This window comes from Aquimarina sp. AWH4_224, assembly GCF_056160245.1.
This window is the reverse complement of record NZ_JBSWWU010000002.1, coordinates 346030-576715: the sequence shown is the minus strand read 5'-3', so window position 1 is coordinate 576715 and position 230686 is coordinate 346030. Positions and strand designations below refer to the sequence as shown.

At 36.6% G+C, this 230686-nt stretch carries 202 protein-coding genes; 68 read left to right on the top strand and 134 right to left on the bottom strand.

Annotated elements, in window-relative coordinates; genetic code table 11:
- Window positions 1-365: 365 nt before the first annotated feature.
- The 12 genes from ACXAGJ_RS05885 to ACXAGJ_RS05830 form a co-directional block, all read right to left on the bottom strand.
- Window positions 366-935, bottom strand: coding sequence for an RNA polymerase sigma factor (locus ACXAGJ_RS05885; RefSeq protein WP_474837993.1), 570 nt, complete (start codon window positions 933-935; stop codon window positions 366-368).
- A 472-nt stretch (window positions 936-1407) separates the two neighbouring features.
- A complete protein-coding gene (locus ACXAGJ_RS05880; RefSeq protein ID WP_474837991.1) occupies window positions 1408-2076 on the bottom strand; it encodes a DNA-binding response regulator in 669 nt (222 codons plus the stop codon).
- Window positions 2077-2088: 12 nt separating this feature from the next.
- A complete protein-coding gene (locus ACXAGJ_RS05875) occupies window positions 2089-4068 on the bottom strand; it encodes a tetratricopeptide repeat-containing sensor histidine kinase (RefSeq protein WP_474837989.1) in 1980 nt (659 codons plus the stop codon).
- Window positions 4069-4143: 75 nt separating this feature from the next.
- Complete coding sequence (locus ACXAGJ_RS05870; protein WP_474837987.1) at window positions 4144-4305, bottom strand: hypothetical protein; 162 nt, start codon at window positions 4303-4305, stop codon at window positions 4144-4146.
- 413 nt (window positions 4306-4718) lie between these two features.
- Complete coding sequence (locus ACXAGJ_RS05865; RefSeq protein ID WP_474837985.1) at window positions 4719-4958, bottom strand: hypothetical protein; 240 nt, start codon at window positions 4956-4958, stop codon at window positions 4719-4721.
- A gap of 718 nt (window positions 4959-5676) precedes the next feature.
- Complete coding sequence (locus ACXAGJ_RS05860; RefSeq protein ID WP_474837983.1) at window positions 5677-6204, bottom strand: hypothetical protein; 528 nt, start codon at window positions 6202-6204, stop codon at window positions 5677-5679.
- Between the two features lie 4 nt (window positions 6205-6208).
- Window positions 6209-6904, bottom strand: coding sequence for a peptide chain release factor H (gene prfH / locus ACXAGJ_RS05855; protein ID WP_474837981.1), 696 nt, complete (start codon window positions 6902-6904; stop codon window positions 6209-6211).
- A 147-nt stretch (window positions 6905-7051) separates the two neighbouring features.
- Window positions 7052-8443 (bottom strand): RtcB family protein, encoded by a 1392-nt coding sequence (locus ACXAGJ_RS05850; RefSeq protein ID WP_474837979.1) that lies wholly within the window; start codon window positions 8441-8443, stop codon window positions 7052-7054.
- Between the two features lie 957 nt (window positions 8444-9400).
- The gene (locus ACXAGJ_RS05845) at window positions 9401-10270 is read right to left on the bottom strand and encodes an aldose 1-epimerase family protein (protein WP_474837977.1); all 870 of its coding nucleotides are present in this window, start codon (window positions 10268-10270) and stop codon (window positions 9401-9403) included.
- A gap of 42 nt (window positions 10271-10312) precedes the next feature.
- Complete coding sequence (locus ACXAGJ_RS05840) at window positions 10313-11203, bottom strand: hypothetical protein (RefSeq protein WP_474837975.1); 891 nt, start codon at window positions 11201-11203, stop codon at window positions 10313-10315.
- On the bottom strand, window positions 11176-12564 hold the full coding sequence (locus tag ACXAGJ_RS05835) for an RtcB family protein (RefSeq protein ID WP_474837973.1): 1389 nt from the start codon (window positions 12562-12564) through the stop codon (window positions 11176-11178). The genes ACXAGJ_RS05840 and ACXAGJ_RS05835 overlap by 28 nt, the downstream gene beginning before the upstream one ends.
- A gap of 62 nt (window positions 12565-12626) precedes the next feature.
- Window positions 12627-13241 carry an RNA polymerase sigma factor gene (locus tag ACXAGJ_RS05830; RefSeq protein ID WP_474837971.1) on the bottom strand — a complete coding sequence of 205 codons (615 nt, stop codon included), beginning with the start codon at window positions 13239-13241 and terminating at the stop codon, window positions 12627-12629.
- Between the two features lie 114 nt (window positions 13242-13355).
- Between ACXAGJ_RS05830 and ACXAGJ_RS05825 the strand changes: the two genes are divergently transcribed.
- Complete coding sequence (locus ACXAGJ_RS05825; RefSeq protein WP_474837969.1) at window positions 13356-14366, top strand: helix-turn-helix transcriptional regulator; 1011 nt, start codon at window positions 13356-13358, stop codon at window positions 14364-14366.
- Window positions 14367-14427: 61 nt separating this feature from the next.
- Here ACXAGJ_RS05825 and ACXAGJ_RS05820 read toward each other — a convergent pair whose 3' ends face one another.
- The 5 genes from ACXAGJ_RS05820 to ACXAGJ_RS05800 form a co-directional block, all read right to left on the bottom strand.
- On the bottom strand, window positions 14428-14733 hold the full coding sequence (locus tag ACXAGJ_RS05820; RefSeq protein WP_474837967.1) for a hypothetical protein: 306 nt from the start codon (window positions 14731-14733) through the stop codon (window positions 14428-14430).
- A gap of 236 nt (window positions 14734-14969) precedes the next feature.
- Window positions 14970-15512 carry an RNA 2'-phosphotransferase gene (locus ACXAGJ_RS05815; RefSeq protein ID WP_474837965.1) on the bottom strand — a complete coding sequence of 181 codons (543 nt, stop codon included), beginning with the start codon at window positions 15510-15512 and terminating at the stop codon, window positions 14970-14972.
- Window positions 15513-15620: 108 nt separating this feature from the next.
- Window positions 15621-15893 carry a hypothetical protein gene (locus ACXAGJ_RS05810; protein WP_474837963.1) on the bottom strand — a complete coding sequence of 91 codons (273 nt, stop codon included), beginning with the start codon at window positions 15891-15893 and terminating at the stop codon, window positions 15621-15623.
- Between the two features lie 193 nt (window positions 15894-16086).
- The gene (locus ACXAGJ_RS05805; RefSeq protein WP_474837961.1) at window positions 16087-16848 is read right to left on the bottom strand and encodes a hypothetical protein; all 762 of its coding nucleotides are present in this window, start codon (window positions 16846-16848) and stop codon (window positions 16087-16089) included.
- 4 nt (window positions 16849-16852) lie between these two features.
- On the bottom strand, window positions 16853-17434 hold the full coding sequence (locus ACXAGJ_RS05800) for an RNA polymerase sigma factor (RefSeq protein WP_474837959.1): 582 nt from the start codon (window positions 17432-17434) through the stop codon (window positions 16853-16855).
- 233 nt (window positions 17435-17667) lie between these two features.
- On the opposite strand from ACXAGJ_RS05800, the gene ACXAGJ_RS05795 reads away from it, so the two are divergent.
- Window positions 17668-21126 (top strand): CHAT domain-containing protein, encoded by a 3459-nt coding sequence (locus ACXAGJ_RS05795; RefSeq protein ID WP_474837957.1) that lies wholly within the window; start codon window positions 17668-17670, stop codon window positions 21124-21126.
- Here ACXAGJ_RS05795 and ACXAGJ_RS05790 read toward each other — a convergent pair.
- The 5 genes from ACXAGJ_RS05790 to ACXAGJ_RS05770 form a co-directional block, all read right to left on the bottom strand.
- Window positions 21121-22014: a thiopeptide-type bacteriocin biosynthesis protein gene (locus tag ACXAGJ_RS05790; protein ID WP_474837955.1), complete on the bottom strand. Its 894-nt coding sequence runs from the start codon at window positions 22012-22014 to the stop codon at window positions 21121-21123. The two genes, ACXAGJ_RS05795 and ACXAGJ_RS05790, sit on opposite strands and share 6 nt — an antisense overlap.
- A complete protein-coding gene (locus ACXAGJ_RS05785) occupies window positions 22007-24250 on the bottom strand; it encodes a lantibiotic dehydratase family protein (RefSeq protein ID WP_474837953.1) in 2244 nt (747 codons plus the stop codon). The genes ACXAGJ_RS05790 and ACXAGJ_RS05785 overlap by 8 nt, the downstream gene beginning before the upstream one ends.
- 21 nt (window positions 24251-24271) lie before the next feature.
- Window positions 24272-25489 carry a lanthionine synthetase C family protein gene (locus ACXAGJ_RS05780; RefSeq protein WP_474837951.1) on the bottom strand — a complete coding sequence of 406 codons (1218 nt, stop codon included), beginning with the start codon at window positions 25487-25489 and terminating at the stop codon, window positions 24272-24274.
- A gap of 202 nt (window positions 25490-25691) precedes the next feature.
- Window positions 25692-25889, bottom strand: a complete 198-nt coding sequence (locus tag ACXAGJ_RS05775) for a hypothetical protein (RefSeq protein WP_474837949.1) — start codon at window positions 25887-25889, stop codon at window positions 25692-25694.
- Between the two features lie 176 nt (window positions 25890-26065).
- On the bottom strand, window positions 26066-27667 hold the full coding sequence (locus tag ACXAGJ_RS05770; protein ID WP_474837947.1) for a tetratricopeptide repeat protein: 1602 nt from the start codon (window positions 27665-27667) through the stop codon (window positions 26066-26068).
- Window positions 27668-28197: 530 nt separating this feature from the next.
- On the opposite strand from ACXAGJ_RS05770, the gene ACXAGJ_RS05765 reads away from it, so the two are divergent.
- The 7 genes from ACXAGJ_RS05765 to ACXAGJ_RS05735 all read left to right on the top strand — a co-directional run bounded on the left by ACXAGJ_RS05765 (window position 28198) and on the right by ACXAGJ_RS05735 (window position 32956).
- Entirely contained in the window at window positions 28198-28737 is a 540-nt protein-coding gene (locus ACXAGJ_RS05765; protein ID WP_474837945.1) for a hypothetical protein, read from the top strand.
- A complete protein-coding gene (locus tag ACXAGJ_RS05760; protein WP_474837943.1) occupies window positions 28721-28987 on the top strand; it encodes a hypothetical protein in 267 nt (88 codons plus the stop codon). The genes ACXAGJ_RS05765 and ACXAGJ_RS05760 overlap by 17 nt, the downstream gene beginning before the upstream one ends.
- A 250-nt stretch (window positions 28988-29237) precedes the next feature.
- Window positions 29238-30836, top strand: coding sequence for a vitamin K epoxide reductase family protein (locus tag ACXAGJ_RS05755; RefSeq protein ID WP_474837941.1), 1599 nt, complete (start codon window positions 29238-29240; stop codon window positions 30834-30836).
- 35 nt (window positions 30837-30871) lie between these two features.
- The gene (locus ACXAGJ_RS05750; protein WP_473284636.1) at window positions 30872-31114 is read left to right on the top strand and encodes a hypothetical protein; all 243 of its coding nucleotides are present in this window, start codon (window positions 30872-30874) and stop codon (window positions 31112-31114) included.
- A gap of 15 nt (window positions 31115-31129) precedes the next feature.
- Window positions 31130-31348: a hypothetical protein gene (locus tag ACXAGJ_RS05745; protein ID WP_474837939.1), complete on the top strand. Its 219-nt coding sequence runs from the start codon at window positions 31130-31132 to the stop codon at window positions 31346-31348.
- 27 nt (window positions 31349-31375) lie between these two features.
- On the top strand, window positions 31376-31600 hold the full coding sequence (locus tag ACXAGJ_RS05740; protein ID WP_474837937.1) for a hypothetical protein: 225 nt from the start codon (window positions 31376-31378) through the stop codon (window positions 31598-31600).
- Between the two features lie 48 nt (window positions 31601-31648).
- Complete coding sequence (locus ACXAGJ_RS05735; protein WP_474837935.1) at window positions 31649-32956, top strand: TlpA family protein disulfide reductase; 1308 nt, start codon at window positions 31649-31651, stop codon at window positions 32954-32956.
- A 107-nt stretch (window positions 32957-33063) separates the two neighbouring features.
- Here ACXAGJ_RS05735 and ACXAGJ_RS05730 read toward each other — a convergent pair whose 3' ends face one another.
- The 5 genes from ACXAGJ_RS05730 to ACXAGJ_RS05710 all read right to left on the bottom strand — a co-directional run bounded on the left by ACXAGJ_RS05730 (window position 33064) and on the right by ACXAGJ_RS05710 (window position 37433).
- On the bottom strand, window positions 33064-33222 hold the full coding sequence (locus ACXAGJ_RS05730; RefSeq protein ID WP_474837933.1) for a hypothetical protein: 159 nt from the start codon (window positions 33220-33222) through the stop codon (window positions 33064-33066).
- Between the two features lie 200 nt (window positions 33223-33422).
- Window positions 33423-35042 carry a helix-turn-helix domain-containing protein gene (locus ACXAGJ_RS05725; RefSeq protein ID WP_474837931.1) on the bottom strand — a complete coding sequence of 540 codons (1620 nt, stop codon included), beginning with the start codon at window positions 35040-35042 and terminating at the stop codon, window positions 33423-33425.
- Between the two features lie 94 nt (window positions 35043-35136).
- Complete coding sequence (locus ACXAGJ_RS05720) at window positions 35137-35523, bottom strand: thiol-disulfide oxidoreductase DCC family protein (protein WP_073319891.1); 387 nt, start codon at window positions 35521-35523, stop codon at window positions 35137-35139.
- 27 nt (window positions 35524-35550) lie between these two features.
- Window positions 35551-36219, bottom strand: coding sequence for an ABC transporter ATP-binding protein (locus ACXAGJ_RS05715; RefSeq protein WP_474837928.1), 669 nt, complete (start codon window positions 36217-36219; stop codon window positions 35551-35553).
- Window positions 36216-37433: an ABC transporter permease gene (locus ACXAGJ_RS05710; RefSeq protein ID WP_474837926.1), complete on the bottom strand. Its 1218-nt coding sequence runs from the start codon at window positions 37431-37433 to the stop codon at window positions 36216-36218. The genes ACXAGJ_RS05715 and ACXAGJ_RS05710 overlap by 4 nt, the downstream gene beginning before the upstream one ends.
- A 227-nt stretch (window positions 37434-37660) precedes the next feature.
- Between ACXAGJ_RS05710 and ACXAGJ_RS05705 the strand changes: the two genes are divergently transcribed.
- Window positions 37661-40597: a T9SS type A sorting domain-containing protein gene (locus ACXAGJ_RS05705; protein ID WP_474837924.1), complete on the top strand. Its 2937-nt coding sequence runs from the start codon at window positions 37661-37663 to the stop codon at window positions 40595-40597.
- A gap of 5 nt (window positions 40598-40602) precedes the next feature.
- Here the strand turns inward: ACXAGJ_RS05705 and ACXAGJ_RS05700 are convergent, their stop codons facing one another.
- The 3 genes from ACXAGJ_RS05700 to ACXAGJ_RS05690 all read right to left on the bottom strand — a co-directional run bounded on the left by ACXAGJ_RS05700 (window position 40603) and on the right by ACXAGJ_RS05690 (window position 42071).
- Window positions 40603-40971 carry a TfoX/Sxy family protein gene (locus tag ACXAGJ_RS05700; RefSeq protein WP_474837922.1) on the bottom strand — a complete coding sequence of 123 codons (369 nt, stop codon included), beginning with the start codon at window positions 40969-40971 and terminating at the stop codon, window positions 40603-40605.
- Between the two features lie 2 nt (window positions 40972-40973).
- Window positions 40974-41639, bottom strand: coding sequence for a DUF2461 domain-containing protein (locus ACXAGJ_RS05695; RefSeq protein WP_474837920.1), 666 nt, complete (start codon window positions 41637-41639; stop codon window positions 40974-40976).
- Between the two features lie 69 nt (window positions 41640-41708).
- The gene (locus ACXAGJ_RS05690) at window positions 41709-42071 is read right to left on the bottom strand and encodes a VOC family protein (protein WP_474837918.1); all 363 of its coding nucleotides are present in this window, start codon (window positions 42069-42071) and stop codon (window positions 41709-41711) included.
- A 92-nt stretch (window positions 42072-42163) separates the two neighbouring features.
- Between ACXAGJ_RS05690 and ACXAGJ_RS05685 the strand changes: the two genes are divergently transcribed.
- Entirely contained in the window at window positions 42164-43558 is a 1395-nt protein-coding gene (locus ACXAGJ_RS05685) for a hypothetical protein (protein ID WP_474837916.1), read from the top strand.
- Between the two features lie 3 nt (window positions 43559-43561).
- Here the strand turns inward: ACXAGJ_RS05685 and ACXAGJ_RS05680 are convergent, their stop codons facing one another.
- Both ACXAGJ_RS05680 and ACXAGJ_RS05675 read right to left on the bottom strand, forming a co-directional pair.
- Window positions 43562-44266, bottom strand: a complete 705-nt coding sequence (locus ACXAGJ_RS05680; RefSeq protein ID WP_474837914.1) for a LytR/AlgR family response regulator transcription factor — start codon at window positions 44264-44266, stop codon at window positions 43562-43564.
- Window positions 44256-45302, bottom strand: a complete 1047-nt coding sequence (locus ACXAGJ_RS05675) for a sensor histidine kinase (protein ID WP_474837912.1) — start codon at window positions 45300-45302, stop codon at window positions 44256-44258. The genes ACXAGJ_RS05680 and ACXAGJ_RS05675 overlap by 11 nt, the downstream gene beginning before the upstream one ends.
- Before the next feature lie 231 nt (window positions 45303-45533).
- Between ACXAGJ_RS05675 and ACXAGJ_RS05670 the strand changes: the two genes are divergently transcribed.
- Both ACXAGJ_RS05670 and ACXAGJ_RS05665 read left to right on the top strand, forming a co-directional pair.
- Complete coding sequence (locus tag ACXAGJ_RS05670) at window positions 45534-46040, top strand: ankyrin repeat domain-containing protein (RefSeq protein ID WP_211483328.1); 507 nt, start codon at window positions 45534-45536, stop codon at window positions 46038-46040.
- 1 nt (window position 46041) lies between these two features.
- On the top strand, window positions 46042-46458 hold the full coding sequence (locus ACXAGJ_RS05665; RefSeq protein ID WP_474837910.1) for a hypothetical protein: 417 nt from the start codon (window positions 46042-46044) through the stop codon (window positions 46456-46458).
- A gap of 38 nt (window positions 46459-46496) precedes the next feature.
- Here the strand turns inward: ACXAGJ_RS05665 and ACXAGJ_RS05660 are convergent, their stop codons facing one another.
- From ACXAGJ_RS05660 to ACXAGJ_RS05650, 3 genes are all read right to left on the bottom strand, one after another.
- A complete protein-coding gene (locus ACXAGJ_RS05660) occupies window positions 46497-47093 on the bottom strand; it encodes a YceI family protein (protein ID WP_474837908.1) in 597 nt (198 codons plus the stop codon).
- A gap of 78 nt (window positions 47094-47171) precedes the next feature.
- Window positions 47172-48317, bottom strand: coding sequence for an AraC family transcriptional regulator (locus tag ACXAGJ_RS05655; protein WP_474837906.1), 1146 nt, complete (start codon window positions 48315-48317; stop codon window positions 47172-47174).
- A gap of 16 nt (window positions 48318-48333) precedes the next feature.
- Window positions 48334-49911, bottom strand: coding sequence for a solute:sodium symporter family transporter (locus ACXAGJ_RS05650; RefSeq protein WP_474837904.1), 1578 nt, complete (start codon window positions 49909-49911; stop codon window positions 48334-48336).
- Between the two features lie 490 nt (window positions 49912-50401).
- On the opposite strand from ACXAGJ_RS05650, the gene ACXAGJ_RS05645 reads away from it, so the two are divergent.
- Window positions 50402-50941: a hypothetical protein gene (locus ACXAGJ_RS05645; protein WP_474837902.1), complete on the top strand. Its 540-nt coding sequence runs from the start codon at window positions 50402-50404 to the stop codon at window positions 50939-50941.
- Window positions 50942-50946: 5 nt separating this feature from the next.
- Window positions 50947-51441 (top strand): nuclear transport factor 2 family protein, encoded by a 495-nt coding sequence (locus ACXAGJ_RS05640; protein WP_474837900.1) that lies wholly within the window; start codon window positions 50947-50949, stop codon window positions 51439-51441.
- Here the strand turns inward: ACXAGJ_RS05640 and ACXAGJ_RS05635 are convergent.
- The 8 genes from ACXAGJ_RS05635 to ACXAGJ_RS05600 form a co-directional block, all read right to left on the bottom strand.
- A complete protein-coding gene (locus ACXAGJ_RS05635; protein WP_474838055.1) occupies window positions 51438-52073 on the bottom strand; it encodes an HAD family hydrolase in 636 nt (211 codons plus the stop codon). The two genes, ACXAGJ_RS05640 and ACXAGJ_RS05635, sit on opposite strands and share 4 nt — an antisense overlap.
- A 31-nt stretch (window positions 52074-52104) precedes the next feature.
- Window positions 52105-54513 carry a TonB-dependent receptor plug domain-containing protein gene (locus ACXAGJ_RS05630; protein ID WP_474837898.1) on the bottom strand — a complete coding sequence of 803 codons (2409 nt, stop codon included), beginning with the start codon at window positions 54511-54513 and terminating at the stop codon, window positions 52105-52107.
- A 3-nt stretch (window positions 54514-54516) separates the two neighbouring features.
- A complete protein-coding gene (recO, locus tag ACXAGJ_RS05625; protein ID WP_474837896.1) occupies window positions 54517-55236 on the bottom strand; it encodes a DNA repair protein RecO in 720 nt (239 codons plus the stop codon).
- A 24-nt stretch (window positions 55237-55260) separates the two neighbouring features.
- Complete coding sequence (locus tag ACXAGJ_RS05620; protein WP_073319838.1) at window positions 55261-55755, bottom strand: tetratricopeptide repeat protein; 495 nt, start codon at window positions 55753-55755, stop codon at window positions 55261-55263.
- 100 nt (window positions 55756-55855) lie between these two features.
- Window positions 55856-56380, bottom strand: a complete 525-nt coding sequence (locus ACXAGJ_RS05615; RefSeq protein WP_474837894.1) for a DUF4136 domain-containing protein — start codon at window positions 56378-56380, stop codon at window positions 55856-55858.
- Between the two features lie 121 nt (window positions 56381-56501).
- On the bottom strand, window positions 56502-58220 hold the full coding sequence (locus ACXAGJ_RS05610) for a DUF5018 domain-containing protein (RefSeq protein WP_474837892.1): 1719 nt from the start codon (window positions 58218-58220) through the stop codon (window positions 56502-56504).
- Window positions 58221-58412: 192 nt separating this feature from the next.
- Complete coding sequence (gdhA, locus tag ACXAGJ_RS05605) at window positions 58413-59756, bottom strand: NADP-specific glutamate dehydrogenase (protein ID WP_474837890.1); 1344 nt, start codon at window positions 59754-59756, stop codon at window positions 58413-58415.
- 99 nt (window positions 59757-59855) lie between these two features.
- Complete coding sequence (locus ACXAGJ_RS05600) at window positions 59856-60995, bottom strand: cystathionine gamma-synthase (RefSeq protein WP_474837888.1); 1140 nt, start codon at window positions 60993-60995, stop codon at window positions 59856-59858.
- A gap of 198 nt (window positions 60996-61193) precedes the next feature.
- On the opposite strand from ACXAGJ_RS05600, the gene ACXAGJ_RS05595 reads away from it, so the two are divergent.
- Entirely contained in the window at window positions 61194-61973 is a 780-nt protein-coding gene (locus tag ACXAGJ_RS05595) for a DUF3298 and DUF4163 domain-containing protein (protein WP_474837886.1), read from the top strand.
- Here ACXAGJ_RS05595 and ACXAGJ_RS05590 read toward each other — a convergent pair.
- On the bottom strand, window positions 61949-63466 hold the full coding sequence (locus ACXAGJ_RS05590) for a serine hydrolase domain-containing protein (protein ID WP_474837884.1): 1518 nt from the start codon (window positions 63464-63466) through the stop codon (window positions 61949-61951). The two genes, ACXAGJ_RS05595 and ACXAGJ_RS05590, sit on opposite strands and share 25 nt — an antisense overlap.
- A gap of 43 nt (window positions 63467-63509) precedes the next feature.
- The gene (locus ACXAGJ_RS05585) at window positions 63510-63965 is read right to left on the bottom strand and encodes a DinB family protein (protein WP_474837882.1); all 456 of its coding nucleotides are present in this window, start codon (window positions 63963-63965) and stop codon (window positions 63510-63512) included.
- Window positions 63966-64053: 88 nt separating this feature from the next.
- On the opposite strand from ACXAGJ_RS05585, the gene ACXAGJ_RS05580 reads away from it, so the two are divergent.
- Together ACXAGJ_RS05580 and ACXAGJ_RS05575 are read left to right on the top strand one after the other, a co-directional pair.
- On the top strand, window positions 64054-64407 hold the full coding sequence (locus ACXAGJ_RS05580) for an arsenate reductase family protein (protein WP_474837880.1): 354 nt from the start codon (window positions 64054-64056) through the stop codon (window positions 64405-64407).
- The gene (locus tag ACXAGJ_RS05575; RefSeq protein WP_474837878.1) at window positions 64400-65293 is read left to right on the top strand and encodes a DMT family transporter; all 894 of its coding nucleotides are present in this window, start codon (window positions 64400-64402) and stop codon (window positions 65291-65293) included. Before ACXAGJ_RS05580 ends, ACXAGJ_RS05575 begins: the two co-directional genes overlap by 8 nt.
- Here ACXAGJ_RS05575 and ACXAGJ_RS05570 read toward each other — a convergent pair.
- Entirely contained in the window at window positions 65285-65761 is a 477-nt protein-coding gene (locus ACXAGJ_RS05570) for an acyl-CoA thioesterase (RefSeq protein ID WP_474837876.1), read from the bottom strand. The genes ACXAGJ_RS05575 and ACXAGJ_RS05570 overlap by 9 nt on opposite strands.
- A 136-nt stretch (window positions 65762-65897) precedes the next feature.
- On the opposite strand from ACXAGJ_RS05570, the gene ACXAGJ_RS05565 reads away from it, so the two are divergent.
- The 7 genes from ACXAGJ_RS05565 (at window position 65898) to ACXAGJ_RS05535 (ending at window position 75112) form a co-directional block, all read left to right on the top strand.
- Entirely contained in the window at window positions 65898-66899 is a 1002-nt protein-coding gene (locus ACXAGJ_RS05565; RefSeq protein ID WP_474837874.1) for a bestrophin family protein, read from the top strand.
- On the top strand, window positions 66899-67867 hold the full coding sequence (locus ACXAGJ_RS05560; protein ID WP_474837872.1) for a YheT family hydrolase: 969 nt from the start codon (window positions 66899-66901) through the stop codon (window positions 67865-67867). Before ACXAGJ_RS05565 ends, ACXAGJ_RS05560 begins: the two co-directional genes overlap by 1 nt.
- A 194-nt stretch (window positions 67868-68061) precedes the next feature.
- A complete protein-coding gene (locus tag ACXAGJ_RS05555; protein WP_474837870.1) occupies window positions 68062-71715 on the top strand; it encodes a S8 family serine peptidase in 3654 nt (1217 codons plus the stop codon).
- Between the two features lie 137 nt (window positions 71716-71852).
- Complete coding sequence (locus ACXAGJ_RS05550; protein WP_474837868.1) at window positions 71853-72683, top strand: DUF6597 domain-containing transcriptional factor; 831 nt, start codon at window positions 71853-71855, stop codon at window positions 72681-72683.
- A gap of 65 nt (window positions 72684-72748) precedes the next feature.
- The gene (locus tag ACXAGJ_RS05545) at window positions 72749-73291 is read left to right on the top strand and encodes a DUF5655 domain-containing protein (protein ID WP_474837866.1); all 543 of its coding nucleotides are present in this window, start codon (window positions 72749-72751) and stop codon (window positions 73289-73291) included.
- Between the two features lie 451 nt (window positions 73292-73742).
- Window positions 73743-74693 carry a hypothetical protein gene (locus ACXAGJ_RS05540; RefSeq protein ID WP_474837864.1) on the top strand — a complete coding sequence of 317 codons (951 nt, stop codon included), beginning with the start codon at window positions 73743-73745 and terminating at the stop codon, window positions 74691-74693.
- Between the two features lie 8 nt (window positions 74694-74701).
- The gene (locus tag ACXAGJ_RS05535) at window positions 74702-75112 is read left to right on the top strand and encodes a hypothetical protein (protein WP_473284553.1); all 411 of its coding nucleotides are present in this window, start codon (window positions 74702-74704) and stop codon (window positions 75110-75112) included.
- Window positions 75113-75126: 14 nt separating this feature from the next.
- Here the strand turns inward: ACXAGJ_RS05535 and ACXAGJ_RS05530 are convergent, their stop codons facing one another.
- From ACXAGJ_RS05530 to hemB, 10 genes are all read right to left on the bottom strand, one after another.
- Window positions 75127-75840 carry a 3'-5' exonuclease gene (locus ACXAGJ_RS05530; RefSeq protein WP_474837862.1) on the bottom strand — a complete coding sequence of 238 codons (714 nt, stop codon included), beginning with the start codon at window positions 75838-75840 and terminating at the stop codon, window positions 75127-75129.
- Window positions 75830-76990 carry a serine hydrolase domain-containing protein gene (locus ACXAGJ_RS05525; protein WP_073319782.1) on the bottom strand — a complete coding sequence of 387 codons (1161 nt, stop codon included), beginning with the start codon at window positions 76988-76990 and terminating at the stop codon, window positions 75830-75832. The genes ACXAGJ_RS05530 and ACXAGJ_RS05525 overlap by 11 nt, the downstream gene beginning before the upstream one ends.
- A gap of 512 nt (window positions 76991-77502) precedes the next feature.
- The gene (locus ACXAGJ_RS05520; protein ID WP_474837859.1) at window positions 77503-78261 is read right to left on the bottom strand and encodes a LytR/AlgR family response regulator transcription factor; all 759 of its coding nucleotides are present in this window, start codon (window positions 78259-78261) and stop codon (window positions 77503-77505) included.
- A complete protein-coding gene (locus tag ACXAGJ_RS05515) occupies window positions 78258-80255 on the bottom strand; it encodes a tetratricopeptide repeat protein (protein ID WP_474837857.1) in 1998 nt (665 codons plus the stop codon). The genes ACXAGJ_RS05520 and ACXAGJ_RS05515 overlap by 4 nt, the downstream gene beginning before the upstream one ends.
- A gap of 396 nt (window positions 80256-80651) precedes the next feature.
- Window positions 80652-81128 carry a methylated-DNA--[protein]-cysteine S-methyltransferase gene (locus ACXAGJ_RS05510; RefSeq protein WP_474837855.1) on the bottom strand — a complete coding sequence of 159 codons (477 nt, stop codon included), beginning with the start codon at window positions 81126-81128 and terminating at the stop codon, window positions 80652-80654.
- On the bottom strand, window positions 81128-82216 hold the full coding sequence (locus ACXAGJ_RS05505) for a CNNM domain-containing protein (protein ID WP_073319766.1): 1089 nt from the start codon (window positions 82214-82216) through the stop codon (window positions 81128-81130). The genes ACXAGJ_RS05510 and ACXAGJ_RS05505 overlap by 1 nt, the downstream gene beginning before the upstream one ends.
- Window positions 82217-82277: 61 nt before the next feature.
- Window positions 82278-82748, bottom strand: coding sequence for a DinB family protein (locus ACXAGJ_RS05500; protein WP_474837853.1), 471 nt, complete (start codon window positions 82746-82748; stop codon window positions 82278-82280).
- 53 nt (window positions 82749-82801) lie between these two features.
- On the bottom strand, window positions 82802-83194 hold the full coding sequence (locus ACXAGJ_RS05495) for a c-type cytochrome (RefSeq protein WP_474837851.1): 393 nt from the start codon (window positions 83192-83194) through the stop codon (window positions 82802-82804).
- 14 nt (window positions 83195-83208) lie between these two features.
- Window positions 83209-83595: a tellurite resistance TerB family protein gene (locus ACXAGJ_RS05490; RefSeq protein ID WP_073319757.1), complete on the bottom strand. Its 387-nt coding sequence runs from the start codon at window positions 83593-83595 to the stop codon at window positions 83209-83211.
- A 21-nt stretch (window positions 83596-83616) separates the two neighbouring features.
- Window positions 83617-84591: a porphobilinogen synthase gene (gene hemB / locus ACXAGJ_RS05485; protein WP_474837848.1), complete on the bottom strand. Its 975-nt coding sequence runs from the start codon at window positions 84589-84591 to the stop codon at window positions 83617-83619.
- A 204-nt stretch (window positions 84592-84795) separates the two neighbouring features.
- Here hemB and ACXAGJ_RS05480 point away from each other — a divergent pair, with 204 nt between their 5' ends.
- The 4 genes from ACXAGJ_RS05480 (at window position 84796) to ACXAGJ_RS05465 (ending at window position 90569) form a co-directional block, all read left to right on the top strand.
- Window positions 84796-85161, top strand: a complete 366-nt coding sequence (locus ACXAGJ_RS05480) for an endonuclease domain-containing protein (RefSeq protein WP_474837846.1) — start codon at window positions 84796-84798, stop codon at window positions 85159-85161.
- A 149-nt stretch (window positions 85162-85310) separates the two neighbouring features.
- Entirely contained in the window at window positions 85311-86198 is an 888-nt protein-coding gene (locus ACXAGJ_RS05475; protein WP_474837844.1) for an ABC transporter ATP-binding protein, read from the top strand.
- Window positions 86195-89794 carry an ABC transporter permease/M1 family aminopeptidase gene (locus tag ACXAGJ_RS05470; protein WP_474837842.1) on the top strand — a complete coding sequence of 1200 codons (3600 nt, stop codon included), beginning with the start codon at window positions 86195-86197 and terminating at the stop codon, window positions 89792-89794. Before ACXAGJ_RS05475 ends, ACXAGJ_RS05470 begins: the two co-directional genes overlap by 4 nt.
- 118 nt (window positions 89795-89912) lie before the next feature.
- Window positions 89913-90569, top strand: a complete 657-nt coding sequence (locus ACXAGJ_RS05465) for a DUF6090 family protein (protein ID WP_474837840.1) — start codon at window positions 89913-89915, stop codon at window positions 90567-90569.
- Here ACXAGJ_RS05465 and ACXAGJ_RS05460 read toward each other — a convergent pair.
- The 4 genes from ACXAGJ_RS05460 to ACXAGJ_RS05445 all read right to left on the bottom strand — a co-directional run bounded on the left by ACXAGJ_RS05460 (window position 90544) and on the right by ACXAGJ_RS05445 (window position 98380).
- Window positions 90544-91041, bottom strand: a complete 498-nt coding sequence (locus ACXAGJ_RS05460; protein ID WP_474837838.1) for a hypothetical protein — start codon at window positions 91039-91041, stop codon at window positions 90544-90546. The two genes, ACXAGJ_RS05465 and ACXAGJ_RS05460, sit on opposite strands and share 26 nt — an antisense overlap.
- 65 nt (window positions 91042-91106) lie before the next feature.
- The gene (locus ACXAGJ_RS05455) at window positions 91107-91391 is read right to left on the bottom strand and encodes a hypothetical protein (protein ID WP_474837836.1); all 285 of its coding nucleotides are present in this window, start codon (window positions 91389-91391) and stop codon (window positions 91107-91109) included.
- Between the two features lie 1111 nt (window positions 91392-92502).
- Entirely contained in the window at window positions 92503-92928 is a 426-nt protein-coding gene (locus ACXAGJ_RS05450) for a hypothetical protein (protein WP_474837834.1), read from the bottom strand.
- Window positions 92929-93487: 559 nt separating this feature from the next.
- Window positions 93488-98380, bottom strand: a complete 4893-nt coding sequence (locus ACXAGJ_RS05445) for a DUF6443 domain-containing protein (RefSeq protein ID WP_474837832.1) — start codon at window positions 98378-98380, stop codon at window positions 93488-93490.
- A gap of 720 nt (window positions 98381-99100) precedes the next feature.
- Here ACXAGJ_RS05445 and ACXAGJ_RS05440 point away from each other — a divergent pair.
- Window positions 99101-100612 carry a carboxypeptidase-like regulatory domain-containing protein gene (locus ACXAGJ_RS05440; protein WP_474837830.1) on the top strand — a complete coding sequence of 504 codons (1512 nt, stop codon included), beginning with the start codon at window positions 99101-99103 and terminating at the stop codon, window positions 100610-100612.
- A gap of 51 nt (window positions 100613-100663) precedes the next feature.
- Here the strand turns inward: ACXAGJ_RS05440 and ACXAGJ_RS05435 are convergent, their stop codons facing one another.
- Genes ACXAGJ_RS05435 through ACXAGJ_RS05380 form a run of 12 tightly spaced genes read right to left on the bottom strand, consistent with a single transcriptional unit; the run spans window position 100664 to window position 122610 of the window.
- Window positions 100664-101326 (bottom strand): ABC transporter ATP-binding protein, encoded by a 663-nt coding sequence (locus ACXAGJ_RS05435; RefSeq protein WP_073315840.1) that lies wholly within the window; start codon window positions 101324-101326, stop codon window positions 100664-100666.
- 23 nt (window positions 101327-101349) lie between these two features.
- A complete protein-coding gene (locus ACXAGJ_RS05430; RefSeq protein WP_474837828.1) occupies window positions 101350-103764 on the bottom strand; it encodes an ABC transporter permease in 2415 nt (804 codons plus the stop codon).
- A gap of 21 nt (window positions 103765-103785) precedes the next feature.
- Window positions 103786-106296, bottom strand: a complete 2511-nt coding sequence (locus ACXAGJ_RS05425; RefSeq protein ID WP_474837826.1) for an ABC transporter permease — start codon at window positions 106294-106296, stop codon at window positions 103786-103788.
- A 26-nt stretch (window positions 106297-106322) separates the two neighbouring features.
- The gene (locus tag ACXAGJ_RS05420) at window positions 106323-108743 is read right to left on the bottom strand and encodes an ABC transporter permease (RefSeq protein WP_474837824.1); all 2421 of its coding nucleotides are present in this window, start codon (window positions 108741-108743) and stop codon (window positions 106323-106325) included.
- Window positions 108744-108767: 24 nt separating this feature from the next.
- Window positions 108768-111185 carry an ABC transporter permease gene (locus ACXAGJ_RS05415; RefSeq protein ID WP_474837822.1) on the bottom strand — a complete coding sequence of 806 codons (2418 nt, stop codon included), beginning with the start codon at window positions 111183-111185 and terminating at the stop codon, window positions 108768-108770.
- An 18-nt stretch (window positions 111186-111203) separates the two neighbouring features.
- Window positions 111204-113588 (bottom strand): ABC transporter permease, encoded by a 2385-nt coding sequence (locus ACXAGJ_RS05410; RefSeq protein ID WP_474837820.1) that lies wholly within the window; start codon window positions 113586-113588, stop codon window positions 111204-111206.
- 21 nt (window positions 113589-113609) lie between these two features.
- Window positions 113610-116042, bottom strand: coding sequence for an ABC transporter permease (locus tag ACXAGJ_RS05405; RefSeq protein ID WP_474837817.1), 2433 nt, complete (start codon window positions 116040-116042; stop codon window positions 113610-113612).
- Between the two features lie 22 nt (window positions 116043-116064).
- On the bottom strand, window positions 116065-118458 hold the full coding sequence (locus ACXAGJ_RS05400) for an ABC transporter permease (protein ID WP_474837815.1): 2394 nt from the start codon (window positions 118456-118458) through the stop codon (window positions 116065-116067).
- Between the two features lie 45 nt (window positions 118459-118503).
- Window positions 118504-119256, bottom strand: coding sequence for a head GIN domain-containing protein (locus ACXAGJ_RS05395; RefSeq protein ID WP_474837813.1), 753 nt, complete (start codon window positions 119254-119256; stop codon window positions 118504-118506).
- Window positions 119257-119281: 25 nt separating this feature from the next.
- Window positions 119282-119977: an ABC transporter ATP-binding protein gene (locus ACXAGJ_RS05390; RefSeq protein WP_073316194.1), complete on the bottom strand. Its 696-nt coding sequence runs from the start codon at window positions 119975-119977 to the stop codon at window positions 119282-119284.
- Window positions 119978-119999: 22 nt separating this feature from the next.
- On the bottom strand, window positions 120000-121250 hold the full coding sequence (locus ACXAGJ_RS05385) for an efflux RND transporter periplasmic adaptor subunit (RefSeq protein ID WP_474837811.1): 1251 nt from the start codon (window positions 121248-121250) through the stop codon (window positions 120000-120002).
- Window position 121251: 1 nt separating this feature from the next.
- On the bottom strand, window positions 121252-122610 hold the full coding sequence (locus ACXAGJ_RS05380; RefSeq protein WP_474837809.1) for a TolC family protein: 1359 nt from the start codon (window positions 122608-122610) through the stop codon (window positions 121252-121254).
- Between the two features lie 210 nt (window positions 122611-122820).
- Here ACXAGJ_RS05380 and ACXAGJ_RS05375 point away from each other — a divergent pair, with 210 nt between their 5' ends.
- The gene (locus ACXAGJ_RS05375) at window positions 122821-124185 is read left to right on the top strand and encodes a sigma-54-dependent transcriptional regulator (RefSeq protein ID WP_474837807.1); all 1365 of its coding nucleotides are present in this window, start codon (window positions 122821-122823) and stop codon (window positions 124183-124185) included.
- Complete coding sequence (locus ACXAGJ_RS05370) at window positions 124185-125537, top strand: sensor histidine kinase (protein ID WP_474837805.1); 1353 nt, start codon at window positions 124185-124187, stop codon at window positions 125535-125537. Before ACXAGJ_RS05375 ends, ACXAGJ_RS05370 begins: the two co-directional genes overlap by 1 nt.
- 15 nt (window positions 125538-125552) lie before the next feature.
- Here the strand turns inward: ACXAGJ_RS05370 and ACXAGJ_RS05365 are convergent, their stop codons facing one another.
- The 9 genes from ACXAGJ_RS05365 to hemA all read right to left on the bottom strand — a co-directional run bounded on the left by ACXAGJ_RS05365 (window position 125553) and on the right by hemA (window position 132937).
- The gene (locus ACXAGJ_RS05365) at window positions 125553-125966 is read right to left on the bottom strand and encodes a hypothetical protein (protein WP_474837803.1); all 414 of its coding nucleotides are present in this window, start codon (window positions 125964-125966) and stop codon (window positions 125553-125555) included.
- A gap of 114 nt (window positions 125967-126080) precedes the next feature.
- Window positions 126081-126686: a hypothetical protein gene (locus ACXAGJ_RS05360; protein ID WP_473284404.1), complete on the bottom strand. Its 606-nt coding sequence runs from the start codon at window positions 126684-126686 to the stop codon at window positions 126081-126083.
- 81 nt (window positions 126687-126767) lie between these two features.
- A complete protein-coding gene (gene hemF / locus ACXAGJ_RS05355) occupies window positions 126768-127670 on the bottom strand; it encodes an oxygen-dependent coproporphyrinogen oxidase (protein ID WP_474837800.1) in 903 nt (300 codons plus the stop codon).
- 29 nt (window positions 127671-127699) lie between these two features.
- Window positions 127700-128488 (bottom strand): EI24 domain-containing protein, encoded by a 789-nt coding sequence (locus ACXAGJ_RS05350; RefSeq protein ID WP_474837798.1) that lies wholly within the window; start codon window positions 128486-128488, stop codon window positions 127700-127702.
- A 67-nt stretch (window positions 128489-128555) separates the two neighbouring features.
- Window positions 128556-129050, bottom strand: a complete 495-nt coding sequence (locus ACXAGJ_RS05345) for a DUF6973 domain-containing protein (protein WP_474837796.1) — start codon at window positions 129048-129050, stop codon at window positions 128556-128558.
- A complete protein-coding gene (gene hemE / locus ACXAGJ_RS05340; RefSeq protein ID WP_474837794.1) occupies window positions 129050-130081 on the bottom strand; it encodes a uroporphyrinogen decarboxylase in 1032 nt (343 codons plus the stop codon). Before hemE ends, ACXAGJ_RS05345 begins: the two co-directional genes overlap by 1 nt.
- A gap of 32 nt (window positions 130082-130113) precedes the next feature.
- Window positions 130114-130770 (bottom strand): uroporphyrinogen-III synthase, encoded by a 657-nt coding sequence (locus tag ACXAGJ_RS05335; protein WP_474837793.1) that lies wholly within the window; start codon window positions 130768-130770, stop codon window positions 130114-130116.
- Entirely contained in the window at window positions 130770-131684 is a 915-nt protein-coding gene (gene hemC, locus ACXAGJ_RS05330) for a hydroxymethylbilane synthase (RefSeq protein ID WP_474837791.1), read from the bottom strand. Before hemC ends, ACXAGJ_RS05335 begins: the two co-directional genes overlap by 1 nt.
- 2 nt (window positions 131685-131686) lie before the next feature.
- Window positions 131687-132937, bottom strand: coding sequence for a glutamyl-tRNA reductase (gene hemA, locus ACXAGJ_RS05325; RefSeq protein ID WP_073315861.1), 1251 nt, complete (start codon window positions 132935-132937; stop codon window positions 131687-131689).
- Window positions 132938-133138: 201 nt separating this feature from the next.
- On the opposite strand from hemA, the gene ACXAGJ_RS05320 reads away from it, so the two are divergent.
- Entirely contained in the window at window positions 133139-134029 is an 891-nt protein-coding gene (locus tag ACXAGJ_RS05320; RefSeq protein ID WP_073315862.1) for an AraC family transcriptional regulator, read from the top strand.
- A gap of 11 nt (window positions 134030-134040) precedes the next feature.
- On the opposite strand, the gene ACXAGJ_RS05315 is transcribed toward ACXAGJ_RS05320, so the two are convergent.
- Window positions 134041-135363: a DUF2314 domain-containing protein gene (locus ACXAGJ_RS05315; protein WP_474837788.1), complete on the bottom strand. Its 1323-nt coding sequence runs from the start codon at window positions 135361-135363 to the stop codon at window positions 134041-134043.
- A gap of 296 nt (window positions 135364-135659) precedes the next feature.
- On the opposite strand from ACXAGJ_RS05315, the gene ACXAGJ_RS05310 reads away from it, so the two are divergent.
- The 4 genes from ACXAGJ_RS05310 to ACXAGJ_RS05295 all read left to right on the top strand — a co-directional run bounded on the left by ACXAGJ_RS05310 (window position 135660) and on the right by ACXAGJ_RS05295 (window position 145418).
- Window positions 135660-139652 (top strand): di-heme oxidoredictase family protein, encoded by a 3993-nt coding sequence (locus ACXAGJ_RS05310; RefSeq protein ID WP_474837786.1) that lies wholly within the window; start codon window positions 135660-135662, stop codon window positions 139650-139652.
- A 69-nt stretch (window positions 139653-139721) separates the two neighbouring features.
- The gene (locus tag ACXAGJ_RS05305) at window positions 139722-140165 is read left to right on the top strand and encodes a T9SS type A sorting domain-containing protein (RefSeq protein ID WP_474837784.1); all 444 of its coding nucleotides are present in this window, start codon (window positions 139722-139724) and stop codon (window positions 140163-140165) included.
- Between the two features lie 120 nt (window positions 140166-140285).
- Window positions 140286-144416, top strand: coding sequence for a di-heme oxidoredictase family protein (locus ACXAGJ_RS05300; RefSeq protein ID WP_474837782.1), 4131 nt, complete (start codon window positions 140286-140288; stop codon window positions 144414-144416).
- Window positions 144417-144533: 117 nt separating this feature from the next.
- A complete protein-coding gene (locus ACXAGJ_RS05295; RefSeq protein ID WP_474837780.1) occupies window positions 144534-145418 on the top strand; it encodes a helix-turn-helix domain-containing protein in 885 nt (294 codons plus the stop codon).
- A gap of 7 nt (window positions 145419-145425) precedes the next feature.
- On the opposite strand, the gene ACXAGJ_RS05290 is transcribed toward ACXAGJ_RS05295, so the two are convergent.
- Window positions 145426-145605: a hypothetical protein gene (locus ACXAGJ_RS05290; protein WP_073315868.1), complete on the bottom strand. Its 180-nt coding sequence runs from the start codon at window positions 145603-145605 to the stop codon at window positions 145426-145428.
- Between the two features lie 292 nt (window positions 145606-145897).
- On the opposite strand from ACXAGJ_RS05290, the gene hemH reads away from it, so the two are divergent.
- Together hemH and ACXAGJ_RS05280 are read left to right on the top strand one after the other, a co-directional pair.
- Complete coding sequence (hemH, locus tag ACXAGJ_RS05285) at window positions 145898-146935, top strand: ferrochelatase (RefSeq protein ID WP_474837778.1); 1038 nt, start codon at window positions 145898-145900, stop codon at window positions 146933-146935.
- Entirely contained in the window at window positions 146935-148326 is a 1392-nt protein-coding gene (locus ACXAGJ_RS05280) for an MATE family efflux transporter (RefSeq protein WP_474837776.1), read from the top strand. Before hemH ends, ACXAGJ_RS05280 begins: the two co-directional genes overlap by 1 nt.
- Here ACXAGJ_RS05280 and ACXAGJ_RS05275 read toward each other — a convergent pair.
- From ACXAGJ_RS05275 to ACXAGJ_RS05260, 4 genes are all read right to left on the bottom strand, one after another.
- Window positions 148319-148741 carry a nuclear transport factor 2 family protein gene (locus ACXAGJ_RS05275; protein WP_474837774.1) on the bottom strand — a complete coding sequence of 141 codons (423 nt, stop codon included), beginning with the start codon at window positions 148739-148741 and terminating at the stop codon, window positions 148319-148321. The genes ACXAGJ_RS05280 and ACXAGJ_RS05275 overlap by 8 nt on opposite strands.
- Window positions 148742-148747: 6 nt before the next feature.
- Window positions 148748-149908, bottom strand: coding sequence for a PQQ-dependent sugar dehydrogenase (locus ACXAGJ_RS05270; protein ID WP_474837772.1), 1161 nt, complete (start codon window positions 149906-149908; stop codon window positions 148748-148750).
- Between the two features lie 104 nt (window positions 149909-150012).
- Window positions 150013-150798: a hypothetical protein gene (locus ACXAGJ_RS05265; RefSeq protein ID WP_474837770.1), complete on the bottom strand. Its 786-nt coding sequence runs from the start codon at window positions 150796-150798 to the stop codon at window positions 150013-150015.
- A 66-nt stretch (window positions 150799-150864) separates the two neighbouring features.
- Window positions 150865-151875: a helix-turn-helix domain-containing protein gene (locus ACXAGJ_RS05260; RefSeq protein WP_073315873.1), complete on the bottom strand. Its 1011-nt coding sequence runs from the start codon at window positions 151873-151875 to the stop codon at window positions 150865-150867.
- Window positions 151876-152033: 158 nt separating this feature from the next.
- Between ACXAGJ_RS05260 and ACXAGJ_RS05255 the strand changes: the two genes are divergently transcribed.
- From ACXAGJ_RS05255 to nadD, 6 genes are all read left to right on the top strand, one after another.
- Window positions 152034-155144 (top strand): VPS10 domain-containing protein, encoded by a 3111-nt coding sequence (locus ACXAGJ_RS05255; RefSeq protein WP_474837768.1) that lies wholly within the window; start codon window positions 152034-152036, stop codon window positions 155142-155144.
- 4 nt (window positions 155145-155148) lie between these two features.
- The gene (locus tag ACXAGJ_RS05250; RefSeq protein WP_474837766.1) at window positions 155149-155700 is read left to right on the top strand and encodes a CopD family protein; all 552 of its coding nucleotides are present in this window, start codon (window positions 155149-155151) and stop codon (window positions 155698-155700) included.
- A 5-nt stretch (window positions 155701-155705) separates the two neighbouring features.
- The gene (locus tag ACXAGJ_RS05245; protein WP_474837764.1) at window positions 155706-156254 is read left to right on the top strand and encodes an N-acetyltransferase family protein; all 549 of its coding nucleotides are present in this window, start codon (window positions 155706-155708) and stop codon (window positions 156252-156254) included.
- Window positions 156255-156315: 61 nt separating this feature from the next.
- The gene (locus tag ACXAGJ_RS05240; RefSeq protein WP_474837762.1) at window positions 156316-157176 is read left to right on the top strand and encodes a YicC/YloC family endoribonuclease; all 861 of its coding nucleotides are present in this window, start codon (window positions 156316-156318) and stop codon (window positions 157174-157176) included.
- Window positions 157177-157749: a guanylate kinase gene (gene gmk / locus ACXAGJ_RS05235; RefSeq protein ID WP_073315878.1), complete on the top strand. Its 573-nt coding sequence runs from the start codon at window positions 157177-157179 to the stop codon at window positions 157747-157749.
- Between the two features lie 4 nt (window positions 157750-157753).
- Window positions 157754-158335, top strand: a complete 582-nt coding sequence (gene nadD, locus ACXAGJ_RS05230) for a nicotinate (nicotinamide) nucleotide adenylyltransferase (RefSeq protein WP_474837759.1) — start codon at window positions 157754-157756, stop codon at window positions 158333-158335.
- Window positions 158336-158341: 6 nt separating this feature from the next.
- On the opposite strand, the gene ACXAGJ_RS05225 is transcribed toward nadD, so the two are convergent.
- The 4 genes from ACXAGJ_RS05225 to ACXAGJ_RS05210 form a co-directional block, all read right to left on the bottom strand.
- A complete protein-coding gene (locus ACXAGJ_RS05225) occupies window positions 158342-158980 on the bottom strand; it encodes a hypothetical protein (protein ID WP_474837757.1) in 639 nt (212 codons plus the stop codon).
- A gap of 130 nt (window positions 158981-159110) precedes the next feature.
- Window positions 159111-159893 (bottom strand): enoyl-CoA hydratase/isomerase family protein, encoded by a 783-nt coding sequence (locus tag ACXAGJ_RS05220; RefSeq protein WP_474838053.1) that lies wholly within the window; start codon window positions 159891-159893, stop codon window positions 159111-159113.
- Between the two features lie 24 nt (window positions 159894-159917).
- Window positions 159918-160121: a DUF4177 domain-containing protein gene (locus ACXAGJ_RS05215; protein ID WP_073315882.1), complete on the bottom strand. Its 204-nt coding sequence runs from the start codon at window positions 160119-160121 to the stop codon at window positions 159918-159920.
- A gap of 62 nt (window positions 160122-160183) precedes the next feature.
- On the bottom strand, window positions 160184-161662 hold the full coding sequence (locus ACXAGJ_RS05210) for a sensor histidine kinase (protein WP_474837755.1): 1479 nt from the start codon (window positions 161660-161662) through the stop codon (window positions 160184-160186).
- 104 nt (window positions 161663-161766) lie between these two features.
- Between ACXAGJ_RS05210 and ACXAGJ_RS05205 the strand changes: the two genes are divergently transcribed.
- Window positions 161767-163458: an ABC transporter ATP-binding protein gene (locus ACXAGJ_RS05205; RefSeq protein ID WP_474837753.1), complete on the top strand. Its 1692-nt coding sequence runs from the start codon at window positions 161767-161769 to the stop codon at window positions 163456-163458.
- 585 nt (window positions 163459-164043) lie between these two features.
- Here ACXAGJ_RS05205 and ACXAGJ_RS05200 read toward each other — a convergent pair.
- The 8 genes from ACXAGJ_RS05200 to trhO form a co-directional block, all read right to left on the bottom strand.
- Complete coding sequence (locus ACXAGJ_RS05200) at window positions 164044-164700, bottom strand: CoA transferase subunit B (protein ID WP_474837751.1); 657 nt, start codon at window positions 164698-164700, stop codon at window positions 164044-164046.
- Window positions 164701-164702: 2 nt separating this feature from the next.
- Window positions 164703-165041, bottom strand: coding sequence for a hypothetical protein (locus ACXAGJ_RS05195; protein ID WP_474837749.1), 339 nt, complete (start codon window positions 165039-165041; stop codon window positions 164703-164705).
- A gap of 11 nt (window positions 165042-165052) precedes the next feature.
- A complete protein-coding gene (locus ACXAGJ_RS05190; protein WP_474837747.1) occupies window positions 165053-165694 on the bottom strand; it encodes a peroxiredoxin in 642 nt (213 codons plus the stop codon).
- 35 nt (window positions 165695-165729) lie between these two features.
- Window positions 165730-166431, bottom strand: a complete 702-nt coding sequence (locus ACXAGJ_RS05185) for a CoA transferase subunit A (protein ID WP_073315888.1) — start codon at window positions 166429-166431, stop codon at window positions 165730-165732.
- A 100-nt stretch (window positions 166432-166531) separates the two neighbouring features.
- A complete protein-coding gene (locus ACXAGJ_RS05180) occupies window positions 166532-168874 on the bottom strand; it encodes a penicillin-binding protein 1A (RefSeq protein ID WP_474837744.1) in 2343 nt (780 codons plus the stop codon).
- Window positions 168875-169369 (bottom strand): gliding motility lipoprotein GldH, encoded by a 495-nt coding sequence (locus ACXAGJ_RS05175; RefSeq protein ID WP_474837742.1) that lies wholly within the window; start codon window positions 169367-169369, stop codon window positions 168875-168877. It abuts the gene before it with no gap.
- Window positions 169356-170636 (bottom strand): PSP1 domain-containing protein, encoded by a 1281-nt coding sequence (locus tag ACXAGJ_RS05170; RefSeq protein ID WP_474837740.1) that lies wholly within the window; start codon window positions 170634-170636, stop codon window positions 169356-169358. Before ACXAGJ_RS05170 ends, ACXAGJ_RS05175 begins: the two co-directional genes overlap by 14 nt.
- 153 nt (window positions 170637-170789) lie before the next feature.
- Complete coding sequence (trhO, locus tag ACXAGJ_RS05165) at window positions 170790-171821, bottom strand: oxygen-dependent tRNA uridine(34) hydroxylase TrhO (protein WP_474837738.1); 1032 nt, start codon at window positions 171819-171821, stop codon at window positions 170790-170792.
- Between the two features lie 193 nt (window positions 171822-172014).
- Here trhO and ACXAGJ_RS05160 point away from each other — a divergent pair, with 193 nt between their 5' ends.
- Window positions 172015-172251, top strand: a complete 237-nt coding sequence (locus tag ACXAGJ_RS05160; protein WP_474837736.1) for a hypothetical protein — start codon at window positions 172015-172017, stop codon at window positions 172249-172251.
- Between the two features lie 147 nt (window positions 172252-172398).
- Here the strand turns inward: ACXAGJ_RS05160 and ACXAGJ_RS05155 are convergent, their stop codons facing one another.
- The gene (locus ACXAGJ_RS05155) at window positions 172399-173016 is read right to left on the bottom strand and encodes a DUF3103 family protein (RefSeq protein ID WP_474837734.1); all 618 of its coding nucleotides are present in this window, start codon (window positions 173014-173016) and stop codon (window positions 172399-172401) included.
- Window positions 173017-173596: 580 nt separating this feature from the next.
- On the opposite strand from ACXAGJ_RS05155, the gene recA reads away from it, so the two are divergent.
- From recA to ACXAGJ_RS05135, 4 genes are all read left to right on the top strand, one after another.
- Window positions 173597-174607, top strand: coding sequence for a recombinase RecA (recA, locus tag ACXAGJ_RS05150; protein WP_474838051.1), 1011 nt, complete (start codon window positions 173597-173599; stop codon window positions 174605-174607).
- A 140-nt stretch (window positions 174608-174747) separates the two neighbouring features.
- The gene (locus ACXAGJ_RS05145; RefSeq protein WP_073315894.1) at window positions 174748-175164 is read left to right on the top strand and encodes a hypothetical protein; all 417 of its coding nucleotides are present in this window, start codon (window positions 174748-174750) and stop codon (window positions 175162-175164) included.
- 22 nt (window positions 175165-175186) lie between these two features.
- Window positions 175187-175735 carry an RNA polymerase sigma factor gene (locus ACXAGJ_RS05140; RefSeq protein ID WP_073315895.1) on the top strand — a complete coding sequence of 183 codons (549 nt, stop codon included), beginning with the start codon at window positions 175187-175189 and terminating at the stop codon, window positions 175733-175735.
- Window positions 175735-177309: an outer membrane beta-barrel protein gene (locus tag ACXAGJ_RS05135; protein ID WP_474837732.1), complete on the top strand. Its 1575-nt coding sequence runs from the start codon at window positions 175735-175737 to the stop codon at window positions 177307-177309. The genes ACXAGJ_RS05140 and ACXAGJ_RS05135 overlap by 1 nt, the downstream gene beginning before the upstream one ends.
- A 92-nt stretch (window positions 177310-177401) precedes the next feature.
- Here ACXAGJ_RS05135 and ACXAGJ_RS05130 read toward each other — a convergent pair whose 3' ends face one another.
- Window positions 177402-178145 (bottom strand): lysophospholipid acyltransferase family protein, encoded by a 744-nt coding sequence (locus ACXAGJ_RS05130; protein ID WP_474837730.1) that lies wholly within the window; start codon window positions 178143-178145, stop codon window positions 177402-177404.
- Between the two features lie 146 nt (window positions 178146-178291).
- Between ACXAGJ_RS05130 and trpS the strand changes: the two genes are divergently transcribed.
- Both trpS and ACXAGJ_RS05120 read left to right on the top strand, forming a co-directional pair.
- Complete coding sequence (gene trpS, locus ACXAGJ_RS05125; protein WP_474837728.1) at window positions 178292-179260, top strand: tryptophan--tRNA ligase; 969 nt, start codon at window positions 178292-178294, stop codon at window positions 179258-179260.
- A gap of 29 nt (window positions 179261-179289) precedes the next feature.
- The gene (locus ACXAGJ_RS05120) at window positions 179290-179661 is read left to right on the top strand and encodes a hypothetical protein (RefSeq protein WP_474837726.1); all 372 of its coding nucleotides are present in this window, start codon (window positions 179290-179292) and stop codon (window positions 179659-179661) included.
- A 92-nt stretch (window positions 179662-179753) separates the two neighbouring features.
- On the opposite strand, the gene ACXAGJ_RS05115 is transcribed toward ACXAGJ_RS05120, so the two are convergent.
- A complete protein-coding gene (locus tag ACXAGJ_RS05115; protein ID WP_474837724.1) occupies window positions 179754-180440 on the bottom strand; it encodes a hypothetical protein in 687 nt (228 codons plus the stop codon).
- A gap of 297 nt (window positions 180441-180737) precedes the next feature.
- Between ACXAGJ_RS05115 and ACXAGJ_RS05110 the strand changes: the two genes are divergently transcribed.
- A complete protein-coding gene (locus ACXAGJ_RS05110; RefSeq protein ID WP_474837722.1) occupies window positions 180738-181484 on the top strand; it encodes a DUF6261 family protein in 747 nt (248 codons plus the stop codon).
- Between the two features lie 161 nt (window positions 181485-181645).
- On the opposite strand, the gene ACXAGJ_RS05105 is transcribed toward ACXAGJ_RS05110, so the two are convergent.
- Entirely contained in the window at window positions 181646-182119 is a 474-nt protein-coding gene (locus tag ACXAGJ_RS05105) for a hypothetical protein (protein ID WP_474837720.1), read from the bottom strand.
- A gap of 346 nt (window positions 182120-182465) precedes the next feature.
- Between ACXAGJ_RS05105 and ACXAGJ_RS05100 the strand changes: the two genes are divergently transcribed.
- Window positions 182466-182765: a hypothetical protein gene (locus tag ACXAGJ_RS05100; protein ID WP_474837718.1), complete on the top strand. Its 300-nt coding sequence runs from the start codon at window positions 182466-182468 to the stop codon at window positions 182763-182765.
- A 2-nt stretch (window positions 182766-182767) separates the two neighbouring features.
- Window positions 182768-183538 carry a hypothetical protein gene (locus ACXAGJ_RS05095; protein ID WP_474837716.1) on the top strand — a complete coding sequence of 257 codons (771 nt, stop codon included), beginning with the start codon at window positions 182768-182770 and terminating at the stop codon, window positions 183536-183538.
- Window positions 183539-183542: 4 nt separating this feature from the next.
- Here the strand turns inward: ACXAGJ_RS05095 and ACXAGJ_RS05090 are convergent, their stop codons facing one another.
- Together ACXAGJ_RS05090 and pheS are read right to left on the bottom strand one after the other, a co-directional pair.
- Window positions 183543-183938: a hypothetical protein gene (locus ACXAGJ_RS05090; protein WP_073315905.1), complete on the bottom strand. Its 396-nt coding sequence runs from the start codon at window positions 183936-183938 to the stop codon at window positions 183543-183545.
- Window positions 183939-183965: 27 nt separating this feature from the next.
- A complete protein-coding gene (gene pheS, locus ACXAGJ_RS05085; protein ID WP_474837713.1) occupies window positions 183966-184985 on the bottom strand; it encodes a phenylalanine--tRNA ligase subunit alpha in 1020 nt (339 codons plus the stop codon).
- Between the two features lie 208 nt (window positions 184986-185193).
- Between pheS and ACXAGJ_RS05080 the strand changes: the two genes are divergently transcribed.
- On the top strand, window positions 185194-185523 hold the full coding sequence (locus ACXAGJ_RS05080) for a winged helix-turn-helix transcriptional regulator (RefSeq protein ID WP_474837711.1): 330 nt from the start codon (window positions 185194-185196) through the stop codon (window positions 185521-185523).
- A 10-nt stretch (window positions 185524-185533) separates the two neighbouring features.
- Window positions 185534-185824 carry a DUF1330 domain-containing protein gene (locus tag ACXAGJ_RS05075; RefSeq protein ID WP_073315908.1) on the top strand — a complete coding sequence of 97 codons (291 nt, stop codon included), beginning with the start codon at window positions 185534-185536 and terminating at the stop codon, window positions 185822-185824.
- 64 nt (window positions 185825-185888) lie between these two features.
- Here ACXAGJ_RS05075 and ACXAGJ_RS05070 read toward each other — a convergent pair whose 3' ends face one another.
- From ACXAGJ_RS05070 to ACXAGJ_RS05045, 6 genes are all read right to left on the bottom strand, one after another.
- The gene (locus ACXAGJ_RS05070) at window positions 185889-186590 is read right to left on the bottom strand and encodes a ceramidase domain-containing protein (protein WP_474837709.1); all 702 of its coding nucleotides are present in this window, start codon (window positions 186588-186590) and stop codon (window positions 185889-185891) included.
- Window positions 186591-186687: 97 nt separating this feature from the next.
- On the bottom strand, window positions 186688-187107 hold the full coding sequence (locus ACXAGJ_RS05065; protein ID WP_474837707.1) for a lipocalin-like domain-containing protein: 420 nt from the start codon (window positions 187105-187107) through the stop codon (window positions 186688-186690).
- Between the two features lie 142 nt (window positions 187108-187249).
- Window positions 187250-187606, bottom strand: coding sequence for a hypothetical protein (locus tag ACXAGJ_RS05060; protein ID WP_473284322.1), 357 nt, complete (start codon window positions 187604-187606; stop codon window positions 187250-187252).
- A gap of 78 nt (window positions 187607-187684) precedes the next feature.
- Window positions 187685-188818, bottom strand: coding sequence for a hypothetical protein (locus ACXAGJ_RS05055; RefSeq protein ID WP_474837704.1), 1134 nt, complete (start codon window positions 188816-188818; stop codon window positions 187685-187687).
- Between the two features lie 6 nt (window positions 188819-188824).
- Window positions 188825-189700, bottom strand: coding sequence for a sugar-transfer associated ATP-grasp domain-containing protein (locus tag ACXAGJ_RS05050; protein WP_474837702.1), 876 nt, complete (start codon window positions 189698-189700; stop codon window positions 188825-188827).
- Between the two features lie 40 nt (window positions 189701-189740).
- Window positions 189741-191309 (bottom strand): 7TM domain-containing protein, encoded by a 1569-nt coding sequence (locus tag ACXAGJ_RS05045; protein WP_474837700.1) that lies wholly within the window; start codon window positions 191307-191309, stop codon window positions 189741-189743.
- Window positions 191310-191380: 71 nt separating this feature from the next.
- Between ACXAGJ_RS05045 and ACXAGJ_RS05040 the strand changes: the two genes are divergently transcribed.
- Genes ACXAGJ_RS05040 through ACXAGJ_RS05030 form a run of 3 tightly spaced genes read left to right on the top strand, consistent with a single transcriptional unit; the run spans window position 191381 to window position 195462 of the window.
- Window positions 191381-191893: an RNA polymerase sigma factor gene (locus ACXAGJ_RS05040; protein ID WP_073315913.1), complete on the top strand. Its 513-nt coding sequence runs from the start codon at window positions 191381-191383 to the stop codon at window positions 191891-191893.
- A 56-nt stretch (window positions 191894-191949) separates the two neighbouring features.
- Complete coding sequence (locus ACXAGJ_RS05035) at window positions 191950-192855, top strand: FecR family protein (protein WP_474837697.1); 906 nt, start codon at window positions 191950-191952, stop codon at window positions 192853-192855.
- A gap of 54 nt (window positions 192856-192909) precedes the next feature.
- Window positions 192910-195462 carry a TonB-dependent receptor domain-containing protein gene (locus tag ACXAGJ_RS05030; RefSeq protein ID WP_474837696.1) on the top strand — a complete coding sequence of 851 codons (2553 nt, stop codon included), beginning with the start codon at window positions 192910-192912 and terminating at the stop codon, window positions 195460-195462.
- Between the two features lie 5 nt (window positions 195463-195467).
- Here the strand turns inward: ACXAGJ_RS05030 and ACXAGJ_RS05025 are convergent, their stop codons facing one another.
- Together ACXAGJ_RS05025 and ACXAGJ_RS05020 are read right to left on the bottom strand one after the other, a co-directional pair.
- Window positions 195468-195746, bottom strand: coding sequence for a hypothetical protein (locus ACXAGJ_RS05025; RefSeq protein ID WP_474837694.1), 279 nt, complete (start codon window positions 195744-195746; stop codon window positions 195468-195470).
- A 6-nt stretch (window positions 195747-195752) separates the two neighbouring features.
- Window positions 195753-195995 (bottom strand): hypothetical protein, encoded by a 243-nt coding sequence (locus tag ACXAGJ_RS05020; RefSeq protein WP_474837692.1) that lies wholly within the window; start codon window positions 195993-195995, stop codon window positions 195753-195755.
- A gap of 147 nt (window positions 195996-196142) precedes the next feature.
- On the opposite strand from ACXAGJ_RS05020, the gene ACXAGJ_RS05015 reads away from it, so the two are divergent.
- Window positions 196143-196646 (top strand): CvpA family protein, encoded by a 504-nt coding sequence (locus ACXAGJ_RS05015; protein ID WP_474837690.1) that lies wholly within the window; start codon window positions 196143-196145, stop codon window positions 196644-196646.
- 45 nt (window positions 196647-196691) lie between these two features.
- Here ACXAGJ_RS05015 and ACXAGJ_RS05010 read toward each other — a convergent pair whose 3' ends face one another.
- The 13 genes from ACXAGJ_RS05010 to ACXAGJ_RS04950 all read right to left on the bottom strand — a co-directional run bounded on the left by ACXAGJ_RS05010 (window position 196692) and on the right by ACXAGJ_RS04950 (window position 211172).
- Complete coding sequence (locus ACXAGJ_RS05010) at window positions 196692-198557, bottom strand: SulP family inorganic anion transporter (protein WP_474837688.1); 1866 nt, start codon at window positions 198555-198557, stop codon at window positions 196692-196694.
- A gap of 109 nt (window positions 198558-198666) precedes the next feature.
- Entirely contained in the window at window positions 198667-199299 is a 633-nt protein-coding gene (locus ACXAGJ_RS05005; protein ID WP_073315920.1) for a carbonic anhydrase family protein, read from the bottom strand.
- A gap of 24 nt (window positions 199300-199323) precedes the next feature.
- The gene (locus ACXAGJ_RS05000; protein ID WP_474837686.1) at window positions 199324-200922 is read right to left on the bottom strand and encodes a SulP family inorganic anion transporter; all 1599 of its coding nucleotides are present in this window, start codon (window positions 200920-200922) and stop codon (window positions 199324-199326) included.
- A 151-nt stretch (window positions 200923-201073) separates the two neighbouring features.
- Window positions 201074-201394, bottom strand: a complete 321-nt coding sequence (locus tag ACXAGJ_RS04995; RefSeq protein ID WP_073315922.1) for a hypothetical protein — start codon at window positions 201392-201394, stop codon at window positions 201074-201076.
- Window positions 201395-201475: 81 nt separating this feature from the next.
- Window positions 201476-202225 (bottom strand): tetratricopeptide repeat protein, encoded by a 750-nt coding sequence (locus ACXAGJ_RS04990; RefSeq protein WP_474837683.1) that lies wholly within the window; start codon window positions 202223-202225, stop codon window positions 201476-201478.
- 9 nt (window positions 202226-202234) lie between these two features.
- The gene (locus ACXAGJ_RS04985; protein ID WP_474837681.1) at window positions 202235-204001 is read right to left on the bottom strand and encodes a BatD family protein; all 1767 of its coding nucleotides are present in this window, start codon (window positions 203999-204001) and stop codon (window positions 202235-202237) included.
- A 54-nt stretch (window positions 204002-204055) separates the two neighbouring features.
- On the bottom strand, window positions 204056-204955 hold the full coding sequence (locus ACXAGJ_RS04980) for a tetratricopeptide repeat protein (protein ID WP_474837679.1): 900 nt from the start codon (window positions 204953-204955) through the stop codon (window positions 204056-204058).
- Window positions 204945-205979, bottom strand: a complete 1035-nt coding sequence (locus ACXAGJ_RS04975; RefSeq protein WP_474837677.1) for a vWA domain-containing protein — start codon at window positions 205977-205979, stop codon at window positions 204945-204947. The genes ACXAGJ_RS04980 and ACXAGJ_RS04975 overlap by 11 nt, the downstream gene beginning before the upstream one ends.
- A gap of 65 nt (window positions 205980-206044) precedes the next feature.
- On the bottom strand, window positions 206045-206554 hold the full coding sequence (locus ACXAGJ_RS04970) for a flavodoxin family protein (protein WP_474837675.1): 510 nt from the start codon (window positions 206552-206554) through the stop codon (window positions 206045-206047).
- A 6-nt stretch (window positions 206555-206560) separates the two neighbouring features.
- Complete coding sequence (locus tag ACXAGJ_RS04965) at window positions 206561-207565, bottom strand: vWA domain-containing protein (protein WP_474837673.1); 1005 nt, start codon at window positions 207563-207565, stop codon at window positions 206561-206563.
- 2 nt (window positions 207566-207567) lie between these two features.
- Window positions 207568-209211, bottom strand: coding sequence for a DUF4381 domain-containing protein (locus ACXAGJ_RS04960; protein WP_474837671.1), 1644 nt, complete (start codon window positions 209209-209211; stop codon window positions 207568-207570).
- Between the two features lie 11 nt (window positions 209212-209222).
- Window positions 209223-210089 (bottom strand): DUF58 domain-containing protein, encoded by an 867-nt coding sequence (locus ACXAGJ_RS04955; protein WP_073315930.1) that lies wholly within the window; start codon window positions 210087-210089, stop codon window positions 209223-209225.
- An 81-nt stretch (window positions 210090-210170) separates the two neighbouring features.
- Window positions 210171-211172: an AAA family ATPase gene (locus ACXAGJ_RS04950; RefSeq protein WP_073315931.1), complete on the bottom strand. Its 1002-nt coding sequence runs from the start codon at window positions 211170-211172 to the stop codon at window positions 210171-210173.
- A gap of 417 nt (window positions 211173-211589) precedes the next feature.
- Between ACXAGJ_RS04950 and ACXAGJ_RS04945 the strand changes: the two genes are divergently transcribed.
- From ACXAGJ_RS04945 to ACXAGJ_RS04935, 3 genes are all read left to right on the top strand, one after another.
- Entirely contained in the window at window positions 211590-212342 is a 753-nt protein-coding gene (locus ACXAGJ_RS04945; RefSeq protein WP_474837668.1) for an SDR family NAD(P)-dependent oxidoreductase, read from the top strand.
- 85 nt (window positions 212343-212427) lie between these two features.
- Window positions 212428-213564: a DUF5929 domain-containing protein gene (locus tag ACXAGJ_RS04940; RefSeq protein WP_474837666.1), complete on the top strand. Its 1137-nt coding sequence runs from the start codon at window positions 212428-212430 to the stop codon at window positions 213562-213564.
- A gap of 16 nt (window positions 213565-213580) precedes the next feature.
- Window positions 213581-214309, top strand: coding sequence for a metallophosphoesterase family protein (locus ACXAGJ_RS04935; RefSeq protein WP_474837664.1), 729 nt, complete (start codon window positions 213581-213583; stop codon window positions 214307-214309).
- A gap of 45 nt (window positions 214310-214354) precedes the next feature.
- Here ACXAGJ_RS04935 and ACXAGJ_RS04930 read toward each other — a convergent pair whose 3' ends face one another.
- Window positions 214355-214552: a hypothetical protein gene (locus ACXAGJ_RS04930; protein ID WP_474837662.1), complete on the bottom strand. Its 198-nt coding sequence runs from the start codon at window positions 214550-214552 to the stop codon at window positions 214355-214357.
- Window positions 214553-214660: 108 nt separating this feature from the next.
- Window positions 214661-216397 (bottom strand): helix-turn-helix domain-containing protein, encoded by a 1737-nt coding sequence (locus ACXAGJ_RS04925; RefSeq protein ID WP_474837660.1) that lies wholly within the window; start codon window positions 216395-216397, stop codon window positions 214661-214663.
- 258 nt (window positions 216398-216655) lie between these two features.
- On the opposite strand from ACXAGJ_RS04925, the gene ACXAGJ_RS04920 reads away from it, so the two are divergent.
- The 3 genes from ACXAGJ_RS04920 (at window position 216656) to ACXAGJ_RS04910 (ending at window position 219839) form a co-directional block, all read left to right on the top strand.
- Complete coding sequence (locus tag ACXAGJ_RS04920) at window positions 216656-217135, top strand: hypothetical protein (protein ID WP_474837658.1); 480 nt, start codon at window positions 216656-216658, stop codon at window positions 217133-217135.
- 394 nt (window positions 217136-217529) lie between these two features.
- Window positions 217530-218666, top strand: coding sequence for an SPFH domain-containing protein (locus tag ACXAGJ_RS04915; protein ID WP_474837656.1), 1137 nt, complete (start codon window positions 217530-217532; stop codon window positions 218664-218666).
- 69 nt (window positions 218667-218735) lie between these two features.
- Window positions 218736-219839 (top strand): TFIIB-type zinc ribbon-containing protein, encoded by a 1104-nt coding sequence (locus tag ACXAGJ_RS04910; protein WP_474838049.1) that lies wholly within the window; start codon window positions 218736-218738, stop codon window positions 219837-219839.
- Between the two features lie 115 nt (window positions 219840-219954).
- Here ACXAGJ_RS04910 and ACXAGJ_RS04905 read toward each other — a convergent pair whose 3' ends face one another.
- The 6 genes from ACXAGJ_RS04905 to ACXAGJ_RS04880 form a co-directional block, all read right to left on the bottom strand.
- Window positions 219955-223668: a T9SS type A sorting domain-containing protein gene (locus ACXAGJ_RS04905; protein ID WP_474837654.1), complete on the bottom strand. Its 3714-nt coding sequence runs from the start codon at window positions 223666-223668 to the stop codon at window positions 219955-219957.
- 148 nt (window positions 223669-223816) lie between these two features.
- A complete protein-coding gene (locus tag ACXAGJ_RS04900) occupies window positions 223817-224278 on the bottom strand; it encodes a hypothetical protein (RefSeq protein ID WP_474837652.1) in 462 nt (153 codons plus the stop codon).
- 66 nt (window positions 224279-224344) lie between these two features.
- Window positions 224345-228031, bottom strand: coding sequence for a T9SS type A sorting domain-containing protein (locus ACXAGJ_RS04895; RefSeq protein WP_474837650.1), 3687 nt, complete (start codon window positions 228029-228031; stop codon window positions 224345-224347).
- 87 nt (window positions 228032-228118) lie between these two features.
- Window positions 228119-228493 (bottom strand): hypothetical protein, encoded by a 375-nt coding sequence (locus tag ACXAGJ_RS04890; RefSeq protein WP_474837648.1) that lies wholly within the window; start codon window positions 228491-228493, stop codon window positions 228119-228121.
- Between the two features lie 181 nt (window positions 228494-228674).
- A complete protein-coding gene (amaB, locus tag ACXAGJ_RS04885; protein ID WP_474837646.1) occupies window positions 228675-230228 on the bottom strand; it encodes an L-piperidine-6-carboxylate dehydrogenase in 1554 nt (517 codons plus the stop codon).
- Window positions 230229-230470: 242 nt separating this feature from the next.
- Window positions 230471-230683: a hypothetical protein gene (locus ACXAGJ_RS04880; protein WP_474837644.1), complete on the bottom strand. Its 213-nt coding sequence runs from the start codon at window positions 230681-230683 to the stop codon at window positions 230471-230473.
- Window positions 230684-230686: the final 3 nt, after the last annotated feature.

The window sequence follows — 230686 nt, the reverse complement described above, 5'->3', positions numbered from 1 at the left end:
CGCATACTACTGTCTCTCTGATGCTTACCTTCCAAATGTGATTTTTATGTATGTATTAGCGTATGTACATTGGATGAAAAAAATTCATAAAAAAAGCGTCCAATTTGTTGGACGCTTCTGGTTATATCTAGTTTTTGTGTTTATTTTATCTCATAAAACAATCAAAAATAGCTATACAACGCCCAATCCCGTAAAGACCCGTTCTGGATCCAACGGTAATTACACTGCTTATGCAGTGAGATCGTTGTGATATTTTTGATTTTTTGTACCATTCTGTTATACAAATATTTGCGATTTAATCCAGACTTCCAAATTTATTTTTGAAAGCCATCTATCCGATTCACTTTTTTGTTTGCTTATTCTACTTAGCAAACTGCTCTTAGTTCGTTGTACATTGGATCCTCTTCGATCATGCGCAACAACTTCTTTTTGGCCAGGAACTTCTTTTTTCGAGTGTACCCTACCGAATAGCCCTTGATCTGCGAGATCTCTTTCATGGATTTCCCTTCGAACACTAAGCCTAATAATTCCCTGTGATCAGCGCTTAGGTTCTGAAAGTGTTTGCGGTACAACAATTCTCGTTCCTGGTTTTCGATATCCTCGAACCCGATCTCATCTACTTCTTCATCAAAGCGATGATGTGCATGATTGACTACCGATCTCATTTTTTTACGCAAACGGTTACGCCAAAGATTCTTGCAGATGCCATAGAAATACGTGCGTACAGGCACTCTGATCTCTAGCAGACCGGCTTTTAGTTTTTGGTACAACACGACCAACGCATCCTGAAAGATGTCCTCTACATCTTCTGCGTTTCCATAGTTGCGAAGAATATACCCTTGTACGTATCGTATATTCTCTTTGTAAAAACAGTTTAAAATTCTTTCGTCCCCTTGAATGATGCCTGTGATGATGGTTTGGTCTTGATTCATCATTGTGTTAGTTTGTACTGTTTCTAATTATGGATCAGCAATTTACTGCTCCGTATATTCCCCATTGCTAAGTTGATACAAACTTAAATCGACAGCACAACATCTCCTTACAGATTTCTGTAAAACGGGTGATTTTTTTTAGAAAATTTTACGATTTGGTAATATTGGTGGGTTTTTCTTTTCAAAAGAATAATCCTGATAAAGCTCCGAGATTCAGGCGTATAGCGCCGCGGAGTTTTCAGGATGGTTTTTAGCGGGAGCTAAAAAATTCCTATGAAATGAGACATAATAATTAGTTTGATACTCATTTACCTCATAATGGCGAATTCTATCTGACAATTGAAAAACAATAAAAACAAACAGATAAAAAAGTGTACTTTTCTTTGGTTTGTTTCTTATTGTATCCGACGAGCATAGCGAGAGGAATACACCACAAAAGAAATGAACACCAGTATTTCTCAAAAAGATAAAGTTATTATAACAACCCCATATCTTTTACAATCGCAACCAAATGTGTAGTATTTTTGGCCTGAAAATTATCAAAAAGCTTACTTACTCTTTTATCTATAGAGCTTTCGCCATTGGGTGTGATGTTTTCGGCGATCAGTTTGAGTCTTATTTCCTTTTTGGTAAAACCTTTGGCCAGTTCTTCTAGCAAAATCATATCCAGGTCGTCTAATTCTACAAAACCATCGTTATCCGCCATTTCGGTAAGTTCGGGCGGTAACACGGTTTGACCCTCGAACACACCACCAACGCAATGGATCAATTCTTTGATGGCATGTTGTCCCTTACACACATAGCCATTGATTTTGTATTTCTCAAACAACATATTGATCTTGTCTGGGCGATCTTCTTGAGAGTATACAATCACCTTGATATCAGGTTGTATCAATCGTACATCTCTGATCAAATCGATGCCTGAGGTTCTAACTTGTATTTTATGATCTTCCCGAAAAGAAAGATCCGTAATAAGCAACTGAAACGGGGCATCATCCTGAAATGCTTTTCTAAACTTAAGATAAGCATCATCACAATATTTGGCTTCCTCAATTTCGGCAATACCAATATTGTCATTCAGTACTTTTATGATTCCTTGATTGGCAATTTCATAATCTTCTGCCACCAATACTTTCGTAAACATTTTGTAAACGTTTTAATTAGGGATGCTGATGTTAGCTTTAAACCCTTTTTCTTTTTCGGATTCAAAGATAAGGGTTCCATCTATAGCACGAATACGCTTTTCTGTATTGTGTAGTCCATTTTTGGATTGTAGCTGTGTTTTATCGATCCCCACCCCATTGTCGGTATACTTGATGTGTAGTGTATTATTATCCTGGTTAAATACCAAAACCACCATACTGGCCTGACTGTGTTTTTGCATATTGGTCATCAATTCTTGTAGTACCCGATAGACTGTGATTTTTACTGGTGCTTCAAATCCTTGCCAGTTGATTTTGTCTAATCCACGAACCAAGAGTTGTATCCCATTTTTGGTATAGTTTTTTAGCATATCACTTAGTTCTTCAGGGAAGGATTCATCAATATCGAACTCATTGTTTTCTCTGGAAATATCTCGTGCCCTGGCATAGGTAGTATTTAGTTTTTCCAGGATCTGCGAATCATGGGGATCGTTTTGATATTGCAACATCACCTGAAAAATATCATTCCCCAGCTCATCATGCAACCGTTTAGAGATCCGGGTTTCGGTTTCATAGCTGGCTTGAAACTGTACCATCTGGTTTTGTTGCGCCAGGTATTTGGTACGCTGTCTAAAGAAATAGATGGCAAAAGTGATTCCCATGACCAACAATAACATTCCTAAGAGATAAATCGTATTTTGACTTTCTACAGCTGCAATTTGCTGTTCTTTTTCTACAATTTCTTGTTCTTTTTCTTCGGTTTCAAATTGAATACGTGCGATTTTATCTCGAAACTGCCGTTCTTCCCTCACCAAACTGTCATTTAGTTTGATGTAAGCTTTGGAATAAGCTAACCCTTCTTCTCCTCTGCTAACTTCAGACAACATTTGAAACGATTTTAATAGATCATCATGGTGATTTAATTCCTTAGCAATACTTTCTGCTTTAAGAGCATATCTCTTGGAAATACCATGATCACCTATTGATTTAAAGTATTCTGCTAAATGCAAATTACTAGTGGTCAAACCATCCTTATCCCTTATACTATCTCTTATTTTTAAAGCTTCAAAAAAAAGCTCCGGTATATTTTCTAAATCATTAGATAGGAATTTTACATACGCCAAATTATCTATTAATCTAGCATTATTTCGAGGATTATCCTTTAAAAAATCTTTAAAAAGTAAAGCTTCAAGGTATACTTTCTTAGCATCATCATATTTTTTTTGAGACTTATAAGTGGTCCCAATATTATTTAAGGAAATGAGAGTTTGTTTTGTTTCCAGATCCGTTCCTTTTCTAATTTCAATACCTTTTTTATGATAAGCTATTGCGTCATCATACCTTTCTAAATATTTGGCAGTGATACCTAAATTTGTATAGCAAATAGTTATATACTTCTTTTTCCCAACTAAATTGAATAATTCAAGTGCTTTAATTGTCAAAGATTCACTCTCTACATAATCTTTTGATTTTCGCTTAATTTTTGCTAGATCTATTAGAACTTTACCATGGTTATAAGCAAAACTTTTAGGGTCTTTGTTCTTGTCCTTTTCAAAAACTTCGTATATTTTTTTCGCCTCATAAAGCTGTTTATAAGCCATTTCAGGATCATTAAACCTATAAAAAACTCCCAAATTGTAGTAAGATTTTGCAATCCTTGATGAATCACCAATAACTCTAGATAATACTAAGGCCTCTTCATTAAGATTTTTGTAACGCTCAAAATCTTTTAGAACATAATAATCAACAGATAGATCTTGAATTTGTCCTACTTTTGTTAGGTTATCAGGTAATCCACTAATGATACTATCTGCAATTTTTAGATGCGTCTTACGCTCCTTAACAGTTAGGCTTTTATCATTTGCAAGCTTAACTTTTTCCTTAATCAAATTGAATTGGGTGGGTTCGCTAACGATTTCTTGGTCCTTGGTCGAGCAACTAAAGACTAGAAATAAAAATTGTGCATACAGAAAGGATCTATACCAAAATTGCATTAGCAAAATTTTTGCTTAAAATTACGCAAAAATAAATAGAGCCTGATAATATATCAAGCTCTAATAAAATTAAGGTTACCCGTCTTTTTCTGGATCTGCTTCCTCATCCTCATCCTCATTGATAGAAACGGTTTCGATTTGATCGATTCCAACCTCATCCTGGATTGGAGGAGCCTCACAAGAGACTAAGTTGATTCCTAGGAGTATTGCTAATAATATGTATTTCAAAGTTTTCATGTTGTTTGTTGTTTTTTTGTTTTCCGTGTTTGGGATACGCCATAGGTATCTACCCCCAGATTGGCATGTATTGCCTACCTGATACCCATGGGAAATGGTCATTTGGTTTTGGGAAAGAGACATCCTGTACAGTTGCGGCACCCTACTTTCCCCCTTTGGGTAACCGACAACTGCAGTTGGATTATTTATAATGGATCAGCGTATTACCAATTCCTAGTCGATCCTTAGTCCTAAGCACTATCTGTGGCAATCGATGTTTGACTAAGTTCTTTTGCGCGAATCAACACACCAAAGAACACCTATTGCGATACGATACGCTTATCGTCTAGGAAACAAGTAACCGATACTAAGGGCAATCAAACCGGCGGGTTATCAAAACCAGCCTATGTGACTCCTTTTACTAAAAACCAGCTTTATGAAATTAAAGCCTTGCGGGAAGTATAATTATCTCTAATTCCTACCTCGCCAGAGTTTTTACATATAGTTGCAACTACTCTTTTCAGTTTTTTTATGCTTTTTGGTTGGTGCATGTTGGCTGGAAGAGGATCAACAACCGAAGTATCTAATCCTACGCCAAGAATGCCTCCAAAAGTATCGGCCAACAGGAAGGCTATTAGCTCCTGATCCTTGTTATAAAATTTACTATACTTCATTGTTTACATTTTAGTTGTTTTTAAATTATATGTTCTACAAATCTCTGCGAGTACTACGCATTCATTTTGCGTAGTCAATATTACAGATATTATTTATTGTTTTAATGAGTACCAAATATCTAAATATTTTCTTAAATCTACAAATTTTTTAACACTTATTTTATTGATTATCAAATAGTTACAATAAATAAAAGCAAAGATATCCCTATTCGCTATTTAGCGAATTTTTTGGGGTTTAGGCAATCATTTACAGATCAGCGATTTGCTTTTTTACAATCACTTTTAAGGTGTTTTTACTTTGTATTCGTTTTTACAATTAAACTACGTTCAAATCATTCAATAGTTGCAATCCTAAATTGCTGTTTTACTCGATAATCGAGATTTAAATCCTCTGAGGTTTGCGTGGTAATCAAAATTATATTCTGATCACTACTTCATGGGTTTCTCCGAGGTCATTTACTTAGGTGTTTGTTGATTTATGTATTTATCTATTTGTATACCACAAAAAAAGCGCCCAATTTCTTGGACGCTCCTGATATATTGATTTTTCTGGTATTCCTTATGTAAAAGAATCACCATAATCTACATACGTCCCGCCGACGGATTTGATTAAAATCCATCTGCTATCACACTGCCCAAGCAGTACTTGTAATTTTTCGATATGTATATTATGTTGGTTCATTGATAGTATTAATATACGAAATCTTACAAGATTTTCCTAATTGTCCTTTTTCGCTTCTCCAGAGGGCTGATTCTCAGTTTTTTTCCTTGGCATTTTGCCTTTGATTCTGTTCTTCTCCTCTTTCAAATCATGAATAAATTGATTGTTATAGGCATTGGTTTTGGCCAACTTCAAACATTTTAAAGCTTTTTTATACTTTCTTTTATGTTCAAAAAGAATGGCTTTTTTAAGATATAACATCGCTTTATCCGTTCCTTTTACTGTTAGTGCAAAATCAATCAATTTTTCGGCTTCTTTGTAATCTTCATTCCATAGTAATACATTGATGTATTTTGGGTACACCTCCAACGTATACATATCTTCTGCCAAAGCTTGCTGAAAATATTCTTTGGCTACTTCATAATTTTTAAGGCTCTCGGCATGGATCTGCCCCAGTAAGCACAACGCCATCGGATTCTTTTCGTTATACGATAGGGCATAGTTCAAAGACTCCACCACCTCGTCGAGATTGTATGGGTATGCATCCAGCGCCTGAAGCAAGTACTTATCTAATAGGTTATTCATTGTTCTAGTTCTTTAATTCGTTACGCAACTCTTTTTTGAGTTGATTTCTTTTTGTTTTGAAGGTCTTTACCTTCTTCTGTTTTTTGAAATCTGATCCCTTGTACACCCGTATGGGATTTCCCCGTTGTACCGAGAGATGATTTTCCCATTGATCGGTGATCGATTGTTTCAATTGCTCCAAGCCAATCGCAATCAGCTTTTCCTGTAATCTTTGGATCGCTACTTTTTTATTTTGATGTTGCGATCTGCTATCCATCACTACCACACTGGTTTTGGTTGGCAGATGGGTTGCCCGTACTGCCGAGTTTACCTTGTTGACATGTTGCCCACCAGGGCCGGTGCTTCGCATGGTTTCAAAAGTGATATCCTTTTGATGTATGTGTTGATTTGCGATTTGCTCCAATTCATACAATCCGATAAACCAATTTTTCCGTTTATGATGCTTCCTAAACCTCGAGGTACCGATCCATTGTATAGTACCGATCCACGTTTTTACAAAGCTATCCAGCTCTTTACCTTCTAGCTGTACCGTAGCCGATTGTACCGTGCCGTTTTCTACTCCGGCGATTCTTTGAATGACAGTATATTCAAAACCTTGTTGTTGTACCTCTTCCAAAAAATATTTAAGTACCTGGGCCACTACCCAGCAACATTCTGCCGGACCTCTACCCGCAGTTATTTGTATTATCTTTTGATTCATAATTCTTTTTCTTTATTTCCTGTTCATTTTTTCCATTGATGAAAAAACGAACCAAAATTTCCAGAGTTATCCCTATTTCTTCCTAGAGATGGAGCGCTTACCGTACACTGAGCCTGTCGAAGTGAACGGTAATGCTCTTTCCTCCTTCTATGTATCCATTCTTACAATTTTTGGTGTAAATGTCCCCAGCACTTCCACCAGTTCTTGTTGATTGGCCATCACTTTATGGATGTCCTTGTACGCCATGGGTGCTTCGTCTATCCCTCCGCCAATCAAGGTTACCTCGTGCGCTTTTAATTCTTTTTTTACTTCGCTACGCGTTAAGGTTTCCTTACATTTTCGTCTGGATAAGACTCGTCCCGCTCCGTGCGATGCCGATTGCAAACTTGCCTCATTCCCCAGTCCTCTTACAATAAATCCTGGCGCCGTCATCGATCCCGGGATGATTCCCAACTCGCCTTTGGCGGCTGGGGTAGCTCCCTTTCTGTGTACAATACACTCCACACCATTTACCTCTTGTTTCCAGGCAAAATTGTGATGATTTTCAATCTTGGCTACTGGTCTTGATCCCAGTAGTTTTCCAATTCTCTTATGAATATCATCGTGACATGCCTTTGCATAATCTCCTGCCAAGTTCATGGCCAGCCAATATTCCTGCCCATCGTGCGTATTGATATCCAACCAAGCTAGTTGTTGCACATGTTTGGGCAACGGACATTGCTTTGTGGCCAGATAGGTATAATGTTTGGCAATATTGGCCCCCAATCCACGAGATCCACTATGTGATAACAATCCTATATAAGATCCCACCGGCAAATCCCAAGCGTTGTCGACATCGGTAATGGTTACCTCGCCAAATTCTACAAAATGGTTTCCTCCTCCAGAGGTTCCCAATTGTTTATAGGCTTTGTCTTTTAATCGCTTTACAAATGGAATGGTTGTAAACTCATCTCGTTCAAACACCTCATGATCATGTTTGATCTTATGGGTTTCGTACATTCCGAATTTGGTATGCTCTGCCAGTATGTTTTCGAGTTGGTGTTTCTTTCCTTTCAAAAAAGAAACTGGTATCGGATATATCGTTAAACACATTCTACATCCTATATCCACTCCTACTCCATAAGGGATCACAGCGTCTTGGGTGGCCAACACTCCACCAATTGGCAATCCATATCCTGTATGTGCATCGGGCATTAATGCTCCTGCAACGGCTACCGGTAATTTTAATGCATCATACAGTTGGTATTTTGCCTGATCATCGATTTCATTTTCGCCATATATTGCAAAAGGAGATCGTGTCGTTTTCAAAGCGTGTCTTTTTACCTCGACCGGGCTTAGTAAACTTTCGGCTACCTTACCCCAAACTCCATCCCCTTTATAATTTTCGGGATTGAGCAGCACTTTTTTGGCTTCAGTTAATATTTGTTCTTTTTTTATTCGTTTATGATATCTATTGATATGACCCAAAGTCACATTAATGCTATTGTTTTTCGGAAAACCCAGTTTAATCAGGTCTTTTCCGCTTAGTTTCTTTCCCATGATTTCAAAAATTTGGGCGTCCCCCTACTGCACTATCGTGACAGTGGGTCGGGCTTTTGGCTGTATCTTTTATGTAGATCCCTTCGAGAACCTCAGGACTCCACACAAAAGGATGCCGCCGTAATCCCTAACGCTTTACGCATTGTTTTGATAAAATCTCGGATGGTTTTGACACACTCACTTCGACACACTTCGGCAGGCTCAGTGTTCAGCTTCAGTGTTCTACAGAGTTTTGACTCTGGCTGATAGCGTAGCAACAAAAAAATCCGAAACTTTTGGGCTTCGGACTTCTTGTACTATCATATAGCAACTATTGTATAGTGAAGTCCCGAAGCGGTAGCTGAAAAGAACCTGGTTCTCCTGCAGCTAAAGTTTTTGATATTTCAACAATCATTGTACTTCGGTTTTATAGATTATTATTTATTCTCTTGCTTACACTTCGACGAGCTCAATGTCCGTCTCAGTATAATCATGTCATGAACATTAATCGTTTTGACGGTGCAAATATGAAATGAGTTTTTGAATTACGCAAATAAAATTTCAAATTATTTTATTGGCTATCAGATAGTTACACTAAAAATTAGGCAATAGAATTCTTGTCCGTTTTTCAACAGATAGTAATCATACATGCAAGTCTCTGTAGGTCTTAGACTTATCCTTCAAGCGGGTTTATTTTAGATTTACAAAACATCATATCATTTTTTTTACAAAAAAAGCGCCCAATTTCTTGAGCGCTTTCTTTTTTATAGTCGTTTTACAGTTTTATACCTATACCTCAGGTTGCATAAACCGCTTTTTAGCGCTCTTTTTATGTATATAAACTTCAGTCATTCGTTATAAAACGTGTTTTTTTGGTTTTCAAATCTGGTACAAATATGTAATTAATCCTTGATTCTGAAAATAAATTCGATGATTTTTAGCCATAAATCATGGTATTTAGAATCATTTCAAGCAAAATTAAAAGATCGTAATGCTATATGTACTGGTATGCGTCTGCCCTTGATCCAAGGTTTGTATCCCAGCTTTTTCTTCTAATTTTTGAGTGGTATCTACTACATCGGCATGACCTAGCCAGGGCTCGATACATACAAACGGTGCCTTGGGTTTTGCCCAGATCCCCAAATCTGGAAAATCTTCAAAATTCATCTTTAGGATGGCTCCTTTTGTTTGATGATGTAGTGTAGCTTCCTTGGCATGAATTCCTTTAAAGATGAGCGCATCATGATCAAACAAGGTATCTGTCAATTGGATTTTCCCTTCTTCAAAAACGGTAATGGTATCCTGTTGTATCAATCCTTCGTTAGACAATAGGTGACTCTCTTGTTCTTTTCCATCACCTAGCGTAATGTAATACTCCTCATAGCTTTCGTCTTCTTTCAAAGGGCAATTAAATGCCGGATGTCCGCCCGCACTAAAATACAACCGTTGAGTATCCTCGTTTTTTACGACATGAGATACCTGAATCTTGTTTTCGATCAATTCGAAAGCCACTTCAAAATAAAACCGAAAGGGATACATGGTCAATGTCTCGGCATTACTCTCTAGTGAAAAAGATACCTTGGTGGGTGATTGTTGATCTACTTTTAGTCCTTGATTGTATCGAATAAAACCATGTTTGGGCAATTGATAAGTGGTATCGTTAAAAAAATAAGTTCCTTCCTTTAATCCCCCGATGATCGGAAAAAGTACTGGGGCCTGACTGCCCCAGATATTTGGATCTCCTTGCCACATATACTCCTGTTGTGCGCTTTTTTTAAAAACACTAGCCAGTTCGGCTCCTACAGGATCTATTTGTACACGTAGCAAATCGTTTTCTATGGTATGCATGATTAGGTTTTAAGAGTTTCTGTCTATTAAAGTATAATAAAACTATAAATTTCTATTCTTTAGTAAGAATAAAAGGTAGTACAAACCGGTTACAACCATTCCGAAGCCAATAAGCACACTTACATAAACAAATGTGCTATCTTTCTCATTTAAAACCCCAAGTATACCTGCAATAACAAAGGGAAAACCAACTAAAAGATACATTAATGCCAAGGATTTAGCTTTCGATATTGATGAGATTTTTGCCTCCGTATATATATTATCAATTACTTTATCATCATATCCTAAACTACCAATATTCTTGTAAGTTTTGTTTTTAGACTCAATATTCAAAATACGGTTTTCTGAATATTCTACTAGATCTTCATAATCTAAAACATTCTTTTGTTCAACTTCAAATATTCCATCAGAAAGATTCAGTAATTCATCTACACTATTCTTTGATTCAAATGCTTCCAAAAATAATCTTGCATATGATCTTACTTGTTCAATTAACTTTTCAGGAGTAATTAAACCAAAACCTCCCTCTATAGCATAGAATTCACAATCAAAATTATTAAAACTAAGAAGAGTAGTATATTCTTCTCCATAATATGAATCATACAAAGACCCTAAATCACTACACACGTGTTTAATCCTATCATAATCTTTGGTTGCTATTAGATCAATACAGTGTGACTTAATCAAAGAAATTAGAAAATCCTCTTCTGAAAAGTAATCTGAAGTCTTTTTCCTTAATTCATATTTCCAATGCTTATCTCTATAATTTATATTGATTAAATTTTCAATAAACTCATTAGATTCTATTTGTCGAATAACATGGGGTTGATAAAGCATTTTTTCAAACTCTTCTTTTGTAATCTTATTGGTAAGAACTTTAAACACGTTCAATTTCAAATTCTCCATTATCTTCTTCTTTTTTTCCTTCTCCACGGAGCGTTTTTTTGCCAATCACCTGCCATGATACTCCCGTAGGGCATTACCTCATCCTCTACTGTACCCAAGCCAAATTCTTCCATCTGGTTTCTTACCGTTTCGGCATTCTTGTAGGCACTTGGGAGTTCGGTAATATCGATCTCTTTTGAAAAGAAGCGTACATCCAATCCTTGAGTCTCTTCAGCAAAAATGGCGTCAAACGTTTTACCCTCCTTGCTTTTTCTATGCTGGGTTCTACTGGTGTTACGCCCAGCACCATGCGGTGCAAAACCAAGGTTGGTTGCTGTAGTATCTCCGTTTACGATCAATACCGGTTCTGCCATATTCAACGGGATTAATCTTGGTCCGGTGATGTCTGGCATAAACTTAGGGTCTAATGGTGTCGCACCCTTGGCATGATAAAATCGATCCTCATCTTTGAACACAAAATTATGTTCATTCCAGTATCGGTCCCATCCATCTACATGCAAAGCTTGCAAAGTGGCATTATGAATCACTTCATGATTCGTCTTCGTCCATTTTCTGATGATCTGCAAAGCTTCCCAATAGATTTGTCCTTCTTCGGTATCAAAAGGAATCCAGGCATTTTGCTTCAAGGTTTTTGGAGACATTTCTCTTCGATAACGTTCGGCAATTTTCATTCCGGTTTTATACAAGTTGGCTCCAACTCCTCTGGATCCATGGTGCGTGATCATCATGGTATTACCCGTTTTTTTGGAAGTCCCCACGAATAAGAAATGGTTACCATCACCCTGGGTTCCCAAGTGAGTTCTTGCGGCCTGGATCATCTTTTCGTTATTCAGCATAAAGTTACCTTCAAAATCCTTAAGCAAAGCTTCTGGAAATCGATATTGCGTATCTCGATCTCTACCTCCAGGACCAAAATGTGTTTGTTGGTCCGCAGCATCCAATACTTTTTTAGGATCCATTTTACCAAAATCGGTAAGCATCACTGAGCAACAAATATCAGCGCTATGCATCCCTGGATGAATGGCATTTTTGGCCACAGCCACTCCACCCACGGGGATGGTACCTTCTGGTCCCGTAGGACACGCATCAGGCATAATCGCACCATCTACCAGGGTTGGTGTCTTCATCAAGGTTTGCATCGATTTCACAACCGAGTTTACATTACTTTCTTCTAACTCATTTTCGGCTTTGATGTTCACCGAAAACGGAACCGTGTCTGCATGTAAATCCACCAATGGAGGTGATTTGAACTGTTCCAGATAGCCCATCATTTGTTCTCCTTGTAATTGATACGTATTGATATGATCGATGGCCTCAGGAAACCACTTTCCTGATCTGAATCCTAAATCGATTAATGTTTTTCCGGTGATGTTTTTCTTGTTTTCCATCTTATTTCTGTTTGGCAATCTTACATTGCCCGTTATAATGTTACTACAAATGTTTGATATAACTACGCAATTAATTTGCGTAGAGATCTAACTTTTTGAAAATAGCGTTTGGAATCTCGATTAGTTATTTCTCGATACAAAGGGTCTCGCTCTATCATTGCCATAAGTTGTTCTTTGGTTTTGAATTTCTTTTTGCGTGCATAAGCTTCGGTATATCCCATCAGGTTTGCGATTTCTTGCATGGATTTCCCTTCTAAAAAATGATCGAGTACTTTCTTTTGTGAGAGGTTTAATTTCAGAACATACTTTTGATACAAACGCTGTCGCTCTTGTTGTTCGAAAGCTTCCATAATATCAGCAGTATCGGCAAGCTTCCGCTCTAGAGGATATGCTGTTGCAAATCTTCTTTTCTTACGTAGTTGGTTTCTCCACATATTCTTACATACTCCATAAAAGTAAGCGTGTATAGAGCTTTCTAACACAAAATGTTCCTGTTTTAATTTCTGAAATAAAAATACCAGGGCTTCCTGAAAGATATCATCAACATCTTCTTCCCTTCCCGAATGTTGAAGAATCATTTTTCGTACACCTTGATAGTTATGCCGATAAAAAGCCTTAATTGTTTTGGTATCTCCATTTACAATTCCCCTACTAATTTTTTGATTTTGTTTTTCCACTAAGCTGTTTGTTTTAAGAGTTTTTTGATTTTGATACCACAAATCTCGAATTGAGCTACGCAATCTTTTTGCGCAGTAAGAAATATGAGTTAATTTTGTGGAAAACAACAGGCTATGGCGCAAACTAAAAATGCATTAATCCGTTACAAAACCATTGACAAGTGCCTGCAAAACAACAATCGACAATGGACATTAGATCTTTTGATCGAGGCTTGTTCTGATGCCTTATATGAATATGAAGGTAGGGATGTAAATGTGAGTAAACGCACGGTGCAACTCGACATCCAGATGATGCGAAGTGACAAATTGGGGTACAACGCCCCCATCGCCGTATATGATCGAAAATACTATCACTATTCGGATCCGGAGTACTCTATTACCGATATCCCTTTGACCGAAAATGATATGAATGTCTTATCCGAAACCGTAGAAATGCTGAAGCAGTTTAAAGATTTCTCTTTATTCTCTGAACTGGGTGGGATCATTCAACGATTAGAGGACAAAGTATATACCGAAAAGACCCATCAATCCGCAATCATTCATCTGGATAAAAACGAAAATTTAAAAGGGCTGGAGTATTTGGATACGCTATATCAAGCCATCCTTAAAAAAATAGTTTTAAAAATCACTTATCAATCTTTTACCGCGCGACAGGCCAATGAATTTGTATTTTATCCTTTTATTCTGAAAGAGTTTAATAACCGATGGTTTTTGGTAGGTAAAATAACAGCCAACAAACCCATACTTACTTTGGCATTAGATCGTATCATACAAATTGATTATGATACTTCTCTACCCTATCTAAATGAAAGTTTTAATGGAGATTTGTATTTCAAAAACACTATTGGAGTAACCGTGCTTAACGATGAGCAATTACAAGAAGTATTGCTCAAAGTGGATCGTAATAATGCCCCCTATGTGATCACTAAACCTTTTCATCACTCTCAAGAACTTATTGAAAAACATGAAGATGGTAGTGTGACCATTAAACTGTATGTACATCTAAATTTTGAGTTGGACCGTTTGATTCTTGGCTTTGGAGAAAGTATTGAAGTATTGGAACCCAGAACACTACGTAAGAGAATTCGAAAAAAGCTGGAAAAAGCGGCTAACTTATACTTATAATTTTGGTTTCTATTTGAAAAGAAACTAGAGAAGAAAAACCTCTCTAGTTTACCCCCTTACATTATAGGCATCTTGGAGCCAGCTTAGTAGAAGTTCTTACACTTATCGATACTGCCTCGGGATAAAGCCCTCTAGCAATATCAAAGGCACACTGTTTTGCAGCACTATATCCGCAAGCAGTAGAACATGGGCCATCCATAAAAACATTTCCTGGTAACCTTACACTAGTACATACCTTGTACTCTCCATTCGAAATAATTTCATCCTTCTCGACTGGAGAACTAGCTTTTGAAGAAAAACCTGTTCCCATAAAAAACAATATCCCCATACATATCATCAACATTGTAAAAATTTTGCTTTTTTTCATTGTTTAAAATTTTAATTAATTATTGATTTGAATTAAAATGTATTCCTCATATCCAACGTAGTGGTCGTCACCAAACATTGCTGTATCAAACCCTATTAACAATTCGATTACAGCAAATCTGGATGTGAAGAAAAAATGCGTATTCCGGAATATTGCAATGACAAGCTATAGACAATTTTAAATGAAAGCAAACAAAACAAAGTCAATTTTATAAAATTGACCTACTCCTGGGTTTGCTATTCTAGCAAAAGAAAATCAAAAGGAATATCCCTGGTAAGCCATACGTCTTTTTCCGTCTTGTAAAATTTCCAGCCTTTGTCTAGTAGTTGAACCGTATCAATCTTGATGATAACCGGTGTGCCATGTCTGCTACCAACCTCGGTAGCAAGATCTACATCGTCTGTAAGATGTACATACTGCCGCTTCATTGATTTTAAGCCCTCCTTTTTGATACTATCGATATATTGTGCTCCCGTACCATGATATAACGTAGAAGGTACAAAAGTGGCATCTTCATGCAGAATAGCAATCGAATGGCCGTGTGAAGATTTGATGGTATTTTGGGTAAGGTCTATTTTCCATTTTACCGGATCAAAATTGGCATTCATTTCGATCAGATCTTCTTTTTCCAGATGAATATCTCTTTTTGCCAAGGCCGCTAATAAATCCTCAATCTTTACCCAACCATATTCGTCTAAAACAATCCCTCCATCATCGGGATTGTGTCGAAGCCAATAATTGATTAGGTTTTCTATATCTAGTTTTGGAGTATTTGTCATAAGCTGGCCAATTTTTGTGTATTAGGTTTTAAACGTACAAAGTTAAGAGTTGACCAATACAAAAACCAAAGAACAGGATTCACAAAATTGTTTTTTGTCATTCGATCTTCAACTTACGATTGCGTAGGATCGTCCTAAGATTTCTTTCTTCTGGTAAAACCCAAATCTAAACCCCACAGCTTCCGAATACACATAACTTTGTACTACTACATCATACTCTACTGGAGCATTCAAGGACTTCATCGTATTAATTAATCGGTACAATTTGGATTTGGAAATTCCTAATCGATGCGCCAAATCTCCGGGAGTTCCCGTAGCTTGTAAACGGATAAGTTGATCAATTCTTTCAATAAGCTCAATGTGTTCAATAATACCATTCATAATTGCTTCTTTTTTCTGACTTACTTCTTTATCTCATTTTATTATGGGAGGGAATTTTAGATAAGTGTTATGAGATTTGGATTTGTTACCCTATAAAGCGATTTTTTAGGAAAAAGGAAGTGCTGCGTACCTAGATTGGAATCCGTATTTTTAAATGATAAAAGAGAATTAAATATGAAACAGAGACTACAACTTAGGGTAGCTCTTCGAGCAGTTTAACGGATTTGTCTTTATAAACACCATTGTATTGGATCAATCCTTCGAGTAAAGATTTTGTTTTTATAGGTTTTCCTAATTTTAGATAGGTAAGGGCCAAATACCACTGCGCATTTTCGTAGTATTTGCTGCTTTTAGCAATACTTTCAAAGACGGGAATCGCTTTCTTTTCTTGATTGGTATTCATGTAGCTATTCCCAAGATATAAATTAAACTGATTTGTGGATGACCGATTACCCAATGAATCGGTTTGCTTTGCATTTACTATTTCCTCTAGTTTGGGAAGAATTTGTTGATATTCTCCTTTGGAATATTTGTTTAATACATCTACAAAACCCTGAGTATCCTCACCACGTGTGGTATCTTCTACTGGAAAAGGTTCGTAGTAAGTAGCGTATAAGTCTTCATTTTGATTCTTACCAAAACCTGAGAACCACAACAAAGCGCTCACCCCTATAATAACCACTATGGAAGCCGCAATTTTCCAATATTGCCAAAACCCGGATGTAGATTTTTGTTCCTCTTCTTTAATCTCCTGACTAATACGAATCAATTTTTCCCGAAATGCCAGGGTATCCGTATCGCTCAAAGTTTCGTGCAACACCCTATGCTTTTCTACCTCTTCTTGCAAGGCAGTACTCGCCAATAGCTCTTTTTCAAAAGCGGTTTGCTCCTCTGGCGTTAAGGTTTGGTTAAGGTAGCCTTCTATTTTTTCAAACAATTCCTGACTTCTTTCCATTACTTTAGTTTTCAGGTTCGGCTTTTAACTCGTTATACATAGGATCTCTTTCGATCATTTCGATCAACGATTTTTTGCAGTCAAACTTTTTCTTTCGGGTATATCCTTCAGAGTATTCCGTCTCACTCGCTATTTCTTTCATACTTTTCCCTGCAAATACTAAACCTAAAACTTTTTTGCAAGTATCACTTAATTTACTAAAATATTTTCGATATAAGTGTTCCCTTTCTTTTTGTTCGATATCTTTACTAATATCTTCACTTAGTTGGTCTTCGGGATGGTCAAGTACTTCGGCTTTGCGAATCATTTTGCTATTTTTCCGCAATCGATTCCTCCAAATATTTTTACAAACCGCATAAAAATAGGTATGTATCGAAGCAGTGACTACCAGCGAATTTGATTTCAATTTTTGATACAACAGTACCATTGCATCCTGAAATACATCTTCTACATCGGCTTCGTTACCTGAGTTTTGCAAAACATACCTTTTTATATGGCCAATATTTGTTCGATAAAACGTTTTTATCACCGCTTCATCTCCCCTAGAAATACCTTCTAAAATGTTGCGCTCGTCTTGTACGCTCATAGATTTATGTGCTATAGCAGTAAAACGTTACTTTTAGGCTTATCGTGTTCTTAATTCTTCCACGGATCTATCTTACGAGATCCATGCTAAATATTTCAAACTATAAAAGTAACATTTTTACGTTCTTTGCTATTAATAAATGAAGGATAAATACATTTTTTAATCCTCTAATCATTTTTATCGTCAATATCACACCTATGCATCTTAATAAAGTTTTATCGTCACTCTTCTTTATGATATTATTTTTTGCTTTATCATTTCTAAATGCCCAAGTCAAAAATGATACTATTATAGCCTCCACCTTTTTTAAACAAGCCGATTCCTTATTACGGGAGGGACAGTATAAAAATGCTATCCAACTATATCAAAAAGCAATTCCCGAATATCAAAAAGCGAATGTCTGGGAAAAGGCAGCGAGTTGTTACAATAAGATTGCAAATACACAAAAACTGACTTCGGATTTCGAAAGCTCTTTGAAAAATGCCAATAAAGCTTTGGAAATTTCTAATCAACATTTACCAGCCAATAACCGTCAAAAGGCGTACGCTTATGACAACATTGGGCATTATTATGAACAAAGCGTTTCTGATTTTAAAAAAGCAGAGGAGTATTTTAAACAGGCTATAGAAATCCGAAGAAAAATCTATCCCGAAAATCATCCTGACATCGCTTTGTCTTATGATAAATTTGGAGTACTCAATCATCGACAAGGTTATATTGAAAAAGCCTTGGAATATTATCAAAAATCTTTGGTCATACGAATCGAAACCCTAGGAGAAGATCATGTTACTACAGGAAGTTCTTTTGGTCGAATAGCAAAGGTATATAGAAGGCAAGGAAAATATCAGCAAGCTATAGAATACTATCAAAAAGAATTAAAAAATGATGAAAAAGAATACGGCAAAAATCATTTAAGAACGGCCTTTGGACATAATAGTTTAGGGGTTACATATAATTATCTGTCCAACCATGAAAAAGCCGAATTTCACTTAAAAAAGTCATTAGATATAAAACTAAAAAGTGGAACTGAAAATCAAGAAAATATTGCACATTCTCATTACGGATTAGGTAATTTTTACAAGGATATAGGGAAATATAAGTTGGCAGAATATCATTATACTACAGCCTTAAAATGTTATATTAAACTATTTGGAACAAATAGTATTAATGTGGCTAATGGTTATTATGGATTTAATTTGTTATACGGCAATATAGGTTTGTTTGACCTTTCGATAGACTATTTACAAAAAGCATTAGACATTTATCTTTCTAAGGAAGAAAATCACCCCAACATCGCAAAAATCTACAATAGTATTGGCACAAAATATCAGGACATGGGTAATTATGAGCAATCGCTTTTATATTTAAAAAAATCCATGGATTTTTCGTTACGTACCGTTGGTGAAAATCATTATCAAACGGCAACAGCCTATCAAAATATGGCTATTACACATAGGTTTAAAAAAAATTATGAGCAAGCCATTTTCTATAATAAAAAAGCTTCATCGATAATATTAAAATTCTTTGATAAGAATCACCCCAAAGTAGCTAATTCTAATCTTGTATTAGGAGATATTTATTTAGAAATGGGAAAGTATCCTGAAGCACTCCAATGCTATACCAATAATCTAAAGGTCAATCAAAATAATCTTGAAAATGTTCATCCACATATTGCTCTTTCTTATGAAAAAATAGGAAATCTTGAAAAAGAACTTGGCAATTTTGACCAAGCTCTATCTTATTACTTCAAATCCCTTACCATCCATAAAAATATATACAGTAGTGAAGTACCTATTTCCTTTTTCTACAATAAAATTGCAGAGGTTTATTTACAAAAAAAAGATTACCAAAAAGCCCTTAATAATTATAACGAGGCCATTACCACAATTACAAAGGGAAATAGTATTCCGTATTTAAACAAAAATGAAGCCTTAATCTCGTTGGAAGGGAAGGGTAAAACTTTAATCAAACTATATCAAAAAGATAAAAATATAGATCGTCTTAAAAAAGCAATCATTACCTATCAAAAAGCAGATACCTTAATCGGCTCAATTCGACAAACACTAACGAATTATCAAGACAAAGTGACTTTTGCCCAAAATGCTAGAGAAGTTTACAAGGGAGCTATTGAAACTGAATTACTATTACACAAGATAACAAAAGACCCAGAACATATTAGCAAAGCTTTTTATCATATTGAAAAAAGTCGAGCAAATACATTAAAAGAATTGTTGAGAAACGCCAATGCCAAAAGTTTTACGGGATTACCTAGTAATATTCTTGATCTTGAAAAAGAGCTTCGTATCAATCACGCTTTTTATCAATCATCAATTACCAAAGAACAATCCAAAGCTAATGTAGATACGCTAAGACTTCGGGACTATGAAAACCGATTATTTGATATCAATCTAAGGCAAGATTCATTGATTACTTTTTTAGAAAAAGAGTATCCTAAATACTACCAACTCAAACATCAAAAAAGTACAATATCTATAAAAGAAATACAACAACAACTTACAGATCAAGCTAGCTTATTAGAGTTTTTTACTACCAGTAACACCACCTATACTTTTGTGATCTCAAAAAATGATATTGTGGTCAAAACCCTAACCACACCTCATCTTGAACAAAAGATAGAAAGCTTCCGGAACGCCATTATTACCAAAAACACCCAAGAATATAAAACTATTGGTTATGAACTTTACTATCAACTGATATCCCCTGTATCAGATTTATTTAAGGGAGACGAATTGATCATCATTCCCGACGGACCATTATGGCATCTTAATTTTGAGTTATTACTTACTAAAAAGGAAGTCTCAAATAATCCAAAACAATTCTCTTATTTGTTAAAGGATTACGCCATCACTTATGTCAACGCTGCTAATTTGTTGTTTAGCAAGCTTTCTCAAAACGAAACTGCAGCTCCCTTACAAGAATGCCTGGCCTTCTCTTTTTCAGACAGTACACAAACCACTAGTACAAATATAATTAGCCTGGCCACCTTGAGAGGAACAGATGACGATTTACCAGGAACTCGACAAGAAATCAGAGCCATAGCCGATATTATTGAAGGACAGTACTTTTATGGCGCAGAAGCGATTGAAGCAAATTTCAAAAAAAACGCTTCAACCTATAACATCTTACATCTAGCCTTACATGGAGAATTAGATCATGAACGACCAGAAAACTCGAGATTATACTTTACAAAAAGTAAAGATACCATAGAAGATGATTTATTGTATAGCCATGAGTTGTTTGCATTAAATATTCCGGCAGAACTAACCGTATTGAGTGCCTGTAATACTGGATCAGGAAAAATAGCTACAGGAGAAGGTATAATGAGTTTGGGGAGTGCATTTCAATATGCGGGTACCAAGAGTTTGTTATTGAACAGCTGGGATGTTTCTGACCAAACTACTCCAGATTTGATGAAGTATTTCTATACCCACCTAAAAGCAGGAATGAGTAAGGCCAAAGCATTACAACAGGCCAAATTACAATATTTAAACACAGCAAATATTAATCGAACAGATCCATTTTACTGGGGAGCCTTTTATCTAGTTGGCGATAGCACTCCTATGCATTTTTCACAAAACACCATCTGGTACTGGGGATTAGGAATAGGAATATTATTAATCATTTTCTTTGGGCTTTGGCTAAAAAGAAAAAAATCACATCCTGCTTCATGATGTTTTGGCTTTTTGCTTAAACTTTCGGATACCCCAGGCTACTTTGTAGGTTCTAAATAGTAGGTCATAAAGCACCATTTCGTGTAATCGATTTTTGGATCTAAATAAGCGGTTCATCAGCATATGGATATAACTGCTCATCAAATTATCTAATCGATTTTTATCTACCTGTGAAGTAATTTCTGCAATGACAGTTTTATTTTGTTCACTTCTGGTTTCCAACACATCAATAATAGGAGCGTAATCAGGATTATTATCTCTGGTAAACACCATAAACTCCTTTATCTTTTCATGCTCTTCTCTAAATTTTTTATCCATTTGCTTTTTCAGGAACTTATTCATCCCAAACTCCTTCCCAAATCCGATTTTTAGCTGTTCCATCAATGCCAACTTTTGATCTTCGTCATACCCAAAATCATCAAGTAAGGTATCCATTGCCCGAATGCTAAACAACCAGCGTAATTCTTCTCCTTCTTCTTCGTCAATCATATCCAAAAAATCCACCATCATCTTACTGTCATAAAAGAAAAGGCTTTCAGACACTTCCATGGTTTGTTCCCCGTAACGCTCAATCTCTCGCTGGTACGTATCGATTTGTATTTTCCAGATCAAATCCTGCTGGATATAGGTTGCCAAAGACGGTTGCAAGGCATTAATAATTTCTCCTACTTTGTTGATATCTGTATAATGAAATCGAACCCGGATATGGTGTTTGGGATCTGCATAACGAATAAAAAACCACTTATCAATCACACCTCTGGCCAATAAATCATCGGTAACAGGTTTGATGATCTGAGCAAGTACCAAATCTGCCGTTTTGGGTCCTGTATAGAGTTTGTAGTATAACCATTCGTCCCCTATGATAAAAGATCGTTGTGTATTACTCATTTGTAGTTCTTGTATTTTTTAGCTTTTGCTCGTTGTAGAATGAAAGTACTACCTGATTGGTATATGCTTGATCACCTTCATTTACAACTCCATTTTGATCATGTAAAAACTCTTTCAATTTAAATGAAGACCTTTTTTTAACTGTATGCAACAACATAGCAGCAGAGGTTGTATTTTTTGTATTGATCAACAACTCATTGTCGCCATCTGCCAACAATACGTAGTTGGGTAATTTTTGTTGATTGACCCAATCTTCTAAAAGAGCAACAAATTGATCCGAAGTTGGCTGTGCTTCTACCAAAGTCTTTATATCCTTGGTGTGAATGTTCCATACAGCCTCAGATAGAATAACACCATTGTACTCTACTCTTGGTAAAAAATCAGATTCGTCTGCCAAGGGGCCCCAATAAAATCCTAATCCTGATCGCATCCGCTGGGTTTGCATATTTGCCAAAAACTGATAAATAGGTAAAGGATCTGCCGAGTAATTGTGGGCATTGGTAAGGTGAGGTAATACTTCTTTGTTGTGCTTTTTTGATCGCAGCAACACCTTACTATCATGATTGGTTGAAATCATCAAATCATCCAAGGTTAACTGATCTTCAGGAGCGACTATAGATTTTGCTAAATAAGGAATTTCATATTTCCTAAAAGCAGGACGCATTAGGATATTTCCAACACGAGACTCTGGAAGGTGTACAATCTCAGCCAAAATCTGATCTGGGTTTTCCTGAGTTTCGATATCTATGATTTCTTGAGTGTATTGTCGCAGTTCTTCGTCCCCATGACAAAAACGCCCCAGCAGATTAGCTGCGCTGGATCCTCCTACACTCGACATCACTATCTTCTGTTCTCCATCTACGGTAATAATTTCTACCATCGACGACATCGTATCTGGTAAATCATCCCAACGAGCCTCAAATCCTTCAAAATCCTTATCGGTAAGCTGGATGATACGTTCCCCTTTTTGTAAAGCAAGCATCATTTTTTTCTGAAGAATAGCATGCACCGGTGACCACTGAATTTCTTTAGTCTGGACACCACTATTTTGGCCAGGCAATATCAAATCATCTACAATTTTGCTGATATCTCCTGCTCCTTGATTTTGTAAAAACCCAATACCCAATTCTACATCTAATGCTTTAGAAAGGGGGACTTCTCTATTTTCATATCTTTCATAAAATGCCTTTTGAAACCTTGTCATCAACGTTTCTCTTGGCGGAATAGAGATTTTGTTTAGTAACGTAATTGCTTTTCTGACCCGATGCAGTAATTTTTGATCCAAGGTATTTACCTGTGGTGTAATTACCATATCAGTCTGAAACATATATTTGAGTTCAAAACCTACTTCGAGTTCCTTTAAATACTCGCTAAGTTCAATATATTTTTGAGGGTCATTACCTATTTCGCTATCCAATTTTTTTAAGACTCGTTGTGCATTTTCTAGAGTAGTGATCAAATTTTCTGTGCCATCTATCCTTTTTAAAACAGGTAAGATTTGATCTAGAAATTCTGGTCCAGATACCGAAGGTTCGAGTTCGCTAATCAACAATTGACTATTTACCAATTCTCCTATAAAATCTGTTGCATCTTCTATAGTGATCTCATCATCTACCAACAACACCGCCAGATCTTTGAGCAGAGCCCCTTCTTTGGCTTTTTCTAGTACCTTTTGTAAATACTCCGAATGTTCTACCGCTACAATATGATGTATCCTTCTACTATTTACGTAATTGTATTCTACATACCGCAACTGATGTCCCGTTTCATAAATACTGGTATTAGGATAAAACAATAATTGCGATCGAATTTGCTCGTCTTTTACGATATGCTGAGACAAGGCTACCAGATAATTCATATCTAATCGCGTATGTCGTTTGTTTTTGGATTTATGGTGTAGATCCAAGACAGTTGCATCAGAAAAGGTACCAACTGCTGTTCCTGCAAACAAACCAAAAGGTGTGCAACGGGAAGACATACGACTTATGTATTTGAGCACCGAATATTTCATTCGATCTGCTTTATCCGGATCTTTGAGATTACCTTGTAACCATTTTTCGAATTCAGAATAAAGAGAAGGTGAAGCAAGGAAAATAGCTTCTTTTATTATCGGATCTTTACAGATGCTTTGCAAAGTTTCATCAGAAAGTGTTGCATCCTTTGTGACTTCCTGATAAAAAGAAAAAGAAAACAACGGGACCCGTAATACGTACTTAGGGAAATTTTTATAAATCATAATGCTGTTTCGCGATGTGCATTAGCTAATTAGTAAACATTCGTCCCACTTGGTCTCAAAAGTAGCCAAAAAAGAGATGAGGGTAAGGCCAATGCCAGAGATTCCCTCCAAAAGATTTAGTTCATTCATCCATTCTTTCTTATCCCCTCTCCACTGTTTAAATCCAGCGTCTCCATCTTTATGTATTGCCATTTTTAGCAATTCATCTAACCAGAAATCAGCCGCTTCCTGAAATGAGGCTTCCTTTGTCTCTTGGAACATATGATTATAAATATTCGCAACACCGCAAGCACCATGGCAATGCCCAGAATCTAATACTACGGCTTCTTTAAGGTCTCTCCTTTTGGTAGAATTTTTTACCATGGCCAATGCTTCATTCTTATAAGTTTCATTGTTGAGTACAGATCCCGCTCGCCACATCGACAGGCCAATTCCCAAGTCTCCGTAACACCAAGCTAATCGTGAATTACCTTCTTTTGGTACATCTTTATGTACCCAACTAGGATACCAGGACGATTGATTAAGGTCTTCCTTTTTATGGCTTAACATATATTGAAGTGCGCCATCAAGCATCTTACCTGCAGCTTCTTTGAAGTCATCATGGGGATAAGCTCTACTTAAAAAGTTGATGATACTAGACATTCCGTGAGAAAGACTTAGATTTCCTCCTTTGGTACCTTCTTCTACGTTGAGATCAAAAACCCACCATATTCTACCATCTTCTTCCTTTTGTGCAGCCTCCCAAAGAGCTTGAACTAATGTATTTACATTATTTCTGTATCGCTCTTTAAGTTCTGGAGATTGGGTATTTTGATATCGCTTTAAAAAATAGAATCCATATCCTGTAGCTCCATGTAAAAAATCGAAATAATTACGTTCAATATCCCCATTCATAGCTTCTAGCAAAAAAAGATCAAGATCAGCCAACAACTCATCGTTATCTATATCCACAAACTCCTGTTCACTCAAAAAATCCAATACCCAGGCAGCACCAGCTATTCCTGAACAAAAAGTAGGAAATGTATATCCGTTGCTAATCGATTCTACAGCCTGAGAGATAATTTCGGCGCCTTTGTCTGCAGCTTCTTCAGAGTCTTTATATCTGGCATAATAGAACTGAAATAAGGAAACTCCAGATACCCCTGCTAAAACTCCTATATTCTGATTTTCGGTTTGATAATTCTGTAAAGCCCTATAGATTTCGTCAAGCTTTTTTTCTAATTCTTTTTTTGTGCTCATATACTATTATATGTCGTTCATTAAGGATTTGTTACTATGCACAAACCAGATTTGTGTCTATTCGCTTCACAAAGTACTAGACTATCTCGTAAATGAAAAATAAAACCACACGAAATTCATGAAAATTGGGCGATTAATTCTTTTTTAGTTTTGGACCAAAAAAACCTCTGAAAAAATCAGAGGTTTTTATTTTCATCTTAACTTATTTCGCTACGCAGCCTATCCCTCCTTGATGAATAGGCACTGAGTTACCACATATTTGTGTTTGACAACCATTAGAATTGCAATCAAGTGTTAAAGCCCCCGTTCCAGTTAGATTTGAACCTCCTCGAATATGACCACCACTCAAAACACTTATAGTTTCTTTTTTCAGCTTTAAGCTTTTTAATGATTTTTTCATGATATTAATTTTAATTGAATTACCCACTCTGTAAGGTTTTCGATACACACTTGATCTCAAGGTAAACAGTTATGAGATAAATTAAAAAAACAAAAAACCGAATTTTGAATAAAACAGGGAGGTGAAAATGGCTCATAACACCTACGATAATATACATTCAGACTGGGAAGAGATAACTATACTTTTCTTTGGAGTTGTTTAAGAAAATAAGAGGGGTAAAGTCCTGTACGTTTATAAAAAGATTTTGCAAAAGACTCCGCACTTTTAAAACCTACTTCTTGGGCGATGGCTTTTATTTTGTATTTCCTAAATACAGGATCTTGTCTTAATCGATTTACCACAAAGTCAATTCGTAAATCATTGATATAACTACTGAAGTTTTTTTCTTTATGGGTATTAATTATTTTAGACAAATACGTGGCATTGGTTTTTAACTTTTTCGCCATTGTAGTTAAGGTACAGTCTACACGTAAAAAATAGTGCTCTAATTCCAGTTGATCTATTTTTTCTAATATGGAAGTTAATTTTTCATCATCGATAACCACAGCTGCAGCCGATTTACCTTTTACAGATAGTTCTTGTTGTTGATTTTCTAATAAATCAATTTTAGCCATCAAATCATTAAAGATGTACTTATTTGATCGTTGTTTTGTTATGTAGATCAAACTCAACGTCAACAATAATATTGAGACTAACCATAAACCAGTATAAGTGTACTTTTTTATTTTCAGCTCACTCTTACGCTCCATTTTTAAACGCTTTAAGTTCATTTGTAATATCTTAGCATTCTTTTCGTAAATCTTGTTTGCTGTCGCATCTTTTTCCTTTTCATAGGATGCATTTAATCGTATATACTCCTTGTTGTATTTTAATGCTTTTTCAAAATCCTTTTGCTCTCCATAACAATTTGCCAATAACAAATAACACTGAATTACGAACATTTTTTTATGATCTTGTTCATCGGCCAAATCGATGCTTTTAAATAAATACGCAATTGCCTTATCAAAGTTCTCTTGACTATAGTGGCAACTCGCTAAATAATAATTCACTAAAACCGTTGGGAAAAAATCTTGACTAATTTTATATCTATTCAACAGATCTTTCGCTTTCAGCAAATAATTAAAAGACTTGTCTATATCACTTTTATAGTAATATGCCATGCCCTTTTCAATATATAGGTGCACTAAAGTCTGCTTAAAATCTATTTCTTTTGATATTTCAATTCCTTTGTCAGCAAAATATAAAACCGAATCGTATTGTTCTAATGCCATATATATCTCATTTGCGGTAGTTAAAACCCGCGCATGATTGCTTTTGCTAAAAGATGTAGACTTATCAACTAAATTGATCATTTTAGTAGTAAGCTTATGCGCTTCTTCTAATTGCCCCATTCTCTTCAAAGTAGTTACTAAACCAGACAAAAGAATTATTTCCTGTCTTACATCACCAATGTTTTGGACTATATCCAACGATAGATAATATGAGTCTAACGCTTTTTGATATTCTCCATCTAATAAATATGAATGTCCTTTTCTGGTAAGAACTTTACAAATAAGACTATCTTCCTTTAATTCCCTTGCAAGCACCAAAGCCTTATCAAATGATTCAATACTTTTCCTATACTCTTCAACGTAATACAGTTCTCTACCCTCATGGTAATGGGACATAACCTCATCTATCTTGGCTTGTTGACAACACCCTATTTTAAATGTAGATAGACAGATACCGCAACATAAGTACAATTGTAAATCCCATCTTTTTTTGGTACTTAAACCCATCGTTATCACAATATTTTGTTAAAAATAAGAATTCATTTCCATTAAGAAAAAGATTGAACAAAAACAAAACAAACCATTGAAAATCAACTCCTTATTCATTGGTTAAACAAGTCGGATTTTATAAAATCCGACTTGTTTTACTTGTATTCTACCTTTTTCTTGATATACTTTTGATTATAAATAGCATGGCCATGCAATTCATCCTTAATTTTTAAAACAACAAATGTAATGAAGGAAAACAATAGGATTAGTAAAGTACTTACTGAAGAAGAAGTAATGGCTATACAATAAAATATCAGTCAACTAAAAAGCGAATTTGATTTTTACAAAATCTAACTCCTAATGAGCGTAAAAGCTTACCAAAGATCAATAGTGCCAATAAAATTTTTGCTGAAGACAGCATCCATATTCTGGAAGGAAAACCCAAATGGATACCTGAAGCTCTTTATGCTACCGAAGCAAAAAAGGATTTAAAACTCTTTGAACAATTAGATCCAATCATCCTGGAACTAGAAAGCTTGCTTAGCCAAATGAAAGATACCCAAATGATTACAGGTAGCGAGGTATATCGAGTAGCACTATTGATCTATAACTTGGCCGATGCTGCTCGCAAAATGCCAATGGAAGATGCACAAAGTGCTCATGAATTATTAAAAGCACGTTTTACACAAACCACAAATACCCCAAAGCTCACTGAAGAAAAACCATCTACTACCTTAGTATTTCTAGTAGATCGGGTAAAAAGTGAGCGGTATCGATCCAAAAATGAATACGAGCAGTTCCTAAAGGTAGTACTGATTACAATTATTGAGCGATCAGATAGTAATAATGTATATCCACCCCTAATTGTGGTGGGTAAATCTATCGGTATAGAGCATCTTGTGACAAAGTTACTAGGTACTTCTATACATTTAGTACTCTATCTGACAAACTTACGTGAATCTTTAACAATTACAGTACCCCAAATTACATATACAGGTGGGGAGGGGTACTTATCTAGTAAGGTAAACACATCGTCACGTGCGTCAAAAATCAGCAATAAAAAGAAACAAAATGAATTTGATTATTAAACAAGTACAACTTATAACCCGTATCGATCAACTTATACGGTTGGAAGCTACAGGGTGCCCAGAATATTTATCAAAACAACTAGGAATTTCTAAAACCTCTTTGTACCGATTAATCAATACCATGAAAGTTCTAGATGCACCCGTAGAATATGACTATAACAGAGAAAGCTTTATATACAAAGAAAGCGTACATTTTCAGTTTGGATTCTATAACAAAGATCCAAGAAACATAATGTCTTCCAGTACTTAATTAAAATATTTTTTTGAGTTTCAAAAAATGAAACTCTTGTGTTGTAGTATTGTGATACAAAAGTTATCTCTTCACAACGTATTGGAAGAGCAAAATTCATAAGATGTTGTAATAAGATGACTAAAGAACACTATTCTAACTTTATGTAAGCCGTATCAATGGGTTCTTATCCTACCTAAACCCATTTGCTTTTAAATGTGATTCTAAATGGATTACAATCGTATGTCTAATAATAACAAATGAAAATATTATGAGTTTTTCTTTCTCATCTTACTCTTATGATAATTGTGTTTTGGTTACTTCGAAACTTACTCGATTACTACAGGTTAAAGTTTCTTTAAAAACTATAAAAGACAAAATTTTAGAGCATCCTAATCACCCATCTCTGTTATCGATTTCGGATGCTTTAGAAAGCTGGAATATTCAAGTCATTCCTGCAAAAATTAACTTCGATCAAATAAGTACGGCAGAAGATCCTTTTTTAGCCCAAATACATAAAAATGGTCAAGACTATTTTATCGTCATTAATAAAATAAATAATGAAGAGATAAAATTTTATGATCAACAAAACAAATACACTTCATTGTCCACAAATCAATTTATAGAGATTTGGACCGGTGTAGTACTATTTGCAAATGTTAATGAAAAATCGGGTGAAGAAAAATATAGAGAAAATGTAGTTCTGAAAAGGTTGAACATTGCGTTAGCATCTTTTATTAGTGTTGCTGTTATTTTTTGGATTGTAACATCATCTTTTAAAATAGACACTACCAATCATCTTATTATCTATCTATCATTTACTGCTCTTAAAATTATTGGAATACTCATAAGTCTTGTTTTACTTTGGTACGAGGTCGATAAACATAATCCTGTTGTAAAACAATTTTGCTCTGCCAGTAAAAAAGTAAATTGTGATGCGGTTCTGAGTTCTAAGCCTTCCCAAATCATAGGAAACCTTTTGAATTGGAGCGAAATAGGGTTTGCGTATTTTGCAAGTACTTTTATTTATCTACTTATTTTTGGCTCAAACCTAAGTGCCCTTTCAATAGTAAACATTCTAGGCATACTTTCCTTACCTATAATTATTTTCTCATTGTGGTATCAGTTTTTTAAGATAAAACAATGGTGCTCCATGTGTATTGCTATTCAATCTGTTTTGTTTGGAGAATTTATGCTTTCTGTTACGACTGGCAACTATTATCCAATGTTTTCCATTAGGGATATCGTTGTGTTTGTAGCTCTTTTTTCTACAATCATATTAACCTGGAAGAGTGTAAAGCCGATTCTATTAGATCAAAAACGTAAACAAATTATACAAAGAAGTTTCAATAAGTTTAAAAACAATCCCAATGTTTTCCAGGGGCTGCTATCCACTACAAAATCTATGGAACATAACTCGACAGATTTAGGAATATTGTTAGGTAGTAATAATGCTCCTTATAAAGTCACCAAAGTTTGTAATCCTTATTGTAACCCTTGTGCTCAAGCACATCCTATATTAGAGAAATTGGTACAATCAGGAAAAATACAATTACAAATTATTTTTACCTCCAGCCCAAAAAAAGAAAATAAAAACTCTTTACCTGCAAGGCATTTAATGGCATTATCGAACACGGAGCTTATCCATAAAGCTCTTGATGATTGGTACCTGAACGAGCATAAAGATTACGAGCTATATTCTAGGAAATATCCTTTAAACGGAGAACTCGATCAACAAACTCAAAAACTTCAGGAAATGTTTGATTGGTGCAAAAAAGAGAAAATAACACACACGCCTACGATATACATCAACAACCATGTTCTGCCCACTGAATACACGGTTAAGGATTTATTAGATGTATTGATTTAAAAAGTAAATCATTGTTTAATTTAAATTTAATATTTATGAATTCAGATTTTTTGAATTTGATGGGAATTGAAGATACTCAATTGCTATCAAGAGAACACCTTAAAAACGTAAGTGGAGGAGGTGAAGTGCATTTAACTCTCGATGGAGATGTTGTAGCTGGTTGCACTGCTAGTTGCACCAATGCGGAGCCTGTAACTTGTAGTGGTAAAAACTGTGTAGCTACCGACGATGTGGGTTGTAAAAGTGACCTTGAGCACCAAGATTGTATTGTAGCATAACCTAAATTTTATATTATGAAAAACTTGAAAAAAAATAGATTAGACAGAGATCAACTGAAGTACATTTTTGGAGGAGGTGAGCAACACTCTTCTTTAGATGGAAAAACAGATTTTGCTTCTTGTGTTGCTGATTGTGGTAATGGATCAGCAGCAGTTTGCCAAGGTGGTGATTGTTGGGCGACCGATCTAGTAGGTTGCGGTGTTGAACCCGGTGTTACCTTACACGCTTGTTGAAATATTTAACTTTAATTATATTTGATTATGAATTTTAAAATTGAAAACGCACAATGGTTGTCTAGAGAAAGCCTTAAAAATGTAAAAGGAGGTGGAGAACAACATTCTGATTTAGATGGAAATTCAGGTGCTCCCTGTATTGCTAGTTGTTCTACAGGTCAAGCAGTCGTTTGTACGGGTAGCTGGTGTAATGCCATAGACGATGTAGGTTGTCAAACTGATATTATGAAAGTTGATTGTGCAGAAGCATAATCATAAATTTAAGGGGTGCGTAAGCACTCCTTATTAAATTTTATTATTATGAAATACTTATTTGTTGTTAGTTTATTATTTATTCTCACTTCTTGTCAAGAAAAAAGTTTGACGCATAGAATTGTTTTAAAAGAGAATCAGGCAAAAAATGTATTAAATCAAAAAGCCGGGACTTATCAACCTTCACGAAGATTTGACTCTTTACCATCTTTTTTAATAGACTTACCACAAGCCGATACTTTAGATATTCGTTATGTGGATTTTTTAAACCAAAGAAAACTAAAAGCTCTACATAAGACAAAATTGTTAGATAGTTTAAGTTATTCTTTTGATACTTTGCAAAGAGGTGTTTATGTAGTCAATGGATATAGAAACGATAAGCAGTTTATAGTTGTTGACGCAAATAATAATTATTCTTTTAAGGATGATACCATAGTCTATTTTAACCAAGATTTTAAGCATCGTATTTTTGATGAACCTGCAATAAAAAATAGTGTTCCTTTTGTTACTATAACTTATGATGATTTTGACGGTAAAGGCATTTCAAAAAAACAGCTTAAAGTAAAGCCTATACCCTACAAATTAGATCATCAAAAATACTGGAGTAAAGAACAAATTGAAAAAGCAGGGCCAAGAATAATTAATGATATTTTTGATACTAAATTATATTATCAGATTGATTGGAGAGGTAAATTAAATTTAGAACAGCAAGAATATGTTGTAAATGTAACCAAAGGATTTAACAAGCCTAGAATAGCATTTTATAAAGATGGGCATCATGTTGCTAATGAACGCTATTATAGGATGAAAGACAGCGTTAATTTAGAAGGTTTATATTATGTAATTGATAGTATTACTCCTATATGGGACACTTTATTTATAAAAAAGTTAAATATTAAAGCTCCTAAATGGGGATATCTCAAAGGAGAAAAGTCAGTAGATTTTATGTATAAAAGTATTACCGGATATGAAAGAAAAATAAGTGATCTCTTAAAGGATAAGGAATATGTGTTAATTGATTTTTGGGGAACCTGGTGTGGGCCTTGTAAAGAACTGACTCCTGATTTAGTGCGAATGTCCAAACAGTATGATAATTTATCATTACTTAGTGTAGCCTATGACAGAAAAATAGAGCCTTTGTTAAAATATATCAATAAGCATAAAATGGATTGGGATCATGTTTTTGTGCAGGGTAACGCAAAAAGCGGTACAGAAAAGAAACCCTCATTAATCAAAAACTTTGCTATAGAAGCATATCCTACATTTATATTAATTAACAAAGATTTAGAAATTATATATAGAGATACAGGAAGACCTGGATTAGAAAAGATAGAGAAAATAATAAACAATCACTAATAACTTTGGTTTATTAAATAGGAGTTCTTTTATAGCTTATTTATAGTATTTATAAAGTATTATTTAAAAAACCTGCAGCATTGCAGGTTTTCTAATTTATTGTTGGATTAATAAACTTGAACACAAGGCCCACCAGGTCGTTTTATGGTAGGTTCTGCTTCTGGAGGTATACTGCTTCCTCCTTTAATCAAGCGCAGCTTTTGAGTATTAATGCTTGCTATAGTAAGCTTTTTGAGCACCATCTTGTTTTGTTTTTGAGTTTTCATAATGATCTACTACTTTAATTAAAAAATTACTGGTGTTATCAGTGTTTCCCTAGTTACAGGTATCGAGTTATAAGGGACTTAATATAATTTTTTACACTCACTAATAGTAATTTGACAACCCTAATTTGTTTAAAATAGGGTTGCTAATCAGGTCCTTTCTTTTTGTAAAAAAATTCTTGTAAAATTCACCTTCTTGTTAGTCATGAAATTATATTCTCTATACTTTTTTCCTGTTTTTGAAGGTTCTTAATATAATAGGATGGATTTAAACCTGTTTTGGCTTTAAAATGTTTGGCAAAAGAATAGTCACTCTTATATCCAATTTCGTTGGCTATGGATTTTATAGAAAAAGATCTAAACTTTTTATCATTTTTCAACCTTTTCAACACATACTCAATTCGAAGATCTCTTATATACTCATTAAAATTCTTTTGCTGATGTATGTTTACAATCTTTGATAAGTAGGTAGAATTTGTTTTTACTTTTTTGGCTACCGATCTCAAATTACAATCTAATCGCAAATAATATTCCTGAGCCTCTAATCGCTCTAATCCTTTTAAGACATCCATAACTTTTTCGTCATCGATAAGAATTGGTTTGGTAGTTTCCTTTTTGTCTGTAACCTCATGTTCTTTCGTTTCCAAATCATCTATTTTTTGCAGTAAACGATCAAATCGTAATTTATTTGTTTTTTGTTTTTTGAAATAAAGTACGGCTCCAATAAAAAGTATTATAAAAAGTAATATGGCAAGAAAATACCCATAGGTTTTGACACGTTCGTTTTTGCGATGTGCATCCTGTAAATCTACAATTCCTTTTTGCAATACTTGCGCTTCTTTTTGATAGATCTTGTTGATCGTTGCTGTTTTTCGTTTTTGATTAGCTTCATTAAGTTCTACGTATTTGGTATTCCACAATAAGGCACTCTCAAAATCTTGTTGAGCAGCATAACAGTTGGCAAGCAATAAATGAGATTGTAGTACTGGCAGATTAAACAAATCTTTTTGTTCTGAAGCTTTGATATTGTCAAGTAATCTTGTGATCGCTTGATCATACTGCCCTTGTTTGTAATAGCAACTGGCGATGAAATAGGCACAGTTGATCGTAGGATAGAATCTGTTTTGTACTTCATTATTTTGCAAAATCTCTTCAGCCTTAAATAATAGAGCTAATGCATCTTCATATTGACCTTGATGATAAAAAACCACCCCTTTTTTGATATACAAATCCACTAACCCTTCTTTGTAATCCAGTGACTTGCTGAGGTCAATCCCTTGCTCAGCATAGTGCAATACAGAATCATATCGCTCCGTATCTAGATACACCTCTATACTCACAGTAATAGCACTAACATGACTTCTTGTGTTTTTGAAAGAAGATTGATCAATAGACCGTAAAATTTCTTTGGAAAGAGCTAATGCTTTATCATATTGATTGGTTTTTTTATACACCAATACCAGACCTGAGTTAGCCATTAATTCTCGATCATAATTTTTCAGGGCTTTAGCAATTTCAAGGGCTTTATAATAGGCATCGAGTGCTTTTTGATTTTGATCGTTCATCAAAAATGAACTTCCTTTGGCAGTAACCGCTTTACAAAGTAATAAGCTATCGTTGACTTCTTGAGCAATCTTTACTACTTTGTCCAGAACGGCAACACTCTCTTTATAAGCTTCTTCATGATATAGCGCCTTCCCTTTTTGATAATATTGCTCTGCAAGTGCCAGGGATTGTTCTTGTCCAAACGCATGCTGCATTCCTAAGAGAAGGAAAAACAAACAAGAAAAGAAATCTACAAATCGTATAGAAGAGCCCTGCATGATAGTGTGTTGATGTGATTACCCAAAAGTAAGAATTTACTTTTTGATATCAGATGGCAGGCATCTAAACGAAATGTAATCCAGAGGTTTACGTCTATCTGAAAGTAATAGTACAACTGCTGGATTGCCCAAACCATCGTACTCTATTTCTAGAAGCTATTTTGTAAATCCCATCTCTAATCATTCTAGGTACAAAAGCCAATAATGCTGCGGCTAACTTCCATCTTGGGATTTTGGAAACAATTTTTAAAAACCCGTCAGAATGGGTATGCGCTCCATTTTGATCGATCAAAATTACTGTTTCTAACTGCTCTAATGGATATCCATATTGTTTTAGGTAAGCTTGACCTTGTGGAGATTGAAAAGGTATAAACTGAAAAATCTCTTCTGGGGCAAATTTTAATAACCACCCTACAACCCCATTACATAGGTTACACTCGCCGTCGAATATAATTACACTTTTATTTGCTAGATTTTCCATAACATTGGTTTTTAACTTGTTATGCATCTATAGTCGAACGGATCCGTCAATCATTTCAATCGCACGGTGAGAATTTTGGTAAATTTTTGAATTATGGGTTGCCATGATCACCGTTTTGCCTTTTTCTTCGGTGATTTTTTTGAGCAAATCAAAGACCATTTCGGTATTTTTTTGATCTAGATTCCCTGTAGGTTCGTCGGCAACAATCAAATCAGGATTATTAATTAATGCTCTTGCTATGGCTACGCGTTGTTGTTGTCCTCCAGATAATTGATACGAAGGACGCTTGGCAAATTCTTGCATCCCAACTTCTTGCAGAAGTAACAGTGCGTCTTCTTTGATTTCTTCTTTGGTTTTGGCCCCCATCTTCATGGCAGGTAACATGATATTTTGCAACACATCAAACTCTGGTAACAAATAATGAAACTGGTATACAAAACCGATATGTTGATTTCTAAAATCGGTAAGATCTCCAGCCGACAGATCCTTAATGTTTTGATCTTTTACCCATAGCGTTCCTCCAAAATCGGTGTCCAAAGTTGAAAGTATATACAAAAAAGTCGATTTGCCACTTCCTGATTCACCATAGATCGAAACCAATTCTCCTTGAGCTATTTCCAGAGAAACCTCATGCAATACCTGATGCCGTTCTGGCTGATCAAAATATTTATCGATATGTGATGCTTTAATGATCATAATCCTCTGATAATGGTTACCGGGTCTACTTTACTCGCTTTTTTTGAAGGGATATATCCTGCCAAAATCGTGGTCAACACCCCAAAGGCAAATCCCATACAGAAATAAATAGGCTTAAAGTTGATAGGATATGTTTCTACAATAATAAAATCTGAAGTGTCTAATGGTGTTGTAGAAATCATATAACAAATGACATAGGCAAACAACAACCCTAGTACTGCGCCAATCAATCCTATGATTAGGGATTGCACCAAAAAGATAAAAACAATATCCTTGCTCGAATATCCCATCGTTTTTAACACTGCAATATCTTTTCTTTTCTGAATCACGGTAATGTTCAGAATATTAAAAATCCCAAATCCAGCAACCAACAACAAAGCAAAAGAAACCGACCAGGTGAGAATATCTCGAACCTTATTACCAATAACAATGGTTTTATTACTGTCTTTCCAATCTTCGGCAGCAATTGATGTTATTTGTTCTACTATTTTGTGTTTTAAACTCACATCGTCCCGGTTTTTTAACTTGACATGTACATGGGTAATTTTTTGATTCTGGCCCAATAATTTTTGTAAGGTTGAAGCCGAAAAATATGTTCGTACATTATCTATGGTGGTAATCCCAAAACTAAAAATCCCGGATACTTTAAGCTTCACATTTTTGCCATTGGGAAGAATCATTTTAAGCTCATCTCCAACGGATACCTTCAAACGATTCGCTAAACTTATACCTAATAGAATAGCATTTTCTTCCAACAAACTTTGAAACCCATTCCCTTCGATCAATCGTCGTTCCAGATCTACCATCTGTTGTTCTTGATCTGGAAATACTCCATTAATACTCCCCGGTAATTGTGTGGAGCTACTTACCAAAATTGCCGGAGTAATCAATTGATATGCAAAAGACTCTACATTTTCGTTCTTTGAAAGGAGATTGTCTATTCGCTGTACATCGGCAATAGTTTTTAATTGATTTCCAAAAACTTGTTTTGACGACTCCGCTTCAGTTTTTGAAGCAACAATAATATCTGGACTTCCATTAAAAACAGCATCATCCAAAAAATCATTCACCCCAGTCATAAAGTTGATCATAACTATGAAGGTCGTTACTCCCAGCATGACTCCCAACATCGCCAAAAAACTCTGCTTCTTACGCGCAGACAAATATTGCCATGCGATAAATAAGTTGGTCTTAGAATATATTGGTGTAGACATATCTGTTAGGTCGGGTAAGTTTTCTATAGATTACAGTGACATTTCTATGCTATTTAAATACAATTTATTTCTATGTTGCTAATAAATATACATTAACTTTGATTTTATATTGCTAGGAATAATCAAATTATTACTTTTGCGCTACGGTTATCACGTAATTTTAATGTGTTAATCATTTCTTCCCCCCGTTGTTAATCAGAATTGTATTGAAAATTAAATCTATAGTTATGGATAAACTATTACGCTGTTTTTTAATTTTTCTTATTGGTGGGCAATTGTTGTCTGCACAAGCCGATTATATCAGCTGGGAGTTTAGAGGAGGAAATTTACTAAACAATCCAGACGGTACTTCTACCGGACCTGGTCCGGAGCCTGCTGGACTGGACGTGGCCGATATCCCCAGCACACCAATTACTTTTGGCCGTTTACAATCTGCGGTACTAGGAGACTTGGATGGAGATGACGATTTGGATTTTATCTCTGGAAGCCAGGGAGGTACCGTACACTATTATGAAAACGATGGGACGCCAACTGCCCCTAATTGGGTAGCGGCTTCGATACCGACCTTGGATACCCTTTGGATTGATCGAGATAACCCCTTTAGAAATCAGAATAGACCTCAACTAGTAGATATTGATAATGACGAAGATTTAGACCTGTTTATTGGTACCGATTATGACTATGAGGGTGATCGGGATAATGATATTTTGTTTTACCGAAATGTAGGTACTCCCGAAACTCCAGTTTTTGAATATGTCCCTGATGGGATCCCTGGGTTAAACGATATTGAAGTGGCAGAATTCCCTGGTTTGGGTTTTGTGGATTTGGACAATGACACCGACTTGGATTTAGTAGCATTAGGAAGTGATAAACTCACCTATTTCCTGAATACGGGTGATCCTGAAAATCCTGTTTTCGAACGCCAGTCTGAAGCCGATAGCCCATGGAGCGATGAAGATGCTTATACCAATATGGACGTCCCCGTTCCTATTTTTGAAGATTTTGACAAAGACGGGGATTTTGATATGTTCTTTATGATCGATACCGGTTTTGTGCGATGGATTGAAAACATAGGAACTGTTACAGAACCACAATTTGATGACCCGCAACTACTTTTTAATGGTGAATTGACTCGAGGAGAAATAGGAAGCTTTGCAACCATAGACTTTGGAGATGTAAATGGTGACGGTTTAAAAGATGCTATTCTTGGAAGTTTTAATGTTGCGCGATTTGCGTGGTTCAGACAAGTACCTGTTTGCGTTGCGCCCAGCACTCCTGTGGTAACTGCCACTCCTGTTACTTGCGAGGGAGAAACTTCTACCATTACTATTTCTGGAGACCTTAATATTGCTTCTACCTGGTCGATTTACACAGATTCTTGTGGAGGTACTCTTTTGGGAACAACTACCACAAATACTTCTACTTTTGAAGTAACGCCTACAGCACCTGGAACCACATATTATATTAGAGGAGAAGACGGGGATTTGACCTGTATTGATGAAAGCACAACTGTTTGTGTAGAAATTACGATTCCGGTTAATGCGATAGATGATCCTACGTTTAGCTATCCTGATACTGATTATTGCTCAAACGATTCCAACCCATCTCCTACTATTACAGGAACTACAGGGGGGACATTCAGCGCTACCTCGGGATTAAGCATTGATCCAGATACTGGAGAGATTGACATTGCAAACAGTACACCAAATACGTATACGGTTACATATACTACCAATGGTACTTGCCCAGACAGTAGTGATCAGGAAATCACCATTATCCGGCAAGATGATGCTACGTTTAGTTATACAGACAGTAGCTATTGTAGTAACGATCCAAATCCTTCACCAACGATTACGGGAACTACCGGCGGAACATTCATTTCTACTTCTGGATTGAGTATCGATCCAGATACTGGAGTGATCAACATTGCCAATAGTACTCCTAATGTGTATACAGTGACTTATACTACCTCTGGTACATGTCCAAATAGTAGTGATCGAGAAATCACTATCATCCAACAAGATGATGCTACGTTTAGTTATACAGACAGTAGCTATTGTAGTGATGATAGCAATCCAGCACCTACAATTACCGGAACCACAGGAGGAACCTTTAGTGCTGCTACAGGGTTGAGTATTGATCCGGACACTGGGGCAATTGATCTTGCAACCAGTACTCCATCAATATACACAGTCACTTACACTACCAACGGTACATGCCCAAATAGTAGTGATCAGGAAATCACTATTATTCAACAGGAGGATGCTACATTCAGTTATACAGACAGTAGCTATTGTAGTAACGATGCCAATCCGACACCAACGATTACCGGAACCTCAGGAGGGACCTTTAGCACAACATCAGGATTAAGTATTGATCCGGATACTGGGGTGATCGATATTGCTAATAGTACACCAGATACCTATACAGTAACTTATACTACATCCGGTACATGCCCAAACAGTAGCGATCAAGAGATCACTATTCTCCAACAGGAAGATGCAACATTTAGTTATACAGCCAACAGCTATTGTAGTAACGAATCCAATCCTGTACCTACAATTACTGGAACCACAGGAGGAACTTTTAGTGCTGACTCTGGGTTAAGTGTTGATCCCGATACAGGAGTAATCGACCTTGCCAATAGTACTCCAGATACATATACAATTACGTATACCACTGCTGGTCTTTGCCCAAATAGTAGTTCGGCAGAAATTACGATCCATCCACTCCCAAATGTGGCTATCGAAAATGATTCCTCAACCATTTCAGTAAATAGTTTGGAAGGAGCAACCTATCAATGGATAAATTGTGATACCGACTCTCCAGTGGCTGACGAAACCAACGCTTCGTTTACTATTTCAGAAAATGGATCTTATGCCGTAGACATCACTATAAACGGTTGTACAAACAGATCTGAATGTGTAACGATCAATATCGCAAACAGTTTGTCTGACTTTAAGTTATATCCAAATCCTTCGGAAGGGATGATTCATGTTACTCTTCCCTCGGTAATCGATATTGCTATCTATAATAATCACGGGAGAAAAGTATTTGAGACCACCAATACTTCTATAGATATTTCTACATTGAAGTCTGGGGTATACTTTATGAAAATCGAAACTTCAGAGGGCACCACCATTAGAAAGTTGGTAAGAAACTAGAAGGTTTATGATTTCTTTTTGCTTTTGCTACTCTTTGCCAAGGGGTTGAAGGCAAGACATAATTGTACCCAATATTCAAGATCGTCATCCAGATCAAAACCATCTGGAGAGACAAAGACAAAACCCTTCATGGGCCTACCCGTAAAATCCATAGGAAGACACCCTTCTTTTTGCATGGCTTCGTTCATAGCATCGGGTCCGATCCTGGCCATAAGCAAATCCATCTCCTTCTTTTTATCATAATGTATCCCACAACACATCTTATCATCAACCATAAAACATAAACCTCCCATCATTTTTTTCTCGAAGAAACCAATACGTTCTTCCCTAAATATCTGACGAATTCGGTCTGCCAAAAATTCGTTGTATGCCATAATTATTGTATTGCTTTGGTTAAATAGTCATTCAGTGGTTGCATGATTTTCCAATATCCGATCAGCTCTTCAATCAACTGCTCACTCAAGATCAAATCCGATGGTTTTTCGGTCACAAAATAAAACTGTTTATTCGCAATATACGGTTCCTTTTCTATCGCTTGTTGCCATTCTTTAGGAATACGTTTCATTGCCTCACCTTTTAGCTCTCCAAAGTGTTCTATAAATTGTTTCTCTTCGATAAGCTTATGGAACGTTTTTGGGTCCTCCTTGATTTTTGTTCTAATCTTAAAAAGCTGCTCCTTATCCGGACCAAAACATCCCCCCATAATGCCAACCATTTCTGGCGAAAAGCGGACAAAAAAACCTGGAATACTTTTGTCCTTCTTGCCTACTCTGGAAATAAACGCGGTGTAATGTAAATTATAAGGAGTTTTGTCTTTAGAGAATCGAATATCTCTATTAATCCTAAGAATACAATCCTTAGGCTCGATCATAAGGTCTGCATCTATTTTCTGTATTTCTTCGATCATCTTACCCACAAACTCAGTAAATGGTTTTTTGACACTCGATTCGTATCTCTTTTTATTTTCATGAAACCACTCTTTATGATTGTTGGGCGCCAACTCCTTGAAAAAGTTTATAAAATCTTCTGTGAAATACTGCATATTTTGTTGTTTACATACTTTAGTTCTACCGACATTTGAGCGTAAAGACCGGTAGACCTAATAACTTTATTATTTCATTGAATGAAAAGCTACTCGATTTCCTTCCGTATCCAGAAATATAGCCATAAAACCATTCTCCCCAAGTGAAGTCTTTGGCATCAAGACCTTACCACCTGCTTTTTCTACTCTAGCTAATGGTACCGATAGATCGTCTCCTCCATTAAGATAAGCAAAGGTTCCTTCTTGAGATGGTTTGTTCCCGTTACCGTGAGTAACACAACCTCCTACTCCTCCATCTTTATAAGGAAAAAAGGCCATTTTAAATTCAGTTTCAAAGGGTTGTAACTCTACGTTAAGAAGTTCGTTATAAAACTTTACGGCTCTTTCAAAATTGGTGCTTGGTATTTCAAACCAGCTAATTGCACTAGACATAGTATTGTTGATTTTTGATTAATAACTACTCAAAGATATTGGATAACAAGTTTCAAAAAAAGTATATTTTTGAAAAAACATAGGTTTCTAAAATGAAGAAAAGCGAAGAATTATTCCATCTTATCCAATCCTTATCTAAGAGTGAAAAGCGTTATTTTAAGCTCAGTGCTCAAGGAAGCGACTCTGCAGAATATTTAGTTTTGTTTGATGCCATAGAAGCGCAAAAAGAATACAATGAACAAGAAATAAAAACCATTTTTAAGGACAAAGCTTTTGTCAATCAACTTACCACTATAAAAAACTATTTAAAACATCGTATTTTACAATCGCTCCGGAATTACCATGCTAAAATTTCAAAAAACACGGAGCTTTTGGATATTCTTCGCAACGTGGAAATTTTATTTCACAAAGGACAATACACTATTTGCGACAGTGAACTGAAACGAGCGGAAAAAAAAGCAAAAAGTTTTCAGCAAGACACCTTGTTGTTTCATATCCAGGATTGGAAAAGAAAGGTTTATCAAGCTTTGAATCCTCAGGATTTCGAAACGCTTCGTACTATTATACTAGAACAAAGAACAACCTTAAAATCTACCAACGAATATATCGATCTCTTGCTCGCTAATATTGACCCTACTCAATTTTCGCTTTCACACAAAAAAAGTGGTTCCCTACAAAACAAAACACTCAAAACCCTTCATAAATACAGGAAACTCTTGCTATCCAAAGATCCGGAAAAAGCGAGACGCACTTTAGAAGACCTGATCAAAGAATGGGAGCAATACCCAGAAATGCTTCATGAGTTTTTCCCGATGTATTTTTCAGTTTGTAATAATTTACTAGGTTTTTTAGTATTCAGAAAGGAATATAAAAAAGCTTTTGTACGCATCTTGCTAATTAAACAAAAGGCATCCCAAGTTTCTACCACTTCGGCAGCATTGATTAAAGAAAAATTACGACTATACAATATAGAACTAGAAATTCATCGAAACCTAAAAGAACTGCACACTACTCATGAAGTCATTCAAGAAATACAGGAATTTATGACACAACACGCTACCCTTATTCCTAATAATTACAGACTTTCATTCAGTTATCAATTTGCCGCTATTTATTTTACCAAAAACGACTACAAAACATCCCTGCATTGGATCAATGCCATTCTAAATCGTCAAACCAAAAAAGATCGAAAAGATTTGATCACCTATACCCATTGGCTGAATCTTTTGGTACATTATGAACTCGGAAACGGATTCACATTACGGTATTTAATCGACAATTTCAAAAAACATCTAAAAAAGCAAGAAAACATAGTTTCTTACCAAAAGATTCTATTGAAATTTTTATCAAAAACAGTAGAATACACGTCGCAAGAAAAAAGAAAGGCATTTATTACATTAAAAGAAGAGCTAATTGTCAACCCGATTCCAGAAGATGTTTTAGGTTATATCGATTTTGAGGATTGGGCAATCCATAGAAAACATTAAATCTCAAGAGTGTCTTTGAGACAACATCCTCATAAAGTTTTCTTTATACGTATTTCCAATAGAGAGTTGAGTGTCTAACACATCTACATAATCAGTACCGTATGCTTTGATCTTATCAAATGCAACAATATATGATTTGTGAATCCGCACAAAATCCTCTTTTGGCAACAGTTTTTGTAAATCTATGAGTTTGTGATAAACGACAAAATGTTTGTCTTTGAGATGAATTTTCACATAGTTACTTAACCCTTCGATATATACGATATCATCATAGTCTATGCGTATGTTCTTTCGATCTACTTTAAAATACTCATAGGTCTTTTTACAAGCTGCAGTTTCTACTACTGGTGTCTCTACCGATCGAGTTACCTTATTTACTGCCTTTAGGAATCGCTCAAAAGAAAAGGGTTTTAGTAAGTAATCGGCAACATCGAGCTCATATCCTTCTAGAGCAAACTCTCTATAGGCAGTAGTAATAATGGTTGTAGGAGGATGATTTAAAGTTTTTAAAAAGCTTAAGCCACTTATCTTAGGCATTTCTATATCAAGAAACAAGATGTCGATCTTGTGCTGTTGTAAGATTTTTAGTGCATCCATGGCATTGTCGCAAATGGCGAATACTTCCAGATCAGGAACATCTTCTACAAACCCTTTTACTATATTTTGTGCAATGGGTTCATCATCTACGATAACACATTTAAGCTTCATCTTGCTGTAGTTTTATGGTTAAATCTACACGAAAAGCATCATTGGTTTTGTCAATGATCAACTTTTTGTTCTCTCCATATAATAAATCCAATCGGCGACAAATATTTTGAAGTCCCAGTCCTCCACAGGCATTCTCTTCTTCTTGGGTAGAAATGCTATTTTCAGCTTTAAAAGACAACTCATTATTGTTAACCCCAATATTCACCTTGATCCATCCTTTTTTTACTTCATTTTTAAGTCCGTGCTTAAACGCGTTCTCTATAAAAGGGACAAGAATTAGAGGTGGAATTTTAATTCCTTCAGTTTCGCCGCTCACTTCAAAATCGATCACTACCCTTTTTTCGTATCGCTCTTTTTCGAGTGCGATAATATTCTCGATCAGTTTTAATTCTTTGGTCAGCAAAACCAGTTTGGTGTTGGACTCATACAAAGTATAACTCAAAATATCAGACAATTTAAGAATTAAGCTTGGTGTTTTTTCAGATTTCTCGAGAGCCAAACCATAAATACTATTTAGGGTATTGAACAAAAAGTGAGGGTTAGTCTGTGATCGTAAAAACTTTAATTCGGCATTGGTCTTTTCTTGTTTGAGCACTTCGGTTTCTCGTCGTTGCTTATACCAATCCATAAAAAGCTTAAATCCTGTGGTAAACGCCACTGGTGAGATAATGATAAGCACTACCTGAATTATTTTGGAAAACGCCAAAGGCTCTATTTTCTGACCTACTAACCATTGTGGGAAAAACTTAGGAAACCCCCAATACAGCACAAAATACCGATGACCCACCGCAATAACCAACAACAACAAGATCAGAATGGTAAAATAGGGTAGTAATTTATTCTTATACAAAAACATCGGAATCAGAATAAACCAATTGATGTACACCGCAATGAACCTGGATGGTAGCACTAGAAGTTCATAGATCAATGCTCCTTTGAACGAATGCATATATCCCCATTCTGAGATGGTAAAAGATGCGGTTACCACCACCCAGAACAAAATATGATAGGTAATATGTTTTATCCTCAACTGCATATACTGATGACCTTCAAAACTATGAGATATCTTTTCAACTTCTGAAATTTTTATGCCTATATCGGTTGAATTTATGCAAACATCCTATTTAGGCAGTTGACATAAAGAACATAAAGGTATGCAGAATTCTTTGCGAAACTTGTATAAAATTCATTCAATGTAACTCATTCTGAAGTACTTTCATATAGCTCCCGTAAAGGTGCATCAATCATCAATCAAAAAACGAACATCATGAATAGATCACAATTCATAAAAACCGGAATTGGCTCAGCGGGTACTCTTATGTTTCCTGTTACATCAGTTTTTTCGCAACCTTTTTCAGAAAAAACACAATTAGACAAAAAAATAGTCGCCGAATTTGTGGGCGCAGGCCATGGCAAATTTGATAAGGTTAAGGAACTTCTTGAAGAATATCCCACACTTCTCAATGCTGCTCATGACTGGAAAAATGGTGATTTCGAAACTGCCTTGGGAGCTGCTAGTCATGTCGGGTATAAAGAATTAGCAACATTTCTTATCGATAAAGGCGCCCAAGCCAATATTTTTACGGCAGCTCTTTTTGGCAGGATCGATATTATAAAACCTACGCTAAGCTTTTTCCCAAATGCACTTCATGCCAAAGGCCCGCATGGGTTTACCCTACTACATCATGCAGAACGTGGGGGAGATGAAGCCAAAGAAGTTAAGGATTACCTCATCTCACTTGGAGCTACAGAAACCAAAATTCAACTTTACTAATATGAATATAAAAGCCACCCTATTTTGTGTCCTGGGTATTATTTTGGGCACAATAGCCCTTGCAATGTTTACCTCTTTTGTACAAGAAATACTATTCAATGGTGCACACTATACTAATGCCAGCACATCGATTGTGATATTTAGTGGTTTTTTTACTTTTCTAGCGGCTATTGCTGCTGGTCATGTAAGCAGAATACTAGGCAAAACCTACACGTTTATCATTCCCTGGATGATTAGCAACCTTATCATAATGGAAACAGTATTCTTAATTTTCTTTGGTAATACTAACGATCCTATTTGGTATACGGTTGTAGGTGGTAGTGGTCTTATTCTTGGAATTTGGATAGGGTATCATTTTCTGGAAATCAAAGATTCCTTTGTAACCGGATCAGAATATTACAGTAAAGAAAAAGTATAAAAAGTGAGTTCTGGAACTCACTTTTTATTTATATCCAATTACTTTTTATACGCCAACGTTCTTATCTTGATTTTAACCTCATTTCCTATAAAAAAGGGCCCATTATCCATCTTTTTGTTGAACATAATTCCGAAATCGAATCGATCGATGACCAAATCGGCTTTAATACCTATAGCTATTTTCTTTGTAGGATCCTTAAAAGGACCAGAAACAGTTATCGGAAACTGAATGCGTTTTGTGATTCCCCGAATGGTTAAATCCCCTTCCATGACATATTGATTTTCCTGGTTTTTGGTCACTGCTGTAGACACAAAGTTAATTTCTGGATATGACGCCGTATCCAACCACATTTTTCCTTTAAGGTGACCGTCTCTTACTTCATTATTAGTATCCAAACTATTGGTTTGAATCTTAATATTTGCTTGTAAACTCTCTATATTTTCATTTTGCAATGAGATGTCACCAGCAAATTCATTAAATCTACCCGTGACTTCACCTACCAGAAAACGTTCTACATCAAAACCAATATAAGTATGCCCAACATCCAATAGGTACTGATCATTTGCTGAGTAGAATCCGAGATTAAGAAATGAGAAAAATAATAGTAATGGTAGGAATGTTTTTGTTTTCATCATAAGGTGTTTTTTGATTATACCTCAATGATAAAACTATCTGATATCCCAGGCGACAACCTTTATAAGTATTGCCAAACTTTATAATTGATTAGTATGAACAACGCTTTTTCGGAAAGCTGAAGGCGTATTCCCATCAAACTTTTTGAAAGCGTTGACAAAAGAGGTTTTATTATTAAATCCGGCATCAAATGCAATCCGCAACAGCGTATATTCAGGATGTTGTTGTATTCTTTTTTTAGCTTCTTCTACCCGACTGCTATTAATCAAATCAAAAAAAGAAGAATTAAAATGTTCGTTAATAATCTGAGAAACATGATGAGAAGGGATGTCCATCATTTTGGCTACATCATCTAACCGAATCTTACTATTCAAATAGATTTTTTCGTTTTCGATTAAATCCTTCAACTGCTGAACGTAGGTTGCTACTTCTTGTGATTTCAAGGTGCTTTTTGCGTACTTTTCTTTCTTAAGTTGAATGGGTTGCCATTCTGCGTTCATCAAATAGTATCCTATTACATAGAATAAAACTCCCGTGGGGAGCACGTATATGTAATCCAGATGTCTTCTATAAATATCTGTTACCAAAAGGAGGTATAAAAACAGTGATGAAAATACGACAACGACCAGAAGTATTCTGTTAAAAAGCTTCGCCCATCGAAGTGCTGGCTCTATGTGTGCATATTCAAATCTCAATGCTCTACTATAATTTTGAATGATGTATAAATTTCTGAAGAGGTAAAACCCTAGGTGAACAAATTGAGTAATAAACACCACAGCATATACATATTGAATAGGACTGATCACTTTTTTTCTATGATCAAAAACCGAAAGCATTCCATAATCAACTTGTCTTTTGTTGATAATATCATCAACAAAAAGAGGAAGAACGACTACAAAGATTAGAAAGGGTAAGAAATGTAGTACTTCTTTGAATCTAGGTTTCCATTGTTGATCCACCATTGATTTGAAATAAAACAACGACAATGGTCCCAATAGAAACCAAGATCCATATCGGGTTCCATAAAAAATGCTAAATGGGATGTGCAATCGTTGTCGGATGGAGAAAAATTCCAGCATGAACCAAATCAACACCAGAAGTATGCCTACAAGGTAGGTATTCTCCTTTCGGATACGTTTTTTGGGCGAAAACAATAGTACTGAAATCAGGAAAATCCCTTGAAAAATAACTATAAGTAATAATGCCGACCAAAAATCAATACGCATTAACGGTTTTTATGTTTTATGAAAAGTAGATATATGTTGCAATTACAATCGCACAAATCAATACACCCACAACTTTGACAGCTTTCCATGGAACGATATCCACTTTTTTGGTGTACTCTAACTCGAACGGAACTGCTCTTGGATACAATTTACCAATAATTAGCATAACTCCTACATTGAAAACAAAAAGTATCGCCATGACATGCAAGAAATGCGGAAATTGATCCTCCATTATCGTACCATCCAACACTACATAAATTATGTACAGCACTGCACCAGAGACAATAGCAATTTTTGCTGCAATAGCTGGAACATTTTTGGTAAGATATCCTACAACAATAATGGTAAGAATAGGAATACTGTAGCATCCATTAACCTGCTGCAAGTATCCAAAAATACTCTCTGCACTTTGTAAGAGCGGAGCAATAATCATAGCAAACAAGGCCAGACCTACTCCAAACAGTTTTCCTGCAAATACGGTTTGGCGCTCTGTCGCTTCTTTATTTACATATTGCTTATAGATATCTATTCCAAACAGGGTAACCGAACTATTTAATGCACTATTAAAAGAACTCAATATGGCACCAAATAACACCGCAGCAAAGAACCCGACCAAGGATAGTGGTAATACTTTACTCACTAAGGTGGGATAAGCTTCATCGGCTTTCTCTAATGTATCTCCAAACATATGAAATGCTATAACTCCTGGAAGCACTACAATCAATGGACCTAATATTTTGATGAAGGCTGCCAACATTAATCCTTTTTGTCCTTCTTTCAGGTTTTTTGCTCCCAACGCTCTTTGGATTATCGCTTGATTTGTTCCCCAATAAAACAATTGCACCAACATCATCCCAGTAAAAATAGTAGCAAACGGTACAGAAGCCTCACTATCACCAATAGAGTCAAATTTCTCTGGATTATCTCTAAACAAAGTAGTCAATCCCTCCCCGATACTTCCATCTCCTATTTCCAGCAATCCAAATACGGGAATCATAATCCCCCCGATCAATAATCCTATAGCATTAATCGTATCCGAAACCGCTACAGCTTTTAATCCTCCAAAAATTGCATAAATCGAACCGATAATACCAATCCCAAAAACACAAATCCAAATAGCTGCATTTTTGGAAACTCCTAATAATCCAGGCACATCAAACATGGTACTTAACGCCAACGAACCGGTATATAATACGATTGGCAATAATACAATTGCATACCCAGACAGAAATAGTCCGGATGCAATGGTTTTGGTCACCGTATCATATCGTTTTTCTAAAAACTGGGGTACTGTGGTAATCCCTCCTTTAAGGTATCTCGGTAACAAAAACACAGCGGTAATCACCATGGCAATCGCAGCCAACGTCTCCCAAGCCATTACCAAAACTCCCTCAGTAAATGCCTGCCCATTAAGCCCAACGATCTGTTCTGTAGACAAATTGGTAAGTAACAATGAACCTGCTATGACCACTCCTGTAAGACTTCGACCTCCTAAGAAATAACCATCCGAAGTGTTTTCATTTGTTTTACGCGAGGCGATATAAGAGATTATTCCCACTAATAAAGTGAAGCCTAAAAAGGAAAGTAAACCCATAATGATTGTGTTTTGAGATTAAATATATAGGAATTATTTTAAACTATTATTAACATTTTCGATTTGATAAATTCTTTCAAAAAGACGCTAAACTCATCTATTTTTGAGAAGCCTCTTCATGATTATTAAATGTTTAAGAAAAAACAACCCTACCTATTTCATAAGTCCCCACAGGCATTTTCATGTACTAAATGAATGTTAATTTTTACATAAAAGAATACTATTATCGCATATTTGCGTTTCAAATCGTGGTATCTATCTTAACACAAACTCAACATTTTTGATACCGCATTTAAAGCTACCACCTGAATCTTAACTTGATACTTATGTGATCGCTGAACCTCGAGTGAAATCTTCATTCGAGGTTCTTTTTTGAAGAGTGATCTACCAGCAAATTCAAAAAAACCGCACTATCTATTGCCAGAATTAGAATGCTTGCCATAAATCCCCTATTTTTGAGTCCTTACCAATAAATTAATATAGTATTGTAATGCGAATTCTTCTTTTTATGGTGATGATTTGTTTTTGTTTTTCTTGTAAAAAGGAAATCAAAACAGAAGCACAAGTAGTTCCTACAGAGAAACCACTGGATAGCCTTTCTAAAGACCATATACGACTAGATCTGTTGAAGCTCTCTTCGCAAGGAGAAAAAGACCTTGAAACTTTTGAGGATTTTCAAAACCTGCGAAATTTAAGCCAAACACTAAAAACCGCTAACCCATACTATGTAAAAAAGTATGCTGATAGTATTCAAATACTAATTCAGGTTTTTGACGAAAATCTTTCAGAAGATTTGAATGTAAACACAATCAATTCTCGAATTTCTGTGCTTATGACCGAATCTGGTCTACTCAAGCAAGTAACGGAAACCAAAAATCCCAAACCCGAGAAAATTCTTGAGCAAAATACGCGTTTGCTTACAGCCTATAATAGTTTGATCGTTCAACTTAATGAATTGTCTTTGGCCATACCAGAAAATATTGAAAAAGAGCTTTTGCGTGATTTGGATGAAGAAAATAAAGATGAATAAATACTATGAAAAATATCCTCCTCATTTTATCCGTAGTTTATTGCAGTGTTTGTTTTGGCCAAGCAAAAACCGACATTGATCAACTGCTTGTATCCTGGCATAAAGCAGCAGCAGATGCCGATTTTGAAGCCTATTTTGGCCGTATGACTAATGATGCCATTTTTATAGGTACAGATCCGACAGAAAATTGGTCGTATGACGCGTTTAAATCTTTTGCAAAACCCTATTTTGACAAAGGTAAAGCCTGGAGTTTCTCGACTTTGGAACGAAACATTTTTGTTAAAGAAGGTGATACTTTAGCCTGGTTTGACGAATTGTTGGACACCCAAATGGGTATTTGCAGAGGAAGTGGTGTAGTAGAAAAAACAACTGATGGATGGAAGGTGAAACACTATGTATTATCGATCGCTATTCCCAACGAAAATGTAGCAGAAATCACCAAACTGAAACAAAACTTTGACACCACGCTTATGCAGCAATTAAGAGCTGGTAAGAACTAGTCCATCGTAGCTTGAAATGCACTAAGATCATCAAAACAATGCGCTGCACCAGCAGCAAGAAGTTTGTTTTTGTTCCGCTCTCCTATCCCTACAAAATCCAGGGATAAATTCTGCGCAGTTTTCAAGTCCCATATTCCATCTCCAACAGATATCACCTGATCAAACTCGGATTTCTGGTAGAACCGCTTTGCCCGATCAATAGCATCCAGTACAAATCCTTCTCTAGACTCATGCGTTTTTGAGGTAGCTAGCAATTGTTCATCATACCAAAGGTTACATTGTTCTAATTTTAGTATTGCTGGCTTAGGTAGTGCGCCAGTAGCAAAACAAAACGGTATTTTTTGATCTCTAAGAAAATCCAGTAATCTTTTTGCTCCATTAATTTCTACAACAGGATCAAATTTGTTCATCTGCAGCACCAAATCCTCTTCAAAATCATGCAATAGCCCCTTTGGCATCTCGGATTCAAAATTACGCTCATAATTGTATCGCAATGCATAACTATCTGTATGATGCTTGTAGTTATTGTAGTCGGTATCGATATCTTTAATTCCTAATGCTTGTAACGATTTGGTGACCGAAATCAAATACATAGGAACACTATCGGTTAAAGTACCATCAATATCAAATATGAAAAGCTTGTTTTTCAGAACAATTATGGTATTAAAATGAATATTTTAACGACGCGATAAAATTTCTTCCCGCACCTGCAATTCCAGAGGAATATGGTCGATAACGTTGATCTGTGATATTCTCTACAGAAAAGATTCCGGTAATATTTTTGGTCACGTTATACTGAGATCTAAAGTTTAAAGTATACCAGGAAGGAGAATACGGATTCCCATTTTCGTCACTTGCATAAAGGGATGGATTATTTTGTTGTGACGGAGCAAGGTCCTCAAAATCAAATGTCCCATTGTATTGCACAAAAGTACTCAACATCAACTTATCATTGCGAAAAGTAAGACTAGAATTACCAAACTGCGGAGACACATGTCTTGACGGGGTGATTAAACCACCTTCTAACTCTTCTTCCCCACCCACAAAGGTATATTGCGAGGCAAACTCAAAGTTTTTAGCAAAGTTATATTTCAGGCCTGCTTCAAAACCATAAATCCGTGCTCTGGCCGCATTTTGAATAGCCTGTACATTACTCAATTCACCTCCAAACAGGATTTCAGTTTCTCCATTCAGATCAAAATCACTTCGCACCAAGGCATTATCCAGATAGGTATAATATGTAGCCAAATCCAATGTAAAACGATTCCCAAATTTAGCACTAAGTCCTAATTCTCCATTATAAGCATATTCTGGTCTTAAATCTGGATTCGGCACCACTACAGAACCAGGTTCTGAATCAAATATTTTACCAACATCATCAATATTTGGAGCTCTAAACGCCGTAGAAAAGTTTAATTTCCAATGAAGGATATCATTTGGCAACCAACTTAACCCAGCTGTACCAGTTAATGCATCCGTATCCAGATTAGCTTCATCAAAAGGGAAGTCAAAAAACTCATCATCATATTGCGAAAACAAAATGATTCTGTTGTATCGTAATCCTCCTTGAAATCTTAGTTTTTCGCTAAAATTATTCTGAATACTCAAATAAGCAGCAATCGATTGCCAGGTAGATCCATCTGGGTATCTTGAGGGTGCATTTTCTACTACACCAGTTTCGATATCTCTACGGGATCCATCAGAAAAGACATTATTCAGTATGTATTCTAACCCGTAGTAAAATGAGGTCTTTGAGCTATATTTTTTCTCGAAATCTACATTTAAAGAGTATACATCCACCTGTTCTTGTGTTCTCTCTAATATGGTACTTCCAAAATTTCGATCGTTTCGACTTTCTTCAAAAAACTGATAGGCCGCTGTGATCTTCATTTTATCATATAGTCTGCTTCTCGATTTTTGAGCTACTTGTAAGTTTCCCATGAACCAGCGTTGTGGACCGTAAAACCATTCTGCCGACTGCAAATTCCCATCCCTACGTCTGATTAATCGATCATACCTGGGATAGTCTGAAGAAGTAGTGTAGATCAAATCCGCATTAAAGTCCCAAGTTTCGTTGGGTGTAAAATGTATTTTTTGCAAAAAATTTACTTGGTCATATCCAGTAAACACTTGTTCTTCTGGATCCGGATTTTGAAGAACTACATCCTGACCATTAATTCGTTCAACAAACTCTGTTCTCAAATAATCATCTGGTCCATTACTCCCCATTCGTAGATCATCAAAATCGGTATAACTTACACTAGTTAAAAAAGCCCATTTATTCAATCCTATGTTTAAGTCTATATGACCTGTCTTTTCATTACTTGCACTTGCATATCTGGCTAACACATTCCCGGTGATCACATGCTCTCCAGTTACCGAAAACTTAGGTTTTTCGGTATAAAAATTCATAACTCCTCCTATGGCATCACTACCATATACCACAGAACCTGGCCCCAAAATAACTTCGGTTCTACCAATAGTAAAAGGATCTATGGATATTACATTTTGCACATTTCCCCCTCTAAAAATCGCGGTATTCATACGTACTCCATCTACGGTAATTAGAAGACGGTTTGTAGAAAAACCTCTAATAATGGGACTACCCCCACCCAACTGACTTTTTTGAACAAATACCTGCCCACTATTCTGTAGCAGATCTGCTGAGGTTTGTGGTGTGGATTGCGATATGTCTTCTGAAGTAATACTCAACACCTTATGAGTGATGTCATCTTTATCCTGTTCCCATTTAGAAACCGATATCACCACTTCAGAAAGTTGATTTTCATCAACGACCATGTATACCGTATTTCCTTTTCTAACAACTTCGGATTTCCGTATATGTAGATTTACATGCGAAACATGATCAAAAAATAAAAGTTCCCTATCTGCAAATGAAGATATATCAGCAACACCATCAAAATCGGTAAGCGCACTTTTTGATTTATCCTTGTTGTAAATAGCAACATTAGGTATCGGTGTTTTCGAAGCTTTACTAAGTACCGATATTTGTTGAGCATTTACAAAAGGAGCGAGAATAAAGAATAATAAAACAGTAAGTATTAAACGCATTACCTATTTGAAAATTTCATTTAAAACCGAAAGTGATTTTGGTTTCTTAAAGCCGTGCAAATGTAGTTCAAAATATAATAATAGCATAGCAAGAACCTCACTTCGTGTCTTCTTCGACAAACTAATATCCATACTCCCCTCAAATGTTGTGCCTAAAAACTCTTTGAACTTGGATATATGCTGCCCCTCGACACAATAAACATTAGTATCCACAGATTGAAATACTCCTTCTTGCATATTAAAATAAGGGGCGTCGATTTGAGACAAATCCGGAAAAAAACCCAAATACTGGGTTAACTTAATTAGAAATGTAATATGGAAATTTGCGATTTTATCATGAGCATCGAGCCAAAGGATTGTAGTTTGAAGATAATCAAACAGATCAACATTAGATTCTTGTTCCTGAATCGAACTTTTGAGAATATCGGCAATAAAAAATACCAAAGCGCTTTTTATATGGTCTGTATGTAGACTGGTATAATGAGATAAAACTCGTACATCTCGTAGTCGTTCTAAAGTACCTTTGTTTTTGTGCGAAGCTTCGATATCCAAAAGCATCAAAGGCTGAAAAAAAGAGGATCTGATTTTGCCTTTTTTAGATTTCAAAACTCCTCTAAGCATGTATGATCGTAAACCATCTTTTCTTGTAAACAATGTCGCTATCAAATCTGCTTCTCCATATCGAATAGCGTGTAGTACTATTGCAGGTGTATTTACAATCATGTTGCAATCAGAATCATTAAGCTATTACAAGAATTCCTTTTTCATTTTACATCTTTCTAATGACTCCTTAGCCCTGGTTAATGTGTTTTTATCCAGGGTGTTCAATGCGCATTTTTTATAGTGTTCGATTGCTTTATCCAATTCCCCTTGTTGTTCATACATAATTGCATATTCGTTATAAATAGTAGATTTTGTAATTCCGGGAATATTCATTGCCGTATCCAGTAAACTCTTTAACTCTTCCCATTTACCAAGTGTAGATAGTAAAATCGCATAGTTATAATAGACACTAGGGTACATCGGACTTTTTTCAAGGCACAACTTATAAAGGGTTTCTCCCTTTTCGTATTCCTTAAACTTTACTTCGTACAGATACCCAAGATGATTATATGCCTTTCCAAAATTGGGATCCATATCAATAATCTTTTCTAGCTTATTGGTCGCTTCGTCATAATATCCATTCTTGATATCATCATTGGCTCGATGAAGCATTTCTTCCAGTTTTGTAAGGTGATCCATACCTTTCTTTTTATACGTTATATAAAGTAATTGTGTTGCAATCAAATGTAATCAAAAATAGGGGTATTCTCTTTGTTTTTGAAACAAGATATTTATGTCATCATTTCTTTTTAGGCGGATATTTTGAAAATGTTTTTTGCATGATTTTCAAAAAGAAGTTTTCTCTATTCTCGGGTTTGGCATTCATATTAAATCTTCCTTCAGAAATCGCTTGCCATACTAGATTGTTACTTCCTACATCCACAAAATCGGTAGTAATCCCAAGAAATGTTTGCGGGCCACCGATTGGGATTGATCCACCAACTCCTACTCCAATCCCACGATTTCCTCCTCCTATACCAACACCTATGTTATTGTTAGATGCCTGTTCAAACAATCTGGTCTTAAAGTTAATGTAAATGTCAGGCGTGTTTGACGGAGTAAAACCAATGGACTGTAGCACTGCTTCTGTACTACGAATCAACCTTTTTTCATCTAACTCGTTTAATCCAGAATTCATTTCGGGATAAAAAGCATACGTTTTATATTTCGAAAAGTCCTGTTGTTCATCATAATCATAGTTCACATAACTACTACCGCAAGAAACAAGCCCTAAGGATAACCACAATAAAATAATCTTTTTCATCTGTACTTTTTTATAAAAGTACACAACAAATTGTTATGTGCTAGATATTTATATGCGATATATTAAAAAATCCGTTTGAGACAAGTCTCAAACGGATTTTTATACGAAATGCTTTGATCAATTATTGCTTACCACTAATTCTGAAACTAAAATGCCATTCATGTGGGTACCAAGTATCCCAGTCTTCCAGACTGGTACCATTTTCTGATTTGGATTCTCCAGTAAACCCTGATCCATTATGAATTTCATCAGCTTCGTCAACATTAGCAGTTGATCCGGTAGAAACACCTAGAGCTTCTCCATTAATTAAGTACCATGTAAAAAAGTAGTTGGTATCATTTTCTAGCAAAAGATATAATGAAGATAAATCAAAATCTACCCAACCTCCATTAAATGGTCCTTGAACCGTGGTAATTTTTGAAGCTATAATATTTCCGTTTGATTCTCTAATATTCAATTTTATTTCAAAATTCCCATTATATGTTGCTCCGGTATTATCTGATCTAAAAGGATCACTGAAATGCACTCCAAATGAGGTCGGATTGGTATCCTTTTTTAATATCACCGTCTGACCAGTACCCACATTTCTAGGGCCAATTTCTGGAACATCAGGGACTACACGGTCATCACCACCAAACCATTTAAATGCATTAGTGATATCACATTGTACATCATAATCCACATCCATGCTTTCTAGCGTTACTGTATATTCTTTTGTATCTCCATTTTCTGCAGTTACCGTAAAGACAATTGGGTTAGTATAATCCAATATCGTCTCTGGATCCGGAGATATGGTTGCTCTATTAGAAATGGTAACTATAGGGGTTAAAGACATCAAATTCACATCAGGTAGAATTCTCTGAAAAATAGTTCCGCTTTCTTCATCGATATCCAGACTTCTCTTAAAAATATCAGTATCGATTTCGAATGATAACAGCTCTTTTTCTGGACTTAAATCTCTTTTGATGTCTACTGTAAAACTCTGTTCATCTCCATTTTCTGCAGTTACCGTAAAGGTTATAGGGTCTACAATACTTTTTACTGTACTAGGATCTGGAGTAATGGTGGCATGATTAGATACCTCAATAGTTAAAGTAACGTCTTCGTCATCTATATAATATGGTGTTCTTCCATTTATTTCATTTTCAACAACTTCAAAATCCTCTACATAATCTCCACTTTTTAAATTGAATGATACTAGATCATTTTCTGGACTTTCATTCCTTTTAATATCAACATTAAATATCTTTTCCTCACCATTTTCTGCGGTTACTATTAACTCTAAAGGTTCTTTAATACTTTTTATCGTTTCTGGATCTGGTGTAACCGTTGCACGATTCGATACTTCTATAGTTAACGTTACATCCTCGTCGTCGATGTAATAAGGTGTCGTTCCACTTATTGTTCCTTCTTCAACTTCAAAATCTTCTTGGTAATCACCACTTTTAAGATTAAAGGATAATATTTCGTTTTCATCATGTAGCTCTCGATTGATTCCTATTACATATGTTCTTTTCTCTCCATTCTCTGCTGTAATTGTAAAATTGGTAAGATCCTTAATTGAAGTAATAGAAGCAGGGTTTGGGCTAATAGCAGCCTTATCAGAGACGAGTATCGTCAATACGATATCTTCTTCGTCTACAAAATATGGAGTGCTGCCTTGAATCGTATTTTCTTTAACCTCAAAATTTTGTTCATAATTACCACTTGTTAATTTAAAAGAAGTAATAAAATTTTCATCACTCAAAACTACTTCTTCATCTTCATTACAAGAATAGGTTAGTACAATTAAGTTAAAAAGGAGTAACATTTTTACTCCTTTGATCACATTTTTCATCATGTCTGATTCGTTGTTTTTTTGATTAATTCTTTATCGCTATAGTTAAGTATCTTTCCTCTCTAATTTGTTACCTAAAAAAATTAATTTTTTTATAAAAAGTTTATAGTCCCTAAAAACTCAACTCAAGTGCTTCAAAAAAACAAAAGCCGCTCGGGAATCCCGAACGGCTTTTATCAAACTATGTTATTTTATTTAGATCACTCCCTGGGCAAGCATAGCGTCTGCCACTTTTACGAATCCAGCAATATTGGCTCCTTTTACATAATCCACATAACCATTGCTATCTGTACCGTATTCTAAACAAGCTTTATGGATATCACCCATAATTTGCTTCAGTTTTTCATCCACTTCTTCTCTAGTCCAGTTAAAACGCAAAGAGTTCTGTGTCATCTCTAATCCCGAAGTCGCTACTCCACCTGCGTTAGATGCTTTACCTGGTGCAAAGAATATCTTAGCCTCATGGAATGCAGCAATCGCTTCTGGAGTACTTGGCATATTAGCTCCTTCACTTACACATGCACATCCGTTAGCAATAAGTGTTTTTGCATCATCTCCATTTAGTTCATTTTGTGTAGCACATGGTAATGCGATATCACATTTCTCTCCCCATGGAGTTTTTCCTTTATGGAAAACAGCAGAAGGGTATTTCTCCACATACTCATGGATACGACCTCTTCTTACATTTTTAAGCTCCATAACAAAAGCAAGCTTTTCTTGGTCGATACCATCTTTGTCGTAAATATATCCTGAAGAATCAGAAAGCGTAACTACTTTTGCTCCTAGTTGAGTCGCTTTTTCTGTAGCATATTGTGCCACATTACCTGATCCAGAAACGGTAACTGTTTTTCCTGCAAAAGAATCCCCTTTGGTTTCCAGCATATTCTGTGCAAAATAAACCGCACCATATCCAGTTGCTTCAGGTCGAATCAATGATCCACCCCATGTAATTCCTTTTCCTGTAAGTACTCCGGTAAACTCATTCTTCATTCTTCTGTACTTCCCGAATAGGAATCCGATTTCTCGAGTACCTACACCTATATCTCCAGCAGGTACATCGGTATTTGGACCGATATGTCTGTACAATTCACTCATGAAACTATGACAAAAACGCATTACTTCGGCATCAGATTTTCCTTTAGGATCGAAATCCGAACCTCCTTTACCACCTCCCATAGGAAGTGTCGTTAAGCTATTTTTGAATACTTGTTCGAAAGCCAAGAATTTTAGAATACTCAAATTCACCGATGGATGAAAACGAAGTCCTCCTTTGTATGGTCCGATAGCAGAATTCATCTGGATTCTATATCCTCTATTGACATGAATTTCTCCCTGGTCATCTACCCAAGGCACACGGAACATGATCACCCTTTCTGGCTCCACCATTCGTAACAGAATGTTTTTGCCATTATAAATTTCATTTTTGGCAATGTAAGGGATCACAGTTTCTGCTACCTCTTGCACAGCTTGTAAGAACTCTGGCTCATATTGATTACGAGCTCTTACTTCTTCCATAAATGCATCGATTTTTGCTTGCATATGTTAAAGAATTAATGGATTCTTATTTGATAAGTAAAATTTGGTCTCAAAGATATGATATTCTTAAAAAACCATGTCTGTTTTTTTGAATTTAATAACTTACCCTATCGCTTGTTCTAAATCTGCAATAAGATCATCTACATCTTCTATACCTACACTCAATCGAATTAACGAATCAACAACCCCGGTTTTTTCTCTTTCTTCTTTCGGTATAGAAGCATGTGTCATACTTGCAGGATGTCCTGCAAGGCTTTCTACTCCTCCTAATGACTCTGCTAGTGTGAAAATCTTTAAGTTTTCTACAATTTTGATTGCACTTTCATAATCGCTGCCTTTAGGCACAAAAGAAATCATTCCCCCAAAACCATCCATTTGCTCTTTGGCAATATCATAATTTGGATGATCTTCAAAACCTGGCCAATATACTTTTTCGATTTTTGGATGATTTTTTAAGTATTTTGCAATCGCCTCACCGTTTTCGCAATGGCGTTGCATACGAATGTGTAATGTTTTTATACCACGAAGCGCAAGGAAACTATCCTGTGGACCACAAACTGCGCCACTGGCGTTTTGTATGAAATACAATTTCTCTGCAACAGCATCATCTTTTACAATAAGCGCTCCCATTACCAGGTCACTGTGTCCTCCTATATATTTGGTAGCACTGTGCATTACGATATCTGCTCCCAAGTCCAATGGCCTTTGCAAATATGGTGTAGCAAAGGTATTATCTACAGCCAACAAAACATTGTGTTTTTTGGCAACACCAGCAATTGCTTTGATATTAATGATGTTCATCATTGGGTTTGTTGGCGTCTCTACCCAGATCAGTTTTGTATGATCATTTACATGACGCTCCACCTTATCAGCATTGTTCATCCCAATAAAATGGAACTTAATGCCAAAGTCTTCAAAAATCTTGGTAAACAAACGATAGGTCCCTCCGTACAAATCGTTAGTAGAAATCACTTCATCACCAGGCTTTAGTAACTTAATAACTGCATCAATTGCCGCCAATCCGGATCCAAACGCCAATCCATATTTTCCATTTTCGATACTGGCTAATGCATTTTCTAAAGCTTGTCGTGTTGGGTTATGTGTTCTACTATATTCAAACCCCTTGTGCCCACCTGGTGTGGTTTGCGCATAGGTTGAGGTTTGGTAAATGGGTGGCATCACTGCTCCATATGCTGGATCGTGTTGCTGTCCTCCGTGTATAGTTTTGGTATTAAATTTCATATGCTTATCATATCGTTTCAAATGTCAAATGGAACTCGTCAACTCATTATTTTCGATTTTGGTCAAAAACTTTGCTATAACTCGTTACATTTATTTGTACATTTTTACGAGAAAAAATAACTTGCTTTTTTGTTAAAAAACTGAACAAATGTATGATTTAATTCGTTCTAATCATATATCAATGAATACCTTTAGTAGATGATTAACACAAAACCTAACAGCCGACTTTTTTCATTATTTTTTGTCGCATTTGTATTGTTGCTTCAAGGCTGTAATACCAATGAATCTTTCACTTTTGAAAAACAAAATATCACCAACAAAACACACTCGATTTGTGAAGGAGAAGATTGTCCTATAGTAGATATTCATCTCGTTAATGTCGTAGATGACAGTCCTATTTGTAAAAACATAAATAAGGAAATTGAAAAAGCCGCTTGCGCAGTGTTGAATTTGGAGGAAAACTTATCTCCTGTAGAAATAAAACAAGCGATCAAACGATTTAACCGATCTTATCAGGAGGCACATCAGGAATTCCCAGAAGAAATTCCTCCGTACGAAGTATCCATAGATTCCGAAGTAAGTTTTCAATGCCAAAGTATGCTCTCTATATTGATGGACTCTTATGTCTTTACCGGTGGAGCACATGGCTACGGAGCGGTTTCATTTATTAATATAGATCGCAAAACCGGATTACCTATTAAAAACAAAAAGTTGTTTAGGGATTATAGCGCTTTCAAAGATTATGCTGAACGTGTATTTCGATCCACTTATGAAATCTTACAGAGTGAATCCATTAATAGCACTGGTTTCTTTTTTGAAAATGATGCATTTGCGCTACCAGAAAATATAGGGTTCACGGATACTGCAGTAATTTTGTATTACAACACTTACGAAATCAGTTCGTATGCCGAAGGACCAATAGAAATTAAAATGAATAAAGAAGACGTTGCTTCTTATTTTGCCTTTGATATTTTATAATCTGGTTTGGTCTCTTTCAACCAGTTTTCAGCTTCTGCAGTATACCAATTCCTAGAAAAGTTATTTGCTTCAACAATTTGACGAAAATGAAAGAATGCTTTTTCAACAGTGCCTTTCCTATCAAAATAAGTCCCCATATACATATGCAGATAAGGATTTTGTGGATCTTGTTTCAGTAAATGCACCCCTATCTTCTCTATTTGTGGATCAAAATCATTAAAAGACTCCATACCCCTATAAAATGTAACATCTTTCAAAAAAGAAAGGGTGTGCATGAGATTGATATCTGCATAATCCAGATAGTTAGGGAACTCAGAAAATATTTTATTAAGAAGCATTTTACTGGTTTCCATATGTTTTACATCATACCGAGCCATAAAAGAAGAGGATAGCGCTTGTGACAACAGTTTTTTTCGATAAAACTCTTGATTTGTATATGCTTGTTCGGTTGTAGTAGATGCCTCTGTCTCCAAAAGTGGCATATCTGCAAATTGGTAGACATAGTTTTTCAAAAAACTTAAGGCAAAAAGTGAAGATGCAACATCTCCATAGATCAATCTTGCCGGATCACTCATTAAGTTATTGTTGGCTAACAAAATAAGAGACAAATTTTTTGAGGGAACTTTCAACCACAAACCTGAATAACAATCATACTGACCATAACCCCAAATTAGTGATTCACCTTGAAATGTCTGACTAAAAATGCCATATCCATAGGGTAAATCTTCTTCAACACCTTTGAACAACAACTCTTTGGATTCCTTAGAAATCAGTATATCCTGATCCAAAGCATTATTAAAAGTGCTTAAGTCCTTCAAATTAGATACGATCCCTGCTGAAGCTGAAGATCCATAATCCACAAAACCTTTTGTAATGGTACCTTCTTCCAGAATGTAGGGCTGCGCTACTGTAAAATTACTTTCAGCTAATTGCAAAGAATCCTTAAGCAAAAAGGTGTTTTTCAAGCCCAAAGGATCAAATATCTCAGCCTTCATATACCCTTCAAAAGTATCTCCAGATGCTTCTTCAATGATTTTGGTTAGCGCTCCAAAACGGGAACTATAGTAAAAATGTTTTCCTACTTCATCACCTTGAGAAGTATGAGATAAAACATGTTTGAGTAATATAGGTTCTTTAATGGGTAGGTTCGGAAAATAGGTTTTTAAGGAATCATCCAAAGACAGTTTCCCCTGCTCGACTAGTTTCATCATTAATACTCCCGAAAAGACCTTGGTCACAGAAGCTATAGGAAATACTACTTCAGCATCAAGGGCAATCTTACGGTCTACATCCGAAACTCCAAAATAGGCTTCTTGCACGATTTCTTCTCCTTCTTGAACGACAACAGCTAAGCCGGGAATCTTAAAAAAATCTTGAAGTTGAAGGAGTTCCTGCTCAAAATTCTTGGTTGCATTAAATTTCGGTTGTTCTTCTTTGCCACAACTAATAAACAACAGTCCTAAAAGGAGAAGATACCCATAGTGTTTCATCATGATTTTTGATTTATTGAACCCTATTTCTTCACCAAAAAATGGCTTATAAGGCCTTTTTCAATGCCAAAACATATCCCAGGTGAATTCCTTCATGAAAATTATTGAAATTCAGGGCATCTTCTATAGATTTTAACACAAAACCGGTACTGGTAGGATACTCCTGAAAGTTCTTAAAAATTCCCGCTTCGATATCTTTTTGGGTTTGATCCAAGGTTGTAAATAAAAGCGAACGTACTTGATCTACTTCTTCTTGTGATACCACACCTTCAGTTTTTGTCCCTTTTCTAAATTTAGCCACCATTTCATCACTCACCATCATCGGTAATCCACTTAATTTATAGGCCAACAGTTGTTGTGTGACAATAACGTGCGCAATGTTCCAGATCAAATTGTTTTGAAACCCTTCTGGAACGGTATTGAGTTGCTCTAGCGAATGAGCGTTAAGAATTTTTTCTAGTAAACGGCGATTCGTGCGTGTAATTTCTAAAAGATGTTGCATGAAGTTCTTAATTTTTAGCCAAAAATATAAGTTTTAATTCTTAAATGAATTTCCTTTGTGATGATTTTGACATTAAATAATTTCAGCTGTGAAAAAATTATACCATCTCTCTACTTGTGATACTTGCAAACGCATCATCAACGAATTAGAACTTCCTTCAGAAGTTGTATTGCAGGATATCAAAACAGAAGCGATTACCAACGAACAAATTCAGGAAATGCACAAGCTAGCTGGAAGCTATGAAGCCTTATTCAGCAAACGCGCACGATTGTATAAAGAGCGTGATCTCAAAAATCAAAATCTTACCGAAGAGGATTATAAAAATCTAATCCTTGAGCACTATACATTCTTAAAACGCCCGGTGTTTATCCACGATCAGCAAATTTTTGTTGGAAATAGTAAAAAAGCGGTAGCCGCCGCAAAAGAAGCCATACATGGATAAAAGAACTGCAGCATTACTTGCTGCCTTTGGCGCTAGTTTGATTTATGCTGTAAATCATACCGTTGCCAAAGGAATTATGCCTATGTACATTAAACCCTTTGGGTTTATTTTGCTACGGGTAGTTGGTGCTGCTGTACTGTTTTGGATTGCCGCTTTATGGGCTCCTAAAGAAAAAATTGACCATAAAGATTGGCCCAGAATCCTGGGATGTACCGTTTTTGGAATGGTCATCAACATGTTGATGTTTTTTAAAGGATTACAACTCTCTACCCCGATTAATAGTTCGGTAATGATTACCATATCTCCTATTATGGTATTTATCCTTTCGGCCATCTTTATAAAAGAAAAAATCACCATTCTTCGAACCGTTGGGATATTGCTTGGATTTTCTGGAGCATTGGGACTTATTCTTTTTGGTGCCGAAGTGCGTCAAGACGCTCCAAATATACCTTTAGGAAATGCGCTTTTTATCATCAATGCTGCCTCTTACGCGATTTATTTGGTGATGGTAAAACCGCTTACCACCAAGTATCACTCTTTTACATTGATGAAATGGTTTTTTCTACTCGCCATAGTGATTAATTTTCCAGTGACTATCTCAGAATTTAATGAGGTAGCTTGGACATCTCTTCCATTTGATGTGATTTTGAAAATGGCTTTTGTGGTAGTGGGTACCACCTTCTTTACCTATTTACTGAATGTTTTTGCATTAAAAACGCTAAAAGCCTCTACCATTGGTGCATTTATCTATTTACAACCTTTACTCGCCATTAGTTTTGCCATGGCTATGGGAGCAGACTCTTTGAATCTGATTAAAGTGATTTCGGCCGTGTTAGTGTTTATCGGTGTCTACCTGGTCACCAAAAAACCTAAGGCTTTACCCTAAATCTACAGGTTTTTTATTAAACCTTCTGGTATCTTCTTTGGTAAGAATTTTAAAATCAGATGGACGCTCTATCTTATCCATAAATTTCATCATCTCTGCTGGTAGTGGGATTAGTTTTCTACTCCCCAGATCCATCCACGCTCCCATCATTTCGCATTGCGCAAAATTTCTTCCTTTATAGTCGTAGAAGTTGTGCCTAAATTCAAAAAACATTCCATCTTCACTAAGGCCAGAAACTTCTAGAGAAACTCGTACCGGAGGTCCATAAAAAACCTCTTTGAAGTAATAGATATGCTCATAAAAAACCACAGGACCAACATTGAACTTCCCTAATAATCTTCTGTCAAACCCCTGTTCTGACAAGAAGGACATACGAGTATGTGCAGCAAATTCTATATAGGCCTTGTTTGCCAGGTGCCGATTAGCGTCGATATCATTCCAACGTATTTCAAAATCTTTTATGTACATATCTTTGTTTTTTGCTTTACAAAAATACGAAACATTTTATTATGCATGCATAATAAAAGAAATTGAAGAATCCTCAAATTAAGCTTGCACTTTGAAAAGGCACTTGGTATTCTTATTTTAGAACAAAAATTCACACATGTATATCAAAAGAAATATTGGTTGGGGGCTTATCTTACGATTCGGATGGAAAAACATTCTGTTCTTTATTCTCTATTCTGGTGTAGTCTTCTCCATATATTATTTTTTGGATTGGACTTTTATTGATATTCCTTTCCAACCGCTAACAGTAATTGGGATAGCGGTTGCCTTTTATATCGGTTTCAAAAATAGCCAGAGCTACGATCGTTTTTGGGAAGGTCGAAAAATTTGGGGTGGGATCGTAAATTACTCCAGAACCTGGGCCAATCAAGTACTTTGTTTGGTAGAGGATGATCATCAAACCAAAAGTGTTTTGATCCATCGTCATATTGCCTGGATCAACGCGTTGCGTATACAACTACGCCAACCTACCTCTTTCTCGATCAAGGAACACTCATCGGTGGAGAATCTTTTCAAAAAACATGGAGAACAACAACCTGCTTGTGATGCAACCAAACTGTTTGTTTCGCAAGAGGAATATGAAGACCTATTAAACAGAAAAAATACAGCCACTCATATTGTAAAAAACCAAGGACTTCATATCAAAAAGTTATGTAAAGAAGGGAAAATAACAGAATTTGACAAGCAATTGTTTCATGGAGTTCTTGAAGAATTATATAACCTTCAAGGCAAATGTGAGCGTATTAAAAATACGCCCTTCCCTAGACAATATGCTTATTTCAGCACGGTGTTTACCTGGATTTTTGTACTCTTACTTCCCTTTGGGATGCTCAATGTTTTTGAATCTGAATTGGCCACAATGCCAGACGAGATACAACGTTGGTTTATCTTTTTGATGATTCCTTTGTCTGTTTTGGTTTCCTGGGTGTTTACCACTATGGAAAAAATCGGAAGCAATAGTGAAGATCCTTTTGAAGGACGTGTCAATGACGTACCCATGACAGCATTATGCAGAACCATTGAAATCGATCTACGAGACATGCTGGATGAAAAAGAGTTACCAGAAAAAGTAAAACCCAAAGACAATATCTTGTATTAATGCCAGTATTAGATTCTTCGTATACCCCCCCGCATCTGTTTAAGAATGGTCATTTTTCTACCATCTATCCTAATCTTTTCAGAAAAGTAAATGGAGTACAACAAACCAGAGAACGAGTAGAACTGGATGATGGGGATTTTATTGATTTGGATTGGAGTTATGCCCCCGGCAAAAACACTCAAAAATTAAGTGTTATTATTCACGGACTTGAGGGTAATGCACAACGCCAATATATGGTGGGTCTTGCCAAGCATCTTAATCAAAATGGATGGGATACGGCTTTGGTGAACTTAAGAAACTGCAGTGGTGAAGTAAATCGACTCTATAGATCCTATAATGCTGGAGTTACCGAAGACGTAGCTCGTATACTACATCATATTTCGACCACTCAACAATATGGCGCTATTACGCTTTGTGGTTTTAGCCTTGGCGGAAATCTAATATTAAAATACATCGGTGAAAACCGAACTTTACCTACAGAACTGCAAGCGGCGATGGCCATATCCGCCCCTTGCGATTTGTATAATTCATTACAGGAAATCAATAAACCCAAAAACTTTGTATACGAACAACGCTTTATCAAACATCTGAAAGCAAAATTATACGAACGTCAACTTGTTTTTCCTGAGCACATTAGTAAATCACAAATAAAACAATGCAAATCGCTAATAGACATCGATAATCTATATACCAGTAAAGCGCATGGATACAAAGATGCTATTGATTACTATACCCAATGTAGTAGTAAACAGTTTTTGAAAAACATTTCCATTCCTACCTTAATTCTTAACGCGAAAAATGATTCTTTTTTGGGAGATCAATGCTATCCCTACACCGAGGCAAAAAAGAACGATCATGTGTTTCTTGAAGTTCCTGTTTACGGTGGACATGTTGGATTTTACAGCTCTGAATCAGTGTATTATAATGAAAAAAGAGCTTTAGAATTCTTCTCAAAACATACGTTATAGCCAATCAAAAAAGAAGTTTTTTCCTACGTGCTTTTTATTTTAAACGAACGTTAAGGGGGTGTTAAAGTATTATGAAGAGTTTTTTTTCACTTGATCGAAAATCTTTTTTTAATTAAGAATATTTTAAGAGTTTTGGCTGTTTTCTGAATTTTTTTCAGAGAATTCTAACCAATACTAACTCAAACTCAAAAAAAATGAAAAAAAGCTACGGAAGTTTTAGCTTAGCTTTAAACTTCACACAAACCAAGTCGGGCGTACTTGCATTTTTTGTAATGCTCTTCCTAACAACCGGGCTTTTAGCACAAACCACTGCAGAAAAAGCCAAAATTGCACAACAAACCAACTTAGCGAAATTGAACCAACTTCAAGCCGATTTTTCAGAAAAGGCGGCTTTAGACAAGAAGAAAGCCATGCAAATGGCACAACGTAATGGGTGGCAAACCAAAATACAGGTAAAAGACAAAAGCTATTCTGAGCTTCAAAAAGTCGTTTCCTTCGGAGGTAAAGATTACACCATCTATTACACTACTCAAAATGTAGATGCTGCTAGATCTACAAGAACAAATCACCTAAACTCTGGAGGATCTCTAGGGCTAAATCTTGATGGTCAAAATATGACTGCTCACGTTTGGGATGGTGGTCATGCTCGTGCCAGCCACCAGGAGTATGATGGTCCTGGAGGAAACAATCGTGTTACTATTCGAGATGCAGCCTCTGAAGGAGGTACACAATTGAATTTCCACGCCGCTCACGTAACCGGAACCGTAATGGCTTCTGGTGTACAAGCTAGTGCAAAAGGGATGGCTCCTCAAGCAAAAGTAGATGGATACATGTGGAATAATGATGTTGCAGAAGCTACTACAGCTGCTGCCAACGGGATGTTGATCTCTAACCACTCTTATGGTTTTAGAAGTGACCTAGTTCCTGATCAGTATTTTGGAGCATATATCGATGAATCCAGAAATTGGGATGAGATCATGTTTAATGCACCTTTCTACCTAATGGTAGTAGCTGCAGGTAACGATGGTAACCAAAATAGTTACAATGGTTCTCCACTAGATGGAAACTCTTCTTACGATAAGTTAACAGGGCACTCAACATCAAAAAACAACTTGGTTGTTGCTAATGCTCAAGATGCAAACGTAAGCAGTAACGGATCTTTGGTAAGTGTATCTATCAACAGTTCTAGTAGTGAAGGTCCTACAGATGATTATAGAATCAAGCCAGATATTACTGGTAATGGTACAGGTGTATACTCTACGTATCAAAATAGTGATACGGCTTATAACAGTATTACTGGAACCTCTATGGCTTCACCAAACGTAACAGGATCGTTACTTTTATTACAACAACACTACAACAACCTGAACGGAAACTTTATGAGAGCGGCAACCTTAAAAGGGATAGCGCTACATACAGCAGACGATGCAGGTCCTTCAGGACCGGATGCCGTTTACGGTTGGGGATTATTAAATGCTAAAGCTGCTGCAGAGGTAGTTACCAATGCAGGAAGTGGAGAGTCTAGAATAGAAGAATTAACATTAAATAGTGGTCAAAGTTATAGCATCACTGTTGATTCTGATGGTGTAAGCCCACTATTAGCTTCTATTTCTTGGACAGACCGTCCTGGTACTGCTACTACAGCCACCAACTCTAATACTCCTGTTCTTGTAAATGACTTGGATATCAGAGTTTCTAAAGGATCTACTACTTACGAGCCTTATAGACTAACTAGTATTACTACTAATGGTACTGGAGATAACAATGTTGACCCTTATGAAAGAATCGATGTTGCTAGCGCTTCTGGAACTTATACGATAACAGTAACTCACAAAGGATCATTAACAGGTGGTAGCCAAAACTTCTCGCTTGTTGTAACTGGATTGACTGGAACTCCTGTAGTTTGTAGTGCAACTGTTCCTACTGGAGTAGCTGCTTCAAATGTGTCTTATGATTCTGCTACTATTGGCTGGACTGCTGTGCCGGCTGCTACATACGATGTAAGATATAGAGTTGCTGGAACTTCTGCATGGACTACAGTTCAGGATGTTGGTGGAACTTCTACTGCATTATCTGGATTAACAGAATTAACTTCATACGAAGTACAAGTAAGAAGTAAATGTTCTGACGGAACTACTTCTAACTATAGCAGCACGGTAAGCTTTAGTACTCCAGAGTTCCAATTGGTATATTGTGATTCTAATGGACAAAGTGTAGCTGACGAATATATTAGCCGTGTACAATTAGAAGGTATTGATAATACTTCTGGAGCAGGAAATGGTGGCTATACTGACTTTACTTCGGTATCTACTGGACTTGCAAAAGGAGATACGTATACAATTACAGTAACACCAACCTGGACCGGAACTACCTATAGTGAAGGATACAGCGTTTGGATTGATTATAACCAAAATGGAGTGTTTACAGATGCGGGAGAGCAAGTGTGGACGCAGTCTGCTACACAAACTACACCAGTAAGTGGGTCATTCACAGTACCAACATCTGCTTCAGATGGAAATACAAGAATGCGTGTATCTATGAAATACAATGGAGTTCCAACTTCTTGTGAATCTTTCCAATATGGAGAGGTTGAAGATTACACGGTAACTATTGGAGGAGCAACACCAGATACTCAGGCGCCTACGGCTCCATCTGCACTAGCTGCTTCTAACGTTACTGAAACTACCTTAACACTGGGATGGACTGCATCTACAGATAATGTAGGAGTAACCGGATACGATGTATATCAAGGAAGTGCTGTTGTAACAAGCGTTACTGCAACTACAGCAAATATCTCTGGATTAACTGCTAATACTGCTTATAGTTTCTATGTTGTAGCAAAAGATGCTGCTGGAAACGAATCTACAGCAAGTAATACTGTAAACGTAACTACAGCTGGTGGAGGAAGTGGTTCTGGATGTACTAATGGAATCAGTACATTCCCTTATGCTGAAGGATTTGAAAATACTATCGGTGCGTGGACACAATCTACATCTGATGACATCAACTGGACTGTAGATGCAAGTGGAACACCATCTAGAAATACAGGACCATCTAGTGCTGTACAAGGGTCTTATTACATCTTTGTAGAAGCTTCTGGAAACGGAACTGGATATCCTAACAAGCAAGCGATCATTACATCACCTTGTTTTGATCTTTCTGGACTTACTGAAGCTGGATTCTCTTTCAACTACCATATGTATGGTGCAAGTGATATGGGAAGTATCGCATTAGAAGCTAGTACAGATGAAGGTGCTACATGGACAAGCATTTGGAGTGAAACTGGAAATAAAGGAAACTCTTGGCAGTCTGCCGATATAGATCTTGCTGCTTATGTTGGTGGAGGTGTACAACTTCGTTTCAACAGAATAACAGGAAGTACTTGGCAAGCAGATATTGCTATCGATAATGTAGAGCTTACGAATACCGCTGGTGGTGGATCTGTTGATCAGTGTGCTGGTGTTCCAGAATGGAGCAGCACCCAAAGTTATGTACTAGGTGATAGAGTTACTTATCAGGGAAGCCTATACGAAAGAACAGCTACGGGATGGAACAATCTTGGACCATGTGGAGCGACTACTTCATTGTATACAACTTTCAACGATGTATCTGGACCTCCTGTAATCAATATCGATCAGTTTGTACTGGCACCAAACCCTGCACGCTCTGTATTGAATATTACTATGAGTAGCAAAGCTAGTTCTCATGACTACCAAATCCTAAATATCTTAGGACAAGTAGTAGATCAAGGTACGTTTACCAACTCTATTGATATTCAAAAATTAGAAGCTGGAACATATTTGTTAACAGTGGACGCAAATATGATGAAACGTTTTATCAAAGAATAGAACGAATAAACAATCAAACAATGAAAAACCCTAAAGTTTATGACTTTAGGGTTTTTTGATATCTAGCATTACTATTTTATACAAGTTGGTAATACTTACAACCATTGCTTATCTTAGAGGAATCAATCATCCAGCTCATGATCTTCGAAACACATACTCTCAAGCAGCCGCTAGACCTTTATCTCGAATCGGTATTTCATTTTAAGCACTTCACTCCAGACCATTCTATTGAACGTGTTGTTCCTACCGGACATCTGTTCCTGATTTTTGAATTGGACGGAATACCTCGTCAAACATTTGACAATAAAACCCTACAACCCAACCGTACCTACACCAAAGTATGGATATCAGGAATGCACAAAAATTACTTATCGATTTCTGCCCATCAGGATTCAGAAATGTTTGTCATGCAGTTTAAACCTTTTGGAGCATATCCATTTTTGCATACCCCCATCAATGAACTCAACAATCAAGTTGTCGATGCAGAAACCATTTTTGGAAATGATATCCTAGAGCTAAGGGAACAGCTTTTTCACAAAACTTCTTCTTCCGAAAAATTTGAACTGGCAGAGCAATGGTTATTGCAACGATATCAAGAAAATAAAACACCTCCAAACATATTGCTAGAGATCATTTCAAAGTTTACCGATAATCCCTTATCCGAGCATAACACCATTGTCGAAACCTACCCCAAAACACAAAAACATCTGATTAGTCAATTCAAAAAGTTCTGTGGTCTTACTCCCAAAGTATTTCATCGCATTGTACGTTTTAATGAAATTCTTCAGCTTATCCATACTCAACAAAAAATTCGATGGTCGCAAATTGCTTATCAATGTGGCTACACCGATCAATCGCACTTTATTAAGGAATTCAAAGAGTTTTCAGGATTCAATCCCAAAGAATTTATCTCTTTAGAATTCAATAATGACGAACCCAACTTCTTCCCTTTGGATCGAAAAGGTTAATTTTTTACTATACCCGTATAACAAGGTTTACCTAATTTGTAGCATTCACTTTAAAATCAAAATTTATGAATGACGCTTTACAAACCATGATCAATAATATGCCCGAAAAAACGGGAAAGTCTCTTGAAGAATGGATCAAAATTTTAAAAACAAAAGCTTTTGCTAAACACGGAGAAGCAGTTAAGTTTCTTAAAACCGAGCATGGGGTTACTCACGGTTTTGCCAATACCATTGTCACTCTTTCTAAAGAAAATAAGGATAGTCCAGATGATCTCGTTACCAAACAATATGAAGGAAAAGAAGCACTGATCCCTATCTATGAAAAACTTATTGACACCGTCACTGCATTTGGGGAAGATGTGATCAAAACACCCAAAAAAACAAGTGTGAGCATCATCAGAAAACGACAATTTGCACTTATCAAACCTGCTACTAAAACTAGAATAGATCTTGGATTAAAATTAAAAGACAAACCTTATACAGAACGTCTCGAAAATTCAGGACCGTTTGGTACTATGTGTACACATAGAGTCAAAATTTCTTCGGCAGATCAAATCGACGACGAATTGATTGCTTGGTTAAAAGAAGCGTATCAAAAAGCGCAATAAAAAATTCTCCTAAAGAAACGTTAACAAAAACACCCATATGTTAAAATAAATCTTTATATTCGCAATCGAAATATCTTCACACTCAATAACATAATTATATTTCGGGCTAACTTCAGAATGAAACTTCATTGTTGAACTATGTATTTGTAGGGCAACGAAACAGATTTCATGTTCTGACTCTTTATGTTAACGTACAATACCAACCATATTTGAAGGCGCAGAACCATGTTCTGCCCTGCTTGCTGGTAATTATATCGAAGGACTTACTCGAATCTACCTGTTTACGAACAAAAGAAACAATAATTCGAGTCTGTTGGGGGGACACAACGGACATATAATTACCGAATTCCCCCTCCTGCTGGAGGGGGTTATTTATCTTAATTCGTTAAAGCACTGTTTGATAACGAAATAAAACGTTATTTTTGATAAGATAGCGCCCTAAAAAAAATTTATGAAATATCTCTTAATTGCCATCCTTCTGCTTACCGTGCTCCCAACAACAGGTCAGACTTCATCGAAGGATAAACCGATTATTTCTAATCAAAAAACGGCAAAACACGTTAATATACCTGGCACAAAACTTTTTATGATCCCTCCAGAAGATTTTTCAGTTGCTACTGCATTTACGGGACTAGAAAAAGGGCAAAATGCCTTGATTCAGGTATATGATCTGGTCGGTGGTAATTTCTATTCCAATGCCAGTAAATTCTCAAAAGAACGTTTTCAACAAAGCGGAGCTACCGTTTTTGATTATCAGGAAATGACAATTAATGGATTCCCGGCCAAGTATATTCACATGCAAGCAGATCCTGACAAAAAAGCGTACAGTCTGGTTTTTGGAGATGAATCATTTTCGGTAATGATCATGGCCTTATATACGCAAAAAGATGACCGTACCCAAGAACAGATTAAAAAATCACTGCTATCTGCTACCTATCAAAAAGATTTACCAATAGACCCTTTTGCCGCGGCTGCTTTTGAACTTGATGATTCGAATACCAAATTTAAGTTTGCCAAATCGGCTGCCAATATGTTTATCTATTCTGTAAATGGAATCGACAACCCTGACACCAATCGGGATTCAATTATGCTGGTGCTTCCTGTCCCTACCGATTCGTCCATGACCGCCAAAAGTATTTCAGAACAAATGGTAGGATCGTTAAAAAGTAACGGGCTAAGTGATGCCAAAATCATAAGCACTTCAGACGATACCCTAAACAACTACTCTGCCTATCAAATTAAAATTGAAGGTGTTATGAATGGAAACCCAAGTAAATTATTGGTTCAAACGGTGACACACGGAAACAATGCAGTGGTATTTGAAGGGTTCTTAAAGGAAAAATCCAGCGCTGTGATCGAGGATTTTGAAGCATTAATTGCTACCTTGAAGATGAAACAATAATGTCGCTTATGGATAATCAAAAATTAGACAAGATCCTCAAGTTATTTGCAGATCAAATTGAAGGTTCATTGGGAAACTGGCATTTTGTAATTAAGGATGTTCAATTTGTTTGTTTATCTGATGCGCTTCATAATCGCATGCGTATCATCTCTCCTATCAAAGAACATGCTGGGATGACCAAAGAAGAGTATCATCAATGTCTGGAAGCAAATTTTCATTCTGCACTGGATATCAAATATGCGATTTCTGGCGATGTAATTTGGGCCGCTTTTATTCATCCCTTACAAGAATTGTCTGTAAGCCAGGTAGAAGATGCGATACAACAGGTGTATTCTGCTGTAAAAACTTTTGGTACAACATACAGCAGTTCTAATTTGTATTTCCCTACTGATCAGGATCGAAAAAACAGAATGAATTAGATCTCGTTGTTGTTTTATACAGAAATCACTTCATTATCATGCAAAAGCTCTTCTTGTCGTAAACGAAGTAATATTTGAGCCACAGCTACAGTATCTTTTTCACAATAATCGATGATGCGATCGATATCATCTTCTTCGTAATATACATTTCTCACCTGACTTCCATCGATATCATCTTTTGGAGAAGGAATTCCCAGGATATGTGTGAGTAATTTGAGCGAAGTATAGTGCTTGTAGTCCCCAAATTTCCATAGATCCAAAGTGTCCAGATGGGGTACCTCCCAGGGCTTTTTTCCAAATAAGTTCAATTTATAAGGTAATGCAATTTGATGTACAATCATTCTTCGTGCGATATAGGGAAAATCAAACTCTTTGCCATTATGTGCGCACAACAAATGTCGAGCACTATTATAATGGGTTTCTAGTAAATTCTTGAAGTCGATCAAAAGTTGTTTCTCTTCGCCATGAAATGAGGTTGTTCTAAACATTCGTTGTTCTCCCTGAAATCGAAAATACCCTACAGATATACAAACAATCTTACCAAACTCTGCCCAAATGCCTGCACGCTCATAGAATTCTTCGGGAGAATATTCTTCTTTACGCTGGTACTTAGTTTTATCGGCCCATAATCCTTTCATCTCTTCATCCAATTCCTGAAAATTTTGATGTTCAGGAACGGTTTCAATATCTAGAAATAGAATATGTTCCAGATTCAGTTTATGAAGCATTCTCTAACATTTTATAAGCCTCTTCGATATAGACAAAGAAATCGTGGGTAAAAGACTCTCCAGGCATAAAAGTCCCACGTTGATGTCCCAATCTCACAATCATAATATTATCTTCAGGGATACAGATTACATACTGCCCAAGTATTCCTCTCATAGCAAAAATGTGCTTATCCATATGGTCTGAGATCCAAAAACCATATCCATACATATCGTCATTAGGAAATCTTGGTTTTGTGGCTAATTCGGTAAAGCTTTCTGGAAGTAATTGTTTGTTGGCGTACACCCCTTTATTTTTAAACATCATTCCAAAACGAGCAAAATCCCTTGCATTACTCGCTATACAGCAATATGCTTTTTCCATACCACTATCTTCACTATCTAATTGCCAGATCGCTTCATTGGCCATACCCATAGGTTTCCAGAAACTCTCGCTCAGGTAAGTCGACAAACTTTTTCCCGTCGCTTTTTCGATGACCATCCCTAACAATTGCGTATTTCCACTCAAATATCTAAACTCCTGTCCAGGTTCATCTACTACATCCAAGCCCAGCATCACCTCTCTTATATCTGGGTCATAATACGCCCTTGCCGTGATAGAAAACGGACTGGTATAGTGCTCGGTCCAGTTCAATCCAGAAGACATGGATGATAAATCTCCCACCGTTGTTTTTGCCGCCAGACCTTCAGAAAACTTTGGCAAAAAATCTCCCACAGGTTGATCGAGATTTTTTATGTAACCATCCATAATGGCTTTACCCAATAATGCGGTTACAATACTTTTGGCCATAGAAAACGAATTCGTTTTAGAGTCTTTCCCAAATCCTTCAGCATAGTTTTCGTACCAAATACTATCATTTTTGATAATCATGTATGCTACCGTTCCTAATTCGGCATTGGTTTTATCCAAACGCTCAGTGCTTTTTGCTTTGTTATAATCATCATGAATTGCCCAGGGGGTAGTTCCATTTCCTTTTTCAATAGTTCGGTTATCGAAATATTCATAATCATCAAGATATGCTGTAGTATGACCTGTCATATAAACCACCCTAACTCCCTTTAGGATATAATCATAATCAAAAATGTATAGTAAGACTACACATAACAGGATTAAAAACAAAAGACCTTTGAGAAATTTCTTAATGATTTTCATAGTAATATCGAATTGGTAAAAACAATGTTATTTAGTTGCTCAACATTAGCTCTACTAAAGTAAGAAAATAAATGTCATCGTAATGCCATATATGCATAAGTAGGAAGAATAGATCTGGAAAAGGGGGTCAACACAAATTTTGTAAAAGAGTAACTTCATTCTACCAATACTCATGCAATAGTAACCCAAAGGAGTTTCAAAAAATGAAACTCATAAAAAAAGGTGTCTTTTGTAGACACCTTTTTACACCTAAACAAATGCTAACGCATTTAAAAATCATCATACAGTGAGCTTAACTCTTGCACGATTTCATTGTTCACACTATTCCTGGAACAAAAAGTAATCGATAACAAAAGTGTTGTTACCACAAGCACACTGATCTTCAAAATAATTCAATTTCATAGCAAATTATTTCATTGAGTTTGCGAAATGTTTAAAGGTAAATACTTGAAGCTGCATATCTCTATTTGATGTTTTAACGGCACTTATCATTGTATAAATGACTGTTTTTATTAAAGAACATTCATTTTATCATATAGCTCTTTTTTGCTTTTTCTTGAAATAGGTAATGATTTTCCGTTCTTCATGATCACAGATCCTCCTTGTTCTTTGATTAAAAAATCGATATGATCCAAATTCACCAAGTAGGATTTATGGATCCGTAAGAAATTAAAATTCTGCAATTTGGACTCAAAGTGCTTTAGGTTTTTTGAAATCACAATTTCGGTTTCGTCTGTCATGACAAAGGTGGTGTAATTTCCATCGCTAACACAGTACAAAACATCGATCGCTTTTACTACATGCACTCCTTTTGCATCGGTAATCGAAATTTTAGGTGTTTCAGTTATTTTAGAGTACAACTCTTTAAAGTCATTGACAATACTTTCTTTGGATTTGAACTGATCCTTTAATCTAGAAGTTTTATCTACCACCTGAATCAATCGTTTTGGATCTACCGGTTTTAGCAAATAGTCGATAGCATCATACTGATATCCCTGGATCGCATACTTATCAAATGCAGTTACAAAAACGATCTTAAAATCGAAACCGCTTAATTCATTAAGCACATCAAAAACCGATATCGCTCCCAATTGAATATCCATAAACACCAAATCAGGTTTCATTTTAGTAAGTACACTTAAAACAGAAGATCTATCATTGGCCTCTCCTATGATCTCAACTTGTGGACAATACGAATCCAGGAGCATTCTAATATTCTCTCTGTCCTTTTGCTCATCATCTATTATGATGCATTTCACAGTTTCTGTCATTTCCTTTGTTTTATTATGGGTAATGTGATGATGACCTCGGTACCTTTGGCGTTGCCGGCATCATCAAAAAGATCATTGATTACTACCTTGGCCTTATCATTACCAATTCGACTTAATATTCGTAATCGCTCGTTTGTATTCCTGGTTGCAATTGACAAATGTATAGTATCGTTCCCTTCTTTTTGTAATCTTTCGGCCTCGTCCCTTCCGATGCCGTTATCTTGTACTTTACATATCACCGCATTATCTTCCTTTTTAAAAGACACCACTAATTTCCCCTTTTGATCAGCATGTGAAAATCCATGAATCACTGCATTTTCGATATAGGGTTGTATGACCATCGAAGGAATTACCGGATTGGTGTATATTAAAGTTTCATCAATATCGTACACGACTTCAAAACTTTCACTAAAGCGTTCTTGCTCGATATTGACATAAGATTTTAAAATTTGTAGTTCTTCGTTGAATGTAATATAAATACTGTCTGAACTAGACAGTACATTTCTGATTAGCCCAGAAAGCTCTGTCATATACTCGTTTGCTTTTAGGTTATCCTTTTTCAAAATAAAATTCTGAAGCGTACTAAAAGAATTGAACAGAAAATGAGGATTCATCATCGATCGCAATGACTTTAATCGGCTTAAACTCAACTCTTCGTTAAGCTGATGAAAACGTACCTTATTGGTATGACCTCTATACAATAGAAAGAATAAAGATACCAGCAAAAACAACCCTAAAAAATAGCTAAACAGTCTACTTTTGCTCATGGCTTTCCCAATTTCGAGATTTTCCTGTTCCAAATCCGAAATTTGAGCCTCTCTTAGCTTTAGTAACTTCCTGCTCTCTACTTTGGCAATCTCTTTACTGATTCTTATATTATCCAACATGGCCATTAAAGGCTTTACTTCTCGTAAAAGCTCTAAGCTTTTTGATAGCTCTCCGGTTTGTTCATATGATTTAGACAGATCTTCTTTTGTGATTATCGTATTGGCGATATCATTCTTTTTAATAAAAAACTCCTCGGCTATTTTGAAATAGTTGATCGCCTTTATGTAATCGCCCAATTCGTGATAAATAGAACCAAGGGTGTGCATTAACGCTGGATACAAACTATCTCGATCATTGTATTCGACATGGTCAAAGTCGATATTTTCGTTGATTATTTTTAAGGCTTCTTCGGGCATCCCTTTCTTAAAATAGGACCATGCCATATTGTTATAAGCGAGATTACATGTTCTCGACGTATTGTCACTCATACAGGTCTTCAACGCACGTTGAGAATAATAAATGGTAGAATCTGGTTGGTTATCCCAAAAGGATGCAGAAATATTAATGTTGGAAAGGCTTCTTCTATAAGCTGCATCTTCATCAAGATGCGCAATGGCTTTTTTAAAATCAATTTTACTTTGATCCAGATCTCCGATATCCATAAAGAATAACCCTCTGGCGGTAAGTGCTTCCCACTGGTTCGTTGGATTTTCTGCTTTTTCTGCTTGTTGCAGTGCTTCATTAAAGTACTGGAGGGCTTTCATAAATTGCGATTGCCTATTATACAACTCTCCATAACGAATCGTAGTGATCGTTACACAATCCTGATCATCTATTTTGATACAAAAATCCTTAACAAAATCAATGATGTCTTTGGACTCATTGTGTTTTCCTTCAATAGCAGATAAGAATCGTTCTAACCGTAATCCAGAAGAGATAATGAGTTTTTTATCTCCTATTTTTCTAGCTAATCGAAAGGCTTTCTTATAACTTGTCTCGGCAAGAGTGACCTCTTTGGTCTTTTGTAGACTATCTCCTCTTCGGATTAAGAGTTTTATGGAATCATTTTGAAGAGTAATCGATTTTTTTAATTCCCGATCAATAACACTTTGTCCGATTACAAAATTACATACCAATAGCATGCAACTGACCGCTATGATGCGAATTTTTGTCATAGCAATCAGAACACCTCGTTTACTATCACCAAGTGCACTCCCTGTAATCAAAAGATCAATTTATGTTAATTAACTCATTTTCAGATTAAAACAAAACTGTTTTTATCCAAAAATAGACGTCGGCCATACCTAAAACACACTGGATCGGTTTTACCCTACTTTTTTTTTCATTTTTTTTGGAAAGTCACAAAAAAAACTGGCTACTGCAAAAAAGCAATAACCAGCCACATATATTGAAATGATTTGTGAGAGTCTAATTCTTACTAATTCTTTAACCCATTTTTATAATTCAAAAACAAGCAAATTTTAGATCTTCACTAAAGGGGATTATGAAAACTAAAGTACCGCTAATCTCAGGAACCACATCATTTCATTACATTAAAAGCACAAATCACTGTATAAAATGCATAAAACTATGTATAAAACGAATCTAGAAAGGTAATAGGATCAAAATAGAGATTGTTGTTTTACCGGACTCTCATGTTCTAATAGCCATTTTTTGCGCCATAAACCGCCTGCATATCCTGTAAGAGACCCATCGCTACCAATTACTCTATGGCAGGGTACTACAATCCACAAAGGGTTTTTGCCATTGGCACTTGCTGCCGCTCGTATGGTTTTCGGATCTCCCAACTTTTTGGCGATATCGAGATAAGAAACTGTTTTCCCAAAGGGAATCCTAAGTAATTCTTTCCAAACTCTTTTTTGAAATTCGGTACCGGATGGATTTAAGTTCAAATCAAAGGTAGTACGTTTCCCCCCAAAATATTCCTGGAGTTGCTGTACGGCGTCCTTTAAGTGCAAAGGAATCTTTTCACTAAGTAAGTTTTGATTTTCTTGAGTTACTGAAATGCTGGCAATACCATGTTCATCTCCCGATATAGAAGCCACTCCCAATGGGGTTTCTATATACGCGATATCCATTATTGATCTTCTGGTTTATCTTCTAAAATACCAAGTCTTCTGGCACGCATTTCCCAATTCTTGCGAGCAAGCTCCTGCATATTAGCATCGGTATCGCTCTCGTCCATAATTTCCAGACCAAGAAGGGTTTCTATTACGTCTTCCATACTTACCAGACCACTCACCGAACCATACTCATCAACTACCAAAGCTAAATGCTCTTTTTCCTCTACCAGCTTTTCAAACAAGGTAGGAACAGGGATATTACGATCCACTACAAAAATCTTTCGATTAAGATCTGCAAGTGTTTGATGATCTTTACCTTCGGCTACAGATTTGAATACATCATCCTTAAGTACATATCCGGTAATATTATCTGCATTAGCTTTAAAAATGGGTACTCTGGAGAAACGTAAGTTTTTATTCGCTTCAAAAAACTCTCGAATATTGGTGTCCTCCGAAGCCGTTTTCATCACCGTACGAGGTGTCATGATACTTTTAGCCGGAATAGATTTAAAATTAAGTAGATTTCGGATCACTTTGGATTCTGATTCTTCAAAAACACCTTCTTCTTCTGCAATATCAGCCATGGCAGAAAAATCTTCTCTGCTTAGCACTGATCCATGGTGTCCTTTACCACCGATGACCTTGGTGGTTAACTGTAATAACCATAAAATCCCTGTATACTTCAGCGGTGCTATCAATATCAACAAAGCCTTTGAAGTAAAGTTGGCTAGTTGTTTCCAGAAGGTTGCTCCAATCGTTTTTGGTATAATTTCAGAAACTACCAAAATCAATATGGTCATAATCGCAGATACAATACCTACCACATTTATACCCCATATTTCAAATTTATAGGGTAACTGCTCTGCCTGCACCCCTACCAAAATAGCACCAACGGTATGCGCAATCGTATTTAAAGTAAGAATAGCAATAAGCGGTTGATCTACATCTTTCTTCAGGTTTTCTAAAGTAGTAGCATATGGCTTCCCCTCTTTCTTTTTTACATTAATGAAGGTAGGTGTTACACTCAGCAGTACCGCTTCTAGTATCGAACATAAAAACGAAAAAAAAATAGATAATACAGCGTAAATAAGTAATAAGGTCATGGTTGTTGTATAGTTATGTAGCTAAAGTACGGATTTTAGGTATTTATCGCGAATAAAAAGATTACCAGCCCACATATCGTGGTGGTTTGATGCTATTAAGGTTAAGATAAACCACTAGTTGTCCCCGGTGGTGAGTTACGTGATCCTGCAATAAATTTAGGATTTGTAGTTTTGATTTTCTTCCTGCAAAAAAATCGACTTCTTGCGTAAAATCATCTTCGTCTGTAGCTTTGATACGTTCTAAAACATAGTCAAAAGCTTCGCTTAATACTTTGATGGTTGCTGCCTTGGTTTCTGGTACATTTTTCTCAAGTGCTTTACGATCAAATTTCTCTTCAGAAAAATGTGTGGTTCCTAACCATAACATATTACCGCGAATATGTAGCAACTGACTTTTAAAATCCATTTCGCGTTCGGTAGGTTGAAATCCGTATTGTTCTTCTGGCATTAATTCTGCAATTTCTAAAAGGAAATTTTTGGAGTTTTTCCACTTTTCTAAAAAGGCAGTTTTGGGTGAAAATTGTTGAGCCATAGTAGCGCTTGATATTAGGAGAAAAATCCCAAAAAATGTAAATTGTTTGATCATTATTTCTTACTTATTTCTTGCATGTACACCTTCAAAGCTTCTAACTCCTGGTCAGAGAAGTTCTTGATAATCGCAAAATTGGTTTTCATAACGGTATAGGTTTCCGGATCTACAATAGGTTCTGCCTCTTGCTTCAAAAAGGCAATCAAATCCCCATCTTGTTCCTTGTATATCTTCATGATTTCTGCTACTCCAGGACCAATAGATTTTTTATCGATCTTATGACAGGTATAGCATTTTCCTTTACCATTAAAAATAGCTTTCCCGGTATCAAAAGGAGTTTCTTTGACAGGTTTTTTACCGATGACAATGGTGTTTTCTTTTTCTTTTTTCTCAGATTGACAGCTTGCCAATAGTAGTATAGAGGCAAGTAGTAACGCAATTTTTTGCATGAATTTGTGTGTGTTTATCTATATTTCTCTTTGATGTTTTCGATATCCTTAATAAATCTTTCCAGCAGATCTTTTGAAAAATTATTGATGACCTTTTCTTCCTGATGAGTTACCCCTTGACTGGCCTCTGCAATTTTGGTTAAGGCATAAATCATAAAGTCGTATTCTTGATCTGGCCCATTGTCTGAAAACACTTCGATCACCTTTTTGTACAAGGTATCGATATCACTTTGTTGTTCACTTTCGTAATCAAAGGACCATTTGATATCTTTTCCTTTGGGATGCCCTTTTAGGATATCTTCCAGGGTTTCTACTTCCTCTTTCTGGATCACACCATCGCTCATCGCAATAACATACAATAACTCACCAAAAGTTTGATACAAACGTTCTCTGCTCACCATAACTATTAATTTTAGGTTATACTAACCCAGCAGCTTTACCACATCTTTGGCAAAGTAGCTGGCAATGATATGCGCTCCTGCTCTTTTAAACGCCATGATCTGCTCTAGCATTACAGCATCGTGATCCAACCATCCCTTTTCGGCTGCAGCTTTCAGCATGGCATACTCTCCGCTTACCTGATATACTGCCACAGGTACATCTACAACATCTCGTACATCTCTCACCAGATCCAAATAGGCCAACCCTGGTTTCACCATCACGATATCTGCTCCCTCTTCGATATCCATCAAGGTCTCTTTGATGGCTTCATCCCGATTGGCAAAATCCATTTGATAGGTTTTCTTATCTCCAAATCCAGGTGCAGAATCCAAGGCATCTCTAAACGGACCATAAAACGCCGAAGCATACTTGGCACTATAACTCATGATCCCAGTATTTTTAAAGTTCTCCTGCTCCAACAACTCCCGAATTGCCAAAATACGACCATCCATCATATCGCTGGGAGCAACAAAATCTGCTCCTGCCTGTGCATGTGACAAGGCCATATCGGCTAATACTTTGCAGGTATCGTCGTTAACAATATACCCATCTTCTACAATACCGTCATGCCCATAAGAAGAATATGGATCCAAGGCTACATCGGTCATCACCAACATATCCGGAGTAGCTTCTTTTACAGTTTTGATAGCGCGTTGCATTAATCCTTTAGGATTTATGGCTTCGGTTCCTTTGTTGTCTTTGAGTGCATCGGGCACCTTTACAAACAGCAGTACCGATTTTAGACCCATGGCCCAAAGTCCTTTCACCTCGTCTACCAAGAGATCCAAACTATATCGATAATATCCCGGCATCGAAGCAATTTCTTCTTTCACACCTTTTCCTTCTACTACAAAAAGGGGAACCAAAAAATCATGAGGAGTAATTGTATGTTCTCTAACCAACGAACGAATGGTATCATTGGTTCTTAGTCTTCTGTTTCTGCGAAGTTGTTGCATTATATGTTATCAGATTTAACGCCGTAAAGATACTCATATATCTTGGTATGGAATATAATTTTAATATATGATTAAGTCATAGAAGTTCTTACATCATATGATAAGTTATATATTGTTACTCGTTTAGTTTCTAAAAACAGTTCCTTTCCCTTGAAGGGAAAGGTGTCTACCTAAGGTAGACGGAAAGGGTAACAGCACTCAAACATGAAAAGAAAAATACATAACAAGCCTGAACTAAAAGCCAATAGAAAAAACTTGCGTAAAAATCTCACTTCGGCAGAGGCTTTTTTATGGAGTCATTTACAACAAAAAAAGTTAGACGGAAGAAAATTTAGAAGACAACATAGTATTGAAAATTACATTGTTGATTTCTACTGTGCCAAAGAAAAACTGATCATCGAACTAGACGGAGAAGTACACATGAGTTTAAATGCACAAGAGAATGACCAAATTAGAAGTAAAAAACTTGAATCTTTGGGTTTCACTGTACTTCGATTTGAAAATTATATGGTTTTTGACCACCTGCCCTCGGTTCTTAAAGAAATAAAAGATCATTTTAAGCAAGAGTAAGCACCCCTTCCGTCCTGCAGAATGCAGGCCACCTTCCCCTCATTAGGGGAAGTAGCTTTTTTATAAAACCCTAATATATTTTTAGGCCTTCGATCTGTAACAAAACCCCAATACTTTATACTAATCCACAAAGAATAAATTTTAATCACATGCTCAACATAAAAAATCTGAATAAAACCTATCCCAATGGTACCCAAGCATTAAATGATGTAACGCTTACACTTGATAAAGGAATGTTTGGTTTACTAGGACCCAACGGAGCCGGAAAATCTTCCCTGATGAGAACCATTGCTACCCTGCAATTGGCTGACACAGGAAGTATCGAATTTGATGGTATTGATGTTTTCAAAAATCCTGAAGAACTTCGTAAAATGTTGGGGTATTTACCACAGGATTTTGGGGTATATCCCAAAGTATCTGCCGAGATGATGCTGAATCATATAGCAAAAGTAAAAGGGATTACCAACAAGACAGAACGCAAGGGATATGTAGCAGATTTGTTGAACAAGGTGAACTTGTACAAATTTAGAAGTCGTAACCTTGGAGATTTCTCAGGAGGGATGCGCCAACGTTTTGGTATCGCACAGGCCCTGATCGGAAATCCAAAGTTGATCATCGTGGATGAGCCTACTGCTGGATTAGATCCTTTGGAACGTAACCGTTTTCATAACTTATTGAGTGAACTGGGAGAAGATGCAGTGGTGATTTTGAGTACACATATCGTGGATGATGTGACCAACCTTTGCCAGAATATGGCAGTTTTTAACGAAGGGAAAATCCTGGAGCAAGGGAATCCGCAAGAGTTGTCCAGCCGATTAGACGGAAAAGTATTTAGAAAACGTATTGAAAAATCAGAACTCGAAGCCATCGAGAATGAATTTACAGTATTGTCTAATTATTTACGAGGAGGACAATTCTATGTAAATGTTTATAACGAAACCAATCCTGGAGATGGCTTTGAGACCGTAAATAATGATCTGGAGGATTTCTATTTCTATTGTATCAACAAAAAACAAGAACAGGAGGTTGCCCTATGATGGAAATATTTTCTTTTGAACTAAAATATCGTTTAAAGCGACCAGCTACCTGGATCTATATGGCGCTTGGTATGGCAATCGCGCTTTTGGTTTCGATTTTACAACGATCTGCTACCGCAGAGTTGGTAAACAGCCCAAGCAGTATCGCGGGAATCACTAGCGGATTATCGGTAATTTCCATTTTCTTTTATGCCGCCATTATGGGGGTGCCTATTTTTAGAGACCAAGATCATAAAACTGCACAAACCTATTTTACGTTTCCGATACCAGAAAAATCTTATGTATTAGGCCGATTTTTGGGGAGTTATACGATTGTAACTCTTGTGAATTTATCCATATTATTTGGGATCATCCTGGGATTTGGTATTGGTGCTTTTTTGGACCGTCCTGATTACGGAACATATGATGGATTTAATTTTACTTCGTATATCTTACCTTTTATCTTCTTATTACAAATTAACTCCTTATTAGTAGGGTCCTTGTTTTTTTGTTTGATGGCTTTTTTCAAGAAAATGCCGATCGTATACCTGGGCGGGATTTGTTTGTTTATCCTTAGTGCATTGTCCGAAAATCTATTAGCAGATATTGATAATCAATGGTTAAGTATTTATTTGGATCCTTTTGGAGGTGAAGCCTTTAGCTATATCAAAAAATACTGGTCAATTAATGAGTTGAATACCTTACAACTTCCTATATCAGGTAAATTCTTATTGAACCGTATGTTATGGTTAGCCGTAGGATTAATCTTGTTTTTGGTGACACTCTTCCGATTTGATTATAAGAAGTTTTTACTTTCTGGTAAAAAAGCTAAGAAAACCGATAATAGCACGTATCAACCTTCATTGGTTGGTTCAATTACGCAAGTGTTTACCAAAAAGACAGAACGACAAAATTTATGGTCTTTAAGCAAGATCGAATTTTTATCCATTATAAAAGATCCTGTATTTGCCATCCTATTGATCATTGGGATCGTAGTTGCCGTATTTATTGTATACCTGGCAAATGAAACCTATGGGACGCCTAATTTACCATTAACCCGATATATTGCACTATTTGTGGGAGCTGGTATTTCTCTGCTATCTGCTGTGATCCTGGTTTTGTTTTCAGGAGAAGCAGTACATCGTACCCGTAAAAACAAAACCTTTGTTTTTTATGATGCTTTACCAATCAACAACACCAGTTTATATTTTTCTAAAATCCTCGCCTTATTAGGAGTAGCAGTTATTTTGACACTGGCAAATGTGGTTGTAGGTGTTATTTATCAAACTGTTAATGGGTATTTTGCCTATGAATTGGATATGTATTTGATTTACAATTTTGGATTTGTATTTCCTGGGCTTATTACAACCATTTTACTTGCATTTTTTATTCATGTGATGGTCAACAATAAGTTTTTGGGGCACTTTATTGTAATCGTGTTATATTTAGGTTTGCCATTATTGATCACCCTAGGTTTTAAATCTACCAACCCTATGCTTATCTATGGAGGTACCACTCCATTTTTCTTAAGTGATTTAAATGGGTTTGGACACTACCTTACAGGAGCAAGTTGGTTGAATTTGTATTGGATTTTATTTACTGCTATACTAATGCTTGTTGGTTTGGTGTTTTGGACACGAGGATTCTTTTCTTCCGCCAAAGAAAGACTATCATTGGCCAAGCAACGATTTACCGCCAAAAACATCATGGCCTTAGTAGGTGTAGTAATTGCGTTTATCTCTGTAGGAGGATATAGCTATTACAATCTTAATGTACTAAATAGTATGTCTAGCGGTAATGAATCCGAAAAGATTCAAGCGGATGCCGAAAAGCAATATGCTAAATACATCAATGCTCCACATCCACAGGTTACCGATCTTAAAACCTATATAGATGTATTCCCAAAAGAAAGAGGCGTAAAAGCTAAAGGAGATTTTAAAATCATCAACAACTTTGATGTGGCTATTGATACCTTAATGCTAGAAATGCAGTTCCCTGGTAAATATGCAAAGCTAAATAAAGTGATCTATAATGGAAGTGAATTGACTCCTGTGGTGTCTGACATGGTATATCGTATGTACTTTTATAAACTACCACAACCTATGCAACCACAGGAAACAGCAAAACTCACATTAAACGTGTCCTCAGAAACCAAGGGGTTTGCTAATGCGATGGAAACACAAGTATTGCACAATGGAACATTTTTTAATAGTGACATTTTTCCTAGGTTCCATTACCAGCAAAGTCTTTGGGATAATGGTGTGCGTAAGAAGTACGACTTAGAAAAAATGGATTATTTGTTTGCCGCAAGAACTGATTCTACCGGATTAAAAAAGAGTTTATTTAATGAAGATGGTCATTATATCAACTTTGAAACCGTTATAAGTACCGCGAAAGATCAAACGGCACTGGCACCTGGTAAATTGGTAAAAGAATGGGAAGAAAATGATCGATCTTATTATCATTATACACTAGAATCAAAGACATTACTATTTTTTAATATAGTATCAGCAGAATATGATTTAGAACGATCCAGTTGGACGGCGCCTAGCGGTAAAAAGGTGGATATTGAAGTGTATCATTCACCAAAACACAAACGTAATCTAGAACATTTTATTCGTGGAGCTAAAGTAGCCTTAGACTATTGTTCAAAAAACTTTATCGAATACCCTAACTCGGTATTGCGTATTGTTGAATTTCCTGGACATACATCATTTGCACAATCCTTTGTTACTACAATTCCATATTCCGAAGATGTTGGTTTTGTTGCTGATTTTGACAAGGCTGAAAATTACAATTATGCCTTTACAGTTACAGCCCACGAAGTAGCTCACCAATGGTGGGGGCATATGGTTGCTCCAAGTAAGACCAGAGGTGCTAATATCATTGCTGAAACTCTAGCTGAATATACCTCGCTAATGGCCATGAAAAAGGAATATGGTGAAAACGGAATCAAAAATTTCCTAAAATATTCTCTTGATCAATATTTAAGAAGTAGGGCCTTTAGTTTTAAACCTGAGCGATCTCTTATGAATGTGGAATTTGGACAGCATATTTGGTATCAGAAAGGGTCGATGATTATGTACAACCTACAAGATCTTATCGGAGAGACTAAAATAAATAATGCACTAAAAGGTTTCCTGGAAGAGTACAAAAACTTTGAAAAAGGTGTATATCCTACTTCAGAAAATTTCTATCAGGCGATTTATGATGTAGCTCCGGATTCTTTAAAATATGCTGTAGATGATGGGTTTAAAGAAATTGTATTGTATGAGAATCGCGTTTCTGATGCTAAAACTAAAAAACTAGACAATGGATCTTATGAAACTACGTTTACTGTAGATAGTAAAAAGACCTATTATGATGATGAGGGGAAAGAGAAAAAAGTAGGAGAAAAATCCAACTATATAGAGATTGGATTGTTTGGAGAGGACATTGTAGACGAACAGGAAGTCCCTTTAAAGAATCCATACTACCTGGAACGCAAGTGGTTGCAACCAGGTGAAAATACTTTTACCATCACCACCAAAGAAAAACCTGTAAAAGCAGGAATAGACCCTTATAACAAACTTATCGACAGAAACTCTGACGATAATTTGAAAGTAGTATCTGAATAATCCTTTACTACCCAAGGGAACCAAAACACGATCAAAGAGCGCTGCTTTGATCGTGTTTTTTGTTATATGCATGTCATGATAAATTACTACCTTAAAGCAGTAAATCATCTTTGGGAATATGAAAAAAATCAATTGGAGATACGCATTAGGGGAAACCCTGATCGTGATCATAGGGATTACTATTGCTTTTAGTCTTAACAAATATTCTGAACGCTTAAAAGATCGAGACCTAAGAGCCGCTTACCTCACCAACCTAAAAAACGATATCCAAACCGATAAAAAGACACTAGAAAACAACCTGCAAACCCTAACCGATTTTCAAAAAAGTACCAACGAGATCATACCACATCTCAATACTGATTCGCCACAAAAAATGAGCATCATAAGAAAGGTGTTTCAGATCTCTAATTTGGTAGAGTTTGTTCCCCAGGATGTTACCTACAATACCTTGATCAATTCTGGAGATCTTACCCTTTTTGAAGATCTGGAGCTCAAATCGGCTATTCAGAAATACTATTCTGGCGATTTGCATACCATCCTAAAAGCCTATGAGCGGCAAGAAATTATCCATAAAGAATACCTGGGCAAGTACTATATCTATCATGCCGATTTTGATAAAATGAGAAGTAATGAGTTTCCCTTTGAAGATGAAAAACTTCTAAAAAGAATTGTACAAAGCCTGGCGGGTAGCTATAAGATACAAATGGATGCCACCGAAAAAGGGATTACACAATGCGATAGCATTATAGCTATTTTTGATCGGGAGTTGCGTTAGCCACCTTTTTTAAAGATAATATCTTACCTGTTTGGATTCCTGTAAATGATAAGAATACACATAATAGGGCTTGCAATATCCGCGAGACATTAAAAACTTTCGTCATAAAATCCTTTACAGGATCGTGAGTTACTAATCCATCATGCGTATTATCATATCTAATGATTTCTTGTCCTATTCCTATAACAAAAGTAAGCATCACGATAAAAGATATGGTTGTGATCATGAAAACCACATTCCCGAACATATTCCTGAACCGTTTTATTAGTACCCTAACCAGATATACCAGAAAAAGAAATAATACAAAATAGAGAATAAAGAAGAATGACTTAGGAAGTACAAAATAAGTATCGTGGATATTAATATCGGTATGTGCTGTATTCTGTAAGCTATCCCATCCCAATAGGATAAAATTGAGAATACATATTGTAATGATTGACCCAACTAGCCAAAGAAGTTCTTTTTTGTTCAAAGGAATTTGAATTTATATCGTGTTCTCTCACAAGATACAAGATTCCTGTTTTTTTACCTTCTATTTCACCTTTTAGATGATAAAAGCGTATTCGATGAGGTAAAATCATAGATTTTACCATCAAACTCGCACCATTTGGATTGATTGATCACTTTTGTGAAGGTATTTTTTAAGGCGGTAAGGGTTTGGGATTGCAATTGGCCATTTACCAGATATATGCCATTACACAAAAAGAAGACATTGTCATCAAGGTCTTTTGCGATCAAAGCATTGCTATCTCTATAGCTCATTTCTATCATGGTATCCAAACGTGACCTATAGTGCAAAGGCCGCAGCATTTTCTTTTTCATAGCCGTTATTTTGGGGCGGGTAAAATTACATCATTACAGGATTTATAGACTTTACCAAATCGTTAACTGTTTGTCATATAATCGTTTATTACTTTTTTCGATGTTTGGGGGGGTAGGTGCAACCAACAATGAAGCGTTATATATAAAAAAGCAATGATGATTTTAAAAAATGTATTTAGAGTACACCTTCCTTCGATTATTAAATTTATAAAAGAACTGCCCGCTGCTTGTTCGCATTCGATTCATCGATAAGGTGGCGAGTTTTGTTTTTAAATAGAGTTGGTGAAATAAATAGCGTGGATGCATACTCCACGCTATTTTTTGTTTTATCGACAGCAATCCTACCATTCGTCTACAGCAAATCGGGTTTGACCCGAAATCAACCGTTTACGAACAATGGATGATCTACTTTTATACCATAGAAACGAAAAAACGGTTTGGTTTTGTGAAACATAAAGTAAGTAACCCAATGTTGCCTCTAAAAAGAAACATAAGTCCAGCCTAAACATATTGATCCCCAAGATCGCATATCGTCATAAAAAACAGCCGCTGGATAGTGGCTGTTTGTTTTTTGTTGGTACTTCAGAAGTACCCCTCCCCACTTATTACACCACCCCCAACTAGTAATCGCAGTGGGTGCCTCCTATTGTAAATACAGGCACATCATATGTTGAACACAGGTGCAACTTCTGTTTTAGCTTCGATCCGCCTCTGTCGGTACTACCCTAAACTTCTGTTTGAAGTACCCCTAGATATGTTTTTGACTATATGTGGGTACTTGCCGTAGTACCCCAGATGGATCCTATACCAAAGAAAGGGTACTTATACCAGTACCCCTCTCCCTGTTGCCTATGTACCCTATATCGTATTTTTTGGCCTCAATTGTTGCTAGTTTGTAACTAGTGCCTACACAAAACTAGACAAACCACCCAAAAATATAACAAGCCAATTTCAAAAAATGAAACTGGCTTGTTTCTTTGTATCTTACTCTTACCCGGCACTAGTCACAGACTAGCGCTAGCGGGGGAAGTCCGAGTTGCAAAATCGAACTAGCAACGCATACTATGACCCAGCTGGGGAAATATAAAAGTTATATAACTTCATCGAGCTTCTAGAGACGAATGCTAGTAACAGGAACCCTTCTCTTTGACTTCGAATCTTCAATAACGAATTCCTTTGTTTTTTTATCAAGAACAATAAAATGATACTTTGGGTCTAGTCTAAATTTTTCTGAAAGTATAGGGTTATCTTTTACATATTCTGTAATATAATTTCCTTTCTTTTCTTTTTCGTTAATCCCTGACCTGTAAAAACTTAGTCTCAATTCATCATTAGAATTACTATTCATATTTACAGAATCGCAATAGTAAAGGGATTCCAACGGAGTAGAAAAGACCAAGAAAAATTGTTTTTCATTATAAACATATAGTCCATGAATTGAAACCTCATCAACGTCATAGATTATCTTATTCTTCTGGCAAGACAAACTTAAAATGACACTAGTTATTAAAGCTACTAGAACTATTTTGTTTTTCATAGATAGAAGATGGTTTTTTGATGTTATTCTTTTATACTTTTTGACTAGCTGCATCATTATATTTAGGAATCCCCTGCTGGCAAAAGTTTACAACTTGTACTTCACACAAAACTATGCAGACTACCCAAGAATACAACAAGCCAGTTCAAAAAATGAAACTGGCTTGCTACTTTGTATCTTACCTTTCTCGGCACTAGTTGCAAACTAGCGCTAGCGGGGGGTATTTTTAAAGGACATTACTGCCTTGTCCTGATAAATCTAATATTGGTATTGATAACAATATTGATAAAATTATTACTATCCACTTAATAGTATTAATCTTTATATATCTTACAAGAAGATAAAAAATTATTGCTAATATTAGTATAAACAATATTTTGAAGCTTGTACTATTTAATTCATCTGTAATCTCAATTGAATATGCATAAAGCAATTTATGAACACTAACTTTTAAATTATTTACAGAATCGCTATAACTAAATGAAATAAAGTTTATTACTGTTAATAAAATACCATAAATAGGGTAGATTGATTTTTTTAATAATTCATTGTTCATTTCCTAGTTATTATTTAGCGACGCACGTTGTGCATCAATATTTTGTTGTATTAAGCTATCCAAATTGTCTAATGTTTCTTGACTACAATTAGAACTATTACACACATTATCTCTTAATTGAGTTAACATATAATTGTTAATTGCCCTATCATAAAATTCTGTATTTCCCGATCCTATTCCACTCAATGGAAAATCTAAATCGGCTCCTCCTGCATTTTTAACTAACGAGTTTACAAAACCATTTGAGTTTGGGCCAAAGGCATTATAACTGGGTAACTCTGAAAAATCTAATTTACCTTCTGATGTTCTCGTCTCACTATTCTTAAATAGGTTAGCAAACTCTATAATACTATTCTCGAATTCAAAATTATCGTTATTGTCTTTAGGTTCTATAAGTGTGCCAGAACTTACCGAACTCCTTCCGTTAACATTATCCCAACTAAAAGAATCAACACGAGGTATACCCGTTCGAGTTTGCTCTCCTGTACTAGGGTCTGTTGGCCCCCACAATTCAACTATGACATCTTGTTTATCAGTCTGTACTCTTAAAAAAGCGTGCCTACCGACAATTACATTAACTCCTGCAATTTCTTTTCTTACTGCCTCTGTAAAAATCCAAACAGAATCACCTTGTACTTCTCTATAAATTAAGGGGTTATTCTTGGTAAAGTGATATGGTGTCTCAGAATGATACTTTTCTGCAAATCTATCAATTTTACTAAATCTAGCAATTGTAGGATCATAATCTCTTTGCCCATAAGCAATTGTATTTAATCCTAAATCTTCCTCTAATTCCTTATCGGCATATCCATAGTTATGTTCCCTGCCAACAATAGTATTGTTGTATTCTTTGTGTTCGAGCCCAAATGGATAGTAATTCTTTTCTTGTATGATCTCACTTTGAACAACAGAACCATTCTTATCAGCATCCTTATAACCCAGTCTAATATTGCCTAAATGATCCTTAAATTGATATACATACTTATACCCGTCTGCTTCTTTTTCTACAATACCTTCGGCTTGGTTAAAGAACTCTAGATTCCCGTTTTTGTAGACATAATTACCTGCATACTCCGTTGTGATAGAACTTCCCTCTGTTACGATCTTTTTTTGTTTCGCTCCAGTGGCGTCGTAAATATAAGCAATTGTTCCTGTACCCTCACTATTGCTAATCGAAACTGTTTCGGGTAAGTTTAAGTGATTATAAGTGATGGATGAGATCCCTTTGTTGCGATCTATGATCATGTTGCCATTGTCATCATACTCAAAATCATCGTTGGTATTCGTGCCATCCTTAAAACCGTAGTCCTTACTACCAGTATCTGTTACTTTTTGGAGTTTGTTTCCGCTATCGTAGGTGTACGACAAGTTATCCATCTCATTAAAAGTATTTCCGCCTACAAAACCGTTTCTAGTCAAGCTTTCAATATTGCCCATCTTATCATAAGTAATGTTGGATACATCGAAGTTACCACTATGGCTATTGGCTGTAGTTAATCTATTTAAAGCATCATACTCATAATTATACCAACGGTGATAGTTATCATTGGCCGTTTTCCATGAGGTTTGTGAGATATTACCATTGTATAACGGATTTGCTCCATTATTATAAGCTATCCCAAAGGCAAATAGATCATCTCCTAGATTGTTCGGATCATTGATTGTTTTTAACCATCCTCTGATGTTGTAGGTGTAGTCTACGGTTTGCAACCCTTCGGCTCCGCTCAGGGTTCCTTGGGTGCTGAGCGTAGTCGAAGTACCGCCCACTTTCTTGCTGACCAGTTGCCCTAGTTCATCATAGGTGTTGTTTACAATCAACTCTACATCCTGATCATTGATCTTTTGGGTTTGGGTAAGCAGTCTTCCTGTATGATCATAGGTAAAGGTATCCACTGTGATCAAAGGTGTACTTCCATTTTTAACATGCGAGGTAGTCGTCTCTTCTACTCTACCGGTAAAGTCTAGCTTCGTCTCTATAATATCGGTAGTCCCTAAGTGGTCATTTTTACTGACTATATAAATCGGTCTTCCTTTCTGGTCATACCAGGTTACTGTAGTAATCCAATCATCAGTTCCTAATACGCGTACTTTGCTTCCTGTAGCTAATGATCGGGTATTGGTCGTCACTGTTTGACCGTATACCGTGATTGGTGCAGTAATCCCTGCCAAATCGAAACTGTAATCATCATAGTAGTTGATGGTATGGATTTCTGCAATCCCCTGTGGGATGGCATTGTTACTGTAATGTAATGCTGTACCCGCTATAGTCTGTGTACTGCTTTGTTTACTTTCATGCTGGGTATACACCTCTGTGTTATCTGCAGATTCTTGCATAGGGCCACGATCACTGCTATTGCCTATCAAACCTGTATAGGTAACCCGACCATGTCTGTCGTATTTGGTAAACAACCATTGGTTCTTACTCCTTAGATTTGCATCCTGAGTCATTACCGGTTGATCCAGTTTGTTGTAGACAATATACTCCCATCCTTTGCCAGGGATCTTCTTTTCAATCAATCGATTTCTGTAATCGTATTTGTATTGGTAACACAGTTCGGCAAGCTCACTCTGACTTACGCCGTCAGCTACAGTCACCTTTGGGGGTAGTACAAAAGTGAGATTCCCAAAATCATCATAGACATAATAAGTGTCATGTGCTTCTGCGCTTGCTGAGCTTGTTGAAGCAAAGGTGCGTTTTAGTACCACTCTGTCTTGCTTGTCTTTATATTCTCTAGTGGTATGATTATCTCCATCGGTCGATGTCCAGTTCTCATCCTTGGTGATACTTACATACAACTCATTGGCAGTGTAGTATCCGTTTTGTGATAATACCGGCTTTTCGGTATCATTATTGGTAAAGTCCACATCAAAACGTACTACTTCGTTGGCTGTGTTGTGTCTCCAATCAAACTTGATGGTATGATCTGCATCACTATTTGGGTCTACCTTCCAATCTTTACCCGGTGCTCCTTGTTCTAGTGTTCGGTTTAATGGAGAATCCTCAAAGATTGTCTCACTGTAGGCATTTACTTGTGTTGGGTTAGTGATCCCTGCAAAGTCTGCTGCATAAGTGTCTAGATAATACTGGTTGATATCATTCGTGATATTTACGGTAGTATAGCTACCGTTGTTTGCCTTGGCAAAAGGTAGGTACTGCTTGGCTTGTCTCCCCACCTCATCATACTCCATATGAGTGATGATATCTTTTTGGGTAGGAGAACCTTTGATGGCAGTTTGTTGTTTGGGTCTTCCTAATCCATCAAAATACGTTACTGTTTCAATTACATCACGATTCACCTGTATCTCATTAGGAGAGCTCATTGGGGTTTGGTAGGTACGGGTAAACACATAACTCTCGGTATCTGATAAGCTAAGACTGTGTGGGATACCTGTACAGCCCATCTCCTCTCCATACTCTCCAGGACACTGATCTGTATTATCGGTCACATAGCCTGTAGGTTGAGCACATCCTGTTTGGGTATCACTAGGATCACCAAAACCATCATTGTCGCCATCCCTATACCATACGGTATTGGGGTGGATATTAGGGTTGTTGTCATTACAATCCTCTCCATTAAGAACATAACTATAGCCATCACTTGGAGCTGCACTGCGATAAAATAGAGCATTTGGATCTCCAAAGGTATCTGTATCTACATCTCTATAAAAATTCTTCGGTGCAATGTTGGTGATAAACTCGGTGCTATCATCATAGTCATTCAGGTTGGTAACATAGCTATATCCATCTTGTGGTGGTGCACTACGGGTATATCTGATATTTGGATCTCCAAAAGTGTCATTATCCGCGTCTCTGTAAAAGTTTTGGGGAGCAATATTGGTAATGTACTCATCACTATCGTTATAATCATCATCATTAGTTACATAAGCATACCCATCTGCCGGAGGGGCACTACGATAATAGTGAAACACAGGATTACCATAAGTATCATTGTCTGCATCTCTATAGTAGTGCTTTGGTGCAATGTGAGTAATAAACTCATTACTATCATCAATATCATCACTGGTTAGTACATAACCCAAAGGACGATCACACTGGGTTTTAGTAATCGAAGAGGTTCCTCTATTGTCTCCATCTCCATCCTTATACCAAACTGTGTTGGGATTGATATCGCCTTCTCCATCATCACAATCCAGATTATTGGTCACATAACCACTTGGACGAACACTATAATACACTCTAGTTGCTGCAGCTGGAGAACCAAAAGTATCCAAATCCCCATCGATGTAAAAGTATCGTGGTGGAATATTGGTGATAAACTCATTACCATCATTGATATCATCATTGTTAGCTACATAACCCGACGGTTGTGTACAACTCTGTGTGGTAACAGTCGCATTACCCCGACCATCTCTATCCCAATCACGATACCAAACCTTGTTGGGATTAATTGAAGCATTACCATCATTACAATCATTCCCATTGGTCACATAAGTATACCCATCACTAGGAGGAGCACTGCGATAATACTTGATACTAGGATTTCCAAATCCATCTCGATCTCCATCTCTATAATAGTTCCTGGGAGCAATATGAGTGATATACTGATTGTTATCATCCCTGTCATCTTTATGTAATACATAATTAGCAGGTTTAGTACACTGGATCTTCATAGGACTGGTACGTCCTCTACCATCACCATCACCATCATAATACCATCGGGTAGTAGGATTGATCACTGCACTACCATCATTACAATCCGTGTTATTAGGCACATAATTGGTCGTAGGAGTAGTGACATATGCAGAGTTAGGATTACCATATCCATCCCTATCTCCATCATAATAATACTTAGTGGTACCTCCTCCACCAATAGGCTCGTCAGTTAATTGTGCCGCTGCACTGTATCCCATAAGTAATAGGAATACAAGCATCATTATCTTGTTTTGCATACCTTTAAAATTCCTTACAATTTGTTTTTGAAATGATATTTGTTTTCTCCAATAGTAATTGAATCAGAAAGGGATAAGAAGAGAATTTTTCTCTTTTGGTGCCTACTCCTAATAAAACTTATCCCTCGTGATTCACAATCTAAACACAAATAATTGTAATAGATCTTTATATATTTTGATGCAATAGTACTATACGCCAGTTTCATATTTTGAAACTGTACCACACTAAAGTGTTAAAGTTTCGATGATTTTTCCCTTACTCATCAAAACCTCAAAGCAAAACTAGAAGTTCCCTTTTTGATATCCTTACAGATATCTGTATCAAATGCATTTTGTTTCATCTACAGTAATCCTACCATTCGTCGACAGCAAACGGGGCTTCATCTCAAACCAACGGTTTATCGACAATGAATGGACTACTTTTATACCATAGAAATAAAAAAACGGTTTTGTTTTGTGAAACATAAAGTAAGTAACCAGGAGGTGCCTCTAAAAAGAAACATAAGACCAACCCTAACATATTGAGCCCCAAGACTACATATCGTCATACCCCTAAAGACAGCCACTACAAAGTGGCTGTTTCTTTTTTGGCAAAAAGTGTGTAACAATTTCCTTTCAAAAAAGTCTTCTTTATGGTTCTGGCAACCTTTTTGATAGAAATTACGTCTTAGCTAATAAGACTTTTAATCAACAAATTTTGACACTATGATATTTCGTCAAGTAATTTTACTTTCTTACTGCTTATTTTTCGGTTCCTATCTCGTAATGGGGCAAACGATTAGTTCTAAAGTTTTGGATCAAAAAACAAATGAACCCGTACCCTTTGCTACTGTGCAGCTTTCAGAAAATCAGGGAATCATCACCAACGAAGAAGGACGTTTCAGCCTTACTATTGATGAAACACTAAAAGATGTAGATTCTATTTATATTTCTTCAATGGGGTATGAAAAATTAGCCATCGCCATTTCAAAAGATACCGATAGTATCATCTATCTTCCTCCAAAAGCGATTGAGTTAAAAAGTGTATTTATTTCAAATAAAAACCTTACTATCGACGAAATCATGGATAACGTGAAGGATAGAATTAGTGAAAACTACAACACCGAGCTGTCCAAAAAGAGACTATTTTTTAGAGAATCTGAGTTTAATACGCTTAAAAGAATGAATGTAGATTTCAAAAAATCTACCATCAAAGAATTAAACAAAAAATTAATCGATAGTGTGGTATCATTGATCCCTAGAGAATCTTCTTATTACACCGAAATCCTATGTGATCTATACGGAGATTTCGACAAGCAAAAATTACATATCACCAAAGCGGCAGAATTGTACGACAAGAATAAGACTGTATCCCTAGATGCCATGTCCAAACGTATGGAAACCATTTTTAAAGAAAATGTAAAACGCGATTCATATTTAAAAATTAAGTCTGGATTATTTGGCACCAAAGTACAGGTAGATTCTATCTTAGAACAAACTGAAGATGCCCAAGCCGTAAAGGATGAAATGGACAAACAAGACAAAAAAGAAGATAAGAGTAAATTCCTGAAATACAGAAAACAAGGTCTGGAAAGTTTGATGTCGAGCCTATTTTTTAACGATGGAGTGATGTCTAACTTCATTAATAAATCAGGGAGATACGAATTTGAATTGATAGACTATACCTATATCGATGATCACAGTGTATACATCATTAAATTCGAACCCAAACGCAACGAAGATTTTAAAGGAACACTGTATGTAAACACCGAAGACTTTGCCATTGTTCGAGCCGACTATCAAAACGCCAAAAATCTCAGAAACTTTAAGCTATTTGGTGTGCAGTATCAGGATAATCTATATCGCGCAAAAATGGGATTCACCAAGGGTGCTAACAACAAATACGATCTAAAATATATGGAAATGTATCGAGGTGGTTTCTTTGGGTTCGATAGACCGCTTAAAGTGATCGAAAAAAACAAAAACGTAAAAGGTAGACGTAAGCAAAATGAACTCTCACTTGGTATCGATGCCGTAAATACCTATAAGCGTAAATACGAAATTGTAGTTTTTGATTCTGAAAAACTAAGCGAAACTGATTATGAAAATAGTAAAGAAAACAACAAAATAAAACCACAATATCTATCTAGCTATGATCCAGAATTTTGGAAAGGTTATAACATCATTGAGCCTAACTCTGCGATCAAACAGTTTACTGCTTCACCAGATAGTGAATAATCATCATTTTACAGTTCCTTCCTGAATAAAGCAGGAAGGAACTTTTTGATGTTATTGGATGCTACCATCTAATAAGTTGATCACCCTTGATCCGTAAGCCATATTTTTTTCAGAATGGGTCACCTGGATAATAGTTACGCCCTCTTTATTGAGTTGGGTAAAAATATCCATAATCTCTTCTCCTTGTTTTGAATTTAAATTCCCTGTAGGTTCGTCTGCCAATATCAATTTTGGGCTGGCGATCAACGCTCGGGCGATCCCTACTAATTGCTGTTGTCCTCCACTTAATTGGGTAGGAAAAAGATCTTTTTTGCCTACAATATTAAAACGATCCAACATATCTGCAACCATGGCTTTGCGTTCTGAACCACTATACTTTTTGTACAACAATGGCATTTCCAGGTTCTCTTTTACGGTAAGTTCATCTATCAAATGATAGGATTGAAACACAAATCCGATATATTGTTTATACAAATTAGCACGATATTTCTCCTTTAAATTATGAACGGATTCGTCTAGAAAAGTATACTCTCCTTCATTAAAGTCATCGATCATCCCCAGTATATGGAGTAATGTTGATTTTCCTGATCCTGATGGCCCCATAATCGAGATGAAATCACCTTCGTTTACCCAAAAGCTGATATCTTTTAATAGATATACCTTTTGGCCACCAGAATGTACCCATTTTGATATGTTATTGAGTTGTAAAAGCATATTTGTAAAATTTTATATTCAATTTATTCTGTTCGTAAACTCTTAGTTGGATTGGATAAAGCAGCCTTTACTACATGAAACCCAACTGTAGAAACGGCAATGCATACCGCCAATAAGGTAGCGACCGCAAAATGTACCCAGCTTATTTCAATTTTGTAAGCAAAATTTTCTAACCACCTATTTCCAATATAATACGCCAAAGGACTTGCCACCAACATGGCTGTAAATACTAACTTCAAAAAGTCTTTGAGGTGCAAAGAGGTAATTCCTAAAACCGATGCTCCCAGTACTCTTCGTATTCCTACTTCTTTCTTGCGTTGTTCTGTGGTAAACGATGCCAAACCAAACAAACCGATACAAGCAATGAAGATCGCTATAAACATGAACCAAAAAACCACTTTCGAAACTCGTTGTTCTGCTGCATAGTTGCGATAAAAATCCTCATCCAAAAATGAATATTCGAATGGGATATTAGGGTGTAGTCTTTCCCAAAGTCCTTGCACTTCTTTTATGGCTGCGGCAAAATTGGCTTCACTTAGGGTAACTACAAAATAATTTGGATTTGCCTGCCCCAGAGTGAGCAACGCATAAGGAGCTATAGGTTCATGAAGACTTTTGAAGTTGAAATCTTCGATCACTCCAATAATCTCGAAATGATTTTTTTCTTCTGCATTTCCATAAAACACTTTGCGACCCACCGCAGTTTCTGGAGTATATCCAATTTGTTCGACCGCAGTTTTATTAAGGATAATCGAAAGTGAATCATTAGCCCTATTTTTTGAGAATGCTCTACCATGCAGTAGGGTATATCCTAATGTTTCTATATAGTCATCTGCCACTTGACCATATCGCGTATACACATTATCCTGAATCGTTTTATCCTCTGCATAAAAAGCATTGTCGCTAATCACATGTAATCCTGGATAAGAATCCCCTGCACTAGCAGAAACTACATTAGGGCTTTTTAGAAGCTCTGTCTTAAAAGTAGTATAGTTTTGTGCCACTTTAGAACTTCGAAGCGGTATTAATAATTGATGTTCTTTTTTGAATCCTAAATCTTTATTTTTCAAGAAGTTCATTTGCTGCCAAATCATTCCAGAAACCAATATCAACGCTGCCGAAACCGTAAACTGAAAAATAACCAATCCCTTTCTTATCGATTTTGCAGAGATGGAATTCACCAAAGCACCTTTAAGCACGGTAACCGGAGCAAAAGAAGACAGATACAGTGCAGGGTACAGACCAGACAGCACACTAGTGAGCACGGTTAATCCAACAATAATCAACAAAATCCCCGGGTGTGCAAAAAGATCTAGTTGTTTATTGATAAGCGTATTAAAAATTGGGATCAGTGTCCATACCAAAACCAATGCAATCAATAATGCTAACAAACACAACAGCAAAGACTCCCCAAAAAACTGAAAAATTAGTACTTTTTTCTTGGCTCCCAATACTTTTCTCACCCCTACTTCTCTCGCTCTTTTTTCGGATCTTGCCGTAGATAAGTTCATAAAGTTCACGCAAGCAATCAGTAATAAAAATGCAGCAATAGCACTAAAAATATAGATGTAAGTCATGCTCCCATTTGCAGAGAGCTCCCATTGCATATTTGATTTTAGGTAAATGTCTTTCAAAGGTTGTGTCAAGTAGCTTCTTTCAAAATTGCTCTCCGCCAATTGTGCTCCTAAGTGCCGTTGTGTAAAATCTGGTAGTTTACGTTCAAAATTGGCTATATCGCTTCCTTTTTTAAGTTTAATATAAGTGTAAAACAGGTTATTCCCTAGTATACCTTCTTGACTGTCTACCCATGTACCCACATCATTATTCCTCATAGAAAGTAACAGGTTTGCACTAATATGAGATTTATAAGTGTCCTTTCGAAATACACCCCCTACGGTGTACTTGGTCTCCCCATAGGGAATTTCAATATCGATCACTTCGTTGATCGGATTTTTGTCTCCAAACAACTTAATAGCTACGTCTTCAGAAAGCACCACCATATTAGGTTGGTTTAACGCAGTACTTGCACTACCATACTTGAAATCATACGTCAAGACATTAAAAAAAGTAGAGTCTACATAATACCCGTTGGTTTCATACAGTTTGATATTTTCCTTGTTATTTTTCAAAAGGAACTTATCGATATTAGGAAATTTAAGTACTCTTGTTGCTAATGCTATTTCTGGAAATTCGTCTTGTAACGTTTGTGCCATAGGACCTGCAGTCGTTGCCAATTCTGTATCTGCGGATTCCATAAAGACACGATAGACCTGATCTGCATCTTTGTGATGTATATCATAACTCATCTCGTCCATGATATACAAAGTAAGCAATACACAAGTCGCTAATCCAACTGCTAGACCAAAGATATTGATGAAAGAAAACAACTTATGCTTCAATAAGTTTCTCCAAGCTATTTTGAAATAATTCTTAATCATAATTACGCTACTTCAATTTGATTATTCTGTTCCTAAACTATCTATAGGATTCGCCATTGCAATTTTCATGGTTTGAAAACTTACGGTAACTATGGTAATCACAATTGCACTTAATGCCGCTGTAGCAAACACCCAAAATTCTATAGGCGTACTATATGCAAAGTCTTTGAGCCACTCCTTGACCAAAAAATACGCTAGCGGTGATGCCAATACCACAGAAAGTATGATGAGTTTGGTGAATTCTGAAGAAAACAGCATAGCCAACTCAGAAACCTTGGCCCCCAGTACTTTTCGTATTCCTAATTCTTTAACACGCTGTTCTGCAGAAAATGCTGCAAGACCAAACAATCCTAAACAAGCAATAATTAATGCTAAAACAGTAAAAATGTTTAGTATCGTAGCCATTTGTTGTTCTGTTCTAAATGTATTTTCGAATTCCTGATCCAAAAAACTATATTCAAACAAAACTGAGGCATCCATCTTTTTCATTTCTTGTTGAATATCATCAATAATACCTTGTAGTTCTCCTGTATTGCTGACGGTCTGGGGATTAATTCGCGCGGCCAAATAGGTACGCCCTCGACCATAATTCCAAACCCAATCATTGTCCTTATGAAGGATAACCAATGGTCCTATTTTTTCTTTGGTAGAACTGAAGTTAAAATCCTTGACCACTCCCAATACCTCCATCTTACTGGCGTTTTCATTGGTCATGGCTACATATTTTCCAACTGGAGAATCGTTACGATAGTTTTCTTTGTTACCCCAACCAAACATCTTTACGGCTTCCTCATTCAAAACTACTCCGTATTTATCGGCTTCTCTTAAAGGATCAAAGTTCCTACCTGCCAAAAACTCCACTCCCAAAAGGTCCAAAAAGTCTCCTTCGGTTCGAACATCATCAAAATGCAAAGCTGGATTTTCTGGTCCAAACGCTCTGTATTTATCCCCAGAAGTTACATTAGGAGGGATGCCATAAGACATCCCTACATGTGTAAATGCAGGATTTGCTTTTAGTTTTTCTTTAAGGGTTTCCCCTTTATCTTCAAGTTGCTCGAAATTGTGAATCTGCAATACATTGTCTTTTAGTAATCCAAGATCCAAAGACGAGGTATACGACAATTGTTTTTGAACAAAGAAGGCAAAAATGATCAATGCGATTGAAACTGTAAATTGAAATACGACCAATCCATTTCTTAGATTTTTTCCTTTAAATACCGAAGACACCTTTCCTTTTAAGGTTTCTATCGGACGAAATGCGGATAGGTAAAATGCAGGATAACTCCCTGACAAAATTCCTAATACAAGGATAAACAATACAATAAGTGTGATACAAATAGGATTACCTAACACTGGTAGCATGGACAAGTTCTTATCGGCTATCGAATTAAATACACCCAAGAAAAGTTGTACCAACACAAGCGCAAAAATTGTACTTACCGTTACAAAAAGGGTAGATTCCAGTATAAATTGTTTGATTAATCTCGTTCTTTCAGACCCAAGTACTTTTCGAATCCCTACTTCTTTTGCTCTTTTGGAAGATCGAGCTGTAGATAGATTCATGAAGTTAATACTCGACAAGAAAAGGATCAAAATCCCTATAGCTATGAATAGTTTTACGAACTGTGGCTTACCGGTAGGACCAAAAAGATGACTCTTGGGATCGTTTGAAAGGTAAATACCTCGTAAAGGTTGAAGGTATAACCTCCATTCATTCTCAGCGGTAAATGCTTCATAAGACTGATTAAACAATCTTTGTGTAGTAAGTGCTGCCCATTTTGGAGGGATCGCCTGAATCTTCTCCTCGAGCACCTCAACATTAGTTCCTTCTTTTACCAGCCCGTAAGTAGCAAAACCTGTCCAGGCCCACAACCAATTTTGTCGATCCAATCTATTTTGGATAGTTGATAGTGACATCAATACATCAAACTCTAAATGAGAATTGTTGGGTAAATTCTCTAATACTGCAGTTACCGTAAATGTACTCCATTGATCATTGGATTCTCTTACCTCAAGTTGCTTTCCCAGTGCATCTTCATTTCCAAAATAGCGTTGCGCCATTTCTTCGGTAATAACCATACTCATAGGTTCTTTGAGTGCAGTCTGAATATCTCCTTCTTTAAATCGAAAAGAAAACACCTCAAAGAAATTTTCTTCGGCCAAAAAAGCTTTCTCTTCTTTAAAGAGGTCTCTATCCTGATTTTCACTTTTTCGTCTCATGGTTTGAGCACCTGCATCCAACATACGGGTTATCTTTTCGAACTCTGGAGCATCTGCTTTTAGTGCTTCTGCTACATTAGGACCGGTAGATGCATATTGCTTATTCCAATCTCCCCATATATAGGATTGATTCACTCTATAAATACGATCTCCATTTTCATGAAAGGTATCATAGTTCGTTTCGCTATATACATACAGACCTATCATAAAGCAACTGGTAATACCAATGGTAAGTCCTAATATGTTTAGAAAAGTAAATTGCTTTTCTCTTATCAAATTCCTCCAGATAATCTTGAAATAATTTTTAAGCATGATTTACATTTTTTTGATTGATTTTTTTATTCATCCCGTAGCGCATCTACAGGATTTGCACTTGCCGCAGCAAAACTTTGCCAGCTTACGGTAAGTAATGTGATACCCAGTGCAATAATTCCTGCCAACCCAAAAATCCACCAACTCAAACTGGTTTTGATGGCAAAGTTTTGCAACCAGGCATTCATTGCATACCAGGATATGGGCACAGCTATAAAAAAGGCTACGCCTACCCATTTGATAAAATCGATATTAAGTAGTTTTAGTATTTTGAAAATAGTGGCTCCATTAACTTTACGGATACCTATTTCTTTTTTTCGTTGTATACAGGTATACGAAGTCAAACCGAACAGACCCAATGCTGCAATAAATATGGCTAAGGCTGTGAAAATTTTGAACGCATCCCGAAATTTGTTGTCTTCTTCGTACTGTTTTTGAAATTTCTTATCCAAAAATGTATAATTAAATGTACTCGAAGGAAATACTGAAGACCAGGTTTTTTGCAATTCATTTAACGCAGTATTGTATCCCGAAACTGAAGTAACACTTGGGTTCAATTTCACCAATAGCACATCCCGTGTTGGTGTATATCGCAATATCATAGGTTCTACCGAATTTTTTACCCCAAAATGATGATAGTCTTTGATAATCCCTACAATATTCCAATCACGACCCCAAAACTTTACTTTTTTATACAATGCTTCTTCCACATTAGTGATCCCCACTTCTTTTACAAACTCAGCATTGACAATTATATCTTTGCTATATCCTTTTGGAGTTTCCTTGAACGTTTTCCCAGCCAAAAATTCGATGCCCATAACCTCAAAATAATCCGTATTTGCTTCATATGTATACCATACCTTTTGTTCATTTATGGTACCGTCGGGATAGGTCATCCCCATAAAAGAAGACAGATTATCATATCCGTCACCAGGGTATGTGTTTGACAAACCTGTACTGAGTACTATGGGATTTTGTTTAAGTTCCTGAGATAGCACCGAAAAATCAGCTCGCAATAAAGAATCGGATTTGTTGGTTAGGATTTCACCTTGTATGGCCAATACATTATTCAAATCGGAACCTATGGGTTGATCATTGATAAAATTAATCTGCTTGGTAACTACGATAGTTCCTATAAGCAGTATGATGGTCGCCAAAAACTGAGTAATAATCAGGGCTTTTCTAACATGCAATCCCTGAGCAGAAGTACGCACCTTCCCTTTTAACGCTTTTGAAGGCGCATAGCGACTTAGCACAATAGCAGGATACAACCCTGCCAACATCATACCTAGCAAAATAATCCCCAAAATAGGAAGTAGCTTTTGTATGATATCAATCTCAAAACGCAGTGTTTTTCCTGTAAATTCGTTATAGATTGGTAATATGAGCGTTGCTATAATTATGGCAATAATAATTGCTGCCATATTGAGCATAAAAGACTCCAACAATGACTGTACGATAAGCTGTTGTTTTTGTGCTCCGGCTACTTTTCTGATTCCTATTTCTTTGGCTCTTTCTAAAGACTTGGTGGTAGAAAGATTGATGTAATTCAGCCAGGAAAGAATCAATATGATAAATGCAATGGCTGTGAGAAATTTAATACGGGTAATACTACCATTTGCCTCTGCTTCGTAAGGTTTATTGGAGTACAAATGAATATCTTCAATAGGCTCGATATTCATTCGCTCATCTTGTACTTCGGTCATGCCTCGATCTACAATCTTTTTTTGTAAAAGAGTGACATCCGCTTTTTCATCAATTTTTAAATACGTAAAGAACGTATTGTTATTCCAATTGGGTCGTTTAATATTATCTCCAACAGCCTCTAGGTTGGGAAGAGTGCTATAAGAGATCAAATATCCAATTTTGAAATGTGAGTTTTGATCCAAATCTGGAAGCACACCAGTAACCTTTACCAAAGCAGAAGAACCCTGAAAAAACTGTAGCGTCTTCCCAATAGGATTCTGATCTCCAAAAAGTGTTTGGGCTAACGAAGCCGTGAGTACTATAGTATTCGGTTCTGTTAACGCAGTACGAGTATCTCCATACGTTAGATCCTGACTGAAAATATCGAAATAAGTAGGGTCTGCAACACAACCATCACTTATTTCAAGAATGTGATGCTGGTTTTTTAAAGTTGTTTTTCCCAATCTGTAGAACCGCACGTAATCTTCAACCTCCTGAAACTCCTTTTTTAATGTAGGGCCTACCTGATTATATGTTTGTGCATCCCCAGCCACATAGGTATCTCCTTCAAGATAATCCATATAGGCCCGATAAACATTTTCAGAACCATCAAAACGGTCATAACTATGTTCATATCTTATATAGACCATCAAAAGAATAAACGAAGCAACTCCAATGGCTAAACCCGCTATATTGATAAATGAATACAGCTTGTTCTTCAAAAGATATCTCAATGCTATTTTAAAATATAAGGTATACATGGTACATTCTAATTTTTCTAATTACTATTCTGTCCTAAGACTCTTCACTGGATTTTGCAATGCAGCCTTAATAGTCCCAAAGGATATCGTGGTCAATGCGATCAACAGTGCTACGATTCCAGCTCCCGCAAATAGCCCGATATTTAAGTCCATTCGGTAAGAATAGTGCTCTAACCATTGATTCGCATACCACCAGGCTACAGGCACTACAATAATAAAAGCAACCACTACCAACTTCATAAAATCCTTGGCTAGTAGTATCACCAATGAAGGTACATTGGCGCCTACTACTTTTCGAATTCCGATTTCTTTGGTTCGTTTGTTTACGACAAGCAAAGAAATGGCCAAAAGACCAATACAACTTAGCAGTATGGATATGATAGCTCCACTGGTGATAATGGTGATCATAATTCTTTCACGTCTGAAGGTTCTATCGATATTTTCATCAACAAAAGACCCCAGAAACTCCGAATTTGGCTCTAGTTTTAACCATGCCTTTTCTATAATATCATAGGTTTGTGAAATATCAGAAGGTGCTACTTTAAGGTAAGCATATCGCACTTGTTTTTGCGTAGATAGAAATATGGTAAGTGGTTCAATCTCTCTATCCAAATCTTTGAAATTGAAATCCTTGACCACACCCACTATCGTATGTTGAATGCTATCACTTATGATATTAAGTCTTTTTCCTATGGGATCAGGTTCCTGAAGCTCTGCGATCATGGATTCATTGATGACAACAGATAAACTGTCTGAGGCAAAATCGCGATCAAATGATCTTCCAGAAAGCAAAGAAATTTCCAAAGTATTAAGATAATCATGATCCACTACCAACATATGTGTTCCTACCTGTCGATTTTTGTAATCAAACCCCAACGAGCTAGAATAGCGGCTTCCATCTCTACCTCTACCCAAATTATCATCAGACGCGGTGATTCCAAGAATATTGGGTTCATTTTTCAATTCTTCTCTAAGGAGATTCACTACTTTATTGCCTCCTTGTTTACCATTAAGAGGTACCGAAATCACTTGTGTCTTATTAAACCCCAAGTCTTTGGTTTGCATATATCGCAATTGTCCTCGAAGTACAAAACTTCCGCTGATTAATAAAATCACAATAGCGAATTGAACAATCATCAATATATCTCTTACTCGATCACGGCCATTGATTTGTATTTTCCCTTTTAGCGCTTGCAGTGTCCCCAGTTTACTTAGTAAAAGCGCCGGATACCCTCCTGCCACTGTAGTCAAAATAAAAAATACCACAACCAACACGATTACGGTAATCAGACTTAAAGTGTTTGTAAATGTAGCTCCTGTGTTGAATAAGGATTTGAATTCATCAATAAAAACAACACTGAGAATACCTCCAAAAATTAAGGTTGTAATAAAAATCAAAACGCTCTCACTCCAAAACTGCATAAACACATGCTTTTTTGCAGCGCCCAGTGTTTTGCGCATTCCAATTTCTTGTAGTCTTGATGTACTTTTGGCGATGCTCATATTTACAAAGTTCACACAAGCAATAAACAGTAAGAGTATAGCAATACTCAGTACAACATAAGGTAACGCTCGACTCACTATCAACTCCCTATCGCTGTAACTTGTAAAATACAGATCCTCAAACGGGTGTAATTTTATTTGAACATACTCCCCATTTGCGTTCAGAGGTGATCCATCTCTTTTTGCATTTTCTATTTCTTCAGAAAAATGAAGATTCATGAATGCTCTTGTGCTTTCTTCGAATTGAGCGACGGAAACACTTTCACTTAACTGGACGTATACCTCATGATTAGAATGATCCCATTCATCTTTATAGTCTTGATACTGAGGAGAATTTTGGAAGTTGATAATTACCTCGAACTCTATGCTGCTATTATCCGGAATATCCTGTAAAACTGCCGCAACCTGAAAGGGTTTCTTTCTTCCTTTAATCAAAAGATCTACGGTTTCTCCCACCACATCAGTAGTACCAAAAATGGTATTTGCCATTTTATGTGTAATTCCGATCGTATTTTTTTCTTGTAACCATGTGCCTTGGTTCCCTTTTTCCTGAGGAAAAGAGAACATATCCAAAAAATCTGGATCCACCCAATTGATATCTGCGGTTATTTCCTTTTCATCTTTTAGTAACAAAATCTTTCCGTCTTGATATCTTGAAATTTTATGTATCCCTGGCACCTCTTGTTTTAGCGCATTGGCCAAAGGCATAGGTTGAGAAATATAAATGTCTGATCCTTCAGGAATTTGCCATTGGGTATATAGCTGATGGATTTCTCCTTTATTTTCATGAAAATTATCGTAAGAAAGCTCAAAAAAAGCAGCCATACTCAACAAAATGGCCACTCCAAAAGCGACAGAAAGCCCAATAATATTTAGGATCGTAAACCCTTTGTTTTTCCAAAGGGTACGCCACGCTATTTTGATATAATTTTTAAACATGTTGTTTCTTATTTGCAATTATTCACTTCTTAGACTTTTGGTTGGGTTTGCAGTTGCCGCCTTAATGGTTTGATAACTTATAGTTATCAATGTGATCAGTAATAATCCCGAAATAGACATCACAAAAACCCACCAGCTTATTTCGGTATGGTAAGTATAGTTCTCCAACCATCGCTTCATAAAAAACCAGGCGATTGGTGTGGCGATTGCTCCGGCAATTAGAATTAGTTTACAAAAATCCTTGGCAAACAGGATTAATATTCCCGAAACTCCACTACCCAAGACTTTACGAATTCCAACCTCTTTTGTTCTTTGCGCAACGAAAAATGAAATCAGCCCGTAAAGCCCTAAGCAGCTGATAAAAATGGCCAACCCAGAGAATAATTTTGAAAGAGATAATAAGCGTTGTTCTTCTTCATATTGATCTTGAACACGCTCATCGAGAAAACTAAACTCGTAGATGAACTTTGGAAAAACCTGCCTCCATTTTTGTTCAATTTCATTTAATGTGCTTTTTACATTCTGATCATTAATTTTTACCGCAATCTCATGAAATGCATTAGTTTGTGGAGCAATGAAAACTGGACTAATATCCAAATGGAAGTTTTGGTCATGAAAATTGGCTATAACTCCTGAAACAGTGGCTTTTATAAACCCTCCGTTAAGTTCCAGTTGTTTGCCTATCAACTCTTCTGGCGAACCTAAACCTAGTTTCTGTGCAAGTTTCTCGTTGACTACCACCTCGGTAATAGAATCCGACATTCTAAAATTTCTACCAGCTACCAATTGTAAATCAAACGTACTGATGTAATCATCGTCAGCCATTTTTGCTGATATTGAAAACTCTTCATATTCTGGTCGGTTATTATATCTTAAAATAGTTCCCCAATTGTTATACCCTGCTCCTGGACTAGCTAAACAGGCAGTTACATTTTCTACTCCTGGTAATTGAAAAATTCGTTCTTTAAGACCTTCGAGTTTGATATGTTCTATATCTTCTGGAACACTAAGCATAACAATAGCATCCTTATCAAACCCTAAATCCGCGTTTACCGCATAGTTAATTTGTTTACCAATCACGACAGTACCCACAATCAAAAGAATAGAAATCACAAATTGTGCGGTTACCAAAATTTTACGTGTAATTTGACCTCCAGCATCTCCTTGGGTAAGTTTTCCTTTTAGGGCAAGCGTCGGAAGAATTCGTGCCAATAAAATACCAGGATAACTTCCTGCAAAAAGGGAAACAAATGTCAATAAAGCAAGAACCAGACCAGCCACTTTAATGTCCAAAAGTGATTGTAAAGACAGGTCAAGTTCAAAAAGGGAATTAAATGAAGGAAGCACAAGTAATGTGATAAACAAGCCTACTAGCATTCCAAAAAGACTGATAATAAAAGTTTCAGAAATGAATTGCCAAAATAAATGTTTTTTGTTGCTCCCCAAGACCTTTTTTATCCCAATTTCTTTTGATCGGGTAAAGGCTTGTGCTGTTGAAATATTGATGAAATTGATACACGCAACTCCAATTAAGAATATACCTACCAAACCAAATATCCAGAGTAAACTCACATTAATCCCATCATATCTGTTATCAAAATGAATATTGGAAAGAGCCTGAAGTTTGTAACGGTGTACATTTTTACTTCTTGGTCTATGTTTATTTACCAATTCGATTAAGGTTTGCTCTATATGAGCGATATCCTGGTTTGGATGTAACAATGTAAAGCATCGCAGTGACCCATTAATACCTCCCCAACTCCCACTATATATAAAATCATCATACGCTTTGATAGAAGGATAGGAAATAAAAATAGGGGTAGAGATCATCGAATTTGCTGGCAAATCTTTAAGAATACCTATTACCTCGATAGTTTCCTGATTCTCTAATACAAAGTTTTGCCCCAACGGGTTTTGTTCTCCAAACATTTTGATCGCAAAACTTTGAGTGATATACGCTGTATTTGGTTCTTCTAGTGTTCTCCCACTAAGTTGATCTACCAAAGGAAAGTCAAAGATTCTGAAAAATGAAGATTCTGAAAAGGCAATATCTTCTCTAAACCGTTTTGAATTTTTTTCATCTGCACCATCGATCTGCCAATCTTCTCGATAATAGTAGCTAGCTACTTCTTCGGCAAAATCATAATCAGATTGAAAAGCTTTTGCAAATCCTGGTGGTACCGCAGATTCGTACTCCACATCATCTCGACGTTCTTCGGTAACAACACGATAGATTCTATCTTCATTGTTATGAAAATTATCAAACTGGAGATGGTGATTTACAAATAAAAAGATAAGTATTCCGCATGCAAATCCCAATGCCAGACCTAAAATATTGATCAGAGCAAACACCCTTTTCTTTCTAAGGTTTCTCCAGGCGATTAATAAATGAGTTTTAAACATAACTTCGTTTTTTGATGATATTTATTCGGTTCTTAAGCTCTTTAAAGGCTTAATAAATGTGGCACTTATGGATTGATAACTAACGGTAAGGATGGCAATGATGGTTACCAACACCGCACACCAAACAAATACCTGCCAATTAAGCGTCACTTTGTATTCGAAATCTTCTAACCAACGTTTCATTACAAACCAAGCGATTGGTGATGCAATCACTATAGATATGACTACTAGTTTTAAAAAGTCCTTACTCAATAATTTGTAGATCGTAAAATGTGAAGCCCCAAGTACGATTCGAATACTGATCTCTTTGTTTCGTTGTTCTACCATAAAAGCAGATAGTGCAAATAGCCCTAAGCAAGCAACGAATAATGCAAAAAGGGCAAAACTGTTAAAGATGATGCCTAACCTTTGTATATCTTTATGCATTACCTCGAATCGTTGATCCAAAAAGGTATATCTAAGACTTTGATTTGGAGATAAATCATCCCAAATTGCATGAATAGATTTGATCAAGTCTTTTGGACTATCTCCATTGATTCTAGCAGTAACAATAGAAGATTCGTTTCCTATCGCCATACAAAGAGGTTGTATAGCTTCTTTTAAAGAGTCAAAATGGAAATCTTCTACGACTCCAATCACTTCAAAAACTTGTCCGCTATTGGTTATTTTTTTACCCACCGGATCTGTTAAACCTAATTGCTCAACCATTTTTTCATTGATAATAGCTCCACTCTCTGCATCATCACTTCGATCTTTGGAAAAATCTCTCCCCGAAGACAGTTTCATTCCCATGGTTTTGATGTAGTCTTCATCAACGCGCCACATTTGTCCGGCTACACCTTTGTTTTCACCAACACGACCTTCTTTCCAAAAAGCATTACCGTTTCTTTTGGTTTCTGTAATGGGCAGGTAATCACTGATCGAAACCTGATGCACTCCAGAAAGGGATATCAACTCTTCTTTAAAAGTGTTGACTTTATCACCCAAGGTATTCGTTCCTTTAATAACAAGCACCTGATCTTTATTGAATCCTAATTCTTTATTCAGGATGTAATCCATTTGCTTGTAAATCACCAAAGTTCCTATTAGAAGAATTACCGATACCGAAAACTGAAAAATTACTAATCCGCTACGTAGGTTTCCACTTTTACTCCCCAGACTCAAACTACCTTTCAATACATCAACAGGCTTAAACGAGGATAAATAAAATGATGGGTATAAACCTGCGATAATCCCAACTACAATGGACGCTAAAACGATAAGAGGCAAGAACCAGAGCGCTCCCCATGGAATAAGTATTTCCTTGGATGCAATTTCATTAAAATAAGGCAACAACATCCAGGCAAGAAACACCCCCGAACCAAATGAAATAAAGCTAAAAATTACCGATTCTATTAGAAACTGAGTTACCAGATTTTGCCTGAAAGCCCCCACCGTTTTACGAAGTCCTACCTCTTTTGCCCGGTTGGCTGATTTTGCTGTAGAAAGGTTAATAAAGTTGATACATGCCAAAAGCAAAATGAAAATAGCAATCCCTCCAAATAGCCATACGAAACGAATATCGCTATGAGATAAGTTATCTTGTATGTCTACAGAGCGTAAATGAATATCGGTTACGGGTTGTAAAATAAATCGGGAGCTATTACGCATTTCACGTATTTCTTCTTCAGAAGCATTGCCCTGTAGCGCTGGCACTGCATACTTATCAAAGGTCTGCATTAATTTTTCCTCGAGAGAAGCTATATCTGTACCTGGTTTTACCAACACATAATTGGCGTAGTTACTAGACAGCCAATTCGCACTTTCTCCCTCCCAAAACTCATGATGCGCTTTGGTAATTAAAAAATCATACTTAAAATGAGTATTTGAAGAAATGATCCCCATAACTCCTCCAATCGTGTACGGGTTTTCGACGTCATTGTCTAATATAATTTGTTTGCCCAATGCATTTCCTTCTGGAAAATATTTATCCGCCTTTTCTTTAGAAAGTACGATCGAATTGGGGGCAGATAGCGCATTTTCTCTAGACCCTAAAACCAAAGGAATATCTAATATTTCTAATAAACTCGGATCCACAAACACAAATTCTTCTTCAAAATTACTTTGTGTCTGATTCAGAGTCCTTAGTTCTTTTCCAACAGGACTTAATAGTTCATGTTTTAGAAATCTTCCGGATTTTATAATTTCGGGATAATCGTTGGTTAATGCTTGAGCAAAAGGCGACGGGAAAAATACATGTTGTCTTTTTTCTCCATTAAGCATAATCTCTCCAATCACACGAAACGCCTGATCCTTTTTGGTATTATGTGTATCATAACTTACCTCATCTCTAATGAATAAAAAGATCAGGATACATGCTGCTATTCCTATAGCAAAGCCCCCTATTTTGATAGTGGTAAACATCCGATCCTTGCTAATGTTCCTCCATGCTATTTTTAAATGATTCTTAAACATGACTGTTCGTTTTTTGATGATTTTATTCGGTTCTAAGACTCTTTACCGGATTGGCTAAAGAGGCTTTCAGGGCGTGAAAACTAACCGTTGCCAGTGCGATGATTATTGCACTTGTACCCGCTAGTAAGAACATCCACCATTCTATCGAGATTCTATAAGCGAAACGAGATAACCAATCGTTCATCACATACCAAGCCAACGGTGATGCGATTAAAAACGCCGTGGTTACTAGCTTTAGAAAATCAGTAGATAGTAATTTTACTACTTGGGCCACGGAAGCCCCCAGTACTTTACGAACCCCAATTTCTCTTTTGCGTTGAAGCATAGAGTACGCAGCAAGACCTAGCAAACCAAGACATGAGATTAAAATCGCCAAGACCGCGAAATTGAGAAACAAACTTCCAAAGCGTTCCTGACTACGATATTGTTTATCAAAGTTTTCATCCAGAAATTGGTAATTAAAAGAATCGTTTGGTAAAATGGCTTCCCATTTGTTTTGAATATCTGCTAGTGTCTGTTTGATATTGTTCCCGGTAATTTTGATAGCTAATAGATCAGTCTCGTCTGGCTTCATGGTCATGGTGAGTGGTTGTATATTTTCTTGTAGTGATTTGAAATGAAAATCCTGTATCACCCCAATGATCTGACCATCTTTCCCCCATTGCGAGAAGGTGGCACCCAACGCATCTTTTGGAGAAGCATAACCCAAAAATTTCACGGCTTTTTCATTAATGATCATCCCTTGAGCAGAATCGGTAACAAAGTCTCTGGAAAAACCTCTCCCTGCAATCACTTTAAGACCAAATTGAGAAATAAAGTCATGATCAACGAAGTAGGCATTGATATTTGCAATCTGACCTTCTCCCTGGCTATTTTGAATTACAGAATATGCCGAATTATTGTATGCTCCAGGAACAGCAGAAGCTAAAGTTGTCGACACCACACCTGAGATATTATCGATATTATCCTTTAACTCTTTTTGCGCTGAAGAAACGGTTACTGGTAAAAGAACGGTATGCTCTTTATCAAACCCTAATTCTTGGCTACGCATATAATTCATTTGGTTGTAAATGATAATCGTGCCTATAATTAGCGTAATTGAAATAGTAAACTGCGTAATCACTAATCCTTTTCTTAAGATGATCCCTCTAGTTCCTGTAGAAAAATTACCTTTCAATACATTTACAGGCTTAAAAGAAGACAATACAAACGCAGGGTAGATTCCTGCAAAGGCACCAATGGATAAGGCGATTAAAAACAGATAAGCAATATTGATGGGGTTGGTAAAAATCCCATCACTGATCACTTTCCCTGCAATTTCATTAAACGCTGGTAAAACCAAAGCTGCCAATATCGAAGCAATTACAAAAGCGATCAAGCTTATGATAATAGATTCGCCTACAAACTGTAGAGATAACTGACGTTTTTCGGCTCCGATTACCTTTCTTACTCCAACCTCTTTGGCTCGCTCTACTGATCTGGCTGTAGTTAGATTCACAAAGTTGATGCATGCGATCAACAGAATAAAAATTGCAATAATGGAAAAGATATAAATAGTTCCTAAATCCCCGCTATACTCTCCTCCTCTTTCAGAACGTAAATACACATCTTCCAACGGTTCCAAGAATAAGGAAACAAACATTTTGTCGCGTCTCATCGTCTCTCCTGAATTACGTTCAAGAAAGTCTGGAAATTTTGCTTCTAGTTGTTTAGGATCTGTATTAGGATGCACAAGAATATACGCGGCAGGATCATACAATCCCCACGCATCATTAATTCTTGGTAATACCCCTTTGCTATAGGTAGTCATAGAAATAATCATATTCGCTTTGATATGAGAATTCTCCGGGATTTCATCCATAATACCGGTTACTGTAAAGGGTAAGTCATTGATATCTTCATCTTTAATACGTATGGTTTTACCTATTGCAGATTCATTACCAAAGTATCTATTTGCCGTTTCCTGGGTAAGCACCACACTATATGGCTCCTGCAATACAGATTTCTTATCTCCTTGAAGTAACCCAAAATCGAACATTTCAAAAAACGCTCTATCTGCTGCTGCAGCTTTATCTTCAACAAGTTTTATTTCATCTTTTCGGACCGCCAGTTCTAAACGCATAAAACGCACTGCCGAAATTACTTCGGGAAACTCTTCTTCCATATGCGGAGGTACCGCACAAGCAGGTCTACTACTTTCCATCTTTCCAGAAGAAGGCGTATCCAGATCTGCTACAACTCGGTAAATGGAATTTTTCTTACTGTGAAACTTGTCATAGCTATGCTCAAAGTTTACATATTGTAAAATAAGAAATCCTGCAGTTAGCCCAATTGCCAAACCTATGATGTTGATTCCAGAATACACCTTATTCTTGATGAGGTTTCTCCAGGCTATTTTGAAATACATTTTAAACATGACTGTTCGTTTTTTGATGTTGTAAGTTGATGAGGTTTTAGATCTCTAATTCATTTTTCGTATGGTTGCATCTCCTATAATAATTCCTTTATTTACAGAAGGGTTACCATCGTATGTCACATTCGCTTCACCATAGGCAGTTACTTTGAGATCATCTTTAACATTAACTCTGAAATTACCTTCTCCATAAGCAGTGATCTTGGTGCTTTCATTATTGAGTCCTAAAGCATTTATTTCTCCTTCTCCATACACCGTATATTTTTGACGATTTACGGCTCCTCCTTTAAATTCAAGATATCCTTCTCCATACATGGTTACCCCTAATCTGTCTACACTGATTTCTTCTAAGGTAACTTTAGGTTCTCCATACAGTTTTAATCTAAAATCTTCGGTTTGTATTGGACTTAAGCACTTGATCACTTCTTCTCCTCTGATGGAAAGTTCTTTAAGGTTCTTGTAAGTAACCGTCGCAGTAATCATAGTTCCTGGATAAATTGGTTTTTTCATTTTCCATCCATTTTGATGATGCACTTTTTTCTGTTTAGTCACCATTTTTGCACCATCCAGATAGATTCTTAGTGTTTTTCCTTCTACTTCTACATTGATTTTATGATCTTCTACTTTTGAATTTTCGATAACCACACTCTCGGTATCTCCCTGCTTAAATACCACCTCAACATGTGGACTAATGATTGCTTTTTCAAAAGGATCAACGGTAATGTTCTTTTGAGCATAACCTACTGTAGTAGCTATAAGCGCAGTGGTAAGCGTAACGATTTGAATAACTAATTTTGTCATGAGTTTAATTTTTTGTGTTTATACTTTATGCATTTACCTCGAAAGGTTTATTTTGACTTTCGGTTACAATTTGTCCGTCAAACAGATTGATGATTCGATGTGCGTAATGTGAATCTCGATCAGAGTGTGTAACCATAATAATCGTAGTTCCTTCTTGATTGAGTTCGGTTAGTAAATTCATCACCTCGATCCCATTTTTGGAGTCCAAATTACCTGTGGGCTCATCGGCAAGTATTAATTTGGCATTGGTAACCACAGCTCTGGCAATTGCAACTCTTTGTTGCTGTCCCCCTGATAATTGTTGAGGGAAGTGCTTTTCGCGATGTGCAATTTTCATACGTTCTAGTACGGCATTTACTTTTTGCTCCCGTTCGCTCTTTTTCATATTCAAATAAATAAGAGGTAGTTCTACGTTTTCAAAAACGGTGAGTTCATCGATGAGGTTAAAGCTCTGAAATACGAATCCCAAGTTTCCTTTTCTGATTCTGGTTCTTTGATTTTCTCGTAATTTCCCTACTTCTTCTCCACCAAAATGATAGCTTCCTTCTGTAGGATTGTCGAGCATCCCCAGGATATTAAGAAGTGTAGATTTTCCGCAACCGGATGGACCCATAATGGCTACAAATTCTCCTTCTTCAACGGTAAGGTTCACATTATTTAAGGCCAGAGTCTCAACTTCTTCAGTTCTAAAGCTCTTTTTTAAATTCTTGATCTGTATCATTTCTTGATTGTTTATTTTATGTTTATTTAAGTATGATTTTTTCGGCATCACCAAAATTATCATAGTTTGATGTAATTACCTGTTCTCCGGTTTCGAGTCCTTCTAATAACTCATAGTATCTAGAGTTTTGTTTTCCAATTCGTATCGGTCTTCTCCACGCTACATTTCCAGACTCATCCAATACGAAAATCCATTGTCCACCGGTACTCTGAAAGAAACTTCCTTTTGGCAACAACAAAGCATCATTAGATGCTCCCAATTGTAACTTTAGGTTATAGCTCTGTCCTGAACGAATAGTTTCTGGTTTTTCATTCACGAAGACTAAATCTACATTAAATCTTCCATTTCTTACCTCTGGATATACCTTTCGAATTCGCAATTCATACTCGGTACCATTACGTTCTAATACAGCAGTTAAGTTTCTTTTTACTCTATCAATATAATGCTCATCGATTGAAGCTTCAATTTTGTAATCGGTTAGCACATTTACCTGCCCTATACGTTGTCCTTGTTGGATACTTTGCCCTATTTCGGCATCCAAAAATCCCAACTGACCATCTGCAGGAGCTCTTACATTAAGATGATCAATCCGTTCGTATACCATGGATAGTGTTTTTTTCATTCTCGCCAGGTCCCCATCTAGCTCTTTCAAAGAAGTATTACGAAGTACATTATCCTGATCCGTTTGGATTTTTATGATTTCGAACTGTTTAGCTGCTAACTCATAATTTTCTTTTGCAGTTAAATACTCTTCTTTAGAGATAAGCTCATCTTTATACAAGGCCTCGTTTTGCTCGTAGGCTCTTTTTACTTTCTGCAATTCGTATTTTGAGTTTACCAAATCTTTTCTTCCTTCTACCTGTCTAGCATCAAAAGTAAGTTTGGTGGATCGCAGATCATTCTGTTTTAAGGCCAGGTTATTTTCGCTTGCTAAAATTTGCTCATACAACCCTCTATTTTCCAGCTTTAAAATAATATCTCCTTTCTTTACCATGGCACCTTCTTCGATCAACTTTTCGGTTACTCTTCCTCCTTCATAAGCATCCATATAGATCGTACTTATAGGAGCCACATTACCATTGATGGTGATATAATCATCAAATTTTCCGAAGGATACTTTTGCAATAGAAAGCTTTTCCCGATCTGTTCGAAAGGTAGATGCCGTATTGCCAAAAGCCATTTTCCAACCCATAAAAAGTAACAGTATACCCCCAACAATATACCCATAATGTTTAGGTCTTAATCCTTTTTTCTTTTCAATCTTTATATCCATTTTATTGTACTCTTTTGATGTTAAAAACTGGCAATCCTCTATAAAAATCCAGTGTACTCTTATTTATTTTTGATCGTAACCGTACCTGTAAAAACTCATTTTGAGCATTGGCCAATAGGTTTTTGGATTGGTTGAGCTCTATGATACTAATGAGTCCTTTCTCATATCTTTTTTGTGCAATATCAAAAGCGACTTGTTGTGAGTCTCTTCGTAAATTACTTTGCTCATATTCTCTTTGCAATGCATTTCCATCTTGTACCAATTGCTGTATGATTTGATACGTTTCCTGTTTTTGAATATTAAAATTATTCTCAGCTCTCATCATCGCCACCTTTTGCTGTTTTACTCGAGAACGATTAGACCAACCATTGCTGATAGGAATGCGCAATGAGACTCCCACAAACTGAGCGGCATTATCCTTGATTTGCGTATTGAAAGGAATCAATTCTCCAGTATCGCTATCCAAGTTATTGTCTACATATCGAGAAGAATATCCCGCAGAGAAGACAAAAGAAGGATACAAAGCTCCACGTGTTGCAGCCAATTGCTTTTTGGCGGCCTCGATTCGAAGTTCCTGAGCTTTGATAATAGGCACTACCGTCTGAGCAGTGTTGAAAATAGAATCTTCGTTTTTTTCTACTATTTCTACCGAAGACTTTTTTTCTATCCCTAAATCAACTACGGTAATAGTTCGGTCTTCGTTCAAATTCATTTCTTGCATTAGTGCTAGCTTTGCAGCTTCCAGATTGTTCTCACTTTGCGTAACCAAAAGTTGATCAGCCAACCAAGCGGACTCAGCTTCGTATAGATCTGCTTTGGCTTTTTGACCTAATTCTACCTGTCTTTTTACCAAGTTATAGTTTTCTTGAGAAACCTGAACCTGTTCTTTGGAAATAGCAAGTAACCCTTTCATAAACTGAATGTCATAAAAAGCAGACATTACTCTGAATGCCAGTAAATATTTTTGATGTAAAGTTTCCTCGTACGATGCCTGATATAAAAACTTAGTGGCTTTGATGGTATTTACCTTTTGAAAACCTTGAAACAAATCAATTTGCGCATCAAGGCTATAATTGTTGGAAACGAATTCGGTATTCACAAAGCTATTGGTATTTGGATCTACAGATCTACCAAAATTGATACGATAATTAGAAAATGCACTTACACTAGGTAACAAGTTTCTAATCGATTGTTTGTAGTCCTCTCTATTCGCTTGCTCAGAGTATTCAAAATCTTTAACCTGAAGATTATTTTGAATCGCATAAGATACGCACTCATCCAATGTCCAAGTTTGTTGCCCCTGAATCGCTCCCGAAAGCAAGCAACAAAAAAAGAATACTACTGTGGTCAAATATTTCATTTGTTTATAAAATTGTTTTTCGATGCCAAACTATAGTCTAATCACGTGCCAAAAACATAAGTAATTGATTTATAGGTTTTTAAATAAAAAGATAAAATATGATCGACAGGATACTGTAAAATATTTATACAAATAGTGTCTAATTATTTTACAGTATGATCATATTCTAATTCTCAATTTGTAGTTTTAAGGTATTAATCAAAAGATATTATGCAAGAAGGAAAAGTATTGATCATCGATGACAATAAAAGTGTACTAAGTGCACTGGAGATTCTATTGCAGTTTGAATTCAAACATGTTGAAACCATTTCGAATCCTAATCAGATATCATCTTTCCCTAATCTTCCGGACTATGATATCGTATTGTTAGATATGAATTTTTCTGCCGGTGTTAATACGGGTAATGAAGGCCTTTTTTGGTTGAAAGAAATTAAAAAGAAGGCTCCTTCTATATCGGTAATAATGATGACAGCTTATGGCGCAGTCGACCTTGCTGTTAGAGCGCTGAAACTTGGAGCAACGGATTTCATTTTAAAGCCATGGAACAATGAAAAATTATTAGCCACAATCAAATCATCTCTTTTACTTCGTAAATCACAAAAGGAAGTTCAAAAATTAAAACAAAAGGAAAGCAGTCTTAAACAGGTAATTAATCAGGATAGTAATTTTATTATCGGCAACTCTTCGGCATTGTCTTCGGTTTTAAATCTTGTAGGCAAAGTTGCAAAGACCGATGTTAACGTATTGATCACCGGTGAAAACGGTACCGGTAAAGAACTTATTGCAAGAGAGCTACACCGTTTATCCTCACGCAAAGATGAAGTATTTATAGGAGTTGATATGGGTTCTATTTCAGAATCCTTATTTGAAAGTGAGCTCTTTGGTCACATCAAAGGTGCTTTTACCGATGCTAAAGAAGACAGGGCGGGTAAGTTTGAAGCTGCCAATGGAGGTACTTTGTTTCTGGATGAAATAGGAAATTTATCGCTACAAACTCAGGCCAAATTATTATCTGCCATACAAAGTAGAACTATTGTACGAGTAGGTTCCAACAAACCTATTGAAGTTGATATACGCCTTATTTGTGCCACCAATTGCAACCTCACACAAATGGTTGCTGATGGAATTTTTAGGGAAGATTTGTTGTATCGAATCAATACCATTCATCTTGAAGTTCCTGCATTGCGCGAAAGAGAAAATGACATTTTAATTCTGGCGGATTTTTATCTCAAAAAGTTCACGGCAAAATATGGAAAACCTGCACTTAGGATAAACGATGCGGCTCAAGAAAAGTTACTCGGCTATTCCTGGCCCGGAAATGTAAGAGAACTACAGCACACCATGGAGAGGACCGTAATTCTTGCTGAAAGCAATATTCTGAAACCCGTAGATTTCTTGCTCAATGCAAGGAACGAACTGTCTTTCGAAAATGTTCCCGAAACCCTGGATGAAATGGAAAAAATAATGATCGACAAAGCCTTACAACAACACAATGGTAATTATAGTGCTGCAGCAAATCAATTGGGCATATCGAGACAAACTTTATACAACAAAATCAAAAAATTTGATCTCTAATGTTAAGCAAAAGATTCTATATCCGGGTAGTCATTAAAATATTAGTTATTGTAGTAACTACTCTTGCAATGGTTTTTCTTTTTTTGAGAGGAAGTTATGCCATTTCTTTTATTCTTTTGTTATGTCTTATGGTACAAACCGATTTACTGATCAAATATGTAAACCAGAATAACAAAAAAATAATATTCTTTTTCAATGCTATTAAAAATGAAGATTTCACTCTTCAATTTCCTGAAGAAGGTAATGACTCTTCTTTTAACGAACTTAACACAAGCTTGAATAGACTCAATAATGGAATTCAAAAAATATATCTCCAAAATCAGGCGCAGGAACAGTACAACAAGAAGATTCTTAATCAGGTAGAAATAGGTATCCTAACTTTTAATAATAAAGGACACATCCTTTTTTCAAATCCAAAAATGGAAAAGTTATTGAACTATAAGCCTCTCAATCATATTAAACAAATTCAATTAGTAGATCAAGGCTTGTTCAATATTTTTAAAAAAATTAAACCGTTTGAGCGTAAACTTTTTCAGCTATCTAATGAACGCGAAAGTATTCAACTTGCCATCAAGTCTAGCGAAATTATTTCTAATGGAGAATTGCTTACTCTAATCACAGTTCAAGACATTAAAAATGAATTGGATAAAAAAGAAACCGATTCTTGGATAAAATTGATTCGAGTACTTACCCATGAAATTATCAATACCGTGACACCCATTACTTCTATCTCTGCTTCGATTCTGAACTACTATAAAGATGAAGATAAAATCTTACCGATCGAGGAACTTGATGAAAGTAAGATAAGAATGACCGCAAAGGGATTGGAGGTTATTAAAGATCAAGGTAATGATTTGATGAGTTTTGTTAAGTCTTATAGAAGCTTTCTCAACGTACCTGCTCCAGACAAAGCTCTTATTAATGTAGACAAACTTTTAGAAAAAGTACTGGTTCTAATGACTCAAAATAAGAATGAACACGTAGTAGATATTACCATAACCAGTCCTGAAGATACCATAGAAATTTATGCAGATGAAAAATTGATCACTCAGGTTTTGGTCAACCTAAGTAAAAATGCTGTACAGGCTCTAAATGGTATCGAAAATGCGAAACTTGAACTCATTACCGGGGTTAATGAAAATGGAAAAAAATACATCTCTGTAAAAGATAATGGACCAGGAATACCTCCGGACATTCTACAACAAATTTTTGTCCCATTTTATACCACCAAAAATGAAGGTACCGGTATCGGACTCAGCCTATCCAAACAGATCATGCACTTGCATGGCGGAAATTTGACTGTGCATTCGATGCTACACAAAGAAACTGTTTTTACACTTTTGTTTGAATGATACAGGTACTTTTACTCATTTAATCTGTGCAGGATCCAGTTTCAAGGTTTTTAGTAAAGCATCAAAATAAAAAGCCTCCTGTTCGGGAATAATTGTCACTTTATATGCGGTGTTTTTAATCACGTAATAGGGATGGTTTTCTCTATCCAAAGTTGTTGAATGTTCATTAACAATCTTTTGTATATAGTCATTGATGAGCACTACCTCTTCATACTCAATACCTCTGCGATAAGTAGGGAGATCACTTTTATACACCACATAATCATTGCGAAAACTTAGGGATCGACAACTACCATCCGGTTGATGAAACTCGAAAGTAAAATCTTTGGACTCAAAAATTTTATTGATATTTTCTACTGTAGGTTCTACCGAACGGGCACAACTCAAAAAAACCAAGGATACTAATATCCCAATTATTGTATACCTCATAAGCGATTCAAAAAACTAACGAAAACAAAAATGCCGTACTCAAAATTCCATATAGAATTCTAAGATACGGCATTTAAAATTGTTAGCAGACCTATCAAATAAGTCTAATCAATTTTACTTTGAGGCTAAACGTTTCACTGAGCTTTCAAAATCAATATCCTCAAGGTTACTGATAGAGATACCAACACCTCCAGTTTTTGAAGCTACAATGTATTCTGTTTGAAATTTCTTTTCTTTCTTATACGCTTTCAGATACTTTAACTTCACCACTTTTGAAGTTGGCGTAAAGAAATATCTACCATGAATTCTTTTGTAACGAACGTCTTGACTGTTCGCTTCGTCTTTGATTTGTTCACTTAAAGCCTGCACTACTCGAGCGGCGCGGTGTTCATCAAATTTGTAGTAATCACAATTGTAGATAAATACGTAGTTCTCTACATTATTCTCGTCAACAAAGATTTCGAAGTCTACTTTCTTGTCCTGAATCTTTTTTAACTCAGCAAGGGCAACGTTTTGAAATTTCGGTTTCCCTTCTATCATTTCGATCTTCGCTTTGAAGTCTTCAGGATTAGATTTTACGTAGTCACTAGTAAGAACAATCGTATTGTTTTTGAATTCAATTTTATTTTTTGAAAATTTAGCAAATCCTTCCTTTTTAGGCTCAAACATCTGGCAACTAACAAGTAGGATTGAAGTAAGCAATAGTAGAAATTTTTTCATGGGCATTTGTGTTAAAAAGTTTACATCGTAAATAGGTAAAACTTAAATAATTACGCCGCAAGATAATAAAAAAAAATCAAATTATTGCCATTCAACGGGTTTTTTGAGCACTTCAACTAGTTTTTCTTCTTCGGTTCCGGTTTTTGGATGGTGGTCATATCGCCACTGAACCCTTGGTGGCAGGCTCATCAGGATACTTTCGATACGTCCATTTGTTCTTAACCCAAAAAGTGTCCCTTTATCGTGTACCAGGTTGAATTCTACGTATCTACCACGTCGAATTTCTTGCCAATTGCGATGATTTTCGTCAAATAGAAGGTCTTTTCTTCGTTCAACAATTGGTACATAGGCATCCAAAAAACTATCCCCTACATCGGTAACAAAGTTGTACCAATCTCGCATAGTCATGTCATCCTTTTTCTTACAATAATCAAAAAACAATCCACCGATCCCTCTGGCCTCTTCTCGATGCGCATTATAAAAGTACTCATCGCACTTTTTCTTGTAGGTTTTATAAAAATCAGGATGATGTCTATCACAAGCATCCTTGCAAACACTATGAAAATGCCTGGCATCTTCTTCAAATAAGTAATAAGGAGTTAAATCCTGTCCGCCGCCAAACCAACTATCTACAATTTCTCCTAACTTATCATACATTTCAAAATAGCGCCAATTAGCATGAACGGTAGGCACCATAGGATTGATAGGGTGTAATACCAATGATAAACCACAGGCAAAAAAATCGACATCTCCCACATTAAAATAACTCTGCATCGCCTTTGGTAATGGTCCATGTACCGCAGAAATATTGACTCCACCTTTTTCAAAAACAGCACCATCTTCGATCACACGAGTTCTTCCTCCCCCTCCTTCCGGACGTTTCCAAATATCTTCCTGGAACTTCGCCTTACCATCCACTTCTTCTAATTTGGCAGTGATCCTATCCTGCAAGTTTTGTATATACTTATAAAATGTGTCTTTCATCTGTCTCTTCTATTTTTTCAAAGTGAAATCTACTCGGTGATAGCTTCAGTTGTTTTTGGTGTATTTGATTTTGCTATCAGTTTCTTTTCTTCCAAAATCTTTACGGTTTCCGTAGACGCTGCTACTACCGAAATTGGCAAGGTGATAATAAAGCCGATTATAGGAATAAATAGCATCAGTACGAAAACTGTACCATTCCCGATAGCTAGTCCTCTATGTTTTCTTACAAACTGTATGCTTTCTTTATATCCAAAATGACGTTCCATGGTATAATCCATATTTCCAAATCCAACATAATACGCCTGAATCAGAAATATAAGAATCGTCGCAATAATCCCTACCACCGGGATAAAACTTAGGATAATCAAAGGAATCATAAATAGCAATTCGCGAATTAAATTTCTACCATTAATTCGGATACCTCTTGATAACTGTTGACGGAACGAAGTGTTACGATGTTCATGTGTGGTTTCTCCTAATAAATGAGCTTCTACCCGTTCTGAAACTGGACTCATAAATGGAGCAGATAAGGCCATAACAATATGTTTATACAGGACCAATCCCAGAACCAATATCAAAGCGCCTCCTATAAAATTACTAATCGTCCCAAAAGTTTCAGATCCCCATTCCCATACCCAGACTTTAGCGATTAGACCTCCCAAGCTATCCGCAAAAAAATAGGCTAGTGCGATAAAGGTCAGGCCAGTTACAATACTAATGAGTATAGGTATGGCAAAGTATTTCCAAAGTCCCAGTTTTGAAATTAACCCAAAAGTACCCAGATATGCTTTTACTCCATTAATGATATTCTTGAACATATGTTGTAGTTTTGATTGATTAGCTTCTAATTAGTAGTGCAATATCAACTTTTGTTTCAACTGTGATTTAATTTTCTTCTGCAAGATATACTAAATCCTTTTTGTATTGTTCGATATCCAGGATTGTACGAATTACACCTCCTCTTTCTGCTCTTTGTTTCACATCGGCTACGATCTCATTAAGAGTATGGTTTTTTAATCTCTCAAAAAAAGCTCGTCCTACGGCATTATTGTGCAAATCCATGGCCTTCTCCAAAGAATTATTAGGGGCTAATTCTTCATGTAAATCGGTAATTCTTTCTGCCCATTTTATTGATTTTTGCACATTTTTATGGATCCTAGAAGTGTATAAGGCTATCAAAACATTCCATAATGCATGCCTAAAGGCATTTCCTTTACCATGCAAATTATGAGTATCCTTATATTCTTTGTTGCATATGGTTAATGTTTCCTTCGTAGCTCGAAGCGTTGGTAAAATGTATAATGGATATTGCAGTGCTAAAACGATCAACGAAAGTATTTCTTTCAGACTTAATCGTCTTATTACTGCTATCAAATTCATTATTTACTATAATTCTTTACCGCATCCACAAAAGCTTGTGCATTCTCTACTGGGATATTTGGTAAAATCCCGTGGCCTAAATTCGCTACATAACGATCTTTACCAAACTCATCAATCATTTGTGTTACCATTTTTTTGATCTGATCCGGTGGAGAAAGCAATCTCGAGGGATCAAAATTTCCTTGTATCGTAATATTCCCCCCAGTAAGGTAACGAGCATTACGAGCAGAACAGGTCCAATCCACACCTAGTGCAGCAGCTCCTGATTTTGCCATATCTTGTAAAGCAAACCAGCACCCTTTACCAAAAACGATAACTTCTGTTTCTTCTTTTAGGGCATCTACGATTTGCTGAATATATGTCCAGGAAAACTCTTGATAATCTGTTGGAGATAACATCCCTCCCCAGCTATCAAACACCTGAACGGCATTGACACCACTTGCTACTTTTGCTTTTAGATAAGCGATCGTAGTATCTGTTATCTTTTGCAAAAGTGCATGTGCAGCTTTGGGATGAGCAAAGCAAAGTTCCTTGGCCTTATCAAAATTTTTGGATCCCTGACCCTGTACTGCATAACACAATATAGTCCAAGGAGATCCTGCAAAACCAATAAGGGGTACCCGATTATCTAACATTTCTTTGGTAAGCTTAATCGCATCAAACACATATCCTAATTCTTCATATACATCAGGGACAACAACTTGTTCTACATCTTTTAAAGATCGAACTGGATTTGGTAACCACGGACCTATGCCATCTTTCATTTCTACCTCAATATTCATAGCCTGTGGGATTACCAGAATATCACTAAACAAAATAGCTGCATCAGGACCGATGATATCTATAGGCTGTACCGTAATTTCTGCAGCTAGTTCTGGAGTTCTACATCTCGTAAAGAAATCATACTTCTTCTTGAGCGCCATAAATTCTGGCAAATATCTTCCGGCTTGACGCATCATCCATACAGGTGGACGTTCTACAGTTTCTCCTTTTAATGCCTTTAGGAAAAGATCATTTTTTAGTGTTGTCATATGTTCTTTCTTTCACTCCCAATAAAGGAATGTTAGTTGTTTTTAAAATATTTTACCGCCTGAACAATTACATTCTCGACAGTAGGTTTGTTGGCTATTTGTATTCGATCAGTGTGTTTTTTGATCGATGATGCCGTAGTGTTTCCTATACAAAAAGCTACACTTTTGGCAATATCATTTTGGGATACATAACTCTGCACACCCGAGGGGCTAAAAAACAGTATCCCATCAAAAACTCGATCAAATTTCTTTGGAGCTAATACAGTTTTGTACACCATCTCTTCTGAAAATTGAACATTATTTTCTCTCAAAATCTGAGGTAACTCTTCTCTTCTTTTATCTCCACAAAAAAACACAAAAGTGTCATTTTTGTGCGTTTTTGCAATGATTTTAGCCAAATCCGAAGCATTTTGAGCAGTTTCTATTACTTTTTGCCCATTTTCTTCCAATAGTTTTTTTGTGTTTTGTCCGACACAAAAACAATTTGAAACGGTTATTCTAGCTTGCAAAACTGCCTTTACTGCATTTTTGCTTGTGAAAATCGCATTCTCCACTGCCCCATTGTATTCAAAACTGACCGATTCGATGGTGATTGCATCATAATCTACAAAACCTAAGCCTGCGTTTAATAGCAACTCTCTTTGCGAAACAGATAATTTTTTGGTAGACAATACAGTAGCCAAACTCATTACTTCATCATGGATTTAATCTCTTTCATCAATGCTTCCCCACCATTGTTCAATATCTCTTTTGCACATTGTTCTCCTAGCTGTTGCTCATTCCCGATCTTGATCTTTTTCTCTACCTCGATCTTTTGTTTACCATCCAGACTAAACAACACTCCTTTGAAATCAATGATGTCTTCATCTATCACTCTTGCCAATGCTCCTATAGGTGCAGTACATCCTCCTTCCAACACTCTTAAAAACTCTCTTTCTATGTGCACACATAAAGCGGTAGTAGCATCATTAAGATGATGTAAAGCTTCTTGACAATAGGTATCTTCTTCTTTTGCCACAACCAGCATTGCGCCTTGTGCAGGTGCAGGTGTCATCCAATCTAGATCGATGTAATTTTCGGGTTTTAAATTGATACGCTCTAATCCCGCAGCAGCAAAGATGGCTCCGTTCCAGGCATTATCGGTTAACTTTTGCATCCTTGTGTTTACATTTCCGCGTAAATCAACAACGGTATGCTCAGGAAACTTATGTAACCATTGTGCTTTACGACGCAGACTCCCTGTAGCGATAATCCCTTGTGTATCTAAAAAATCAAGCCCTTTATGAACCAAAATGTCATTTACATTGGCTCTTTTCAGCACTGCAGCTTCAACAATACCATGTGGTAATCGTGTAGGAACATCTTTCATCGAATGCACAGCAATATCGATGTCGTTATTCAGCATAGCAACATCCAAAGTCTTTGTAAAAATCCCTGTAATCCCTAACTCATATAAGGGTTTATCCAAAACGATGTCACCTGTAGATTTTACAGGAAGTAATTCACTGTTATATCCTGCTTCCTGTAGTAGTTTCTGAACAGTTTTTGCCTGCCAAAGGGCTAACTCACTATCTCTGGTACCTATACGGATTATCTTACCCAAGATTATTTATTTTGTAATTGAAAAACTTTTTGAATCAGTTCGATGCTCTCGTCTGCAGAAGTAGTAGCATCTTTTAAATGGTTTGCAAAATGATTCGTAATTTTTTGAATAATACGATCACTAATCAACTCCGCCTGTTCTTCATCAAAACCATCGTATTTCTTGCGTTGCAAGTTGATTTCAGCTTCCTTAAACGAAGCTAATTTATGCTTCAGTGCCTTAATGGTGGGCGCAAATTTTCTGGTATCCAACCAGCTATCAAACTCTGTTTGTACCTCTGCTATAATTCCTTCTGCATGAGGTACATGTTCCTTTCTCTTTTTCAAAGTCTGATCCGTCATTCTTGATAAATCATCCAAATGTACCAAGGTAACATTAGGATGTTCTGTAACATCTAACGAAACATTTCTTGGTATGGATAAATCAAGGATTAACAAAGGTTTGTCTGAATGAATAAGTGCTTTGGAGATAGTAGGTTTTTGTGCTCCTGTTGCTACAATAAGCACATCAGATTTGGTGATCTCTGATTGAATGTTAGCGTAATCTTTAACTACCAAATTGAATTTGCCTGCAATTTCTTCGGCCTTGGTTTTTGTTCTATTGATCAAAACAATATGATCGTTCTTGGTATGCTTAACCAGATTCTCGCAAGTATTTCGGCCTATCTTTCCAGTTCCAAAAAGCAACAAATTCTTTTCAGAAACATAAGGAACTCTGGCCATAATATATTGTACAGCTGCAAAACTTACCGATGTAGCACCGCTAGAAATTTCAGTTTCATTTTTAATACGTTTGCTAGCTTGGATTACCGCATTTACCAAACGCTCCATAAAAGGATTAAGCATGTTATCTTTCTTGGATTGTTTGAAGCTTATCTTTATCTGACTGATAATTTCAAAATCTCCAAGGATCTGACTATCTAAACCTGTTCCTACCTTGAAAAGATGTGAAACCGCCATGCTGTTTTTATGTACATAAGCTACCTTTTCAAACTCTTCGACGGTACCTTCAGTATGTTCACAAAGTAATTTAATCAATTGGAAAGGATGTTCTGCAAAACCATAAAGCTCAGTTCGGTTGCAGGTAGAAATGACTACAAGAGAAGGTATCCCTTCTTCCTTAGCCTGAAGGAGGATGGTATTCTTGGCTTCGTCATTAATGCTAAAATGTCCTCTTACTTCTGCATCAGCTTTTTTATAACTGAGTCCAATAGCATAAAAATGTTTTCCTTTAGCGCTCAAATGGGGCTCCATGTACTGTCTTTTCCTTTTACCGCACAAAAATATTCTACAAACGGGTTATAAAATAACGCTAGAGGAACAATAAGTAACGAAATGCGGTATTATCGTTAGTTTTTAGGTCAATACTCATCGGAAACCATTATTTTTGTAGGGTAAGTCAAGAATCTTTTTGCGACAGTTTAGACTCTTTCTAAATAAAATACGTTTCAAGGTATGAAAATTGAACTAAAAAATAACGCTCCAGGAATTTTGGAAGAAACCCAAATAGAGGATGGTTTTCGCATTCTCGCTTTCCAAAATGAAATCGATGATAATCAGAATGTTATCCGCGAAATCGACAGTAGTCTTATTCAATTTCACTTTTGTATCAAAGGCTCGGTTAAGTTCAATTTTAACAACGGAAGTTACTCCATTAATCTAGCTGAAGAAAATTCTTTGTTGCTCTATAATCCGCAACGTGACTTACCCATGAATATCGATATGGAAAAAGATTCCTGGTTGATCACCATATTGATTTCAATAAAAAAATTCCACTCCTTATTTTCAAAAGAAGCAGACTATATTCCGTTTTTGGGAGAAGGCAATAGAGATAAAAAGTATTATACCGATGCGATTATCACACCATCGATGGCTGTGGTTCTTAATCAGATTATGAATTATGGTTTGCACCCTTCTATAAAACAATTGTATTATAAAGGAAAGGCTTACGAACTGCTAAGTCTTTATTTTAACCGGCCTGAAGATGCCAATATCGAACAGTGTCCTTTTTTGGTGGATGAAGAAAATGTTTTAAAGATCAGAAAAGCTAAAGAAATTATCATCGCTCGTATGGCAGAACCTCCTACGCTGCAAGAACTGTCTAAAGAAATTGGACTGCCTTTAAAAAAGTTAAAAGATGGGTTCAAGCAAATCTATGGGGAGCCAGTATACGCGTTCTTGTTTGATTACAAAATGGAAGTTGCCCGGCAATTACTAGCTTCAGGAAGTCATAATGTAAACGAAGTAGGACTAAAAGTAGGCTATAGCACTGCGAGTCATTTTATTGCAGCATTCAAAAAGAAGTTTGGGACGACTCCCAAAAAATATGTAATGGCTTTGTCTTAAATTCACCTTTACTATCTTTCTTTTTGAGATAGCAAATACTTTTCAGTCTCATTACCGATAAATTCCCCTTTTTCGTTTTTGATTATAAAATCGAAAACGTCTTTTTCGTTAACTGATACGACTACACCTTCCTTGAGATGTGCATTTCTGGAAGACGTATTATATAAACTTCCTTCTATGAGCTGTTTTTCCCACCGCAGTACTTTGACCCACATCCATTCTTTATTTGAGTCCTTGGTAATTATTGGTGCTTTTATGAGTAGATAATCATCCACTAATCTATCTGTATTGAATGCTTGTTTTAATGTTGGCAATTCTTTTTTGGCCAAAGCACTAATCTCTAGAACCTTATGATCATGCTGTACATACTGCAAATGCCTTTTCGTATCAAAAATAGTATGCACTAATTTGGTAATTGAGTCGGAGTTAATTTCTAATTGCAAGTTGTTTTTATCGCCTATTTGCGGATTAGTTTTTTTAAGCTGAATACTAAATTCCTTAGCTGGATTTATTTCAGAAAAATAATGATTCCACTTTTCGTTCTTAAGCTCCTTGGGCTGTATGGATAGTATTGAATCTTGACTTACAGCCCTTTGTTCTGATAAAGTTTGAGCGACTAGCAACAATACATCTGTATATTTTTTGGATTCCTGACAGGAAAACTGACGTATAGAAATATCTGGCAGACAAAATTTCTCCATTCCAAAAGTAACTGCTCGGCATCTCGAACTATCTATTTTCTTCATTTTAATAAGGATTTGATCCGCAACATTTGCCTTGGTATCCTCAAAGTACTTTACTCTTCTTTTGTTCCAGGTATCTTCATTAAAATATTCCAGCGTCACAAAATCAGCAATGATATAATTACTCTCTTTATTCAATGTCCATAAAAATTTATGAATGTTGCGTTGTTCTTTGCTGATATTTTGACTGCCTCCATAGAAAGTAATCGCCAAAATACGTTTGCAACTCTGTAGTGCGACTTTTTCTGCAGGAGCTAAGTTTTTCCCAAAGGCTTGTAAGTAATCCAAGCTTGGAGGTTTTAGAACACCGCTCAATTCTTCGATCACCTCTTTATAATATCCAGGTTCAGAGCGTCTCGCATTTCGTAGTGTGTATTCTTTGTAGTTGGGCAGCATTATCCTGATCAAACTGTCAAGTTCTTTTTCAGAAGGTAAGGATTCATGGTCAAGTGCGTAAATACCATAGCTAGTTAAAAAATCATTCGTACTGATGTCGATTTTTGATTGCTCATCACCCAAAATTTGATAGTTCTTATCGGTTTTACAACTATAAAAAAAGATTAAGCTGAATATAATACTATAAAATCTCATAACACTGATTTACAGATATTTGTTATCATTAAAGAAAACATCATTTGATGCTTCTATCTACTATTTTAAACTTCAATTTACTAAGTAGTCTTCGATTATGAAATCCGAATTCTTCGGTTTCATACGGTTTTGCCCATTTCTATAAGTTTTGAGTGGTAAAAACGTAGGTTATAAGAGTTTTAATCGTGCTCATATTTTTCAGCAATTATCAATGTCGCATTAATTTTATCAAAAATTTAAATAGTACATATTCAGACTCTTAAAAATCTGGATTTTTCACACAAACCAACAAAATCATGAGGCACAAAACCCAAACAAAGTCTTCAACCCGAAGAAAAGGTAAATTACCTTATAGACGGTTAGAACTTAAACCTCTATTTATTCTAATCTGTATTCATGTATTCACTTTCAGTAGTCTTTTTTCTCAGACTAACGACACAAATAGTGGTATTGAAGTAGATGGAGGAATTGCTACCCTCTATTTCGAAAATCAACCCGAATGGACCGATAACTTTAATTTTCTCTGTCTCAATGATGCTTGCGTATCGGGAACATTAAACACAGCTGCCAATCGATGGGAAAGACAAGTTAATGCCACCGTAGGTCAAACCTATCAAATTCAAATAAAAATAAGCTCCTCGGTAGGTGGACAATACATCTCTGATCAAATCGCGGTGACCGCACAACAAGCAGGAAACAATGACCCAGATCCAGATCCACAACCTACCTGTAACGATGGTATACAAAACCAAGGTGAAACCGGTATTGATTGTGGCGGACCTTGTGCACCTTGTGATAATCCTAATCCAAATCCAGGAGAGGAAACTGTGATTCAAGCAGAATCAGGATCTCTACTTGGTAGTGCTCAATATTACAACGATGGTGCAGCTACAAACGGACAAGGAGTAGCCTACATAAGTAGTCCAGGTGCAGGATTTGCATTACAAAACGTTCCCTCTGCAAGCTCAGTACAACTAAAATATGCCTCGCAACAATCTGGTACATTGTCCATATTTGTAAATGGAAACGATGCTGGAAACATCAGTTTCTCTTCCAACGGAAGTTGGGTGGGTAACTATACTACAGCAACGATAGAAGCAAATGTTCCTCAAGGAGCTACTTTCGAAATTATATATCAAAGTGGAGATGCTGCCATGAATGTAGATGAACTTACATTTATCGGTCAAGGACAAGATCCAGATCCAACTTGTGATGACGGTATCCTTAATAACGGAGAAACTGAAATCGACTGTGGGGGACCTAATTGTGATCCTTGTAACAATCCCCCGCCTCCAGTTACAGGACCTGTTATTGCACTTACTAGTAATAGTGAAAAAGGAACCTTTTTGGTAGGAGGACAAGATGCCAATCAACCAGGTTTCAGTCTATATACCTTTGATAACGATAACGACTCTTTGCCTTTTAGCGATTGTTACAATGGCTGCGAAACAAATTGGCCTCCAGTAACCGTACAAAACCCAGAAGACCTTATCATTACCAATCAAGTGAACAATACATTTACCAATGGATTTGGACTCTCTGCAAGATGTGATGGATCTCTACAAGTTACCTATGATAACAAACCTCTATACTACTTCGCAAACGACAATGCCGCTGGAGATACCAACGGAGATAATGTAAATGGAGTATGGCACTTGGTGACCAATCAAACAGATCCAGTACCCACTTGTAATGATGGAATTCTTAACAACGGCGAAACCGAAATCGACTGTGGCGGTCCAAACTGTGATCCTTGTACTACCAATCCTCCTGTAGATGGTGGAACATGTGGTGACTATGGACTTACTATTGTAGACGGTCAAGGTGTTATTTATTCAAGAGAGGATTTAGGTCAAGTACTATATATGTGTACTGGCCCTGGATTTAATGGTTGCGTAGCTCCAGACAAATTAGAAAATGGCTATTATCAAAGAGCGATCAATATCACTGTAGGCGAAACCTATGAACTTGGTATACAAGGTGGACCAAATACTACATTTACAGTAACCGCTGGAGAAGATCGTTGCTATTTTGTAGCCACTTGTAGTGATGGAGTACAAAACGGAAACGAAACCGGAATCGACTGTGGGGGGCCAGATTGCGACGTCTGCCCTACCTGTGATGATGGTATACAAAATGGAGACGAAGAAGGAGTAGACTGTGGCGGAAGCAATTGTACTATAGGTTGTGATGAAGTATGTAATGGTACTCCTAATCCTAATGCTGTAGTTTCTGTAACTAATGAAACTGTTGAGAATGAAAATGATGGAACTATTCGATTTACTTTTGACAATGTAGCTTCAAGAGATAATTTAGAATTCAGCATTAATAACGGAAGTAGTTACCCATATACTACTCCAGATAATGCAGGATCATTTACGATAGACAATCTTTCACCCGCTACGTATAATATTTGGGTACGATGGGGAAATAATGAATGCCCTATCTTTTTGGGTGAATTTGTGATTCTTGAAGGAGGACCAGCTCCTACCTGTAATGATGGAATTCTGAATCAAGGCGAAGAAAGAGTTGATTGCGGAGGGCCAAATTGTGGCCCTTGTCCAGATGACCCTTGTGGCGAAATAGCACTAGTCAATTACCCACGACCAGCCCTTCCTACTCCAATTATTGGGTCGGATGCTGCTCAAGGATTTGCTTTTGATCTGGCTAACGATCTAAGTACAGTTAGCGTACGTGTTGGACCTGTAGTTCAAATTCAATCTGGAGGAAATCCTGACTTCGAATTTCACTGTTCTTGTAACCAGGTTACATTCAGCAGTGTACGAGTAAATGGTACGGTAGCTGTTCCTGAAGCATGTAGAAATGCTGGTGATTTCTATTACTTCTTCAGATATAAAAAACAAGGAAATACTACCAACGATCCAGGAGACATCTATGTATACTCTGGTTTATTTACCACCGCTGGTCAACGAATTGATCCAGACAACAGGCCTACAATTACAAGAGAAGGGGCCAACTGGATGCGCTTTAGACACCCACATGCACAAGATGGTATTACTGAAGCTGTTTTTGATGCGCAACACAATTCTGATCTGCTCAGAAATATGGATCGTTACAACACTATTTTTACCGATGCTGCCAGTGGACTAATTATAGACCCTAGATTAACCAGAGGTGATGCCAATTCTGTGCACCCTCATGGCAATGTAGACAATGCCGAAGTAGTTCGTATTGATTATATGGAAAAGGGAGATTCTTCTCCTCCAACTTACGCAAAGAGCGCCGGACAGGATGCAGGAAAATGGGGATATGGTAATATTGTAACCTACGAAATCACTGCAGTAACAGGAGGTAGTGGAGCTCAAACCTATAACACCTTCCAAAACTACGTTGTTGGTGAAGGATTGAATACGCTGGGGGATCCTAGATTATCGTTGGCAGGTAGAGCAAGTACCTATATGGTACTACCAGGATTTGGGTCACATGTAGATCTGGAAGCAGATGCCATATTTACACAACACATCATTACCTTAACCAGTGAAGACGATGTAGATGATTTCTTAGAAGGACATCACCTGTTCCACGGGGTGAGACACAGACGAAATGGAAATGATCCAGGAAACATTTTAGGAGAAATCAATATAGGATCTACTAACTGTCAGGAATGTCATTTTAGAGATGGTAGAGGTTCTAAATTAGAGAGAACTAGAGATGGAGATATGAGAGTACCACCTCCAGTATACGGAGTAGGAATTCTTCAATATATCGCTGGAGCCCAAGCAAAACTTGCCTGGAAAGGAGATGTACCTACGGTAGAACAACAAGTGAAAAATGCTTTAATCAATGACCATGGTATCGATCCTGAAACGGATATCTCTTCAAAAGATTTACGACAATTGGTAGCTTACACAGAATTCTTAACGGTACCGACCAGAAGTCCTGGAGCTTACGATATACCAGGTGTGGAAGAAGGAGACAAAACGTTCCACCGAATTGGGTGTACAAGTTGTCACTCTCCTACACAAATAACAAGTAGCTCAGCACCGGCTGAATTCAGAAATCTTACTATAAGACCTTATACAGACATGAAACTGCATACAGTTACAGATGAGCCTTATAGAACTCCACCTTTATGGGGATTAGGAAGAAACATTGATCTTCTGGAAAGAAATGGTAAAGCCCTGATCTTGATGCATGATGGTAGAGCAACAACCCTAGATGGAGCAATTCAAGCTCACGGTGGCGAAGCCAATGGATCAAGAGCGGCTTATAACAATTTAAGTCAGCAACAAAAAGACAATCTTATCAAATTCTTAAAAACTCTTTAACCAACATGAACACTAGGTATTTATATCTCATACATTTCGATACCTAGTGTTCTTTAAAACATATAAATCATGAAAAAGCTACATATAATCGCAATTTTATTCGCTCTCGTTTCGGTTAGCGTTACCGCTCAAGTAAATGTTAACGCAACCGTTTCATGTCCTCCTTGCAGGCCAGTTGAAGGTTGCGGAGTCTGCTGGGAAAATCAACAACAAGCAAACCAATGTGAACAAAACCGAATAAACAATAACGTTTCAAAAGAGAAAATGGAACTTATCGTTAGATCGAACCCAATATCCGATGGTAACTTATCGCTAACAGGTTCATTTATCTTATCAGGTAAAATCGTAATTCTAGATCAATTGGGCGCTACGGTAAAAACTATTGATTTGAAGAATAGAAAATCGAATCACTTGATACTCAATCTCAATCTAGAGTCCGGACTTTACTTCATGGTATATTATGATTACGATCGCCAACAAAAAATCACCAAGAAGCTAGTATTTACGAAGTAATACTTCGATAAAACGTATTTGACCTTTCACATACTACCTTTTATGAATGTTTTTATAAAAGGTAGTATTTACTATCCTTTTACTAAAGGGTTTTTCACTCTTAACCAACAATTTAATATCATGAGTATGTCTGTTATTAATCAAACTCATAGCTATATTTCATCCATAAACAAAGACTTTTGTTATGGTACATCCAATTGTATAGCAAAACTTAATATATTCCTTTTCTTTCTATTAATTTCTTTCTCGCTTGTAGCGCAAAGCAACAACACGAATAGTGGTATTGAAGTAGATGGAGGAATTGCTACACTCTATTTCGAAAATCAACCCGAATGGACCGATAACTTTAACTTTCTCTGTCTCAATGATGCCTGCGTATCTGGAACATTAAACGCAGCTACCAATCGATGGGAAAGACAAGTTAATGCCACAGCAGGTCAAACCTATCAAATTCAAATAAAAATAAGCTCCTCAGTAGGTGGACAATACATCTCGGATCAAATCACAGTGACCGCACAACAAGCAGGAAACAACGACCCAGATCCACAACCTACCTGTAACGATGGTATACAAAACCAAGGTGAAACCGGTATTGATTGTGGAGGACCCTGTGCACCTTGTGATAATCCTAATCCAGGAGAGGAAACTGTGATTCAAGCAGAATCAGGATCCCTACTTGGTAGTGCTCAATATTATAACGATGGTGCAGCTACAAACGGACAAGGAGTAGCCTACATAAGTAGTCCAGGTGCAGGATTTACATTACCAAATGTCCCATCCGCAAGCTCAGTACAACTAAAATATGCATCCCAACAATCCGGTACATTATCCGTATTTATAAATGGAAACGATGCTGGAAACATCAATTTCTCTTCCAACGGAAGTTGGGTGGGCAACTACACTACAGCCACAATAGAAGTAAATGTTCCTCAAGGAGCTACTTTCGAAATTATATATCAAAGTGGAGATGCTGCCATGAATGTAGATGAACTTACATTTATCGGCCAAGGACAAGATCCTGATCCAACCTGTAACGACGGTATCCTTAATAACGGAGAAACTGAAATCGACTGCGGGGGTCCTAATTGTGACCCTTGTGACAATCCCCCGCCTCCAGTTGCAGGACCTGTTATTGCACTTACTAATAATAGTGAAAAAGGAACCTTTTTGGTAGGAGGACAAGATGCCAATCAACCAGGTTTCAGTCTATATACCTTTGATAACGATAACGACTCTTTGCCATTTAGCGATTGTTACAATGGCTGCGAAACAACATGGCCTCCAGTAACCGTACAAGACCCAGAAGACCTTATCATTACCAATCAAGTAAACAATACATTTACCAATGGATTTGGACTCTCTGCAAGATGTGATGGATCTCTACAAGTTACCTATGACAACAAACCCCTATACTACTTTGCAAATGACAATGCAGTAGGAGATACCAATGGAGATAATGTAAATGGAGTATGGCACTTGGTGACCAATCAAACTGATCCTGAACCTTGTACAGGTATAGATATTCCTACCGCCAATGTCACCAAAACTAATGAAACTACTCCTAATGCCAATGACGGTAGTATCACTTTCAATTTTGAGGATGATGCCAATAATGGAGGAACAAGAACCAATATCGAATTTAGTATTGATGGTGGCAACACCTATCCTTACAATGTACCCGATAACAGTGGATCAACCACGGTGAATAACTTGGCTCCAGGAACCTACCAAATCTATGCCAGATGGGGTAATAACGAATGCCCAACATTCCTGCAAAATATTACAATAAATCAGGGTGATGACACTGATCCGTGTAACGATCCAAATCCAGATCCAGGAGTAGAAGGAGATAACTTTATCATGGGATTAAATTCTGATGGTGTTGCTTATCATCAAAATGTATCACACAACCCTAGTTTCTTTGTTATAAATCTCAATGGCCAGGGAGGTAACGTAACCATCAATAATGAAAAAGGAAGAAGAGAAGCTCAATTCAGTAATCTTGTTGCTGGACAAACCTATACGCTTGAGGTAAGAATCCAAGGTGATAATTATGGTACTGGGCAATGTATTCATAGTATTCAGGTACAATTAGGGCAAGGAGTCGATAGCACTCCTTGTACTACGAGTAATGATGGTGGTGATCCACCGGTTACCTTACCTGATCCTGTTTTGGCGGTAGGCAGTAACACTCAATTGGGTGCATTTCTGATTGGAGCTTCAGGATCAGAACAACCTGGGTTTTCTATGTACACCACTTCTGAAGATTGTACGGGTGATTGTCTTGACAACTGGCCCCCAGTACTTGTTGATGATCCAGATTTGGTAAACAACCCTGGAGGAATAACCAATACAGTAGATGCGGTTCCATTTGGAGAAGTCAATTGTACTCCAAAATTCCATGTAACTTTAGATGGTCAAAAATTGTATTTCTACAGCGGCGATACTACATCAGGAGATACCAACGGACACAATCTAGGACCATGGAGAATAGCTAGTGTAAATAGGCTACCAAAAGCACCAGATGCCAAATACCTGATGAGTGCACTTAAAACACCTATCAATGGTCGTACTCCAGGTAACTTTGGATGGGTTCATGATATTAACGGTAGAAACGTAGCGGTTAGAGCAGGTTCTGCCTTACAGTTACAATTTCATGCCTCTCAATTTGTAGGCGGTGTAGGATCCGTACTTACCGGTTTTGGAGACCCTGATTGGACCTTTGTTTGCTCCTGTAATCAAGTAGAATTTTATGAAGCCGAAATGACGATTACTGACTATGGCCGAATGACTGTTGAAATACCTGGTAACTGTTATGATAAATTCTATTATTTCTTCCGATATAAAAAAGCAGGTCTACCCACGGATGATCTTGGTACCCAAATGGTTTACTCTACCCTATTTGAATACGATGAACGCAATCCAAATGATCGAATAGACCCTGCTAATCAAGGCCAAATAACCAGCAATTCTGCAAATTGGATGCGTTTTAGACACCCTAGAGCGCATGATGGAAATACTGAATTAATTTTTAACTCTCAAAACAATGCTGGTAGAGTTCGTGCATTAGATCGATACGCCACCACCGTCACTACTGGAGGAAGTGGAACAACTATAAATGCAGATTTACCAAATATTCTTAGAATTGAAGCTTTGGATAACGGTTTGATCAGAAACTCTAATCCTGCATATGTGTATAATACCAACACCTGCTGTGGTACCAATTTCGATTACGGAAATGTAATTACCTACGAGATCACCATTGGCTCTGGTGCTCAAATCAGCTCTCAAATCTACAATACATTCCAACATGTTATAGTAGGTAAAGGTTTTGATAGTTCTTTGGGAGATCCTAGATTAACAATGGCGGGCAAAGCTTCTACTACAATGGAGTTTTCTACCTCAGGATCTCATGTTGATCTGGAAATGGATGCCATTTTTACACAACATTTAACCACACTTACCTCTGCTCAAGATGTTGATGATTTCTTAGAAGGTCATCATTTATTCCACGGTTTACAAGATCAATTTGAAGTGGTACAGACAAGGCCTAACTTCGGGTCTGCAAAAATAGGAACAAGGGCTTGTCAAGACTGCCACTTTAGAGACGGTAGAGGTTCTCAGGTCGAGCTTACCAGAGATGGAGAGCAAAGAGTTCCACCTCCTGTTTATGGAACTGGTTTATTACAATACATCGAAGGTGCTGAAGCTGGGTTGACCTGGAATGGAGATGTAGGTACTGTGAGACAACAGGTTAGTAATGCATTGCTTCAAGACCACGGTGTTCAATCATCCAGCCTGGGTAACGATTTTGATTTATTGGTAGCCTATACCGAATTTCTAACCGTGCCGAATAGAAATGCAGCTGCATATCTGGACCCTGATGTGGAGGATGGAGATCGAATTTTTAGAGAAGTCTCTTGTACTTCATGCCATCAACCAACGCAAAAGACTAGTAATTCTGCACCTGCAGAATTTAGAAACCTCATTATCAGACCTTATACTGATATGAAAATGCATACTGTTACTGATGAACCCTACAGAACACCTCCTTTATGGGGATTAGGAAGAAACATAGATCTTCTTGAGAGAAATGGCAAAGCTCTAATCTTGATGCATGACGGTAGAGCAACCTCACTTGAAGGCGCTATACAAGCCCATGGTGGAGAAGCTAGTGACTCTAGATCTAGATACAATGCGCTTAGCGCTTCGGATAAAACCAAACTTATTAAATTCTTAAAAACCCTTTAAGAAACTTCGGTAAAGTCATAAGGAGAAAGGCAAACACAAACTCAACTATACTTCACGATCATACAAAGTATATCGTACTTTCTCCTTTCTTTACTAAGTAATCACAAGTTTTCAATCATGAAATCCTATAATTTAGATATTTGTTTCGAGGATATGATTCAAAAAACAATCAAAATAGAAGAGAATTTTGATCTGTTAGTTTATAAACCTACAATAGGGTCCCTTATCTATATCCCACGAAAAAAGAATAGCGAAAAGCTGATTCATTTTATTCTTTGTTCTTATGGAACTTTCGAATTACAAATAGGATCAGAACACCATTTGACATTTGGTAGTGATCAATTTATTATTACTTATAACACTCCATCGATAATTTTCACCCAAGAAAACACCCAACTATTTGTGCTTCAAATTGAACTCAAAAAGTTTCATCGAATGATTTTAAATCAAAGTGATTTGCTGGATTTTTTATTTGAGTCTGACGAGATCAAAAAACCCATCTTCAAAGTAGCAAGAACGTATTTTTTACATTGTTCGATTGCAAAGCAAATCATGCAAAGTCTTCACTCAAAAAGTGAACTAGTGTATTTAAAAGCCAAGACCTATGAATTATTAAGCATGTTAACTCATTTCCTAACGAAGAACTCTGAAGCAGCATGTCCCTATTTCTTAGACCAGAATACTAGAAAAAAACTTGAAAATGCAAAAAACATCCTTGAAAACAATATTGTAGAGCCTCCCTTAACTTCAGAATTGTCAGAACAGGTACATCTATCTCTTCAGAAATTGAACAAAGGATTCAAACAGGTTTATGGAATGAGTATCCAAGACTACTTGATCAATCGTAGAATGATTGTGTCTCAAGAATTATTAATTTCAAAAAAATATACAGTAAAGGAAATAGCGTTAAGAGTAGGCTATAGTACTTCAAGCCACTTTATTGCAGCATTTAAAAAGAAATTTGGAACTACTCCCAAAAAATATGTGATGCGCCTGAATTAAAGGCTAACTAATCTAGAGATTCTACTCGTGGAATCCCCACACCCTTTTGCAGAGAAACAATAGAGTCATACATCCCTTGATCTTCTTCAGTTGGATCTGCCAAAACAGATACGAAGTCGAATTGCTCTAATAGTTCCAGGACAAAAGGTAGCTTATCTTTTTCGACATCTACGATAATACGTTTCATGTGTTCTAATAATGTTTGTTAACGTTCACATGCAACCTAGCATAATCAAATACTATTTTTGATCATACAAGATTCATCTTTGCTTTTTCACTATTTAAAAATACTAAAATAAAACTACTCAACTTTCAGTTTGTCAGAATTTAACGTATTTCTAAGTTATGTTTTATTTATAACTATTTAATAATCTCTTTTTCAGTTCATTTTTTCAAATCTCACTATCAAAAAGTCTTATGGTTTTTGTTAACGCAAACCGATATTTAGTTCGTATTTTTGCTTTGCAAAAAGAAAAATTATGAGCAAAGGCGTTCTTCTGGTAAATCTAGGATCTCCTGATAGTACCAATCCAAAAGATGTAAAAAAATATCTTGGTGAGTTTTTAATGGACCCACGTGTTATTGATCTCCCGCTATGGGCAAGAACATTGTTGGTTAAAGGAATTATTTTAAATACACGTCCAAAAAAATCTGCAGCTGCTTATCAAAAGATATGGTGGGAAGAAGGATCACCACTAATTGTTATTTCAGAGCGTTTACAAAATAAGGTTGCCGAAAAAACCAACATCCCCATCGGTCTGGCTATGCGATACGGTTCTATGACGATCAAAAAAGGATTACAGGAACTACATGATCAAGGAGTTAATGAGGTGATGATCGTACCCTTGTATCCACAATTTGCAATGGCTACCACCGAAACTATTTTGGTACTGGCAGAAGAACTACGAGCAGAACATTTTCCTGATATGAAAATTATCGATGTTCCCGCCTTTTACAACAAACCCGAATACATCGAAGTACTATCTAATAGCATTGCAGAACATTTGGAAGGTGTGGATTATGAACATATTCTTTTCAGTTATCACGGTGTACCCGAAAGGCATATCCGTAAAAGCGATATCAGTAAAGGAAATTGTAAAATGGATGGGAAATGTTGTTTCAAAAAAGGGTCTATACAACACGAGTTCTGCTATCGTCACCAATGTGAGATGACAACAGTACAAGTTGCCAAAAAACTGGGACTTAAAAATGGCACTTACTCTACTTCTTATCAGTCCAGATTAGGTTTTGATCCATGGTTACAGCCATATACAGATCGCACTATAGAGCGAATGGGGAAAGAAGGCACCAAAAAAATGGCTATCGTAACGCCCGCCTTTGTATCAGACTGTCTAGAAACCCTGGAAGAAATTGCCATGGAAGGAGAAGAAATATTTCACGAAGTTGGTGGTAAAGAATTTACTACCATTCCTTGTCTAAACGATAGAGACGATTGGGCTCAGGTACTAGCTAATTGGATCAATGAATGGTCTGCTGTTAAAACCGAAATGGTGTAATGGCAAAAGTAAGCTCTGAAGCCCTTGGCATTGAGCCCATAGGTAAGTTATTGATTAAACAGGCTGTCCCTGCTTCGATAGGGATCCTTGTGATGTCTCTCAATATTCTTATCGATTCTATTTTTGTTGGCAATTGGATCGGTTCTATTGCTATTGCTGCGATTAACGTTGTATTACCGGTTTCTTTTTTTATTGCTGCTTTAGGAATGGCCATTGGTATTGGTGGTTCCAGCATTATATCAAGAGCCTTGGGAGCCGATAACAAGCAAAGAGCCTTACATACTTTCGGAAATCAGATCACCCTCACTTTACTTTGTACCGTTTCTTTAGTCATTCTTGGATTGGCTTTTGTAGATGATATTATCCCACGATTTGGTGGTAAAGGCGATATTTTTGACCCTGCCAAAATCTATTATGTAATCGTACTGTACGGAGTTCCTATCCTTGGATTTGCGATGATGGGAAATACGGTGATTCGTGCCGAAGGGAAACCAAAATTTGCCATGACTGCCATGATTATTCCTACGGTAGGAAACTTAGTAATGGATTACATTTTTATTAATGTGCTGGACATGGGTATGCATGGTGCTGCATGGGCTACTACAGGATCCTATTTGGCATGTTTTTTATATATCTTTTGGTTTTTTACCTCAAAAAACTCTGAACTCAAAATTCGTTTTAAGCATCTCGTATTACAAAAGGATATCGTAACTGAAATAGGCTCTTTGGGAGGAGTAACATTAGCTAGACAGGCCGTTGTGAGCATCACTTATCTACTAATGAATAACATCCTATTTGATCTAGGGCAAGAAGGATTAGTAGCAGTCTATGCAATTATTGGTCGAATGTTGATGTTTGCATTGTTTCCGGTTTTTGGAGTTACACAAGGATTTTTACCGATTGCAGGATACAATTATGGTGCAAAACAATACGATCGTGTTAGAGAATCCATTAATACAGCCATCAAATACGCGGCTATAGTTGCCTCTTTAGTATTTATTGGGTTAATGATTTTCCCTTCAGAAATCGCTTCCCTGTTTTTGAGTGACAACCCTGATATTCCTGCAAAAGAATTAGCGGTAAATCAGTTTGTACTTTCTCATGCTACAGAACCTATGCGGTGGGTATTTGCAGCTACTCCTATCATAGCATTACAGCTGATAGGAGCAGCTTATTTTCAAGCAGTAGGCAAGGCTATTCCTGCCCTATTGCTTACCCTATCTCGACAAGGATTTTTCTTTATTCCTCTAGTCCTGATCTTGCCTAAATTTTATGGAGAGCTTGGTGTTTGGATATCGTTTCCTATTGCCGATGTATTAGCTACCATTGTTACTGGTTACTTTTTGAATCGGGAAGTGCGTACACAACTCCTTGCTCCCAAAACTACTTAGTTCGTGTAGCCGCTTTACTAATGATTTGCCATTTTCCTTTTATTCTTTTCAGTAAAAAGAGATCAATGTATCTCGTCTCTTTTCCTTCGGAAAGTATCTCAACTTTGGCAATAGCGATATCATTTTCCTGATCGATTGAAAGCACATTTCCTGTTCTACCATTAAACTTTCCTTGCTCCTTTTTTTCAAACCAGGAAGCATACTCTGCTATGGGCACAATCCATAGTTCTTTTTCTTTATGAGAAAGGAACAAATTGGCTTCTTTATAAAACGCCTCTTTGATAACTTCAGGTTGGTTATACGAAGTTCCTTTGATATAGGTTTGTAAGCTAGATTTGATTTGATCCTCTTCAGATTGTGCAAATGTTACATTGAATGCAATGCATACTGCAATTGATAAAAAATAAGTTTTCATGTGTTTCTAGATTGTTTTGTTTTTGATTCTTACAATTTTTCCGTTGGGCTCGTCGGTAAGCATGTATAATTTTCCTTCTGGACTTTGCACAACTTTTCGGGACCGAACTCTATCATTCGCAAAAAGTTCTTCGGCACTTTGTATGGTATCATTTGCTATCCGAAATCGCCAAAGACTTCCTCTCGACAATCCTGGAACCAACAAATCTCCTTTCCATTCGGGAAACTCATCTCCTGTATAAAAAGTCAATCCTGTAGGTGCAACAGTATGTTGCCAATACCATTTGGGATCGGTAAACGTAGCTCCTTCTATTGTTGGGGGTACATAGTCCCTACTTCGATATCCACCGGTGGTAATCACCGGCCATCCATAGTTTGCCCCGGCTTTTAATAAATTAACCTCATCCCCTTGTCGGGTACCGTGTTCACTAAACCATATATTACCACTTTTGGGATCCACTGCAATGCCTTGTGCTGCTCTGATACCAATAGCGTAAACGCCAGGCTGTGCGTCAGGACCAAAATCTGGATTATCATCCGGGATACTTCCATCGGGGTTTAATCGATAAATTTTCCCTCGCTTGTCCGTTAAGTCCTGTGCAATGGGCATTTCGGGCTCATCGATTTCTCTGAATAACCGCTCTCCAATAGTTATGTATAATTTCTTGTCCGGCCCAAAAGTCATCCCTCCGCCATAGTGATAGTACCCTGGTGTATATGGCCCGGCTTCGAGTATGGTTTTGATATCTTGCAAAGAGTCTTTTTCTAGCCTTGCGCGTATGACTTTTGTCGTCTTTCCCTCTCCTACTTTTTTGGCTGCATACGAAACGTAAATAAATCTGTTACTCTGAAATTCGGGATGTAAACGCACTTCAAAAGTTCCTGAATTATCACCTCGGTATACTACTCGGATACTATCGGTTAAATCTCTCGGAAAGCCTTTGATGATCGTTTTCTTTTTGGACTGCAAGTTGACTCGCAACAAGTCTCCATCTTTTTCTGAAACCAGCGCTTCTTCTTCAGATATAAATGCGATACTCCACGGATGTTTAAGACTATCAATTACTGCTTCCTTAATAGGTGTGGTTTGGGTAGGTTTTGCAATGGGTTGTTCTACTTGGGCACATCCCATAGCGATAAGAATCATCAATACAAATGTTTTTTTCATTACTGCAATTTTGGTGTGATTTGGATTGCAAAATGAAAAGGTTTGTGTCAAAACCCTTTAAAAAACATGATTTTTAAAACGAAAAAGGAGGTTTAGAAGTTTTATTATCTTTTTCTTTTAGGAGAATTAATTATGCTTGGATCTGATATCATGATTTCTTTAGCTCTGTAAAAATCAACATTCGTGCTGTTTTTATAGAAATCATAAAAAAACAGAAGAGAATTATGATTAGCAATCGAATAATCCAATATGGAATTTTTTTCTCCAATTTTTCTTACTTCTTCTATTTGAATAAGATCTTCATGTTTCTTAAAAAAGAGCAAGGCATCATTTAGATTATCCTTTAGATAACTTGTGATCAAATTCAAACGACTGGTAATATACACTGCATATTCTTCTACTTCCAGTGTAGTTGCTAAATGACCTTTATGAATTACTTTATTTCTAAATTTTTTTTTATTTGTATCATCTCTCCAAATATCTTGTGTAAGCTCTAAATATTTGCAACAAAAAGCTCCATATTGTCTTTCAGATTGATTACTTAGTTCTTTCCAAAAATTTCTAATATTATCAATTGAAATACCGCTGTTTACTAAAGAAGTTTTTATAAATAATTCATATGCACGTTCCAAAGAGCTAGAAAAACTTGCTACGCTTTCAGATAAATTTCCATCTAGGTATGACTTCATAGCAGAAAAGTACAAAATATCGAAACGATATCCATTTAGTATAACTATTTCCTTATGTCCTTTGGGGCATTCACAAAGAGCAATAAAATCATTATTAACATCACCCCAAGCATATGTAACTTTCAAACCAATTGCATCTTTAGGTTTTTCCAGGTTCCTTAATTCTGGGGTACAAGTTCTACATACAGCGTAAAGATCCATCTACTTTTATTAATAATTTAGTCTGAAGTTATCAATTTAATGAAATTAATCAAAAGATATTTTTAATCAAGCTACTTTGTACTGATTTCGATATTGAGAAGGTGTAATTTGAGTTTCAGATTTAAAAGCCAAATTAAATGAAGTAACATTTCCAAACCCACAATCATACGCAATGGTTGCTATTTTCTCATTAGCATATTGCACATCGGTCAACAAGGATTTTGCTTTTTTAATGCGATAGTGATTTATAAATTCTGAAAAATTTTTGTGTTCGTTCTCATTAATCACTTGTGATAATGCTCTTGGTGTGATTTCAAGTAGTTTGGCCACACTTTGTAATGAGGTTTCACTTTTTAAGAAGAGTTCTTCTTCTTCAAGCATATGTTTAAGTCGCTCCAAGGTATTTCTTGAAGTAGCTCTGTCCATTGTTGAGCTGCTATACTTTTCTAATGCAAAGACATGCTTTTTCAGCAACAAAAAAGTGAATAAATACATTAAAAATGAAAACGAGATGGCTCCCAAAATGTAAAAAGGAATCCACCGTAACAAAATACCAACATACAACGCCCAGGTAACACTCACTCCAATGGTAATGTTACGATACCATTTCAGGAGTTTTACCTCTGTTTCTTCCTTTATTTCAGAAATATATTTCCAACAGACCCCTAGATAAACCCCTAAATGCACAAAAACAAGGGAATATGCTATATAAGAAGCCACGTCTCCTCTATTGGGAATAATTGGACTAAACACCAAAAACAGACCAAACGGAAGTAAGTGCCAATAGTGTTTTTTTGAAATGGGCTGTTTTTCGAAAAGTGCTTTTCCGTAGAACCATAGAAAAGGACCCACAGCCAAAATAGCTGCAATAGCCATATTTCTTATTCTTGGATCAACCTCGATATAATTATGAAAAATTGATTTCCCTATCCGAATGGTTAATCCTAACAAAACAAAAGCCAGAAACTGATTCGCTTTTCTGTTTCCCTTTTTTACGGTAAACAAATAAAAGCATAAAAACATTGCCTGGATTACCCCCAGACAACTTAATACCAATACTACTCCTTCTAATATCATGGTGTCAAAGTTAAAAAGGATCTTATTGTATACAAGGTTAAAATTACGTGAAAATCTTTCGCAACAATTTTTATTTATAGACTTTAGTAGGCCATCAATTCTAACGTTTGACCTTTACCTACTCTATTTTGGTCTTTTCAACACAAAACTCAACATCCATGTACTCAAAATTTATCAAAGTAATTTTTATTCTTTTTGTTTTTATTACCAACGTTCCGCTTCAATCACAAACCTACGATCCAGCCTTATATGATGCGCTAGAGTATCGGCTAATTGGTCCTTTTCGAGGAGGGCGTAGCGCAGCAGTAACCGGTGTGCCCGGAAAGCCTAATTTATTTTATTTTGGAGCTACCGGAGGAGGTATCTGGAAAACTTTGGATGGAGGAAGAACCTGGGAAAATATCTCTGATGGTTTCTTTGGAGGTTCTGTAGGTGCTATTTCAGTATCCAAAAGTGATCCTAATGTGATATATGTAGGAGGAGGTGAAAAAACACTACGAGGTAATGTATCTTCTGGGTATGGTGTTTGGAAAAGTGTAGATGCTGGTAAAACATGGATTCAATCTGGTTTACCTAAGAGTAGACATATCCCGAGAATTGCCATTCACCCTACCAATCCCGACATTGTGTATGCGGGAGTACTAGGAAATATTTACAAACCAACACAAGATCGTGGGGTTTATAAAAGTACTGACGGGGGTAAAACTTGGAACAACGTGCTTTTTGCCAATGCAGATGCAGGAGCCGTAGATCTTACTCTGGATCCTAACAACCCCAGAATTATATATGCTTCTACCTGGAATGCCCGAAGAACTCCATACAGTCTTAGTTCTGGCGGTAAAGGATCTGCACTTTGGAAAAGTACAGATAGCGGAAAAAGTTGGAAAGAAATTTCTACCAACAAAGGATTCCCAAAGGATACGCTAGGAATAATAGGAGTTACTGTATCCCCAGTGGATAGCGAACGTGTTTGGGCCATAGTAGAAAACAAGAAAAAAGGAGGTGTTTACCGAAGTGATGATGGTGGTGACACCTGGACACTTTTGAACAGCGAAAGAAGTCTTCGACAAAGGGCATGGTATTATACACGCATTTATGCCGATACCAAAGATAAAGATGTAGTGTATGTGGTAAACGTATCCTATCATAAAAGTAAAGATGGAGGTAAAAACTTTACCAGTGCCAGAGCTCCTCATGGAGACCATCATGATCTATGGATCGCTCCCGAAAATCCAAAACGCATGATCATGGGGGATGACGGGGGTGCGCAAATCACCTACGACGGAGGAGAAACCTGGAGTACCTACCATAATCAACCCACTTCACAGTTTTATAGAGTTACTACCGACAATCATTTCCCATACCGTATCTATGTAGCACAACAGGATAATTCTACGATACGTATTAGTCATAGAAGTTCTGGTAGCTCAATTACCGAAGATGATTGGGAAAGAACTGCTGGTGGAGAATCTGCGCACATTGCTGTGGATCCAAAAAATAATGATATTGTTTATGGGGGAAGCTACGATGGTTTCTTAACCAGAGTGAATCACAAAACAGAAACTATTAGATCGATTAGTGTATGGCCTGACAATCCAATGGGACATGGTGCAGAAGATATGAAATACCGTTTTCAGTGGAATTTCCCTATTATATTTTCTAAGCATAATCCAAATCGACTATATACCTTTTCTAACCATGTTCATGTCACCGAAAACGAAGGGCAAAGCTGGGAGGTGATCAGCCCGGATCTTACCAGAAACGACCCTGAAAAACTAAAATCTTCGGGAGGACCGATAACTCAGGACAATACTTCTGTAGAATATTATTGTACCATTTTTGCCGCTGCTGAAAGCCCTCTTAAAGAAGGCCTTTTGTGGGTAGGTAGTGATGATGGGTTAGTACATGTAAGTCAAGATGGAGGTGCTACCTGGAACAACGTAACGCCAAAAGGAATGCCGGAATGGATGATGATCAACAGCATAGAACCTAGTGCTTTTGATACCGGTACTTGCTATATCGCAGGTACCAAATACAAATCCGGGGATTTTGCTCCTTATTTGTATAAAACTACCGATTATGGAAAGTCCTGGACAAAAATTACTACTGGTATCCCCTCCGAACATTTTACCAGAGTGCTACGAGAAGATCCTAAAAGAAAAGGACTTTTGTATGCGGGAACCGAAACTGGGATGTACATCTCTTTTGATGATGGTAAAAGCTGGCAGTCTTTTCAACTTAATCTGCCTATTGTTCCTATTACCGATCTAACCATCAAAGACAATAACCTTATCGTAGCTACGCAAGGAAGAAGTCTTTGGATTATTGATGATCTTACCCTATTGCACCAGCTTAATAGCAGTCTAAAATCACAAAATCACATTTTGTATAAGCCCAAGGATGCGTATCGAATGCCCGGAACCCAAGCGAAAGATTCTAGAACAGAAGGTAAAAATCATCCGGCTGGAGTAAGCACTTATTTTTATCTAAAGAATTTTGACAAGGAAAAAGATACGGTACAACTCACCTATTTTAACTTGAAAAACGATACCATCAAATCCTTCAGCACTGGAGCCAAAGAAAAAAAAGATCAATTAAAAGATCTAAAAGCCGGAGGAAATCAGTTTAGTTGGAACTTGAGAGGCGATGGTGCCGAAAAACTAAAAGGTATGATCTTATGGTGGGCAAATCTCGATGGTCCTAAAGCGGTTCCTGGTTCTTATCGGGTAAGCCTAAATGTAAATGGAACTGATGTAGGAAAACAAACTTTTACCATTGTTGCTGATCCCAGAGCTGAATCCACTCAACAGGATATGCAACAGCAATTTGATTTTATTACCGATGTAAATGCCATTGTAGACAGAGCGCATCAATCGATCAAAAAGATTCGAAAAATCAATAAGCAACTCAAAGGTTTTGAAACTCAGTATAAAGACAATGAAAAAACCAAAGAGCTTGTACAAAAAGCAAAAGATTTACAGGAAAAGTTTAGCGATATAGAAAAAGCACTCTATCAAACCAAAAATAAGAGTAATCAGGATCCTCTAAATTTCCCAATCAAACTTACCAATAAACTAGGACACCTGAACTCTTTGGTGGGTATGGGAGATTTTGGACCAACAGCTCAAGATATTGCTGTAAAAAATGAATTGACCAAAAAGATCGAACAACAATTGAATACTTTTGATCAATTAATTTCTCAAGAAATTAAGGGCTTTAATACCGAATTCAATACCTTGCAGCTTAATTATCTTTTTGTAGAAGACTAATCTAATGCTAGAATATTATAACTACATAAAATCCCTGCATCTCATCTTTGTAATCACATGGTTTGCAGGGTTATTTTATATCCCCAGATTATTTGTCTATCAAATCGAAGCCAGCCAAAAACCTTCTCCCGAAAAAGAAATTTTGGGCATACAATTAAAGCTTATGGCCAAGCGTCTTTGGTTTATCATTTCCTGGCCTTCGGCTATATTGGCCACCTTATTTGCCATATGGTTGCTTATCCTAATGCCTGGGTGGTTAGAACAATCCTGGATGCATGTCAAACTCGGATTTGTGGTATTGTTATTCATGTATCACTTGAAATGCCACCAAATTTATAAGCAACTACAACAAGACATTGTTAAATGGTCCTCAAACCAGATGAGAATGTGGAACGAAGGCTCTACGCTCATTTTATTTGCCGTTATATTTTTGGTCATTGTACGAGATGCCGTAAATTGGATTTATGGAGTCATCGGAATTGTCTCCTTATCTGTGGCCTTGATGTTCGGAATCAAATTGTACAAGAGAATTAGAGACAAAAATCCTAATGCCTAAGTTCATTGCATTTTTTACCAAAAACATATCAAACCAAATCCGATCATGCTGTCATCATTAGGGAAGCACATCCCGACGATGCCAAACAATTGCTTGAACTCAAACTACAGTATCTAAAAAATACGAATACTATTCCGTTGTTTGATTATGAGTATTCTAATAATATTACCGAAGAAAATCAACTCATCAAACGCTATCAAAAAGAAAACAATAGTCTACTCTTAGTAGCCGAACATGATGGAAAGCTTATAGGTAACATTGATCTCACCGGAAGTTCAAGAGAAAAAATGGTTCATACGGCTATGATTGGGATGGGGATACATACGAGTTGGCAAAATCAAGGAGTAGGCACTTTTCTTATTCAAAATGTATTGGATTGGTCGAGAAAAAATAACACGCTAAAAATAATCTGGCTAGAAGTATATGCCACCAACCCTGCCGGAATCGCTTTGTACAAGAAAATGGGGTTGGCGGAATCTGGTAGAATGAAAAATTTCTTTTACGAAGAAGGGAAATATATCGATAAAATTATGATGACAATTGATGTTTCCTGATATCTAGTCATTTCAACTTTATACTTTTCCGTATCTTCGTGCCACTTATTAAATTGACTCTATGATTAAATCCATGACCGGCTTCGGGAAGTCTGTATTACAACTACCTACAAAAAAAGTCACTATCGAGGTAAAGTCGCTCAATAGCAAGAACTTAGACATCAATGCTAGAATTCCATCTCAATATCGAGAAAAAGAGTTACCCATGCGAAATACCATTGCAAAATCATTGGTACGAGGAAAGGTAGATTTTGGGTTGTATGTTGAAATCACTGCAGAAGAAACTTCGACCAAAATCAACGACGCTGTGGTTAAGGATTATATGAAACAATTACAAGGCATACACAACAGCGGAGAAACTGGAGAATATCTGAAAATGGCAGTTCGTATGCCGGACGCTTTAAAAACCGTGAGAGAAGAAATTGATGAAGAAGAATTTAAAGCTATTAACGAAGGACTACGTGACGCTTTGAATGCTATTGATACCTATAGAGTCGATGAAGGGAAAGCACTAGAAAAAGATTTTGTCATACGTATACAAAATATAGGCAAATTACTAGCCGACGTGATCGAAATGGATCCAGAGCGTATCGAAGGAGTACGTGAGCGACTTCAAAAAGCAGTATCTGATATTAAAGAAGAAGTAGATCAAAATCGATTTGAACAAGAGCTTATTTATTATCTGGAAAAATTCGACATTACTGAAGAAAAAGTGCGTCTCTCTAATCATCTTGAGTACTTTACCACTACACTAAACACTCCAGAATCTAACGGAAAGAAATTGGGATTCATTACTCAGGAAATTGGTCGGGAAATCAACACTATAGGAAGCAAATCTAACTATGCTCCAATGCAAAAGTTAGTGGTGCAAATGAAAGATGAGCTTGAAAAAATAAAAGAGCAATTGCTAAACGTATTGTAAATGAAGCAAGGAAAGTTAATTGTACTTTCTGCCCCATCGGGTAGTGGAAAAACTACATTGGTAAAATATTTATTGGATCTCCAAGAACTCAATCTTGGTTTTTCTATTTCTGCAGCATCTCGCGAACCTAGAGGAGCCGAAGTACATGGTAAAGATTATTACTTTTTATCCTTACGTGAGTTTAAGGACAAAATCAAAAACGACGAGTTTTTGGAGTGGGAAGAAGTATATAGAGATAATTTTTACGGCACTTTAAAAACTGAAGTACAACGCCTTTGGGATAATGGAAAGCATGTTATTTTTGATATTGATGTCGTGGGTGGATTAGACATCAAAAGAATTTATCCTGATCGTACCCTTGCTATATTTGTAAAACCACCTAGTATAGAAGAGCTAAAGATTCGACTTAAAAAACGCAAAACCGAATCTGAAGATAAAATCAATATGCGTGTTGCCAAGGCCTCTACAGAAATGGCAACAGCCCCACAGTTTGATGCTATAGTTACCAATGATGATCTGGAAAAGGCAAAAGCCGAGGTTTATCAACTAGTAAAGAAGTTTCTTTTAGGATAGTACAATGAAAAAAATTGGATTATACTTTGGGACATTTAATCCTATTCATGTTGGCCATTTGGCAATTGCCAATCATATGGCGGAATTTTCGGATCTTGACGAAATATGGATGGTTGTCACCCCTCATAATCCTTTTAAAAAGAAAAGCTCGCTATTAGACAATCATCATCGTTACGAAATGGTCTACAGAGCCACAGAATCGTATCCTAAGTTGAAGCCCAGCGATATCGAATTCAAACTACCACAACCCAATTATACGGTACATACGTTAGCACACTTACAAGAAAACTATCCCGAGTATCAATTTAATTTGATTATGGGAGAAGACAACTTGAAAAGCTTTCATAAATGGAAAAACTATGAGGTGATTCTCGAAAATCACCATATCTATGTGTACCCACGTATTTCTGAAGGGAATATTGAACATCAGTTTATGGATCACCCAAAAATTCAACGCGTAAGCGCACCAATTATGGAAATCTCTTCGACCTTTATTCGAAATACTATTGGTGAAGGAAAAAATGTACGTCCATTACTCTCTCAAGAAGTATGGGAGTATATCGATCAGATGAATTTTTATCGATAAAGGAATTTAGTACTCATTATAACTATTCTCTGGCTGAAAAGCTTCTTTGACTCTTTTTATTAGTCTGTGCATACGATCACTTCCTCCTGCAATAATACCAGCTGTAAGGATAATATCTATCGATTGGATAATGGTAGATTGTATCTCGGATAAGTTATCACTGGTTTCATTAAACAGTATACCAGACATCAATCTAAAACCCGAAAAAGATAAAATAAGTCCAATAATAAAGGCAATCACAATGGTTCGCTGTTTGCGTTTCATACCTTCTTTGGTAAGGGTATTTTCTAGCCTTCTTTTCTCCTTCATCATGTTTGCCACTTCCGGCACAGAAACTTCTTCTGTTTCCGAAGCAGCTTCCTCCCCCACCACCGGCTCATTCATACGCTCTAATTTGCGATCAATCTCATCAATACGTTCTTTACATTCTTTCTTAAGTCTCTGATTGTAATCATGAACAAAAATTTCTATAAACTGCTCTACTACAAACATAATTACCGAAGTGTACCCTAATACAGCCACTACATTTCCTGGAGTAAGGTGTGCCAAATTTATAGCTGGCAATTGCCCTTCAAGTAATACAAAACCTACCACTGCAAAAACAATGAGAATAATGGCTATAGGATTTTTGTACAAAGCTTTCATGAAGTAAGGAATAAGAGTGTTTAGTAAAAATACAAAACTATTATGGATTACTCCTATTCTTGAGATAAGAAGCAAATAAAAATCCCAAAAGCGATTGGCCCTTGGGATCTTCTATTTGTATATGCTGGTTTTATTTTCCAGGGAAATCTGCCTTACGTTTTTCCAAAAACGCAGTAGTTCCTTCTTTAAAATCTTCGGTACCGAAACAATTCCCAAATTGTTCTATTTCTACTTTAAATCCGTTTACTCCGTCTTCAAAAGCAGCATTAACAGATTTTATAGCAGCTGCAATTGCCACAGAAGAGTTTCTCATGATCTTTCCTGCCAACTTTTCTGCCAATGGTAATAGTTCCTCTTGTGAAGTTACATGATTTACCAAACCATACTGCATCGCCTGATTAGCATCTATCATTCCTGCAGTCATAATCATTTCCATGGCTCTTCCTTTTCCTACTAATTGTGGCAAACGCTGGGTCCCTCCATATCCAGGAATCACTCCTAGAGATACCTCAGGTAGTCCCATTTTGGCATTATTGCTGGCGATTCTAAAATGAGCTGCCATTGCCAATTCTAGCCCTCCTCCTAAGGCAAAACCGTTTACAGCAGCAATTACTGGTGTTGATAGATTCGCAACAAAATCAAAAAGCAGTTCTTGACCTTTTTCAGCTAGTTTTCCTCCTTCAGAAACGGAAAAATCAGCAAATTCGCTAATGTCTGCTCCTGCTACAAAAGCTTTCTCTCCACTACCGGTAACAATAATTGCTTTGGTAGCAGCGTCCAAATCCGCTACTCTAAAAGCGGCATGAAGTTCTTGAATCGTCTCTTTATTGAGTGCATTTAATTTTGAAGGACGATTGATCGTTATTTTGGTTATTCCACCTTCTTGAGATGTAAGAATGTTAGTATACATTATGTTGGTATTATTTTATGTGAGCTATTAATTTTTATCTCTTTCAAAATATAGATAGAAGTACATTCCCAGTCCAAAATCTTCAACATCTGTAGAAACCAAACGCCAGCCTTCACTAGAATATTCATCCAATTTAGCCTGAATGTCTTTGGAAGAAGATTTTAAGATATGTTCTTTGTCCAACGTTAGTTTGGAGTAATAGACCAGAGATTCTAGTTTGTATTCTTTCATCTGTTTTTACATTAAGTACTTTTCAACTGTCGGATAGTATTCACCAATAATCATGGCTCATTTCACGCAGTAGTTTCTATTTGTGATTCTCTGGGAAAAGAAACTTTAAAGATGGTTCCTTTTCCTTCTTGCGAGGTAAAGGTAATACTTCCTTTATAGGTTTCCACTATATTTTTCACCATTCCTAAACCAAGCCCCATTCCGCTTGATTTTGTGGTAAATTTAGGTTCAAAAATCTTCTTTTTATTTTCTTCGGTGATCCCTATTCCATTATCCGCTACTGTAATAACTACGTTCCCATCCTCGGTAAATACATTTACAATCACTTTTGGAGTGCGATCCCCCGGGATAGCCTGTATCGCATTCTTAACCAGATTGGTAACCACACGTATCAACTGTGTTCTATCAAACTTGGCAATAATCTCTCCTTTTTCTGAAGGGGAAATAATGTAGTCTTCGTTAAAAATATCTAGTGCCAACCCTACAATTTTTACCACATCCAATGTTTCACTTTTTTGCGCTGGCATTTGTGCAAAATTCGAAAATGCCGAGGCGATCGAACTCATGGTATCGATTTGTTGAATAAGGGTATTACTATACTCCTGTACTTTTTGTTGAATTTTGGGGTCCTCGGGATCAAATTTTCTTTGAAAACTCTGTACGGTAAGTCGCATAGGTGTCAGAGGATTTTTGATCTCGTGTGCTACTTGCTTTGCCATTTCCCGCCATGCAGCTTCCCGTTCACTTTTGGCAAGCATAGCTGCACTTTCTTCAAGCTCGTCGATCATGCTATTATATGCACTTACTAACGAATATATCTCTTCACTGGCATCAATAATACCTATCCGTTTATTACGCTTGTCTAGTCGGGTTTGATCAATGGTTTCTGAAATCGTTTTTAAAGATCGTGTAATGTACTTGGATAAAAAATACGCCAAGGCAATAGCAATCAGCAACATTAACAAATACACTTGCCCCAATCGCTGTAAAAATTCAAACAACTCTCGGGTAATCAAATCGTCGTCCTCCAGATAGGGTAAATTTAAAATTCCCAGAGGTTTGGACTTAAAATCAGTAATAAACGTATAAGAAGAAAGAATACGAATTCCATTTTTTTCGGATTTCACCAAATACTTCTTATCATACAAAGAAGCTAGGGTATCCAATATTTTAGGGCTTAGCTGTTTATCTGTGGTATCTTTGGCAAAAATTCCTTCAGACTTAATTAATAGTTCTCCAGACAATCCGTAGATGTTAATAGGCAAAGAATGTTCTTCAGAAATTTGATAGATCTTTTGTTTATACCCAAAGATTTTGGAGAGGTGTTCTTCATCTACAGGATAGGTTGTACTACGCAATGCATTATTGATTGCGATTTGGATACGAGTTTCTTTTCGTTCTAAACGCTCTCTGTGATAATCTTCGGCTTCTTCTTTGTATTGATATATGGTAACCGCCGCAATTAGTATCGAAGCCAACAAGACCAAAACGGTCATCGAAATAAAAATCCGTGTACGGAGAGAGAGTTTGTATAGCTTCATATCCAATTTTGATAGGTAAATATAACAAATATCGCACCAAAAAATAGTGCTAAAAACAAATCCCAAGGCACAGACCATTCCTTAATTTTAATTAGCTTTACAAAATGAGTCAAGAAATACTGCTTTCTGTACAAGATCTTTGTGTTTCCTTCTTTTCAAAAAAAGAAGAAAATAAGGTACTTCATAACATTTCGTTCGACATCTATAGCAACGAGATATTAGGTGTTGTTGGAGAATCCGGAAGTGGAAAATCGGTTGCTTCACTTGCCATATTAGGACTCTTACCTCAAAAAATTGCCAGAATATCTCAAGGGAATATTCTTTATAACGGTACTTCTCTATCGTCACTTTCTGAAAAAGCATACCGTAAGATTCGTGGAAACGAAATTGCAATGATCTTTCAGGAACCTATGAGTTCTCTCAACCCCTCTATGAAATGTGGAAAACAAGTTGCAGAAATATTAGCGTTGCATACCACACTTTCAAAGAATGAAATTAAAACTGAAGTACTTTCTCTTTTTGAAAAGGTGAAATTACCCGATCCCGAAAGAGCCTATGCATCTTATCCGCATCAATTAAGTGGTGGGCAAAAACAACGTATTATGATTGCCATGGCAATTGCTTGCAAACCCAAACTTTTGATTGCAGACGAACCTACAACGGCTTTGGATGTTACTGTACAAAAGGAAATCATAAGCCTATTAAAAGCATTGCAACAAGAATATAAAATGAGTGTGTTGTTCATTTCTCATGACCTATCTCTTGTTTCGGAAATCGCAGATCATGTGCTAGTGATGTATCAGGGGCGATTGATTGAATATGGAGAAACCAATGCCATTTTTAATAATCCTCAAGAAGATTACACCAAAGCACTCATCAATGCAAGACCCACGTTAGATATACGATTCAAGACTTTACCTACCATATCAGATTATTTGAAAGACACCCATGGTGATCGAGAAGTGATTACAACAGCGCAACGTGAACAACAACATAAGGAATTATATAGCAAGCCACCATTGCTAGAAGTTGTAAATGTTGAGAAAACGTACTTCTCTAATGTCGGTTGGTTTGGGAAAAGTGAATTTAAGGCGGTAAATGATGTGAGTTTTCAATTATTTGAAGGAGAAACCCTGGGGTTGGTAGGAGAATCAGGATGTGGTAAATCGACCTTGGGAAACACCATTCTTAGACTTGATCAAGCCAGCAAAGGGCAGATTTTATATAAAGGGCAAGATTTGACGCAGTTATCCGATACTGAAATCAGATCGCTTCGAAAAGAAATACAACTTATTTTCCAAGATCCTTTTGCTTCGCTAAATCCTAGACTAACTGTAGGTAAAGCAATTATGGAGCCTATGAAGGTTCACGGACTGTACACATCAGATACAGAGCGCAAGGAAAAGGTGATCGAATTATTAGAACGTGTAGGATTAGAAGCCAGTCATTTTGATCGGTACCCTCATGAATTCAGCGGGGGTCAACGCCAACGTATCGGGATTGCCAGAACCATCGCACTACAACCTAAATTGATTATTTGTGATGAATCGGTAAGCGCACTTGATATTTCTGTACAAGCACAAGTATTAAATCTTTTAAATGAACTTAAAGAGAATTTCGGATTTACCTATATTTTCATATCACATGATCTAGCAGTAGTAAAATACATGTCTGATCAATTGCTAGTAATGAACGAAGGTAAAATTGAAGAAAGCGGAGATGCAGACCAGATTTATAACCATCCTGAAAAAGCGTATACCAAAAAACTAATCCAAGCCATCCCGAAAGGAATGTAACACACTTTTATTTTAAATTAGGAATCTTACTCCAAATATTGTTTCCTATCCGTATAAAACACGAAAAAACCTGTTAAGCTTAGTAGATTAACAGGTTTAATTCATCGCGACTTGGGGAGGTTGCGATTGATTAACAACAAAAAATCACATCAACAAAAATACTTTTTTCGCTAAATACACACAGTTAGAAAGTAATTCCATAGTTGGTTTAACTGACTTCTGTAAGCGATTTATACGTTTTTTCATAATAGGGACAATATGTGTGGGTTAATACTTTGTTTAATCTTAAAAAATAATGTGTAAAGGGGACACGATTTTCTAAGGGGACACTAATATGCAAAATATTTTCAATAATTACGTTTAAATGCCTAATAAATCGACAAAAAACACAAAACTTTAACATTTAACTTTTGAAAGCTTGTTTTTACAGGTTAAAGCAAAGGTTTAAGGGAATAAAAAATCTGAAGAAATTGTAGTATTTTTCTTTCAAAATTGAGTCTACGAGATGTATATCACTATAACGATACACTTTTAAAATTATTATTCGTAGTACCTCAATTATTATTCGTAAACCTGTATAAAGAATTAGTCGAGTACCATTTCGGGGATTTCTCCCTCAACGATCAAATTTCCTTCGGTTGCTTTCTGGATATCTTCAATACTTACCCCAGGAGCTCTTTCTAATAACTTAAAACCTCCGTCTACAACTTCCATGAGTGCAAGGTTAGTAACAATCTTCTTTACACAATTCACACCTGTAAGTGGTAAACTACATGCCTTCAGTAATTTGGACTTCCCAGCCTTATTGGTATGCATCATTGCCACGATAATATTTTCTGCGCTAGCTACCAGGTCCATAGCTCCACCCATTCCTTTTACCATTCTTCCTGGTATTTTCCAATTGGCGATATCTCCGTTTTCTGAAACTTCCATAGCCCCAAGTATGGTTAGGTCTACATGTTGCCCTCTAATCATCCCAAAACTCATTGCAGAATCAAAAAAAGATGCTCCAGGCATCGTTGTTATGGTTTGTTTCCCTGCATTGATAATATCAGCATCTTCTTCTCCTTCAAAAGGAAAAGGGCCCATACCCAAAACTCCATTCTCACTTTGGAACTCTACTTCTATTCCCTGAGGGATATAATTAGCCACCAAGGTGGGTATTCCTATCCCAAGATTTACAAAATACCCGTCCTGTAGTTCTTTGGCAATGCGCCTTGCTATTCCGTTTTTATCTAGCATAACTATCTTCTTCTAATTTTATAAGAATTAAAATGACTAGTGGATCTCCCTTCTTGTGCCCACATCATCACTGGAATTAGTCCAGTTACAGTACCTATAGCTCCGTATAGACTCCACAATACCAAAGTAACTGCTGCACTAATTCCTAAAGCAATAAGGATTTTTCTATGATCAACAACGGCATCAATTCTATTGATATGCTTCTTATCTCTTTTCCCACAATGAGTACAATGCACATCTACCTCATCTCCTACTTTCATTTGTAGTTGTCCCCTAGTAGCGGTGACAGGTCTATAATTATTTTGTTTCTTACAGCCTGAACAGGTGTATTCCAATTTCATTCAATAATTTATTAATTCAAGTTAGGTTGCGGCGTAGTTCTTAAATAAGGTTTAATCACTTTATGTCCCTTTGGAAACAAGTTTGGAATTTCTTCTGTAGCCACAGAAGGCACCACTACGCAATCGTCTCCTTGGTTCCAGTTAGCAGGTGTAGCAACTTTGTGATAAGCCGTTAACTGAAGTGAGTCAATTACACGTATTAACTCATCAAAGTTTCTTCCTGTAGAAGCTGGATATGTTATGGTCAATTTTATTTTCTTATCAGGACCAATAACAAAAACCGAACGAACGGTAAGTTGACTATCAGCATTAGGATGAATCATATCATATAATTCTGATACCTTTCTATCCTCGTCCGCTATAATAGGGAAATTTACTGTAGTTTGCTGGGTTTCATTAATATCTTTGATCCAACCATGATGTGAATCTAATCCATCTACACTCAACGCGGCTACTTTTACATTTCGTGCATTAAATGCATCGGTATACTTTGCCACAGTTCCTAATTCTGTTGTACATACAGGGGTGTAATCTGCAGGGTGTGAAAAAAGTACCCCCCAGCTATCCCCTAGCCAATCATGAAAATTTATTTCTCCTTCTGTAGTTTGTGCTGTAAAGTTTGGTGCTTCGTCTCCTAATCGTAATGCTGACATGATTTATGTGTTTTTAAGGTATTAAAAGTATCTTTTTATGCTTTTTGGCGGACAGTTCGTTGCTCGATTCGTTTTTCATATTTTTCTCCTTGAAAAATACGCTGTACAAATATTCCAGGAATATGAATCTGATTCGGGTCTAGGGTTCCTGCTGGAACTAATTCTTCAACTTCGGCAACGGTAATTTTTGCTGCTCCGCACATACAAGGATTAAAATTTCTTGCAGTTCCTTTGAAAATCAGATTTCCAGCTTCATCTCCTTTCCAGGCTTTTACAAAAGCAAAATCCGCTTGAAACGCATGTTCTAACACATACATTTTGCCATTAAATTCTCTTGTTTCTTTTCCTTCGGCTACTTCGGTACCGTAACCTGCTGGAGTATAAAAGGCAGGAAAACCACCCTGAGCAGCTCTACAACGCTCTGCAAGGGTTCCTTGAGGAATCAATTCGACATCCAATTCGCCACTCAACATCTGGCGTTCGAACTCATCATTTTCTCCCACATAAGAGGAGATCATTTTTTTGATTTGTTTCTTCTGAAGCAAAAGCCCTAATCCGAAGTCATCAACTCCGGCATTGTTAGAAATACAGGTTACATCGGTAACGTTTAATTTAACCAGTTCGGCAATTGCATTTTCGGGAATACCGCACAATCCAAATCCACCAAGCATAAAGGTCATTCCGTCCTTTACACCAGATAAAGCTTCGGCAACATTGGGTACCGTTTTACGAATCATATTGTTCAAATTTTAGCGAATTAAAAGTACTAAAAAAATAGTACTAAATCGTTTGAACAATGAGAGTTTTATGAATAATTTAAAGGTCTAAAAATTCTCTTTACAGAGAGAATTCATCATCAATATTTTCCTCCGGAGTAATGCTCTTTTTAAATTCCTCGCAATCCACTTCGATAGTAAGACCTTCAGGTTTTAGAAATGCATCTTTTGACACATTCAAATCCTTGTCTTGGTAACATTTTCTCATATATAGTGCCCATATTGGCAAAGCCATAGTTGCACCCTGACCAAACGTTGTAGTTTCAAAGTGTGTAGCACGATCGTCTGCACCTACCCAAACCCCTGTACAAAGGTTAGGAACAATCCCCATAAACCAACCATCACTTTGGTTTTGCGTGGTTCCTGTTTTTCCTGCAATTGGGTTATTAAACTCGTATGGGTGCCCTGTTACTACATTCTTAATATCATATCTTGTAGAAGGGCCTGTTCTAAGTCGAACTCCAGATCCAGATTGTGTTACCCCTTCCATCAAATTGATGGTAACATAAGCTGCTTCTTTACTGATTACATCTCTGGTTTCTGGCACAAATTGATAGAGTAGCGTTCCGTTTTTATCTTCGATACTAGTAATCATTACAGGCTTGGTATAGATTCCCTGATTAGCAAAAGTACTGTAAGCTCCTACCATTTCAGACAATTTTAAATCTACAGATCCTAAACATATAGATGCTACCGGAAGTATTTCTGACTTTACTCCTGTATTTTGAGCAAGACGAACAATAGGGTCTGGACCAATTCTATCCATCAAACGTGCAGAAATAGTATTTACTGACTTTGCTAATGCGTCTTTTAGACTCAGGTAACCACTGTATTCTCCATCACTATTTTTAGGAGTCCAGTCTTTATCTACTACTCCATGAGAATCCACCGGAATAGTAATTTGCGATCTTGGCAAGGTATCACAAGGTGATAGTTTTAATTGATCGATAGCCGTGGCATACACAAAAGGCTTAAATGTTGATCCTACCTGTCGCGCTCCCTGATCTACATGATCGTATTGAAAATGTTTATAGTTGATTCCTCCCACCCAGGCTTTTACATGACCTGTTTGCGGCTCCATAGACATCAAACCAGATCTCAAGAACTTCTTGTAATACAAGATCGAATCTTTGGGAGTCATAATGGTATCTATTTCTCCCTTCCAGCTGAAGATCTTCATCTCTGTCTTTTCCTCAAAAGACTTGCGAATTTCCTTATCGCTTTTTCCATTAGCTGCCATGGATTTCCATCGAGCAGAACTTTTCATCGCTCTATTGATGATACCTTGTGTTTCGGCCTTGGTAATATCTCTAAATGGAGTGGTTTTATTCTTTGTTTCCTGTTTATCAAATTCTTTTTGAAGATTTGCCATATGCTCACGAGTAGCTTCTTCGGCATATTTCTGCATTCTAGAATCGATGGTTACATTAATCTTTAGACCGTCTCTATAGATATTAAAATACACTTCCTCTCCCTCTTCGTTTACACCTTTCGGATTTTTCTTTACCCAGTCGCCCATCCAACTTCTTACATATTCTCGAAAGTATGTGGCTGTTCCATCAGAGTGACCCTCTGGTGCATAATCTAACTTAAGCGGTAATTGTTGTAAGCTATCTTTTTGTACGGTGCTGATGTATCCGTATTTTGCCATCTGGCTTAATACAACATCTCTTCTATTCTTAACTAATTCTGGTCTTCTTAGTGGATTAAAAAGAGATGAATTTTTAAGCATCCCTACTAACACAGCTGCCTCTTCGATCTTAAGATCTTTTGGGGTATCTCTATTAAAATAAATTCTGGACGCAGAACTAATCCCAATCGCCTGATTTAAGAAATCATATTTGTTGAGATACATGGTCATGATTTCATCCTTGGTGTATTGTCTTTCTAATCTGGTTGCAATCACCCATTCTTTTGCTTTTTGAGTAATCGCCGCGAATATATTTCTTGACCTTACCCCTACAAACAACTGTCTCGCCAATTGCTGTGTAATCGTACTCGCTCCTCCTCTTCTCCCTAAAAATGTAAAAGCTCTAATGGTTCCTCGTGCATCAATCCCAGAATGATCATAATATCTGGCATCTTCGGTAGCCACTAATGCATGTACCAAGTTTTCAGAAAGTTCATTATAACTAACCGGAGTACGATTTTCCTTGAAAAATGTACCGATCTGTGCACCATCCGACGAGATGATTTGCGTAGCAAGATCGTTTTGAGGGTTTTCTAACTCCTCAAAAGTGGGCATTTCTCCAAATGCGCCCCAACTTGCTAATAAGAATAATAATACCACCAAAAGGATCCCGGTTCCAAATGCGATCCAGAATGCCTTAATAAACTTTAGCGTGCTAGTTCCTGCCTTTTTTTTTGGTGTTCTTTTTTTTGATTTGGGTGTTGCCTTTGCCATTTATTTAAGGTTTTGAGCGTCTTCTATTCTAAATCCAATATCGGTAATTCCTTCTAAAGCGTAAATCCCATTCACTTTTCCATTTTTACGCATTGCGTGCTGTAAGGTAATCTGGTAAGTACCATCTTCAATAAACTTTACTTTCTCTTTATACCAAAGTTTATTCTCTTTTACATCAGAAAAACCAGTTCCCAACCATTCTCCATTGGGTGCTGCCATATCATATTCTAAGGTGTCAGTCACTACCTTCCCGTTAGGAAATCTCATTTCACTGATCAAGAACAAATTGCTGTATTTGTAATCGTTAGTATTACGCACATTGATAAACAAATTGTATTCTTTTTCGGGATCGAGTGAAGGTAATGAAAAGTTTATTTTTTCATCCCGTTCCCATGATTCTGCCACCGTTTGGTATTGATCAAATATTTGTTGATCATCACATGACGACAACAGTAGTATCATACAGATCCAACCTATACCTTTAAGATTTATCATTGTTTTTATTACGTGAACGATGTCTTTTGTTACGTTGGTTCTTTGACTTATTGGTGTTTTTCTTTTCAGGGTTCCCTCCTTTTGATGCATTCGATGTGGCCATTTGCTTTTGCGAAGAAGCATTACCAGCGTTTTTCTTTCTGTTTCGATTTTTTCTCCTTCTTTTGCTTCGTTTTGGCTGATCGAATCTGGTTAAACTATCTTGTCCTACAACGTTTTCAAAATCGGTTTTAGTGTTTTCTATCAATTCTGAGGCGAACTCTTCCAGGCTAGCTACTTTTTCATCGTTGTTATTTGCTGCAATAATTTCACTTGCATCTTCGGCAGATATTTTGTGCCAGTTCATCCATTCTCCTTCATAAGCATACCATAATAGTCCTTTGAAAATATCTATTTTCTGGCATACTGCTGTTCCCTTTTCTGTTTTCAGTTTTGTTTCTAGTTTAGGAAAACTATTTAAAGCTTCGATATAAGCGTCTAACTCATAATTCAAACAGCATTTCAACTTACCACATTGCCCTGCAAGTTTTTGAGGATTTAATGACAATTGCTGATATCGGGCTGCACTGGTATTTACAGATCTAAAATCCGTAAGCCAGGTAGAACAACACAGTTCTCTACCACAAGATCCCACACCTCCTAATCGAGCGGCCTCTTGTCTAAAACCAACCTGACGCATTTCGATACGGGTATTGAACTCGTGTGCAAATTCTTTGATCAACTGCCTGAAATCCACCCGTTCTTCTGCGGTGTAGTAAAAAGTAGCTTTAGATCCGTCTCCCTGAAATTCGATATCCGAAATTTTCATTTGCAATTCCAGTCGAATTGCAATTTCTCGAGCTCTCACCTTCATTTTTTCCTCGCGATCCCGAGACTTTTGCCAGATATCTATATCTTTCTGAGAAGCTTTGCGGTATACTTTTTTGATATCGTCCCCTTCTGCTTCTACCTTCTTCTTTTTCATTTGGATACGCACCAATTCTCCTGTTAGGGACACCATACCCACATCATGACCGGGAGAAGCTTCGGTAGCGACAATATCTCCGATACTTAAGGAAAGATTTTCTGTATTTTTGAAATAGCCTTTTCTACCATTTTTGAATCGTATTTCGGCAAAAGGAAATTGTGCGGCTCCATTGGGAAGCGACATATTTGACAACCAGTCAAAAACTGTTAATTTATTACATCCATCGGCACCACAGGTACCGTTATTCTTACATCCTTTCGGTTGTCCGTCTTTTCCGGAAGAACAACTACTACACCCCATATGTTCCTACTATATTGAAATTTGTACATGATGATTTACATCACTACAAATATGGTTCTTACTAAAGCCAGAAAACACTGGATTTCCGGCATCTCAATCGTTAAAGATACTATGAAAAAAATTATCAACCATAGTATCTTTCGCATTTTAGCATTACTTCTTGTAAATCAGCGCTTCAGAACGACCTTTTTTGAAGATTTGGTTACTATTCCCTTTTCCTCTTCTTAAAGCTTTTTGTTCTTCATAGGGCAAACGATTTACCTCTTTACAAGCATCAGAGCAACAGTTTTCCATAGCTGCCGCACAATCCTCGCACTGGATAAACAACAAATGACACGCTTCATTTGCACAGTTTACATGGGTATCACAAGGTTTACCACATTGATGACAATTGGCAATAACATCATCTGAAATACGTTCTGCTCGACGATGATCAAAAACAAAGTTTTTACCCAAAAACTTGTTTTCTAATCCTTTTTCTTCGACTTGTCGGGCATATTCGATAATACCACCTTCTAACTGATATACGTTTTTGAATCCTTTGTGTTTGTAATAGGCACTTGCTTTTTCGCAACGAATCCCACCCGTACAATACATCACAAGATTTTTATCTTCTTTATGTTCTTTCAGATCTTCTTCGATAATATCCAAAGAATCTCTAAACGTATCCACATCTGGTGTTACGGCACCTTTAAAATGACCGATTTCACTTTCATAATGGTTACGCATGTCTACCAACACGGTATCCGGGTTTTCGATCAACTCATTAAATTGCTGGGCATCAACATGCACTCCTTTGTTGGTAACATCAAAAGTATCATCATTCAAGCCATCGGCTACAATTTTATGCCTTACTTTCACCTTCAATTTCAGGAAAGATTTCGAATCCTGTTCGCGAGCAATATTCAAACGAACATTTTCAAGAAAAGAAATACTATCCAGATGCTCTTTGAAAGTCAAAAAATTAGGAGCTGGTACAGAAAGTTGTCCGTTGATCCCCTCTTTGGCTACATAGATACGTCCTAGTACATCGAGTTCGTTCCAACGAATAAAAAGGTGGTTTCTGAAAATTTCTGGATTTCCGATATGTGCATATTGGTAGAAAGAAAGCGTAAGCCGATCCGTACCGGCCTCGTCGATAAGAGCTGCTCTTTCTTTTGCACTTAATTTATTGTACAGTTGCATGCTATACTAATGTTTTAAGTTAAAAAGATATTTTGCGCAAAAGTACAAATACTCTACGGAATAAAAAATGCTTAGAAACTAATGCAAGATATTTTTCAGGTTAGCCTCGTACTTTAAGTATATTATAGTATAACCCCAATATTTAAAAAGATTGCTTTATTTTTAGTTTACTTTAATTTATACCAAGTTATTAATGTCCATAGAAGTTATACAAACCGTCGTCGAAGTGATCTCTGCTATTTTAATACTGATCGCTTTTGAGTTATTAAACCGAAAACATTTACAAGGCTATTCTTTTATGGCTATTGGCCAGTTATTAGCAGCAGTTATCTGTGTTGCAACTTCGCTTTGGTTTTTAGCATTTATGCATCTTGTGAATTGTTTATTGATGGTCCGTGGTTATCTTAAATGGAGAACTCATTCTACCTAGATTTATCCGAAATCTTTGTGTTAGTTATAAACTTTGCTCCAAAAGGAATGGCCATCGTACTTAAGCCAATAGCCATTCTATTTGCATCTTATTTTTAAATGTTCTCAAGGCTGATTATACCACCATTAGATCATCACATACTTGTTATTACCTTTTGAAAAATTTTACTCTGGCATTATTCAAACTGCCAAAATGATTATAATAGTTCCGGTTTTTCTCGACATACTTAAACAGATCTACCTTATCATCTTCTATCCCAAAATAAATAAACTTCTGGTAGATCGCATCCAAAGCTTCAAACTCACTCATATTCGCAAACTCTCCATCTACAAATTCGTTGCGAAAATGGCCAGAACCAAAACAACAATCATGTTCCCATAATTCAATTCTTACTGTATTCAACTTGAACTCAGTCCAATCAACTAGAACAAAGTTTTCTGGGCGATAAATCCTCTTATCGTGATCCAAAAATTTTAGTTGTACCTTTTTTACCAGTGGATTTTTCTGTTCGTCTTTAAATCCTGAAATAATTGCATAAATGTCTGCCTTTCCCCGTAATCTATTTTCCTTGTCATCAGATAAGCGAATTTCATGAAGCACCATTTTTGTTGGCGATGGTCTAGTTGATAATGGAAATGATGCTGTTGGATACATTTTTTGACTCTCGGTGATGGATGTTTCCGTTTGTAATTCTTCTAAGGCTTCTTTTTCACAGGATATTTGTGCTAGTACCAGTATCCCAATGATAAAAAATAGTTTTTTCATGATAATGAATTTTAAATTTAGATATCAGATCTAAAAGTAATCGACTATGAGAAAGCTTACTTGAACATATGTTTCAATATCATGTACTATTGTTCCCTATTTAACCTATATTTTGTTGATTTTATTTATCGCTGGCAAAAGACAAATACCATTATGAAATAAAAAAAGCCTTAAAGATATCTTCAAGGCTTTTTTTTGGCTAATTCGTTATTGATTCTTTCTAATCTATTAACGATAAAATAATTCAATAACGAAGCTAGCCACCTTCTACTATGCAATTACTAATTTTTGTAATCACATAGCCCGCATGGTTATGTCTTGTGACCTTTTTAAGAAATTTCATCTACTATTAAGTCGTTCTACGGTTTTGTTCTCTTTGCTTTTATATGATAGATGCAACATGTATTGAAGGGTTGCGTAACGACAAAAAATAATTTATTGAGTTTCATTTTTTGGTACTCCCATCTGCTAATTTTGTTGTTAATAACCATTTGGAAATCTATAGACCAACTACGAAAAGAAATAGTACTTTAGCAAAAAGTTAATTCCAATGTCAAATCCCGATATATTTGAACAACAAATGAGTACAGAGAAAGATGCAAAACTAAAAGCCCTCAAATTAACCTTAGATAAATTAGATAAAGCCTACGGAAAAGGAACTGTAATGAAAATGAGTGACAGTTCTGTTCAGGAAGTAGATGTCATCCCAACCGGATCACTTGGTTTGGATTTGGCACTAGGTGTTGGAGGGTATCCACGAGGGCGAATTGTAGAGATTTACGGACCAGAATCTTCGGGTAAAACTACCCTTACATTACATGCGATTGCACAAGCACAAAAAGTAGGAGGGATTGCTGCTTTTATTGATGCGGAGCATGCTTTTGATCGTTTTTATGCAGAAAAATTGGGTGTAGATATTGATGATCTTATCATATCACAACCAGATCACGGAGAACAAGCACTAGAAATTGCTGATAACCTGATTCGATCTGGAGCTATTGATATCATCGTTATCGACTCGGTAGCGGCATTAACTCCAAAAAGTGAAATTGAAGGTGAAATGGGAGACTCCAAAATGGGGCTTCATGCACGATTAATGTCTCAGGCACTAAGAAAGTTAACCAGTTCTATCAGCAAAACCAATTGTACGGTGATTTTTATTAATCAGCTTCGTGAAAAAATTGGTGTTATGTTTGGAAATCCTGAAACTACAACAGGAGGTAATGCACTGAAATTTTATGCTTCGGTACGATTGGATATTCGTCGTTCTACGCAGATTAAAGATAGTAATAGTGAAGTAAAAGGAAATAAGACCCGTGTGAAAGTTGTAAAAAACAAAGTAGCACCTCCTTTTAGAACTGCAGAATTTGATATCATGTATGGCGAAGGTATCTCAAAAACTGGTGAAATCATCGATATCGGTGTAGACTATGAAATCGTAAAGAAAAGTGGATCATGGTTTAGCTACGCAGATACTAAACTCGGACAAGGTCGAGATGCTGTAAAGGCATTACTAAATGACAATCCGGAGCTTATGGAAGAACTAGAAGAAAAGATTAAAGAGGCGATAAAGATTATTAAAGAGCAATAAATATTTTTAATCATCATATTAAAATCCTGTCGTGAACGTGATCGCGACAGGATTTTTTTATACCTTAAAGCAACCTTATCTGTTTACGTTCATCTATATATTAGATTATATATGTTTATTACTCTAACCCCATAATGTTTATGAAGACGATTAAGATCATTTTGGCTTTTTTTATCATCGCAATGACTTCGGGATGTGGTGTTGATGACAATACTGGTTTTTTCTATGAGTTAGTCCCTATAGAAACTGCTACAGTTCCTGACACCTTTGTCAGAGGAGAAACGTACACCATAAGTGTTACTTTTTTCAGACCTACTTCTTGTCATGCTTTTGCAGGATTTGATTATACCCCCGACAACAATGAACGCACAGTAGCTGTTGTTAATTTAGTGGTAAATCCAGATAACTGTAGAGATCTGGAAGATACCGCCAGCGTAGAAGAATCCTTAGAATTTTTTGTAGGAAATGAAGAATCCTATGTTTTTAGGTTCTGGCAAGGTAGAGATGACCAAGGAAACAATCAATATCTTACTATAGAAGTACCCGTAGAAAATTAAAAGCAAATCAAAAAGATAGTTAGTGGGGTTGGATCAACTCATAAAAAAATGCAAGAAAAAAAACGCTGCGGCTCAGGAGCAATTGTATCGATTGTACAGTAGTAAATTATTCTCTATTTGCTTGAAGTACTCTACCGATTACTCTAGTGCCGAAGATACTTTACAAGATGCTTTTATAACTATTTTTGATAAAATCACACAATACAAAAGCAAAGGTTCTTTTGAAGGTTGGATGAAACGAGTTACAATCAATACCGCCTTACAGAAGTATAGAAAACAGAAAGTTTTTGATATTGTTAACGAAGAACAAATTGAAGAAGTTGAAGTAGAAATTGAAAATGAAGAGGTATCATTAGATTATCTTTTGAGTATCATCCAGGAACTACCCGACCGATATCGGTTAGTCTTTAATCTTTACGTTTTGGATGGATATGCTCACAAAGAGATTGCCGAAATGCTGAGCATATCTGTAGGTACTTCCAAATCAAATCTGGCAAGAGCCAGGAACATTTTAAAAACAAAAATAGAAACCAATCAAGAACCGTATGTACGGGCAATTGACGATAGATAATGAGCGATAAAAAGAATATAGACCGTTTGTTTCAGGAGAAATTCAAGGATTTTGATGTTACTCCGGATGAATCGGTATGGGAAAAAATAAAAGCCAGAAAAGACGATGATCGCAAACGGGCATTTATACTTCCTCTTTGGTATAAAGTTGGAGGTGTAGCCGCCGTAGCTGCTATTTTGATTACTATTGGATACTTTTCCTTAACAAAAAATACTGGTACCGAAAACCCTGCTCTTGTAGAGTCCGAAACCAAAGAAACTCCTTCAAACCCTATAGATTCTACAACAAATCATAGTATCCCAAACACTACAGTAGTTTCTACAGAACAAACCGACGAAAATTCGTCCGAGTCAAAAACACCACAAGAAGATGAAGTAGTCACTTCTTCTCCAAATACAATAGCTACTCCTCAAAAAGGAAAAGCAGCAGATGCTAAACCCCCTAAAGAAAATAGATATACAACACCTAAAGGATCGTCCTACTCGCAAACCCAAAATGCAATTGTTGAACAAACTTCTGACCAGAAAACAAATACTGCGATTTCAGAAAAAGAAGAAAACTCATTAATTGCTCCGCAAGACCCTTCAAATGCAACCACTGGTTTAGCCGAAAATCAGCATACAGATCCTAAAACCACAACCCAGGAATCTAATGTAAAACCATTGGATTCTAACTCTGGTCAAGATTCGAAACGCATTGCAGATAATGTCACCTTTGATAACAATAAGGATAGCAATGAGAAATCCATAGCTGAAGACGTTAATACTGCTACTGAAGAGCCCATTAAAAAGTCCATTTTTGACGCTATTGCGGAAAATGAAGAAGAAGATACAGAAGCAACTGAAGAATCTGGCAAAAAATGGACTGTAGCTCCTAATGTAGCTCCGGTATATTATAACTCTGTTGGTAATGGTTCGTCTATCGATAGGCAATTTGCAGACAATGAAAAAAGTGGACAGGTGAATTTAAGTTACGGGGTACAAGTAGCCTATGAGATCAATAAGCGATTTAGTATCCGTTCTGGAGTGCATAAAGTAGATTTAAGCTATAATACACTTGATGTGGGGTTTTCTCCCTCTGCAACAGGTCAAAATATTTCAAGCATTGATTATGCCCCTAGTGCGCAAGCTATTTTGGTATCAGATATTGGAACTCAAGATGTCCCTGGTTTTAATGCTTCAGAAGTGAATCGTGATGCCATTAATCAACGACAAAATGCTGGTTTATTAAATCAGCGAATTGGATATATCGAAGTGCCTTTGGAAATGAAGTATGCCATTGTGGATAGAAAAGTTGGAGTCAATATGATTGGTGGAGTGAGTACCCTGTTTCTGGAGGACAATGAAATTTCTTTGGAAGCTGGGGATTTTGAAACTGAAATTGGTCAAGCCAATAATCTGAACGAGGTAAGTTTCAGTGGTAATATTGGTATTGGTATTGATTATAAATTATCAGATCAATTTCAGATCAATCTAGAGCCCATTTTTAAATATCAGTTTAATGCTTTTAATGATGCAGGAGATTTTAGACCGTTCTATTTTGGAGTCTACACTGGGATGAGCATAAAATTTTAAATAAGAAATCAAATGGTTTAGTTGGTTAGGTAGTTATTGCTTTAAATGGCAATGATGAACAAAGCCGTTTCTACAGGGAACGGCTTTTGTATTTAATCTTTCAAATCCGCTTCTAACTTTTCAAGAATGATACCTCGTACTTTTTCCTTCAATTCCTTTTTGTCAGATTGGGTCAATCCCTGGGTTGGGATTTCTGTATGAACATACCCTCTCATCTCTCCCGGGCTACCACTAAAAAAAGTATACGAAAAGCGTTTTTTATTATCGAAAAACGTTAATGGTAAAATAGGGATTTGATGATCTATCGCTAGTCGAAAAGCTCCATCCTTAAATTCGTCAAGTATAATAGTTTGATCATCGGGAACACCTCCTTCAGGAAAAATACAGATACTGGTTCCGTTATGTAATCTCGCATGAGCTTTATCAAAAACTTCTTTTCTACTTTTTTGACTATTTCGATCTACCAAAATACAAGTGCGTTTATAGAAAAATCCGAAAATCGGGATCTTTGCTAGCTCCTTTTTCCCTACAAAGACGAATGGGTTTTTTACGCAGTAGAGCATAAACATGATATCTGTCATCGAACCATGATTAGCCACAAACATGTAACTTTTTTTGCGATCTACCTTGGTTTCTTTGGTAACTTTGGGAATAAATCCGCTACCATACAAAACGATTTTTGCCCAAAATCGAGCCACAACAAAAAACTGAGGATACCATTCTTCTCTAGAAGTAAATATCAATAAAATCGGAAACATAATGATGATAGGAACGCCAACAAGTATGTAAAACCAAATACGCCAAAGCAGTATGAGTATGTTTCGAATCAAAGTCATTTCTCAAAAATACATAATTGCTTCGAGCTAGTGTAATACTTTTTGCAGACACCCTTACTTTGATGATAAAAAATATCTCTTTAGCAGATAAAAAAAGATCTTCGGTTCGCAAAAAAAATTACCTTTGCCACAAATTAAAAAATACTATGTCTAGAATTCTAACTGGGGTTCAAAGTACCGGAACTCCACATTTAGGAAACTTATTGGGAGCAATACTTCCTGCTATTGAAATGGCAAATCAACCAGAGAATGAATCTTTTCTGTTTATTGCCGATATGCATTCTTTGACACAAATTAAAGATGCCAAAGAGCTAAGAACAAACACCTACTCTACTGCTGCCACCTGGTTAGCATGTGGTTTGGACATAGAAAAAACTGTTTTTTACAGGCAAAGTGATATTCCTCAAGCCACTGAACTTGCTTGGTACTTAAATTGTTTCTTTCCTTATCAAAGACTAAAACTGGCACATTCTTTTAAAGACAAAGCAGATCGATTAGATGATGTAAATGCTGGAATTTTTACATACCCTATGCTAATGGCTGCGGACATACTATTGTATGATGCAGAAATAGTTCCCGTAGGAAAGGATCAGGAACAACATTTGGAATTTACACGAGATGTAGCCAGCAGAGTTCATAATAAAGTGGGAGAAGTATTTGTTTTACCACAAATACAACTTAAAAAAGATACCATGTATGTTCCAGGTACAGATGGAACCAAAATGAGTAAGTCTAAAGGAAATATTATCAATTTGTTTTTGCCAGACAAGAAGCTTAGGAAACAAATCATGTCTATCGAAACCGATAGTACACCTCTTGAAGATCCCAAAGATCCAGACACCTGTAACGTATTTGGGCTGTATAAATTAATTGCTTCTCCCAATCAACAGGAAGAGATGCGGCAAAACTACTTAGGGGGAAATTATGGATATGGTCACGCAAAGCAAGCTTTGTTTGAGTTATTGATAGAAAAATTCTCGAAAGAACGCGAACGATACAATTACTACATGGAAAACCTTGACGAGGTAGATCAAGCTTTAGCAAAAGGAGCTCAGAAAGCAGCTATTATCGCGAATAAGGTTCTTGCCAGAGTACGGGAAAAAGTTGGGTATTAATTTGCTTTGGTCATGATATTGATAATACAGTGAAAGCTCTTTTTGAAGTAGTTTATGATTTTTTAAAATTCCTTGAAAAACTTACAGGGTTTACTTACGAAGAGATCAATATCATTATTTGGTATATCCTTATTCCATTTACATGGATATTTTTGCTCGATAAGATTTTAGACAACCATTACCTCAAAATAGCATTTTTACTGCTATTAACTTTGTTTCTGATATGCATCCCAGATTTTGAGTTATTTGCTTTATGGCTATTTAACTCTTCGGTGGACTTCTTAAATCTGTTTAATCACTTAGGTAGTAGTTATAAAACTTCCTCAGTAATTGTCTGCATATTTATTCCAATGGCCATATACTTTATCTTAATCAGAAAAGCATATTTCAGGAAAAAGTAAACTTTTGTTACTTACATAAGTGACCCGAATACAGCCTAATGTTCTTTTTTATAGACTGTATCCGGGATAACAAATCACAGTTGACACACTAATTACTGTACTTTTAAAAGCACATTGTAAGTGCTGTTTTTTGGATTAAGGACTACTGGATACTCACCGGGTTTGATGATATTACTTTGTAAGCCTAGTTCTTGAGATAATTTTTGATCTAGCTTTATCGTATTTTTCAAATGATAAATGCTTGGTTGCGGAGAAGGGTCTCCTAAACCTACAGCATTTATATTCATCAAATTGTTAGGTTGATAAAACTGTAATCCCAGAATTTCTTTGTTCATTACAAATGGAAAGGCAGTGGCCGTAGGCTGTTGCACAACGACTTGCAAATAATCCCTAATCGATCCAAATTTCCGAGGATCGATCTTGTCATAAATAATCCATGGGTCATTATAATCCCATCCACAAGGAATGATCTTACAAGGATCCCAAACTACTGGTGGGACATTGATTTCAATAGTTGGATCTGCATAACATTCCATGCTGATTCCACATAATAATCCATTGGTCTCATGGCATATACAATTATTACCCATTGGATCGCAAACCAGATTACCATACTCAAAAACAAATCTACATAACCTTCCCGAAGGTCCTTTTGAGCTAGATTCACCTCCAGAATAGGCAACAAATACTTCCTTGCTAGTTTCCTGAACGATTGGATCATTCTCATTTTGACATGACCAACAAAAAATAATGATCAGCCCCAATACTACTTTTTTCATAATTAAAACGGTTTTAAGTTAATACTGTATGAATCACACTTTGCACAAAAAGAACAAAGTGATCCGATAGGTTAATGTGTGATTTTGAAAAAGGTTAACACAAATTCAAAAAAAGTTGTTTTTTATTCGGCTGAAATCCTGAGACTTAGAAATTATTGATGCTATTAATTACTTTATTTTCTGGGTATTGCGGAAAGCCGTAAGAATTTTCTGTTTTTTTATAATAGCTTGGCCTCCAAATTTTAAAAGACACTGACTCAATTTGAGAATTAGCAGCCCTAAAATCTAGCTCAACTTATGTTTATCACGCCCAATTTTTATAGATTCAGAAATAGTGAGTTTATAGAATACCTTTCTGAAATACAACAGATTATTACCATAAACGACCCCAAAACATTGCAAGTTGTACCTCAACTAATTGGATTACATGATCATTTAGTTCGCTTAGAAGAAGTTTACAAAAAGCAACTCGGAAGCTCGGTTACCGCTACACATGAATTTTTGGACAAACGCAGAGACCTTGCTATTATAGGAATACGCATAGTGACCGAAGGATTTACCAATCACTTTGAACCAGCAAAACGTGCTGCTGCCCGGGTATTATTGCAAAGTATAGATCAGTATGTCGATGTGATCCATCAACAAAATTATTATGATAAAACGAACCTCATTCACAAACTCACCGAGGATTGGGGAAAAATAACGGTACTACGAGAGGGATTAGACACTTTGCAAATCACTGTATGGGCACAGGAGCTAAAACAAAGCAATATTTCTTTTGAAGATTTATATATCGCACATAACACTCAGTTTACAAATACGAGTAAGGTAAATACCATTGCATTGATTAATACCGCTAAAGAAAGCTTTACGGAACTAATTAATCATCTTACAGCGCAATCTATTCTTGAACCTCAAAAAGTCTTTAGTAAAGTAATTCATGAAATAAATATGCTGACCAAAAAGTACAATGCTTTGGTAGAAAAACGAGTCAAAGTTCTTTTGGACGTAGTCGATATACCTGAAAAAACCAATCCAAATTAGTTTCCCCAGACTAAGATATTTTTAGTAGTGGTTGCGTCTTTATTTGATTTGTACATGAGCCCTACTCATTTTTATTAGTGTAAAAGCAAATCATTGAAAAGACGAAAAAGCCTGTGTAACGTGCACAGGCTTTTAAATTAAACACTAAAAACAATTAAAAATTAAACTTTTGAATAAATAAATTTAAGCATCGTTCTAGGTCCCATATCCCGGTCTGTATATACTGCCGAGATAATAAGGTCCCCGTTTTCGAGGGTTACTTTGGAGCCTACAAGCGAAAGTGCATTATCTTTATCATAAACAAAAAGAAACATTCCTCCTGGTCCTTTTTTCCAGTCGCCTCTGGTATCATTACTGTTTTTTGCACATTCGCCAGCGATACTGGAATTTTCGTAGTAACTTTTCTCTACAAATCTTCCACTTTTCATGATCTCCAAGGTCGTTGCCTTGTCGCATATCGACAAAGGAAACTCCTTCAAAGGGGTATCTCCTCCTTCATTGCTATACTCTTGCTTTAGTTTCCATGTTCCTACAATAGTAATGTCTTGTGTTTTAGTACCACTACTACCGCAGGAAAAGAACAACACGCCCAGTATAGTTAATCTCGCTACATAAGAGAGTAAAAGTTTTTGCATATATTCTATTTCCAGTTACCATGCAAAAATCCGAAAAAAAATTCAAATTAACAAAAAATTAACGCTAAAATGTGTATTTCATCGTTTATTATTGCATTTTATCGTGTTGAATTCAAAATAAATTACTCTCATTAATCCTATTAAAATCCTATCATATTGTTATATTTTAGAATAAAAAAAAGTATAAAAACCACTTCCTTTTTTGAATCATTATTAATTTGAAAAACTTGTTTTATACTTTTTTTAGACACGTCAAGTTGTAAAGCAAAATAAGGAACTTTACAATACGTTTAAATTTCAATCAATATATTTGCTATAAGCAACAAGTTTGACAAATCAACCTAAATTGAAACAAACAACGGTCACGTCATTCATAATTTCCTTAGTTTACATCTCGCTAGGTACTTATGATTATTTCTCTGATTTAAAATTGTCAGAATATGTTGATTCCATTTCCGATGGTTTGGATTTAATTTTGATACTGCCCTCAAACCTTTTTGGAATTCTATTTCGGAATTTAGGAATGCTCATTACTGATTCTGAGTTGTTTTTCTTTTTTGGACAAATCATTGGACTCATTATCTATACATCAGCATTATACGGGATGATTACCTTAATGAAATTAGTACTAACCAAAAACCCCTAGATATGGTAATTTTTTATGGTAGATACTCAATACGAACAAAGACATATACTCATCAAGAACTCAATTTACCTGCCGAGTATAGTCATCTGAAGTTTCAGTTATATCAGAACTTTTTCTTTTTATTTTTTATTCCGGTATTCCCTATTACCAAATTCTGGAAAGTAAAAAACAATACTACCGACAAGGAAGTAGGCACTGATGCTCAATTAAGAACCTTGCTTAACAAGGCTGAAGCCCGAATCAAAACTCCGTATTGGGCGTATACAGGTTTTATTATTCTTATGATCCCAGTACTACTGCTAATTGGTCTATTGGTAACTAACATGACCAAAGAAGTTTCGAGATCGGTAGGTAGAGGCTTTGAATCTGTTGAAAAAAGAAAAGAAAATGACAAACTCAACGAAGAAACCGTTGCATTAATCAAGTCTGCAGCAAACAAAGATATGTATCATATCAAAATGATCGAAATGATTCCTAAGATCAATGTTGCAGGAAGAAGAGAAGGATTTAAACGGGGAGAAAGAGCAGAGTTAACCTACACTTTATCTAGTTCCTCAGAAGATAGTGTAGTACTTCAACTATCTAAACACGACTACCATTGGGACAAAGTCGTTCTAAAAGAGGAGGTAACTGTTGCCAAACAAGATTTAATCAACATTTCCGGAAGCTATAAAACCTTATACCTTTATGAGAAGATCAAAATCAATGACCAGCTTATAAAAGCCGAAGCTGTTTTTGCTATCGATAGAATTGAAAGTGTTGACCCTTATTAAGGAATTATTTTACCAAAACACCGCGCTGATCCATTACCGGAAGTTCTTGGAAAGCATTTTCGTTGATGGTATTTTTTCTGAAGACATATTTTTTGTCATACAATTTACCATCGGCAAAAAAGGTTACTGTAAATTCATTATTCATACTGAGTAATTCTTCCTGAATCATCTCAATTTTTGCAGAAGATTTTGCGGCTATGGTGCCAATACCATGTCGTAGTAATGATGTTTTGCGATCACCGTCATATCCTTTGGTCACCACCAATACCATTTCTATAGCTGTATCTCTGTCGTTAATGATATACGAATTCCAGTCCTGAGCCAGAAACTCCTCGTTCCATTCCTTAACCACGGCAACATATACATGTTCTACAACAGGTATTTCGATATCTTTCTTCATTCTTCGGTATCTTGATTAAGAGAAGATTTATAAAGTAGGTTTGAATTGCTCCAAAAACCGAACGTCATTTTCGCTCAGCATTCTGATATCAGAAATTCCATAGAGCAATAATGCGATGCGATCAATTCCCATTCCGAAAGCAAAACCACTGTACTCTTCTGGATCGATATTACAGTTTTTAAGAACATTAGGATCTACCATCCCGCAACCCATAATTTCTAACCAACCTGTTCCTTTGGTCATTTTATAATCAGTTTCGGTTTCTAGTCCCCAATATACATCTACCTCTGCACTAGGTTCTGTAAAAGGGAAATAGGACGGACGTAATCTAATCTTAGACTTTCCGAACATCTCAGTAGTGAAATATTGTAACGTCTGCTTTAAATCTGCAAAGGATACATTCTTATCAATATACAAACCTTCTACCTGATGAAAGAAACAATGAGATCTTGCAGAAATCGCTTCATTTCTATATACTCTTCCCGGAGATATCGTACGTATCGGAGGTTGATTGTTTTCCATATAACGCACCTGTACAGAGGATGTGTGTGTACGCAATAAAATATCAGGGTCAGTCTGAATGAAAAAGGTATCCTGCATATCTCTTGCAGGATGGTACTCCGGCAAATTCAATGCGGTAAAGTTATGCCAATCATCCTCAATTTCAGGACCTTCACTTACATTAAACCCAATACGAGAGAAAATTTCGATGATTTGATTTTTTACCAAAGATATAGGATGTCTTGACCCTAGCTGAATAGGTTCTGCTGGTCTAGAAAGATCTCCATACATTCCTTTTTCTTCATCTTTGGATTCTAACTCATCTTTTAAAGACTTTACTTTACTTTCAGCAGCTGTTTTAAGTGCATTGATCGCTTGGCCAAATTCTTTCTTTTGATCATTGGCTATATTTTTAAATTCTGAAAAAAGATCATTAACCAATCCTTTTTTACCAGAAAATTTAATTCTGAATGCTTCTACCTCTTCTTTGGTTTTTGCACTGAAGCCTTCAACCTCAGCGATGTATTCTTTAATCTTGTCAATCATCGATTATCCTCTTAGTAAGAAGGCAAATTTATAGCTTTTAGCCTAAATTATGAATGTTTTTAAAAGGATATTCTCTAGATTCAAAAACAGCCAGTATGATTCATCTCTGGATTCTTATTCAGAACACTTCAGAAAAATTGCTATCTTTTTTGTAGCATAGCTACACTTTTTGTAGCTTTGCTATGTTTTTAATAGCAAATAAAATCATATGTCATTCCCAACACCAGGAAAACCCGTAAGAGGATCCAAATCTGGTAACCATTTGATGGCGCTCTTCGATCTATTAGGACGTAGCTGGGCCATGGGTATCATTTGGAGATTGAATGAGGGTCCTTGTACTTTCAGGGCGCTTCAGGAACGATGCGAATCCATATCTCCCTCTACTCTTAATAAAAGATTAAAAGAATTAATCACAGCTGCTCTTATCCAAAGAACTGTAGAAGGGTATGGCTTAACAGACAAAGGAGAAGAAATTTTTCAATTGTTGCATCCTCTGGAAACATGGGCCAGAACATGGGCAAAAGAGTTTAATCCATAAAAATAATGTTATGAACAAAGTAAATTTAGTAATCGTTGGGACAATTAATCCCAACGAAAAGGAAGCCTTATCCTATTATGTAGAAAAAGTAGGCGAGCTATATCAAGAGGTAAGTGCCAAAAATGTAGGAAAATACAAGGTTTCCAAATCACTTATTGGCGAAAACACGCCTAGTTTGGTTTCGGTAATGGAATTTAATGATATGGATTCGTTGCAAGCGGTCTTTGAAGGGGCTGCCTACCAAGAATTATTGCCATATCGCGAAAAAGCGTTCTCCAAGTTAGAAGCGTACATAAGTTAACATCCATTGCAAAATGTTTAGGGGCTGTTGTATGCATTGGTTTGATCCATACAAGAGCCTCTTTTTATTTGGTTGTAGAAACTGTTTTTCTGTATAAACTATCTCTATACACATATAGCATCAAAAAGAAAACGGATATTCCTCCAAACAAATGCCATAACCAGTGGGTACCCATATACAACCAATCAACTTGTAAGAGTTTATCTGCACTTCTGAAACTTACTGCAATTACAAAACTGACGACACCCACAATTACCAACTCTTTGTATCTCCCTCTGGTTTTTACGAGGTACAAAGCAATTGGAAGAAGTACGGTAATTGCGGTAATGACATATCCCAAAGATATTCTTATCAGATCAGGCATTGGTAGCATCCTTACCACAAATGACGCAGTAAAAATGAGTACAATTGCAATCAACCGTTTCCACCAGTTTGTGTATAGTTTGAATATAAAGTAAAATACGGCCGACATGCATAACACCATAATCGGAACCCAATCCATCAATAACCAAATATCATGACTACGAGTGCCATGAAATACAGTCCCACCAATAAACCCTATGGTTAATACAGGCATACAGAATGCTAAAAAAGCATGTCTTTTCAAATCCTTATAAATATGAATCGAAAAATAAATGATGATGAAAAGAAAGATAAGATTGCTAAACGTATTGAAAGGCTCTACCGGTAACCTTCCCATCAAAGTTTCTCTATAAATAGGCCCGGAATCATTAGGAATATCAGAAAAAAGTAAACCTAATATCATAGTTTATTTTACTATAAATTTAGGTAAACTAAACTGAATCTACCAGCATTTTTATAGGTTGACTTCTAATCTACGTCCCACAATGCTAAAAGAGTGATTAGTTCTTTATCAAGATATCCCTTTGCAATATCTCTTCTCCCTGAAATTCAAATTGGGTCTCAATAGTAAAAACAGCTCCATTTTCACTGATAACACATGTATAGGGTTCTTCTCCATTTTCAACTATGGTATACTCATTATTCCCTAAATTTTTCCAGGTACCTTCTGCAGTATGAGACACTTCGCAGGTGCTGCCTGTAAGTTTATGAAAAGTGGATGTTAGTGTTCCATTTTCCAGAAAAATCACCTCATCAGATTTAAAACAGTTGTCTAGGGCAAACACCTCCCCATTGTGGAATCTTTCAGACAATGTCCATTTTCCAATAATAGGATCGGCGGTACTATCATTGTCGTCTGAGCTACATGAAGTAAAAAATAAAACATTGAAGATTACATACAGTAGAATGTTTTTTTTCATTGGTTATGCTATTGGTTTGATTAGTGTGGTTGTAGGTATGAGTAAAAATCATCCATCACAAAAATATCAACACCATTTACAATACTACATTCTAAGTTGTTAATTAAAATCTAAAAAATAACTCTTTACTAGTTGTGATAATTTAATCGATATATTGACTTACCAGAAAGTAATTTACGATCGCCTCTTTCATCAATACTGATTGTTCTCCTGCTTTAAGGTGCGGTAATTGTTCTTTTACCTTATAATGTGGCCATCCATCATCATCATAGTAATCAAACTCATAATATCCATAAGGTTCTAGTAGTCTGCATATAGCAATATGCATCAGATCAAGCTTCTCATCCTTTTTAAACCTACGATGCAGCTGCCCTAGTTCCTGAACTCCGATCAAATATATAATACCATCCAGATCCAAATCCTCTCCATCAGCAAATTGAGTAGAAAGTTTGTTTACCAAATGTTCCCAACGTTCTTTAAGTTTTTCGTCTCTCGCCATAATTCATTGCTATAAAAGCTAAGCGCTACAAAAGTAACGCTTAGCCTAAAAAAACAAACTATAAAAATCCGGGAAAAATTACAATTCCCATAAAATCCCAATCCCGGCGTACTGATTTCTATAATTCCTAAAAGAACGTGCATCAATATCTGTATAATTTGTACTTCGTATTCTAGAAAATACAGTCCCAGATATAGAAAATCCATTGCCAATTTTATGTGTAATGTCTAACCCAAAATTCGCATACTCATACTTCAACTTTTCGCCTATCAGTTCTTCGGTATTTCTTGCTTCGATCACATCGTAGTTTCTGGTTATGAAGGAAAAAGAGGAACGAATTTTAGTTAATTTACTTTTGAATACCATGGTAACTCCTGGACCATACTGATTAAATCCTGATCTATCTGTAGAATTATCTATACGTTTATAGTACATCAGGTCAGGGCTTATTTTAAAACGATTTCCAATAGGTAACTCATAAAACAGAGTTGCTTTTACATAATCCCAATCTCTCTCTCCATCGGTATCGATCTCGCTGGCATTAAAAGTGTCATATTTTCGTTTTTTTACATAGGCGGTCAACCCTATTTGATGTTCTTGTCTATCTACGGTAAAAGATTGTACGGTTGAGAACTGTATTCCGAATTCATTAAATTGTAAATCCCGAACTCCAAAAGCATCAAAGTCTTTGAAATTATAAAACCCTTTCAAGGTCATTTCGTTGGCGGTAAAAGGCACAAATTCTAACCCTCCAGATGCTCCATAGTTGGTATACCCCAATGGATTAATCAATACATTTTGATCTCCCCCTAACCCTTCTCGATTCATTCTTTTAAATCGTGCTTCGGCCAATAAAGTCAAACTTTTGCTAATTTTATGATCATATTTTACCGTTGTATTTAGACTCCAGTAACTGTCATCAATATTCTCATAAAAAATCCGGGAAAATGGATTGGCCAGAAATCGCAACCTGTTCTTCCCCCACTTATAACGATATCTGAAGATACCTGAAACATCTTGGTACGTACTACTGGAAATAAGGTCTTCTTTGGTGAGGAGTTGTCCATCAGATCTTATTTCTTCGGGACTTCTAAAATAATTATACTCATAACCTCCTTGTGTTTCCAATTTTAATGAGGTTTTACTCTGGGCCATTCCCATTGTGGTTATGAATAGTATGAAGAATTTCGTGATTACTTTTCGTATTTGCATAGCGTATTATTTTTCTCTTAAATAGTTTGTTTTCTCTATTGTTTCCTTTAATCCTTGTTGATTTACTAGTTGGATACCTAGTCCCGGACGTACATTGATTTCCATGATCTGAGGCCCTTTGTTCTTATCAATTACAATATCCACTCCCAGATAGTTGAGTGGAAAAGCACTAGCAGTATCCACAGATATTTTGATGATCTCTTCCCAATAAGGTATTGGGAGATCTTTTATTACAAATTTGCTATCTGGATGATAATTGTAGTACGACGTGCCATCATAGACCTGGGTCAATGTTCCTTTTTCCATGTCTATCCCTATTCCTACTCCATTTTGATGCAAATTGGCTTTTCCATCAGAGCGATCTGTTGGCATTCGTAACATTCCCATTAGTGGAGTTTGATTAAGGGTGATGATTCTAAAATCAGGTACTCCGGATGGATAAATTTTATCAAAAAAAGGGTCTGGTTCTATACATTCTTCGATCAACACTCTATCGTGAGACCCTAATGAATAAAACCCCATAATGGTTGCTGCCATATGCTGAAAAACCTGACGTTCGGTAACAATTTTACCACTGCTTGTCCAGTTTCCTTCGGCATCCTTTTTAAGAATTTTAATTCCTCCTCCACCTCTGCCTCGTGCGGGTTTGATCGCCAACGCATCATAGGTTTTGCATTGTTCCCAGGCAGATTTGATATCACTATTGTATTCGATCACTGCATAGGTTTCTGCACAGGGGATATTATATTGATGCAAAATTTCTTTGGTAAGCACCTTATCATCCGCCAGAGGGTAATATCTTTTTGGATTATTAGGGTAAATCAGCTTAATATTTCTTTCGTTCAGGCCGACGACCTTTTTTGTTTTTTTGTGTGATTTCATGGGTATAATGGTAGAAAGCATAGTTTGTTTATTTGTTTTTTTATCTGAGCAATGGTTTGAATCGATAGAACTCTACCCATCGAATTCCGATGTATCGTCCTAACAGCATCGCCATTGCGATAATAAGCAGTATACATTCTGGGAAGATGATTAGAATTGCGGGTAGCGCTTGCCAGGACAAAAGACCATAACATACTGTTGTTGCCAAAAGTGTTTGGAATAGTTTATCCAAAGCCAGTTTGTACCCATCTTCGATGGTAGCTCTAGAAAATCGTTCTGCCGCAATGGTTAATATGATCGTTGGGAAGAATGTGAGTGTCGTTAACCAGGTGATGTTATATCGTATCCCTATCATCGTGGCCAGAATCATAATCCCTACCATGATGCTTAGAGAAATTACCAGTTTTGGCGTATAGAGCAATCCAATTTTGTCAAATGGATATGACACTAACCCTACCAGTAAAATCAGACCAATAAAAAGTAGTAATCCGGATACAAAACCTGTATGTAATAGTGAAAAGGCAATCAACACCGGCAAGAACACTCCAAAAGTCTTCACCCCAACCACGTTTCGTAAAAATGCAATCAGCAACCCTCCTACTGGCAGCAATAAAAGAAGATTTAGTGCTCCTTGCGGAATCACATTTCCTTCTACCAGTCGCCATAACGAAATGTTGGATAATCCACGGATTTCTTCAGAATTTAATTTCAGAAATGGAATATGATTCAACGCATCAATCTGATAAGCATAATCAAATTGTATCCCCGAAGAATGCGTGATCAAGAACTCGTCTCCCTGGTAAATTTCTAAATAGTTTGATGGGATATATGCGTAATGATTGTTGAGTGCATCAAACGGTACCCACGTGGTGTCCATCAATACCTCTGCCCAAACATGAGAGGTTCTTTTGTTGATATTCTCCAAAATGATTCCTCCCTTTATTCTTGCTGGATATCCTAAGTTTCGGCACAAAGCCACAAACAATCTGCTTTTACCATTACAAGAAGCTCGATTTTGTTCCAAAGTGGTTACCGCATCCGTAAGCGTTATAATTGGCGCAGACGGGATACTTACTACATGATCAAAAAGTCTTTTGATACGTTCTTTATCATTTTGTGTTCCCTGGGTTAATTGCTTAGCCAGAGCACTTATCCTATCATCCTCAACCTGAATGTTTTTTGAAGGCATAAGATACTTCTCATCAACTTGAGGTTGCTTTTTAAAATCTGTAGGAATTTGGTATCGCTTTTCCTTTCCTTCAAAGATGAACTCGTAGTTCGAAGCATGGTAGGTATTTGCTTTTTTGGTATTCCAAATTGCCTTTTTGTTACCATTTATCAGAGCACGTTCTTCAAAATACAAAGTGCTATCACTTACATTTTTGTTTTTTGAAATCCGTTGCCGATCGTTACTCTTAGGAATAAAGGTTTTTACTGTAGTACTTTGATCTTCGCTTTTAAAAAAGTAGTTGTAATTGACCTTAAAAGCAGTTTGAGCATTGAAGGTGTCATAGTTATCAAATACTGGTTTCACCTTGAAAGCTATCGACAGTAATGCCATTGCTGTAATAAGAATCAGTGCGATTTTGAGATTTGTTTGGGAATTCATAATCCGTTATTTTTGGGTTAATAACAGGTGAATTCAAAATCACCCTACCTGAAATCGAAAAAAAAATTTTTATGGAGCAATCCTCAAAGTCTGTATGTGATCGTCCGGTTTTTACATCGCTATTCGAAACGCATGCGGAAACTGTTCGAAATTTTATCTACTACAAATGCGGGAATAAAGAACAAGCAGAGGATGTGATGCAAGAAGCTTTTATCAAATTATGGCATAACTGTAAAAAGGTCATCTACGAAAAAGCAAAAGGTTTTTTATGTACTGTAGCCAACAATTTATTTTTAAATCAGGTAGCTCACCAAAAGGTTCGATTAGAATACTCAAAACTACCTCATAGAAACAAGAATATTGAAGCCCCGGATTTTGTAATGGAAGAAAAGGAGTTTATGGACAAACTACAACAAGCTTTGGCAGAACTCCCTGAAGGACAACGAGAAGTTTTTTTACTAAATCGTATCGATAAAAAAACATATGCTCAAATTGCAGAAATGCTTGATATCTCTGTCAAAGCGGTAGAAAAGCGGATGCACAACGCACTAAAACATTTAAGAAAATTGGTAAAAAACATCTAAGTTAGGTAGGGTATTTTTTTACTTAACTGTTATGATGGTGATATGAGAGAAAAATTATGCTCAAGGATAATGAAAATACATACTTAGCAAAATGGCTGAATAATGAGCTGAATGCGGAAGATCTGGAGGAGTTAAAACAACTTCCGGAGTATGAAGATTATGACAAAATCATAACTGGATTGACCTATTTTAAAGCTCCGGATTTTGATGCCAAAAAGTCTTTAAATACTACTTTGGAAGGAATCGATGCCCCAGAATCAAAAACCAAAGTAATACCGCTCAAACCATTGTGGTATGCACTGGCAGTAGCAGCCTCGATCGCATTAATCATAGGGATTTTCTTCAATAAAGTTACTTATACTGCTTTGCCAGGTGAGCAGCTCGCAGTTGTTTTACCCGATGGAAGCTCGGTAGATCTTAATGCTGCCTCTACATTATCTCATTCTCGTTTTTTCTGGTCTCAGGATAGAAAAGTTAATCTTACCGGAGAAGCCTTTTTTAAGGTGACTTCGGGTACTAATTTTACCGTTGAAACGGAAACCGGGAAAATAGAGGTGTTAGGAACTCAGTTTAATGTAAGAAGCAGAAACACACAATTTCTGGTAGGTTGTTATGAAGGTAAAGTTCGTGTTTCTGCACAAGGTAATCAGCAAAAGGTACTTCAAAAAGGACAAGGTGTAATTTTGGAAAACAAAAAACTAGTGGATATTCAGGTTACCCAAAACCAACCCCTATGGACCAAAGGAGAAAGTCTTTTTGACAGCGTTCCTCTTTCGGAAGTGTTGGATGATCTCGAACGACAATTTGATATCAAAATCACTCGTACCGCTATTGATGAGCAGCAATTGTTTACAGGTGGATTTGTGTATGATGACCTTACTATTGCTTTAGAATCTGTGTTGGTACCTATGGGCATCGAATACGTCATTAATGGCAAAACCATTTCGCTATCAACAAAATAAATTATCAAAATATCAGATGACCAAAAATTTAAAAATAGTTCAAAATTACCTACTATGAGAAAGATGCTATTTCTGTTTTTGGTAATCACCTACACTACACAGGCACAAATCGTTAAAGAATACAAACAGACTCCACTACAACAAGTTCTATCGGAGTTATCTGAATCCTATGATCTTATTTTTTCATTTAGTGATGATATCGTTAAAAACAAGATCATAACTGTAGCGATACAAGATACACCGATTGATGAACTGCTTGTTATCCTTAAATCCTTAACCAATCTTAATTTCAAAAAAATATCCGATCGGCAAGTGATTGTTAGTGCTCCAGATAACAAAGTCGAAGTATGCGGATATCTTTTTGATGAAAGTACTAATGAGCCGTTATCCTTTGCCTCTATTAGTATTGAAAGCTCAAAAACAGGAACTATAGCAGCAGATGATGGTTTTTTTCAACTGGGAATGATTTCTCAGGATGAAATGATACAAATCGAATATGTTGGCTATCTGGATAAACGTATAAAAGCATCAGATTTTAAGACAGGAAGTTGCCCAAGAATCCCCATGTTTGTTACCACTACTGCTCTAGAAGAAGTGCTGATTGTAGAATATCTTACTACAGGAATTGATAAAAGCATCGATGGTTCTTTCTTGGTCACCAACGAAAATTTAGGAATTTTACCTGGTCAAAGTGAACCTGATATTTTACAAAGCATACAACTTATCCCCGGGATTAGTAGCCCCAGTGAAACTGTGACCGGAATCCAGATACGAGGAGGATCTCCGGATCAAAACCTCATCCTTTGGGACGATATTAAAATGTACAATACGGGGCATTTATTCGGGATGCTATCTGCATTTAATCCCTATATCGTTCAAGATGCAAAAATTTTTAAAGGCGGTGCAGATCCCAAATACGGAGATCGAGTGTCTGGAGTTATTGCTATTTCTAGTGATCGGGAAGTTCCTGAAAAATTCAACGGCGGTATAGGAATTAACGGCACTCATGCTGATCTTTTTCTAAAGGCTCCTCTTGGAAACAAAGTAGGATTAGTAGTTTCTGGTCGACGTTCTTATACTGATTTGGTTGAAACGCCCACCTACGATGCTTTTTCTGAAAAAGTATTTCAAAACACTAAAATTGTAGGTACTGCAGGTCCTGTTGATGAAGAAGAGGACGAAGAAATTGAAGAAGACATCGGATTCAACGACTTCTTCTTTTATGATACCAGCGCAAAACTAATCATTGCACCTTCAAAAAAAGATAAGATTATGGTAAGCGGTATTTATACCAAAAATGATCTCACTTTTGAAATCGACAACGAAGAAGATCTGATTACCGATGATTTGGAAATCAGCAATGAGGGCGCTAGTGTTTCTTGGGTAGGTTCCCGATCCAAACGTTTGGATCACGAGTTAAAAGCATACTACTCAAAATTTGATTCTGACTATTTGTTTACCATTCGAGAAGAAAACATTTTGGAAGAACAATCGATAAGACAAAATCGTGTAGAGGATGTCGGTATGGATGCAAATATCACTTATCATTTTGATCCTAAACATCTATTGACCTTGGGGTATCAATTTTCTAACAATGAAGTTTTTTATGCCATTACAATCGATGGTGAATTTGAGAACCCAGTGAATGAAACAGACTTGGTTAAAAACACAGCGAATACAATTTATGCTAACTATAAGTTTTTACCCAAAAATAAAGGACTCATTAATCTGGGAGTACGAGCCTCTCATTATTCGGTTGTAAATGATTTCTATATCGAACCAAGAGTGAATATAGAATATCCCATTGCTAAACACCTGCGTTTAAAAGCTACGGGAGAACTTAGATTCCAACCTATCAGTCAACTTATAGAATTTGAAGATACTCAGCTTCGCTTAAACAATGACCTGTGGGTTCATGCGAATAATGAAGAGATTCCTGTAGTAGAGAGTACTCAGTTTTCTGGAGGATTCCTGTTTTCCAATAATGGTTGGAATATAGAACTAGATGGGTACTATAAAAACATAGAAGGATTAACCTCTGCCACCAACGGCTTTAATGCCATAGCAACAGATCTATCTACTGGAGAAAGTAGGGTTTTTGGATTAGATGTATTGATTAAGAAGCGATTTAAGAATTTCAGAACCTGGTTAGGATACACCTTTAATGATATCGAATATACCTTTCCAGAAATTCAAACCAATCCTTTTCCCGGGAACAATGATATTACCCACAATTTTCAAATTTCGAATACCTTAAAAGTAAAGGATTGGGAGTTTTCTTTAGGATGGTTATGGCGCTCAGGAGCACCATTTACCGATGCAGATCTTGTAGGCGAAGAAATTGTATTTGGATCAGCAAATGCTTTACGCCTTCCTGCCTATCACAGAATGGACGTGTCTGCTATATATCGATTTAATTTTAATACCACAGGAAGTTGGAGAGGCCAACTAGGAGCATCTATCCAAAACCTGTATAGAAGACAGGTCCCTATAGCGGTGAGTTATCAGGTTGACGAAAACCCAAACACCGGAGATATTGAATTGGAGGTACTCCGACAAGAATCTCTTGGATTTACTCCCAATCTCATTTTCAGGATGTACTTTTAACAGGCCTACTTATTTTGATTTGTAACCGCAATAATCCTATCACGATGTAAAAATCGAATCAATGTGATTTCATTTTCTTTGGTTATGAATCCTAAAACGAAATAAAACCCAACACCCATTTTATAAGCTTTTGCCGTACCTGTGACTTTTCTAAACTTAGGCAGCTCGGCGATAGTATTCGCACTTTTAATAGCAGCAAAAACACTCTTTAGTTTTTCCTGCAAAGAAGAGTCTTGAGTCTCCTTGTAGTCGGCTGCAAATTGTGAGGATATCAAAAGTTCCATACGCTGCTATTCTGTAAACAAATCCTTTTCTGATATGGTGGTATCCATATTGGCCTGCTGTAAAAGTAATAGTAAACCAAGATCTTCTTTTTGAGCTGCAGACATCTTTTTTAACTGCTCATTTTGCTTATGATCAATATACCAGGAAATCGCATCTTCCATTACTTTCTTTACACTAGAATCCTCTAAAGCCGCTAATAGTTTGAGTTTAGGAATTATTTGATCATCGATATCAATTATTTTTCTCATTGTATATATTATATATATTATATGCTAAATATACATATATTTTTACTTCAAAGGAAGAAATCCATCATCCAGTTTTCCGAATTATACAGGTAACAGAATAAGGGAAGGGATAAAATCAACTATATTTGAATGCATAATTGAGCATGAATGAATTACATAGATATTATTTTGGGGATTCTTTTGTTATGGGGAATGATAAAAGGCCTTAGCAAGGGTTTATTTGCTTCACTAGCTTCTCTGGTAGCTTTGATTGTAGGGATTTATATAGCGGTCCATTTTTCTGATATTGTTGGAGGGTATTTGCAGGAATATGTAGACTGGTCTGAAGGGGCTATGAAATTGGTTGCTTTTGCACTTACGTTTATATTAGTTGTCATCCTTGTCTCTTTGGCAGGAAAATTATTGACCAAAATTGCAGATTATGCGGCGCTTGGTATACTAAACAAAATATTGGGAGGTGCTTTTGGTGTATTAAAAATGGCTTTCATCGCCAGTGTTATCCTGATCTTTGTAGATGCTATAAATCGAAATATTACATTGATCAAACAAGAGACTTTAAATTCGTCCATACTGTATGAACCGGTTCGTAAAATTGCACCTGCAGTTCTCCCTAATTTGTTAAGAAAAGACTCAGAACAACAAAAGGCCTAAAAAGGCCTTTTTGCATATATTATTACATAATATCGATAAGGAAATTTATCCCTTTCCTATCTTTTCGATTACAATTTGACGTACTGCACCAATACAAGAATCAAAATCTTTGAATACAAAATGCTCGGGCACCAAATCTGGGATAATATTCATCTTTTTGGTGAGATACAAAGGTTGTTGCTGTATCCCTACAATAGAAGAATCTATACCTTTTTGATCCAGACCTAGTAAAATCTCCTCAAGAACGTATACCCCGGATTGATCCATATAAGGGACTTTATCCATTCGTATGATCACATGGGCTGCCGTTTCGGGGATCTGGCTGGCAAGCTCCTGTAATTCGCTTGTAGCGCCAAAAAACACGGGTCCACTAAGGTGTTTGATAAAAATCTCTTCTTGTAGCTCTTTTGGGAAATTAGTTTCATCTTTCCATAGTTTTTCAATTTTTGGAGTATGTTCTACGCCATCCAGAGATACTAACTTAGATTGTCTCGCAGTAACATCTCCCATTTTTTTCATAAAGATCAAAGATGCGATGATCAATCCAATCCCAACGGCATAGATCAAATTCCAGGTAACGGATAACACCAACACAATAAGCATGATCACCACCTCTATTTTTGGCATATGCGGGATGGCTCTTAATCCTTTGTAATCCATTACTCCGATTCCTACGGTAATTAGAATTCCAGCTAGTACAGCAGCAGGAATTTGCGAAGCAACAGGTCCTAGAGCTAGTAAAACAATCAACAACAGTACTCCTGCAATCATACCGGATAGTTTTGATTTTCCTCCGGCATTGATATTTACCACAGTCCGGATAGTGGCTCCCGCACCAGGTATTCCACCAAATAGTGCAGCAATACTATTTCCTATTCCTTGCCCCACCAATTCTCTATTGGGATTGTGTTTGGTCTTGGTCATATTATCGGCTACCACCGAAGTTAACAAAGAGTCTATAGCTCCCAATATAGAAAGTGTTAGTGCCGAAAAAATATAGGGCGCCACAGAGCCTAAACTAAAATCCGAAAATATAGAAAGATTGAATTTCGGGAACCCACTTGGTATTTCCTGTATAGGTCGATAATCCAAATTAAACCCATAAGCGATACCAGACACCAACAATAAGGCCACCAAGGTGCTTGGTATAGCTGTTGTTATTCGTTTGAATCCATAAATGACCAATATGGTAGCAAGGCATAGTATGAGTTCTAAATAGTTGATGTTGCCTAATGCATTTGGTAAACTTTTTAAAGAACCAACTACTCCCGAAGAGTAGTTTCCGGCCAAAGCAGTAGCTTCTAATTCAACTTCTCCCGGAGTAATTTTCTCTGCTCTTTTGATCGTTTCTTTAAAATCTCCTAATACCAAAATCCCTTCACCAGCTTCATCTTTAAGGATTTTATTCAAAATTACTTCTTCTGCCTCGGGCATAAACTTACTTACAAAAGCTTTATCTTCTTTTGGATAATATCCCAAGGCTGGCAAGAACTGTGTAATAAGAATCATTACCCCAATTGCAGTCATAAATCCAGAAACCACGGGATAAGGAATATATCGAATATACTTTCCTACGCCTACAGCTCCTAGTCCAATTTGTATGATCCCAGCAAGTAAAAAAACGGTTAGTATGGCTGGCAACGCAGCATTAACATCCCCGTTGTGTGCTCCAATTAAACCTGCAATGATTAACATACTTACTGCGGTCATTGGTGCTGTAGGACCAGAAATCTGAGTATTTGTACCTCCAAAAAGCGCGGCAAAAAAGCTAATAAAAATAGCTCCATATAAACCTGCGCTAGGTCCTAATCCAGAAGATACTCCAAATGCAAGTGCTAATGGTAATGCAACGATACCGGCGGTTAACCCACCAAAGGCGTCCCCTTTTAAATGTTTGAAAAAACCCTTCATATTGGCTATAGTTTGTGTTTGTTTTCCTTATTTCAAAATCAAAAATACCAATAAAAAAAGAGCTGTCGCACACACGCAACAGCTCTTTTTCTAAAAAATTATAAATGTCTTACGCTTCAAAGAAGGTCACTTTCCCGTCATTAATATCATACATTCCTCCTAGAATCAGGATCTCCCCATTGTCTTCCATCTCTTTGAGCACAGCACTTTGGGTTCTGATATTATCGATAGTCATGTGTACATTCTTAACCGCTACTTCGTTTACAAAATCAATATTTTTTGAAGTACGTTCTGCAGCGTCAGCAGGTTCGGTAACCGCGGCTACAGCTGGTTTTATCTTACTGATCAATGCAGTAAGATTTCCTAATTTTGCATCATCACAAGCTCCTTTTACAGCCCCACAACTTGTGTGCCCTAATACCAAAACCAACTTGGTACCTGCCAATTTGCATGCGAATTCCATACTTCCCAGGATATCTTCATTTACGAAATTACCAGCTACTCTTGCGCTAAAAATATCTCCTATCCCCTGATCAAAAATCAATTCTGAAGATACTCGAGAATCGATACAACTCAATATCGTAGCAAACGGATACTGACCAGATTTTGTGTCTGTTACTTGTTCCAAAAGGTCTCTATCCGCTTTTAAGCTTTTTTGAAATCTTTCGTTTCCTTCTTTAAGCAACTCTACTGCCTTTTGTGGAGTAATTGCTGCTTGTGTTTCTTTTGTAAGTGCTTTCATGTGTAGTTACTTATATTATTAATTTTATGTGGTTCGAGGTCTTAATTTAAAAAACTGGATATAACTATCGGGGTTTTCAATCTCACCTCTTTCAGAAATCAATTTGATATCTATTCTTCTATTCTTTGCCTTTTCAGAGAAGTCTTCTAAAATTTCTATGATATCATTATCCAAATATCTAGTCTTTCTAACATCCAAGGTTAAGTAAGTTTCTTCTGGTAATCGATCCAATTCTTTAAGAATTGCTCCTTTATTGAAAAAAGTTACTTCTTCGGCCAATGTCATATTTACGCGATGCTTACCATTACTAACATCTTCCATATGCAGGAAGTGCGAATTTTGATAACTCTTGATAAGGATAACAACAATTCCTACCATTAGTCCTAAACCGATACCCCATAAAAGATCGATAAATACAATACCTAATACAGTAACTACGAACGGGATAAATTGTTTCCAGCCTAGGTTATACATGGTTTTAAACAATGACGGTTTTGCCAATTTATATCCTACGATAAATAAGATAGCGGCAAGAACAGATAATGGAATTTTTGTCAAGAGTGTTGGAATTAAGATAACTGAAATCAACAAAAAGAAACCATGAATAATAGCAGACATTTTGCTACGTCCTCCAGATTGAATATTTGCAGAACTACGAACAATTACCTGTGTAATCGGTAGTCCACCAATAAATCCTGAAATCATATTTCCCGCTCCTTGAGCCAATAATTCTCGGTTGGTAGGTGTAACTCTTTTTTCAGGATCTAGCTTATCGGTTGCTTCAACACATAATAGTGTTTCCAAACTTGCTACTAATGCAATAGTAAATGCAGTGATCCAAATATCTGTATTTGTAATTACAGCAAAATTAGGAAAGCTAAATTGCCCTAAAAAGCTATCGATACCATCCGGAATAGGAACAGCTACCAAATGATCTTTAGTAATATTTAAAGCACCATCTTTGGTAAAAACATAAAACAATATACCAACGACCACAGCTACCAAAGGACCTTGAATAAGTTGGAAAATTTTACCCTTTTTTGATAAAACCTTGTTCCAAAGGATTAATATCCCCAGTGCGATCAAAGCAATCACTGTTGCTCCTACACTCACGTTTCCGCTAATTACGGCATTTATAGTCTTTAATAGTTCTGTTAAAGTGTTTTCTCCATCCAATTGTAAAAAGGCAAAATTACCTTCTGGATTTTTGTCCAAACCAAAAAAGTAGGGTATTTGTTTTAGAATGATAATAATTCCAATACCTGTTAGCATTCCTTTGATTACTGATGACGGAAAATAATATCCAATAATTCCGGCTTTAAGAAGTCCAAAAGCTATTTGAATTGCTCCTCCTAGTACTACAGCTACCAAGAAATTTTCGAAACCTCCCAGTGCACCAATAGCGGATAATACAATAGCCGCAAGACCCGCTGCCGGACCACTTACTCCAATTTGAGAACCACTAAGAATACCTACAACTATACCTCCTACTATCCCTGCTATCAATCCAGAAAATAATGGAGCTCCACTGGCAAGTGCAATACCCAAACATAATGGTAATGCTACAAAAAACACGACAATACTTGCCGGTAAATCATTTTTTAATGTTTTAAAAACGCTCATAATATAAATCTATTTGGTTGTTTGTGCTTTTATCTGAGTTTTAAAAAGTACAATCGAATAAAAAAATGTTTTGTTTCGGTAAAAAAACAATATCAACCGCTACCTAAGCGCATATGCTCAAGTAGACATCATTGATTGGTTACAGTAAAAACTAGGCGAATTCTGGAGGGGGTGTCTTATGTTCCAGATATACCGAAATATTTGAGGTAAACAGGTCAGGATACGTATTGATACTATTATCCACCCATCTTGTAAGTCTTTGATCGAAGTCTTGTGAAATTTTATCTTTCTCTTTTACGTCTTCTTTTTCTGAATTTTCTTTTTCCTGCTGTTCAGAACTCTCTGTTTCCTCTAAGACGATAGAGGATTTATCTTCACAAACGTAAAAATCAATTAATCCAGCCCCATAGTAGGATAAATGTAGAAGGAATCCTAACATGATTAACAAACGAGCTATTTGAGGCTTGAACATCGACTATACTAAATTTTGAGAAGCTAAAATAACAGTATTACTTTCAAATTCTGTTAAATCAATCGTAAATTTGCCCGAATATTACAATTCTTTCAGGTCTTCAGAAGGAATCCAGCCTATTTTTCCGTCGGTAAGTTTTATCTTTTTCCAATTATTTACAGTTTCGGTAACCTCTACTTTTGTTCCTTCATGCAATTGAAAAATATCTTCACTTCGAAGGTTTGGTTCACTCTTGATGGTTGTTTCCTGTGCAAAAATGATCGCAAACTGATTGTTTTGTGCGTTATTAAACTGTCTGAAAGCAAAAAATATTGAGAATAATCCAATCAAAACGATTGCCCAACTAGCTACAAAAAATAAACGCTTTTTTGAGGAAGTTCTAGCCACGTAGTACAAAATAAACAACACTACAAAGCTTATAATACACAATACAGAAGCCCATGCCCAACCGTTAAACGAAAACAATGAGGTAAATCGATTTAAGGTACCCGAGATGAACCCTTCTGGTATCGCATCAATGGCATCTATTGTAGCATTTTGAGCAAAAACCAAGTTGTTTTGGATATCTTCATCGTTTGGAGCCAATTCTAACCCCTTTTCGAAATAATAAATACTAGGTCCTACATTACTGAGCTTATAATGCGCGTTTCCAAGATTATAATATAATGCTGCTGACTCCTGGCCTGCATCCAAAATAGATTTATAGGCGTCTATAGCCTCCTGGTACTTTTCCTGATTATATAATGCATTAGCTCTTTGAAACTTTTCTGTATGCTGCGAAAAACCAGAGAAGCATGCTATAAAAACTAGTATGTTTACTATTTGTTTCACGGTATATTTTTATAATTGTTTATCGATACTAGCAATCACTCTAGAGGCTTTATCATAATCTTGCTGCATGGCCGAAGTAGATGAAGGAGTATATCTGGCAAACTCACAACTTTCTAACAATCCTATAAATTCTATTGCAGTAGTATCATCAACATCTCTTTCTTTGAGCAATCGTTGTATTCGATCTTTGCTCATCTCACTGGTTTGGATTTGCAACTTCGCTTTAAGATAGTTATGAAGTGCTCTCTCCATAGCGATATAAAACTCTTTCTGATTTCCTAAATTTTTCTTGGCCTCAGAAAGGTATTTACGTGCTAGCTTATCTGCTTTTCTAACTCTATTCCCACTGACATCATTAAGACGTTCTTCTCTTTTCTTACCAAAAAATAAAAATAGAGGAATTGCTAACAAAGGTGCCGTTAGTGCTACCCAATACGCAGTAGATTTGAAGAAATGTTCTTTTTGGATGGGTTCGAGATTAGCATCCAGCTTCAAAAATCTGAATTGCGTACCTGTTTGTGTTACCAGCTTTTTGCCACTATTGGTAGCTTCTGTCGTGCTTACCACATCGCCACCATCTGGTCCTGTTTTTACATTAATTATGATCTCATCAGAAGTAATGCGCTTATAACTCTCTGTTTTCAGATCAAAATAAGAGAAAGAAATCGATGGTAAAGGATATTTACCCTTATACTGCGGTACCAAGGTATAGGTATCCCCAATATTTCCTGCCATTCCGGTAAGGTTAGTTCTTACACGCTCATTATGTTCAGGTTCGTACTGCTCTAATCCGTTGGGAACACTTAATTTTGGTAAATCGAACAACTTCAGGTTACCATTACCTGTTACCGATACTTTGGCTTCTAGTGACTCTGTAGCATCCAATTCTCGTTTGTTGGTGGTTACCTTAAAATCAAAAGATCCCACTGCCCCCGAAAAATCATCAGGCTTACCTTGTTGTGGCAAAGGTTTTACATTAATCGTTCTATTCCCCGCGGCCACGGTCTTGTTTACTGTAGAATATAGTCTACCCCCAAAGATATCTCTTCGTTTGGTAGGCACATCTACAGAGACCGTAAGAGTTAAAGGTTCTATGTTTAATTTCCCCGTTTTTTGAGGATACAATACGGTTTTGCGCAGTACTACAAATCGATAAGGTTCTCCTTTATATTCTCCATTTTCGATCTTCAGTTGCTTCATGTCAATGGCCTGACTCCAAAAATCACTATAGGTTGGACTATCTAATTCGCGCCAATTGCTTACACTAATCCTTGGGCTTACATACAGTTTATAGACTACTGTAATTGCTTCATTGAGATAAGGATTTCCTTTGGAGACTTCGGCAACCAAATGTAAATTCTCGCTGGCTACAAAATCAGAGTTATTTCCATCTTTTGGCTTATCGACAGCTGCTGTTATTTCTACTTGTACTGGTAAGGTTTTATAGGTTTGCCCATCAATCTCTATGGTTGCTTGTTTGATGGTGATTCTACCTCTTCGGGTGGGTTCTAGAAAATAGCTAAACGTTTTTGAATAGGATCTTTTACCGTTGATCCAAGAATTACTAATGGATTGATTAGGACCACCTACAACCGTAAATCCCGAAAAAGAAGGAGGTGTAAAGTTATCTCCATCCTTATTCATCTCGAAATCCACGCGTAATCTTTCGTTTACGCCCAACTTTTTCTTACTCACCTTAGCTTCAAATTTTACCTGAGCAACGGTAAATTGAGTTACTGCGAGTACTAGGGTTAGAAAAATTAGTTTTAGTTTCATTCGTTTTATTTTTTCTCTTTCACTTCATCAAAAGCTTTAGGGAAGACGATATACTTACCAGTCTTTATCGGTACGTACCTTTTGCCCTTGTGCTTTTTTGGCATTTATCTTATCCTGAACTTTCTTTTCTTCATTATTCATGGCTTCCAAGAGACTTTTTACCTGCTGAGGAGATAGCTGTCCTTGTGCCTGTTGTGGTTTTTGATCTTGAGGTTGTTCTTGTTTCTCATTTTCACCTTGTCCCTGATCCTTTTCTTCATCCTTAGGTTCTCCTTTATCATCTTTCTCCTGATCGCCTTTATCCTTATCATCTTCGCCCTCTTCCTTATCATTCTGCTTATCCTGTTCATTGTCACCATCATCTCCTTTTTGATCCTGCTTATCATCTCCTTCTTTCTGATCCTGATTGTCCTGATTTTGCTGATCTTCGTTTTGATCCTGATCCTGATCCTGATCATCCTGGTTTTGGTCATTTTGCTGTTGCTCTTCTTCCAACATCTTTTTGGCCAAAGCTAGATTATAACGAGTTTCATCATCCTTGGGATTATTACGAAGTGCATTTTTATAGGCTTCAACCGCTTCTTTATATTTCTTTTGTTCCATATAGGTATTTCCTTGATTATGAAATGCCTTATGTTTTTCGGATTTGGTCGCTGTTTCTATTTTTGCTGCCTCCTTATAACGCAGATGTGCCTCGTCATATTTTTCTGAATTGTAATAGGCATTGGCAAGATTATATTTTGCTGTGGGATCTACAGGATTTTTGGCTATAGCCTTTCTATATTCTCCTTCAGCTTTTGGAAAATTACCATCTCTGGTAAGCACCTCATTACCTGTTGCCACAAATTGTCTTGCTTCATTAACCAACTCCTCGAGGTCCTGCTCTTGTGCAAAACTCAATCCAAATACAAACAACGATATGATAATGCTATAATATTTCATTTTATTGCTCATTAAAAAGGTTTAACTTTTTTAACCAGGATGTCTTTCTCTCTAGCAAGAAAATATCTAAGAACAACAATAAAAGTCCCGCTGCCAAAAACCACTGAAACTGATCTTTGAAATCTGCGAACTGCTTTGCTTCAAACTCTTTCTTATCCATATTTTGTAATATGGTCGTTACTTCTTCTACCACATTACTGGTATTTCTCCCTTCAATATATGTGCCATCGGCTTCATTGGCAATTTCCTGCAAAATTGACGCATTCAATTTTGTAATTACCGTCTCTCCCTGGCTATTCTTTTTGTAGGACTGTATGATTCCATTTCTTTTTATGGGGATTGGTCCTCCCTTTTGAGATCCTACACCAATGGTAAAAATTTTGATCCCCTCCTCTGCTGCTTCTTCAGCAATGGCTTGTACATTCCCTTCATGATCTTCACCATCGCTTACAATAAACAACACCCTATTGGTTTGCTCTTCGTCGTTGTAATAGGTTTTTGCCAATTCTATTGCCTCATAGATTGCCGTTCCCTGAGAAGACAGCATATCGGTATTCATGGATTGAAGGAACATTTTACCCGAAGCATAATCTGTTGTAATTGGCAACTGTGGAAATGCACTAGCTGCATATGCGATGATTCCGATGCGGTCACTTGCCAGATTATTGATAATCTGAGTCACCAATTGTTTCGATTTTTCTAATCGATTAGGCGCGATATCCTCTGCCAACATACTTTTGGAAACATCAATAGCAAAAACAACATCTACCCCTTCTCGTTTTACCGTTTCCAGCTTGGTTCCGATTTTTGGGTTGACCAAAGCCATCACCAGGCAGGCTAAAGCCAGACTGATTACAGCAATCTTCAGTATCGATTTGAAAACAGAGCGATTAGGACTTAATTTCTTCAGCAATTCTGGATTGGCAAACTTTTTTTGCATCGTCTTCTTCCATACCAACACTCCTAAAAACATGAGTATGAGTACCGGAATCCCCAATAATAACCAAAAGTATATTTTTTCTTCTAGTAGATACATATGTTATCTGTGTTATCCTCTATATATTACAACCTTGGATCTCACGTATTGTTACAATTATTAACTCAACTTTTTATCTGTAATGCAAAAGCATTAATCTTTTCTTTCACATCAGTAGGAATTTCATCATCTTTTACCCAGGAATGCACATCTCCCAAATAATTCATGCCCAAATAAGAAGCACTTCTTGAAAATGGCAAATGAAACTCTTCTGGGCGATCATCACTGTTACTACAGCTCAACATACCCATATTCATTCCCCGAAGCATACGACCAAAGTCCTTTTCCTGATACAAAAAATCTGAAATTCGATCCAAAAATGTCTTCATCGTTGCACTCATTGTATACCAATATACAGGAGTAGCAAAAATGATCGTTTGGTAATTTTGTACTATCCCTTTAAAGAGATAATTAAAATCATCATCCTTATTTTTAAATTCATAATCAAAATAACCAATGTCTTTTTGACTAAGATCTACAGCTTCAAAACCAGTAATCTCTTGAAGATACGTTACCACTTTGGATGTATCTCCATTACTACGTGAACTACCAACTAGTATTATTCCTTTATTCATCAATTTTTACACAAAACTTCTAAATACGGTGTATCGAAGCAAAAACTCGACAAAAATCAACAATCCGGCTAATAGCACCAGAGACCTGAATTTTTCTTCGTAGTTATAAAACTTAAACTCTTCGATATCCGTTTTTTCTAATTTATCAATTTCCTGATAGATTTCTTCTAATTTTTTGTTATTAGTTGCTCTAAAATATTTTCCTCCGGTTGCTTTGGCAATTTCCTTCAACAATTCTTCATCAATTTCTACCTGTACCCTTCCGTACTGGAAAGAACCGTTGGGTAATATAGCAACGGGTGCCAGAGCCATTCCATTGGTTCCTAATCCGATCGTATAGGTTTTAACACCATATTCTACCGCCAGTTCTGAAGCAATTTTTGGATCGATAAACCCGGCATTATTGGATCCATCAGTAAGTAATATGATCACTTTGCTCTTTGCTTTGCTATCCTTAAGCCTGTTTACCGATGTTGCTAAACCCATCCCTATGGCTGTTCCGTTTTCCAAAACATTGTCATAGCGCACATCTTTCATGCTGTTCAAGACAATAGATTTATCACTGGTAATTGGCGTCTTGGTAAAGCTTTCTCCTGCATATACTACTAACCCGATTCGATCATTAGGTCTATCTTTAATAAATTCTGCTGCTACATCTTTTAAGGCTTCAAGACGATTTGGTCGTAAATCTTTGGCTAGCATACTGGCAGAAACATCGATAGCCATCACAATATCAATACCCTTGGTCGTTTTGGTTTTTGTAGATACATCTACTGTTCTTGGCCTTGCTAGTGCTGTTATAATTAAAGCCATTGCAATTAATCGTAGTGCAAACAAAAGTGGTTTTAGTTTTGTTAACCAACTACTAGTTACCTTAAAACCTTTGATACTAGATATTTTGAGCTCAGCCTGTTGTTTGTTACGTTTCCATATGAACCAAGTTATCGCCAATGGAAGCAACAAAAACAACCAGAAAAACTGTGGATTTTCGAATGTAAAGTTTTCAAACATTGCTATTTGGGATTTCTTAGTTCTACAGAATTAATAATACGTTGGGCCACGTCTCTGGCATAACGATCTTCTATATCATACACAACTGTGATTTGCTGAAACCCTCCTTGTTCGGCAAAATTAAGCATCACATATTCATTCTTTTGAGTGGTTTGTTTTACTTGGTTGGTAATCTCAAAATTTCCAAACACTTTTACTCCTTTTGCACCACCCAGGGTTTGGTATTCTTCATTTTTTACCGAAATATTTTTGGCTCCATTCCCTTCTAGATATCCTACACTACCTTCTACTGCTTTTTTAAGATCTACCTGTGTTTGTTGTTGGTAAGATAAGGTGCTTACTACTACATAAAAATTACCAAGTATGCTTCCGTAAGCAAAGGTCTCGTTTCCTTTAAGGATTTGCTTTTGCTCCTCAGTCAGTTGATACTCATTTCTGATCAATACTTTTGGGGTAGAGATTGTAACGGGCGGAGATCCATACGCACTAGATATCCATTGGCTTTCTGCCAGCTCTTTGGTGGGATGACCTAACAGCGAATCTTTTACCACATCATACCCTTTGATTAGGATAAAAGCAATAAGCGTAATAGCAACAACCCCTACTCCTGCCAAACTCCCCAGAATAATCTTCTTCTTCCTCTTTTTCTCTGCAACTGTCTTTCTGTATTCCTCATCCGCCAAAAGTTCTTCTTCGGTTGGCTCTGGAATTGCCTCTTTGGTTTCGGTAATCACTCGTTCGATCACATTTCGATCCGCTTTTGCCGTCCCAATATCTGGTTTTGATTTAGCGAATTTGGCCATATCGGCAGTTTTCAGAACACTCTTTAGCTCTTCTACTGTTTGCTTGTCTAAATCCAGTGCTCCGGATTTAATTTCTTCGTCCAACTTGGCGATCAACTCGTCGGTAGTACTCTCCATAGCATGATCATACACCTCTTCGTCGATGTATTTTCTTGCGGTGTCACTAAGTTGTGAATAGTATTCTTTATGAGAATCTTCTTCAAGTAAATGAGATTCGTCTATTCTTCGCAACGCAAGCATAGCTCTTTCGTAGGCTGGTAATTCTTCTTCTTTGGCCTGTTTCTTCTTTTTTCTTCGGAAGACAAAAAATGCAATTGCTCCCATCAATAGCAATGGAATCAAAATCCACCAAATGTATTTTTTCAAATTAAAAAAAGAAGCATCAACCTCAACCAGAGGTTTGATCTCATACATTTTTTGTTTGGTGGTATCTACCAAAACATCTCGTACCTCTACCTTTAAAGAATCGGTAAAAAATACTTGATCCCCAACCATTACTTTTTGTCGAGGTATGGTGTATTGTCCCGAATCAAATTGTGTCAATGCATACTCTTTAATAAGACTGTATCGGTTATCATTTCTAGCCGTATCGATGGTATACGAATCAATGACCTCTAGTGGCATGAATGTCTGCCCTTCTGGAAAAACTACAATCTGTGTAGAATCTGCTTGCACTTCCATCTTATATCGAATCTCTTCCCCGATTTTGATAGAAGTGGAATCAATAGTTCCCTTTACCTGCGCATAACCTGCGGTAGTCAATAAAGAAAAAACTACCCATAGAAAGAACGGAACTACTTTTAGGTTTTGTTTTTTTGTATGTGGTAATCGATTATTCTTCATTAATAGTGCTACTATCCTCTTCTTTTAAAATATCCTAGTAATTTTTTTACATAACTTTCATCGATCCTGCTGCTTAGCGATCCCGCTCCACTTCGATTAAAGCTATCTTTGAAATAGTTGATTTGCTCGTTATAGTACTTACTATAATTCTGGCGTATTTTTTTAGAACCTGTATTGACCAAAAGCAATTCTCCGGTTTCTTCATCTTCCATCTGCACCATCCCAAGATTAGGAATCTCTTCTTCGTACCGATCATAAACTCGTATTCCGGTTACATCATGTTTTCCAGAAACAATTTTGAGCGTTTGCTGATATTCGTCTGCAACAAAATCAGACAGTATAAAAACGATGGCTTTCTTTTTCATTACATTCGAAAGAAACTTCAAGGCCTCGGTAATATTGGTCTTTTTACTCTTGGGTTCAAACTCCAAAAGCTCCCTAATGATTCGCAAAACATGAGACCTTCCCTTTTTTGGTGGAATAAACAGTTCGATCTCGTCGGTAAACAAAATCAATCCTATTTTATCGTTATTTTGCGTAGCCGAAAACGCCAAAGTAGCTGCTATTTCGGTAATGATTTCTTTTTTAAATTGTTGCTGAGTACCAAATAACTGAGATCCCGAAACATCTACCATCAACATCATGGTAAGCTCTCGCTCTTCCTCAAAAACCTTTACATAAGGTTCATTATAACGCGCGGTAACATTCCAATCTATATTACGTACATCATCTCCAAACTGATATTGTCGCACTTCACTAAAGGTCATACCTCTTCCTTTGAAGGTAGAATGATATTCTCCTCCAAAGATATGATCACTTAACCGACGTGTTTTGATCTCAATTTTTCGAACTTTCTTTAGTAACTCCTTAGTATCCATTGCATTTCTTTACGATTCTGATTTTTTGACGAATGATTGAATTAAGTATCCGTGTAATCATTCTTCGAAAACCTAAAAACCCTATGGTACTTCGATCTCGTTAACGATCTTATTGATAATATCTTCAGAAGTTACATTTTCGGCTTCAGCTTCGTACGTAATTCCGATACGATGACGCAATACATCATGTATTACTGCTCGTACATCTTCTGGAATTACATATCCTCTTCTTTTGATAAAAGCATAGCATTTTGCTGCTGTTGCCAGATTGATACTACCACGAGGAGAAGCTCCGAAGTTAATCAATGGTTTTAAATCTTCTAAACCGTATTTTTCTGGATAACGAGTAGCAAAAATGATATCCAGAATATATTTTTCAATCTTCTCATCCATGTATACTTCTCTTACCGCTTTTTGAGCATTCAGAATTTGCTCTAGAGAGACTACCGGATTTACTTTTTCAAAAGATCCTTTCAGGTTGGCGCGAATGATCAACTGCTCCTCATCTAGTTTTGGATAATCGATCACGGTTTTTAGCATAAAACGGTCTACCTGTGCTTCTGGTAGCGGATACGTTCCTTCTTGCTCTACCGGGTTTTGTGTTGCCATTACCAAAAATGGTTTGTCCAGAATAAAAGTTTCATCACCAATGGTTACTTGCTTTTCCTGCATGGCCTCTAGCAATGCACTTTGTACCTTTGCAGGAGCACGGTTGATCTCATCTGCTAATACGAAGTTGGCAAAAATAGGTCCTTTTTTGATAGAAAAATCGTTCTCTTTTATGTTATATATCAAGGTTCCTACTACATCGGCAGGAAGTAAGTCTGGCGTAAACTGAATACGACTGAAACTACCATGAACCGCTCTCGACAAGGTATTAATCGCTAAGGTCTTTGCCAATCCCGGCACTCCTTCTAACAGAATATGCCCTTGACCCAATAATCCGATCAACAATCGTTCTACCATGTGCTTTTGACCCACAATCACCTTGTTCATCTCCAAGGTCAATAAATCCACAAACGCAGATTCCTTTTCTATTTTTTGGTTGATTGAAGCTATATCAATAGAATTGTTCTCTTCCATCTATTTTTAATTTTAAAAGCGTGAATTTAACATTACTAATTCAACATTGCAAATTGTTAAAATAATTTTCGACACCCTGTTAATTCTAGGTTAAATATATCCTATATAACTAAGCAAAAGCCCAAATTTTACAGTATATTTAACGCTCGTTTCAGAAAAAACAGGACATACTGATACACATCGTTTTTACGATGAGTATTTCAAAGACGAAACCTAGATATAGATGTTGCATTTCAAGCAGCCAACATAATCAAAAGCTTTTCTTTTTCGTCTGTGCTGTAGCTATATTTTATTTTTTGGCTACAACAGACGATTTTAAAGAAAGTATATACTCCCAATATGTTGCTATATCTAATGGTTGGTATGACCATTTTTAGTAATCAGAATTTCTAAAATAAAAAGAATAAGTATTCACCTATGAAAACAGCCTTAATTACAGGCGCTACCAGTGGCATCGGAAAATCTACTGCCATTGCATTTGCCAAATTACACTACAAATTAATTCTATGCGGAAGAAGAGCAGACCGGCTTGATCAACTACAACAGGAATTAGGAGAACACACCCAAGTACACACCTTGTCTTTTGACGTAAGAGATAAACAAGCCGTATTTGATGCCATAGAAAGTCTTCCTTCTGATTTCGACACTATCGATATCTTGATCAATAACGCGGGTAACGCTCATGGATTGGATCCTATACAAACTGGAAGTCTAGAGGATTGGGATGCTATGATGGATATTAATGTAAAAGGGTTGTTGTATGTATCAAAAGCGATCATCCCAAAGATGGTCAATCAAAAATCGGGTCACATCATCAATATCGGTTCTATAGCTGCCAAAGAGGTATACCCCAATGGTAATGTCTATTGTGCCAGTAAGCATGCTGTAGATGCAGTAAACAAAGCCATGCTTATTGATCTTAATCAGTATGGCATAAAAGTGGGAGCTGTTCATCCTGGTTTGGTAGAAACCGAATTCAGCAATGTACGATTTAAAGGAGATGATGATCGAGCAGATAATGTATACAAAGGTTTTGACCCACTTACCCCAAATGACATTGCAGATATCATCGTTTTTGTTGTTACCAGACCCTATCACGTCAATATTTCGGACTTGATTGTATTGCCTACAGCCCAAGCTACAAGTACAATGGTTAACAAAAGTTTATGATTTCTTTATTTTCACATCATTGTCTCCCGAATAAAAATAGCTAAGTTTATATTGGGAAAAATGTCGATTGCAATTTGTAAAAGGAATGATTAATAAACGCCTACTTATCAAGAACCTACTCGCTCATAATGACGAAAATAGTTTTTATGACAAAAAGAGGAAGCTTAATATTGGCGAAAAAGAGGGTAAAGCCAAGTTTTTGAAACATATCTGTGCTTTATCCAATTCTAATCCTGAAAACAACTCTTATATTGTGATTGGCGTTGAAGATGAAGATAATCAGATCGTTGGTGTAGATTTTTTTGACGATAGCAAAATCCAAAATCTGGTTAATGCATATCTTGAAAATCCGCCTTTGGTAGCTTACGAAAATATCCCTTTCCCGCATTTGCCTGGAGACAAAGTAGTTGGACTGGTATCGATCCGATCACAATCCAATAAAATATGTGCGCTACGCAAAAACATCTGGAAATACTATGGTGGAACGGTCTTTTTCAGGGATGGAAGTATTAGCATGCCCAAAGTTTTTGATATTGAAATCAAAGATGTCAATTCTGAAATTGTAAGTGCCATCGAAAGCCATGCACAAAACAATATTGAGCTTACTCTGGATGGTGTTTTTGATTTTATGAATTCCAGAAAAGATTATAACCCCACTTACAAGGTTTTTAAAGAGTATTTTGTGGTTTGCTGGGCGGGCAAAGAAAAAAGACAAAACGGAGACGCTTATTACTCTAGAGTCGATATTGCATTGATTAATGAACAGGTTAAGCTTTTTTATTCAGAACTTGACGAGGTGAGCATATCTCTATCCGAAGATCAGTTTAAAATTGTAGAATATGTACAACTTGGATTGCAAGAGACTTACAAATATTATCCGCTTGAAGAAGTCGTCATCACTTTCAAGGACAATGTGAGTTATGATATTGAAAGTAAACTACTTTTTGACCCCCCACAGTTTGATCGAAAAACATTATACCATTTGTACAACAGTAATAATGCACTAATTGATAAGTTAAAAAACAAAATTCCTTTATCAAAAAATGAAGAGAATGATTTGTTAAACCTCCCTGCAACTTATTTGATCTGTTATTTTAATGATTTTAAAGAAGCAAAAGAAAAACTTGAAGACGCCAAACCCCATCTAAAAACGTACAACGGTAAAGTATACTCCCTTTACAAAGAAAGCATAAGAATTTTAAGAAAAGTCAGATACAGTTAATATCTAGTAAAAAAACATGAGCAGAAATTTGGTAATAGGTGATATTCACGGCGCACTAAAAGCCTTGAAACAATTAATACAAAAAATAAATGTAACTCCCGATGATCATCTTATTTTCCTTGGAGATTACGTAGATGGTTGGAGCGAAAGTGCTGAGTTGATCTCCTTCTTAATGGAATTAAACACTACCCATAATTGCACATTTCTAAGAGGGAATCACGACGAATTATGTTATACCTGGTTGACTCAAAACACCTATAATTCTGATTGGATTAAACATGGCGGTCAAGCTACCATGAATTCGTATGCAAAAAAGTCCAAAGAGGAAATTGAAGCTCACTTGCACTTCTTTGAAGGATTAATTAACTATCATATCGATAACCGTAATCGATTGTTTTTGCATGCAGGTTTTACCAATTTGAATGGTCCACACCGAGAGTATTTTGAAAAATTGTTTTACTGGGATAGAACCCTTTGGGAAACAGCCCTTGGACTAGACGCTCAACTAGAAAAAACGGACTGTAGGTATCCTAAGAGATTATTGATTTTTGACGAAATATACATAGGGCATACTCCTGTTACTCGAATCAACAAAACCGTACCTATTAACGCGGCATGCGTTTGGAATATGGATACAGGAGCAGCTTTTAAAGGCCCTCTAACTATTATGGATATAGATACCAAAGAATACTGGCAAAGTGATCCTGTACATCTGCTTTATCCTGAAGAAAGAGGAAGAAATTAAATAGAAAAGAGGACTATCGAAGTCCTCTTTCTTTTTATCAAATTCTCAAATACGAATTATTGTTGTTCCCGGACAATCATGAGTGTGACATTTATCGGTGTCTTTTGGACATACCCGAGGATTCTCAGTTTGTATTAAAATGGTTAAAATAGAGGTGCCCTCTCCCTTTATCGTATCCAATCGATCTAATTGAGCAACATTTAGCTTTTTAAGCTCTAATTTTTTTGCTTTTACTTTTTTCATGTCCTTGCCTTATAGTGGTTTACGTTGTTTACTCAAATGTATAATAAGAATAGCAAAACCAGCTATTTAATATAGCCACATTACATGGATTTCATGAATTTCGATAAATTATTCAATGGGTAAAGAGGTGAGTTTACGGATAAAATAAGAAGGTTTAATCCCAGTACTCTTTTTAAAGGCGGCCGAAAATGATTCTGCGCTATTAAAACCCATTTCTTCAGCAATACCTTGTATCGTATAATTTTTTAAGGATGTATTTTCTTTTAATTGTTCTACACTATACTGCACCCTTAATTCATTTACGTAATTGGTGAAGCTCTTATTTTTATGATAATTAATAACCTTTGATAAATATTTCGTATTTGTATTAATTTCTTTTGCAAGAGAAGAAATACTAATATTCTTCTGAAGAAATTGAAGCTCTTCTTCGAACTGATTCAGTTTACTAAGAATGTCGTTAACTACCTCATCTGCAATTCCTATTTCATCATCTGCCAATTTTGTAGACGATTCTTCTCTTTTATTTCCTTGGGTCAGTAATTCATTAAATTTTTGTTGGTACTTCTTTCTTTTTACAAATTGATAATATGTAAAACCAGTAGCCATTAATGACAATAAAACCAGTATGATCACCCAAAAACTAAGGGCACTTGCATTCTTTTCCAGTTCAGTGATTACATCTTCTTTTTCTTTTAGTAATAAAGGAGTGTCAAACTCTTTAAACAACTTGGTAGAAACAGATGCTCTTTGACTTCCAATCACACGGTCAAATTGAAGCAATCTATTAATATAGGTCAATTGCTTTTCTTGTTCTGAATTGGCCTTATACCATGCAATCAAAAACTCATATCCTTTTCTGGTTTCAGGAAGAATAATGTTATCCTTTTGAATTAGAGCATCCATATGCAAAAACTCCTTTTCTGCTCGAAGTGTATCTTCCTTTTTAAGATAAAGCTGACCCAAATAAAAAGATCCCAGTACATAACTCTCATTATCTTTTATCTGTTCTTCTTTCAGCAATCGTATGCCCTTGTTGATGCTATCGTATGCACGGTCAAAATGCTCTTTAAAGAATAAATTAACTCCTTCATTTAGCACCAGCTTCCCATAAAAATGATGTTTAAGTTTTTTGCTTTTCAAGGACATCTCAATCCCTTTATGATTATAGAAAGAAGCCGAATCCAGCAATTTGTTATACCGATAGGACTCTGCCATAGGAATCAATGACAACAAATAAGACATCACATTTAATTCCTCTCTATCACTCTCATATTCAAAATTCTCTTTAAACAAAGTAAGTGCTTCTTCATGCTTATCAATCTTGGTTTTTATGCAGGCAATGTTATGATTGGTACTTTGTATGTACTCGGTATTTTGTACTTGTTCTGATAATGCTAAGGCAAGGATATAATTATCTAAGGCACGTTGATAATCGCCTTTTGTAAAATAATACCCTCCTTTAAAAGAGTACGCCTTTATAGGATATCTATCATTATCTAATCTTTTGGTAATGGCAATAGCCAAATCCAGCAGTGCTATCTTTTCGGATTCCTCGGCCGCATAATAGGATAAAGAACTATAGGCTTCTGCCATTTTTATCGTATCCTTATCGGCCATTGCTTTTTCGAGATATGTCGATAAATACAATTTGGATATAAGCGTATCCCCATTTGCATTTCTGTAGGCAGCGTACAACTCGTCGTAAGAGAGTTTCTGCAACGAATCCTTAGTAATCGACTCTTGCCCAACTGTAGTATACACCCCCAAAACAAAAACTGAGAATAGTCTAAACAGACTAATTAAGCTAAAAAAACCATTTGTTTTTTTGGGTATTAAGACTATCATTTGCTTACGAAAAAGGAGTTGCAAGTGCTACAAATATAAGATTTTGAACCAATAACAGTTTCTATAAAAAATGTAACTACACCCCAAAAAAATGGCACTTCATTAAAAAGCAAATACTCCGAAAAATAAAAATATCGGAATTCATGAATTTCGATATTGATTTCATGAATTTCGATATAAGTCGTTTGTTTTCAAGCAAATACTACATCTATATTTGTCCACTTTCAGCTAACAAATTAATCTTTAAAATTAAAACAAATGAAAAAAGTATTTTATTTTTTACCAATCCTTGCACTTTTGGTTTTCACATCTTGTGAGAAGGAAGAAGCAGATGAGATCATCAACCACGATCTTGAAACCAATCCTTTCAAAATTGAAACCATTGAAAACGATAATGGTAAAATTTTCACTTTAGCACCAGGGTTATACGGTCCAAATGAGACAACCCCGTTTACCAACATAAACTATACTCTAGTTGTCCCGCAGGAAATATTAAATCAAGCTCCGGAAGCTAGCCATAAATACCAGCTTAACATCTTTTATCAAGCATATAATTGGTCTACGGGTGAACACTATTGGGCACCGGCCTTAAACACAGAAGTTCCGTCAAATGGAACATTACTTCGTTTTCCTGCTCAATTTGATGGCGCAAAAAGAACTAAATGGCTTATAGGATATGGAATCTATGGAGGGGTTGGCCCCTGGTTTCAGTACAAAGAGCTTGTTGTTAATCATTAACCATATTAAAATTTACTATCATGCTCAAAAACATCTTACATCTTGAAAACGTTGAAAAAATCGACCGGGACCAACAAAAACATATTACTGGTCAGGGGTTTGTTCTCCATCTTCCTATAGGAATCGCTTGCCGAAAAGGAGATCAAATTTGCTGCGGTAGTGGTCGCGGCAAATGTGGACTTGCCGGTGGTATATATGACGGTGGTCAATGCTTTTGTTTCAACTCCTAATTTTCATTTATTAGAGAGTGTTTGTCCTTAATTTACAAGCTTCGAAGATCTTATTTCTTTGAAGCTTGTTGTATTTATACGATCACTATTAACTTTAAAATTAATTTTTCTTCGACATTTCTATTTTGTAGATTTAGGACACGAATTCATAAAATAGACAATCCATGGGAATTTTTGACGAAATAAAGAAAAAACTCAGCCACGAATTTATCGATATAATTGAGTGGTTAGACCATACAGATGATACCATTGTTCATCGATTTGAACGCTATCAAAATGAAATAAAAAACGGTGCTCAACTCATCGTAAGAGAAGGGCAAACTGCTGTATTTATTAATGAAGGAAAACTTGCCGATGTATTTGCTCCCGGTACTTACACCCTAAACACACAAAATCTGCCTATCTTGGCAACCTTAAAGGGTTGGAAATACGGTTTTAACAGTCCATTTAAAGCTGAAGTATATTTTGTAAACACACATCTGTTTACCGACGAAAAATGGGGTACAAAAAACCCTATTACACTCAATGATGATCGTTTCGGATTGGTAGAGATAAGAGCTTTTGGAACCTATGCCTTCAAAATTAATGACCCTGGTAAGTTTATTATCGATGTAGTAGGTACTGATGCCAACTTTACAAATTTTGAAATTAACGAGCATTTGAAAAGCTTGATATCTACTCGTTTTACAGATACTATTGGTGAAGCAAATTTGCCCATCGAATTATATGCTGCCAATACCACTGAACTTTCTGAAACCTGTTTGGAGGTGATGCAACCTGAATTTAATTCTGTTGGAATTTCATTAGAAAAATTCTTCATCGAAAATGTATCGATGCCAGAAGAATTGAAGAAGGAAATTTTTGAATACAGTCGAATCGATAAGTTGGATTTGGATAAGTTGACTAAATTCAAAACCGCCAAAGCTATCGAAGCCGCTGCAGCTAATGAAGGTGGTACAGCTGGCGCCGGAATGGGAATGGGAATGGGGTTTGTTCTAGCCCAGCAAATGGGAGGCATGATGAATCCAATGGCAGGACAGCAACAAGCTCAGGTACAACCTACCTCTCCTACAGCTCCTCCCCCAATGCCGGTACAAGCACAGTATTTTTACGCTCATAATGGACAACAAGCAGGCCCTGTTTCATTTGATCAATTAAAAGCTCTTTTTGCTAACAGAACAGTAAATAAAGATTCTTTGGTTTGGAAACAAGGAATGGCCAATTGGACTGCTTTGAAAGATGTCGAAGAATTAAAGTCATTTTTGGGAGGTAGTACACCACCACCACTACCTGGGAACTAATAAGATATATAATATAGAAATCATCAAACCCGATCATTGCAATTGGATAATGATCGGGATATCGGATTTATGGAAGAAGAAAAAAGAGCTGTTTCAGAACAAAAAAAGTCCTGTTCCAATTGTGGAGCAGAACTTAAATACAAGCCCGGTACCACCTCTATTACTTGTGAATACTGCGGAAATGTAGAGGAAATCGTTCAAGATTCTAATGGATTTCAAGAGTTGGAACTCAAACCCTATCTAAATGAGATGGGCTCACAATCACATTCGGAAAAGATTGTGATGTTGCAATGCAAAAACTGTGGGGCGAATCAACATGTTGAAGAAAATTATAAGTCTTTGCATTGTGTATATTGCACCACACCACTAATCATTGAAGATGCTTATAAAGAAGATTGGATTTTACCAGGTGCGGTACTTCCGTTTCAATTCGACCAAAAAAAATCGCATCAAATATTTTCAAAGTGGGTAAAAGGATTGTGGTTTGCCCCCAGCAAACTCAAAAAAGCCGCATTAGATCCACAAAACACTAAAGGGTTATATTTACCCTATTGGACTTTTGACGCACAGTTATATGCCAACTACTCTGGGCAAAGGGGAGATTATTATTATGTTACTGTGCCCTATACGGCAACAGTAAATGGGAAACGAGTACAACGAACAAGACAAGAACGAAGAACCAGATGGACTCCTGTAAGAGGTTCTATCAGTGGTTTTGTGGATGACACCCTTATCGAAGCCTCTCATCAACATAAAAATCCAATCCCATCAAAGATTTCTAATTGGAATTTAGAGGCTTTAGAAAGTTTTAATACAAGCTATTTAGCGGGCTTTGTAACCGAAAAATATACAATTCCCCTAAAAGATGGTCATCTTGCCTCTACCCGAGAAGCAGAGCGTATCGCAACCACCTGGGCGCGTAGAGATATTGGAGGAGACACCCAACGTGTTTCTTCCATAGATATGACACTTTCTGAAGAAACCTTCAAACATATTTTACTTCCTGTTTATATTAGTGCATACAGATTCAGCGGTAAAACCTATAATTTTTACATCAATGGGCAAACTGGAGCTATTTCTGGAAAACGGCCTTACTCTTTCTGGAAAATTTTCTTTTTTGTACTATTCATCATAATAGTAATAGGAATCATTATGATGTTATCTAATCAGTGATTAATGCATTATGGGGTTTTGTTTGAAACCAACCGATAAATACATATAATTCTATAGCATCAAAAAAAAGGAGTTGAATATTCAACTCCTTTTCTCTATTATATTCTAAAACTAATTAGTTTTTAACTAGTTTAAATGTTCCTTGTATATTATCTCCAGAGAATTTTGCAAAATACAATCCAGGAGCAAAGTTCGAAGCATTCCAAACAAAAGGTCCGCTTAGACTAATATCAGTATTAACCTGTACTAATCTTCCTATACTATTGTATATTCTAACTGTAGTTTTTCCTCCTGATTTTGATAATTTATCTCCGAAGTTGAAAATAAATTCACCATTAGAAGGGTTAGGATGAACCCCAGCACTGGTAAACTCTATAGATGCCAGTTCTGTTTCTGCTCCTTCTGTCTCATCGCCCCCTGAACCTGTAACGTCTCCAAAAATTTGAAATCTTTGATCAAGTGGTACTCTACCAAATGCCGCAGCTCCGCTTGTCCAATCTACCGCGCCAGTTCCGAAAAGATTTAGGAAATCTCTAAAGTGACTTTGTTCTCCTACCGCATTATTTTGTGATAACCAATTCCAAATGTTAGATCCGGCAAAAGCAAGATTAACATATACAGATACCCAATAATTGCCACTTTCTAACGTAACCACTTCTGGAAGTGCTATATTAAGATTTGCATCATTGGCTTCTGAAATCGGAACAATCTCTCCGCTATTGTACACCTCATCTCCCGGAAGTCCGGCATTATCTTGATAAATTACCACTGTTACATTATCAAGTGCTCCGGCTCCACCAAAACTTCCAAATGCTAATATTCTGTTTATGCTCCAAGTATCTCCTGCTGGCACTGTAAAATCATCCGCCGACTGTGCCAATCCACCAAAATCTAAGAAATTCTGAGAAGGTAAAGTACTTACAATTGCATTTGTTTGCTCATAAATAGAAGGCTCTTCTACAGTGATTGTAAATCCTTCAGAAACTTGTTCTTCTCCTGAAGTCGCTATCAAACCAATAGATGCGGCTCCTATGGCATCCGAAGTATATGATAGTGTTAAAACATCTCCTACTAAAGTTGCTGTTACTAATTCTGGATTTGTATTTGTAAGCTCGATATCTATAGGGCGCCCTTGTGATTGAACGAATAACCCAGTAACATCAATTTCTGTATCTTCACTATTTTCACTTACTATAAAGTCATCTAAAGGAAATGCTACGCTTAAGGTCGGTTCTGGTACCTCATTGAAAACCGGGAAACGTGCACTGAACATACCACTACCACCTGATGCTATAGCGATAAATCCATCTTTTCTGGCTACCACCTCATCGGTAACTGCACTTCCAATTCTTACGTTTTCTTTTCTCCAAACCGTATTTTCTCCATTTAATCTGGTAGTATAGTATAACCCTGTACTGGTTGCAGCGTAAATTCTTTGTCTTCTAGATCCAAAAAATCCTTGACTTCCTCCAAAGAAAGCTGTACTTCTTACAGAAGGACCATTACCAGATCCGTCAGGGTTTTCCTCAAGATTACCGCTAATATTAGTCCAAGTATCTCCACCGTCCTCAGTAATAAATACACTTGGGATTCCATAATTAGAGAAAGTAACAATAACACGGTCAGAATTTGAAGCATCTATATTGATATCATTCACAAACCCTGCAGGTAATCCTTTTCCTGTAGTAATATCAACTGCTTGTTGCCCGTCTATATTAGCATTATCCATTCTAAACACTTGACCTGCATTGGTACCGTAGTATAATCTGTTAGCAACTGGAAATTTTGATACTTCTAAAGCAGTCACTCGAGTTCCTGCTGGCGTTGCAGAAGTTTCTATGTTTACCCAATTAACTGGTGTTGGACCTGTTGATGACAATGGAATTTCATCCAAGTTATTATTTCTCCATATTGTATTTCCAGCAGGAACATACATCACGTTATCTTTGATTGGATCTAATGTAAAAGGATTGATAAATGCAAATCCAGTTGCCCCTGCAGGATGCACAGTAGCAAAAGATACTCTATTTCCTTCTTCATCTAAGTTAAGACGACGAATGATTCCATTTTGAACAGAAACGTAATGAGTTCTCCCATTGTCTGCGATAGCGTTATAACCACCATCAGCTCCTAGTTGTTCGTCCCAATCATCGGTAGGGTTTGTAGAATTAGTAAACCAAGAACCATTATCCTGAAATCCGGCTAAAAGGTTTTCATCTTCAGACTGTGGATCAAAAGCCACATGATACGGGTGTGTTGTTACATAATTATTATTCAATGACTGCCAAGTTACCTGTTCCGCATCATCATTAACAACAGTAATATCTTCTGTTAATGACAAACCTCCATCATGACCAGCGATGGCTTTATTTGGATTTGACGGGAAAAACACTAAAACGTGCTGATCTGCATGCTGATTGGTATATGATGCTCCTCTACCAATAGTATTTAATAAAATGTCTAATTCTCCAGGTCCGTTTCCTCCTATCCAGGTTTCTGCTCCTGCAGGAGTTGTAAACCCTGTATTCGATCTGTATAAACATGTACCTCCAACAAATACAATATTAGATTGTGTAGGGTGCACCTCACAAACCATGTTATATCCACCTTGAAGATTTAAATCTCCAATACCAAAATTTATTGGTATTGTAACCGGTAAATTCGCTGTAAGATCTACCCAAGCTTCTTCTAGAGTAGGAGCTGATGCATCATATCTAAATAACACAGCTTGATTAGCTGGATTTCTATCTTGTGTAAAGAAATATACGGTACTCTCATTCGAGTGATCTATTCCGATTTTACTTCTTCCGTAAGCAGGAATAAAATTTGGAGGTGTAATGTTTGTCCATGTCTCTCCATTATCATTAGAGGTTAAAAAACCAGTATTTGGAGCACCATTGGATGAAGTTGAAGCATAAATAATACCTGTTGGACTAATGCTCATTTCTGCGAAACTATCAAATCCAGTTTCCAGTACTTCTTCAAAAGAATTTCCGCCATCCTGAGATCTAAAAATCCCATTAAAAGTGGCTACAAATAAATCTCCATTCGTTGGGTTCATTACCAAATCATTGATAAGATCAAAAGGAGACTCAAAAGCACCTACATTTTCGTTAAGCGTTGCTCTTAATTGTTCCCAGGTACGACCGCCATCTTGTGATTTAAAGATCCCGTTCCCTTGAAAGAAAGCACCTCCTGCACTAACACCACTTCCGATTCGTTCTCCCGAGCTGTAATACCAAGTAAATCCTCTTCCAGGTCGTGGATCCTGTACAATGGCAGTTACACTAGGATTTTGAAATCGTCTAGTCACTTTTCTCCAAGTACGCCCTCCGTTTTGTGATCTCCAAAGGCCGCCAGAAACACCTCCGGCTAAGATCACATTTTCATTGTTACGATCTACAGCCACAGCTCTGGTTCTACCTCCTACATTAGCTGGTCCTCTGTTTTTCCAATTTGAAAAACGTGCTCTTTTAGAAGATTTTGAGATTTGCTGTAATGATTTTTGAGAATCATCTCCTATAGCAATTTTGCTAGAAAATTCAATTTCCGCTTGTCTGATTCCATTTGGAATTTTACCTGATGGATCCTTTAAACGTTCATATTCGAACTTCGCTCTCTCAATAGCATCTTCTCGTTTAAGCGCTTCACGATAATCTATCGGACCAACATCACTGCTAAAAACCTGTTGGTTTTTTAATGTTTGTGTTTTTGCCGACGGTTTCGTCTGAGATTTGAGAGTTGGTTGTTGGGCATAGGTGATTGTCGTAGCTCCCAACATGGCTACAGCCCAAACAGAGTGTTTGAGCGAGAATAGCAATTTTTTCATTTTATTAAACTGATTTGTGAGTAAGCGTCAAATCTAACTTAATTTTTTCATAATTTTTCTTAAACTTTAAGAAAAATTGTGCTATCCGTTTATTTTTTTGTGAAAGCCTTTTGTTAAAGGGAAGAATCAAACCTTAAGGTACTCCATTTCATTGCTTTTTACTTCCATAACTCACAATTTCATAGGTTGTTTGATTAAAATCCTGACATAAAGTCTCTATAACCACCATAGACAGTTGCTTGTCCTTGGTCAAATCTTGCTGTATCACATTCCTGCTCAACGTTTTATTTACAAAACCCAGTTCAATCTCCTGACCTACGGACAACAAGTTTATTATAGCTTGTCCAGATCCATTAACGGCATCAATTTTAATCTTGACTACATCATTATAGTTTCTACTACAAATTGTCTTTTCTCCTCCCACTTCCATAATAGTTGCCACAATATGCACAGTACTTGGATCTATCCGATCATAAACTACATCATCAAACTTTGGTTTTTCCACTATAGCAGGTTTTGTTTTTTTGGTTGGTTCTTGTTCTTGTGCAACGGTGTTAGTCTTGCAAGACACAAGTGCAATCACTACCAAAATATATACTATCCTTTTCATGTTTGGTAAAATAAAAAAAGGAGCTGAGAATATCAACTCCTTTTTGTTTTAATATGCTTAATTAACTTATCTTTTTACAAGTTTGAGCGTTCTATTCAGGCTACCTGAAACTTGCGCAAAATAGAACCCAGATCCAAGACTTGATGCATCCCATGCAAATCTAGCATTTGGATCCAAATCACTTTGCTGATATACCAGGTTACCCGTGATATCAAAAATGTTTATGGAGATCTTACCATTAGCGTTAAGGCTCTTCAGGTTAAATGTAAAATCACCTTGTGACGGATTTGGCCAAACCAATGCATTAAACTTGCTTTCTAGTGTAGTTAATGGCTCTGGATCTTTGGTCTCTGATCCTACTGCTTCAGAAAGATCATTAAGGTTTCCAAAAATTTGGAAAATCTGATCTAATGAATCTGCACCAAATGCTGTAGAAACTGGAGTCCAATCGGTAGCTCCTACTCCAAACAGATTCAAATCATCTCTAAAGTGTGTCTCTTGGCCAATACCTCCGGCCTGAGCTCCCCAAAACCATTGTGTATTGTTTGGTGAAAATGCTAAATTAGCATATACCGTTAACCAATAATCTCCACTGCCTAACTCTATAGGTTCAGGAAGTAAAATGTTCATATTAGTATCTCCAGAATCAGAAATTGGTGTAAGCGCCCCGCTATTGTATACTTCTGCACCAGGAACTCCTCCGTTATTCTCGTAGATCACCACTGTGGCATTATCCAAAATAGGAGAATTATTTACAGCACCAAATGCTAATATTCTTTCTACGGTCCAAGAAGTTTGTTCTGGTACGGTAAAATCATCTGAGGATTGTACTAATGCTCCAAAATCCAAGAAATTTTGGGATGGGAAACCTCTAACCTGACCTGCAATTTGTTCATAAATAGCAAATTCTAATACGTTTACAGTAAATCCTTCTGCCACTTGTTCTTCTCCAGAAGTAGCAATCAATCCAATAGTTGCCTGACCCAAGCTATCCGGTGCAAAAGAAAGATTAAGAACATCTCCTTCTTGCGTTACCGTTACTAACTCAGGATTTGTGTTGGTCAACTCGATATTAATAGGTGCTCCTGTAGAGCTCACAAAAAGATCGGCAACATTTACCTGCACATCTTCGCTATTTTCTGAAAGACGTAGATCATCCAACAAATAGGCTACGCTTAATGTAGATTCTGGTTGTTCGTTAAATACAGGAAATCTTGCACTAAACAATCCATCACCATGAACTGCTAAAGCGATAAAACCATCATCGCGAGTTACTACTTCATCTGCCACAGCATTACCGATAGCAAAAGACTCTTTGATCCATCTTGTGTTTTCACCATTCAATCTATTTGTATAATATAGACCGGTACTTGTAGCAGCAAATACTCGTTGTAATCGAGATCCAAAGAATCCTTGACTACTTCCAAAGAATGCCGTACTCCTTACTGAAGGACCATTTCCTGACCCATCTGGATTTTCCTCTAAATTACCGCTAATATTTGCCCAGGTATCTCCTCCATCTTCGGTAATAAACAAACTTGGGATTCCATAATTAGAAAAAGTAGCGATTACACGATCAGCGTTGGAAGGATCCACATTGATGTCATTAACAAATCCTCCTTCTGGCAATCCTTTACCTTCAGAAATATTAATAACTAGCTGATTATCTAGATTGGCATTATCCATTCTAAAGATCTGCCCAGCATTGGTTGCATAATATAATCTATTCGCAACTGGGAATTTGGAAAGCCCTAAAGAAGTAATTCTAGTTCCTACTGGAGTATCAGAATTGGTTAATCCTACCCAATTTACTGAGGCATTTGTATTTGAGAACAAAGGAATTTCATCTAAATTATTATTTCTCCAAACTCGGTTGCCTGCAGGTAAATACATGATTCTTTCATCATTAGGATCTAGATAAAATTGTGTAACAAAAGGAAAACCAGTAGCTCCTGCTGGTGTTACTCTAGTAAAAGACTCAAAAGCGCCTTCTTCATCAAAATTAAACCTAAAAAGTGTTCCTCTTTGTGCAGAAATATATCTGGTACTACCTTCATTCGCAATAGCCGAGAAACATCCATCTCCTCCAAAATCTTCTTCCCATGGTGCAGTACCATCGGTAGAATTTGTAAACCAGGTACCGTTATCCTGAAATCCTGCTACCAAATCATCGCTATTACCACTTGGGTCAAAGGCAACATGATACGGTTGTGTTGTTAAATACCCATTATTTAAATCAGTCCATTCTACAGGCTCTATTCCTGGGTTTTCAGTGGTTACATCTTCTGCCAAATATACTCCCCCATCATTTCCTGATAGCACTCTATTTGGATTTGAAGGAAAAAAGACTAACGCATGTTGATCTGGGTGCTGATTTGTATAGCTTGCAAAAGTATTAACTGCTGGGCTATACCCACCAATCCAACTACCTCGTTCAACAGGAGTGCTAAATCCATCTGTAGATCGGTATAAGTTGGTTCCACCCACAAACATCAAGTTAGAATCTGCTGGGCTTACCTCAAGTACCATATTGTATCCTGTTTGAAGATTAAATACCCCTCCTCTATTTTCAAAGTTTGGTGGAAGATTTGCTGTTAAATCAGTCCAAACCTCTTCGGGATCAGCAGTGGTATCATATCTTGTAAGGAAAGCTTCAGGTCCTGCTCCAGTATTTCTAGAAAAGAAAAACACTTCATTTTCTTGAGAAGGACTTACCTCTATTATCGTTCTTCCTAGGGTAGTAGGAAGAAAATCCGGTGTAATCTCTGTCCACGTATCCCCATCATTTGAAGTAAAAAAACCAGGGTTAACACTTGCCGAACTTTGTATAGTAGCATATAATTGACCTGTAGAAGAAATAGCTACTTCTGTATTTCCTAAAAAACCACTTTCTAAAACCTCTTCAAAAGTACGTCCTCCATCTTGAGATCTTTGAACTCCATCTATTGTTCCTAAATATAAATCTCCATTTCTGGGGTCAATGACCATAGAGTTCACAACGTCAAAAGGTGAAGCGAAACGAATATCATTATCGCTGGTTGCCTCAAGAAGCCTCCAAGTTCTACCTCCATTTATCGATTTGTAAACACCAGATCCAGAGAAAAATGCACCACCAGCGCTGGCCGAAACACCTATAGTTTCTCCGGTTCCATAATACCATATTCTATGCTTTCCTGGTCTTGGATCTTGAACGATAGCAGTAATACCAGGTGTTTGTCTAAGACTGGTGACCCTGTTCCATGTTTCCCCACCGTTTGAAGAACGCCATAAACCACCAGACACACCACCTGCAAAGATGATGTTCTCGTTTGTACGGTCAATTGCCAATGCACGTGTTCTACCACCTACATTAAAAGGACCTCGGTTTTCCCAATACTGAAATCTTCTAGATTTACCAGAAGACTTTGTATTAACAGATTGTTTAAGCTCATTTCCAACAGGAATGTTTTTGGAAAAATCAATCTCCAAATCCCGAATACCATTAGGTATTTCACCAGTATTAGGATTTATCAGTCTTTCTAATTCATAATTAATTCGATCGACTGCACGATCACCAACGGCTTGAATCTTTGTTTCCTTGGCCCCGTGCTTACTATCGTAAACTTTGGATTGTTTGTAAAGCGCGTGACCTTTTACTATTTGATCCGCTTGTGTTTTCAGACCTTTAACTTGTTGAGCATGTACTGAAGCAACCATCCCGAATAGGGATAAAGCCCAAACGGAACGTTTGAGACAGAGTAAAAAAGTTTTCATTTTATTAAGCTGATTTGTGAGTAATTCTCAAATCTAACCTAAATTTTCGACATTTTTTCTTAAAATTTTAGAAAAATTAACAGAATATTACTTTTTCTGCAAAATTACACTCACTTTTTCGGTGATTACATGGCAAGCATCTTCTTCTACGATGGTAGGTTCAGCAGTAGTGCTATCATTATATCCTTCCTTTGTGGCTGTAATTATGTAAGTACCAACACGTTCGTAGGCGCCTACAAAAGTTCCGGTTCCTTCGATATGGATCAGTGTTTCGGTATATTCTCCATCAACAACCACAACATTTACACCTTCGGTTATTGGATCACCATTTATTCCATCTGTTACGGTCACCTCTAGTCCAGGACGTAAGTCTTCTGTACAAAAAATAGGATCATCAGTGGAATCGTCATCATTACATCCAAAAAAAGCAACGGTCAACAGGATTACAAAAAGTTTTTTCATCTTAATTAATTATTCTCGTTTCTACTATCGTTAATTAGATGTTACCCTGACTGAATGGTTGCGTTCTTCATTCGGTAACATCTCTTATCAGCAGATTGTATAATGCTTCTTTATTATAGAAACAAAAAAAACACCTTAATCGTATTAAGGTGTTCCTATTTATTTTATCAATCTGTTGTGACTACAGGTCGAATTTAATTCCTTGCGCTAGTGGTAATTCGGTAGTATAATTGATAGTATTGGTTTGTCTTCGCATGTATACCTTCCAGGCATCTGATCCAGACTCTCGGCCTCCACCAGTTTCCTTCTCTCCTCCAAAAGCTCCACCGATTTCGGCTCCAGAAGTTCCAATATTTACATTGGCGATTCCACAATCTGATCCGGCATGCGATAAAAATCGTTCTGCTTCTCTTAGGTTGTTGGTCATAATAGCCGACGATAATCCCTGAGCTACTCCATTTTGAACTTCGATTGCATTTTCTATCTCTCCACTGTACTTAAGTAGATATAATACAGGAGCGAAAGTTTCGTGCTGCACGATTTCAAATGAATTATTAGCTTCGGCGATAGCAGGTTTTACATAGCACCCACTTTCATACCCTTCTCCAGATAGCACTCCACCTTCAACAACGATATTTCCTCCTTCTGCAACTACTTTTTCAAGAGCATTTTGATATCCTTTTACTGCATCGGTATCGATAAGAGGTCCAACATGGTTGTTTTCATCAAGTGAATTTCCTATTCGTAATTGACCATAGGCGTCTACCAAAGCATTTTTAACCTGATCGTATATAGAATCATGAATAATTAATCTGCGGGTTGACGTACATCGTTGTCCAGCAGTTCCTACTGCTCCAAAAACAGCACCAATCACCGTCATTTTGATATCTGCATCTGGTGTAACGATAATCGCATTATTACCTCCAAGTTCGAGCAAAGACTTTCCTAAACGTTCTCCAACTTTTGCCGCTACGATCTTACCCATTCTGGTTGATCCAGTAGCAGAAACAAGAGGTACACGACCATCGGTAGTCATCATCTCTCCCACTTTGTAATCTCCATTGATCAAGCAAGAAATACCTTCTGGCAAGTCATTTGCCTTTAATACTTTGGCGATAATATTTTGACAAGCTACCCCACATAGAGGTGTTTTTTCACTTGGTTTCCAAACACAAACATCTCCACATATCCACGCTAATGCTGTGTTCCAAGACCATACTGCTACCGGGAAATTAAAAGCAGAAATAATTCCAACAATCCCGAGAGGATGATACTGTTCGTACATTCTATGCCCCGGACGTTCTGAATGCATAGTTAGACCGTGCAATTGTCTAGAAAGACCTACTGCAAAATCACAGATATCAATCATTTCTTGTACTTCTCCTAATCCTTCCTGATAGGATTTTCCCATTTCGTAAGAAACCAATTTACCTAAAGGCTCTTTTAATTTACGAAGCTCTTCACCAAACTGTCTCACGATTTCTCCTCGTTGAGGAGCAGGCATCACTCTCCATGTTTTGAAAGCGTCTTGTGCTTTTTGAATTACTTTTTCGTAGTCCTCCTTACTTGTCGTTTCTACCTTACCGATCAATTCCCCATCTACTGGAGAATAGGAAGAGATAGCATCTCCCGAAGAGAACCATTCTGTACCTGTTGAAGTTCCTTTATTATGATCCGAAACACCTAATTGTTGTAATGCTTCCTGAATCCCGAAATCCACGATTGCTGTTGCCATGTTATTTGTAACTTTTTGAAAGTATAAAGATAATGTGTTTTGCAGATATATTAAATTCTGATTGTTCTTAAAGTTGGTTTTAATAGATTTTGCAATAAAACAGCTTTCAAAAAATCAAAAATGCAAAAAAGAAGAAAGCCCATACATCAAATTGACATTCTGTTTCTACCTCATTCTAAGATCATAAAAGCCTTCATATCTTCTAAAAAAAGAAAAGCGAACCGAAGTTCGCTTTTACCATTTTAACATCCTGTATCTTCATATTCCAAACTTCCATCTACCGGACATGGAATCGAACACGATTGAGTGATCAAAATCGGAAAAGGTCTTCCTCTTGGTGTAAAAACACAAGCGCAACAATCTCCAAAAAACGGAAATCCACCTCCATGAATTGATTGCTGCTCTTTTTTGTTTAACTTCTTGGTGTTTTCGATGTTTAAGATTTTTTTCAGCATACT

Coding starts and splice junctions, on each gene's coding strand:
- ACXAGJ_RS05810 (WP_474837963.1), bottom strand. CDS start 15,893: ATGAATGGTATTATTGAACACATTGAGCTTATTGAAAGAATTGATCAA.
- ACXAGJ_RS05225 (WP_474837757.1), bottom strand. CDS start 158,980: ATGAAAGCTTTGTACAAAAATCCTATAGCCATTATTCTCATTGTTTTT.
- ACXAGJ_RS05595 (WP_474837886.1), top strand. CDS start 61,194: ATGATTAACACAAAACCTAACAGCCGACTTTTTTCATTATTTTTTGTC.
- ACXAGJ_RS05615 (WP_474837894.1), bottom strand. CDS start 56,380: ATGAAAAAGATTATTTTATTGTGGTTATCCTTAGGGCTTGTTTCTTGC.
- ACXAGJ_RS05095 (WP_474837716.1), top strand. CDS start 182,768: ATGGTAATTTTTTATGGTAGATACTCAATACGAACAAAGACATATACT.
- ACXAGJ_RS05765 (WP_474837945.1), top strand. CDS start 28,198: ATGAAAGATACCCAAATGATTACAGGTAGCGAGGTATATCGAGTAGCA.
- ACXAGJ_RS05795 (WP_474837957.1), top strand. CDS start 17,668: ATGATATTATTTTTTGCTTTATCATTTCTAAATGCCCAAGTCAAAAAT.
- ACXAGJ_RS05480 (WP_474837846.1), top strand. CDS start 84,796: ATGAAAAGAAAAATACATAACAAGCCTGAACTAAAAGCCAATAGAAAA.
- ACXAGJ_RS05510 (WP_474837855.1), bottom strand. CDS start 81,128: ATGGATATCGCGTATATAGAAACCCCATTGGGAGTGGCTTCTATATCG.
- ACXAGJ_RS05535 (WP_473284553.1), top strand. CDS start 74,702: ATGGATAATCAAAAATTAGACAAGATCCTCAAGTTATTTGCAGATCAA.
- ACXAGJ_RS05745 (WP_474837939.1), top strand. CDS start 31,130: ATGAAAAACTTGAAAAAAAATAGATTAGACAGAGATCAACTGAAGTAC.
- ACXAGJ_RS05030 (WP_474837696.1), top strand. CDS start 192,910: ATGAGAAAGATGCTATTTCTGTTTTTGGTAATCACCTACACTACACAG.
- ACXAGJ_RS05420 (WP_474837824.1), bottom strand. CDS start 108,743: ATGTATACCTTATATTTTAAAATAGCATTGAGATATCTTTTGAAGAAC.
- trhO (WP_474837738.1), bottom strand. CDS start 171,821: ATGCAACTGTACAATAAATTAAGTGCAAAAGAAAGAGCAGCTCTTATC.
- ACXAGJ_RS05160 (WP_474837736.1), top strand. CDS start 172,015: ATGTCCATAGAAGTTATACAAACCGTCGTCGAAGTGATCTCTGCTATT.
- ACXAGJ_RS05055 (WP_474837704.1), bottom strand. CDS start 188,818: ATGCAAATACGAAAAGTAATCACGAAATTCTTCATACTATTCATAACC.
- ACXAGJ_RS05025 (WP_474837694.1), bottom strand. CDS start 195,746: ATGGAACTTTTGATATCCTCACAATTTGCAGCCGACTACAAGGAGACT.
- ACXAGJ_RS05780 (WP_474837951.1), bottom strand. CDS start 25,489: ATGAGCACAAAAAAAGAATTAGAAAAAAAGCTTGACGAAATCTATAGG.
- ACXAGJ_RS04985 (WP_474837681.1), bottom strand. CDS start 204,001: ATGAAACTAAAACTAATTTTTCTAACCCTAGTACTCGCAGTAACTCAA.
- ACXAGJ_RS05760 (WP_474837943.1), top strand. CDS start 28,721: ATGAATTTGATTATTAAACAAGTACAACTTATAACCCGTATCGATCAA.
- ACXAGJ_RS04935 (WP_474837664.1), top strand. CDS start 213,581: ATGAGCAGAAATTTGGTAATAGGTGATATTCACGGCGCACTAAAAGCC.
- ACXAGJ_RS05815 (WP_474837965.1), bottom strand. CDS start 15,512: ATGACAAATACTCCAAAACTAGATATAGAAAACCTAATCAATTATTGG.
- ACXAGJ_RS05590 (WP_474837884.1), bottom strand. CDS start 63,466: ATGATGAAACACTATGGGTATCTTCTCCTTTTAGGACTGTTGTTTATT.
- ACXAGJ_RS05695 (WP_474837920.1), bottom strand. CDS start 41,639: ATGCAGTATTTCACAGAAGATTTTATAAACTTTTTCAAGGAGTTGGCG.
- ACXAGJ_RS05265 (WP_474837770.1), bottom strand. CDS start 150,798: ATGGATCTTTACGCTGTATGTAGAACTTGTACCCCAGAATTAAGGAAC.
- ACXAGJ_RS05770 (WP_474837947.1), bottom strand. CDS start 27,667: ATGGGTTTAAGTACCAAAAAAAGATGGGATTTACAATTGTACTTATGT.
- ACXAGJ_RS05365 (WP_474837803.1), bottom strand. CDS start 125,966: ATGAGGTATACAATAATTGGGATATTAGTATCCTTGGTTTTTTTGAGT.
- ACXAGJ_RS05180 (WP_474837744.1), bottom strand. CDS start 168,874: ATGGCAAAGGCAACACCCAAATCAAAAAAAAGAACACCAAAAAAAAAG.
- ACXAGJ_RS05520 (WP_474837859.1), bottom strand. CDS start 78,261: ATGACAGAAACTGTGAAATGCATCATAATAGATGATGAGCAAAAGGAC.
- ACXAGJ_RS05005 (WP_073315920.1), bottom strand. CDS start 199,299: ATGAAAGCACTTACAAAAGAAACACAAGCAGCAATTACTCCACAAAAG.
- ACXAGJ_RS05050 (WP_474837702.1), bottom strand. CDS start 189,700: ATGAAATCACACAAAAAAACAAAAAAGGTCGTCGGCCTGAACGAAAGA.
- ACXAGJ_RS05415 (WP_474837822.1), bottom strand. CDS start 111,185: ATGTTTAAAAATTATATCAAAATAGCGTGGCGTACCCTTTGGAAAAAC.
- ACXAGJ_RS05455 (WP_474837836.1), bottom strand. CDS start 91,391: ATGAAAAAGAAAATGCTGCGGCCTTTGCACTATAGGTCACGTTTGGAT.
- ACXAGJ_RS05110 (WP_474837722.1), top strand. CDS start 180,738: ATGTTTATCACGCCCAATTTTTATAGATTCAGAAATAGTGAGTTTATA.
- ACXAGJ_RS05880 (WP_474837991.1), bottom strand. CDS start 2,076: ATGTTTACGAAAGTATTGGTGGCAGAAGATTATGAAATTGCCAATCAA.
- hemB (WP_474837848.1), bottom strand. CDS start 84,591: ATGCAACAACTTCGCAGAAACAGAAGACTAAGAACCAATGATACCATT.
- ACXAGJ_RS05885 (WP_474837993.1), bottom strand. CDS start 935: ATGATGAATCAAGACCAAACCATCATCACAGGCATCATTCAAGGGGAC.
- ACXAGJ_RS05395 (WP_474837813.1), bottom strand. CDS start 119,256: ATGACAAAATTAGTTATTCAAATCGTTACGCTTACCACTGCGCTTATA.
- ACXAGJ_RS05320 (WP_073315862.1), top strand. CDS start 133,139: ATGAAAATTGAACTAAAAAATAACGCTCCAGGAATTTTGGAAGAAACC.
- ACXAGJ_RS05190 (WP_474837747.1), bottom strand. CDS start 165,694: ATGTCAGCATTACGATTAGGAGACGAAGCACCAAACTTTACAGCACAA.
- ACXAGJ_RS05545 (WP_474837866.1), top strand. CDS start 72,749: ATGAATGACGCTTTACAAACCATGATCAATAATATGCCCGAAAAAACG.
- ACXAGJ_RS05475 (WP_474837844.1), top strand. CDS start 85,311: ATGCTCAACATAAAAAATCTGAATAAAACCTATCCCAATGGTACCCAA.
- ACXAGJ_RS05360 (WP_473284404.1), bottom strand. CDS start 126,686: ATGAAAAAATTTCTACTATTGCTTACTTCAATCCTACTTGTTAGTTGC.
- ACXAGJ_RS05260 (WP_073315873.1), bottom strand. CDS start 151,875: ATGATATTAGAAGGAGTAGTATTGGTATTAAGTTGTCTGGGGGTAATC.
- ACXAGJ_RS05790 (WP_474837955.1), bottom strand. CDS start 22,014: ATGAGTAATACACAACGATCTTTTATCATAGGGGACGAATGGTTATAC.
- ACXAGJ_RS05090 (WP_073315905.1), bottom strand. CDS start 183,938: ATGAAGAAAGATATCGAAATACCTGTTGTAGAACATGTATATGTTGCC.
- ACXAGJ_RS04895 (WP_474837650.1), bottom strand. CDS start 228,031: ATGAAAACTTTTTTACTCTGTCTCAAACGTTCCGTTTGGGCTTTATCC.
- ACXAGJ_RS05570 (WP_474837876.1), bottom strand. CDS start 65,761: ATGTACATAAAAGATTTTGAAATACGTTGGAATGATATCGACGCTAAT.
- ACXAGJ_RS05010 (WP_474837688.1), bottom strand. CDS start 198,557: ATGAAGGGTTTTTTCAAACATTTAAAAGGGGACGCCTTTGGTGGGTTA.
- ACXAGJ_RS05705 (WP_474837924.1), top strand. CDS start 37,661: ATGGATAAACTATTACGCTGTTTTTTAATTTTTCTTATTGGTGGGCAA.
- ACXAGJ_RS05290 (WP_073315868.1), bottom strand. CDS start 145,605: ATGAAACGTATTATCGTAGATGTCGAAAAAGATAAGCTACCTTTTGTC.
- ACXAGJ_RS05400 (WP_474837815.1), bottom strand. CDS start 118,458: ATGTTTAAAATGTATTTCAAAATAGCCTGGAGAAACCTCATCAAGAAT.
- ACXAGJ_RS05875 (WP_474837989.1), bottom strand. CDS start 4,068: ATGCAATTTTGGTATAGATCCTTTCTGTATGCACAATTTTTATTTCTA.
- ACXAGJ_RS05380 (WP_474837809.1), bottom strand. CDS start 122,610: ATGAAATATTTGACCACAGTAGTATTCTTTTTTTGTTGCTTGCTTTCG.
- pheS (WP_474837713.1), bottom strand. CDS start 184,985: ATGATTGACAAGATTAAAGAATACATCGCTGAGGTTGAAGGCTTCAGT.
- ACXAGJ_RS04950 (WP_073315931.1), bottom strand. CDS start 211,172: ATGGAAGAGAACAATTCTATTGATATAGCTTCAATCAACCAAAAAATA.
- ACXAGJ_RS05680 (WP_474837914.1), bottom strand. CDS start 44,266: ATGAAGCTTAAATGTGTTATCGTAGATGATGAACCCATTGCACAAAAT.
- ACXAGJ_RS04915 (WP_474837656.1), top strand. CDS start 217,530: ATGGGAATTTTTGACGAAATAAAGAAAAAACTCAGCCACGAATTTATC.
- ACXAGJ_RS05645 (WP_474837902.1), top strand. CDS start 50,402: ATGCGAATTCTTCTTTTTATGGTGATGATTTGTTTTTGTTTTTCTTGT.
- ACXAGJ_RS05725 (WP_474837931.1), bottom strand. CDS start 35,042: ATGCAGGGCTCTTCTATACGATTTGTAGATTTCTTTTCTTGTTTGTTT.
- ACXAGJ_RS05495 (WP_474837851.1), bottom strand. CDS start 83,194: ATGCAAAAAATTGCGTTACTACTTGCCTCTATACTACTATTGGCAAGC.
- ACXAGJ_RS05800 (WP_474837959.1), bottom strand. CDS start 17,434: ATGAGCGTACAAGACGAGCGCAACATTTTAGAAGGTATTTCTAGGGGA.
- ACXAGJ_RS04940 (WP_474837666.1), top strand. CDS start 212,428: ATGATTAATAAACGCCTACTTATCAAGAACCTACTCGCTCATAATGAC.
- ACXAGJ_RS05670 (WP_211483328.1), top strand. CDS start 45,534: ATGAATAGATCACAATTCATAAAAACCGGAATTGGCTCAGCGGGTACT.
- ACXAGJ_RS05275 (WP_474837774.1), bottom strand. CDS start 148,741: ATGAAAACTTATTTTTTATCAATTGCAGTATGCATTGCATTCAATGTA.
- ACXAGJ_RS05065 (WP_474837707.1), bottom strand. CDS start 187,107: ATGAAAAAAAACATTCTACTGTATGTAATCTTCAATGTTTTATTTTTT.
- ACXAGJ_RS05730 (WP_474837933.1), bottom strand. CDS start 33,222: ATGAAAACTCAAAAACAAAACAAGATGGTGCTCAAAAAGCTTACTATA.
- ACXAGJ_RS04905 (WP_474837654.1), bottom strand. CDS start 223,668: ATGAAAAAATTGCTATTCTCGCTCAAACACTCTGTTTGGGCTGTAGCC.
- ACXAGJ_RS05385 (WP_474837811.1), bottom strand. CDS start 121,250: ATGGATATAAAGATTGAAAAGAAAAAAGGATTAAGACCTAAACATTAT.
- ACXAGJ_RS05470 (WP_474837842.1), top strand. CDS start 86,195: ATGATGGAAATATTTTCTTTTGAACTAAAATATCGTTTAAAGCGACCA.
- ACXAGJ_RS05315 (WP_474837788.1), bottom strand. CDS start 135,363: ATGAGATTTTATAGTATTATATTCAGCTTAATCTTTTTTTATAGTTGT.
- ACXAGJ_RS05300 (WP_474837782.1), top strand. CDS start 140,286: ATGAGTATGTCTGTTATTAATCAAACTCATAGCTATATTTCATCCATA.
- ACXAGJ_RS05720 (WP_073319891.1), bottom strand. CDS start 35,523: ATGGAAAATCTAGCAAATAAAAGTGTAATTATATTCGACGGCGAGTGT.
- ACXAGJ_RS05685 (WP_474837916.1), top strand. CDS start 42,164: ATGAAGAAAAGCGAAGAATTATTCCATCTTATCCAATCCTTATCTAAG.
- ACXAGJ_RS05195 (WP_474837749.1), bottom strand. CDS start 165,041: ATGAAATTGGAATACACCTGTTCAGGCTGTAAGAAACAAAATAATTAT.
- ACXAGJ_RS05740 (WP_474837937.1), top strand. CDS start 31,376: ATGAATTTTAAAATTGAAAACGCACAATGGTTGTCTAGAGAAAGCCTT.
- ACXAGJ_RS05820 (WP_474837967.1), bottom strand. CDS start 14,733: ATGAAAAAAAGCAAAATTTTTACAATGTTGATGATATGTATGGGGATA.
- ACXAGJ_RS05530 (WP_474837862.1), bottom strand. CDS start 75,840: ATGCTTCATAAACTGAATCTGGAACATATTCTATTTCTAGATATTGAA.
- ACXAGJ_RS05610 (WP_474837892.1), bottom strand. CDS start 58,220: ATGATGAAAAATGTGATCAAAGGAGTAAAAATGTTACTCCTTTTTAAC.
- ACXAGJ_RS05255 (WP_474837768.1), top strand. CDS start 152,034: ATGTACTCAAAATTTATCAAAGTAATTTTTATTCTTTTTGTTTTTATT.
- ACXAGJ_RS05825 (WP_474837969.1), top strand. CDS start 13,356: ATGGCGCAAACTAAAAATGCATTAATCCGTTACAAAACCATTGACAAG.
- ACXAGJ_RS05145 (WP_073315894.1), top strand. CDS start 174,748: ATGAAGACGATTAAGATCATTTTGGCTTTTTTTATCATCGCAATGACT.
- ACXAGJ_RS05250 (WP_474837766.1), top strand. CDS start 155,149: ATGCTAGAATATTATAACTACATAAAATCCCTGCATCTCATCTTTGTA.
- ACXAGJ_RS05435 (WP_073315840.1), bottom strand. CDS start 101,326: ATGCTTTTACAACTCAATAACATATCAAAATGGGTACATTCTGGTGGC.
- ACXAGJ_RS05215 (WP_073315882.1), bottom strand. CDS start 160,121: ATGAAAGAATACAAACTAGAATCTCTGGTCTATTACTCCAAACTAACG.
- ACXAGJ_RS05555 (WP_474837870.1), top strand. CDS start 68,062: ATGAAAAAAAGCTACGGAAGTTTTAGCTTAGCTTTAAACTTCACACAA.
- ACXAGJ_RS05630 (WP_474837898.1), bottom strand. CDS start 54,513: ATGCGTTTAATACTTACTGTTTTATTATTCTTTATTCTCGCTCCTTTT.
- ACXAGJ_RS05735 (WP_474837935.1), top strand. CDS start 31,649: ATGAAATACTTATTTGTTGTTAGTTTATTATTTATTCTCACTTCTTGT.
- ACXAGJ_RS05775 (WP_474837949.1), bottom strand. CDS start 25,889: ATGAAAAAATCATTAAAAAGCTTAAAGCTGAAAAAAGAAACTATAAGT.
- ACXAGJ_RS04995 (WP_073315922.1), bottom strand. CDS start 201,394: ATGTTCAAGCCTCAAATAGCTCGTTTGTTAATCATGTTAGGATTCCTT.
- nadD (WP_474837759.1), top strand. CDS start 157,754: ATGAAAAAAATTGGATTATACTTTGGGACATTTAATCCTATTCATGTT.
- ACXAGJ_RS05425 (WP_474837826.1), bottom strand. CDS start 106,296: ATGCTTAAAAATTATTTCAAGATTATCTGGAGGAATTTGATAAGAGAA.
- ACXAGJ_RS05350 (WP_474837798.1), bottom strand. CDS start 128,488: ATGTTCAAGAATATCATTAATGGAGTAAAAGCATATCTGGGTACTTTT.
- ACXAGJ_RS05505 (WP_073319766.1), bottom strand. CDS start 82,216: ATGACCTTATTACTTATTTACGCTGTATTATCTATTTTTTTTTCGTTT.
- ACXAGJ_RS05835 (WP_474837973.1), bottom strand. CDS start 12,564: ATGGAAAACAAGAAAAACATCACCGGAAAAACATTAATCGATTTAGGA.
- ACXAGJ_RS04980 (WP_474837679.1), bottom strand. CDS start 204,955: ATGAGCAATAAAATGAAATATTATAGCATTATCATATCGTTGTTTGTA.
- ACXAGJ_RS04945 (WP_474837668.1), top strand. CDS start 211,590: ATGAAAACAGCCTTAATTACAGGCGCTACCAGTGGCATCGGAAAATCT.
- ACXAGJ_RS04925 (WP_474837660.1), bottom strand. CDS start 216,397: ATGATAGTCTTAATACCCAAAAAAACAAATGGTTTTTTTAGCTTAATT.
- ACXAGJ_RS05845 (WP_474837977.1), bottom strand. CDS start 10,270: ATGCATACCATAGAAAACGATTTGCTACGTGTACAAATAGATCCTGTA.
- ACXAGJ_RS05665 (WP_474837910.1), top strand. CDS start 46,042: ATGAATATAAAAGCCACCCTATTTTGTGTCCTGGGTATTATTTTGGGC.
- ACXAGJ_RS05870 (WP_474837987.1), bottom strand. CDS start 4,305: ATGAAAACTTTGAAATACATATTATTAGCAATACTCCTAGGAATCAAC.
- amaB (WP_474837646.1), bottom strand. CDS start 230,228: ATGGCAACAGCAATCGTGGATTTCGGGATTCAGGAAGCATTACAACAA.
- ACXAGJ_RS05310 (WP_474837786.1), top strand. CDS start 135,660: ATGAGGCACAAAACCCAAACAAAGTCTTCAACCCGAAGAAAAGGTAAA.
- ACXAGJ_RS05700 (WP_474837922.1), bottom strand. CDS start 40,971: ATGGCATACAACGAATTTTTGGCAGACCGAATTCGTCAGATATTTAGG.
- ACXAGJ_RS05445 (WP_474837832.1), bottom strand. CDS start 98,380: ATGATGCTTGTATTCCTATTACTTATGGGATACAGTGCAGCGGCACAA.
- ACXAGJ_RS05370 (WP_474837805.1), top strand. CDS start 124,185: ATGTTAAGCAAAAGATTCTATATCCGGGTAGTCATTAAAATATTAGTT.
- ACXAGJ_RS05490 (WP_073319757.1), bottom strand. CDS start 83,595: ATGGTGAGCAGAGAACGTTTGTATCAAACTTTTGGTGAGTTATTGTAT.
- ACXAGJ_RS04920 (WP_474837658.1), top strand. CDS start 216,656: ATGAAAAAAGTATTTTATTTTTTACCAATCCTTGCACTTTTGGTTTTC.
- ACXAGJ_RS05865 (WP_474837985.1), bottom strand. CDS start 4,958: ATGAAGTATAGTAAATTTTATAACAAGGATCAGGAGCTAATAGCCTTC.
- ACXAGJ_RS05305 (WP_474837784.1), top strand. CDS start 139,722: ATGAAAAAGCTACATATAATCGCAATTTTATTCGCTCTCGTTTCGGTT.
- ACXAGJ_RS05015 (WP_474837690.1), top strand. CDS start 196,143: ATGAATTACATAGATATTATTTTGGGGATTCTTTTGTTATGGGGAATG.
- recO (WP_474837896.1), bottom strand. CDS start 55,236: ATGATTGTAAATACACCTGCAATAGTACTACACGCTATTCGATATGGA.
- hemE (WP_474837794.1), bottom strand. CDS start 130,081: ATGACAACACTAAAAAATGATCTTTTCCTAAAGGCATTAAAAGGAGAA.
- ACXAGJ_RS05600 (WP_474837888.1), bottom strand. CDS start 60,995: ATGAAATTTAATACCAAAACTATACACGGAGGACAGCAACACGATCCA.
- ACXAGJ_RS05115 (WP_474837724.1), bottom strand. CDS start 180,440: ATGAAAAAAGTAGTATTGGGGCTGATCATTATTTTTTGTTGGTCATGT.
- ACXAGJ_RS04900 (WP_474837652.1), bottom strand. CDS start 224,278: ATGAAAAGGATAGTATATATTTTGGTAGTGATTGCACTTGTGTCTTGC.
- ACXAGJ_RS05785 (WP_474837953.1), bottom strand. CDS start 24,250: ATGATTTATAAAAATTTCCCTAAGTACGTATTACGGGTCCCGTTGTTT.
- ACXAGJ_RS05075 (WP_073315908.1), top strand. CDS start 185,534: ATGAACAAAGTAAATTTAGTAATCGTTGGGACAATTAATCCCAACGAA.
- ACXAGJ_RS05240 (WP_474837762.1), top strand. CDS start 156,316: ATGATTAAATCCATGACCGGCTTCGGGAAGTCTGTATTACAACTACCT.
- ACXAGJ_RS05280 (WP_474837776.1), top strand. CDS start 146,935: ATGGCAAAAGTAAGCTCTGAAGCCCTTGGCATTGAGCCCATAGGTAAG.
- ACXAGJ_RS05565 (WP_474837874.1), top strand. CDS start 65,898: ATGTATATCAAAAGAAATATTGGTTGGGGGCTTATCTTACGATTCGGA.
- ACXAGJ_RS05690 (WP_474837918.1), bottom strand. CDS start 42,071: ATGTCTAGTGCAATTAGCTGGTTTGAAATACCAAGCACCAATTTTGAA.
- ACXAGJ_RS05500 (WP_474837853.1), bottom strand. CDS start 82,748: ATGGCTCAACAATTTTCACCCAAAACTGCCTTTTTAGAAAAGTGGAAA.
- ACXAGJ_RS05135 (WP_474837732.1), top strand. CDS start 175,735: ATGAGCGATAAAAAGAATATAGACCGTTTGTTTCAGGAGAAATTCAAG.
- ACXAGJ_RS04965 (WP_474837673.1), bottom strand. CDS start 207,565: ATGTTTGAAAACTTTACATTCGAAAATCCACAGTTTTTCTGGTTGTTT.
- ACXAGJ_RS05540 (WP_474837864.1), top strand. CDS start 73,743: ATGAAATATCTCTTAATTGCCATCCTTCTGCTTACCGTGCTCCCAACA.
- ACXAGJ_RS05070 (WP_474837709.1), bottom strand. CDS start 186,590: ATGATATTAGGTTTACTTTTTTCTGATATTCCTAATGATTCCGGGCCT.
- ACXAGJ_RS05045 (WP_474837700.1), bottom strand. CDS start 191,309: ATGAATTCCCAAACAAATCTCAAAATCGCACTGATTCTTATTACAGCA.
- ACXAGJ_RS05620 (WP_073319838.1), bottom strand. CDS start 55,755: ATGGATCACCTTACAAAACTGGAAGAAATGCTTCATCGAGCCAATGAT.
- ACXAGJ_RS05185 (WP_073315888.1), bottom strand. CDS start 166,431: ATGATTCGTAAAACGGTACCCAATGTTGCCGAAGCTTTATCTGGTGTA.
- ACXAGJ_RS05130 (WP_474837730.1), bottom strand. CDS start 178,145: ATGACTTTGATTCGAAACATACTCATACTGCTTTGGCGTATTTGGTTT.
- ACXAGJ_RS05440 (WP_474837830.1), top strand. CDS start 99,101: ATGATATTTCGTCAAGTAATTTTACTTTCTTACTGCTTATTTTTCGGT.
- recA (WP_474838051.1), top strand. CDS start 173,597: ATGAGTACAGAGAAAGATGCAAAACTAAAAGCCCTCAAATTAACCTTA.
- ACXAGJ_RS05550 (WP_474837868.1), top strand. CDS start 71,853: ATGATCTTCGAAACACATACTCTCAAGCAGCCGCTAGACCTTTATCTC.
- ACXAGJ_RS05060 (WP_473284322.1), bottom strand. CDS start 187,606: ATGGCGAGAGACGAAAAACTTAAAGAACGTTGGGAACATTTGGTAAAC.
- ACXAGJ_RS05660 (WP_474837908.1), bottom strand. CDS start 47,093: ATGATGAAAACAAAAACATTCCTACCATTACTATTATTTTTCTCATTT.
- ACXAGJ_RS05105 (WP_474837720.1), bottom strand. CDS start 182,119: ATGCAAAAACTTTTACTCTCTTATGTAGCGAGATTAACTATACTGGGC.
- ACXAGJ_RS05040 (WP_073315913.1), top strand. CDS start 191,381: ATGGAGCAATCCTCAAAGTCTGTATGTGATCGTCCGGTTTTTACATCG.
- ACXAGJ_RS05170 (WP_474837740.1), bottom strand. CDS start 170,636: ATGGGGTGTAGTAGTTGTTCTTCCGGAAAAGACGGACAACCGAAAGGA.
- ACXAGJ_RS05200 (WP_474837751.1), bottom strand. CDS start 164,700: ATGCTAGATAAAAACGGAATAGCAAGGCGCATTGCCAAAGAACTACAG.
- ACXAGJ_RS05345 (WP_474837796.1), bottom strand. CDS start 129,050: ATGAATTTGATAGCAGTAATAAGACGATTAAGTCTGAAAGAAATACTT.
- ACXAGJ_RS05390 (WP_073316194.1), bottom strand. CDS start 119,977: ATGATACAGATCAAGAATTTAAAAAAGAGCTTTAGAACTGAAGAAGTT.
- ACXAGJ_RS05080 (WP_474837711.1), top strand. CDS start 185,194: ATGTCATTCCCAACACCAGGAAAACCCGTAAGAGGATCCAAATCTGGT.
- ACXAGJ_RS05375 (WP_474837807.1), top strand. CDS start 122,821: ATGCAAGAAGGAAAAGTATTGATCATCGATGACAATAAAAGTGTACTA.
- ACXAGJ_RS05020 (WP_474837692.1), bottom strand. CDS start 195,995: ATGAGAAAAATAATTGATATCGATGATCAAATAATTCCTAAACTCAAA.
- ACXAGJ_RS05450 (WP_474837834.1), bottom strand. CDS start 92,928: ATGAAAAACAAAATAGTTCTAGTAGCTTTAATAACTAGTGTCATTTTA.
- gdhA (WP_474837890.1), bottom strand. CDS start 59,756: ATGCAAGCAAAAATCGATGCATTTATGGAAGAAGTAAGAGCTCGTAAT.
- ACXAGJ_RS05175 (WP_474837742.1), bottom strand. CDS start 169,369: ATGATAAATCTTAAAGGTATAGGTTGGATCTGTATGATACTACTGTTG.
- ACXAGJ_RS05750 (WP_473284636.1), top strand. CDS start 30,872: ATGAATTCAGATTTTTTGAATTTGATGGGAATTGAAGATACTCAATTG.
- ACXAGJ_RS05675 (WP_474837912.1), bottom strand. CDS start 45,302: ATGCAGTTGAGGATAAAACATATTACCTATCATATTTTGTTCTGGGTG.
- ACXAGJ_RS05755 (WP_474837941.1), top strand. CDS start 29,238: ATGAGTTTTTCTTTCTCATCTTACTCTTATGATAATTGTGTTTTGGTT.
- ACXAGJ_RS05335 (WP_474837793.1), bottom strand. CDS start 130,770: ATGAGTTTGGCTACTGTATTGTCTACCAAAAAATTATCTGTTTCGCAA.
- ACXAGJ_RS05575 (WP_474837878.1), top strand. CDS start 64,400: ATGGATAAAAGAACTGCAGCATTACTTGCTGCCTTTGGCGCTAGTTTG.
- ACXAGJ_RS04910 (WP_474838049.1), top strand. CDS start 218,736: ATGGAAGAAGAAAAAAGAGCTGTTTCAGAACAAAAAAAGTCCTGTTCC.
- ACXAGJ_RS05270 (WP_474837772.1), bottom strand. CDS start 149,908: ATGAAAAAAACATTTGTATTGATGATTCTTATCGCTATGGGATGTGCC.
- ACXAGJ_RS05560 (WP_474837872.1), top strand. CDS start 66,899: ATGCCAGTATTAGATTCTTCGTATACCCCCCCGCATCTGTTTAAGAAT.
- prfH (WP_474837981.1), bottom strand. CDS start 6,904: ATGAATCAAAAGATAATACAAATAACTGCGGGTAGAGGTCCGGCAGAA.
- ACXAGJ_RS05410 (WP_474837820.1), bottom strand. CDS start 113,588: ATGTTTAAAACTCATTTATTAATCGCCTGGAGAAACCTTAGAAAGAAA.
- ACXAGJ_RS04970 (WP_474837675.1), bottom strand. CDS start 206,554: ATGAATAAAGGAATAATACTAGTTGGTAGTTCACGTAGTAATGGAGAT.
- ACXAGJ_RS05585 (WP_474837882.1), bottom strand. CDS start 63,965: ATGCAACATCTTTTAGAAATTACACGCACGAATCGCCGTTTACTAGAA.
- ACXAGJ_RS05805 (WP_474837961.1), bottom strand. CDS start 16,848: ATGGAAAGAAGTCAGGAATTGTTTGAAAAAATAGAAGGCTACCTTAAC.
- ACXAGJ_RS05655 (WP_474837906.1), bottom strand. CDS start 48,317: ATGCGTATTGATTTTTGGTCGGCATTATTACTTATAGTTATTTTTCAA.
- ACXAGJ_RS05430 (WP_474837828.1), bottom strand. CDS start 103,764: ATGATTAAGAATTATTTCAAAATAGCTTGGAGAAACTTATTGAAGCAT.
- ACXAGJ_RS04930 (WP_474837662.1), bottom strand. CDS start 214,552: ATGAAAAAAGTAAAAGCAAAAAAATTAGAGCTTAAAAAGCTAAATGTT.
- ACXAGJ_RS05210 (WP_474837755.1), bottom strand. CDS start 161,662: ATGAAGCTATACAAACTCTCTCTCCGTACACGGATTTTTATTTCGATG.
- ACXAGJ_RS05205 (WP_474837753.1), top strand. CDS start 161,767: ATGAGTCAAGAAATACTGCTTTCTGTACAAGATCTTTGTGTTTCCTTC.
- ACXAGJ_RS05465 (WP_474837840.1), top strand. CDS start 89,913: ATGAAAAAAATCAATTGGAGATACGCATTAGGGGAAACCCTGATCGTG.
- ACXAGJ_RS05850 (WP_474837979.1), bottom strand. CDS start 8,443: ATGGGAAAGAAACTAAGCGGAAAAGACCTGATTAAACTGGGTTTTCCG.
- ACXAGJ_RS05295 (WP_474837780.1), top strand. CDS start 144,534: ATGAAATCCTATAATTTAGATATTTGTTTCGAGGATATGATTCAAAAA.
- ACXAGJ_RS04955 (WP_073315930.1), bottom strand. CDS start 210,089: ATGGATACTAAGGAGTTACTAAAGAAAGTTCGAAAAATTGAGATCAAA.
- ACXAGJ_RS05155 (WP_474837734.1), bottom strand. CDS start 173,016: ATGAAAAAACTATTTTTTATCATTGGGATACTGGTACTAGCACAAATA.
- ACXAGJ_RS05715 (WP_474837928.1), bottom strand. CDS start 36,219: ATGATCATTAAAGCATCACATATCGATAAATATTTTGATCAGCCAGAA.
- ACXAGJ_RS05710 (WP_474837926.1), bottom strand. CDS start 37,433: ATGTCTACACCAATATATTCTAAGACCAACTTATTTATCGCATGGCAA.
- ACXAGJ_RS05650 (WP_474837904.1), bottom strand. CDS start 49,911: ATGGGTTTACTTTCCTTTTTAGGCTTCACTTTATTAGTGGGAATAATC.
- hemA (WP_073315861.1), bottom strand. CDS start 132,937: ATGGAGCCCCATTTGAGCGCTAAAGGAAAACATTTTTATGCTATTGGA.
- ACXAGJ_RS04880 (WP_474837644.1), bottom strand. CDS start 230,683: ATGCTGAAAAAAATCTTAAACATCGAAAACACCAAGAAGTTAAACAAA.
- ACXAGJ_RS05525 (WP_073319782.1), bottom strand. CDS start 76,990: ATGAAAATCATTAAGAAATTTCTCAAAGGTCTTTTGTTTTTAATCCTG.
- ACXAGJ_RS04890 (WP_474837648.1), bottom strand. CDS start 228,493: ATGAAAAAACTTTTTGTAATCCTGTTGACCGTTGCTTTTTTTGGATGT.
- ACXAGJ_RS05405 (WP_474837817.1), bottom strand. CDS start 116,042: ATGTTTAAGAATCATTTAAAAATAGCATGGAGGAACATTAGCAAGGAT.
- ACXAGJ_RS04975 (WP_474837677.1), bottom strand. CDS start 205,979: ATGTATCTACTAGAAGAAAAAATATACTTTTGGTTATTATTGGGGATT.
- ACXAGJ_RS05860 (WP_474837983.1), bottom strand. CDS start 6,204: ATGAATAACCTATTAGATAAGTACTTGCTTCAGGCGCTGGATGCATAC.
- hemF (WP_474837800.1), bottom strand. CDS start 127,670: ATGAAAGACACATTTTATAAGTATATACAAAACTTGCAGGATAGGATC.
- ACXAGJ_RS05640 (WP_474837900.1), top strand. CDS start 50,947: ATGAAAAATATCCTCCTCATTTTATCCGTAGTTTATTGCAGTGTTTGT.
- ACXAGJ_RS04960 (WP_474837671.1), bottom strand. CDS start 209,211: ATGAAGAATAATCGATTACCACATACAAAAAAACAAAACCTAAAAGTA.
- ACXAGJ_RS05000 (WP_474837686.1), bottom strand. CDS start 200,922: ATGAGCGTTTTTAAAACATTAAAAAATGATTTACCGGCAAGTATTGTC.
- ACXAGJ_RS05035 (WP_474837697.1), top strand. CDS start 191,950: ATGCTCAAGGATAATGAAAATACATACTTAGCAAAATGGCTGAATAAT.
- gmk (WP_073315878.1), top strand. CDS start 157,177: ATGAAGCAAGGAAAGTTAATTGTACTTTCTGCCCCATCGGGTAGTGGA.
- hemH (WP_474837778.1), top strand. CDS start 145,898: ATGAGCAAAGGCGTTCTTCTGGTAAATCTAGGATCTCCTGATAGTACC.
- trpS (WP_474837728.1), top strand. CDS start 178,292: ATGTCTAGAATTCTAACTGGGGTTCAAAGTACCGGAACTCCACATTTA.